202 protein-coding genes, 1 tRNA gene and 1 pseudogene (1 of these 204 running past the window's edge) are annotated in these 229,818 nt (G+C 56.2%); 93 read left to right on the forward strand and 111 right to left on the reverse strand.

The annotated features are described in order from the left end of the window. On the reverse strand, nucleotides 1-929 hold the 5' portion of the coding sequence (locus F3J28_RS18640) for an aminotransferase-like domain-containing protein (RefSeq protein ID WP_166878626.1). Its footprint begins 490 nt before the window's first position; 929 of the gene's 1,419 nt are visible here — the first part of the coding sequence; it begins with the start codon at nucleotides 927-929; the stop codon falls past the left edge of the window. Between the two features lie 176 nt (nucleotides 930-1,105). Here F3J28_RS18640 and F3J28_RS18645 point away from each other — a divergent pair, with 176 nt between their 5' ends. From F3J28_RS18645 to F3J28_RS18655, 3 genes are all read left to right on the forward strand, one after another. Continuing rightward, entirely contained in the window at nucleotides 1,106-1,279 is a 174-nt protein-coding gene (locus F3J28_RS18645) for a DUF1127 domain-containing protein (RefSeq protein ID WP_166878629.1), read from the forward strand. 89 nt (nucleotides 1,280-1,368) lie between these two features. Further along, the gene (locus tag F3J28_RS18650; protein ID WP_166878632.1) at nucleotides 1,369-1,698 is read left to right on the forward strand and encodes a DHCW motif cupin fold protein; all 330 of its coding nucleotides are present in this window, start codon (nucleotides 1,369-1,371) and stop codon (nucleotides 1,696-1,698) included. Nucleotides 1,699-1,702: 4 nt separating this feature from the next. After that, nucleotides 1,703-2,230 carry a GNAT family N-acetyltransferase gene (locus F3J28_RS18655; RefSeq protein ID WP_166878635.1) on the forward strand — a complete coding sequence of 176 codons (528 nt, stop codon included), beginning with the start codon at nucleotides 1,703-1,705 and terminating at the stop codon, nucleotides 2,228-2,230. A gap of 43 nt (nucleotides 2,231-2,273) precedes the next feature. Here the strand turns inward: F3J28_RS18655 and F3J28_RS18660 are convergent, their stop codons facing one another. The 7 genes from F3J28_RS18660 to F3J28_RS18690 form a co-directional block, all read right to left on the reverse strand. Next, complete coding sequence (locus F3J28_RS18660; protein WP_008458685.1) at nucleotides 2,274-2,519, reverse strand: YdgH/BhsA/McbA family protein; 246 nt, start codon at nucleotides 2,517-2,519, stop codon at nucleotides 2,274-2,276. A 176-nt stretch (nucleotides 2,520-2,695) separates the two neighbouring features. After that, the gene (locus F3J28_RS18665; protein WP_205247245.1) at nucleotides 2,696-5,959 is read right to left on the reverse strand and encodes an autotransporter family protein; all 3,264 of its coding nucleotides are present in this window, start codon (nucleotides 5,957-5,959) and stop codon (nucleotides 2,696-2,698) included. Nucleotides 5,960-6,155: 196 nt separating this feature from the next. Continuing rightward, nucleotides 6,156-6,518, reverse strand: coding sequence for a YibL family ribosome-associated protein (locus tag F3J28_RS18670; RefSeq protein ID WP_166878639.1), 363 nt, complete (start codon nucleotides 6,516-6,518; stop codon nucleotides 6,156-6,158). A 71-nt stretch (nucleotides 6,519-6,589) separates the two neighbouring features. Further along, a complete protein-coding gene (gene mtlR, locus F3J28_RS18675; protein WP_008458691.1) occupies nucleotides 6,590-7,129 on the reverse strand; it encodes a mannitol operon repressor MtlR in 540 nt (179 codons plus the stop codon). A gap of 45 nt (nucleotides 7,130-7,174) precedes the next feature. Continuing rightward, nucleotides 7,175-8,323: a mannitol-1-phosphate 5-dehydrogenase gene (mtlD, locus tag F3J28_RS18680; protein WP_166878641.1), complete on the reverse strand. Its 1,149-nt coding sequence runs from the start codon at nucleotides 8,321-8,323 to the stop codon at nucleotides 7,175-7,177. 143 nt (nucleotides 8,324-8,466) lie between these two features. Further along, the gene (locus tag F3J28_RS18685) at nucleotides 8,467-10,386 is read right to left on the reverse strand and encodes a PTS mannitol transporter subunit IICBA (RefSeq protein WP_008458694.1); all 1,920 of its coding nucleotides are present in this window, start codon (nucleotides 10,384-10,386) and stop codon (nucleotides 8,467-8,469) included. 466 nt (nucleotides 10,387-10,852) lie between these two features. After that, on the reverse strand, nucleotides 10,853-11,452 hold the full coding sequence (locus F3J28_RS18690) for an NAD(P)H oxidoreductase (protein ID WP_166878643.1): 600 nt from the start codon (nucleotides 11,450-11,452) through the stop codon (nucleotides 10,853-10,855). Between the two features lie 100 nt (nucleotides 11,453-11,552). Here F3J28_RS18690 and F3J28_RS18695 point away from each other — a divergent pair, with 100 nt between their 5' ends. The 5 genes from F3J28_RS18695 to exaC all read left to right on the forward strand — a co-directional run bounded on the left by F3J28_RS18695 (nucleotide 11,553) and on the right by exaC (nucleotide 18,083). Continuing rightward, nucleotides 11,553-12,443, forward strand: coding sequence for a LysR family transcriptional regulator (locus tag F3J28_RS18695; protein ID WP_166878646.1), 891 nt, complete (start codon nucleotides 11,553-11,555; stop codon nucleotides 12,441-12,443). Nucleotides 12,444-12,508: 65 nt separating this feature from the next. Next, nucleotides 12,509-13,117 (forward strand): glutathione S-transferase, encoded by a 609-nt coding sequence (locus F3J28_RS18700; RefSeq protein ID WP_166878649.1) that lies wholly within the window; start codon nucleotides 12,509-12,511, stop codon nucleotides 13,115-13,117. Between the two features lie 69 nt (nucleotides 13,118-13,186). Next, nucleotides 13,187-14,575: an L-seryl-tRNA(Sec) selenium transferase gene (gene selA, locus F3J28_RS18705; RefSeq protein ID WP_166878651.1), complete on the forward strand. Its 1,389-nt coding sequence runs from the start codon at nucleotides 13,187-13,189 to the stop codon at nucleotides 14,573-14,575. After that, entirely contained in the window at nucleotides 14,572-16,407 is a 1,836-nt protein-coding gene (selB, locus tag F3J28_RS18710) for a selenocysteine-specific translation elongation factor (RefSeq protein WP_166878654.1), read from the forward strand. The genes selA and selB overlap by 4 nt, the downstream gene beginning before the upstream one ends. 137 nt (nucleotides 16,408-16,544) lie before the next feature. Continuing rightward, nucleotides 16,545-18,083 (forward strand): acetaldehyde dehydrogenase ExaC, encoded by a 1,539-nt coding sequence (exaC, locus tag F3J28_RS18715; protein ID WP_166878657.1) that lies wholly within the window; start codon nucleotides 16,545-16,547, stop codon nucleotides 18,081-18,083. 306 nt (nucleotides 18,084-18,389) lie between these two features. On the opposite strand, the gene fdhD is transcribed toward exaC, so the two are convergent. Next, the gene (gene fdhD / locus F3J28_RS18720) at nucleotides 18,390-19,214 is read right to left on the reverse strand and encodes a formate dehydrogenase accessory sulfurtransferase FdhD (protein ID WP_166878660.1); all 825 of its coding nucleotides are present in this window, start codon (nucleotides 19,212-19,214) and stop codon (nucleotides 18,390-18,392) included. Nucleotides 19,215-19,393: 179 nt separating this feature from the next. Here fdhD and fdnG point away from each other — a divergent pair, with 179 nt between their 5' ends. The 4 genes from fdnG to fdhE are packed head-to-tail and all read left to right on the forward strand — an operon-like array spanning nucleotide 19,394 to nucleotide 24,917. Continuing rightward, nucleotides 19,394-22,444 carry a formate dehydrogenase-N subunit alpha gene (gene fdnG / locus F3J28_RS18725; protein WP_166878663.1) on the forward strand — a complete coding sequence of 1,017 codons (3,051 nt, stop codon included), beginning with the start codon at nucleotides 19,394-19,396 and terminating at the stop codon, nucleotides 22,442-22,444. Nucleotides 22,445-22,456: 12 nt separating this feature from the next. Beyond that, on the forward strand, nucleotides 22,457-23,359 hold the full coding sequence (gene fdxH, locus F3J28_RS18730; RefSeq protein ID WP_166878666.1) for a formate dehydrogenase subunit beta: 903 nt from the start codon (nucleotides 22,457-22,459) through the stop codon (nucleotides 23,357-23,359). Next, nucleotides 23,356-23,991, forward strand: a complete 636-nt coding sequence (fdoI, locus tag F3J28_RS18735; RefSeq protein ID WP_166878669.1) for a formate dehydrogenase cytochrome b556 subunit — start codon at nucleotides 23,356-23,358, stop codon at nucleotides 23,989-23,991. The genes fdxH and fdoI overlap by 4 nt, the downstream gene beginning before the upstream one ends. Then, nucleotides 23,988-24,917, forward strand: a complete 930-nt coding sequence (fdhE, locus tag F3J28_RS18740; RefSeq protein WP_008458723.1) for a formate dehydrogenase accessory protein FdhE — start codon at nucleotides 23,988-23,990, stop codon at nucleotides 24,915-24,917. Before fdoI ends, fdhE begins: the two co-directional genes overlap by 4 nt. 51 nt (nucleotides 24,918-24,968) lie before the next feature. On the opposite strand, the gene F3J28_RS18745 is transcribed toward fdhE, so the two are convergent. Beyond that, complete coding sequence (locus tag F3J28_RS18745) at nucleotides 24,969-25,190, reverse strand: YgdI/YgdR family lipoprotein (RefSeq protein WP_008458725.1); 222 nt, start codon at nucleotides 25,188-25,190, stop codon at nucleotides 24,969-24,971. A 253-nt stretch (nucleotides 25,191-25,443) separates the two neighbouring features. Between F3J28_RS18745 and F3J28_RS18750 the strand changes: the two genes are divergently transcribed. The 5 genes from F3J28_RS18750 (at nucleotide 25,444) to F3J28_RS18770 (ending at nucleotide 27,564) form a co-directional block, all read left to right on the forward strand. Then, the gene (locus F3J28_RS18750) at nucleotides 25,444-25,779 is read left to right on the forward strand and encodes a nuclear transport factor 2 family protein (protein ID WP_166878672.1); all 336 of its coding nucleotides are present in this window, start codon (nucleotides 25,444-25,446) and stop codon (nucleotides 25,777-25,779) included. 218 nt (nucleotides 25,780-25,997) lie between these two features. Then, nucleotides 25,998-26,092 (forward strand) — tRNA-Sec (locus tag F3J28_RS18755). Nucleotides 26,093-26,291: 199 nt separating this feature from the next. Next, nucleotides 26,292-26,699, forward strand: coding sequence for a hypothetical protein (locus F3J28_RS18760; RefSeq protein ID WP_166878675.1), 408 nt, complete (start codon nucleotides 26,292-26,294; stop codon nucleotides 26,697-26,699). A 298-nt stretch (nucleotides 26,700-26,997) separates the two neighbouring features. Continuing rightward, nucleotides 26,998-27,258, forward strand: coding sequence for a type II toxin-antitoxin system Phd/YefM family antitoxin (locus tag F3J28_RS18765; protein ID WP_166878678.1), 261 nt, complete (start codon nucleotides 26,998-27,000; stop codon nucleotides 27,256-27,258). A gap of 3 nt (nucleotides 27,259-27,261) precedes the next feature. Next, nucleotides 27,262-27,564: a type II toxin-antitoxin system RelE/ParE family toxin gene (locus tag F3J28_RS18770; protein WP_166878681.1), complete on the forward strand. Its 303-nt coding sequence runs from the start codon at nucleotides 27,262-27,264 to the stop codon at nucleotides 27,562-27,564. A 58-nt stretch (nucleotides 27,565-27,622) separates the two neighbouring features. Here F3J28_RS18770 and idnR read toward each other — a convergent pair whose 3' ends face one another. From idnR to F3J28_RS18805, 7 genes are all read right to left on the reverse strand, one after another. Then, nucleotides 27,623-28,621 (reverse strand): DNA-binding transcriptional regulator IdnR, encoded by a 999-nt coding sequence (gene idnR / locus F3J28_RS18775; RefSeq protein WP_166878684.1) that lies wholly within the window; start codon nucleotides 28,619-28,621, stop codon nucleotides 27,623-27,625. Nucleotides 28,622-28,684: 63 nt separating this feature from the next. Next, nucleotides 28,685-30,004 (reverse strand): gluconate:H+ symporter, encoded by a 1,320-nt coding sequence (locus tag F3J28_RS18780; RefSeq protein WP_166878687.1) that lies wholly within the window; start codon nucleotides 30,002-30,004, stop codon nucleotides 28,685-28,687. Nucleotides 30,005-30,198: 194 nt separating this feature from the next. After that, on the reverse strand, nucleotides 30,199-30,963 hold the full coding sequence (idnO, locus tag F3J28_RS18785) for a gluconate 5-dehydrogenase (RefSeq protein ID WP_166878690.1): 765 nt from the start codon (nucleotides 30,961-30,963) through the stop codon (nucleotides 30,199-30,201). Nucleotides 30,964-30,987: 24 nt separating this feature from the next. Next, nucleotides 30,988-32,019 carry an L-idonate 5-dehydrogenase gene (gene idnD, locus F3J28_RS18790; RefSeq protein ID WP_166878693.1) on the reverse strand — a complete coding sequence of 344 codons (1,032 nt, stop codon included), beginning with the start codon at nucleotides 32,017-32,019 and terminating at the stop codon, nucleotides 30,988-30,990. 419 nt (nucleotides 32,020-32,438) lie between these two features. Continuing rightward, complete coding sequence (locus F3J28_RS18795) at nucleotides 32,439-33,119, reverse strand: HAD-IA family hydrolase (RefSeq protein ID WP_205247246.1); 681 nt, start codon at nucleotides 33,117-33,119, stop codon at nucleotides 32,439-32,441. 187 nt (nucleotides 33,120-33,306) lie between these two features. After that, a complete protein-coding gene (locus F3J28_RS18800; protein WP_008458743.1) occupies nucleotides 33,307-33,918 on the reverse strand; it encodes a hypothetical protein in 612 nt (203 codons plus the stop codon). An 85-nt stretch (nucleotides 33,919-34,003) separates the two neighbouring features. Continuing rightward, nucleotides 34,004-34,897, reverse strand: a complete 894-nt coding sequence (locus tag F3J28_RS18805; protein ID WP_166878696.1) for a LysR family transcriptional regulator — start codon at nucleotides 34,895-34,897, stop codon at nucleotides 34,004-34,006. 114 nt (nucleotides 34,898-35,011) lie between these two features. On the opposite strand from F3J28_RS18805, the gene F3J28_RS18810 reads away from it, so the two are divergent. From F3J28_RS18810 to F3J28_RS18820, 3 genes are all read left to right on the forward strand, one after another. Then, nucleotides 35,012-36,550, forward strand: a complete 1,539-nt coding sequence (locus tag F3J28_RS18810; protein WP_166878699.1) for an MFS transporter — start codon at nucleotides 35,012-35,014, stop codon at nucleotides 36,548-36,550. After that, complete coding sequence (locus tag F3J28_RS18815) at nucleotides 36,540-37,322, forward strand: metallophosphoesterase family protein (RefSeq protein ID WP_166878702.1); 783 nt, start codon at nucleotides 36,540-36,542, stop codon at nucleotides 37,320-37,322. The genes F3J28_RS18810 and F3J28_RS18815 overlap by 11 nt, the downstream gene beginning before the upstream one ends. A 112-nt stretch (nucleotides 37,323-37,434) precedes the next feature. After that, nucleotides 37,435-37,713 (forward strand): hypothetical protein, encoded by a 279-nt coding sequence (locus F3J28_RS18820; RefSeq protein ID WP_154187416.1) that lies wholly within the window; start codon nucleotides 37,435-37,437, stop codon nucleotides 37,711-37,713. On the opposite strand, the gene F3J28_RS18825 is transcribed toward F3J28_RS18820, so the two are convergent. Further along, entirely contained in the window at nucleotides 37,710-38,489 is a 780-nt protein-coding gene (locus tag F3J28_RS18825; protein ID WP_166878705.1) for an SDR family oxidoreductase, read from the reverse strand. The genes F3J28_RS18820 and F3J28_RS18825 overlap by 4 nt on opposite strands. 109 nt (nucleotides 38,490-38,598) lie before the next feature. On the opposite strand from F3J28_RS18825, the gene F3J28_RS18830 reads away from it, so the two are divergent. Further along, nucleotides 38,599-39,519, forward strand: a complete 921-nt coding sequence (locus tag F3J28_RS18830) for a LysR family transcriptional regulator (protein WP_166878708.1) — start codon at nucleotides 38,599-38,601, stop codon at nucleotides 39,517-39,519. On the opposite strand, the gene fhuE is transcribed toward F3J28_RS18830, so the two are convergent. Beyond that, nucleotides 39,516-41,681, reverse strand: coding sequence for a ferric-rhodotorulic acid/ferric-coprogen receptor FhuE (fhuE, locus tag F3J28_RS18835; RefSeq protein ID WP_166878710.1), 2,166 nt, complete (start codon nucleotides 41,679-41,681; stop codon nucleotides 39,516-39,518). The two genes, F3J28_RS18830 and fhuE, sit on opposite strands and share 4 nt — an antisense overlap. A 362-nt stretch (nucleotides 41,682-42,043) precedes the next feature. Here fhuE and emrD point away from each other — a divergent pair, with 362 nt between their 5' ends. Beyond that, nucleotides 42,044-43,228, forward strand: coding sequence for a multidrug efflux MFS transporter EmrD (gene emrD, locus F3J28_RS18840; RefSeq protein ID WP_166878713.1), 1,185 nt, complete (start codon nucleotides 42,044-42,046; stop codon nucleotides 43,226-43,228). Here emrD and dsdC read toward each other — a convergent pair whose 3' ends face one another. Then, nucleotides 43,229-44,164: a DNA-binding transcriptional regulator DsdC gene (gene dsdC / locus F3J28_RS18845; RefSeq protein WP_166878716.1), complete on the reverse strand. Its 936-nt coding sequence runs from the start codon at nucleotides 44,162-44,164 to the stop codon at nucleotides 43,229-43,231. Nucleotides 44,165-44,388: 224 nt separating this feature from the next. On the opposite strand from dsdC, the gene dsdX reads away from it, so the two are divergent. From dsdX to F3J28_RS18870, 5 genes are all read left to right on the forward strand, one after another. Next, nucleotides 44,389-45,726 carry a D-serine transporter DsdX gene (gene dsdX / locus F3J28_RS18850; protein WP_166878719.1) on the forward strand — a complete coding sequence of 446 codons (1,338 nt, stop codon included), beginning with the start codon at nucleotides 44,389-44,391 and terminating at the stop codon, nucleotides 45,724-45,726. A 17-nt stretch (nucleotides 45,727-45,743) separates the two neighbouring features. Continuing rightward, complete coding sequence (dsdA, locus tag F3J28_RS18855; protein ID WP_166878721.1) at nucleotides 45,744-47,072, forward strand: D-serine ammonia-lyase; 1,329 nt, start codon at nucleotides 45,744-45,746, stop codon at nucleotides 47,070-47,072. A 290-nt stretch (nucleotides 47,073-47,362) separates the two neighbouring features. Continuing rightward, a complete protein-coding gene (locus tag F3J28_RS18860; protein WP_166878724.1) occupies nucleotides 47,363-48,757 on the forward strand; it encodes an MFS transporter in 1,395 nt (464 codons plus the stop codon). Between the two features lie 91 nt (nucleotides 48,758-48,848). After that, nucleotides 48,849-49,880 (forward strand): LacI family DNA-binding transcriptional regulator, encoded by a 1,032-nt coding sequence (locus F3J28_RS18865; protein ID WP_166878726.1) that lies wholly within the window; start codon nucleotides 48,849-48,851, stop codon nucleotides 49,878-49,880. A gap of 1 nt (nucleotide 49,881) precedes the next feature. Beyond that, a complete protein-coding gene (locus F3J28_RS18870; protein ID WP_166878729.1) occupies nucleotides 49,882-50,865 on the forward strand; it encodes a nucleoside hydrolase in 984 nt (327 codons plus the stop codon). Between the two features lie 189 nt (nucleotides 50,866-51,054). Here F3J28_RS18870 and F3J28_RS18875 read toward each other — a convergent pair whose 3' ends face one another. The 8 genes from F3J28_RS18875 to F3J28_RS18910 all read right to left on the reverse strand — a co-directional run bounded on the left by F3J28_RS18875 (nucleotide 51,055) and on the right by F3J28_RS18910 (nucleotide 59,146). Beyond that, on the reverse strand, nucleotides 51,055-51,777 hold the full coding sequence (locus F3J28_RS18875; RefSeq protein ID WP_008460680.1) for an amino acid ABC transporter ATP-binding protein: 723 nt from the start codon (nucleotides 51,775-51,777) through the stop codon (nucleotides 51,055-51,057). Further along, nucleotides 51,764-52,528, reverse strand: a complete 765-nt coding sequence (locus tag F3J28_RS18880) for an amino acid ABC transporter permease (protein WP_008460679.1) — start codon at nucleotides 52,526-52,528, stop codon at nucleotides 51,764-51,766. The genes F3J28_RS18875 and F3J28_RS18880 overlap by 14 nt, the downstream gene beginning before the upstream one ends. 39 nt (nucleotides 52,529-52,567) lie before the next feature. Then, a complete protein-coding gene (locus F3J28_RS18885) occupies nucleotides 52,568-53,332 on the reverse strand; it encodes a basic amino acid ABC transporter substrate-binding protein (RefSeq protein ID WP_085938922.1) in 765 nt (254 codons plus the stop codon). 113 nt (nucleotides 53,333-53,445) lie between these two features. Next, complete coding sequence (locus tag F3J28_RS18890) at nucleotides 53,446-54,456, reverse strand: cellulase family glycosylhydrolase (RefSeq protein ID WP_286178344.1); 1,011 nt, start codon at nucleotides 54,454-54,456, stop codon at nucleotides 53,446-53,448. A gap of 79 nt (nucleotides 54,457-54,535) precedes the next feature. Continuing rightward, nucleotides 54,536-55,249: an RES family NAD+ phosphorylase gene (locus F3J28_RS18895; protein ID WP_166878731.1), complete on the reverse strand. Its 714-nt coding sequence runs from the start codon at nucleotides 55,247-55,249 to the stop codon at nucleotides 54,536-54,538. Beyond that, a complete protein-coding gene (locus F3J28_RS18900) occupies nucleotides 55,233-56,042 on the reverse strand; it encodes a hypothetical protein (RefSeq protein ID WP_166878734.1) in 810 nt (269 codons plus the stop codon). Before F3J28_RS18900 ends, F3J28_RS18895 begins: the two co-directional genes overlap by 17 nt. 162 nt (nucleotides 56,043-56,204) lie before the next feature. Further along, nucleotides 56,205-57,527: a 6-phospho-alpha-glucosidase gene (locus F3J28_RS18905; protein ID WP_166878736.1), complete on the reverse strand. Its 1,323-nt coding sequence runs from the start codon at nucleotides 57,525-57,527 to the stop codon at nucleotides 56,205-56,207. After that, a complete protein-coding gene (locus F3J28_RS18910) occupies nucleotides 57,524-59,146 on the reverse strand; it encodes an alpha-glucoside-specific PTS transporter subunit IIBC (RefSeq protein ID WP_008460671.1) in 1,623 nt (540 codons plus the stop codon). Before F3J28_RS18910 ends, F3J28_RS18905 begins: the two co-directional genes overlap by 4 nt. A gap of 224 nt (nucleotides 59,147-59,370) precedes the next feature. On the opposite strand from F3J28_RS18910, the gene F3J28_RS18915 reads away from it, so the two are divergent. Beyond that, nucleotides 59,371-60,114 carry a GntR family transcriptional regulator gene (locus F3J28_RS18915; RefSeq protein ID WP_166878739.1) on the forward strand — a complete coding sequence of 248 codons (744 nt, stop codon included), beginning with the start codon at nucleotides 59,371-59,373 and terminating at the stop codon, nucleotides 60,112-60,114. Here the strand turns inward: F3J28_RS18915 and F3J28_RS18920 are convergent. The 3 genes from F3J28_RS18920 to ibpA form a co-directional block, all read right to left on the reverse strand. Further along, on the reverse strand, nucleotides 60,109-61,767 hold the full coding sequence (locus F3J28_RS18920) for a putative transporter (protein WP_166878742.1): 1,659 nt from the start codon (nucleotides 61,765-61,767) through the stop codon (nucleotides 60,109-60,111). The genes F3J28_RS18915 and F3J28_RS18920 overlap by 6 nt on opposite strands. Before the next feature lie 128 nt (nucleotides 61,768-61,895). Continuing rightward, entirely contained in the window at nucleotides 61,896-62,324 is a 429-nt protein-coding gene (gene ibpB, locus F3J28_RS18925; protein WP_008460665.1) for a small heat shock chaperone IbpB, read from the reverse strand. A 113-nt stretch (nucleotides 62,325-62,437) separates the two neighbouring features. Continuing rightward, nucleotides 62,438-62,851 (reverse strand): small heat shock chaperone IbpA, encoded by a 414-nt coding sequence (gene ibpA, locus F3J28_RS18930; protein WP_166878744.1) that lies wholly within the window; start codon nucleotides 62,849-62,851, stop codon nucleotides 62,438-62,440. A 314-nt stretch (nucleotides 62,852-63,165) separates the two neighbouring features. On the opposite strand from ibpA, the gene F3J28_RS18935 reads away from it, so the two are divergent. Next, complete coding sequence (locus F3J28_RS18935; RefSeq protein ID WP_166878747.1) at nucleotides 63,166-63,498, forward strand: YceK/YidQ family lipoprotein; 333 nt, start codon at nucleotides 63,166-63,168, stop codon at nucleotides 63,496-63,498. 5 nt (nucleotides 63,499-63,503) lie between these two features. On the opposite strand, the gene F3J28_RS18940 is transcribed toward F3J28_RS18935, so the two are convergent. Together F3J28_RS18940 and F3J28_RS18945 are read right to left on the reverse strand one after the other, a co-directional pair. Beyond that, nucleotides 63,504-64,769, reverse strand: a complete 1,266-nt coding sequence (locus F3J28_RS18940; RefSeq protein WP_166878998.1) for a YidR family protein — start codon at nucleotides 64,767-64,769, stop codon at nucleotides 63,504-63,506. 45 nt (nucleotides 64,770-64,814) lie between these two features. Further along, nucleotides 64,815-65,690 (reverse strand): LysR family transcriptional regulator, encoded by an 876-nt coding sequence (locus F3J28_RS18945; RefSeq protein ID WP_166878748.1) that lies wholly within the window; start codon nucleotides 65,688-65,690, stop codon nucleotides 64,815-64,817. Between the two features lie 130 nt (nucleotides 65,691-65,820). Between F3J28_RS18945 and F3J28_RS18950 the strand changes: the two genes are divergently transcribed. Then, a complete protein-coding gene (locus tag F3J28_RS18950; RefSeq protein WP_166878751.1) occupies nucleotides 65,821-66,942 on the forward strand; it encodes an agmatine deiminase family protein in 1,122 nt (373 codons plus the stop codon). A 32-nt stretch (nucleotides 66,943-66,974) separates the two neighbouring features. Here the strand turns inward: F3J28_RS18950 and F3J28_RS18955 are convergent. From F3J28_RS18955 to dnaA, 11 genes and pseudogenes are all read right to left on the reverse strand, one after another. Continuing rightward, nucleotides 66,975-68,311: pseudogene (locus F3J28_RS18955) on the reverse strand (MFS transporter). Between the two features lie 65 nt (nucleotides 68,312-68,376). Beyond that, nucleotides 68,377-69,525 (reverse strand): galactonate dehydratase, encoded by a 1,149-nt coding sequence (gene dgoD, locus F3J28_RS18960; RefSeq protein ID WP_166878756.1) that lies wholly within the window; start codon nucleotides 69,523-69,525, stop codon nucleotides 68,377-68,379. Beyond that, nucleotides 69,522-70,139 (reverse strand): 2-dehydro-3-deoxy-6-phosphogalactonate aldolase, encoded by a 618-nt coding sequence (locus tag F3J28_RS18965; RefSeq protein ID WP_166878757.1) that lies wholly within the window; start codon nucleotides 70,137-70,139, stop codon nucleotides 69,522-69,524. Before F3J28_RS18965 ends, dgoD begins: the two co-directional genes overlap by 4 nt. Continuing rightward, complete coding sequence (locus F3J28_RS18970; protein ID WP_166878760.1) at nucleotides 70,123-71,007, reverse strand: 2-dehydro-3-deoxygalactonokinase; 885 nt, start codon at nucleotides 71,005-71,007, stop codon at nucleotides 70,123-70,125. Before F3J28_RS18970 ends, F3J28_RS18965 begins: the two co-directional genes overlap by 17 nt. Beyond that, complete coding sequence (gene dgoR, locus F3J28_RS18975; RefSeq protein ID WP_045784359.1) at nucleotides 71,004-71,693, reverse strand: D-galactonate utilization transcriptional regulator DgoR; 690 nt, start codon at nucleotides 71,691-71,693, stop codon at nucleotides 71,004-71,006. The genes F3J28_RS18970 and dgoR overlap by 4 nt, the downstream gene beginning before the upstream one ends. A 227-nt stretch (nucleotides 71,694-71,920) precedes the next feature. After that, nucleotides 71,921-72,733 (reverse strand): sugar-phosphatase, encoded by an 813-nt coding sequence (gene yidA, locus F3J28_RS18980; protein WP_008460655.1) that lies wholly within the window; start codon nucleotides 72,731-72,733, stop codon nucleotides 71,921-71,923. A 148-nt stretch (nucleotides 72,734-72,881) separates the two neighbouring features. After that, entirely contained in the window at nucleotides 72,882-73,280 is a 399-nt protein-coding gene (locus F3J28_RS18985; protein WP_166878764.1) for a YidB family protein, read from the reverse strand. 101 nt (nucleotides 73,281-73,381) lie between these two features. Then, nucleotides 73,382-75,796 (reverse strand): DNA topoisomerase (ATP-hydrolyzing) subunit B, encoded by a 2,415-nt coding sequence (gyrB, locus tag F3J28_RS18990; protein WP_008460653.1) that lies wholly within the window; start codon nucleotides 75,794-75,796, stop codon nucleotides 73,382-73,384. 28 nt (nucleotides 75,797-75,824) lie between these two features. Next, nucleotides 75,825-76,898, reverse strand: a complete 1,074-nt coding sequence (gene recF / locus F3J28_RS18995) for a DNA replication/repair protein RecF (RefSeq protein ID WP_039298758.1) — start codon at nucleotides 76,896-76,898, stop codon at nucleotides 75,825-75,827. After that, the gene (gene dnaN / locus F3J28_RS19000; RefSeq protein ID WP_008460651.1) at nucleotides 76,899-77,999 is read right to left on the reverse strand and encodes a DNA polymerase III subunit beta; all 1,101 of its coding nucleotides are present in this window, start codon (nucleotides 77,997-77,999) and stop codon (nucleotides 76,899-76,901) included. 4 nt (nucleotides 78,000-78,003) lie between these two features. Continuing rightward, entirely contained in the window at nucleotides 78,004-79,386 is a 1,383-nt protein-coding gene (gene dnaA, locus F3J28_RS19005; RefSeq protein WP_008460649.1) for a chromosomal replication initiator protein DnaA, read from the reverse strand. 592 nt (nucleotides 79,387-79,978) lie between these two features. Here dnaA and rpmH point away from each other — a divergent pair. The 7 genes from rpmH to F3J28_RS19040 all read left to right on the forward strand — a co-directional run bounded on the left by rpmH (nucleotide 79,979) and on the right by F3J28_RS19040 (nucleotide 85,468). Continuing rightward, on the forward strand, nucleotides 79,979-80,119 hold the full coding sequence (gene rpmH / locus F3J28_RS19010; protein WP_003849659.1) for a 50S ribosomal protein L34: 141 nt from the start codon (nucleotides 79,979-79,981) through the stop codon (nucleotides 80,117-80,119). A gap of 17 nt (nucleotides 80,120-80,136) precedes the next feature. Continuing rightward, nucleotides 80,137-80,496 carry a ribonuclease P protein component gene (gene rnpA, locus F3J28_RS19015; RefSeq protein WP_166878767.1) on the forward strand — a complete coding sequence of 120 codons (360 nt, stop codon included), beginning with the start codon at nucleotides 80,137-80,139 and terminating at the stop codon, nucleotides 80,494-80,496. Next, the gene (yidD, locus tag F3J28_RS19020) at nucleotides 80,460-80,717 is read left to right on the forward strand and encodes a membrane protein insertion efficiency factor YidD (protein WP_071530513.1); all 258 of its coding nucleotides are present in this window, start codon (nucleotides 80,460-80,462) and stop codon (nucleotides 80,715-80,717) included. Before rnpA ends, yidD begins: the two co-directional genes overlap by 37 nt. A 2-nt stretch (nucleotides 80,718-80,719) precedes the next feature. Next, a complete protein-coding gene (yidC, locus tag F3J28_RS19025) occupies nucleotides 80,720-82,363 on the forward strand; it encodes a membrane protein insertase YidC (protein WP_166878770.1) in 1,644 nt (547 codons plus the stop codon). A 77-nt stretch (nucleotides 82,364-82,440) separates the two neighbouring features. After that, nucleotides 82,441-83,805 (forward strand): tRNA uridine-5-carboxymethylaminomethyl(34) synthesis GTPase MnmE, encoded by a 1,365-nt coding sequence (mnmE, locus tag F3J28_RS19030; RefSeq protein WP_166878772.1) that lies wholly within the window; start codon nucleotides 82,441-82,443, stop codon nucleotides 83,803-83,805. Nucleotides 83,806-84,125: 320 nt separating this feature from the next. Beyond that, entirely contained in the window at nucleotides 84,126-84,884 is a 759-nt protein-coding gene (locus F3J28_RS19035) for a 4'-phosphopantetheinyl transferase family protein (RefSeq protein ID WP_166878775.1), read from the forward strand. Between the two features lie 17 nt (nucleotides 84,885-84,901). Continuing rightward, entirely contained in the window at nucleotides 84,902-85,468 is a 567-nt protein-coding gene (locus F3J28_RS19040) for an NADPH-dependent FMN reductase (protein WP_008460636.1), read from the forward strand. 59 nt (nucleotides 85,469-85,527) lie between these two features. On the opposite strand, the gene F3J28_RS19045 is transcribed toward F3J28_RS19040, so the two are convergent. After that, complete coding sequence (locus F3J28_RS19045; RefSeq protein WP_039288928.1) at nucleotides 85,528-86,859, reverse strand: NCS2 family permease; 1,332 nt, start codon at nucleotides 86,857-86,859, stop codon at nucleotides 85,528-85,530. 168 nt (nucleotides 86,860-87,027) lie between these two features. Here F3J28_RS19045 and yieH point away from each other — a divergent pair, with 168 nt between their 5' ends. Further along, a complete protein-coding gene (gene yieH, locus F3J28_RS19050; RefSeq protein ID WP_166878777.1) occupies nucleotides 87,028-87,693 on the forward strand; it encodes a 6-phosphogluconate phosphatase in 666 nt (221 codons plus the stop codon). A gap of 159 nt (nucleotides 87,694-87,852) precedes the next feature. On the opposite strand, the gene F3J28_RS19055 is transcribed toward yieH, so the two are convergent. Next, nucleotides 87,853-88,611 carry an SDR family NAD(P)-dependent oxidoreductase gene (locus tag F3J28_RS19055; RefSeq protein ID WP_166878780.1) on the reverse strand — a complete coding sequence of 253 codons (759 nt, stop codon included), beginning with the start codon at nucleotides 88,609-88,611 and terminating at the stop codon, nucleotides 87,853-87,855. Nucleotides 88,612-88,730: 119 nt separating this feature from the next. Between F3J28_RS19055 and F3J28_RS19060 the strand changes: the two genes are divergently transcribed. The 4 genes from F3J28_RS19060 to F3J28_RS19075 all read left to right on the forward strand — a co-directional run bounded on the left by F3J28_RS19060 (nucleotide 88,731) and on the right by F3J28_RS19075 (nucleotide 93,013). Beyond that, nucleotides 88,731-89,630 carry a LysR family transcriptional regulator gene (locus F3J28_RS19060; RefSeq protein WP_166878783.1) on the forward strand — a complete coding sequence of 300 codons (900 nt, stop codon included), beginning with the start codon at nucleotides 88,731-88,733 and terminating at the stop codon, nucleotides 89,628-89,630. A gap of 55 nt (nucleotides 89,631-89,685) precedes the next feature. Beyond that, nucleotides 89,686-90,744 carry an inner membrane protein YhjD gene (gene yhjD, locus F3J28_RS19065; protein WP_166878786.1) on the forward strand — a complete coding sequence of 353 codons (1,059 nt, stop codon included), beginning with the start codon at nucleotides 89,686-89,688 and terminating at the stop codon, nucleotides 90,742-90,744. Between the two features lie 90 nt (nucleotides 90,745-90,834). Further along, nucleotides 90,835-91,491 (forward strand): DapH/DapD/GlmU-related protein, encoded by a 657-nt coding sequence (locus tag F3J28_RS19070; protein WP_008460624.1) that lies wholly within the window; start codon nucleotides 90,835-90,837, stop codon nucleotides 91,489-91,491. 196 nt (nucleotides 91,492-91,687) lie between these two features. Next, complete coding sequence (locus F3J28_RS19075; RefSeq protein WP_039288941.1) at nucleotides 91,688-93,013, forward strand: MFS transporter; 1,326 nt, start codon at nucleotides 91,688-91,690, stop codon at nucleotides 93,011-93,013. Between the two features lie 142 nt (nucleotides 93,014-93,155). Here F3J28_RS19075 and F3J28_RS19080 read toward each other — a convergent pair whose 3' ends face one another. Further along, on the reverse strand, nucleotides 93,156-95,222 hold the full coding sequence (locus tag F3J28_RS19080; protein WP_166878789.1) for an AsmA family protein: 2,067 nt from the start codon (nucleotides 95,220-95,222) through the stop codon (nucleotides 93,156-93,158). A gap of 65 nt (nucleotides 95,223-95,287) precedes the next feature. Further along, entirely contained in the window at nucleotides 95,288-96,061 is a 774-nt protein-coding gene (gene pdeH / locus F3J28_RS19085; RefSeq protein ID WP_166878792.1) for a cyclic-guanylate-specific phosphodiesterase, read from the reverse strand. Between the two features lie 242 nt (nucleotides 96,062-96,303). Between pdeH and kdgK the strand changes: the two genes are divergently transcribed. After that, entirely contained in the window at nucleotides 96,304-97,236 is a 933-nt protein-coding gene (gene kdgK / locus F3J28_RS19090) for a 2-dehydro-3-deoxygluconokinase (RefSeq protein ID WP_166878795.1), read from the forward strand. A 116-nt stretch (nucleotides 97,237-97,352) separates the two neighbouring features. On the opposite strand, the gene F3J28_RS19095 is transcribed toward kdgK, so the two are convergent. From F3J28_RS19095 to bcsR, 9 genes are all read right to left on the reverse strand, one after another. Further along, nucleotides 97,353-98,837 carry a M16 family metallopeptidase gene (locus F3J28_RS19095; RefSeq protein ID WP_166878798.1) on the reverse strand — a complete coding sequence of 495 codons (1,485 nt, stop codon included), beginning with the start codon at nucleotides 98,835-98,837 and terminating at the stop codon, nucleotides 97,353-97,355. Nucleotides 98,838-99,054: 217 nt separating this feature from the next. Beyond that, nucleotides 99,055-100,341, reverse strand: coding sequence for a dicarboxylate/amino acid:cation symporter (locus tag F3J28_RS19100; protein WP_008460613.1), 1,287 nt, complete (start codon nucleotides 100,339-100,341; stop codon nucleotides 99,055-99,057). A 181-nt stretch (nucleotides 100,342-100,522) separates the two neighbouring features. Continuing rightward, nucleotides 100,523-102,508: a biofilm formation regulator HmsP gene (gene hmsP / locus F3J28_RS19105; protein ID WP_205247248.1), complete on the reverse strand. Its 1,986-nt coding sequence runs from the start codon at nucleotides 102,506-102,508 to the stop codon at nucleotides 100,523-100,525. A 202-nt stretch (nucleotides 102,509-102,710) separates the two neighbouring features. Next, nucleotides 102,711-106,208 carry a cellulose synthase complex outer membrane protein BcsC gene (gene bcsC, locus F3J28_RS19110; protein ID WP_166878804.1) on the reverse strand — a complete coding sequence of 1,166 codons (3,498 nt, stop codon included), beginning with the start codon at nucleotides 106,206-106,208 and terminating at the stop codon, nucleotides 102,711-102,713. Then, entirely contained in the window at nucleotides 106,190-107,296 is a 1,107-nt protein-coding gene (gene bcsZ / locus F3J28_RS19115; RefSeq protein WP_166878806.1) for a cellulose synthase complex periplasmic endoglucanase BcsZ, read from the reverse strand. The genes bcsC and bcsZ overlap by 19 nt, the downstream gene beginning before the upstream one ends. A 5-nt stretch (nucleotides 107,297-107,301) precedes the next feature. Then, nucleotides 107,302-109,695 (reverse strand): cellulose biosynthesis cyclic di-GMP-binding regulatory protein BcsB, encoded by a 2,394-nt coding sequence (gene bcsB, locus F3J28_RS19120; protein ID WP_166878808.1) that lies wholly within the window; start codon nucleotides 109,693-109,695, stop codon nucleotides 107,302-107,304. A 139-nt stretch (nucleotides 109,696-109,834) separates the two neighbouring features. Further along, entirely contained in the window at nucleotides 109,835-112,444 is a 2,610-nt protein-coding gene (gene bcsA / locus F3J28_RS19125; protein WP_166878811.1) for a UDP-forming cellulose synthase catalytic subunit, read from the reverse strand. Beyond that, the gene (bcsQ, locus tag F3J28_RS19130) at nucleotides 112,441-113,175 is read right to left on the reverse strand and encodes a cellulose biosynthesis protein BcsQ (RefSeq protein ID WP_166878813.1); all 735 of its coding nucleotides are present in this window, start codon (nucleotides 113,173-113,175) and stop codon (nucleotides 112,441-112,443) included. The genes bcsA and bcsQ overlap by 4 nt, the downstream gene beginning before the upstream one ends. Nucleotides 113,176-113,187: 12 nt before the next feature. Next, nucleotides 113,188-113,373, reverse strand: a complete 186-nt coding sequence (gene bcsR, locus F3J28_RS19135) for a cellulose biosynthesis protein BcsR (RefSeq protein ID WP_038483072.1) — start codon at nucleotides 113,371-113,373, stop codon at nucleotides 113,188-113,190. 173 nt (nucleotides 113,374-113,546) lie between these two features. Between bcsR and bcsE the strand changes: the two genes are divergently transcribed. From bcsE to bcsG, 3 genes are read left to right on the forward strand one after another with little or no spacing between them, the layout of a single operon-like run. Further along, a complete protein-coding gene (bcsE, locus tag F3J28_RS19140) occupies nucleotides 113,547-115,109 on the forward strand; it encodes a cellulose biosynthesis protein BcsE (RefSeq protein ID WP_166878816.1) in 1,563 nt (520 codons plus the stop codon). Further along, nucleotides 115,106-115,300, forward strand: a complete 195-nt coding sequence (gene bcsF, locus F3J28_RS19145) for a cellulose biosynthesis protein BcsF (RefSeq protein WP_166878819.1) — start codon at nucleotides 115,106-115,108, stop codon at nucleotides 115,298-115,300. Before bcsE ends, bcsF begins: the two co-directional genes overlap by 4 nt. Further along, the gene (gene bcsG / locus F3J28_RS19150; protein WP_166878821.1) at nucleotides 115,293-116,975 is read left to right on the forward strand and encodes a cellulose biosynthesis protein BcsG; all 1,683 of its coding nucleotides are present in this window, start codon (nucleotides 115,293-115,295) and stop codon (nucleotides 116,973-116,975) included. Before bcsF ends, bcsG begins: the two co-directional genes overlap by 8 nt. A gap of 171 nt (nucleotides 116,976-117,146) precedes the next feature. On the opposite strand, the gene F3J28_RS19155 is transcribed toward bcsG, so the two are convergent. Then, the gene (locus F3J28_RS19155; protein ID WP_166878824.1) at nucleotides 117,147-117,809 is read right to left on the reverse strand and encodes an OmpA family lipoprotein; all 663 of its coding nucleotides are present in this window, start codon (nucleotides 117,807-117,809) and stop codon (nucleotides 117,147-117,149) included. A gap of 154 nt (nucleotides 117,810-117,963) precedes the next feature. Here F3J28_RS19155 and F3J28_RS19160 point away from each other — a divergent pair, with 154 nt between their 5' ends. Then, nucleotides 117,964-120,294, forward strand: a complete 2,331-nt coding sequence (locus F3J28_RS19160; RefSeq protein WP_286178350.1) for a molybdopterin guanine dinucleotide-containing S/N-oxide reductase — start codon at nucleotides 117,964-117,966, stop codon at nucleotides 120,292-120,294. Here F3J28_RS19160 and F3J28_RS19165 read toward each other — a convergent pair. Beyond that, nucleotides 120,242-120,703, reverse strand: a complete 462-nt coding sequence (locus F3J28_RS19165; RefSeq protein ID WP_166878829.1) for an N-acetyltransferase — start codon at nucleotides 120,701-120,703, stop codon at nucleotides 120,242-120,244. The two genes, F3J28_RS19160 and F3J28_RS19165, sit on opposite strands and share 53 nt — an antisense overlap. Next, the gene (tag, locus tag F3J28_RS19170) at nucleotides 120,700-121,263 is read right to left on the reverse strand and encodes a DNA-3-methyladenine glycosylase I (protein WP_166878832.1); all 564 of its coding nucleotides are present in this window, start codon (nucleotides 121,261-121,263) and stop codon (nucleotides 120,700-120,702) included. Before tag ends, F3J28_RS19165 begins: the two co-directional genes overlap by 4 nt. A 359-nt stretch (nucleotides 121,264-121,622) precedes the next feature. On the opposite strand from tag, the gene F3J28_RS19175 reads away from it, so the two are divergent. The 15 genes from F3J28_RS19175 to ghrB all read left to right on the forward strand — a co-directional run bounded on the left by F3J28_RS19175 (nucleotide 121,623) and on the right by ghrB (nucleotide 140,610). Further along, nucleotides 121,623-122,831: an L-lactate MFS transporter gene (locus tag F3J28_RS19175; RefSeq protein WP_166878835.1), complete on the forward strand. Its 1,209-nt coding sequence runs from the start codon at nucleotides 121,623-121,625 to the stop codon at nucleotides 122,829-122,831. A gap of 272 nt (nucleotides 122,832-123,103) precedes the next feature. Beyond that, entirely contained in the window at nucleotides 123,104-124,780 is a 1,677-nt protein-coding gene (locus F3J28_RS19180) for an LTA synthase family protein (RefSeq protein WP_166878837.1), read from the forward strand. A gap of 192 nt (nucleotides 124,781-124,972) precedes the next feature. Then, complete coding sequence (gene eptB, locus F3J28_RS19185; protein ID WP_166878840.1) at nucleotides 124,973-126,655, forward strand: kdo(2)-lipid A phosphoethanolamine 7''-transferase; 1,683 nt, start codon at nucleotides 124,973-124,975, stop codon at nucleotides 126,653-126,655. Nucleotides 126,656-127,273: 618 nt separating this feature from the next. Further along, nucleotides 127,274-128,881: a dipeptide ABC transporter periplasmic-binding protein DppA gene (gene dppA, locus F3J28_RS19190; protein ID WP_008457607.1), complete on the forward strand. Its 1,608-nt coding sequence runs from the start codon at nucleotides 127,274-127,276 to the stop codon at nucleotides 128,879-128,881. 174 nt (nucleotides 128,882-129,055) lie between these two features. Then, a complete protein-coding gene (gene dppB / locus F3J28_RS19195; RefSeq protein ID WP_008457609.1) occupies nucleotides 129,056-130,075 on the forward strand; it encodes a dipeptide ABC transporter permease DppB in 1,020 nt (339 codons plus the stop codon). Between the two features lie 9 nt (nucleotides 130,076-130,084). Continuing rightward, complete coding sequence (gene dppC / locus F3J28_RS19200; protein ID WP_166878842.1) at nucleotides 130,085-130,987, forward strand: dipeptide ABC transporter permease DppC; 903 nt, start codon at nucleotides 130,085-130,087, stop codon at nucleotides 130,985-130,987. A gap of 10 nt (nucleotides 130,988-130,997) precedes the next feature. Continuing rightward, nucleotides 130,998-131,981 (forward strand): dipeptide ABC transporter ATP-binding protein, encoded by a 984-nt coding sequence (dppD, locus tag F3J28_RS19205; protein WP_008457613.1) that lies wholly within the window; start codon nucleotides 130,998-131,000, stop codon nucleotides 131,979-131,981. Further along, entirely contained in the window at nucleotides 131,978-132,985 is a 1,008-nt protein-coding gene (dppF, locus tag F3J28_RS19210) for a dipeptide ABC transporter ATP-binding subunit DppF (RefSeq protein ID WP_166878845.1), read from the forward strand. The genes dppD and dppF overlap by 4 nt, the downstream gene beginning before the upstream one ends. Nucleotides 132,986-133,187: 202 nt before the next feature. Further along, nucleotides 133,188-134,375: an MFS transporter gene (locus F3J28_RS19215; protein WP_166878848.1), complete on the forward strand. Its 1,188-nt coding sequence runs from the start codon at nucleotides 133,188-133,190 to the stop codon at nucleotides 134,373-134,375. Between the two features lie 58 nt (nucleotides 134,376-134,433). Next, entirely contained in the window at nucleotides 134,434-135,327 is an 894-nt protein-coding gene (locus F3J28_RS19220; protein WP_166878851.1) for a LysR family transcriptional regulator, read from the forward strand. A gap of 79 nt (nucleotides 135,328-135,406) precedes the next feature. Continuing rightward, nucleotides 135,407-136,426, forward strand: coding sequence for a LacI family DNA-binding transcriptional regulator (locus F3J28_RS19225; RefSeq protein WP_166878854.1), 1,020 nt, complete (start codon nucleotides 135,407-135,409; stop codon nucleotides 136,424-136,426). 113 nt (nucleotides 136,427-136,539) lie between these two features. Continuing rightward, complete coding sequence (locus F3J28_RS19230; protein ID WP_166878855.1) at nucleotides 136,540-137,289, forward strand: sugar phosphate isomerase/epimerase family protein; 750 nt, start codon at nucleotides 136,540-136,542, stop codon at nucleotides 137,287-137,289. Between the two features lie 2 nt (nucleotides 137,290-137,291). Further along, nucleotides 137,292-138,227 (forward strand): sugar kinase, encoded by a 936-nt coding sequence (locus tag F3J28_RS19235; protein WP_166878858.1) that lies wholly within the window; start codon nucleotides 137,292-137,294, stop codon nucleotides 138,225-138,227. A gap of 68 nt (nucleotides 138,228-138,295) precedes the next feature. Then, nucleotides 138,296-139,579, forward strand: coding sequence for an MFS transporter (locus F3J28_RS19240; protein WP_008457627.1), 1,284 nt, complete (start codon nucleotides 138,296-138,298; stop codon nucleotides 139,577-139,579). A 56-nt stretch (nucleotides 139,580-139,635) separates the two neighbouring features. Then, nucleotides 139,636-140,610: a glyoxylate/hydroxypyruvate reductase GhrB gene (gene ghrB / locus F3J28_RS19245; RefSeq protein ID WP_166878860.1), complete on the forward strand. Its 975-nt coding sequence runs from the start codon at nucleotides 139,636-139,638 to the stop codon at nucleotides 140,608-140,610. A 583-nt stretch (nucleotides 140,611-141,193) separates the two neighbouring features. Here the strand turns inward: ghrB and F3J28_RS19250 are convergent. The 3 genes from F3J28_RS19250 to F3J28_RS19260 all read right to left on the reverse strand — a co-directional run bounded on the left by F3J28_RS19250 (nucleotide 141,194) and on the right by F3J28_RS19260 (nucleotide 143,853). Further along, on the reverse strand, nucleotides 141,194-141,886 hold the full coding sequence (locus tag F3J28_RS19250; protein WP_008457632.1) for a hypothetical protein: 693 nt from the start codon (nucleotides 141,884-141,886) through the stop codon (nucleotides 141,194-141,196). Nucleotides 141,887-142,064: 178 nt separating this feature from the next. Then, on the reverse strand, nucleotides 142,065-142,775 hold the full coding sequence (locus F3J28_RS19255) for a DUF3053 domain-containing protein (protein WP_039296391.1): 711 nt from the start codon (nucleotides 142,773-142,775) through the stop codon (nucleotides 142,065-142,067). A 271-nt stretch (nucleotides 142,776-143,046) separates the two neighbouring features. Then, nucleotides 143,047-143,853 (reverse strand): MipA/OmpV family protein, encoded by an 807-nt coding sequence (locus tag F3J28_RS19260; protein ID WP_166878863.1) that lies wholly within the window; start codon nucleotides 143,851-143,853, stop codon nucleotides 143,047-143,049. Nucleotides 143,854-144,399: 546 nt separating this feature from the next. Between F3J28_RS19260 and F3J28_RS19265 the strand changes: the two genes are divergently transcribed. Continuing rightward, on the forward strand, nucleotides 144,400-144,687 hold the full coding sequence (locus F3J28_RS19265) for an HTH-type transcriptional regulator (protein ID WP_008457638.1): 288 nt from the start codon (nucleotides 144,400-144,402) through the stop codon (nucleotides 144,685-144,687). Between the two features lie 111 nt (nucleotides 144,688-144,798). Here the strand turns inward: F3J28_RS19265 and F3J28_RS19270 are convergent, their stop codons facing one another. After that, on the reverse strand, nucleotides 144,799-145,191 hold the full coding sequence (locus F3J28_RS19270; protein WP_166878867.1) for a nuclear transport factor 2 family protein: 393 nt from the start codon (nucleotides 145,189-145,191) through the stop codon (nucleotides 144,799-144,801). Between the two features lie 92 nt (nucleotides 145,192-145,283). On the opposite strand from F3J28_RS19270, the gene F3J28_RS19275 reads away from it, so the two are divergent. Continuing rightward, the gene (locus tag F3J28_RS19275) at nucleotides 145,284-146,030 is read left to right on the forward strand and encodes an AraC family transcriptional regulator (RefSeq protein ID WP_166878870.1); all 747 of its coding nucleotides are present in this window, start codon (nucleotides 145,284-145,286) and stop codon (nucleotides 146,028-146,030) included. A 94-nt stretch (nucleotides 146,031-146,124) separates the two neighbouring features. Here the strand turns inward: F3J28_RS19275 and tcp are convergent, their stop codons facing one another. From tcp to F3J28_RS19295, 4 genes are all read right to left on the reverse strand, one after another. Beyond that, the gene (gene tcp / locus F3J28_RS19280; RefSeq protein WP_008457644.1) at nucleotides 146,125-147,786 is read right to left on the reverse strand and encodes a methyl-accepting chemotaxis citrate transducer; all 1,662 of its coding nucleotides are present in this window, start codon (nucleotides 147,784-147,786) and stop codon (nucleotides 146,125-146,127) included. 172 nt (nucleotides 147,787-147,958) lie between these two features. Next, entirely contained in the window at nucleotides 147,959-150,028 is a 2,070-nt protein-coding gene (glyS, locus tag F3J28_RS19285; RefSeq protein ID WP_166867655.1) for a glycine--tRNA ligase subunit beta, read from the reverse strand. 9 nt (nucleotides 150,029-150,037) lie between these two features. Continuing rightward, nucleotides 150,038-150,949, reverse strand: a complete 912-nt coding sequence (glyQ, locus tag F3J28_RS19290; protein ID WP_039298895.1) for a glycine--tRNA ligase subunit alpha — start codon at nucleotides 150,947-150,949, stop codon at nucleotides 150,038-150,040. A 108-nt stretch (nucleotides 150,950-151,057) separates the two neighbouring features. Then, nucleotides 151,058-151,345: a YsaB family lipoprotein gene (locus F3J28_RS19295; RefSeq protein ID WP_157141404.1), complete on the reverse strand. Its 288-nt coding sequence runs from the start codon at nucleotides 151,343-151,345 to the stop codon at nucleotides 151,058-151,060. A gap of 199 nt (nucleotides 151,346-151,544) precedes the next feature. Here F3J28_RS19295 and F3J28_RS19300 point away from each other — a divergent pair, with 199 nt between their 5' ends. Beyond that, the gene (locus tag F3J28_RS19300; protein WP_166878873.1) at nucleotides 151,545-152,540 is read left to right on the forward strand and encodes an acyltransferase; all 996 of its coding nucleotides are present in this window, start codon (nucleotides 151,545-151,547) and stop codon (nucleotides 152,538-152,540) included. Here F3J28_RS19300 and F3J28_RS19305 read toward each other — a convergent pair. Both F3J28_RS19305 and F3J28_RS19310 read right to left on the reverse strand, forming a co-directional pair. Next, a complete protein-coding gene (locus F3J28_RS19305; protein ID WP_166878875.1) occupies nucleotides 152,537-153,460 on the reverse strand; it encodes a GlxA family transcriptional regulator in 924 nt (307 codons plus the stop codon). The two genes, F3J28_RS19300 and F3J28_RS19305, sit on opposite strands and share 4 nt — an antisense overlap. Further along, nucleotides 153,457-153,999: an isochorismatase family protein gene (locus F3J28_RS19310; RefSeq protein WP_166878878.1), complete on the reverse strand. Its 543-nt coding sequence runs from the start codon at nucleotides 153,997-153,999 to the stop codon at nucleotides 153,457-153,459. The genes F3J28_RS19305 and F3J28_RS19310 overlap by 4 nt, the downstream gene beginning before the upstream one ends. Nucleotides 154,000-154,267: 268 nt before the next feature. Here F3J28_RS19310 and F3J28_RS19315 point away from each other — a divergent pair, with 268 nt between their 5' ends. Together F3J28_RS19315 and F3J28_RS19320 are read left to right on the forward strand one after the other, a co-directional pair. Then, entirely contained in the window at nucleotides 154,268-154,855 is a 588-nt protein-coding gene (locus F3J28_RS19315; protein WP_166878881.1) for a TetR/AcrR family transcriptional regulator, read from the forward strand. Between the two features lie 23 nt (nucleotides 154,856-154,878). Next, complete coding sequence (locus F3J28_RS19320) at nucleotides 154,879-156,006, forward strand: MDR/zinc-dependent alcohol dehydrogenase-like family protein (protein WP_166878884.1); 1,128 nt, start codon at nucleotides 154,879-154,881, stop codon at nucleotides 156,004-156,006. Between the two features lie 10 nt (nucleotides 156,007-156,016). On the opposite strand, the gene xylB is transcribed toward F3J28_RS19320, so the two are convergent. Together xylB and xylA are read right to left on the reverse strand one after the other, a co-directional pair. Continuing rightward, the gene (gene xylB, locus F3J28_RS19325) at nucleotides 156,017-157,471 is read right to left on the reverse strand and encodes a xylulokinase (RefSeq protein WP_166878887.1); all 1,455 of its coding nucleotides are present in this window, start codon (nucleotides 157,469-157,471) and stop codon (nucleotides 156,017-156,019) included. A gap of 45 nt (nucleotides 157,472-157,516) precedes the next feature. Beyond that, a complete protein-coding gene (gene xylA, locus F3J28_RS19330; RefSeq protein ID WP_166878889.1) occupies nucleotides 157,517-158,839 on the reverse strand; it encodes a xylose isomerase in 1,323 nt (440 codons plus the stop codon). 370 nt (nucleotides 158,840-159,209) lie between these two features. On the opposite strand from xylA, the gene xylF reads away from it, so the two are divergent. From xylF to xylR, 4 genes are all read left to right on the forward strand, one after another. Then, nucleotides 159,210-160,202 (forward strand): D-xylose ABC transporter substrate-binding protein, encoded by a 993-nt coding sequence (gene xylF, locus F3J28_RS19335; protein WP_166878892.1) that lies wholly within the window; start codon nucleotides 159,210-159,212, stop codon nucleotides 160,200-160,202. Nucleotides 160,203-160,252: 50 nt separating this feature from the next. After that, nucleotides 160,253-161,794: a xylose ABC transporter ATP-binding protein gene (locus F3J28_RS19340; RefSeq protein ID WP_166878894.1), complete on the forward strand. Its 1,542-nt coding sequence runs from the start codon at nucleotides 160,253-160,255 to the stop codon at nucleotides 161,792-161,794. After that, on the forward strand, nucleotides 161,772-162,953 hold the full coding sequence (gene xylH / locus F3J28_RS19345) for a xylose ABC transporter permease XylH (protein WP_166878897.1): 1,182 nt from the start codon (nucleotides 161,772-161,774) through the stop codon (nucleotides 162,951-162,953). Before F3J28_RS19340 ends, xylH begins: the two co-directional genes overlap by 23 nt. 110 nt (nucleotides 162,954-163,063) lie before the next feature. After that, nucleotides 163,064-164,242 carry a D-xylose utilization transcriptional activator XylR gene (gene xylR, locus F3J28_RS19350; RefSeq protein ID WP_166878899.1) on the forward strand — a complete coding sequence of 393 codons (1,179 nt, stop codon included), beginning with the start codon at nucleotides 163,064-163,066 and terminating at the stop codon, nucleotides 164,240-164,242. Between the two features lie 183 nt (nucleotides 164,243-164,425). Here xylR and F3J28_RS19355 read toward each other — a convergent pair whose 3' ends face one another. After that, entirely contained in the window at nucleotides 164,426-165,262 is an 837-nt protein-coding gene (locus tag F3J28_RS19355) for a protein bax (protein ID WP_008457665.1), read from the reverse strand. A gap of 347 nt (nucleotides 165,263-165,609) precedes the next feature. On the opposite strand from F3J28_RS19355, the gene F3J28_RS19360 reads away from it, so the two are divergent. The 3 genes from F3J28_RS19360 (at nucleotide 165,610) to avtA (ending at nucleotide 169,942) form a co-directional block, all read left to right on the forward strand. Next, nucleotides 165,610-166,365: a hypothetical protein gene (locus tag F3J28_RS19360; protein ID WP_166878902.1), complete on the forward strand. Its 756-nt coding sequence runs from the start codon at nucleotides 165,610-165,612 to the stop codon at nucleotides 166,363-166,365. A gap of 118 nt (nucleotides 166,366-166,483) precedes the next feature. Further along, nucleotides 166,484-168,514 (forward strand): alpha-amylase, encoded by a 2,031-nt coding sequence (locus F3J28_RS19365; RefSeq protein WP_166878905.1) that lies wholly within the window; start codon nucleotides 166,484-166,486, stop codon nucleotides 168,512-168,514. Nucleotides 168,515-168,688: 174 nt separating this feature from the next. After that, a complete protein-coding gene (avtA, locus tag F3J28_RS19370) occupies nucleotides 168,689-169,942 on the forward strand; it encodes a valine--pyruvate transaminase (RefSeq protein WP_166878906.1) in 1,254 nt (417 codons plus the stop codon). A 39-nt stretch (nucleotides 169,943-169,981) separates the two neighbouring features. On the opposite strand, the gene F3J28_RS19375 is transcribed toward avtA, so the two are convergent. The 13 genes from F3J28_RS19375 to hycA form a co-directional block, all read right to left on the reverse strand. Next, nucleotides 169,982-171,004, reverse strand: coding sequence for a HoxN/HupN/NixA family nickel/cobalt transporter (locus tag F3J28_RS19375; RefSeq protein ID WP_008457672.1), 1,023 nt, complete (start codon nucleotides 171,002-171,004; stop codon nucleotides 169,982-169,984). Then, a complete protein-coding gene (gene hypF, locus F3J28_RS19380; protein WP_166878908.1) occupies nucleotides 170,982-173,240 on the reverse strand; it encodes a carbamoyltransferase HypF in 2,259 nt (752 codons plus the stop codon). Before hypF ends, F3J28_RS19375 begins: the two co-directional genes overlap by 23 nt. 80 nt (nucleotides 173,241-173,320) lie before the next feature. Beyond that, on the reverse strand, nucleotides 173,321-175,471 hold the full coding sequence (fdhF, locus tag F3J28_RS19385; protein WP_166878910.1) for a formate dehydrogenase subunit alpha: 2,151 nt from the start codon (nucleotides 175,469-175,471) through the stop codon (nucleotides 173,321-173,323). Nucleotides 175,472-175,508: 37 nt separating this feature from the next. Continuing rightward, nucleotides 175,509-176,054, reverse strand: a complete 546-nt coding sequence (hydN, locus tag F3J28_RS19390; protein WP_008457677.1) for an electron transport protein HydN — start codon at nucleotides 176,052-176,054, stop codon at nucleotides 175,509-175,511. A gap of 324 nt (nucleotides 176,055-176,378) precedes the next feature. Further along, nucleotides 176,379-176,861, reverse strand: a complete 483-nt coding sequence (gene hycI / locus F3J28_RS19395) for a hydrogenase maturation peptidase HycI (protein WP_166878912.1) — start codon at nucleotides 176,859-176,861, stop codon at nucleotides 176,379-176,381. Further along, complete coding sequence (locus tag F3J28_RS19400) at nucleotides 176,854-177,264, reverse strand: formate hydrogenlyase maturation HycH family protein (RefSeq protein WP_166878915.1); 411 nt, start codon at nucleotides 177,262-177,264, stop codon at nucleotides 176,854-176,856. The genes hycI and F3J28_RS19400 overlap by 8 nt, the downstream gene beginning before the upstream one ends. After that, a complete protein-coding gene (locus tag F3J28_RS19405) occupies nucleotides 177,264-178,028 on the reverse strand; it encodes an NADH-quinone oxidoreductase subunit B family protein (RefSeq protein ID WP_008457680.1) in 765 nt (254 codons plus the stop codon). Before F3J28_RS19405 ends, F3J28_RS19400 begins: the two co-directional genes overlap by 1 nt. Then, on the reverse strand, nucleotides 178,028-178,570 hold the full coding sequence (locus F3J28_RS19410) for a formate hydrogenlyase complex iron-sulfur subunit (protein ID WP_166878919.1): 543 nt from the start codon (nucleotides 178,568-178,570) through the stop codon (nucleotides 178,028-178,030). Before F3J28_RS19410 ends, F3J28_RS19405 begins: the two co-directional genes overlap by 1 nt. 192 nt (nucleotides 178,571-178,762) lie before the next feature. Then, nucleotides 178,763-180,472 (reverse strand): hydrogenase large subunit, encoded by a 1,710-nt coding sequence (locus F3J28_RS19415; protein ID WP_166878921.1) that lies wholly within the window; start codon nucleotides 180,470-180,472, stop codon nucleotides 178,763-178,765. Nucleotides 180,473-180,489: 17 nt separating this feature from the next. Then, nucleotides 180,490-181,416, reverse strand: coding sequence for a respiratory chain complex I subunit 1 family protein (locus F3J28_RS19420; RefSeq protein ID WP_166878925.1), 927 nt, complete (start codon nucleotides 181,414-181,416; stop codon nucleotides 180,490-180,492). Between the two features lie 9 nt (nucleotides 181,417-181,425). Further along, nucleotides 181,426-183,234 (reverse strand): formate hydrogenlyase subunit 3, encoded by a 1,809-nt coding sequence (hycC, locus tag F3J28_RS19425; protein ID WP_166878929.1) that lies wholly within the window; start codon nucleotides 183,232-183,234, stop codon nucleotides 181,426-181,428. Continuing rightward, entirely contained in the window at nucleotides 183,231-183,836 is a 606-nt protein-coding gene (locus F3J28_RS19430; protein ID WP_166878932.1) for a 4Fe-4S dicluster domain-containing protein, read from the reverse strand. The genes hycC and F3J28_RS19430 overlap by 4 nt, the downstream gene beginning before the upstream one ends. A gap of 88 nt (nucleotides 183,837-183,924) precedes the next feature. Further along, nucleotides 183,925-184,380, reverse strand: a complete 456-nt coding sequence (gene hycA, locus F3J28_RS19435; protein ID WP_008457686.1) for a formate hydrogenlyase regulator HycA — start codon at nucleotides 184,378-184,380, stop codon at nucleotides 183,925-183,927. A gap of 476 nt (nucleotides 184,381-184,856) precedes the next feature. On the opposite strand from hycA, the gene hypA reads away from it, so the two are divergent. The 10 genes from hypA (at nucleotide 184,857) to yiiM (ending at nucleotide 193,866) form a co-directional block, all read left to right on the forward strand. Further along, nucleotides 184,857-185,219: a hydrogenase maturation nickel metallochaperone HypA gene (gene hypA, locus F3J28_RS19440; RefSeq protein ID WP_166878935.1), complete on the forward strand. Its 363-nt coding sequence runs from the start codon at nucleotides 184,857-184,859 to the stop codon at nucleotides 185,217-185,219. Then, nucleotides 185,212-186,075, forward strand: a complete 864-nt coding sequence (gene hypB, locus F3J28_RS19445; protein ID WP_166878938.1) for a hydrogenase nickel incorporation protein HypB — start codon at nucleotides 185,212-185,214, stop codon at nucleotides 186,073-186,075. The genes hypA and hypB overlap by 8 nt, the downstream gene beginning before the upstream one ends. Further along, nucleotides 186,066-186,326, forward strand: a complete 261-nt coding sequence (locus F3J28_RS19450) for a HypC/HybG/HupF family hydrogenase formation chaperone (protein ID WP_166878942.1) — start codon at nucleotides 186,066-186,068, stop codon at nucleotides 186,324-186,326. Before hypB ends, F3J28_RS19450 begins: the two co-directional genes overlap by 10 nt. Then, on the forward strand, nucleotides 186,326-187,447 hold the full coding sequence (hypD, locus tag F3J28_RS19455) for a hydrogenase formation protein HypD (protein WP_166878944.1): 1,122 nt from the start codon (nucleotides 186,326-186,328) through the stop codon (nucleotides 187,445-187,447). Before F3J28_RS19450 ends, hypD begins: the two co-directional genes overlap by 1 nt. Then, on the forward strand, nucleotides 187,444-188,454 hold the full coding sequence (gene hypE, locus F3J28_RS19460) for a hydrogenase expression/formation protein HypE (protein WP_166878947.1): 1,011 nt from the start codon (nucleotides 187,444-187,446) through the stop codon (nucleotides 188,452-188,454). Before hypD ends, hypE begins: the two co-directional genes overlap by 4 nt. A 109-nt stretch (nucleotides 188,455-188,563) precedes the next feature. Then, nucleotides 188,564-190,648, forward strand: coding sequence for a formate hydrogenlyase transcriptional activator FlhA (flhA, locus tag F3J28_RS19465; RefSeq protein ID WP_166878950.1), 2,085 nt, complete (start codon nucleotides 188,564-188,566; stop codon nucleotides 190,646-190,648). 46 nt (nucleotides 190,649-190,694) lie between these two features. Next, nucleotides 190,695-191,042 (forward strand): HNH nuclease YajD, encoded by a 348-nt coding sequence (gene yajD, locus F3J28_RS19470; protein WP_008457693.1) that lies wholly within the window; start codon nucleotides 190,695-190,697, stop codon nucleotides 191,040-191,042. A 148-nt stretch (nucleotides 191,043-191,190) separates the two neighbouring features. Continuing rightward, nucleotides 191,191-192,159, forward strand: a complete 969-nt coding sequence (locus tag F3J28_RS19475) for a chemotaxis protein (RefSeq protein ID WP_039298985.1) — start codon at nucleotides 191,191-191,193, stop codon at nucleotides 192,157-192,159. Nucleotides 192,160-192,494: 335 nt separating this feature from the next. Further along, the gene (gene sodA, locus F3J28_RS19480; protein WP_008457716.1) at nucleotides 192,495-193,115 is read left to right on the forward strand and encodes a superoxide dismutase [Mn]; all 621 of its coding nucleotides are present in this window, start codon (nucleotides 192,495-192,497) and stop codon (nucleotides 193,113-193,115) included. 73 nt (nucleotides 193,116-193,188) lie between these two features. Next, nucleotides 193,189-193,866: a 6-hydroxyaminopurine reductase gene (gene yiiM, locus F3J28_RS19485; RefSeq protein WP_008457718.1), complete on the forward strand. Its 678-nt coding sequence runs from the start codon at nucleotides 193,189-193,191 to the stop codon at nucleotides 193,864-193,866. Nucleotides 193,867-193,954: 88 nt separating this feature from the next. On the opposite strand, the gene phoU is transcribed toward yiiM, so the two are convergent. The 5 genes from phoU to pstS form a co-directional block, all read right to left on the reverse strand. Beyond that, a complete protein-coding gene (gene phoU, locus F3J28_RS19490; protein WP_008457720.1) occupies nucleotides 193,955-194,680 on the reverse strand; it encodes a phosphate signaling complex protein PhoU in 726 nt (241 codons plus the stop codon). Nucleotides 194,681-194,693: 13 nt separating this feature from the next. Further along, the gene (pstB, locus tag F3J28_RS19495) at nucleotides 194,694-195,467 is read right to left on the reverse strand and encodes a phosphate ABC transporter ATP-binding protein PstB (RefSeq protein ID WP_008457722.1); all 774 of its coding nucleotides are present in this window, start codon (nucleotides 195,465-195,467) and stop codon (nucleotides 194,694-194,696) included. Nucleotides 195,468-195,514: 47 nt separating this feature from the next. Further along, a complete protein-coding gene (pstA, locus tag F3J28_RS19500) occupies nucleotides 195,515-196,405 on the reverse strand; it encodes a phosphate ABC transporter permease PstA (RefSeq protein ID WP_008457724.1) in 891 nt (296 codons plus the stop codon). Next, on the reverse strand, nucleotides 196,402-197,364 hold the full coding sequence (gene pstC, locus F3J28_RS19505; protein WP_008457726.1) for a phosphate ABC transporter permease PstC: 963 nt from the start codon (nucleotides 197,362-197,364) through the stop codon (nucleotides 196,402-196,404). The genes pstA and pstC overlap by 4 nt, the downstream gene beginning before the upstream one ends. Before the next feature lie 64 nt (nucleotides 197,365-197,428). Further along, nucleotides 197,429-198,469, reverse strand: coding sequence for a phosphate ABC transporter substrate-binding protein PstS (gene pstS / locus F3J28_RS19510; RefSeq protein ID WP_008457728.1), 1,041 nt, complete (start codon nucleotides 198,467-198,469; stop codon nucleotides 197,429-197,431). Between the two features lie 192 nt (nucleotides 198,470-198,661). On the opposite strand from pstS, the gene F3J28_RS19515 reads away from it, so the two are divergent. After that, the gene (locus tag F3J28_RS19515; RefSeq protein WP_166878953.1) at nucleotides 198,662-199,045 is read left to right on the forward strand and encodes a hypothetical protein; all 384 of its coding nucleotides are present in this window, start codon (nucleotides 198,662-198,664) and stop codon (nucleotides 199,043-199,045) included. A gap of 63 nt (nucleotides 199,046-199,108) precedes the next feature. On the opposite strand, the gene F3J28_RS19520 is transcribed toward F3J28_RS19515, so the two are convergent. The 16 genes from F3J28_RS19520 to asnC form a co-directional block, all read right to left on the reverse strand. Beyond that, complete coding sequence (locus F3J28_RS19520; protein ID WP_008457733.1) at nucleotides 199,109-199,516, reverse strand: cupin domain-containing protein; 408 nt, start codon at nucleotides 199,514-199,516, stop codon at nucleotides 199,109-199,111. A 169-nt stretch (nucleotides 199,517-199,685) separates the two neighbouring features. Then, on the reverse strand, nucleotides 199,686-201,515 hold the full coding sequence (gene glmS, locus F3J28_RS19525) for a glutamine--fructose-6-phosphate transaminase (isomerizing) (protein ID WP_166878955.1): 1,830 nt from the start codon (nucleotides 201,513-201,515) through the stop codon (nucleotides 199,686-199,688). A gap of 468 nt (nucleotides 201,516-201,983) precedes the next feature. Beyond that, on the reverse strand, nucleotides 201,984-203,354 hold the full coding sequence (glmU, locus tag F3J28_RS19530; RefSeq protein WP_166878958.1) for a bifunctional UDP-N-acetylglucosamine diphosphorylase/glucosamine-1-phosphate N-acetyltransferase GlmU: 1,371 nt from the start codon (nucleotides 203,352-203,354) through the stop codon (nucleotides 201,984-201,986). Between the two features lie 296 nt (nucleotides 203,355-203,650). After that, nucleotides 203,651-204,070 carry a F0F1 ATP synthase subunit epsilon gene (locus F3J28_RS19535; RefSeq protein ID WP_008457739.1) on the reverse strand — a complete coding sequence of 140 codons (420 nt, stop codon included), beginning with the start codon at nucleotides 204,068-204,070 and terminating at the stop codon, nucleotides 203,651-203,653. A 19-nt stretch (nucleotides 204,071-204,089) separates the two neighbouring features. Further along, nucleotides 204,090-205,472 carry a F0F1 ATP synthase subunit beta gene (atpD, locus tag F3J28_RS19540; protein WP_008457741.1) on the reverse strand — a complete coding sequence of 461 codons (1,383 nt, stop codon included), beginning with the start codon at nucleotides 205,470-205,472 and terminating at the stop codon, nucleotides 204,090-204,092. 158 nt (nucleotides 205,473-205,630) lie between these two features. Next, nucleotides 205,631-206,494, reverse strand: a complete 864-nt coding sequence (gene atpG, locus F3J28_RS19545; RefSeq protein WP_008457744.1) for a F0F1 ATP synthase subunit gamma — start codon at nucleotides 206,492-206,494, stop codon at nucleotides 205,631-205,633. A gap of 50 nt (nucleotides 206,495-206,544) precedes the next feature. After that, nucleotides 206,545-208,086, reverse strand: coding sequence for a F0F1 ATP synthase subunit alpha (atpA, locus tag F3J28_RS19550; RefSeq protein ID WP_008457747.1), 1,542 nt, complete (start codon nucleotides 208,084-208,086; stop codon nucleotides 206,545-206,547). Nucleotides 208,087-208,098: 12 nt separating this feature from the next. Next, entirely contained in the window at nucleotides 208,099-208,632 is a 534-nt protein-coding gene (atpH, locus tag F3J28_RS19555; RefSeq protein ID WP_039299001.1) for a F0F1 ATP synthase subunit delta, read from the reverse strand. A 14-nt stretch (nucleotides 208,633-208,646) separates the two neighbouring features. Further along, nucleotides 208,647-209,117 (reverse strand): F0F1 ATP synthase subunit B, encoded by a 471-nt coding sequence (atpF, locus tag F3J28_RS19560; protein WP_008457751.1) that lies wholly within the window; start codon nucleotides 209,115-209,117, stop codon nucleotides 208,647-208,649. Nucleotides 209,118-209,178: 61 nt separating this feature from the next. Next, nucleotides 209,179-209,418 (reverse strand): F0F1 ATP synthase subunit C, encoded by a 240-nt coding sequence (gene atpE, locus F3J28_RS19565; RefSeq protein WP_000429386.1) that lies wholly within the window; start codon nucleotides 209,416-209,418, stop codon nucleotides 209,179-209,181. 47 nt (nucleotides 209,419-209,465) lie between these two features. Further along, the gene (atpB, locus tag F3J28_RS19570) at nucleotides 209,466-210,284 is read right to left on the reverse strand and encodes a F0F1 ATP synthase subunit A (RefSeq protein ID WP_039299003.1); all 819 of its coding nucleotides are present in this window, start codon (nucleotides 210,282-210,284) and stop codon (nucleotides 209,466-209,468) included. An 8-nt stretch (nucleotides 210,285-210,292) separates the two neighbouring features. After that, a complete protein-coding gene (gene atpI, locus F3J28_RS19575; RefSeq protein WP_008457755.1) occupies nucleotides 210,293-210,673 on the reverse strand; it encodes a F0F1 ATP synthase subunit I in 381 nt (126 codons plus the stop codon). Nucleotides 210,674-211,292: 619 nt separating this feature from the next. After that, complete coding sequence (rsmG, locus tag F3J28_RS19580; protein ID WP_166878962.1) at nucleotides 211,293-211,916, reverse strand: 16S rRNA (guanine(527)-N(7))-methyltransferase RsmG; 624 nt, start codon at nucleotides 211,914-211,916, stop codon at nucleotides 211,293-211,295. Nucleotides 211,917-211,972: 56 nt separating this feature from the next. Next, the gene (mnmG, locus tag F3J28_RS19585; protein WP_166878965.1) at nucleotides 211,973-213,862 is read right to left on the reverse strand and encodes a tRNA uridine-5-carboxymethylaminomethyl(34) synthesis enzyme MnmG; all 1,890 of its coding nucleotides are present in this window, start codon (nucleotides 213,860-213,862) and stop codon (nucleotides 211,973-211,975) included. A 370-nt stretch (nucleotides 213,863-214,232) separates the two neighbouring features. Continuing rightward, the gene (gene mioC, locus F3J28_RS19590; RefSeq protein ID WP_008457762.1) at nucleotides 214,233-214,682 is read right to left on the reverse strand and encodes an FMN-binding protein MioC; all 450 of its coding nucleotides are present in this window, start codon (nucleotides 214,680-214,682) and stop codon (nucleotides 214,233-214,235) included. An 89-nt stretch (nucleotides 214,683-214,771) separates the two neighbouring features. Continuing rightward, nucleotides 214,772-215,230: a transcriptional regulator AsnC gene (gene asnC / locus F3J28_RS19595; RefSeq protein WP_008457765.1), complete on the reverse strand. Its 459-nt coding sequence runs from the start codon at nucleotides 215,228-215,230 to the stop codon at nucleotides 214,772-214,774. Between the two features lie 155 nt (nucleotides 215,231-215,385). On the opposite strand from asnC, the gene asnA reads away from it, so the two are divergent. After that, complete coding sequence (gene asnA / locus F3J28_RS19600) at nucleotides 215,386-216,378, forward strand: aspartate--ammonia ligase (protein WP_166878967.1); 993 nt, start codon at nucleotides 215,386-215,388, stop codon at nucleotides 216,376-216,378. 3 nt (nucleotides 216,379-216,381) lie between these two features. Here the strand turns inward: asnA and viaA are convergent, their stop codons facing one another. Both viaA and ravA read right to left on the reverse strand, forming a co-directional pair. After that, complete coding sequence (viaA, locus tag F3J28_RS19605) at nucleotides 216,382-217,833, reverse strand: ATPase RavA stimulator ViaA (RefSeq protein WP_166878970.1); 1,452 nt, start codon at nucleotides 217,831-217,833, stop codon at nucleotides 216,382-216,384. After that, nucleotides 217,830-219,323, reverse strand: coding sequence for an ATPase RavA (gene ravA, locus F3J28_RS19610; RefSeq protein ID WP_166878974.1), 1,494 nt, complete (start codon nucleotides 219,321-219,323; stop codon nucleotides 217,830-217,832). The genes viaA and ravA overlap by 4 nt, the downstream gene beginning before the upstream one ends. Before the next feature lie 224 nt (nucleotides 219,324-219,547). Between ravA and kup the strand changes: the two genes are divergently transcribed. The 7 genes from kup to rbsR all read left to right on the forward strand — a co-directional run bounded on the left by kup (nucleotide 219,548) and on the right by rbsR (nucleotide 227,446). Beyond that, on the forward strand, nucleotides 219,548-221,416 hold the full coding sequence (gene kup / locus F3J28_RS19615; RefSeq protein ID WP_008457772.1) for a low affinity potassium transporter Kup: 1,869 nt from the start codon (nucleotides 219,548-219,550) through the stop codon (nucleotides 221,414-221,416). A gap of 214 nt (nucleotides 221,417-221,630) precedes the next feature. Next, nucleotides 221,631-222,050, forward strand: a complete 420-nt coding sequence (gene rbsD, locus F3J28_RS19620) for a D-ribose pyranase (protein WP_166878976.1) — start codon at nucleotides 221,631-221,633, stop codon at nucleotides 222,048-222,050. Between the two features lie 10 nt (nucleotides 222,051-222,060). Next, the gene (gene rbsA, locus F3J28_RS19625) at nucleotides 222,061-223,575 is read left to right on the forward strand and encodes a ribose ABC transporter ATP-binding protein RbsA (RefSeq protein ID WP_166878979.1); all 1,515 of its coding nucleotides are present in this window, start codon (nucleotides 222,061-222,063) and stop codon (nucleotides 223,573-223,575) included. Beyond that, nucleotides 223,572-224,537 (forward strand): ribose ABC transporter permease, encoded by a 966-nt coding sequence (gene rbsC / locus F3J28_RS19630; RefSeq protein ID WP_008457775.1) that lies wholly within the window; start codon nucleotides 223,572-223,574, stop codon nucleotides 224,535-224,537. Before rbsA ends, rbsC begins: the two co-directional genes overlap by 4 nt. 27 nt (nucleotides 224,538-224,564) lie before the next feature. Continuing rightward, entirely contained in the window at nucleotides 224,565-225,452 is an 888-nt protein-coding gene (rbsB, locus tag F3J28_RS19635; RefSeq protein ID WP_039299035.1) for a ribose ABC transporter substrate-binding protein RbsB, read from the forward strand. Nucleotides 225,453-225,520: 68 nt separating this feature from the next. After that, the gene (rbsK, locus tag F3J28_RS19640; RefSeq protein ID WP_166878981.1) at nucleotides 225,521-226,450 is read left to right on the forward strand and encodes a ribokinase; all 930 of its coding nucleotides are present in this window, start codon (nucleotides 225,521-225,523) and stop codon (nucleotides 226,448-226,450) included. 3 nt (nucleotides 226,451-226,453) lie between these two features. After that, complete coding sequence (gene rbsR / locus F3J28_RS19645) at nucleotides 226,454-227,446, forward strand: ribose operon transcriptional repressor RbsR (protein WP_008457778.1); 993 nt, start codon at nucleotides 226,454-226,456, stop codon at nucleotides 227,444-227,446. On the opposite strand, the gene mdtD is transcribed toward rbsR, so the two are convergent. Both mdtD and F3J28_RS19655 read right to left on the reverse strand, forming a co-directional pair. Next, nucleotides 227,443-228,837 (reverse strand): multidrug transporter subunit MdtD, encoded by a 1,395-nt coding sequence (gene mdtD, locus F3J28_RS19650; protein ID WP_205247249.1) that lies wholly within the window; start codon nucleotides 228,835-228,837, stop codon nucleotides 227,443-227,445. The genes rbsR and mdtD overlap by 4 nt on opposite strands. Before the next feature lie 30 nt (nucleotides 228,838-228,867). Further along, on the reverse strand, nucleotides 228,868-229,566 hold the full coding sequence (locus F3J28_RS19655; protein ID WP_008457780.1) for a FadR/GntR family transcriptional regulator: 699 nt from the start codon (nucleotides 229,564-229,566) through the stop codon (nucleotides 228,868-228,870). Nucleotides 229,567-229,818 lie beyond the last annotated feature (252 nt).

A 229,818-nucleotide genomic window follows, 5' to 3' on the forward strand; every position in this document is an offset into this window, starting at 1 on the left:
GAGCCGCAGAGTAAAACACAATCACCGACGTCCAGAGATTTAATTGTCATCGGGCGTGGGTACTCGAAGGTAAGCTCGCCGTAAACGTCATCTTCGATAATGGCAATGTCGTAGCGTTTCGCCAGGCTGAGTACGGCCTTTTTACGCGCGTCTGGCATAATAAACCCCTGAGGGTTATTGCAGTTCGGCACCAGAAAAATCGCTTTAATCGGCCACTGTTCCAGCACCAGCTCCAGCGCCTCCAGGCTCATCCCGGTCACTGAGTCGGTTGGGATCTCCACCACTTTCAGGCCATAGCCGCGCAGCATCTGCATGGTGCCGTGGAATGACGGTGACTCAACCGCCACAATATCCCCCGGTTCACAGACCGCTCGAATGGCGATCGACAGCGCTTCGTGGCAACCGTTGGTCACCACAATATCGTCAGCGTTCACCACACAGTTACTGTCCAGCAACAGACGAGCAATTTGTTCACGCAGCACTTTGGTGCCCTGAATTTCGTCATAACCCAGTACTTCAGCGGCCTGGTGCTGGCTCAATCTGCCCATCTCCCGCAATAGCGGCTTGACGGTCGATTGCGTGAAATCAGGTGCTCCACTGAAAAATCCCGGCGCTTCGCCGCTGTAGCGGAGATTAATCATCTCCAGCACTTCACTCCATTGCTTAACTTCCACGGGCCAACGCGCGGGACGCGAAAGGCGTGGAAGCGGCGGCACGGCTTTGCGCGGCGAAACAAAGTAGCCGGAACGTGGCTGAGGGGAAATCAGCTGCTGGTCCTCCAGGACGTGATACGCCTGTTGCACGGTGCTGATACTGACACCGTGTTCGCTGCTCAGGCTCCGCACCGAGGGCAGACGCTCCCCGCTTTGGTATAGCCCCTGCTCAATACGCTCAGCCAGCAGCGTGGCAAGATGTTGGTAACGCGTCATGCTGTATCCTCACCGGAAACCATACAGAAGGAAAAACCGATACAGAATGGCGCAATAAATACCATTCAGCTCCTGTTTTAGTCCTTCTGTATGTTAAAGAAAAGTAATTTTTGAATCTGTCTGCTTTTTCCCGCTGGCCCCATGATAACCCCAGGCAAACCGCGAGGAGTCACAGCATGGGCTTTGAAGAGAACCACCATCGCAGACCGTTTTATGGACTGGTGATGCTTTACCAGTATTTTCGCCGCAGCCGCCAGCGCCGCCAGGCTTTGCGGGCGCTGCGCGAGCTGAGTCCGGAACAACTCAGGGATATGGGGCTGACGAGGGATGATTTATCGCGCTGGGATTAACGCTTAAGCGGTGCCACACGCTGGCACCGCTTTTTATTTGCTGCTATCAAAAGGAGGATAAGACAACAACAACGATACTCAGGAGCCGTATGAACATCACCGACCTGCCTTTTACTACCACCGACTGGGCAACTCTCCCCCCTACCGAACATCCCGGCATTACCGGCAAAGCGTTCTGGCGCACTCAGCGGTTTGGGCCGATCCGCGTGCGTATGGTGGAATACACCGCCGGCTATCTGGCCGATCACTGGTGCCAAAAAGGGCACGTTTTGCTGTGCCTGCAGGGCGAACTGCAAACTGAGCTGGAAGATGGCCGCCAGTTTACGTTAACCCCGGGTATGAGTTACCAGGTGGCCGACGGCGCCGAGCCTCACCGTTCCTCAACGGCATCAGGTGCCGTCCTGTTTATTGTGGATTAACGCCATGCCGACGCTTTTAACGCCACGCCTGGCGCTCAGCCAAATCACCGAAGCCGACTGGCCACTTTTCCGCTACCTGCAGCAGCAGCCGGACGTCATGCGCTACGTGGCCGATAACCGACCGGAGACAGAGATCCGCCAGGCTTTTGACGCCCGTCTTCCCGACTGGCAGCAGGGCAGCCGCCACTGGCTCTGTATGGTGATGCGCCACCGCAAAACCGGCGTGCCAATTGGCGTCACCGGCTTCATTCTGCGTGAGGACGATATCGCGGAAGTCGGATTTTTACTCGACCCGTCGTTTCACGGCCAGGGCTACGGGTATGAATCGCTGTACGAGGTGTGCGCCTTTGCATTTGCGGAGGTAGGCATCCGCAAGCTTGTGGCCACGGTCACCGCCGGAAATTTTCCGTCGAAGAAAGTGCTGGAGAAAGTCGGGTTTCAGCCGGAAGGAACGCTGCGGGAGAACTACTGGCTGAACGAACGCTGGCAGGATGACTGGATTTTTGGCCTGCTGGCCCGGGAGTTCAGATAAAACACGGGCCGCACAAGGCGGCCCATACTGCGTGATTCAAGACTTAGTTGTAGATTTCAGCCACGCCGTACATTTTGTTATCACCGCCGGCGGAAACAATGCGGATAGACTTCGCGCCTGCCTGCTCGGCTTTCTGCTGCAGCTGGTGTTGCAGGCTGTCGAGGTTAGACGCGCCGCTGACCGATACGGTGCCCATTTTCTGGCTGACAGCTGGCTGAGTTTCCGCAGCGAAGCCGGAGAAGGAAGCAGCGAGAGTCATAACTACGGCAAAATATTTGATGCTTTTCATGATGGTTACCTTTGCATTTTGTTTAGTTGGAAGGCTGACTGCCTTCGATGAGATAAGAATAGCGCCGCCGTGCTTTGTTTGTTAGCGGAACAATTCGCTTATCTCTTTCAAAAAAACTGAAAACAAAGTAACTCTATTAAAAGCGGCGCCGGCAAAGCCCGGGCACCGCCGGGTAGTCACCAATTCCAGCGCACGCCGACATTGCCGGTCACTACGCGCTGACGCTCGCCGCCAAAGTTAGTCAGGTAGCCCGTCGTGGCATAAAGGCTGCCGTTCTGGCTAACCTGTGCCACCAGTCCCGCGCCAATCTGCCCGGCCGTTTGCCCGACATTGCTGGCGATCGTTGTGCTGCTATCGAAAGCTGTTTCATCATCCTGGCCGAATGACCGCAGTACGTTAGCGCGCAGATAAGGCTTCCAGCTCACGCCGCTCGCCTCAAACGCCCACTGCAGCCGGGCCCCAACCCGCCCCTGCCAGGTATTACCCTTGTTCCAGCGAACATCGGAGACGCCGTCATTCAGCGAATCCAGGGAGGTCCTTTGCCAGACCAGCTGTGCCTGAGGTTCAAGCGTCACCCCTTCGCCGAGGGAAACGGGCAGCCCCGTCTCAACAGAGCCGGTCACCGCCTTGCCGCTGGAAGAAGCATTCACCTCGTTGACCGAGTTAGTCGTCAGCCGCAGCGCACTACCCATCAATACTGCGTCCGTATACCAGCCGGAGGCTGCAACCCGTGTCCAGTAGCCGCCGTAGGTGTAGTTATTCAGCTGTAGTTTACCAACGCGCATGCCCTGTTTTGCCAGCGCAAAGCCGTCGACATCCCCGGTCGCTCTGGAGAATCCGAACAGGATACCGAAGTGATGCGTCGCCCCGCTATCTTCAGTGGCGGTATACAAATCCTGCCCCAGCTGGAGCCCCCACAATGTGCCGTTGAAGGACGGGTTCACCTCTCCACTTTGATGAATATCCGCGTGGCTGCCCCAGCTTCTGGCCCAGAAAGCTGACGCTTTGTTATTACCGCTCAGCAAACTCTGCTCGCCCTGACGATCGTGGAAGGTGTCGATCTGCTGCAGGTTAAGCTGGCGGGCAACGGCTGGCGCTTCGGCATACAGCGCAACCTCTGGCCGGTAAACGTTCAGCGTCTCGTCACCGTGAGAGGCATCCACGATGGACTCAGGCGTTTCTTCCGCCGGAGTGACCGACGTTATCGAGTCCGGCACAACCGTGTTGCGCAGATACCAGCTCCCGCCGCTGCCGTCAGAGACGCCGCCTTTGGCGAGATAATAGGAATATGCTCCGGCGCTGACGGTGCCCCCCGAGAGACTGAAGGCATTCACCGTGCTGGTCGCGCCGTTAGTGGCCTGAACGACCTGAATACCATCGGACAGAGTTTGCGCCCCGGCGCCGCCGATATTGGTGACTTTCAGCGTGCTGTTGCCCGAAGCGCTGCCGCCGCTAAGGATAAGCTTGTCAGACGCGGCTCCATCGCCTGCCAGCACCGTATTCAGCGCAATCACGCCATTCTGGCCGCTGTAGTTGCCCGCGACGGTCAGGCTGTTCCCCACCCCGCTGCCACCGAGCTGCACAAGCCCCGCGTTGGTCAGATTGCCGTTGATCTGGAAATTGCCCTGTGGGCCAGCGGAGAGAAGCGGTAGCGCATTGGCCACTGCCAGCGTGCCGCTGTTCGTCACGTCTCCGTTTACCGTGCCGTAGCCACCCAGCGTGGCGCCTGCGGCGACCTTTGCTCCGCCTGCCGCTGCCGCAGAAGCTTGAGGACTGTCACCCACGACCAGCGTACCCGCATTAATTGCCGTGCCGCCCGCATAGCTATTAAGGCCGTTGAGCACCAGCGTCCCGCTGCCCAGTTTGGTTAACGCCCCGGCCCCCGTAATGCCCTGCCCGACAACGGAGGTGAACCCCTGAGTATCGAACGTCCCATTACTGACGGTGACTGATACCGCCCGGGATGACGCAAGATCGAACGAACTGCCGAGCTGAAGCGTGCCCCCGTTAAAGATAAGCCCACCAGCAGCCGCACCGAGCGCACTGTCTGCGGCGGCCTGCAGCGTGCCGCCGCTCAGCGTCGTTCCACCGCTGTAGCTGTTAGTGCCCGTCACCTGCAGCAGGCCGCTGCCGCTTTTCTCAACGGCTCCGCTGCCGGTCATCGCCCCGGAATAGCTGCCGTCGCTGTTTTGCAGGAAACGCACCAGCCCGTCGTTAGTGACCGACAGCGGCAGGTTGGCTGAGTTCGCCTGCAGCGTCGCGCCGTTGCTGACCGAGGCCGTCACTGAAGCGAGGCTGGTGCCGAGCGTGCCGGTAAGATCCAGCGTACCGCTCTGCACCAGGGCAGTGGTAAACGCGCCGGAACCCGCCCAGGTCCAGTCGCTGCCGGTCATGGTCAGCGTCTGGAAGTTGGTGAAGGCATTGGAGGCCGTTCCCGATCCTTCCAGCGTCACGCTGTTGTTTCCCCGTCCGCCGTCCGCCAGGCCAACAATTTGTGAGCCGGTCTGGAGGATCAGCGAAATGCTGCCGTTGCCGCTCAGGATTGCCGTGCCGCTTCCCCCCTGAATCAACCCGGCGTTGGTGATGGTGATGTTGCCGTTAGTTGAGCGAATACCGATCCCGTTATTGCTGACGATCTGCCCGCCGGCCAGGTTATTGATCGTGGTGTTAAAGCTGCTGCCGAGCGTATTGGCCACCACTCCGTCCACGCTGCCGCTGGAGGACGCGGTTCCCGTGGTCTGAATCAGGCCGCTGTTATTTAGCGTGGCGTTGTTGCCCTGCAAAAACACCGTGGGTGCGTCCCGCCCGGACGTGGTCAGCGTCCCGCTGTTGTTCACCGTGCCGCTGCCGCCCAGCAGCGAAATAGCCCTGGCGTTATTCCCCGACGTCGAGACCGTCCCGGTATTCGTGATGGTATTCCCCGCCGCCCCTGGATTGCTTTGCCCCCAGGCCGCGGTCATGCCGTATGAATTGCTGCCGCTGGTGGTGATGGTGCCGTTGTTGATCAGCGTGTTGTTATTGCCGTTGGCCGCCATACCGTCGTTATAGGCCCCGGTAGTGGTCAGCGTGCCCGTCACGCCGTTGGTCAGCGTGTTACCGTTGTTCACGCCAAGCAGCAGCGCCCCACGGTTCGCCACGCCAGTACCGTTCCCAGACAGAGTGAGCGCCCCACCGTTAGTAATCGTGCTGCCGCTGTCCACCGAAAACGGCGTCGCCTGAGCGGGCAGCGAATAGCTTCCAGCGGTGGTTGAGTCGAGGTTAATCGTGACGTTATTGCTGCCGGTGGTGGCTACCACTGGCGGAATACCCGAGCCGCTACAGGTCACGGTGTCTCCGCTATTCGGCGCTGGCGACGAACAGGCGGCAATGGCGGAAAAGGGGAGCGCACCGGTTAAACCGGCCAGACAGACAGGAACCAGAGTCAAAGCCTTATTTTTCATGTTTACTCTCGCAGCAAGAAAGATAAACAACAGGTGGGCGTTCCCTGCGGCCTCGCGGTGAGACGGGCAAATTGTCCAGTGGTGGGTCTGGGGCAGAAGAAATCTACACCCGGCACTTAACTATAGAGCCAGGTGTGGATTTAAGAGGCTGATGAGGCGGATTTTATCGGCTTATTTCACCGAAAAGAGAGCGCGGTCAGAATTCCGTGTGGGAAAAACCGGTCATTTCGGTCAGTTCCATCTCGCGACCCAGGGCGGTCATCGGGTGGACAATAACAAGGCCACGCACGCTTTTCTTGAGCTTGCCCATATCTGCCTGCTCTTTTTTGGTAATCGCACGCTTGTACGGCAGCGCTACCAGCTTCTGCGCTTCTTTGCTCAGCTTCTGGTTACGCACCGCCTGCAGGCGAGCGATTTCGATTTCCAGCTTCTGCCGCTCTTTTTCCAGCTCGGCATATTTTTCCGCTTCGTTGATCAGGTGCAGGCCTGGCATTTCGTGGCGGATAGCGTCCAGACGGTCGCTAAGGCGTTTAATTTCTGCTTTTTCGATTTCTTTCATTTTGACTTACCGTGAATAAAGATGGCTTGCTGGCAAGGATACACGATCCTGAGGGACAGGGCGAAAGGCGGCTATTTTTGGAAGGCTTTTTTTAAGCTGATCCTTGAGATCAGCTCTGTCAGAGAAAGTACCATCGTGGACCGGACTATTTGCATGTAGCGCTGACGCTGCATCGCCAGCAGTTCAGGATCGCTGCCGTCCACGAAGGTCGGCGTCGGCGGCAGCGCCGTCACGCAGTGCAGTTCGCCAAACGGGCCAAGCATTTCATCATCGGTGAAGCTGTATTCGTTGCCGTCGTGGTTCAGCTCTTCCCGGAGCGCCATGAGCAGCTCGCAGTCTTCGTACTCGGCGCGATTTAGCACGCCCAGCCCGTAGATAAGCTTCAGGCGTACCGAAAGGTCGCCCAGCGGGCCGTCGCCGTCCAGCAGTGGCTCAACCGCATATTTCACCGCGTAGTCGTCCTTGCGGAACACCTGCAGCACCAGGATATTCACCGCTTCGGTTAACAGCTCGACGGCAGCAATCAGCAGGCTTCGTACGGTTTTGCCGGCATTCAGTCGCTCAAGCACGCGGTTTTCAAAGGCCTGGGTTTCTTCCATTTTTGCCTGCATCACTAAACATGTTTCAGGCGCGGTATCCACCGCGCCTGCATAGGGTTACGCTATGGCGTTATACGCCTTCACCGCCTCAGTCACGGCTTCGCTGTTTACATCCAGACCGGACACTTCCGCCAGCGCCGCCTGTGGGCCTTTATCTGCCAGTAGCTGCTTCAGCTCCTGCGCCTGCGGGTCCTGCTCGCTGTGGTAGTGCATTGCCGCCGCAATCCCTTTAATCAGGTTAGCGTGAGGCAAACCGTACTCAATCGTCCCCAGCAGCGGCTTAACCAGGCGGTCACCCGCGCTGAGTTTACGCAGTGGCTGGCGGCCAACGCGTTCCACGTCATCCTTCAGATACGGATTTTCGAAACGACCGAGGATTTTCTTGATGTACGCGGCATGTTTGTCGGCTTCAAAGCCGTAGCGCTTAATCAGCACCGCACCGCTCTCTTCCATCGCCCCTTTCACTACGGCGCGCACTTTCTCATCAAGAATGGCATCGCGGATAGTCTGGTGCCCGGCCAGCTGACCGAGGTACGCGGTTATAGCATGCCCGGTATTCAGCGTGAAGAGCTTGCGCTCGACAAACGCCATAAGATTATCAGTAAGTTCCATGCCAGGAATGTTCGGCAGGTCACCTTTAAACTGGGTTTTATCGACAATCCACTCGCTAAAGGTCTCCACGGTCACTTCCAGCGGATCGTTAGTGGCGGATTCAGACGGCGGAACGATGCGGTCAACCGCAGAATCAACAAAACCAACGTGCTGGTCTACCCACGCCCACGCTTCAGCAGACAGCGCTTTCTTGACGTGCTCTTTCAGCTGGCTGGTGCCACGCACCATGTTTTCACAGGCGATGATGTTCAGCGGCGTTTCGTTGCCGTTCGCGCGGCGCAGCTCCAGGCCTTTGGCAAGCGTTGGCGCGATGCGCTCCAGCACAACCGGGCCGACGGCGGTGGTGATCAGATCAACCTGAGCGATAAGGGCCACAACGTCGTCGCCGATGCTGCTGACGGCATTCACGTTGGAGACGGTATCAATCTGCTGCTGCTCGCCGACTACGTGAACCTGGTAGCTGTGACGCGCGTTCAGGGCATCCAGAACCACCTGGTTTACGTCGGCAAAAGTCAGCTGCAGACCGGCGTCCGCCAGCAGTTTACCGATAAAGCCACGACCGATATTACCTGCACCAAAATGTAATGCTTTCATTGCGTTAACCTTCCTGATTATTTCACCCGTGAGGGCTGGGGTAAGGATACTGTATGCGAATCCCCTCACCCTAGCCCTCTCCCCAAAGGGGAGAGGGGGTAATGCTTTGCACCTGCTGCCCCTCCGGGGCGAGGGGCAGGGTCTTATTTCTTACCGGCCAGCAAATCCAGTACTTCCTGGACGCTGGTGGTGTGCGCCAGGCGCTCAATCACCGACTCATCATCCAGCGCGTTGGTCAGGCTGGTGATGACCTGGATGTGTTCGTTATTGCGGGCTGCAATACCGATCACCAGGCGGGCCACGTCTTCCGGCTCTTCACCGAAGTGAACGCCTTCCGGGTACTGGCAGAACACCACGCCGGTTTTCAGCACGCGGTCTTTTGCTTCCACGGTGCCGTGAGGAACCGCGATACCTTCACCTAGGTAGGTCGGGGTCAGTTTCTCGCGCTCAAACATCGCGTCCACGTATTCCGGCTGCACGTAGCCGCCGTTCACCAGCTGTTCACCAGCGAAGCGAATCGCTTCTTCTTTGTTGCTGGCTTTCAGGCCGAGGAACACGTTACCCGCGCCCAGCTTGAACACCGCGTCTTCGCTGGAAACAAAGCTGTCTTCCAGGCTGTGCATGACTTTTTCTTCTTTCTGACTCAGATTCTGGGAAGCCACCAGACGCTCAACGAGGTTGGCGTACAGGCTGCTGTCGAGGAAGTTGGTCAGGGAGATATGCTGCGCCTGCGGCACCTGGCGCATCGCACGCTCGGTCAGGTCGCGGTGGGTAATCACCAGGTCAACGTCGTCCGGCAGGCTGTTGATCGCGCAGTTGGTCACGGAGATATTTTTCAGGCCAGCGTCGTTCACTTTCTTACGCAACACGCCTGCGCCCATGGCGCTGGAGCCCATCCCTGCGTCGCAGGCAACGATGATTTTACGCACGTGGCTCAGGTCGTTAGACAGGCCAGCACCTACCGCCAGCGGCGCTGCGCCACCTTTGGATTCGGCTTTCATTTCCTGCATACGGCGAGCCGCAGCTTCGATGTCGTCTTCTTCTTTCACTTTGCTGGTTTTCAGCAGGATGGCGGAGACCACGAAGGAGACAACCATTGCCGCACAGATAGCCGCGATGTTAGCGAAGTACGCGCCTTTCGGCGTCATTGCCAGTACCGCCAGGATAGAACCAGGGGAAGCCGGAGACACCAGGCCGCCGTTCAGCACGGTCAGGGTGAACACGCCGGTCATACCGCCGAGGATAACGGCCAGGATCAGACGTGGGTTCATCAGCACGTACGGGAAGTAAATTTCGTGGATACCGCCCAGGAAGTGGATGATTGCCGCGCCGCCCGCAGACTGCTTAGCGTTACCGCGCCCGAAGAACATATACGCCAGCAGAACACCCATACCCGGACCCGGGTTCGCTTCAATCAGGAAGAAGATGGATTTGCCCAGCTCGTGGGACTGCTGAATACCCAGCGGCGAGAAGATACCGTGGTTGATGGCGTTGTTCAGGAACAGGATTTTAGCTGGTTCTACAAAGATAGACGCCAGCGGCAGCATGTCGTGCACAACCATGAAGTTAACGCCTGCCGCCAGAACTTTGGACAGGACTTCAACCGCCGGGCCGATGCCGAGGAATGCCAGAATCGCCAGGATCATCCCGATGATACCGGCAGAGAAGTTGTTCACCAGCATTTCAAAGCCGGATTTGATTTTACCGTCGACCCATTTGTCGAAGTGCTTGATTGCCCAGCCGCCCAGAGGACCCGCAATCATTGCGCCGAGGAACATTGGCATATCTGCCCCGACGATAACGCCCATGGTAGTAATCGCACCCACCACGCCGCCGCGGTCACCGCCAATCAGGCGACCACCGGTAAAGCCGATCAGCAGCGGCAGCAGGTAAGTAATCATCGGGCCTACCAGCTTCGCCAGCGTTTCGTTTGGCAACCATCCGGTAGGAATAAATAAGGCCGTGATAATACCCCAGGCGATAAACGCCCCGATATTTGGCATAACCATATTGCTGAGGAAACGACCAAAGCTTTGCACTTTGATCTTGATATCGGATGACATACACATACCCCTTGTTGGTGTTCCGCGCTGAAAAGCAGCCCGAGGTTTATTGTTAACGTAGCGGCAGGGTCGCCGGCCTTATGCAGTAAAGTGACGCGAATCTGGCACTGAATCGTTAATCTGTCCAGCAACCGCCCAATTATGTGATTTAGATCACTAATACTCAGGGATCCACCTTCCACATTGAGTGATGGCGATCACATAATTGCAGTGTAAAAAAAGTACACCGTAGAATTTTTAACCCTGACTGACCTTTTAATGTGACTAAAATCACATTTTGCTATGACGTCTTTGTTATTCATTTGTGATCTGCTTCACAAAGTATTTTGGGGCAGATTAATCCTAATGTGATCCAGTTAAAATCTGGGCGTTGACAACAAACGGCGGGCAAGAAAGGGATGAAAGTAAATTACAGCGAAGCGGCTGGCAGAAAGCGCGACGTTGAATGCCGCGCTGGAATGAAAAGTTAGTTATCTAAGTCCGCGACAATGCCGCGCGCCTGAGCAAACAGCTGCTGGTAATGGGCGTCGCTGTCGCCAATCCCCTCTTCCACGCCAATGGTGTTATAGAGGAACTCAATTTTTGCATCTTCCACGCCCAGATACCCCATTGAGCCGTGAATATAATCGGCCATGTTTTTTTCCCAGCCATATTTCACAAACCCGGCCTGTGAGCCGCCGACCAGCGCCACCCAGCGGATTTTCTTATTGCCCAGCGTGCTGCCTGGCCCGTAGCCCAGGCCGAAGTTCCACACGCGATCCAGATAGCCTTTGAGCATGGCCGGGAAGCTGTACCACCACACCGGGAACACCACGACCACGGTGTCTTTGTCTGCCAGTTCGCCAAACAAGCGATGAACTTCCGGGGAATACTGTTTCTGCGGGTTGTTCCAGTCCGGCTCATCTTCCATGCCCAGCGCCGGGTTAAAGCCGCTGCGGTACAGATCGAGGGAGGAGACGTTAATGCCGCGTTCGGCCGCCTCGCCCTGAATTTCCTGCACCACCTGCGCGGTTAGCGACTCGCTGCGCGGGTGCGCCCAAACAATATACATATTCTCTGATTTCATGGAGTTATCTCAGCCAGTGGGGATGTGCGTTCACTTTACGACCGCTGGATAATTCTGTAAAACGTAGTATTTGAGATGGGTTAATGAAGGATTTTCACTAATGGCGTTGAATTTTACCGACTTCGCGACCTTTATCGCCGTGGCGCGGCACAAAAGCTTTCGCGCCGCCGGGGACGAGCTGGGGCTGTCTCCTTCGGCGATCAGCCACGGCATCAAACAGCTCGAGCAGCGCCTGAAAATTCGGCTGTTCAACCGCACCACCCGCAGCGTCTCGCTGACTGAGGCTGGCAACAACCTCTACGAGCGCCTGCGCCCGGCCTGCGACGAGATTCATACTATTCTCGATGAGGTGAACTCGTTTCGGGACACGCCGATGGGCACCCTCAAAATCAACAGTTCGCGGCTGGCATCGCGCCTTGTGCTGATGCCGCTGGTCGCCGGGTTTACCGCCCGCTATCCCGACATCAAAGTCGAAGTGACCACCGACGACAGGCTGGTGGACATCGTGAAGCAGGAGTACGACGCCGGGATACGGCTGAGCACCACGGTGGAAAAAGACATGATTGCCGTTCCCATCGGCCCAAAAGCGAGGATTTGCGTCGTCGCCACGCCGGAATACCTGGCGCAAAACCCTGCGCCAATGCACCCTCGCGAGCTGGTTAATCACTGCAGCGTCATCTTTCGTTTTCACAGCGGCCGCCCCTATTGCTGGGAGTTTTACGGGCCGGAGGGCAAGCTGGAAGTGACGCCGTGCGGCAACATCATCGTGGACGATCTCGACTCTGAGCTGGGAGCGGTGCTGTGTGGCGCAGGCATCGGCTATCTCTATCAGCAGCAGGTAGAAGAACACCTGGCAAGCGGCAGGTTGGTTTCAATGCTCGAAGACTGGCTGCCTGCGCTGCCGCCGTTCCAGTTCTATTACCCAAATCGGCAATACATGCCCAGCGCGCTGCGTGCCTTTGTCGATTATATAAAAGCGCCGCAAGCGTAGACTTTTTCACCAATGTTGGGTATCTGTTTCATACTTACCTCAAGTTGGCAAAAACGGATAATGTCATGAAACTGATCGGTAATTACACCAGCCCCTACGTGCGAAAGATCTCGGTCATCCTGCTTGAAAAAGGCCTCAGTTTTGAATTTATTAACGTCAACCCGTGGGTTGGCGACAGCCCGGCTCCGCAGTACAACCCGCTAGGCAAAGTCCCTACGCTTATCACTGATGAAGGCGAGCGCTGGTTTGATTCGCCGATAATCGCCCAATACCTTGAGCTGCTAAACATTGCGCCAGAGCTCATTCCGCACGACCCAAAAGCGGCGCTGAAAGTGCGCCAGCTTGAGGCGCTTTCCGACGGCATTCTGGACGCGGCGTTAACGTCGGTGCGTGAGAAACTGCGCCCGGCGGAACAGCAGTCTGAAGAAGTCCTGATTCGCCAGCGAGAGAAGATTGGCCGCGCCCTCGACCTGCTGGAAGAATACGCCGCCGACGGCACCCTGGCCGCCGAGCCGCTCGATCTGGCCAGTATTTCCGCGGCCTGCGCAGTGGGCTATCTTAATTTCCGCCGCGTTTCACCGGGCTGGTGCGTGAATCGCCCTCACCTGGTCAAGCTGGTAGAACAGCTGTTCCAGCGCGAGAGTTTTGCCCGTACCGAACCGCCCGCGGCATGATCTGCGGCCAGGACAGGGGACGCTGTCCCCTGTAATATCGCCCACAAATTTCTTAATTCAGTCCTTGCCATGACGACAGCTCAAACACTTTTTAGCCATCTTCCGGCGACCGACCGCCTGCTGCGCGATGCCGCCTTTAACGCCCTGCTTGCCGAGTTCGGCCATACCCGCGTGGTTGCCACGCTGAGAACGCTGCAAAACGAAGCGCGCGAGCACATCCGCTCGGCAAGCAAGCTGCCGGACTGGAGCGAGGACTGGGCGAAGAAAACGCGGAGCGTGCTCGAGGCCAGCCAGCGCAGCGCTCTCCAGCCCGTGTTCAACCTGACTGGCACCGTGCTGCACACCAATCTTGGCCGGGCATTACAGGCTGAAGAAGCTATTGCGGCAGTGACGGAATCCATGCGCTCCGCCGTCACGCTGGAATATTCCCTGGACGATGCCGGGCGCGGCCACCGGGATCGCGCCATAGCCGACCTGCTTTGTGAGGTGACCGGGGCGGAAGACGCCTGCATCGTCAATAACAATGCAGCGGCGGTTCTGTTGATGCTGGCGGCCTGCGCAGACGGCGGTGAAGTGGTGGTTTCGCGCGGCGAACTGGTGGAGATTGGCGGCGCGTTTCGCATCCCCGACGTCATGCGTCAGGCGGGCTGCGGGCTGGTTGAAGTCGGCACCACCAACCGTACACACCTTAAAGATTACCGCGCGGCAGCGGGGGAAAACACCTCACTGCTGATGAAGGTCCACACCAGCAATTACCACATTGAAGGCTTCACCAAAGCCGTTAGCGAGGCCGAGCTGGTTACGCTGGGCAACGAACTCGGCCTGCCGGTCGTCACCGATCTGGGCAGCGGCTCGCTGGTGGATTTAAGCCAGTGGGGCCTGCCGCCGGAGCCGATGCCGCAGCAGCTAATTGCCGACGGCGTGAGCCTGGTCAGCTTCTCCGGCGATAAACTGCTCGGCGGCCCGCAGGCCGGGATCATCGTCGGCAAAAAGGCGCTGATCGAGCGCATTCAGAGCCACCCGCTGAAGCGTGCGCTGCGGGCCGACAAAATGACGCTGGCGGCACTGGAAGCCACACTGCGGCTGTACCAGCACCCGGAAACGCTGGTTGAACGCCTGCCAACCCTGCGCCTGCTGACCCGCAGCGCCGAAGATATCCACCAGCAGGCCAGCCGCCTGCTGCCCGCATTTGAAGAGCGCTTTGGCGAGCAGTTCGACGTGCGCGTTGAAGCGTGCATGTCGCAAATCGGCAGCGGCTCTTTACCCGTTGATCGTCTGCCCGGTGCCGCTCTGACCTTCACGCCAAAAGACGGACGTGGCACAACGCTCGCCTCGCTGACGCAAACTCTGCGCGAGCTGGAAAGGCCGGTGATTGGCCGCCTGGCCGAGGGCCGCCTGTGGCTGGATTTACGCTGCCTCGAAAACGAAGCGCTGCTGCTGGAGGGACTCACCCAGTGATTATCGCCACCGCCGGGCACGTCGACCACGGCAAAACCACCCTGCTTCAGGCGCTGACCGGCGTGAACGCAGACCGCCTGCCGGAAGAGAAAAAACGCGGCATGACCATCGACCTCGGCTACGCCTACTGGCCGCAGCCGGATGGCCGGGTTATCGGCTTTATCGACGTGCCCGGGCATGAAAAGTTTCTGGCCAACATGCTGGCTGGCGTCGGCGGCATCGATCATGCCCTGCTGGTTATCGCCTGTGATGATGGCGTGATGGCGCAAACCCGCGAACATCTGGCGATTTTACAGCTGACCGGCAACCCGCAGATCACAGTCGCGCTGACTAAAGCCGACCGCGTGAGCGACAGCCGCATTGCGGAAGTCCGCGATGAAGTTACTGCATTACTGGGTGATACCCAGGCCGCAATCTTTGTGACCGCCGCCACCAGCGGGGAAGGCGTCGAGGCGCTACAGCAGCATCTCAAAGGGCTGGGCGAACGTCCTCATGCCACGGCACATCGCTTCCGCCTCGCCATCGACCGCGCCTTTACGGTCAAGGGCGCAGGGCTGGTTGTGACCGGCACGGCGCTGAGCGGCGAAGTCAATATCGGCGATTCACTCTGGCTGACGGGCGCTGAAAAACCGATGCGCGTTCGCGGCCTCCACGCTCAAAACCAGCCGGTAACCCGCGCGATAGCCGGGCAGCGCATTGCGCTGAACATCAGCGGTGACGCGGAAAAAACCGACATCAGCCGGGGCGACTGGCTGCTGAGCGACAAACCGCTGCAGCCGGTTGAGCGCGTCATCGTCGAGCTGCAAACGCTGCAGCCGCTCCAGCAATGGCAGCCGCTGCATATTCACCATTCTGCCCGCCACGTGACCGGGCGAGTTTCGCTGCTCGAAGGTAATTTGGCCGAGCTGGTGCTGGATGTCTCGCTGTGGCTGGCGGATAACGACCGCCTGGTGCTGCGCGATATCAGCGCGCGCATCACGCTCGCCGGAGCTCGTGCCGTGCTGCTTCATGCGCCACGCCGTGGTAAACGCCAGCCTGCCTTCCTGAGCTGGCTGGGTGAGCTGGCAGAAACCACCGATGACCAGCAGGCGCTGGGATCTCACCTGGCGCGAGGCGCCGTTTTGCTCAACGAATTTAGCTGGGCGCGTCAGTTAACAACGCAAGGGCTTCAAGCCTTACTTGCGAAGCCGGGATACTTGCAGGCGGGCAACGCGCTGTTAAGCCCAGACGTGGCCGCTCTCTGGCAGCAAAAACTGCTCGACGCGCTGGCTCGCTACCACCAGCAACACGACGATCAGCCGGGGCCGGGGCGAGAACGCCTGCGCCGTATGGCGTTGCCCGCAGAGGATGAAGGTCTGGTACTGTCGCTCATCGAAAAAATGCGCGGTGAAGGCCTGCTAATGAGCCGCCAGGGCTGGCTGCATCTGCCGGGGCATGAGCCAGGGTTTTCCGCAGCACAGCAGGCCTTGTGGGATAAAGTCGATGCCCTGTTTGGCGACGAGCCGTGGTGGGTTCGTGACCTGGCCAAAGAAACCGGTGAAGAAGAACAGGCCATGCGCCAGTTGCTAAGATCCGCCGCTCAACAAGGGCTGGTCACCGCGATTCTGAAAGATCGTTATTACCGCAACGATCGCCTGCAGGCGTTTGCCGATCTGATCCGCGAGCTTGATCAAACCCACGGCGCGACCAATGCCGCCGACTTCCGCGACAGGTTGGCTGTGGGCCGCAAACTGGCGATTCAGATTCTGGAGTATTTCGACAAAATTGGCTTCACCCGGCGGCGCGGCAACGACCATCTGCTGCGCGACAGGGCCCTGTTTTTAGCTGCGTAATTCCCCTTTGAGCGAGAAGAGGTTTTGCCTCTTCTCCGTAAGGAATCCGTGAAGCATGTCGTAAAGCCGGCGTGAAATGGCGAAGAAACAGGCAGCCCGAACTACCCTTGTGAGTGAACCATCACAAGGAGACGGCCATGACAAACAATCCTCCCGATACCCGTATTATTCCCGGCGAGTATGGTTTCCCGCTCAAACTTAAACCCCGTTACGACAACTACATCGGCGGCCAGTGGGTTGCCCCGGTTGGCGGCCAGTACTATGCAAACCTCACCCCGGTAACCGGCCAGCCGCTTTGCGAAATCGCCAGCTCCGGCAAGGCCGACATCGACCTGGCGCTGGATGCCGCCCACGCGGCTAAAAAGGGCTGGGGACAGATGTCCGTGCAGGAGCGCGCGTCTATCCTGCTAAAAATTGCCGACCGCATGGAGCAAAACATTGAGCTGCTGGCGACGGCGGAAACCTGGGACAACGGCAAACCGATTCGCGAAACCAGCGCCGCCGACGTGCCGCTGGCTATCGACCACTTTCGCTACTTCGCCTCCTGCATTCGTGCCCAGGAAGGCGGCATCAGCGAGGTGGATAAAGACACCGTGGCCTATCACTTCCACGAACCGCTGGGCGTGGTGGCACAGATTATCCCGTGGAACTTCCCACTGCTGATGGCGAGCTGGAAAATGGCCCCGGCGCTGGCGGCGGGCAACTGCATCGTACTGAAGCCTGCGCGACTGACCCCGCTCTCCGTGCTGCTGCTGATGGAGCTGGTTGGCGACCTGCTGCCGCCGGGCGTGGTTAACGTGGTGAACGGCGCGGGCGGCGAAATTGGTGAATACCTGGCGACATCCAAACGCATCGCTAAAGTGGCGTTTACCGGCTCCACCGAAGTCGGCCAGCAGATCATGCAGTACGCCACCCAGAACATTATCCCGGTCACGCTGGAGCTGGGCGGCAAATCCCCGAACATCTTCTTCGCCGACGTAATGGAAGAGGAAGACGCCTTCTTCGACAAGGCGCTGGAAGGCTTTGCGCTGTTCGCCTTCAACCAGGGCGAGGTCTGCACCTGCCCGAGCCGCGCGCTGGTGCAGGAGTCCATCTACGAACGTTTCATTGAACGCGCGATCCGCCGCGTAGAAGCCATTCGCTCCGGCAACCCGCTGGACAGCCGCACCCAGATGGGCGCGCAGGTGTCTCAGGGGCAGATGGAAACCATCCTCAACTACATCGACATCGGCAAGAAAGAAGGCGCGGATGTACTTACTGGCGGGCGCAGAAAAGCGCTGACGGGCGACCTGCAGGCGGGCTACTACCTTGAGCCGACCATCTTGTTCGGTAAAAACAACATGCGTGTGTTCCAGGAGGAAATTTTCGGGCCGGTGCTCGCCGTCACCACGTTTAAAACCGTGGAGGAGGCGCTGGAGCTGGCGAACGACACCGAATACGGCCTGGGCGCGGGCGTGTGGAGCCGCAACGGCAGCCTGGCGTATAAAATGGGGCGCGGCATTCAGGCCGGGCGCGTGTGGACCAACTGTTACCACGCCTACCCGGCGCACGCGGCGTTCGGGGGCTACAAACAGTCCGGGATTGGGCGCGAGACCCACAAGATGATGCTGGAGCATTATCAGCAGACAAAGTGCCTGCTGGTGAGCTATTCCGATAAGCCGCTGGGCCTGTTCTGAGGATTGACCCTCACCCTCTCCCTCTCCCTGGAAGGGAGAGGGGACGAGTTAGCGTTGCCTGTTAGATATTTTCTCCTGGCTCGCCTGGGGAGAGGATTGCTTCACCTTCCACTTCTTTCCTTCCTCGCTCCTATGGAGAGAGGATTGCTCCACCTTCCACTTCTTTCCTTCCTCGCTCCTATGGAGAGAGGATTGCTCCACCTTCCACTTCTTTCCTCCCTCGCTCCTATGGAGAGAGGATTGCTCCACCTTTCACTTCTTTCCTCCCTCTCCCCTTTGGGGAGAGGGCCGGGGTGAGGGGAAAATCTAGCGCAGCCGCTCAGGATGCGTATAAACCGTCGCCCGCCCAGGCCGGTTAAAGCCCACCAGCGTGAGATTTGTCCGCTGCGCAACTTCAACCGCTAATGAGGTCGCCGCAGACACTGCGAACAGGATTTCAATGCCGCACATCGCGGCCTTCTGCACCATTTCATAGCTCGCACGGCTCGACACCAGCGCAGCGCCGTTGTGCCACGGGTTACGGCTGCGAACGCCGAGCATTTTATCCAGCGCCACATGGCGGCCAATATCTTCGCGTCCGTCGAGGATCTGCCCGTCAGGATCGAGCCATAGCGCCGCATGGGTGCAGCCGGTCAGCTCGCCGACGGGCTGGTAGTCACGCATTTTATTCAGCGCCGCATCCAGGTTTTCCAGAGCAAACGTCTGGGTAAATGGCAGCGGGGTAACCGGGCGGCCAATGTCGTTTAACTGCTCGACGCCGCAAACGCCGCAGCCGGTTCGCCCGGCCAGCGCCCGCCGGCGCTCTTTCAGCCCCATAAAGCGGCGGCTGGACAGCTCAATTTGCACTTCAATACCGTTACAGGACGGAGACACATCCATCCCATAAATCTCCGCGGGGCTTTCAATAATGCCTTCGGACAGCGAAAACCCGAGGGCAAACGCTTCGAGGTCTTTAGGCGATGCCATCATCACAACGTGTGAAATGCCGTTGTAAACCAGCGCCACGGGCACTTCCTCCGCCAGCCAGTCGGTTTCTGCCACGGTGAGATTGCCCCGGTGCCAAAGATCAATCGTGCGCGCGCCGGTGATCTGCGCCACGGTTTCTTTTTCAGAGTAGCGAAATTTGTTCACTTAGTTTTAACCATTCGAGAACACCCTCAGGACCATTGTGGTATTCTACTTAATATCCCTTCCGGATGAAGGGAAGTAAGCCATCAAAATCTATACTGGTTCTAATTGTGAACCTTTGCGGGTTACCCCGCAAAATAAATCCTAAGCAATGTGAAATGTCGAAATGTAAGGAGCGATCCATGCAGGTCAGCAGAAGGCAGTTCTTTAAGATCTGCGCTGGCGGTATGGCAGGCACCACGGCAGCAGCACTGGGTTTTGCCCCCGGCGCTGCGCTCGCGGAAACCCGGCAGTACAAGCTGCTGCGCACCCGTGAAACCCGTAACACCTGCACATACTGCTCCGTGGGCTGTGGGCTATTGATGTATAGCCTCGGCGACGGCGCAAAAAACGCAAAAGCCTCAATTTTCCATATCGAAGGTGACCCGGACCACCCGGTAAACCGCGGCGCGCTGTGCCCGAAAGGGGCCGGTCTGGTGGACTTCATCCACTCCGAAAGCCGCCTGAAAACGCCTTCTTACCGCGCGCCAGGCTCCGATAAGTGGCAGCCAATCAGCTGGGACGATGCCTTTAACCGCATCGCGAAGCTGATGAAAGAAGACCGCGACGCCAACTTCATCGAAAAGAACGACCAGGGCACCACGGTCAACCGCTGGCTCTCCACGGGGATGCTTTGCGCCTCCGCGTCCAGCAACGAAACCGGCTATTTAACCCAGAAATTTACCCGCGCCCTCGGAATGCTTGCCGTGGATAACCAGGCGCGTGTCTGACACGGACCAACGGTAGCAAGTCTTGCTCCAACATTTGGTCGCGGTGCGATGACCAACCACTGGGTTGATATCAAAAACGCCAACCTCGTCGTGGTAATGGGTGGGAACGCGGCAGAAGCGCATCCGGTGGGATTCCGCTGGGCGATGGAAGCTAAAATTCACAACGGCGCGAAGCTGATTGTGATCGATCCCCGCTTTACGCGAACCGCTTCGGTGGCGGATTTCTACACGCCTATCCGTTCCGGGACCGACATTGCATTCCTGTCGGGCGTCCTGCTGTACCTGATAAACAACAACAAATTCAACCGCGAGTACGTCGAGTCTTACACCAACGCCAACCTGATTGTACGTGAGGACTTCGGCTTCGACGACGGCCTGTTCACCGGCTACGACGCGGCAAACCGTAAGTACGACAAAACCACCTGGAATTACGAGCTGGATGAAGAAGGCTTCGCCAAACGCGACCTGACGCTTCAGCACCCGCGCTGCGTGTGGAACCTGCTGAAAGAGCATATTTCCCGCTACACGCCGGACGTGGTCACCAGCATCTGCGGTACGCCGAAGGAAGACTTCCTGAAGGTGTGCGAGTACATCGCCGAAACCAGCGTGGCGGACAAAACCGCGTCGTTCCTGTACGCCCTGGGCTGGACACAGCACTCCATCGGCGCGCAGAACATCCGCACCATGGCGATGATCCAGCTGCTGCTCGGCAACATGGGGATGGCGGGCGGCGGCGTTAACGCCCTGCGTGGCCACTCTAACATTCAGGGTCTGACCGACCTCGGCCTGCTTTCCACCAGCCTGCCGGGTTACATGAACCTGCCGAGCGAAAAACAGGTGGATATCGACAGCTATCTGGCGGCCAACACGCCGAAACCGCTGCTGAAAGGCCAGGTGAACTACTGGGGCAACTACCCGAAATTCTTCGTCTCGATGATGAAAGCCTTCTTTGGCGACAAAGCGACGAAAGAAAACGGCTGGGGCTACGACTGGTTGCCGAAGTGGGACAAAGGCTACGACGTGCTGCAGTACTTCGAGATGATGAGCCAGGGCAAGGTCAACGGCTATCTGTGCCAGGGCTTTAACCCGGTGGCCTCGTTCCCTAACAAGAACAAGGTCGTGGCCTCGCTTTCGAAGCTGAAGTTCCTGGTCACCATTGACCCGCTGAACACCGAAACCTCCAACTTCTGGCAGAACCACGGCGAGATGAACGACGTTGATCCGTCGCAAATCCAGACCGAGGTGTTCCGCCTGCCATCCACCTGCTTCGCGGAAGAGAACGGCTCCATCGTCAACTCCGGGCGCTGGCTGCAGTGGCACTGGAAGGGGGCGGATGCGCCAGGGGAAGCGCTGAACGACGGCGAAATCCTCTCCGGCATCTTCACCCGCCTGCGCAGTATGTACGAGCGCGACGGCGGCAAAGTGCCTGAGCAGGTGCTGAACATGACCTGGCAGTACCTGACCCCGGATAACCCGGCGCCGGAAGAAGTGGCCATGGAAAGCAACGGCAAGGCGCTGGCAGACCTGATTGACCCGGCCACCGGCGCGGTGCTGGTGAAAAAAGGGCAGCAGCTCAGCTCCTTTGCTCAGCTGCGCGACGACGGGACAACGTCCAGCGGCTGCTGGATCTTCGCCGGGAGCTGGACGCCGGACGGCAACCAGATGGCACGCCGCGACAACGCCGACCCGTCAGGCCTGGGCAATACGCTCGGCTGGGCATGGGCGTGGCCGCTTAACCGCCGCATTCTGTATAACCGTGCCTCCGCCGATCCGTCGGGTAAACCGTGGGATGAAAAACGCCGCCTGATCTCCTGGGATGGCGCGAAATGGGGCGGCATCGACGTGCCGGACTACAGCACCGCTGCGCCGGACAGCGGCGTCGGGCCGTTTATCATGCAGCCGGAAGGACTGGGTCGCCTGTTTGCCCTCGACAAGATGGCAGAAGGGCCGTTCCCGGAACACTACGAGCCGTTTGAAACGCCGCTGGGCACCAACCCGCTGCACCCGAACGTGGTCTCCAACCCGGCGGCACGCGTGTTTAAAGATGACCTGGAAGCGATGGGCACGCACGACAAGTTCCCGTATGTCGGCACCACCTATCGTCTGACGGAGCACTTCCACTACTGGACCAAGCACGCGCTGCTGAACGCCATCGCGCAGCCGGAGCAGTTTGTCGAGATTGGCGAAAAGCTTGCCAACAAGCTCGGCATCGCCCACGGCGACACGGTGAAGGTCTCCTCCAACCGCGGCTATATCAAGGCCAAGGCGGTGGTGACCAAGCGTATCCGCACGCTGGACGTTCACGGCCAGAAAGTGGACACCATCGGGATCCCGATTCACTGGGGTTACGAGGGCGTGGCGAAGAAAGGCTTTATCGCCAACACCCTGACGCCGTTTGTCGGGGATGCCAACACGCAAACGCCGGAGTTCAAGGCGTTCCTGGTCAACGTGGAAAAGGTGTAACGGAGACGAATTATGGCTTATCAATCTCAGGACATTATCCGTCGTTCCGCCACTAATGGCTTCACGCCCGCGCCTCAGGCGCGGGATCACCAGCAAGAGGTCGCCAAGCTTATCGACGTCACCACCTGCATCGGCTGTAAGGCCTGCCAGGTGGCGTGCTCGGAGTGGAACGACATCCGTGATGAAGTGGGGCACAACGTCGGGGTGTACGACAACCCGGCGGACCTGACCGCCAAATCCTGGACGGTGATGCGCTTCTCGGAAGTGGAGCAGAACGACAAACTGGAATGGCTGATCCGCAAAGACGGCTGTATGCACTGCGCGGATCCGGGCTGCCTGAAGGCGTGCCCGTCGGAAGGGGCTATTATTCAGTATGCCAACGGCATCGTCGACTTCCAGTCCGAACAGTGCATCGGCTGTGGCTACTGCATCGCCGGCTGCCCGTTCGACGTGCCGCGCCTGAACCCGGAGGACAACCGCGTCTACAAATGCACCCTGTGCGTAGACCGCGTCACCGTGGGCCAGGAGCCTGCATGCGTGAAAACCTGTCCGACCGGGGCGATTCATTTCGGCTCGAAAGAGGATATGAAGACCCTCGCCGGCGAGCGCGTGGCGGAACTGAAAACCCGTGGTTATGACAACGCAGGTTTGTACGATCCGGCAGGCGTTGGCGGGACGCACGTGATGTACGTGCTGCACCATGCGGACAAGCCGACGCTGTATCACGGCCTGCCGGAGAACCCGTCCATCAGCCCAACCGTGAAGTTCTGGAAAGGCGTCTGGAAACCGCTGGCCGCCATCGGCTTTGCGGCAACCTTCGCCGCCAGCGTCTTCCACTACGTTGGGGTCGGCCCGAACCGTGCCGATGAAGAGGACGATAATCTGCGCCATGACGACGACGAGGTGCGTAAATGAAAAAGCAACCGACCATTCAGCGCTATAGCGCGCCGGAGCGCATCAACCACTGGCTCACCGCCTTCTGCTTCGTGCTGGCGGCGGTGAGCGGACTGGGCTTTTTCTTCCCGTCCTTCAACTGGCTGATGGGCATTCTCGGCACGCCGCAGCTGGCGCGCATCCTCCACCCGTTCGTTGGGGTGGTGATGTTCGCCTCCTTCATCATCATGTTCTTCCGTTACTGGCACCACAACCTAATCAATCGGGATGATATCTTTTGGGCGAAGAATATTCGTAAGATCGTCGTCAACGAGGAAGTGGGAGACACCGGGCGCTATAACTTCGGCCAGAAATGCGTGTTCTGGGCGGCGATTATTTTCCTGGTGCTGTTGCTGGCGAGCGGCGTGATTATCTGGCGTCCTTACTTTGCGCCAGCCTTCCCAATTCCGGTTATTCGATTTGCGTTAATGCTGCATTCATTTGCCGCGGTAGCGTTAATTGTGGTTATCATGGTGCATATTTACGCCGCCCTTTGGGTAAAAGGCACCATCACCGCGATGGTGGAGGGCTGGGTTACCACGACGTGGGCGAAGAAACATCACCCGAAATGGTATCGCGAAGTCCGCCGGAAACAGGAAAAGTCATCTGAATGAGTATTCGCATAATCCCGCAAGATCAGCTGGAGAAGAGCGAGAAACGCACGGCGGAAGTGATTCCGCCGTTATTATTCCCCAGGCTCAAAAATCTCTACAACCGCCGTGCTGAACGCCTGCGCGAGCTGGCTGCCAGCAACCCGCTGGGCGACTATCTGCGCTTTGCCGCGCTGATTGCCCACGCGCAGGAAGTGGTGCTGTACGACCACCCGCTGGAGATGGATTTAACCGCCCTGATTGCCGAAGCAGCTAAAACCGGCAAGCCGCCGCTGGATATTCACGTCCTGCCGCGCGACCCGCACTGGCAGCGCCTGCTGCAGTCGCTGATTGCCGAGCTGAAGCCTGAGATGGACGGCCCGGCGTTAGCGGTGATTGAAAATCTTGAAAAGGCTTCTTCCCAGGAGCTGGAAGAGATGGCCACCGCGCTGTTCAACGCCGACTTCGCGCTCGTCAGCAGCGACAAGGCACCGTTTATCTGGGCTGCGCTGTCGCTCTACTGGGCGCAAATGGCGACGCTTATCCCCGGCAAAGCCAAAGCCGAATATGGCGAACAGCGCCAGTTCTGCCCGGTTTGCGGCTCGATTCCGGTCTCCAGCATGGTGCACATCGGCACCACGAACGGCCTGCGTTATCTGCACTGCAACCTGTGCGAAACTGAATGGCACGTGGTGCGCGTGAAGTGCAGCAACTGCGAGCAGACCCGCGACTTAAACTACTGGTCGCTGGACAGCGAACAGGCGGCGATCAAAGCCGAAAGCTGCGGCGACTGCGGCACCTACCTGAAAATTCTCTATCAGGAAAAGGACCCGAAAGTGGAAGCCGTCGCCGACGACCTGGCCTCGCTGGTGCTTGACGCCCGCATGGAGCAGGAAGGCTTCGCCCGCAGCAGCATCAATCCGTTCTTATTCCCTGGCGAAGGGGAATAAAACTGCCCTACCGGCCAGCTTGCGCTGGCCGGTAGTTTTCTTTTCTAACGATCAGCCGCGCTTAATCAGCTGGGTAATTTGATCGTTTTGGATCTGATGCTCCACGCCCTGCGCGTCATAGTAGCGCGTCAGTCCGGTTTGCTTATCCACCTCTGGTTTACCTTTGGTGACGATCATTTCCCCATTTTTGGTCGCCATTACGTAGCTGCTGGAGCAGGCCACAACCGAGAACGCCACCGCACCCACCAACATCATCCCGAACAGTTTTTTCATGTTTGCTAACCCTTTGTTGTTTTTAGACGCTGGATTGTAGCTGGCGGAAATGCAACCTGTTGTTAACGAGTATTGCTAAGGGAGTCAGGGGAGCAGTTTGAGCTGGCAGTAAACGAGGTGTTCAATCACAGGTAATGCCACCGCACAATCTGCCCTCTCCTTTCATTAGACATTTTCCACTCGGCAAGAGACTCTGTCCCGGCACACGACAACACTTTGACAGTCCGCCATTTTCTCTTATCAGGATGCCTTTATGTCAGTCACAGACCCCGTTATCCGTCAGTTCGAGGCGTACAATGCTCACGACCTCGAGGCCTTTGCCGCCTGCTTTAGCGAAGACTTCACCGCTTACCGCCCGCCAGCCGTGGCGCCTGCTCTGCAAGGGCGAGACGCTCTCTATGCCTTCTATAAAGAGCACCGCTTCAATAACCCAGCCCTGCGAGCAGAACTCATTTCCCGCACTGCGCTGGGCAACAAGGTGTTCGATCACGAGAAGATCCACGGTCTGAGTGATGAACCGATTGAAAGCATGGCGGTTTTCGAAGTAGAAGACGGCCTGATAAAAACGGCGTGGTTCTTTTTTAGCTGAAGCGGCGTTGCTCGCTCCCGTATTTGCCGGGTGTGTTTCTGATGTGAGTTGCGCAGAATGAAACCCGGCAAATCCTGCCGGGACGGCCAGCTTATGAGCCGTTAGATTGATTTGATGAATAATTTCACTTTAGGCGCAGGATATATTCTTACTGACCCATTGGGCAGCAGCATGAAACCCGGTATACTGCGCCCGCCTCCATGTAGCAATGAAGGCGCGGAAGGTCGTCGTCTCCGGTGAGGCGGCTGGACTTCAACTCCAGTTGGTGCCGCCAGCGGCGCCGGGCAGGTTCGACTCCTGTGACTTTCCGCCAAAGTTTATTTGACTGCATATATTATTACCAACACTCACTTCACGAAAAATAAAAATATCATTGCAACAATGAATCAAATCCTTACTCAATAAAAAAGATATTGAGCATATATCTTTCATCAAAAAGAATGCCTGAAGTTCAAAATAATATTTATTGAACCTTCTCGTTTTACAAACAAAACTCCAACGATCTTTTTCAGGTGCTGGATATTTGCGAGCGATACACTGACGCCCTGATTGAAAATAACGATATCGCCGAGCGTATGGCGCTGTGTGGCCGCCTGTATGCCGGGCTGGAAGTGTTGCGAGTCGTGCTGGATAAACCGCTGCCGGAACATCTGATTGAATATCTCACCGCTGAAAATAGCGATACTGAGGATGATGACTGCCCACTTACCGCAGAGTCAGACCTGCTGCGGGAATATTGCAGCGCCCTCACGCTTGTGCTGTTGAATCAGCAGGAGTCCGCAGAGCAACAGAAAACAATTACCGGCCTGCTATTCGAGCTGATTAACCTCTTAGTCGACAGCCTGCGGGCGCCCCGCTTTGTGAGAACGCCTTCGGGGTTGGCGATGATTGGTGGTAGTTCTGAGATTTCACTTCACTAAACCCATGTTTAAGCGGGTACGCGCCAGCGTACTTGCTTGTTATTTGCGAGCCATTACGCAACAGATAAACAGCTTTGAGATTTTACAATCGACACCAGGCATATTTAACAGTCTCACAGAATACTGATGACTACGGCGAAAATAGTTATCAATAGCAGCTCAGTTGCCCAGTTTTTTCGAATCACTATTTTTAACAAACAAAGCAATTGTTGAGACTAGATGGCGAATAAAAAATGGTTAATTTTTGAGTGATCACTATAATGAACGAATCGAACGATTCATACGATATGGTGAAGAAATGCATACGCTCACGGCTAACGAAGCAAAAACCCAATTTGGTGATATGTTACTGAAAGTTCAGAGAGAACCCGTCCAGATAAACCGAAATGGCAAACCTGTGGCAGTTGTCGTCTCCGTTAAGGATTATCAACAGCTGGAAGCAATGAAGCTCCAGCTTCTGCAAGCCAAAATCCAGCGAGGACGCAGTGAAAGTGACGCAGGTCTGACCGTAGACGGGGATACATTTTTCAACGATCTCATGGAGCAATACAAGGAATAGTGGGTGGCATACAGGCTAACGGAAGAGGCGCAACGCGACATCATTGAAATTCGTGATTACACCATCACTCATTGGGGAACCTCGCAATCCAAATGTTACCTTCAGGGGCTGCGCAAGCTATTCACCCGACTGGCTGAATCTCCCGGAATAGGGCAATGTCGAACGGCAGAACTCGGCTTAGATATCAGTAGCTTTCCCTATTCCAGCCATATGGTCTATTACCTCAACAAAGCACAAGGCATAGAAATAGTTGCAGTGATTCATCAAAGCCGTGCCCCCGAGCGGCATCTGGCTAAAAAAATGTGATAACCCGCTCTTATCTTCAGCACGTTGCGCTTTCCCCCTCAACATCCGCGAACACCATTCACAGCGTCTGCCCGTGGTAAATCTGGTAGCCCAAATCAATGGTGTTGTGGTTCAGGTCTTCATTGCCGATCTTATCCAGCAGCATTCTGGCTGCCACCCGGCCAATGTCGAAGCGGGGGGTGATCACACTTGCCAGGCTGGGGATCATCTGTCGGCCCATTTCCAGCCCGTGAAAACCGGCGATCGAGATTTGTTCAGGCACGGGCAGGCCGCGCTCCCGGCATAGCAGCAGTGCCCCCATGGCAATATCGTCGTTAGTGCAGAAGACTCCGTCCAGGTCAGGGTAAGCGGCCAGAGCGTCGCGCATCAGCTGCATACCCAGATGGATGGATGAAATGGCTTTCGGGTTGATGCGCTGGGGCTCCAGGCCGCGCAGCGTCATCGCTTCGCAGTAACCCCGGAAGCGCTGCTCGTCGCGCACGTCATCTTTTGAACCGAGGTAGACGATCCTGCGCCGCTGCCGCTTGTCCAGCATGGTGCCAACCATATCTAACGCGGCCTGGCGGTTATCAAACCCCACTTCCATGTCCAGCCGGTCGCCCTGTATATCCATCAGTTCCACAACCGGGATGGCAGCGGACCGCAAAAACTTCACGGTGCGGAAGGTGTGGTACTTCTCACAGAGAATAATGCCGTCAATGTTGTAGGAGAGCAGGTTAATCACCGACTCCTCTTCCGACTCGCGGTTGTAGTTATAGTTGGCGATCAGCGTCTGGTAATTCTGCCCGGACGTGACGGACTCAATGCCGGCGAGAATGTCGGCGAAGAGCTGGTTTTGAAAAGAAGGGATCAGCACTCCCAGCGTATAGCTGCGGGCATTCAGCAGCATACCGGGGGCACGATTGGGCACGTAATCAATCTCTTCCATGATTCGGGCGATGCGCAGCCCGGTTTCCTTTGCAACCTTTTTAGGCGAACGGATGTAGCGGCTGACGGTCATCTTCGTTACGCCAGCCAGCGTGGCGATATCCTGCAAAGAAATGCGGTGGTTTCTCATCGGCCCTCTCTATACCGGGGCGCAGCGCGCACCCGGTGGCCTGTCGGCGAGTCATACAACGATTTAATGCAAAACGGCATTTATCGTCAATACGCCCAGCAGCCCCATGACTGAGATCAGCGTTTCCATCACGGTCCAGGTGCGCAGCGTTTCCCCCACGCTGAGGTTAAAGTAGCCCTTAAACAGCCAGAATCCCGGGTCATTAACGTGAGAGGCGATCACGCTCCCCGCCCCGGTCGCCAGCACCATCAGGGCCGGGTCGGCGTGGGTCACGCTGATGATAGGCAGCACCACGCCTGCGGTAGTGATCGCCGCCACGGTCGCCGAACCCAGCGCAATACGCAGCAGTGCCGCCACCGTCCAGCACATCAGCAGCGGCGAGAGCGGCGCGCCGTTCATCAGGTGCGCGATATACTGCCCTACGCCGCTGTCGACCAGCACCTGCTTAAAGGCGCCGCCACCGGCGATGATAAACACGATCATCGCGATAGCGCCGATGGAATCTCCGGCGATGTTCATCACCTGCTCCATGCTGCGTCCCTTACGCCAGCCGAGGGTAAAGGTGGCGATAGCCAGGGCAATAAACAGCGCGACCGCCGGGTTACCAATAAAGTCGAGGAAAGATCTGAGCCCACTTTTTTCAGGCAGCACCACGTTACAAAGCGCGGCAATGGCCATCAGCAGCACGGGCGTGATGGACACCAGCAGGCTGTTCCAGAACGAAGGCATTTCCGCCTCGCTGAACACCCGCGAGCTGAACAGACCTTCCGGCGGCTGCTTTTCAAACCGGGTTAACAAACGGGAGAACAGCGGTCCGGCAACAATAATCGTCGGCAGGCTGATAATCAGCCCGTATAGTAGGGTGGTACCGAGATTGGCGTTATACATGGTGGCAATCGCGGTCGGCCCCGGGTGCGGCGGCAGGAAGCAGTGCGTGACCGACAGCGCGGCCACCATCGGTACCCCCACATACAGCAGCGGCAGGCCGGACGAGGCGACAACGGTGAACACCAGCGGCAAAAGCAGCACAAAGCCGACCTCAAAGAACATCGCCATACCAACCACCAGCCCGGCAATCATCAGCGCCCACTGTACGCGCTTCGCGCCGAAGGCCTCGATCAGGGTGGTGGCGATGCGCTGCGCCGCCCCGGTGTCAGAGATCAGCTTCCCGAGCATCGCCCCAAAGCCAAGGATCATCGCCAGCCCGCCCAGGGTGCCGCCAATCCCGTTTTGAATAGAATGCAGAACGGCCTGGGGATCCATCCCTTCCGCAAACCCAACCACCGCAGCCACCAGAACCAGCGCGATAAAGCCGTTCACTTTAAAACCGATCATCAGGACCAGCAGCAGGGCGACGCCTGCGGCAATAATAAGTAATGGCATATGCTTATCTCTTATCAGTGCAAAAAAAACAGCGCGCAGCGCTGCAGGTTAGTGGTCAGGTCGGGCAGTCAGCGCGTTTAAAAAAGCTGAAAACCAATCCCTTGATTTTCAGCTTTCTGCGGCGAGAGAAGGCCCCTACTCTCCACCTTTTATTCGGTCTACCCGCCTTCACTTTTCGGCAGGCACTCGCGCCGCTAAACGGCAGCCAGCATGCCGCCATCAACAAACAACAGGTGCCCGTTAACGAAATCTGAAGCTTTTGAAGAGAGAAACACCGCGGCGCCAATCAGCTCCTGCGGGTCACCCCAGCGAGCGGCGGGCGTCCGTTTGCACAGCCAGCCGCTGAACGCTTCGTCATTCACCAGCGCCTGAGTCATTTCCGTTTTGAAGTAGCCGGGAGCGATGCCATTGACCTGAATGTTGTGGCGGGCCAGCTCAACGCACATGCCCCGGGTCAGCATCTTCACCGCGCCTTTCGAGGCGGCGTAAGGCGTGATCGTGTCGCGCCCCAGCTCACTCTGCATGGAGCAGATATTGATCACCTTCCCGGCCTGGCGCGCCACCATCCGGCGGGTAACCGCCTGCGAAACCAGGAAAACGCCGGTCTGGTTCACCGCAATCACATCATTCCAGTCCTGCTCGGGGAACTCGGTAAAGGGATGGCGGCGCTGAATTCCGGCGTTGTTCACCAGCACATCAATCGGGCCCACTTCCTGCTCAATGCGCTCCACAGCCGCATCGACATCTTGTTTCTGCGTCACGTCGAACGGGGCGCCCACGGCGCAGATCCCTTCGTCCCGCAGCTTTTGCACCGCAGCCTCGACCTTAGCCGCCGTGCTGGCGTTGACGACAATCTGCGCCCCGTACTGACCCAGCCCGGTCGCCATCAGGTAGCCGAGCCCCTGCGCAGAGCCGGTAATCAGGATGTTCTTGCCTTTCAGTGAAAAAAGATCGTTCATTGCCTTAATCCTTATTAACAGGCCTCAGAAAACCAGCTGGACTTTCGCGGCCTGGGTTTTATCCCCGGCAAAGATCAGCGCCTGCTCCAGGTCGGTAAAGGCATACTCTGCGCTCAGCAACGGCAGCGGGTTAATCACCTTGTTAGCCAGCCAGGAAACGGCCGTATTGAACTCCGTGGTGAAGCGGAAAGAGCCTTTCAGCGAAATCTCTTTGGCGATGAGCATCATCATGGGGAATTCCGGCACTGCGCCGCCCATTCCCACCTGCACCATGGTGCCTTTGGCGCGGGTCACTTCCAGGCAGGTGGTTACTGACGAAGGGTGGCCGGAGGCTTCAAAGCTGATATCGAAGTAGCCTTTTTCCTCTTTCCAGCCGTCCAGGCTGTCGTGCAGCGGGTTCACCAGCGTGTCGGCGCCCATCTGCGCGGCCAGCGAAAGCGAGCGCGGGCTGACATCGGCGCAGACAATTTCTGCCGCCCCCAGCGTTTTTACCGCGCTGGCGATCAGGCAGCCAATCGGCCCTACGCCGGAGATAAACACGCGCTTGCCCTGCAGATCGCCCGCCTCGTGCGCGGCGTGAATGGCCACTGCCAGCGGCTCGGCAAACACCATCACTTTTTCATCCGCTTCAGCGGGATAGGGAACGCACTGCGCGCTGTCGACGGTTTTAAAGCGGGTAAAGCCGCCGTCAACGTGTGGGAAGTACATTGCGCTGCCGAAGAAGCGCATGGTTGTGCATTGATTTTCTTCCTGGCTAAGGCAATATTTACAATGGCCACAAGGTTTGGATGGATTAATAGCGACCGTCTGCCCTTCATGTAATTCAGGAGAATCGGTATGCACTACCGTGCCAATAACTTCATGGCCTAAAATCATTGGGGCTTTTACGGCAAAGTTGCCGACCTTCCCTTCCTGATAATAATGCAAATCGGACCCGCAAATGCCTCCCCGGGAAATCTTCAGCAACGTTCCTTTATTATTCCACTCAATTTCCTGATGGCTAACGGAAACGGTTTGCTTGCCTGAGATCACACAGGATTCAGTGTTAATTTTCATCAATACCTCAATAGTCAGCGGGTAAAACTCAGCGCTATTTAAAGGCTTTTACCTGCTCATAATTGTGATGAAAGTCACACTTAAAGGCTGTTACAGAAGGATGTTACGCATAACGTGACGCACCTTTTAGTTCTTAACGGTTGGCGCGAGGGATGGGGTGATGTAATGCGGAAAATAAAAAAATAGCTTCTGAGAATTCTGGTAAATAAATAAAAAACATCAAAAACCTTTAAAAGAAAAATACATGAACGTTCTGCAAATCAAATATAACCCATCATGAAAATCATGAATTATTTATTTACAAAGTAGAATAATATTTTTAATTAGCCATGAGAATGAAAGAGATAACCCGGCACTCATCGGCCGGGAATCTGTCAATACCTTGATTAGGCTCTGCCAAAAAAAGAGAGCCTGAATAATTAGCTTAACTGCAAGAAAATACCCGAGCCGTCGGCCTCAACTCGCAGGGCATCGTAATTTTCTGCGCCGGTATAACGAGAGAGTTCTCCGGCGTGGTGAGCGTTGGTGCCGGAAATGACAAAGATCTTTGCGCCTGCCGCCTCACCGGCTTGTACACCCGCCAGGGCATCCTCAAACACCAGGCAGTCGGCCACGTTTACGCCCAATTTTTCCGCCGCCAGCAGGTAGCCCTCCGGGGCGGGTTTACCGCGGCTGACGTCTTCCGCCGCAATAATGACTTTGGGTTCAGGCAAACCGGCGGCCTGAATGCGGCGCAGCGCCAGCGCTTTTGGGGCGGAAGTAACAATGGCCCAGCGATCCATCGGCAGCGCCTGCAAAAACTCTCGCGCGCCGCCGATAGCTTCCACGCCATCCACATCGGCGATTTCAGCTTCGGTAATCCGCTGTGCTTCGGCTTCGGCATCCACGCCCGGTAGATTCTGGCGGGCAATCGTCTCCACCGCGCGCACGCCGTGAATGGTGGGCAGGAAAGCGACCGGATCGATGCCGTGACGCACGGCCCACTCACCCCAGATGCGTTCCGCCACGCGGATGGAGGTCAGAATGGTGCCGTCCATATCAAAGAAGAAGGCCGCAAAGCGCTGGCCGTTAAAAAGTATATCGCCCGTCTGTGCTGTCAATGAAGTGCTCTCCACAGGAGTCTGATGGTCTGCGGAGCATCATACATGGGCGTTATTTATTGTTCACCAGGGCAACCACCTTCTCCCTAAAAGGGAGAAGGGAAATACCAATCAACGATTCAACCTGTAAAGCTTACTGACAGGTTCTCTGTATAGATGTCGCCACTGTTCTGATAATCACCACAAATTACATCGGCGGCGTCAGTCCGTTAACCCCGGCGGAAATCCCGCGCGCGACGGCCTGGCCTTTGTCATCTTTGGTGGCAAACAGCACCACTTTCACGCCCGGCTTCAGCACGGATTTGTCGGCGGGGCTAATCAGCACCACCGGCACGTCGTCCGGCACCTGCACGGTTTTCTGCTGGCCGTGGAATTTCACCGTCATCGTGCGTCCGTGGCTGTTCACGAGGGTGCCGACGGTGCCGTTAGTCATGGTGTTCACCTGGCCGTTGGCGGACTCAAACGGATTAAACCCTTCCCCGGAACCGCGCAGGCTCGGGGCAAAAACGTGCACTTCCAGCGCCTTCAGCGTGCCGTCCGCCTGCGGCACGGCGGCGGTGCCGATGAAGCTGTCGGGCTTGATGTCGCTCATCTTCGCTTCGCTCACGCCGTTGATTCGGGTTTTGTCCGTCAGGCCAACGGAGAGCTTTTCCCCCTGCCGGGTGGTGATTTGCAACGACGAATCATTGACCGCGTCAATGGTGCCGCGCACCGGGGTAATGACATTGTCCGCTGCCGCTGCGCCCACGCTCAGCAGCAGTAGGCTTAGGGCCGGGATAAACAAACGAGGCTTGATCATGCTTTCTCCAGGATTCAGGTCAGGGTAAGGACTGCTCTGGATCAAGATTAACCGCCAAATGAATCCCGGGGGTGAAAGAGTGTGTTCAAACGTTTCCTGACCCACCCGAAACGTGCTCTTTTGCGAAGCGAATAAGGCGTTTAATCAGCGGTGTGCGCTCCCGCTTGCGGTACAGCATCCAGATAGCCGAAGGGATTTCTGCTCCGGCAATCGGGCGATAGACCACGTCCGGCACGCCGATAGTTTTCGCCATGATCTCGGGGATTACTGCGATGCCGTTGCCCAGTGCGATATGCGCCAGCACTTCGGTCAGCGTGCTGGAGCGGATGGCATCGTTGAGCACAAACCCGCCGCGGCGGGCGACTTCATGTGAGCCAGAAGTCTGCTCCGGCAGAATAAAGCTTTCCCCGGCCAGAGCGGCAGGGTCGATAGCTTCCGTGCCGGAAGCCAGACGATGACAAGCGGGGAGCGCCAGGCAAAAACAGTCGCTTTGCACCAACAGGTGCCCGATTTCCGACGGCAGCGCGACCGGGGCGCGCACAAACCCAACGTCGATTTTGCCCTCCACCAGCGCCGCCGCCATGCTGTCCATCAGCACTTCTCGCGCGCCAAGCGAGATGTCCGGATATCTCCCCCGAAACGCCCCCATCACCGAGCTAAGCGTCCCCGACCACAGTGAAGACGCCACGTAGCCGACGCGAATGTAGCCCTGCTCGCCGCGTGCGGCGCTAAGCACCCGCTCACGCGTCAATTCAGCCTGCCGCAGCGTGGCTTCGGCTTCTTCGCGAAAAATTTCTCCGGCTTGGGTCAGCTGTACGTGCCTTTTGGTACGTAAAAACAGCGGGGTGCCAAACTCCCGCTCAAGCTGACTGATTTGCACCGACAGCGTCGGCGTGGAGATGTTCAGCGTTTCCGCCGCCGCGCCAAAATGGAGCGTTCGGGCAACTTCGAGGAAATAACGCAGATGGCGAAGCTCCATGCTTGCTCCTGATTATTAGGTATTAACTAATAATAATGCCGAACGTAGAAATTGAATACCGCGCCCAGGATGGCGAAGCTTAAGGCGTGTTCTTCCCGCGTTTTCGGAGCTTTTATGTCTACTGTGCTGGCCGCGCCCGTGGCCAAAAACGACACCACCGTGCTGCTGGTTGCCTCCATGGGCTGCGCGATGACGGTCATCGACACGAATATCGTTGGCGTCGTGCTGCCGACCATCGCCCGCGGGCTGGACGCCACGTTTGCCGATATGGAGTGGGTGATCGGCGCCTACGTGCTGTGCTTCTCTTCCCTTTTGCTGCCCGCCGGTTCACTGGCGGACCGTTTCGGCAGGCGGCGGATTTTTTTATTCGGTATCGCCCTGTTTGCCCTGGCATCTTTCGCCTGCGGGGCGGCCACCACCATCCTGATGCTGAATATTGCCCGCGCACTGCAGGGAGTAGGCTCGGCCTTTTTACTGGCTCCGGCGCTGGCGATCATCGGCCACACCTTCCGCGAACCGCAGGCCAGAGGCCGCGCCTGGGCCATCTGGGGCGGCATGATGGGCATCACCATGGTGCTCGCGCCCTTGGCCGGCGGCATCATCAGCGCGTATTTCGGCTGGCGCTGGGCGTTCTACATCAACATCCCCATTTGCCTGCTGCTGGCAATGGCGGTGCTGCGCACCATTGAAGAGTCCCGTAATCCAGCCGCCGGTAAGCCGGACGTACACGGCATTTCGCTGTTTATCGCCGCTATGTTTTCGCTCACCTGGGCGCTGATCCTCGCCCCAGAGCACGGCTGGGGCAGCCCCGAAGTGATGGGGCGCTTTATCGCCTCAGCCTGGTTCTTTCTGTTCTTTGCGCTGGTCGAACGTTACAAAGCCCAGCCGATGCTCGATCTCCGCCTGTTCCGTTCACTGCCGTTTATTGGTGCGGTGCTGGCGATGTTCACCTACGCGGCGACGGCACAGGTGATGACCTCCCTGCTGCCGCTGATGCTGCAAAACGTCGAGGGGAAAACCGCGCTGGCGTCCGGGATCGGCATGCTACCGTTCGCTCTCGCCATGTTGTTCTTCCCGATGGTGGCTCGCTGGATGGCACATCGTATGGCTGCCCGCTGGATCTTAGCCGCCGGATTAGCGCTGGTTGGCGTCGGCAACCTGATTATCGCCGGCGGCGTGCTGGCGCAGTGGCCCTGGCTGGTTATCGCCGGTATGGCCGTGCTGGGCAGCGGTGGCGGCATCCTCAACGGCGAAACGCAGAAGGCGATTATGGGCACCGTGCCTCACGAACGGGCGGGGATGGCTTCGGGGATCAGCACCACGGCGCGGTTCTCCGGCATTTTGCAAGGTTTTGCGCTGCTGGGGGCGATTCTGGCCGGGCATACGCGCCATACGCTGACCTCCGTAATGCAGGCAAACAACCTGCCGGTACGGGACGATTTTTTGACTCAGGTCGTGGCCGGAGATGTGCAGCGCGCCCTTGCGCTATGGCCGGAGCAACAGGCTCAGACGCTAAGCACGCTGATCCGCCACAGCTACGCCAGCGGCTTCTCGCTGATGCTGGTTTGCGCCGCGCTGTTCGCTTTCTTTGTTGCGCTAATTGTCGTTCTCACCGTGCGGGACCGCACCGGGAGTCAGCCCAATGAACGCTAAAGATGTTGATTTCCGTTTTGCACTTTTCAGCGATGTTCATGCCAACTTACCGGCACTTGAGGCCGTTTTGCAGGACATTGACCGTCACCACATCAAGCAAATCTGGTGCCTGGGCGATCTGGTTGATTTCGCGCCATGGCCCAACGAAGTGATAACGCTGCTTCGCCACCGCGCGATTCCGGTAGTCATGGGCAACCACGACCGCCGCGTGGCAATGGACGAGCCGGTCACACCGCTGGCTAAGCACTCCGCGACAGAGCAACAGGCTCGTGAACAGGCCATTGCCTTGAGCAAACGCACGCTGACTGAGGAGAATCGCCGCTGGCTCAGAGCCCTGCCACGGTCGAGAGCGTTTCACGCCGGGCCGCTCAGAATTCTGCTGGTCCACGCCAGCCCGGATTCGCTGTCCGAGTACGTGCATCGCCAGTTCTCCTGCAGCCAACTGATGAAGTGGCAAACCGCACATCAGTTCGACGTGATGGTTTCCGGGCATACGCACTACGCGGATGTTCGCGAGCTGGTCCGCAGCGATGGCCGCAGGTTTACCGTCGCCAACACCGGCGCGATCGGGCGAATAAAACCCGGCGAACCGCAGGCCACCTGGCTGATGGGACATTACCATCACGGGAAGCTAAAACTGGCTATCCAAACGGTAAATTATGACGTCGCCGCCGTGGCCCAGGCGATTAAAGACAGCCCCGTACCTGACTTTTACGCAGACGAGCTTTATCAGCACGGTATGGCCTGTTCGCGAGCGCTGTCGGCATTCTGAGCGGCTCACTATTTCGTGATAAGCTGTGCAATATTGGCGACAGATAACGCACATCACCAGGTGGATGCGCGATACTGCCTCACTTTCATTGCTTGCCGCTTCAGGAAGAAAAATGGCCTCTAAATATGCACTCGTTCTGCTGGCTCCGCTGCTGCTGGCCGCCTGTTCGTCATCGGACAATTCAGGGATGGATCGCCAGGACAGGCAGCGGCTGGACGACAGCTTTATGCGCTCGCCGTGGCCCGATCCCTACTACAACAGCCGCTATCTGACGCCGGAACAGCGCCAGGACATTCGCGACCGCATCCGCGCCGACCAGCTCGAAGCCAGAGGGCGCAGGGATAACAGTACCGACAGCGGCGACGGTTTCGGCCAGCCGGTACATTTCTAAACGGTTGGCACCGTTCCGCCGTCAATGATGTACTCCGTGCCGGTAATCGCGGCGGCACGGTCTGAGGCCAGGAAGGCTATCAGATTAGCCACTTCTTCTGGCTTAGCCGGGCGACCCAGCGGGATCCCGCCCAGCGAATCCATAATGATTTGCTTCCCACCCTCGTAATCCGTGCCTGCCTGCAGGGCCAGCCGCTCCGCAAGGCGAACAGAAGCCTCAGTTTCAATCCAGCCCGGCGCCACGCGCAGCACCCGCACGCCCTGCGGGGAAACCTCTTTCGACAGACTTTTGCTGTAAGCGGAAAGCGCTGCCTTGGCCGCCGCATAGGCCGTTGTCGCCTCCGGCAGCGGTAAAATCCGCTGAATGGAAGAGACGTGGATAATCACGCCTGATCCCTGCGCCGTCATGCCAGGCAACAGCGCCCTGTCCAGCCGCACCGCCGGGAAAAGATTAAGCGCCAGCTCGCGCTGCCACTGTTCTTCGTCCAGCACCGCGTAGCCTCCAGCCGGAGAGGATGAGCCGCCGAGCATATGCACAATGATATCCACGCCACCGAGACGCGCCAGCACGGCTTTTACCAGTTGCTCGCAGCCCTCAGGCGTGGCGAGATCCGCCGCCACAAAGTCAACATCGTGCACGTTTTCAGGCGCATGGCGAGCCACGGTCATCACCTGCGCGCCCAGCTCGCGGAACAACTCTACGGTCGCCGCGCCTGCACCTTTGGTGCCGGACGTCACCAGCGCTCTTTTTCCCTTCAGTGTCAAAAAGTCAGTCATTTTACGTTCTCCAGAAAGTCGATTTACCTGTCGGATCACTACTCTAAGAACGCGGTATAATTTAAACAATTGGGACAAACCGGGATGAAATGATGAAGGAATCGGGACAATGTCGCGCATAGCGCTCGGCGATATCGAAGCCGTGCAGGCCATCGCCCGCCGGGGATCTTTCCGCGCGGCGGCTATCGACCTGGGTATTTCAACCACGGCGCTCAGCCATACGTTGGCAAAATTTGAGGCCGAGATTGGCGTGCGCCTGTTTAACCGCACCACCCGTAGCGTGTCGCTGACGGAGGCCGGGAGGCTGTTTATTGAGAGAGTTAGCCCGTCTCTTCAGGGGCTGAACGACGCTCTTGAAAGCGTGCGGGCGCACCGCGATACGCCGTCCGGCCTGCTGCGCATCAACGCGCCGCCTTTTGCCGCTCGCCAGGTGCTTTCGTCGCTGGTGTTTGAGTTTTTACGCCGCTATCCGGAGATGCAGGTCGATATTGTGACCGAAGGAAAGCTGGTTGATATCGTTGCGGAAGGGTTCGATCTTGGCGTGCGAGTGGCCGGGCTGGTGCCTGCCGATATGATTGCGCTTTCTCTCGGCCAGCCGCAGCGCTTCGCCGTAGTCGCATCTCCGGTTTACCTGGCGGAGCACGGCGCGCCGTTAACGCCGGGCGACTTGCTGAATCACGCCTGTATTCGCGTCCGGCTGCCGGACGGTTCTCTCTACCGCTGGCATCTGGAAAAGCAGGGTGAAGTCGCGCAAGTCGATGTGCGCGGCCCGCTGACGCTGGACGAAGCCTCTCTAGCGCGGGAGGCGGTGCTGGAAGGTGTCGGAATTGGTTTTTTCATGGAACAAAACGTCGCCGATGAAATTCGCGCCGGCAAACTGGTGCGCCTGCTGGAAGCCTGGACCCCGCCCTTCCCGGGACTTTGCCTTTACTATTCCGGCAGGCGGTATCCTTCTGCCGGGCTGGCCGCTTTCCTGGCACTGGCGCGGGAAAACAGTCAGGGAGGTCACCGACCTCCCTGTCACGCTTAGAAGCTGTAGTTTGCCGTCAGCGAGAAGCTGCGCGGGGCACCATAAACCACATAGTCGGAAAGCCAGGATTCATATTCTTTGTCGAACAGGTTATTGATGTTGCCCTGCACGGCGAAGTTTTTCGTTACCTGGTAACGGGTGAAGAGATCCACCAGCGCGTAGCTGCCCTGTTTGATGCGGGTGTTGCCGTTCGGGCCGTAGGCATCCTGCCAGGTTTTACTCTGCCAGTTCACGCCGCCGCCCACGGTCACTTCCGGCAGCATCGGCAGCTGATAGCGAGTGAACAGCTTCATCGTGGTGCGCGGCTGGTCCGGGTTCACAGCGTCGCCGTTATTGTCGTCCGCTACATAGCGGGAAGCCCCGAAGGTGAGCTGCCAGTTATCCGTCAGCGCGCCGTTCAGCTCAAACTCCACGCCACGGCTCACAGTGCCATCCACGGATTTATACGCCGTTTCGCCAGGGTTGCCGTTAACCGGCGTGCCGAGCGACTGGGCAACTTTGTCCTGTTCGATGCGGAACACCGCCAGCGAGGTCGTCAGGCGCGTATTAAACCAGTCTGCTTTCACGCCTGCTTCGTAGCTCTTCCCGGTGGTTGGGTCGAGGTAATCGCCGTTGACGTCGCGCTTGTCGGTCGGCTGGAAGATGGAGGTGTAGCTGGTGTAGGCCGACCAGGTGTCATTGATGTCGTAAACCAGCCCCGCGTACGGCGTCACGTCGTGTTTTTTGCTGCTCAGGCTGGTTTGCGGCGCAGTGGATGGATTGTAGTCCGCGTCCCATTCGGTATAGCGGGCGCCCACAATCAGGTGCAGCGGGTCAGCCAGCGAGAAACGCGCTGCGGTGTAGACGGCCTGCTGGCGCACCACATCTTTGCTGTAGAGCGAGAAGGCTGACCAGCTTGGGTCTGCGACGCTGCTGTAGAAGCTGTCCATCGCGATGCCGCCGTAAGGCAAGCCGGTGTTCGGCATGGCGTTGTCGTAGTGGTTACGCTGGCGGCTGTAGCTGCCGCCGAACATCAGCTCGTGCTGGCGGCCAAACAGGTCAAAGCCGCCGCGCACAAACGCATCCACCGAATCCTGTTTACGCTCGCCCCGGTTCCAGCCGCCGTAGGCGCTGGTGCCCGCGCCGGTGACTTTATCCGGGAAGCCGGTCACATACATCAGCTTAGAGTCGAAGTTGGTTTCGGCGTGCAGCGTGTTGATACGCGCTTCCCAGCCGTTATCAAAGCGCTGGACCAGGTTGGCGAACACTTTGGTGGCGTCTTTGTTGGAGTAAGCCCAGTCCGGCGCGGTGGTGGCGCTGCGGCTGAAGTGCGTCCGGCTGCCGTCGGCATACCAGGTGGGCAGGCCGCCCCAGGTCGGGCTGTCGTCATTGCTTTCCTGGTAGTCGTAGCCGACGGAAAGCGTGGTGGAATCGGTCAAATCGGCATCCACCACGCCGTAGATAAATTTCTTGCGGTAATGGCTTTTGTCCAGCCAGGTGTCGTTGTCCTGGTAGCCGGTAACCACGCGGCCCCGCACGTTGCCGGACTCGCTCAGCGGCGCGGAGAGATCGGCCACATAGCGCTGCTTGTCCCAGCTACCGTAGCTGGCGGACACGTTGCCTTTAAATTCGCGGCTGTCGGCGTGCTTGCGCACCATGTTGATGTACGCCGATGGATTGCCGCTGCCGCTCATCAGCCCCGCCGCGCCGCGCACTACTTCAATATTTTCAAACACGGCGGTATCCGATCCGGTATCACCGAAGTCCCAGACGTCGCTAACCTGCGTGGGCATGTCGTCGTAGGCATAGTTGCTGATAAAGAATCCGCGCGCAAAGTAGGTGGCACGGCTGCTGTCCACCAGCCTGGTGCTGATGCCGGTGGTGTTATCCAGCACCTCACCGATGGTTTGCAGGTTCTGATCCTGAATACGCTGCTGGCTGATGACGCTGACGGATTGCGGGATATCGCGCGGAACCAGCAGCAGCTTGGTGCCGGTGGTGGTGGTTTTGACGCTGTAATCCTGTTCCTGTCCCGCCAGCGGATTGTCCGCCTGAGTATTCACCGTGATGGTGTCTTCTGCCTGCGCAGAAGGCAGCAGCGCCAGCGCTATAGCCGCCGCCAGGAGTGATGGGCCGCCTGCCCGTAACGTGAACCGATCCCTGGAGAAGTTAACAAATGCCATGTTAAACCCTCATTTTTGCAGTGCTGCGGCGTTTTCCGTGGCCGGCACCTTTTTTTGATTTTTATAAAGACGCGCACGATTAAATGCGGATGAGAAATATACGCATTTGTATTTAACCTGTAAACAAATGTAATTCTCTGAGGGTTAACGAAGATTGCACCGTTGCGGGGCAAAAAAGGGTATCGAGTGGCAATAAAAATTGCCGCTTTCGCTTTACAAACTAACACGTAATTCTGCTGTTAAAACAGCCTCATCATCTGGCTTATTGCATAGGTTGTGATAGATTCCTCTCGCTTTCAAAACATACACAGCAAAATACGCTGCGAAGCCTCTCTCTTTTTTCAGGTAAACGATCGGACGCCATGAGAAAGTTAGCCAATATCCACCTGCTGATGATGTTGATTCTGCTGGTTGCTGTCGGGCAGATGACACAGACGATTTATATTCCTTCTATTCCCGATATGGCTCATGAAATGGGCGTGCGCAGCGGCGCGATTCAGCGCGTGATGGCGGCCTATTTGTTTACCTACGGTGTGTCTCAGCTGTTTTATGGCCCGCTTTCCGATCGCATTGGCCGCCGCCCGGTGATCCTCGCCGGCATGGTGATTTTCATGCTGGCAACGCTCGGCGCGCTGTTTACCACTAATTTGCATATTCTGGTGCTGGCCAGCGCCCTGCAGGGCATGGGCACCGGGGTCGCGGGCGTGATGGCGAGAACCATGCCGCGCGATCTCTACGAAGGCGGTGATTTACGCCAGGCCAACAGCCTGCTGAACATGGGCATTCTGGTGAGTCCGCTGCTGGCACCGGTTATTGGCGGGATGCTGGACAGCGTCTGGGGCTGGCGGGCCTGTTACGGTTTCCTGCTGCTGCTGTGTGCCATTGTCGCGTTTTCTATGTGGCGCTGGCTGCCCGAAACCCGCCCGGCAGACGCCACGCCGCCTCGCCTGATGCGCAGCTACAAAATGCTGCTCGGCAATATCTCCTTCAACTGCTATCTGCTGATGCTGGTCGGTGGCCTGGCGGGCGTGGCGGTGTTTGAAGCCTGCTCCGGCGTGCTGATGGGCGGCGTACTTGGCCTGAACGGGGTGGTGGTCAGCATTCTGTTTATTCTGCCCATTCCGGCGGCGTTTTTTGGCTCCTGGTACGCGGGCCGCCAGAACGTGCGTTTCTCCAGCCTGATGTGGCAGGCGGTATTGAGCTGCCTGTTCGCCGGTATTCTGATGTGGATCCCAGGCTGGTTCGGCATCATGAATATCTGGACACTGCTGGTACCTGCGGCGCTGTTCTTCTTCGGCGCAGGCATGCTGTTCCCGCTGGCGACCAGCGGCGCGATGGAGCCGTTCCCGTTCCTCGCCGGTACCGCAGGGGCGCTGGTTGGCGGCCTGCAAAACATCGGCTCCGGCGTGATGGCCTGGTTCTCCGCGCTGATGCCGCAAACCGGGCAATACAGCATCGGAATGCTGATGACCGCGATGGGCGTGCTGATCCTGTGCTGCTGGCTGCCGCTGGCGCAGCGGTTCCAGCATCATGGCGAGACAGTTTAGTTATTTAGCCTCTTCGGCAAGGTTTTTCAGCCAGCTAACAAAAGCGTCAATCTTCGGCCATTGTCGGCCAGTAAGGGTCGAAATGTAGTAATGCTGATGGCATTTTAACGTTTTCTCCCCAAACGGGGCGATGAGCTCGCCCCGCTCCAGCCGCTTTTGCACCAGCCTTTTTCTCCCCATCGCTACACCAACGTGGTTCATCGCGGCAATCACCGCCAGGTCAGAGCGATCGAAGCCTATGCCCGTCGAGGCCGGGAGTTCAATGCCAAACTGCTGCGCCCAGCTGTACCACTCGTCGGTGCCGGAATCATTGCTCCACGCCTGCCGGTCATGCAGCAAAGTACAGTGGCGCAGTTGAGAAGGCCGGGAATGGAGTTCAAAGCGGCGGGCATATTCCGGGCTGCAAACCGGCAGAATCGCCTCATCCATCAGAAAATGGTGGCTCAGCTGCGAGGAAGGCGCATCGTCAAAATAGAGCGCCAGATCGATACCCGCACGCTGTAAATTGAGGTTGTCGTTCCCGGTCAGAATAGTTAACGAGATAGCAGGGTAGCGCTGGGTAAAATCCCCCAGCGCGGGCACCAGCCAGCACTGGGCGATCGACGGCCTGGAGTACACGGTCAGCACCCCCGAGAGTTCCTGGTTTTTGATATCCAGAATCTCCTGGTTCAACGTGTCCAGAGACGATTTCAGCGCCCAGAACACCCGCTTGCCTTCGTGCGTCAGTTCCACTTTACGATGCGAGCGAACAAAAAGCTGGATCCCCAGCTCCTCTTCCAGCTGGTTTATCCGGTGGCTAACCGCGCTGGGGCTGAGTGACAGTTCATCCGCCGCCAGTGCAAAAGATTGATGGCGCGCCGCCACCTCAAAAGTGTACAGCTTCGACAGCTGCCAGCCGTTTAATAACCGATTTCGCCCCTCGCGTGACGTTTCCATCGTGACCTCTCTCTCAATTCCAGCGGCCAAGTTTAAAAAATCCGCGGCTAACCAGCAGCATTTAGTTGAAGAAAAGCGAACCTGAAACGCATTTCATCGCCTGATTTCGACTCAAATCACCCTCTTGATTCAATTTACCTCATGTGAAAGGCCAGTTTTATCGTTTGTCAGCCCGGATGGATTTTTATCCAATAGCCCGCAAATGATGCACAGGAGAAGGGCTAATGGGATCGCAAATCTGGGTGGTGGGTACGCTGCTTGCCAGCATAGTGTTAATCGTGTTGACCATCATAAAACTGAAGCTTCATCCTTTCCTCGCGCTACTGCTGGCGAGCTTTTTCGTCGGCGTGATGATGGGCATGGGCCCGCTGGAGATGGTCAACGCAGTGGAAAGCGGCATCGGCGGCACGCTCGGCTTTTTAGCCGCGGTCATCGGGCTGGGGACCATTCTGGGAAAAATGATGGAAGTCTCCGGCGCCGCCGAACGCATTGGCCTGGCGCTGCAGCGCTGCCGCTGGCTTTCCGCCGACGTGATTATGGTACTGGTCGGCCTGATTTGCGGCATTACGCTGTTCGTTGAGGTTGGCGTGGTGCTGCTCATCCCGCTGGCCTTTTCCATCGCCAAAAAGACCCACACTTCGCTGCTAAAACTGGCGATCCCGCTGTGTACCGCGCTGATGGCCGTTCACTGCGTGGTGCCCCCACATCCGGCGGCGCTGTTTGTGACCAATAAACTCGGCGCCGATGTAGGCACCGTGATTGTGTATGGCTTAGCGGTTGGTCTGCTGGCATCTCTGGTGGGTGGCCCGCTCTTTCTGAAATGCCTGGGCAAGCGTCTGCCGTTTAAATCCGTTCCCGCTGAATTCTCAGATTTGCAAACACGCGATGCGGCTTCTCTGCCGTCCTTGAGCACCACGCTGTTTACCGTGCTGCTACCCATTGGCCTGATGCTGGCGAAGACGCTCGCTGAGCTGAACATGACCCCGGGCAGCAAGGCTTATACCGCGCTGGAGTTTATCGGCAACCCGATTACCGCCATGTTTATCGCCGTTTTCGTGGCCTATTATCTGCTGGGCCTGCGTCAGAACATGGGTATCGCTACGCTGCTGAGCCACACCGAAACTGGCTTTGGCTCCATCGCGAATATCCTGATGATCATCGGGGCAGGCGGCGCGTTTAACGCCATTCTCAAGGCCAGCGGCATGGCAGACAGCCTGGCGCTGAGCCTTTCCAGCCTGCATATGCATCCGATTCTGCTGGCCTGGCTGGTTGCCCTTATCCTTCACGCCGCCGTGGGCTCCGCTACCGTGGCGATGATGGGAGCCACCGCTATCGTTGCTCCTCTGCTGCCGCTCTATCCCAACGTCAGCCCCGAAATTGTGACGCTCGCCATCGGCTCCGGCGCTATCGGCTGCACTATTGTAACGGATTCGCTGTTCTGGCTGGTGAAGCAGTACTGCGGCGCGACGCTCCATGAAACCTTTAAGTACTACACCACGGCGACATTCATCGCTTCTTTAGTTGCACTGGCCGGCACATTCCTGCTTTCCTTTATCATCTGAGCGCCAGGAGGCTCGTTATGAAATCGACAGAATTACACGCGTTAACCGAAAAATTTCCGCTGCTCAGCGAGCTTACCGCCCTGAACGAAACGACCTGGTTTAATCCGGGAGCAACCTCCCTTGCCGAAGGCTTACCGCATGTTGGCCTGACTGAGCAGGACGTGAAAGAGGCGCACGCCAGGCTGGCTCGTTTTGCGCCTTATCTGGCCAAAGCATTCCCGGAAACCGCCGCAACCGGTGGGATTATCGAGTCAGAGCTGGCCGCCATTCCGGCGATGCAAAAGCGCCTGGAAAAAGAAAATGGGCAGCGGCTCTTCGGTAAACTGTGGCTGAAAAAAGACAGCCATCTGCCTATTTCTGGCTCGATTAAGGCTCGCGGGGGCATTTATGAAGTCCTGACTCACGCGGAAAAACTGGCTACAGAGGCAGGGCTACTGAGTCCTGAAGATGACTACAGCCAGCTGCTTTCTCCTGAATTACGCGAGTTTTTCAGCCGCTATAGCATCGCCGTTGGCTCTACCGGCAACCTGGGTCTGTCGATTGGGATCATCAGCGCCCGAATTGGCTTCCGCGTCACGGTGCATATGTCCGCCGACGCCCGCGAATGGAAAAAAGCTAAACTGCGCAGCCACGGCGTGGAGGTGGTTGAATACGCCGAAGATTACGGGGTTGCCGTTGAGCAAGGGAGAAAAGCCGCCGAGGCGGACGCCAACTGCTTCTTTATCGATGATGAAAATTCCCGCACGCTGTTCCTTGGCTACGCCGTCGCCGGGCAACGGCTAAAAGATCAATTCTCGCAACAAGCTATTACCGTCGATGAGCAGCACCCTTTGTTTGTCTATCTGCCCTGCGGCGTCGGCGGCGGCCCCGGTGGCGTGGCGTTTGGGCTGAAACTGGCCTTCGGCGACCACGTTCATTGTATTTTTGCCGAGCCAACCCACTCCCCCTGCATGCTGTTGGGGGTTTACACCGGCCTGCATGATGCGCTTTCCGTGCAGGATATCGGCATCGATAACCTGACTGCCGCCGATGGCCTGGCCGTGGGGCGGGCTTCCGGCTTTGTCGGCAGAGCAATGCAAAGGCTGCTCGACGGCTTCTATACCGTGGACGATCAAACGCTGTACAACATGCTCGGCTGGCTGGCAGAAGAGGAAAATATTCGCCTGGAACCCTCGGCCCTGGCAGGAATGGCCGGCCCACAGCGAATTTGTGCCACCGCTTCTTACCTCAAGATGCAGGGTTTTAGCGCCCAACAGCTTGATAACGCGACGCATCTGGTCTGGGCCACTGGCGGCGGTATGGTTCCAGAGGCTGAGATGGCGCAGTATTTAGCGAAGGCTCGCTGATTAGCCCCTCACCCCAGCCCTCTCCCCAAAGGGGAGAGGGAGAAAATACGGTATGTTTCATTCCTGATTAGCACCTCACTTTCGCCCGCACGCTGTTCTGTCCCCTCTCCCTTCCAGGGAGAGGGTTAGGGTGAGGGTCACCTTCCCCGTCATATTTTTGTCATTTAGTTACCTTACTCTCACTTCCGGTTTAATTATTTGATCAATCTACGCGCGTAGATACACTGCGAGAAATGATTAAAAATGGCATCTTCGCCAACAGATAACGTTCGATCTCTGTGAGAACTCTAATGACGAAAAGCACTTTCTCCCCTCCTCCGGCCTCGGCGCAACACGCGGCAGAAGAGCGTCTGGCCACGCCGGAAGGTAAACGTGATTTTATTCGCGCCACCTTCTCCTGCTGGCTCGGCACCACGATGGAATACGCGGACTTCGCGCTTTATGGCCTGGCGGCCGGGATCATCTTTGGCGATGTGTTCTTCCCGGATGCCACGCCCGTCATGGCGCTGCTCTCCAGCTTTGCCGCTTACTCCGTAGGCTTTGTTGCCCGGCCAATAGGCGCCCTGCTGTTTGGCTGGCTGGGCGACCGCTACGGCAGAAAAATGGTGATGGTCATTACCATTGCGCTGATGGGCTGCTCCACTACGCTTATTGGCCTGATCCCAAGCTACGCGCAAATTGGCGTCTGGGCGCCAACCTGCCTTGTGATTCTGCGTTTTGCCCAGGGGCTTGGCGCGGGTGCGGAGCTGTCCGGCGGTACCGTCATGCTGGGTGAATATGCGCCAGTGAAACGCCGTGGCCTGGTGTCATCCATTATCGGGCTGGGCTCCAACAGCGGCACGCTGCTGGCTTCTCTGACCTGGCTACTGGTGCTGCAGATGGATAAAGAGACGCTGCTTGCCTGGGGCTGGCGTATTCCGTTCCTGTGCAGCATGTTGATTGCCGCTGTTGCCCTGATTATTCGCCAGCATCTGCGTGAAACCCCGGTGTTTGAGCGCCAAAAAGCGCTGCTGGAAGCAGAGCGTAAACAGGTGCGGGAAAAGGGGCTGGCCGAGCAGCAGAAAGATCCACGCAGCTTCTGGCAGCGGACCCGCGCCTTCTGGACCATGGTCGGGCTACGCATTGGTGAAAACGGCCCTTCTTATCTCGCCCAGGGTTTTATCATTGGCTACGTCGCCAAAGTGCTGGCGGTAGATAAGTCCGTCCCCACGCTGGCGGTGCTGATCGCCTCGGTGCTGGGCTTCGCTATTATTCCTTTTGCCGGCTGGCTCTCCGACCGCTTTGGCCGCCGGATCGTTTACCGCTGGTTCTGCCTGCTGCTGATTATCTACGCTTTCCCGGCCTTTATGCTGCTGGACTCTCGCGAGCCGATGATCGTTATTCCAACCATCGTTGTCGGCATGGGGCTGGCTTCGCTGGGCATTTTCGGTGTGCAGGCCGCCTGGGGCGTGGAGCTTTTCGGCGTGACAAACCGCTATACCAAGATGGCGTTTGCCAAAGAGCTGGGGTCGATGCTTTCCGGCGGAACTGCACCGCTGATTGCCGCCGCGCTGCTCTCCTGGACCGGGCACTGGTGGCCTATCGCGCTCTACTTTGCAGTGATGGCGGGCATCGGGCTGGTGACCACCTTCTTCGCGCCGGAAACCCGGGGGCGCGACCTTAATCTGCCGGAAGACGCTATTTGATTTGTCACAGAGTTGACGGCGATTTTTACGGAGCAAAGCTTTATGCTGTGGCTCCGTTTATCGCCCGCCAGCCAAATAAAGCAGGTATTCAGTGACTAAGCCTCAAGTACACCGCGTTACCCGCGCTGAAGTCGCCAAAGAAGCAGGGACTTCCGTCGCGGTCGTCAGCTACGTGATTAACAACGGCCCGCGTCCGGTCGCGCAGGCAACGCGTGAGCGCGTGCTCGCCGCCATCAAGAAAACCGGCTACCGCCCTAACGGCATTGCCAGGGCCTTGGCCAGCGGCACCACGCGCACCTATGGCTTAGTCGTGCCCAATATCGCCAACCCTTTTATCTCGTCCATGGCGCACGCGCTCCAGCAGGAGGCTTTTGCCGATGGCCGGGTGCTCTTGCTGGGGGATTCCGGCGATGACCGCGCCCGCGAGCTGGAGCTTATCAATAACCTGCTGCATCGCCAGGTGGACGGGCTGATTTATACCAGCGTCGACAGGCACCCTTACATCGATCTTATCCAGGCCAGCGGTACGCCTTGCGTGATGCTGGACAGGGTTGAGCCGGAGCTGAACGTTTGCTCGATTCAGGTTAACGAGCAGCACGCCGCACGGCGCGCAACCCGCCATCTGATTGATCACGGCTATCGCGATATCGCCATCATTTGCGGGCCACAGGAGATGCTAAACACTCAGGATCGCATCAGCGGCTGGCGGCTGGCGCTGGAAGAAGCGGGCCTTGCCGTGCGCCCTGACTGGATTTTTTCAACGGATTACACTCGCCAGGGCGGCTACGATGCCACAAAGCAAATGCTGGCTGGCGAATTGCCTCGCGCGCTGTTTGCCACCAATGAACAACAGGCCTTTGGCTGCCTGAGAGCGCTGTCTGAACACGGTCTTTCCGCGCCGAAAGACCTCGCCCTGGTGTGCTTCAACGGCACCCTGGAATCGGCCTTCAACGTTCCCTCTTTGACAACGGTTCGCCAGCCCGTCACGAAAATGGCAAAAAAGGCCATCGAAATGCTGAAAAAGTGGGACGGGCAGCCGCATAAACACGAATTTGATTTTGAGCTGGAGATTGGCGAGTCCTGCGGCTGTCACTCCCTCACCACAGCAGGAAGTTATAAGTAACATGAAGCGTTTAATTATCGATTGCGATCCGGGTAACGGCGTTGCCGGGGCTAACGTAGACGACGGTCTGGCCCTTGCCCTGGCGCTGGCGGCGCCGGAGATTTCTCTGGAGCTTATTACCACCGTGTCCGGCAATACGCCAAGCGAAGTGGGCTACGCCGTCGCCTCTGATTTAGTCGCTCGCCTGGGTATGGCCGTTGAGGTCGCCCGCGGCGCTTCACGTGCGCTGATTGAGCCTTCCGCCCCGTGGCGCGAGCACCTGGATCACAAAGTCGATAAAGTGGGTCTGCGCCATCTATGGAAGGACGTTACTGCCCCAAAAATGCTGGCCGAAGTGGCCCCGCTGGCGGTGCATAAGATGGGTGAGCTTATCTGCGCGACTCCCGGTGAAATCACGCTGATTGCCATCGGCCCGCTGACCAACGTGGCGCTGGCTTTGCAGCTTTATCCGCAGATGGCGAGCGCGGTAAAAGAGATTGTGATTATGGGCGGCGTGTTTAACGTTGACGGCTACCTGAAGGACACTAATTTTGGCGTTGACCCGGAGGCCGCACACGCCGTGCTGACCAGCGGCGCAAACATCGTTCTGGTACCGATGGACGTCACCACCCAAACCATGATGACTCACCAGGATTTAGATGCGCTGGCCACCTGCGATAACCGCCTGAGCCGTTTTCTCGTGGACACCATTGGCCCGTGGATGGATTTTTCCATGCAGACCCGCCACTTACCGGGCTGCTGGATCCACGATGTACTAACCGTCGCCTGGCTGCTTGAGCCCGCGCTGGTGAGCTGGGCGGAGGATTATGTGGATGTGTCGCTGAGCGGGCTGAGCCGCGGCAGAACCTTGCGGTATGGCCCGGAACATTTGCGGCTGGCGGTGAACGTTGACGCGCCGCAGGGTAAACCGGTGAAGCTGCTGCAAACCGTGGATAACCAGAAGCTGCTGGCGCTTATCGACCGGCATATCCGCCAGTTTGCATAGAAAAGAGAAAGGGCGCATAAGCGGCCTTTTTACTGCTAAAAAACTCTGGTGATAGAAGAAACACCAGACGACTCGTTAAAAAAACAGGAAAATCAATTTTTTGATTTTCGGCTGATAACCACAAAGAGGGAAAAACCACGCTTTTTCCCTCTTTGTCAGCAACGTTAAAGGGCGCATAAGCGCCCTTTTTTACAGAACCTTGCTGAGGAAGGCCTGAGTTCGCGGGTTTTGCGGCGCGCTAAAGATCTGCGCCGGCACGCCCTGTTCCTGAATCACGCCCTGGTCAATGAAGATCACCCGGTCCGCCACTTCGCGGGCAAAGCCCATTTCGTGGGTCACGATAATCATCGTCATCCCTTCCTGCGCCAGCTGTTTCATCACCGCCAGCACTTCACCAACAAGCTCAGGATCCAGCGCTGAAGTTGGCTCGTCGAACAGAATTATCGACGGCTCCATCGCCAGCGCACGGGCAATCGCCACGCGCTGCTGCTGGCCACCGGAGAGGCTCGAAGGCCAGGCGTCGATTTTGTCCAGCAGGCCGACCTTTTGCAGCAGCTTTTCGGCGCGGTTTACCGCTTCCGCTTTGGACAGCCCTTTCAGCGACATGGGCGCCATGATCAGGTTTTCCAGCACCGTCATGTGTGGGAACAGGTTAAAACGCTGGAACACCATGCCCACGCCTTCGCGCAGCGTGTTGAGATTAGTTTTAGGGTCGTGTACCGCAAAACCGTTGACTACGACTTCGCCGCCGTCCGGTTTTTCCAGCGCGTTCAGGCAGCGCAGAAACGTACTTTTGCCGGAGCCGGAAGGGCCAATCACGCAAACCACTTCCTGAGGCGCGATATCGCAGGAGATACCGCGCAGCACGTGAGTTTTGCCAAACTGTTTCTGTAAATCCTTAACGTGAATCACTTTTGCCAAACCTCTTTTCCATATGTTGCACCAGCAGCGAAAGCAGGAACGTCAGCACCCAGTACACCACGGAGATCGTCAGGTACGGTTCCCAGTAAGTCGCATAAGCACCGGAAACGGTACGCGCCGCGTAGGCCAAGTCGGCGAGACCGATGGCGGATGCCAGCGACGAGTCTTTCACAATGGCAATCGCGTTGTTGCCCAGCGGCGGCAGGATGCGGCGGAACGCCTGCGGCAGGATAACCTTACGCATCGTTTTGCCCCAGCCCATACCCAGCGCACGTGACGCTTCCATCTGCCCTTTGTCGATGGACTGAATACCGGCGCGGAAAATCTCGGACACATAGGCCCCGGCGTTAAGGGTGATCGCCACCACGCAGGAGAGAAACGCGCCGTATTCGGAGCGAAGGTCGCGGGCGAAGTCCACGGACATCATCCCACTGGTGATCATGATCCCGTCGCGCGGGTTAATAAACAGCGGCACCAGCGCAAAGTGAACCACCATGATCTGCACGAACAGAGGCGTGCCGCGAAACGCGCTGACATAAACGCGCACTGGCCACTGCACGGCATAACGCAGCACGTGCTTCCACGGGCCGTCATCGGCGTGAGCCATGCGCCCAAGCCCCAGCAGCAGCCCCCAGGTCGTGCCTAAAATCACGCAGATAATGGTGCACTTGATGGTCATCAGTGCGCCCTGCATAAACAACGGCGCGTATTCTGAGATTATCTCCCAGCGAAATCCGGTCATACCTGTCCTTTTTGGGGCCGGAGCGGCCCCGATTGATAATTACTCTGCCGGGAGGGTTGGAACGTTGTTGTCGAACCAGGTGGCGTAAATTTTAGCGTAGGTGCCGTCGGCGATGATTTTCTTCAGGCCGGCGTCGATTTTGCCTTTCAGCTCGGTATTACCTTTGGCAACCGCGATGCCGAAGTACTGACGCTCAAACTTGCTGTCCGGCACCAGCTTCAGCGGTTTTTCCGGGTGGGATTTGATGTAGTACTTCACCACGCCCACGTCGCCCACGGCGGCGTCGATACCGTCTTCAGTCAGTTCCTGCAGCATCAGCGGCGTGTTGTCAAAGCGCTTGATGTCGGTGCTGTTTTTACCCAGAACGTCGGACACCACAATGTCGCCGGTGCTGGAGTTAACCACGCCCACTTTTTTGCCTTTCAGCGAGGTAACAGAATCTACTTTAGAGTCGGTCGGCACCACGATGGATTGCTCTGCCGGGAAGTACGGCGTGGAGAAATCAACCATCGCTTTACGCTTGTCGGTGATGGTGATACCGGAAATGATGATGTCGCGATCGCCGGAGTTCAGCGTGGCGAAGATACCTTCCCACGGCGTGTTAACCAGCTTGATATCAAACCCTTCGGCTTTAGCGATGGCTTTGATGATGTCGATATCGAAACCTTCCAGCTGTTTCTGGCTGTTTTCGTATTCAAACGGGCGGTAGGTGCCGCCGGAACCCACAACGTAGGTCTGCGCCAGCGCCTGAGCAGAACTGAACAATGCCGCGAGCAAACACCCGCCAGCCACTACTGATTTCATCGCTTTAGTAAACATAGAAGCCCCTGGATATATGATGTTTTTATGCAGTTAATTTGCATAAAAATACATAATTACCCGAAATGCAGCAACAGATAATTCACGCTGAGTGATAATTACTGACACTGAGGCTTCAGAATAGCGTCCAGCAATGGCGCCATATCAGGCCGCCAGGCGCCCTCTTCCCCATCGTAGAATTTTTCATCGCCGTTGACTGCATACGGAATCTGCGCTTTTTGTAATTCACAGGCAACAAACGTCGCCATCGCAACCTGCTGATCGATCGGTAATTTACTGCCAGGAGACCAGTTCCCGACCCAGGAAAGATGGCCGGTTTTCTGCTGCCAGTGCACGGCAGTTTCGATGCGGGCGTGGATAGCCGCTTTTTCCGCATCCGTCCCCGTCGTCCACTGGTTTTTTCCGTTCCATGTTTTGCCGTTCCAGTTTTTTGGGCCGCCCGGCATCAGGTGCCAGTCAGCCATGACCAGTCCGTGGCGGGATTCAGGAATTTTAAGCGTGGCCAGCGCTTCCGGGGAGGCGTGGCTACGTGGCGCAACAAAGATATGGCGCTGAGGGCTGATTTTATGAATCGCCTTCACGGTCTTGTCGTAAATCTGGTTGAGTAACTGAGGGTTGGCACTGAGTTTCTCCTCCGGCTGCCCGATAATATCGAACACCAGCGAGTCGTCATTTTTGGCAAAAAAGCGCGCCACGGTCGTCCACCACTCCACGATATCTTCCGCATTTTCAGCGGTCGGCTTCGCTTTCAGCTCCGCAGCCCGGTAGCTGATCACCGGCACGATATGGTACTGCTCGCAGGCATCAACGATGCGCCGTAAATGCACCAGTTTCTGATGGGTTATCGGCCCGGCAACGCGAATGCGGACATGGCCAAAGCCTCGCTGCTGAAAGTCACGCACCGTCAGAGGGTCAAATTCGCGGATGCCTCGCTCTGTTAACGCCCAGTCAACGTTCATTCCCACCCCAAGCTGGCTGGTCCAGGTGGGCGGCAAAACATCCTGCTGCTGCGCAAACGAACTGGCACAGAAAGAGAGGGCAACCAGAATAAGAGTTGGCTTTAACATCGGCGGCACGTTACTTAGCGAAGGAAAACTAATATTTAGCATGCTTTTCCCGTTTGCGGGGAGTGAGGATTGCAATAAAAAATTAATCGTGATGCCGAGTGTGAAGGATAGCCAAAGCGAACTACTCGTCGCTGAGCACAATGCCGAGCCTGTCCGCCATCTTCACAATCTCTTCAACCACTTCTGGCGTTGAAAATATCCCACAAGCTTCACGCTGCAACGCTAAATCCTCAGGACGAGTTCTGCCGCCATAAAAAAGGAAAGCACTGCTGTCATCATGCTGTCGGGATTTCCAGACCATGCCGTCAATGGTGGGATTTTGATCGTGAATCGCGCGCGCCCAGCGCTGCGTTTGCGGGTAAACCAGGCGATCGCTTAACAGAAAAAACTGCTTTGATAACCCCATCCGGTAGAGGTCTGCTGTTTTAAGCGTCACCAGCGTCAGCTCTCGCCTGAGCACCAGTTGACTCATTCCCCAGTGCCGCCACGGCCTGATGGATAAAAACCCCCGCCGCTCGCCGCCAATCAGGTCGTGAAAAAGCGTTTCGGCCAGCGCCCCTGCGATGCTGTCTGCCGCATACAGGCTCGGCACCAGCCGCCCCTGTATATCTTTAAAAGGGCTGAACCTGGCACCGTAATCGTTGCCGGTTAGTTCACGCCCTGGATTAAAACTGTTTCCAGGCCAGGTAAGGGCATGACAGCGATAAAGGACCTTTCCCGCCGGTAAAGTTTCTTTAAAAATCGGGATCGCGTCTCCCGGCTCAGGAAGTTCAGGAGCAAGCAACACAGGCTCGCCAAAAAGTACTCTCGTTTTGGCCTCATCCTTCGGCGCCATCCTGTAGCCTCCTGACCTCGTATTCAGCGGCCTGTAGCACGTTCGCCGGATAAGCAGATACCATTTCGGCAGGCGTTTTTCCCGCCAGCAGGCCGTTAGAGGTCGCAAACCATTCTGCCAGCCCCCAGGCCGTTTTGTTCTGAGCGAAGGTCTCCAGAATGACTTTCATCACTGGCAGAGGACGGTAGTTTTCATCCAGACCATAGCGCGGATAGACGTTCCCGACGCCGCGTTTAATGACAGAGAAAATTTTTCCAGCCGCCTTCCAGCGCGTTGGCTGAGCCGAGACATTTTTTGTCGAGTAGCCGCCCAGCATGGCGATTTCATGGGTGGTCAGCCAGCCTTCGTCCGTTAACCTGTCTCGCGCCTGTGCCAGGCGGGCCTGGTTAATCACCTCGCACTGCTGGGCCGGAGGAAGAAAACTGCTTTGTGCCGCGTAACGCTTTGATGAATCTGCAGTGTAGCTGGCTGCAGGTTCATGGGCGACAAGCACGCCCTCACCGATAAGCTTCTCGCCATAGAGTTCCACCAGCTTTTCATAACCGTCATTAAGCTCCAGCACCTGCTGCTGCGTTTGTAGCTCTTCGGTTGCCTCTAGCAGATGAGTGAGTTGGGTATGCAGCGCTTCCAGCCCGGAAACGCCACCGCGAAGCGCAAGCTGCAGGGTCAGCCCGGCTTCGCGCTTGCTGTTTGGCTCGCGAACGCCTCTTGCAAGCGTGAGTTTCACGCTCTCGCTGTCAAACAGCACCCGGTCTTTTTTCTTCTCAATACGTCCGGTTTGCCTTGAAACCATTGCGTCCTCCAAAGTAACCCAACTAACCAATCTAACCTTAATAACCCTAACAACTTTATCGCCGGGTACAAAAAATGTCCAGACTGGAGAAGGCAATCTGGGAAGCATCGCCATAAAAAAAGCGCGACGTCTCCGCCGCGCTTGATAATAGCCCAAGAAAATTTATTTCAATTCAGGCCAGTAGTCTTTGTTCGCTTCAATCAAATCATCAAGAATCGCTTTGGCAACGGAGGCGCTCGGCACGGTTTTCGACAGGGTGATCGCCTGCCACAGTTTCTGATAAGAGCGGTGCTCCCAGGCATCCACGACCAGTTTTTCAACGGCAACCTGCTGGCTCATCAATCCTTTCTGGAACTGAGGGATGTTCCCCACGACCAGCGGCTCCGGCCCGTCTTTGCCCACCAGACAAGGGATTTCCACCATGGCTTCCGGGTCGAAGTTATTGATTGCCCCGTTATTCGGCACAATCAGCAGCATCCGCTCCTGGGTGTTAAAGGCAATGGCCGTTGCCAGATCGACGATGTAAGAGGCATGCTCGTCAATTTCCAGCTCACCTGCAGAGGATTTCCCGGCGCTAATAATGGCGTTGCAGGAACCAAACACGTGCTTCTCGCGGTGATCCATTACCTCATTCGCCCTGGTGCGCTCCGGGTTGGAGTGCTGCACCACGTAATCCGGATACAAATAGTATTTCAGGTAGGTATTCGGCAGCGTGTCCGGATCAAGCGCCCAGACATCTTTTGCTTTGGCAAAAGTGTCGTTCCAGCTTGCTTCGGTACCATGCTCATCTTTTGGCGGCACATAGCCATATTTAGCCACATGTTCGCGAATTTTCGGCATCAAATCATTGCCGTCTTTATCTTCTACGTGGGTCCACCAGCCAAAGTGGTTCAGGCCGTAGTAACGCACCTTCATCTCTTTGCGATCCTTCAGGCCCACAATCTGCGCCATGCGGCTCTCGATGCCGATAGGCATATCGCAGATATTCAGGATTCTTGAGTCTGGACGCAGGCGGCGGGTCGCTTCCGCCACAATGGCTGCCGGGTTGGAGTAGTTCAACATCCAGGCGTTCGGCGAATATTTTTCCATATAATCCACCAGCTCCAGCACGCCGCCGATGGAGCGCATGCCGTAGGCTATTCCGCCCGGGCCGCAGGTTTCCTGGCCGAGTACGCCGTGGCGAAGCGGGATTTTCTCGTCTTTTTCACGCATCGGATATTTGCCCACGCGAATGTGCGCCATCACAAAATCCACGTCACTGAACGCTTCCTGCGGGTCGGTGGTATAGCTGAAGTCGATATCCGGGGCCTGCTCTTTCAGGATGATTTTGCAGGCTTCGGCGATAGTTTCCTGGCGTGCGCCGTCGTTATCGTAGAACTTCAGCGCCCGCAGCGGGAAACGGGTCTGGTTAGCCAACAGCATCAGCACGATGCCTGGAGTAAAAGTACTGCCGCCACCTGCTACAACTACCGAGAATTTTTTCATGATACTGCCTCCGTCATGGATGGGTGTTCGTCTGAAGTTTGCTCTTTGATAAGGGTTTCAATCTGGTCGCGAATTTGCGGGACATGCAGCCCGACAATCACCTGAATGCCATTGCCGCTGCGCACCACGCCGTGGGCGCCAAGGGCTTTGAACACTTCGTCGGCTTCGGTCAGAGCCATGTCACCGAGCGTGATACGCAGACGAGTCGCGCAGTTGTTCAGGCTGGCGATATTCGCCGCGCCGCCGAGCGCCTGCAGGAAGCCATGCGCCTGCCCGTGCTTTGCATCCTGACTGACTGCCGCACTGGTTTGCTGCCGTGCCGCCTGGTAGTCGGCCTTGCTGTAGAGTTTGATCTCGCTGTCTTCCCGGCCCGGCGTTTTCAGGTTGAAACGCAGAATCAGGGCGCGGAAAACCACGAAGTAGACGCCGGTAAAGGCGATACCGATACCTATCTGGGTAAAGACCATCGAGGCGTGGTTATGGAACATGGGGATCCAGTTTTGCGGCAGGAACTGGTCCAGCAGGCCGCCGCCCATGTTGCCCACCACGCCCGCCATGTACATCACCGTTGCCATTGAGGCGGCCAGGAAGGCGTGAACAGCGAACAGCAGCGGAGAGATAAACAGGAAGGTAAATTCCAGCGGTTCAGTGATGCCGACCAGCATGGCTGTCAGCGTCGCGGGTATCAGCAGCCCGGCAACCTTCACGCGGTTTTGCGGCGAGGCGGTGTAGTAGAGCGCCAGCGCGATACCCACCGAGCCAAACACCTTCGAGTTGCCGTGCAGGGCGAAGCCGCCTTCCGGGAACAGAGATTTCAGCGATGCAGTGCTCTGGCTGAACTCCTGCAAATGCTGCGCCCAGTAAACCTGAATGCCGCCTTCAACCGCCGCCGGGCCGAAGATGAACGGGCCATAGACGAAGTGGTGCAGCCCGGTAGGGATCAGAATGCGTTCAAGGAAGGTGTATACCCAGACCCCCAGCGCCCCGGCACTGCGTAAAAATGCCTGCAGCGATTCGATGCCGAGCTGCACTTTTGGCCAGCCGAGCAGCGTCAGCCAGGCGCAGGGGATCATCACCAGGAAGGCCACAATCACCACAAAAGAGCTGCCCTGGAAAATACCCAGGAATACCGGCAGCGGCTTATCGAAATAACGGTTGTGAATCGCGGTGACGATGCCGGAGATAACAATCGCCCCGATGATGCTGGTGTCGAGCGTTTTAATCCCGGCCATCATCGTCAGGCCGCTGCCTGCCGTAGGGTCGAGGCTAAAGTCGACGCCGAAGTAGTGCCCCCACGTCATCCCCATCGCATTGATGAAGTAGTTCCAGGTTAAGAAGCTCACCAGCACCGCCAGGCAAGCTCGCCCCTGGGCCTGTTTTGCCAGGCCGATGGGCAGACCCACAGCAAAAATCAGCGGCATATTCCGGAACACCGTCCAGCCGCCTTCCTCGATGATATGAACAATTTGTGCAAACAGAGTGTCTGGTGCGGTGAGCGCTTCGCCAACAAACAGCGGGTTGCGCAGCATGATGGCAAGCCCGACCACGATCCCGGCAAAGGGGAACAGCAGAACCGGGGTAAACATTGCACCACCAAAGCGTTGTATTTGACTGAGCATTTTTAAATCCTCATGTAACAACTTCGTAGAGTAAGAGGCGGCCTTATTTTTTTAGTTGGCCTGAGGCTGAGGATATGAGCGCGCGCGGTGGCTCGCCGCGTCAGGCGCAGCGATTCGTGATCGTATTCATGGTTTTTATTTGGCCAAAGTTGTCTACTTTTAGAGTTAAAACTAGACAATTAACCGACATATAACGGCGTGATAACGCCTGGAGATGTCCAGCTATGATCTACAAATCAATTGCCGACAGGCTACGGATGCGGCTTAATTCTGCCGACTACACCATAGGCAGCCCTCTGCCTGGGGAAAAGAAGCTGGCTGAAGAATTTGGCGTGTCGCGCATGACGATTCGTAAAGCGGTGGATTTGCTTGTGGGCTGGGGTCTGGTTAATCGCCGCCAGGGCAGCGGCACCTGGGTGACAAAAAAAGACGTTCACCACGAAACCACTAACCTGACGGGTTTTGTGGAAGTGATGCGCAGCCAGGGCAAAGAGGTGCTGAGCGAAGTGCTGGAGTTTAGTGTGATGCCCGCGCCCCCGGCGATAGCCAGCCTGCTGCGCATTAAGATCGACGAAAAAATCTATTACTCCCGCCGCGTGCGAGCCGTGGGCGGCAAGCCGCTGATGGTGGAAGACAGCTATATGCCGGTCAAACTTTTTCGCAACCTGTCCCTGGCCCACCTTGAGGGGTCAAAATTCAGCTATATCGAAGATGAATGCCAGATAGTCATCAGCGGCAACTATGAAACGCTGACGCCGGTACTCGCCGACGCCAAAACGGCAAGACTGCTGAACATCGCGGAGGCGACACCGATTTTGCGCATCACCTCGCTCTCCTACAGCGACAAAGGCGAATTTCTTAACTATTCGGTGATGTTCAGAAATGCCAGCGAATATCAGGTGGATTACCACTTACGCCGGGATCATTCGAGAGTGCCGCCCGGCCAGTCGGGCGGCGGAGAGCTATAGTCCCCAGAACAGCAGCGCCAGCAGTTGGGGAGTAATAATGCGCAGGAACATCACCAGCGGGTAAACCGTAGCGTAAGAAAGCGCGGCGGCTCCACTGGTCGCATGCAGCCCGTTGGCAAAGGCCAGCGCAGGCGGGTCTGTCATCGAGCCCGCCAGCATGCCGCACAGCGTCAGGTAGTTCATCTTCACCAGCAGGCGAGCAAGCAGGCCGACGGTAATCAGCGGCACCGCGGTGATCAGAATGCCGTAGCCAATCCAGCTTACGCCGTCGCCCACCAGCAGCGTGTCGATAAAATCCCCGCCGGACTTGAGCCCGACTACCGCCAGAAACAGGACGATACCCAGCTCACGCAGCGCCAGGTTCGCGCTCGGCGGCATAAACCAGTAAAGCTTGCCGATGCTGCCGATGCGCCCGAGGATCAGCGCCATAATCAGCGGCCCGCCTGCCAGGCCAAGGCGCAGCGCCGCCGGGAAACCGGGGATAAACAGCGGAATGGAGCCCAGCAGCACGCCAAGCCCAATGCCGATAAACACCGGCAGCATTTGCACCTGCTGCAGCTTATGCTGCGCGTTACCAACTTCTGCGGCCACCGCGTCTATCGATTGAGAGCGTCCGACCAGGTTGAGGATGTCGCCGAACTGCAGGCTGGCGTTGCTGCTGGCCACCAGCTCGACCCCGGCGCGGTTAAGGCGAGATATCACCACGTCATATTTCTGCTTCAGATGCAGATCGCGGATCTTCTTGCCCAGAACCTTTTCGTTGGTCACCACGACGCGCTCAACCCGCAGATCCGTGCCTCGCGTGGAAAGCGAAGTATCCACTTCGTTGCCGATCACCAGCAGCGCTTTGTGCAGATCTTTTTCTGCCCCAACGAGGTGCAGCAGGTCGCCAGTCTGAACGAGGGTGCCTGGAGAAGGCACCATCAGCAGTTCGCCGCGCTTGAGGCGGGAGCAAATTATCTCGTCGCTGTTAAGAATAGGGATGTCCTGAATCGCCAGACCGTTCAGGTTTGGGTTGGCGACGCAGATATTCATGGTGTGCAGCTGGGCGTGATTTTGGCCGCTGTTGGCTTCAAACTGCTGAGCTTCTTTGTCAACGCTGACGCGAAAGGCCATGCGTAACAGCCACATGGTCAGCAGGATGCCGCAAATCCCAAACGGATAGGCCATCGCGTAGCTCATCCCCATTTGGTCAACCAATTGCCCCGGCGTGCCGAGATCGGTCAGGATCTGCTGCCCGGCACCCAGCGCCGGCGTATTCGTGACGGCACCGGAGAAGATCCCCAATACCACTGGCAGCGGCACATCAAACAGCTTGTAGACCACGGCAGTGACCAACGCACCGAGCACAACGATAAGAATAGCGAACAAATTCAGACGCAGGCCGGAAACGCGCAGGGATGAGAAGAAACCGGGGCCGACCTGGATGCCTATCGTGTAAACAAACAGGATCAGCCCAAATTCCTGGATAAAGTGCAGCATGTCGCCGTTCAGGCCAATCCCGGCCTGATTGACAAAGTGGCCGACAATAATGCCGCCAAACAGCACACCTCCGATCCCGAAGCCCACCCCGCGGATCTTGATATTACCGATCCACAATCCCACGACGGCAACCAGCGCCAGCATGCTGACGGTTAACGCTATTCCACTCATATATAATCCCTGTGAATAACATTATTGTTACTAAGGATTCTGGCAGAGCTACGGGGAGGATAATGGGGTGCGGAGCACAAAAAAGGCCCCATTTTCAGGGGCCTTAATACTTCATATGGGAAAATTATTTAGCTATTCAGCGCCGGGCGTTCGCTAATGGCGATCCGCTGCGGAGCAACCGCTTCCGGGATGTCCCGCACCAGGTCAATGTGCAGCAAGCCGTTGGTGAACGTTGCCCCTGAAACCTGCATATGCTCGGCCAGGGTAAAGCTCAGGCTGAACGGCTGAGTCACCAGCCCCTGATGCAGCCAGTTGGTCTCTTTTTCCGGTTTAACCGGGGTGCCCTTCACGCTCAGGCGGGTGCCTTCCAGCTCGATATCAAGATCTTCCTGGCGGAAACCGGCCAAAGCCAGCGTGATGCGGTAATGGTTATCGTCGCTTTTTTCGATGTTGTACGGCGGGAAGCCCTGGCTTTCACCGCTGGACTGCAGCGCGTTGGCCAGTTTATCGAAGCCGATCCATTGACGCAGAAGTGGGGATAAATCGTAGTTACGCATAGTGTTTTCTCCTTCTTTGAAGCAAGAAATAACCTGCCCGCATGCGAACGGGCATTGGCTCCCTGACGGCAAGCCAGCTTGATGACGGGCCGCGCGCGGCGCGACCCCATGAATTAGTTGATTTCGATGCGGCGAGGCTTCATCGATTCTGGAATTTCACGTTCCAGGCTGATGTACAGCAGGCCGTTGATCAGGTTCGCGCCACGAACGTGGATGTTTTCCGCCAGCTGGAATTTGCGCTCGAAGTTGCGTTCGGCAATGCCCTGGTAGAGGTAAGTCCGCTCTTGCTGCTCGCCCGCGTGCGCCCCTTTGACGATAAGCAAGTTATCCTGGGCAGTGATCTCAAGTTCGCTTTCTGCGAAACCGGCGACGGCGATAGCAATGCGATAGTGGTTTTCGTCCACTAATTCAACGTTGTACGGAGGGTAGCCGCCGTTACTTTGGCTCTGGTTGCTTTCCAGCAGATTAAACAGACGGTCAAAACCAATGGCGGAACGGTACAGCGGAGAAAGATCGAAGTTACGCATAATAAAAAGCTCCTGAAATCAGCGAGTAAGATGTAAAAGCCTTCCCTTTGGACAGGCCATGAACCTGAGTACCCAATCGGCGTACTCTCTCTGGTTACCCTACTAAAGTGTGGCTTGCTTAAAATTTTTCAAGGCGCCTGAACGCAAATTTTTTGCGTGAATGGCTTTCCTTACTTAGACTGGCAAACAGCATAAAAGGTTAAAAATATGCGATAGCCGCCGCAGAGCGGAACGATGGACATTTTTAAATCACGGGCGGGTGTTATAACTCCGCTGGGGCTGGTACTCCGCCAACCATTGAAGATGACAGCAAAATGATAATGAGAAACTGGTTTCCAACTCTGGTGATTAGCAGCGGGCTGTTATTACTGACCGGCTGCTCAAGTATGATGTCACACAGCGGCGGCAAAGAAGGCGTGTACCCTGGTACCCGAGCCAGTGCGGCAACGCTTGGCGACGACGACACCAGTTGGGCAATCAAGCCGCTGGTTGCGCTGGATCTGCCGTTTACCGCCGTGCTCGACACGGTGCTGCTGCCGTGGGATATGTTCCGCAAGGACAATTCGGTGAGATCGCGTGTGGAAGCCAGCGAGCAACAGAATCTGGCCACTAACTCCGTTATCCCACCGGCAGAACTGCCTCACTGAATCATTTACAGGCCGGTTTCCGCGCTCCATAACTGGCGGAAACCCTCGACGTCCTGCATCCAGGCAACCTGCTTGCCGTTCGGGGAGAAGACGATGGCATCGCCAGAAGGTGCTTCGCCCTCTGCCGAACTTAATGCCGTAATGACCCCGCTTTGCGCGTCACACAGCACCACACGCCCCTGCTGCACAAACCCAAGAGCTTTACCTGAAGGATGCCAGTTAAAGGCCGACTGAATGTCGTGCTCACCGTGGGTAACCTGCCGTGGCTCGCCGCCGTTCGGGGAAATCACCCAAAGCTGCACCACGCCGCTGTCGTCGCGCATCAGGAAGGCAAGCTGGCTGCCGTCCGGGCTGCTGCGGATCCAGTGCCGGGGCTGATTCACCAGACCCGGATAACGGCGCTGATGGGTAAAGGTCAGCCGACGTTGCATCACGCTTTTTGGCGGCGCTGGCAGCGTCGTGGCGGTGCCACACAGCGGTTCACTTCCGGCCTGCTGGTAAGCCTGCGGCTCATTGGGAAGGTCCACGATAAACAGCTCGGGCCCCTTCTCACCGTTTGCCAACCGGGTATCACCGATAAACGCCAGCGCCCAGCGTTGAACGCTGCCGTCTGGCTTCCGGTAGCCATGTTCCCCGACCCAGCCTTCTTCGTAGGCACGGTTAATCTCATCGCTGCCGGGCTGTGGCTCTGCCGTCGTGCGGCTCACCAGCACGCAATAATGGCTCCCGCCGTATTCTCGTGGATGCTGTTTAGCCGGCGTCACGGGGCCAAACGGCAGCGCGACGCCGACGTTACGCAGGTCGAGGCGCGCATCAAGCTCGTGCATAACGTGGTCGTTATAGGTGAAGCTCAAGCGGCTGCCGTCCGGGCTCCAGACGTGAACATGGCTGCCGCCGCGCAGCGCGCCTGGGGTATAGGGCGAGGTAATGTCCATTGCATCAAGATTGCTGGCCTCACCCTGCGCCACAACCACGCCACGGCGGTGGTGGAAGTCATAGTGCCAGTCGACGTCCGGGTTTTCCGGGCCATGGATGAAAACGTAGCGCTCCGGCTGCCGTGGGTTCACGGTCACCACGCCAACGTGGGCGCCTTCAGGGGCGCGATAAACCACCTCGACGTCACCGTTCTGGATATTAACTCGCTCGATGGTTGTGCCGGTAAAAGAGGCTCCCGAAGGCCGAACGTCGAAGGCCAGCCACTGGCTGTCCGGCGTCCAGGTATTGATGTTGGTAAGCTGATGATGACGCGGTGCGAAGGTGAGTTGTTTGATCACGGTTTTGCCCTGAAGCGCTGAGTACGCCTCAGGGTAAAAGAATTAGCCAGGCCTTTCCACTTTGCCAGGCAACCTGCCCCGGAGCCACGCGCAAAACTGGCGGGCTAACGGGTCATTTTCGCTTTCACGATGGATAAGCCACGCCCAGTCAGCACCGCGCACGGTTTGCTCCACCAGCGGGCTAAGTTGCTCACTTTCCCTTTTTCTTTCTGCCAGCAGCTGGCTGACAAGCGCAATACCCAGCCCGTCTGCTGCGGCGTCAAGCAACAATCCAGGATCGGAGAAATTCACCCCCTGGCTTTGCTGGCCGACGTCCACCCCGCCAGCCACGCTCCAGTGCTCCCAGCTCATCTCGCGTTCGCCGTGCAGCGTTAGTCGCTGCTCTACCGGCAAATCCTGCACGGTGGGATGGCTGGCCGGATAAAGTCTATCCTTGTACAACACCTCGAAAAGACATTCCGCCTGCTGGCTGAGGTCATCCCGGATAGCCACATCGACGGTTTCGCTGGCCATATCCGGCGGGTCGAAGCTGGTGAACAGCCAAAGATCGGTCTGCGGATACTGGCGATTAAAGTCCGCCAGATTAGGCAACAGCCAGTGCCTGGCGAAAGCGGGCGTGGTGTTCACGATAAGCTGATTCGGCTTGCGGTACTGATCGAGCCGACGAATACCCACCGCCAGCTGTTGCAGCATGACCTGCGCGGTGCTGTAGAGATCCTGCCCGGCGTCCGTCAGACTGACGCTGCGCCCGCTGCGAAAGAACAGCGGCTGCTCCAGGTAATCCTCCAGGCTGCGGATTTGCTGGCTGATGGCCGACTGGGTCAGGTGCAGTTCAGACGCAGCCTGGTGAAAGCTTCCCAGACGCGCGGCGGCTTCAAACCCACGCAGGGCATTTAACGGTGGCCAGTGTTTTAACATGTCGATAAGCCAGGCTAATCAGATGTCCGCTAAATATATCGTTGGAAGCCGAATTCAGCCAGTGATGAAATATCCACCTGTAATACTGAGCAGAATTTCTTACGTTAAAACAGCTATACGGGAGTCCGGTATGTCAACGCGTCGTGAATTTATTAAATGTGCCTCGGTGCTGGCCGGGATGGGTATGGCGGGTTCTTTCGGACTGCCTGTTTCTGCCTTCGCGGCCGCTAGCCCGGGCTGGCGTATGCCTGACGAAGGAGAACCGCAGCAGCGTGCATTTATCGCGTTTGGCGCTCAACGCGCCATCTGGAAAGATTTTACCCCTGACGTACAGGATGCCCTGGGGCGCATCGCGCACGCCATCGCCGGTTACCAGCCGCTGACGGTATTTTGCCGGGAGCACGAACGCACGCTGGCGGAGGAAAAATGCGGCAGCCACAACGTCACTTACGTGGTGACCGAGCTGGACGACATCTGGATGCGGGACACCGGCGCGTGCTTTGTCACTTCTTCGGCAGACAAACTCGCCGCCGTGGGCTTTAACTTCAACGGCTGGGGCAATAAGCAGCGGCACAGCAAAGACACGAAGCTGGCGGCATTTATGGCCGAAAAATACGGTGCAGCGCCGTTCATCCCCAGCGCGCTGACGGGCGAAGGTGGCGGGATTGAAGTGGACGGGCACGGCACCGGCATCATGACCGAAAGCAGTTGGGTAAACGCCAACCGCAATCCGGACTGGAGCCGCGACCGGGTAGAGCAGGAGCTGAAAACACAGCTTGGCCTGAAAAAGATCATCTGGCTGCCGGGCATCAAAGGCAAAGATATTACCGATGCCCATGTCGATTTTTACGCCCGCTTTGTTGAGCCCGGCGTAGTGATCGCCAACCTCGATCCCGACCCGGATTCCTGGGACCACAAAGTGACGCAGACGCACCTGGACATCCTCAGGCAGGCCACTGACGCCGAGGGCCGCAGGCTACAAGTTCACACCGTCACACCACCGCAGGTCCCACGCGCAAGCCGCTTCAGCGAAGGAAACCCGGATTTTGCCGCCGGGTACATCAATTACTTCGTGATTAACGGCGCGATTATCGCCCCGGAGTTTGGCGATGAAGAGACGGATGAGGCGGCGCTTAGTTTGCTGTCGACGCTTTACCCTGAGCGTGAGGTTGTGCAGCTTAACATCGACGCAATTGCCGCCGGAGGCGGAGGGATTCACTGTGTAACAAATCAGTTACCCGCAGTGAAATAACAAAAGGGAGCGCACCTGGCGCTCCCTCTTATTTAACCTACCCTTTCCACTTTCCCCACCAGCAGGATGTAGGAAAGTGCGCCCAGCAAAGCAACCGCCGCGATATACACCAGCGCCGGAGCAAAACCGTAGCTTTGGGCGAGATAGCCAATCACCAGCGGCACGGTGATCCCGCCCAGCCCACCGACGAAGTTAAACACCCCACCCGTCAGGCCAATCAGACGCATCGGCGCCAGGGACGACACCAGTGACCAGGTGATAGACGCAAAGCCGTTACCGAAGAAGGCGATTGCCATCAGCGTCATAATCCACACCGGATCTTCCGTGTAGTTAGCCCCCATGATGCAGGTTGAGAGCAACAAGCCGCAAATGATGGGTGTTTTACGCGCAATCCCCAGCGAATACCCTTTCCGCACCAGGCGGTCGGCAACCCATCCGGACAGCAGTACGCCAAAGAAGGCTGCCAGGAACGGCACTGTCGTCATAAAACCCGCTTTCAGGGCGGTAATTCCCTTTTCCTGTGTCAGATAGTTCGGGAACCACGTCAGGAAGAACCAGAGCGTGGAAGCTACCGCGAACTGGCCCAAATACACCCCCACCAGCTTACGGTGGAACACTAATTTCCAGTCGGCGGCGCTCAGCGGCTTACGCGCTTTCTTTTCTACAGGAGCATCGCCGTCCACAAGGCCACCGCCTTCGCGGATATAGTCCAGCTCGGCGGCGTTAATCCCTTTACTCTTACGCGGCGGCTGATAAACCTTAAACCAGATAATCGACCAGATGATGCCGATGCCACCGGTCACGATAAACACCCAGTGCCAGCTTAAAAGCTCCTGAATCCAGATCAACAGCGGCGTTAAAAACGCCAGGCCAACAAACTGCCCGGAGGTGTAAAAGCCTACTGCAGACGCACGCTCGTGCTCCGGGAACCAGCTTGTCACCATGCGGTTATTGGTCGGGAACGCCGGAGCCTCAAAAATGCCGGTAATCGCACGCAAACCAATCAGCGACATCAGCCCGGTGGCGAATCCCTGAAAAAGCGTCGCGGCGGACCAGCCGAAAATCGCAATGAAGTAGGTCAGACGAGAGCCTACGCGGTCGAGAAACCAGCCGCCCGGGATCTGGCACAGGGTATAAAGCCAGGCAAAGGCCGAGAAGATATAGCCCATTTCCGTTTTGGTGATGCCAAACTCTTCCTGAATATGGGCCGACGCGACCGCGAGGTTGGCACGGTCAACGTAGCAAATCACCACCGTAATAAAGATCATCACCAGCGTTAAATAACGGCGGCGCGTAGGTTTCGCCGCAGTTGCAGAAATATCCATGATATTTCGTCTCCAAAAAATGGCATAGTGAAGCTGATCACCATGCCCTGTTATACAGAGGGTGTTTATAATGTTTTATTTTTTACTGCTGACTTCTGGCGTTATTTCTTTACCATTCAGCCACGGAACCGTCGGCGTGACGCCATAAAGGGTTTCGCCAGTCGGTAACGTTTTTACTGCGGGCAATCACCTGTTCTTCGTCAATTTCAACCCCAAGACCCGGTTTCATCAGCGGCAGGAAATAACCCCCATCCATTTTAAAGTCATCTTTATTTTTCACGAAATCGAGTAGCTCGGCACCTTTGTTATAGTGAATGCCCATACTTTGCTCCTGGAATACCGCGTTACGAGAAACAAAGTCGATGTGCAAACAGGCTGCCAGTGCAATCGGCCCCAGCGGGCAATGCGGTGCCAGAGAAACATCATAAGCCTCTGCCATACCGGCAATTTTGTAGCATTCCGTGATACCGCCCGCGTGAGAGAGATCCGGCTGTAGAATGGCGATCCCGCCAGCTTCCAGCACGCGCTTAAATTCAAAGCGAGAGAACATACGTTCCCCAGCCGCAATAGGAATATGCGTTTGTGCCGCCAGACGTGGGTAATATTCTGCCTGTTCCGCCAGAACGGGCTCTTCAATAAACAGAGGGCGATATGGCTCCAGCTCTTTAATTAATACTTTCGCCATCGGGGCGCTAACCCGCCCATGAAAATCGAGGCCAAATTCAATTTCATTGCCGAAGGCTTCACGAATTTGAGCCACGGTATTGACGGCGGCGTCAACGGCGCGGGAATTATCAATAATGCCCATTTCCTCGCAGCCATTTAACTTAAAAGTATCAAAGCCAATTTTGCGTAAAGACTTAATCCCGTCGATCACTTCCGCCGGACGGTCGCCGCCTACCCAGCTGTAGGCTTTAATTTTATCGCGCACCAGGCCGCCCATTAGCTGCCATACCGGCGCATTGAGCACCTTACCTTTAATATCCCAGAGAGCCTGATCGATCCCGGCAATAGCGCTCATCAGAATCGGGCCACCGCGATAGAACCCGCCGCGATACATCACCTGCCACAGGTCGTTAATGCGGGCCGGATCCTGGCCAATCAGGTATTCGCTTAGTTCATGCACCGCCGCCTCAACGCTGCGGGCGCGCCCCTCGATAACCGGTTCCCCCCAGCCCACTACGCCCTCATCAGTCTCAATTTTCAGGAACATCCAGCGGGGCGGTAAACGGTACGTCGTCAGTTTGGTAATTTTCATTGCACGGCCTCTTGATACGCTTTAACAAATGCTTTTGCCCTTTCTCTGGTGCGGCTAACCGGCTGCCCAGCGCGGTATAAATCACTGCCTAACCCAGCTCCGGCGCAGCCAGCCTGCAACCAGATGTGCAGGTTTTCCGGCGTGACACCCCCGACGGCAAACACCGGCACCTCCGGCGGAAGCACGGCTTTCAGCGCCTTGATGTAGTCCGGCCCGAAGGCAGAAGAAGGGAAAATTTTCAGCGTCTGCGCGCCCGCATCCAGCGCGGAAAAGGCTTCAGAGGCCGTCGCACAGCCCGCACAAACCGTCATACCGCTTGCCACGGCGCGGCGGATCACGTCGGGTTGTGTGTTCGGCGTAACCATCAACTTGCTGCCCATTGCCGCCAGCTCGTCTACCTGCTCCGTTTTCAGCACCGTGCCCGCCCCGATCAGCGCTTTATCGCCGAATTCAGTGACCATAGAGGCGATGCTTTGCTGCCACTGCGGTGAGTTGAGGGGAATTTCCACCGCATCAAACCCGGCGTCCAACAGCGCGATTACGTGCGCCTGAACCTCCTGCGGGGTGATGCCGCGTAAAATCGCGATCAGCGGAAGCTTAGTTTGCCACTGCATTTGCAATACTCCTTATTCCTGCCTGGAAAGCATTGTCGCCATCCACCACCTGGCTGCTAAAACCGAGCAGGGATAAGGCTGCCTGATAGCGAGCGCTAAGCGCGGGATTGGCCACAATGGTGACAGGCTGCCCGACCGGACAGGCGAAACGGCGCGTCATCGTCGCCACTTCGCTGCCAATCAACAGCCCGGAAAGGAAATCGCTTACCTGCTCTCGGGGTAGCTGCCCCAGCACGTGCGCGGCGCGTACCTCAAAGAGCTGAGGCAGCAGGTCGCCATCATTGATCCCGTGCTCAAGCCCGGCGTTAAACGCCTCAGGGCTGACCTGTTGTTCTGGCAGGCCGGTGCCAATCAGGGAGTGCTGAAGCAGCAGATGATGCAGTTCACCGGTTAATACGGTGCGGAAATCGAGTACCGATTCTTCATCCGTTTGCACCCATTTGCAGTGGGTGCCGGGCATAATATAAAGCGGAGCAGGCTGCAACGAGCGGGCACCCAGCAGCTGGGTTTCTTCGCCACGCATCACGTTTTGGTTATCTTCACGCTGCACGCATAGGCCAGGGATAATCCACACCTGCTCTGCCACAGCGGTCATTTTCTCGCCGAAAGTAGCAAAGCGAGCGGGGCAAGGCAGGTATGGAGCAATTTTCCAGCCCGCATTACTACCAACCATACCGGCCATCAGCACCGGCGTAGGCGTATCTCGCCAGCCTGAAACAATCTCGCTAAACACCGCCTCCGGGGACTTGCCGCCCAGGCGCGTCACGCCTGAAGTACTTTTGCGGCTGTCGATGCATTCCCCGTTCTGGTAGAGCCAGGCGCGAAGGTTGGTCGACCCCCAGTCAATGGCGATGTAGCGAGATGTCATGTAATGTCCTTTAGTCGTTTAGTGGAGCTGGCGATCATGGTGAGTGCCGCCTGCTCCGCTGCTGCGCTGTCTTGATGACGGATCGCGTCATACAGCGCTTTATGTTCCTGAAGGGTTCTCGGCATGTTGGCCTCATCGCCCATCCAGGTTCGCTCAAAAACGGCCCTCTGCAGGGAGCTGATAGCAATACTCAACTGCTGCAAAACCGGGTTATGTACGGACTCCAGCACCGCTTCGTGGTAGCGGATATCCGCCTCGTTAAACGCGTCACGATTCTGGTTATTCGCCACCATGTCGTTCAAAGCACCTTCTATCCGGGCCAGATCATTCGATGTCGCGCGCTCCGCCGCCCAGCGAGCAATGGCGGGTTCAACCAGATTTCGCACTTCACTCATCGCGGCGATGAGGCGCGGGTCGTAGTCGTTCGCCAGCACCCACTGCAGCACCTCGGTATCGAGATAGTTCCACTGGTTACGGGGCTGAACGAACGCGCCACGATAACGCTTCATTTCAATCAACCGCTTTGCCATCAACGAGCGAAACACTTCCCGAATGATGTTGCGCGAAGTTTCAAACTCTTCGCACAGATCGGCTTCGGCCGGTAATGCCGCTCCCGGCGCGTATTTACCACTAACGATTTGCTGGCCCAGCGTGACGATGATGCGGTCGGTTTTATTGAGGGTCATGACGGGTTCCTTGTTTACAAAGTCTTACCCGCTACTTTACCGCTCCCGCCGAATTTCACCGCATTTTTGAAGTACAAATGTGAAACCAGCCGCCGTTTCATGGCGCTCAATGTAGTACAATATATTCATGTTGTACTACAATATGGATCACATAATAGACAACCGATAAACGAAAAGATAAAAAAAAGCCCCGGCAGAGCCAGGGCAGCAAGCGCGAGAAGCGGTCGTTAATTCAGCACAAACTTCTCGATAGCGTAGGCCACGCCGTCTTCCAGGTTGGATTTGGTGACGAAGTTGCTGACGGCTTTCACTTTGTCGGTCGCGTTGTCCATCGCCACGCCCATTCCGGCGTATTCCAGCATTGCGATGTCGTTTTCCTGGTCGCCAATGGTCATCACTTCTTCCGGCTTAATGCCCAGCTTCTCCGCCAGTGACTTCACGCCGGTGCCTTTGTTGACGCGCTTGTCGAGGATTTCCAGGAAGTAAGGCGAGCTTTTCAGCAGCGTATAGCGCTCAAAGACGTCGGCCGGGATTCGGGTGATGGCCTCATCGAGAATAGCCGGTTCATCAATCATCATGACTTTCAGGAACTCGCCGTTTTTATCCATGTTTTCCGCTTCGCAGAACACCAAAGGAATACTGGCGATAAAGGACTCATGCACCGTGTAGTAGCTGATATCGCGGTTCGCGGTGTACAGGGTATGACGATCCAGCGCATGGAAGTGTGAGCCCACTTCGCGGGACAGGTTTTCCAGGAAACGATAATCGTCATAGTTCAGCGCCGTCTGGGCGACGGTGCTGCCGTCGCTTGCCTTCTGCACCAGCGCGCCGTTGTAAGTGATGCAGTAGTCGCCGGGCTTATCCATCTGCAGCTCACGCAGGTAGCTTTCAACGCCAGCAAACGGACGACCGGTACAGATCACGACGTTCACGCCGCGCTCCCGCGCCGCCGCAACGGCCTGTTTTACCGCCGGAGAGATAGTGTGGTCTGGCAGCAGCAGCGTGCCATCCATATCAATTGCAATCAGTTTTATGGTCATGAGATCTTCAGAGGTAATGGATTTACCTCATGCTAACGCGATTCCGCTCAAAAAACAGCAGCAAACTCCGGGGAAAAGGGGGATGAGAGGCGGCAGGCAAACTCCTCTTTTAAAAGCCCCGGACATACAGCCGGGGCCAACAAAAAGGTCAGCTGAACAACTTACCTTTCAACAGGTTAACGCCCGCGCTTAGCAGGTCGTTATGGGCTTCCGGCGTCACTTCACCGTTTGGCGACAGTGCGTCGATCACCTTCGGCAAATATTCCGCCAGTAAAGCGGAAGCCGAGCCGGTATCCACGCCCAGTTTTTCCCCCAGCGCCGCAACGGACGGTGAACCCAGCGCCTGGGTAATCTGATCGCCGCTCAGCGGCTGATTTGTACTGTTGCTGCTGAGCCACGAGGAGACGATTTCGCCTAAGCCGCCCTGACGCAGCTTGTCCAGCAGTGCCTGAATCCCGCCCTGCTGTTCTACCCAGCTTAGAATGGCCTGATATTTACCGGCGTCGCCGTTCAGCAGCGAGCCCGCAACCTGATCAAAAAGTCCCATGGGATTTGCCTCTGTGATGTAGAAATTCGACACCGGAAAGTATAGCGCCCATAAAAAAAGCCGTGCTAAAAGCACGGCTCCTGGATTAGAACGGATTTACCTTAGATATCGATGTTCGCCGCTTTCAGGGCGTTCTCTTCGATAAACGCACGACGTGGTTCAACCGCATCGCCCATCAGGGTGGTGAACAGCTGGTCCGCAGCAATCGCGTCTTTAACGGTCACGCGCAGCATGCGACGGCTGTCAGGATCCATGGTGGTTTCCCACAGCTGATCCGGGTTCATCTCGCCCAGGCCTTTATAGCGCTGGATTGCCAGACCACGGCGGGACTCTTTCTGCAGCCACTCCAGCGCCTGCTCGAAGCTGGTTACCGGCTGACGGCGTTCGCCGCGTTCGATAAACGCATCTTCTTCAATCAGGCCACGCAGCTTCTCACCGAGAGCGCAAAGACGGCCATATTCGCCCCCTTCCACAAACTCTTTTTCCAGCACGTAGTCAGTGTCCACGCCGTGAGTACGCACGCGTACAATCGGCTCAAACACGTTCAGCTCGCTGTTATGGTGAATATCGTATTTCCAGGTGCTGCCGTGCTGCTCTTTTTCGTTCAGCGTCACGGTCAGCGCAGAAATCCACTGCGTCACTTTCGCTTCGTCGGCCAGGTCGGCCACCTGCAGCGTTGGGTGATAAACCAGGTTGTTCAGCAGGTTGCGTGGATAACGGCGCTCCATGCGGCCAATCATTTTCTGCGCGGTGTTGTATTCCGCCACCAGCTTCTCGAGTGGTTCACCGGCCAGCGCAGGTGCACTTGCGTTGGTGTGCAGAGTCGCACCGTCAAGGGCGATAGCGATTTGGTACTGGTCCATCGCTTCATCGTCTTTGATGTACTGTTCTTGCTTGCCTTTCTTCACTTTGTACAGCGGCGGCTGTGCAATATAGACGTGGCCGCGCTCAACAATTTCAGGCATCTGACGGTAGAAGAAGGTCAGCAGCAGCGTACGAATGTGGGAACCATCGACGTCCGCATCGGTCATGATGATGATGCTGTGGTAGCGCAGCTTGTCCGGGTTGTATTCGTCACGGCCAATGCCGCAGCCCAGCGCGGTGATAAGCGTCGCCACTTCCTGAGAAGAGAGCATCTTGTCGAAGCGCGCCTTCTCAACGTTAAGGATTTTACCTTTCAGAGGCAGGATCGCCTGGTTCTTACGGTTACGCCCCTGTTTTGCAGAGCCGCCCGCAGAGTCCCCTTCCACAAGGTACAGTTCAGACAGCGCCGGGTCGCGCTCCTGGCAGTCCGCCAGCTTACCAGGCAGGCCAGCCAGGTCGAGCGCGCCTTTACGGCGGGTCATTTCACGTGCGCGACGTGCAGCTTCACGAGCGCGCGCCGCATCAATAATTTTGCCGACAACGATTTTCGCGTCAGACGGGTTTTCCAGCAGGTATTCGGCCAGCAGTTCGTTCATCTGCTGCTCAACTGCGGATTTCACTTCCGAAGAAACCAGCTTGTCTTTGGTCTGGGAAGAGAATTTTGGATCCGGCACTTTCACGGAAACTACGGCAATCAGGCCTTCACGCGCATCGTCACCGGTGGCGCTGACTTTGGCTTTTTTGCTGTAGCCTTCTTTGTCCATGTAGGCGTTCAGGGTACGGGTCATCGCCGCGCGGAAGCCCGCAAGGTGAGTCCCACCGTCGCGCTGAGGAATGTTGTTGGTAAAGCAGTAGATGTTTTCCTGGAAACCGTCGTTCCACTGCAGCGCCACTTCCACGCCGATACCGTCTTTTTCAGTGCTGAAATAGAACACGTTCGGGTGAATCGGGGTTTTGTTCTTGTTGAGATACTCAACAAACGCCTTGATACCGCCTTCGTAGTGGAAGTGATCCTGCTTGCCGTCGCGCTTGTCGATCAGGCGGATAGACACGCCAGAGTTCAGGAACGACAGCTCGCGCAGGCGCTTAGCCAGGATTTCGTATTCGAATTCGGTTACGTTGGTGAAGGTTTCATGGCTCGGCCAGAAACGCACCTGAGTCCCGGTCACATCGGCGTCACCGGTTACTGCCAGCGGAGCCTGAGGCTCACCGTGGATGTAGGTTTGCTGATGCACTTTACCTTCGCGGCGAATGACCAGCTCAAGCTTCTGGGACAGGGCGTTAACCACCGAGACGCCTACGCCGTGCAGGCCGCCGGACACCTTATAGGAGTTGTCATCAAACTTACCGCCAGCGTGCAGTACGGTCATGATAACCTGCGCGGCAGAAACACCCTCTTCCGGGTGAATACCGGTAGGAATACCACGGCCATCATCGGTTACCGAGACGGAGTTATCCGCGTGGATAGTGACCACGATGTCTTTACAGTGGCCCGCGAGCGCTTCGTCGATAGCGTTATCCACGACCTCAAATACCATGTGGTGCAGACCGGTGCCGTCATCCGTATCGCCGATATACATGCCCGGGCGCTTACGTACCGCATCCAGCCCCTTAAGGACTTTGATACTGGAGGAGTCATAAGAATTCGACATCAACGTTTCTCGCTCATTTAATCTTGGGTTAATCCGCTATTTTACCCTGATCCACGGCGAACATCTTTGAATTTTTGTCCGCCATATCCATCACATGTTCGGCGCTGATCGCGCTAACAAAAACTTGTGACTCCGTGGCCTTTAACCGGCTGGCCAACAGGCCGCGCCTGGCGTCATCCAGTTCAGAGGCAAAATCATCTATCAGATACAGGCAACGCCGCCCGTTCTGCCGGGTGAGAAACTCACCCTGCGCCAGTCGTAAGGCGCACATCAGTAATTTAAGCTGTCCGCGCGAGAGCGTGTCTTCCACCGGCGCCCCGTCGGCACGAATACGAAAATCCGCTTTATGTGGGCCGTGCGCGGTATAGGTCAGCATCCTGTCGCGTTCGAAATTGCGCTCCAGCACTTCGCTATAGTCGCTCTCTTTCTCCCAGCCGCGCTGGAAAGAGAAGCTCAGGGCAAATTCCGGTAAAAACTGTGCGCAGGTATCGGCCATATCTTCCGCAATGGCGGCGCTGTAGTCGGCGCGCCAGCGGCTGATTTGCTCGGCCAGCGGAATCAGCTCCTGATCCCACGGGCGCAGCTGCGCGTAGCGTGTCACCTGGCGCAACGCGGCGTTACGTTGCTTCAGCAGGCGTTTGAGGTTACTCCAGGCCACAAAAAAGCCAGGTTCATTGTGAAAGCAGCCCCAATCAAGGAAAGCTCTACGGTATTTGGGGCCGCCGCCCAGCAAAGTAAACCCCTCGGGGGTAATCAGCTGCATCGGCATCATCATCGCCAGTTCGGCGATTTTGTGGCCGTCGCTGCCGTCAATACGTACTTTGCTGTCGCCGGTGCGGTCTTTGGTCAGGCCGATTGAGGTTTCCCTTTCACCGTCCTGAAGCCGCCCGTGCAAAACAAAAGCGTCCTGCTCATGGCGGATCACGCGTTCAATTTTCAGGCTGCGAAAAGCACGACCGTGCCCGAGGGTATAAATCGCCTCAAGCACGCTGGTTTTGCCGCTGCCGTTAGCACCGACCAGAAAATTAAAGCCAGGAGAAAGAGCGAGATCCGCGTTTTCGATGTTGCGAAAGTCTTTAATCAGCAAACGCGTAAGTGACATCTACAGTCTCATTGGCATAACAACATAGGCCGCCGCCTGGCTGGCCGCGTCTTCAATCTGCACGCTGGAAACGGAGTCGGTCAGCAAAATGCGGACGTTCTCACACTTCAGGGCGTTCAGCACGTCCAGCACATAGCTGACGTTGAAGCCGATTTCCATCTCGGTACCGTCGTAGGAAACGTCCAGAATCTCTTCTGCTTCTTCCTGCTCGGGGTTGTTTGCCGTGATTTTCAGCTGGTTCTCGCTGACGAACAGGCGCACGCCGCGGAATTTCTCGTTCGACAGAATCGCCGCACGGGCAAACGCCTGCTTCAACAGGTCGCAGCCTGCATCGAGGTGTTTATCCGGGTTCTTCGGCAGCACGCGACGGTAGTCCGGGAAGCGGCCATCCACCAGCTTGGAGGTAAAGATGAAGTCGCCGACGTGAGCGCGAATGTTATTGCTGCCGATTTGTACGTGCAGCGGGGTCTCACCGCCGTCGAGCATACGCATCAGCTCAATCACACCTTTACGGGGCACGATAACCGAATGATTAGGCAAAGGTTGGCCAACCGGCATCGAACAAACCGCCAGGCGGTGGCCGTCCGTTGCGACGGTACGCAGGTCTTCGCCTTCGGTTTCGAACAGCATGCCGTTCAGGTAATAACGAACGTCCTGATGCGCCATAGAGAACTGGGTGGCTTCGATCAGGCGCTTCATGGTCGCCTGCGGCAGGGTAAACTCTACCTCGCTCTGCCAGTCGTCCAGGTTCGGGAAGTCTGCCGCCGGCAGCGTGGAAAGCGAAAAGCGGCTACGCCCGGAGCGAACCAGCATGCGGTCGCCCTCCAGCTGTACCGCAATTTCAGCCCCTTCCGGCAGGCCACGGCAGATATCGAAGAATTTACGTGCCGGTACGGTCGTAGCCCCAGGTTCATGAGGCTGTACCAGCGCCACGCGCGCCACCATCTCCATTTCCAGATCGGTACCGGTTAAAGAGAGTGCACCTTCAGCCACCTGCAGCAGCAGGTTGCCCAGGATAGGCAGAGTCGGGCGGCCTCCGAGGGGGCCACTTACCTGCTGCAGCGGTTTTAATAAATGTTCACGTTCAACGGTAAATTTCATAGCGTCACGAAGATAATGTTCTGATTAAATTGGAGAAATCTTCTTTAATATCGTGGCTTTCTTCACGCAGCTGCTCAATCTTGCGGCAGGCATGTAAAACCGTGGTGTGGTCGCGTCCACCAAAAGCATCGCCAATTTCCGGCAGGCTATGGTTGGTCAGCTCTTTTGCCAGCGCCATCGCCATCTGGCGCGGACGGGCAACGGAACGGGAGCGACGCTTGGACAGCAAGTCAGCGACCTTAATTTTATAATACTCGGCCACTGTTTTCTGAATATTATCGATGGTGACCAGCTTCTCCTGAAGCGCAAGCAGATCGCGCAGCGCTTCACGCACGAAGTCGATGGTAATCGCCCGCCCGGTGAAGTTGGCATTGGCAATCACGCGGTTCAGCGCCCCTTCCAGCTCGCGGACGTTGGAGCGCAGTCGCTTGGCAATAAAGAAGGCCACTTCGCCCGGCAGACGGATATCGTTCTCGTCGGCCTTTTTCATCAGGATCGCCACACGGGTTTCAAGCTCCGGCGGCTCGATCGCCACCGTCAGCCCCCAGCCGAAACGGGATTTCAAACGATCCTCCACGCCGTTGATCTCTTTTGGATAGCGATCCGACGTCAGAATGATCTGTTGATTCCCTTCCAGCAGGGCATTAAAGGTGTGGAAAAATTCTTCCTGTGAACGTTCTTTATTGGCAAAAAACTGGATGTCATCGATAAGCAGCGCATCCACCGAACGGTAGTAGCGTTTGAACTCTTCGATGGCGTTATTCTGCAGCGCTTTAACCATGTCCTGAACAAAACGCTCAGAGTGCATGTACACCACTTTGGCATTCGGCTTGCGGGCCATGATGCCGTTACCCACCGCATGTAAAAGGTGCGTTTTACCTAAACCGGTACCGCCATAAAGGAAGAGCGGGTTATACGCGCCGCCTGGGTTATCGGCCACCTGGCGTGCTGCCGCGCGAGCCAGCTGGTTCGATTTACCTTCAACGAAGTTATCGAAGGTGTGTTTCAGGTTAACGTTAGAACGGTAGGACGGCTCAGCAGGCGCAGGCATGTTATCCCAGCTTGGGCGCATCGGCGCTGCAGCGCGTGCAACCTGGGCAGGGGCCGCCGCGGTTGCCATAGCGGCAACGGGCTGAGTCACGGGTTTGCTGCCAACTTCGAAGCGTAATAAAGGTGCATCGCTGCCGCAAAAATCGTTGAGCAAACCATTGATATTATTTAAATATTTATCTCTCACCCAGTCGAGCACGAAACGATTAGGCGCGTACAAAGCCAGCGTGTTATCGCTCAGTTCCGCCTGTAGGGGGCGTATCCACATACTGAATTCTGTGGCTGGTAACTCATCCTGCAATCGGGCAAGACACTGCTGCCAAAGCGAAAGTGACACGGCGGACTCCACTCGAACAAAGTCGATAAAAAGACGAAGACTGAAAGTTATACATTCATGATTGTTGACACGCGCTCTCAGGCTGTGGGAGGCGCGCGAACCGCTATTTGCGGTTTCCCCGGTGAAGGCTGGATCACGATCGGGACCGCGGATCATAGCCTAAAGCGCGGCAGAGATCTTCTGTTTCTCACAGATTCTTCACGAATTATCCACAGGGAAGTTTTGAGCGGGTTAAGTGTAATCGATCCTGCCACACGTGCAGCGTATAACCGTCTCATATTGGAAAATTTAATGACTAGCGCACAAATATCGCTAAAGAGATCTGATGAAGATCCTCGTGGATCCTTGCGCTTTCACGGTAAGCCCGTATAATTCTCAACCCGTCGCGTAATGCCGCTGTCATTCAGCGGAGATCCGGGCCTCTTTCGGGGTCAAAAAGGGCGCAGCAGTAAGGGAATTGAATTGACTCCGGAGTGTACAATTATTACAATCCGGCCTCTTTAATCAGCCACACTGAAGCGTAAGTCGTTCGCAGACCCTGTTGGGCATTACGCAAATCCAGTGAAATTTAATAGTTTAGGTAGAAATCGCCATGAAACGCACTTTTCAACCGTCTGTACTGAAGCGCAACCGTTCTCACGGCTTCCGTGCTCGTATGGCTACTAAAAATGGTCGTCAGGTTCTGGCACGTCGTCGTGCTAAAGGCCGTTCTCGTCTGACCGTTTCTAAGTAATAAAAGCTAACCCCTGCGTGGTTAAGCTAGCTTTTCCCAGGGAGTTACGCTTGTTAACTCCCCATCATTTCACATTCGTCTTCCAGCAGCCACAACGGGCTGGCACGCCGCAAATCACCATTCTCGGCCGCCTTAATTCGCTGGGGCATCCCCGCATCGGTCTCACCGTCGCTAAAAAAAACGTAAAACGCGCCCACGAACGCAATCGGATTAAACGTCTGACGCGTGAAAGCTTCCGTCTGCGTCAGCACGAACTGCCAGCAATGGATTTCGTGGTAGTAGCGAAGAAAGGGGTTGCCGATCTGGATAACCAGGCTTTAACGGAAGCATTGGAAAAGTTATGGCGCCGCCATTGTCGCCAGGCTCGCGGGTCCTGATAGCCCTTATCAGGGTCTATCAACGCCTGATTAGTCCGCTTCTCGGGCCGCATTGCCGTTTCACCCCAACCTGTTCTCACTACGGAATTGAGGCCTTGCGCAGGTTTGGAGTGTTAAAAGGCAGTTGGTTAACGATGAAACGCGTACTAAAATGCCACCCTTTGAACCCTGGTGGAGACGATCCCGTTCCGCCCGGACCTTTTGATACCAGAGAACACTAACGATGGATTCGCAACGCAATCTTTTTCTCATCGCTTTGTTGTTCGTGTCTTTCATGATCTGGCAAGCCTGGGAGCAGGACCACGCTCCTCAACCTCAGGTGCAGCAGACCACGCAGACCACGAACAGCCAGGGTAACGCCGCTAACCAGGGTGTGCCGGCCAGTGGCCAGGGAAAACTCATTACGGTTAAAACTGACGTTCTTGAACTGACCATCAACACCCGCGGTGGTGATGTAGAACAAGCGCTGTTGCCAACCTACCCGAAAGAGCTGAAATCCTCAGAGCCGTTCCAACTGCTGGAAACCACGCCTGAATTTATCTACCAGGCGCAGAGCGGCCTGACCGGTCGTGATGGCCCGGATAACCCGGCGAACGGCGATCGTCCACTGTATAACGTCACTGCCGATACCTTCGCGCTGGCGGATGGCCAGAACGAACTGGTTGTGCCGATGACGTTTACCGACGCGGCAGGCAACACCTTCACCAAGACCTTCACCCTGAAACGCGGTGAGTTCTCTGTCGGTGTGGACTACAACGTGAAGAACGTGGGCGAGAAACCGCTGGAGCTGGCGACCTTTGGTCAGCTGAAGCAGTCCATCAACCTGCCTTCTCATCGTGATACCGGCAGCAGCAACTTTGCGCTGCATACCTTCCGCGGTGCGGCTTACTCCACCCCGGACGCGAAATACGAAAAAGTTAAGTTCGACAACATCGCTGATGGTGAAAACCTGAACGTTAGCGCCAACAGCGGTTGGGTGGCGATGCTGCAGCAGTACTTTGCTACCGCATGGGTGCCACATACTCAGGGCGCGAACAACTTCTACACCACCAAGCTGAACAACGATATTGCGGCGATTGGCTATAAATCTGCTTCGCAGGTAGTCCAGCCAGGCCAGACCGCTCAGATGGGCAGCACCCTATGGGTAGGTCCAGAGATTCAGGACAAAATGGCAGCCGTTGCGCCACACCTTGACCTGACCGTAGATTACGGCTGGCTGTGGTTCATCTCCCAGCCACTGTTTAAGCTGCTGAAATTTATCCACAGCTTCATCGGTAACTGGGGCTTCTCAATTATCGTTATCACCTTTATCGTTCGTGGCATCATGTACCCGCTGACCAAAGCGCAGTACACCTCGATGGCCAAAATGCGTATGCTGCAGCCAAAACTGGCGGCCATGCGTGAGCGTATCGGTGACGACAAGCAGCGTATGAGTCAGGAAATGATGGCGCTGTACAAAGCTGAGAAGGTTAACCCGCTGGGCGGCTGCTTCCCGCTGATTATCCAGATGCCAATCTTCCTGGCGCTGTACTACATGCTGATGGGCTCCGTTGAACTGCGCCACGCGCCGTTTGCACTGTGGATCCACGACCTGTCTGCACAGGACCCGTACTACATCCTGCCGATTCTGATGGGCGCCACGATGTTCTTCATCCAGAAGATGTCGCCGACCACCGTAACCGACCCGATGCAGCAGAAGATCATGACCTTTATGCCGGTCATCTTCACCGTGTTCTTCCTGTGGTTCCCGTCAGGTCTGGTGCTGTACTATATCGTCAGCAACCTGGTGACCATCCTTCAGCAGCAGCTGATTTATCGCGGTCTGGAAAAGCGTGGCCTGCATAGCCGCGACAAGAAAAAGACCTGATAATATTTGGCGTTAAGCTTACGAAAGGCGGTCGATTGACCGCCTTTTTCTTTTTGATTCAAGGTCTGAGATAAACGATGAGCAATCATGACACTATCATTGCCCAGGCTACTCCGCCGGGGCGTGGCGGCGTAGGCATCCTGCGTATTTCCGGCCGACAGGCGCGCGAGGTCGCAGAGGCGGTGCTCGGTAAGCTGCCGAAGCCGCGCTACGCGGATTACCTTCCCTTTCGCGATGCCGACGGCAGCGCGCTGGATCAGGGCATTGCGCTGTGGTTTCCTGGCCCGAATTCCTTTACCGGTGAAGATGTTCTCGAACTGCAGGGGCACGGCGGCCCGGTCATCCTCGACCTGCTGCTAAAACGCATTCTGGCGCTGCCGGGTTTACGCATCGCCAACCCCGGTGAGTTTTCAGAACGCGCTTTCCTGAACGATAAGCTCGACCTGGCGCAGGCAGAGGCGATTGCCGACCTGATCGATGCCAGTTCCGAGCAGGCCGCTCGCTCAGCGCTTAATTCGCTGCAGGGGGCTTTCTCCGCGCGTATTAACCATCTGGTAGAAGCGCTGACTCACCTGCGTATATACGTGGAAGCGGCTATCGATTTCCCGGATGAAGAGATCGACTTCCTCTCCGACGGTAAAATCGAAGCCCAGCTGCATCGGGTCATTGGCGATCTTGACGCGGTACGCGCCGAAGCCCGCCAGGGCAGCCTGCTGCGTGAAGGCATGAAAGTGGTTATTGCCGGGCGTCCAAACGCCGGTAAATCCAGCCTGTTGAATGCGCTGGCCGGGCGTGAAGCGGCTATCGTCACCGATATCGCCGGCACCACGCGTGACGTCCTGCGCGAACATATCCACATCGACGGGATGCCGCTGCATATCATCGATACCGCGGGCCTGCGCGAAGCCAGCGATGAAGTTGAACGCATCGGGATTGAACGCGCCTGGAAAGAGATTGAGCAGGCGGATCGCGTGTTGTTCATGGTGGACGGCACCACCACCGACGCCGTTGACCCGGCGGCGATTTGGCCTGATTTCATCGCTCGTCTGCCGGAGCGTTTGCCGATTACCGTGGTGCGCAATAAAGCGGACGTCACCAGCGAAACGCTTGGCCTGAGCGAAGTAAATGGTCACTCACTTGTTCGTCTTTCCGCCCGAACCGGGGAAGGTGTCGACGTGCTGCGCGCGCATCTGAAAGAGAGCATGGGCTTCGAAACGAATATGGAAGGCGGCTTCCTCGCCCGCCGCCGTCACCTGCAGGCGCTTGAGCAAGCGGCTGAACACCTGCAACAGGGCAAAGCCCAGCTGCTGGGTGCCTGGGCCGGAGAATTGCTGGCAGAAGAGCTGCGCCTGGCGCAGCAGAACTTAAGTGAAATCACCGGCGAATTTAGCTCTGACGACCTGTTAGGGCGCATCTTCTCGAGCTTCTGTATCGGGAAATAACCCCTTACCGCCGCCCCGCGTCACACTTCAGAATGCGGGGCATTTTCCTCATATTTAAAATACTTCATCATTTCAAGACGATGTCTTCAGAACGACATTTTTAAGTGCTCCACTTACGCAAACCACTAAGAATTTTCCCAGGATTGAATATATAATATATTGCTCAAAAAATAGTTCATGCTATTGAAGAGCATCAATGACAGCGCAGTGAGCCAGAGACTACTCTTCGATCCCTGACAAGATTCAGGATCGGACGCGGAGCGCTGTTTCAGCCACCCGAAACAGCATGACATCGACTGACCATTATCAAGGAGCGACAAATGGCGACGCATTTTGCAAGATGGGCTCTGAACCCTCCCAACCTCACTTCACCCCGACTGAACGACGAAATTCTTAACGCCGCCAGCCTGATGCCAGAACATCGCCGCACGCGCTATCTCGCGTCGCGTACGCTGGTCGCAGAGATGATGTTTATGCTGTACGGCACCCAGCGCCTGCCGCAAATCATTACGTCTACCGCAGGTCGCCCGCACTTTGCCGACGCAGAACTGCCGGATTTCAGCATCGCCTACGCCGGTAACATGGTGGGCGTGCTGCTGGCAACCGAAGGGCGCTGCGGGCTGGACATGGAGCTTCGCCGCAGTTTCCAGGCCCCGTCCCCGGTTGTGCCACCGTCTCAGTCCAGCAGCAGCGAAATGACCTGGATCAATAACCAAAACGATCCCAACGAAGCCAGAACCCAGCTGCATACGCTGCGGCGCAGCGTCCTGAAACTAACGGACAATCCCCAGACCAGCCTCAGCACACTACAATTATTGCCAGGCTCTGGTCGTCTGCGCGTCATAAACGAGCCGCATATTGAAGCTATCAGCGATGCGGAAGATATCCTCATCTGGGGCTGTGCCGTGGCGCCAGGCGTGGAGCGCCTGAAGCTGTGGGAATTCGACGGCCAACAGGGCTGGAACGCCCTGCCGGATGCCGAAGCTCGCAGCCGAAGCGTTCAGGCGCGCATCATTCGCCTGACGGGTATATCATCAGAGGCAGCAACGCCGCATAACACATTTTCCCGAACGTCCTGACACATAAAGGAGTACCAATGTCTGATTCGTTGAAGATAGTGACTTTACTGGGGAGCCTGCGTAAGGGTTCATTTAACGCGATGGTCGCCCGTACGCTGCCGAACATCGCCCCGGCAGGCATGCAGATAGATGCCCTGCCTTCCATCGGCGATATCCCGCTGTACGATGCCGACATCCAGCAAGAAGACGGTTTCCCGCAGAGCGTGGAAGCCATTGCCGCACAAATCCGCCAGGCTGATGGCGTGGTGATTGTGACGCCGGAATACAACTATTCCGTGCCGGGTGGCCTGAAAAACGCCATCGACTGGCTTTCTCGCCTGCCTGAACAGCCGCTCGCCGGCAAGCCAGTGCTGATTCAAACCAGCTCCATGGGCGCTATCGGCGGCGCGCGCTGCCAGTATCACCTGCGCCAGATCCTCGTTTTCCTGGACGCGATGGTGATGAACAAGCCTGAGTTTATGGGCGGCGTGATTCAGAACAAAGTTGACCCGCAGAGCGGCGAAGTGGTCGATCAAAGCACGCTTGACCATCTGACCGGGCAGCTCACCGCCTTTGGCGATTATATCAAGCGCGTTAAAGCCTGATTCCAGGCCAAAAAAAACGCCAGTCACATGACTGGCGTTGTTGTTTTTAGCGTCTGGCTTTAATCAACGAACACAATTTTCAGCACAAACAGCAGCGCCACGATGATCACGCACGGGCTCAGCTCGCGCCAGCGGCCGGTGCCCAACTTCATGACACAGTAGGAAATAAAGCCCAGCGCAATACCTTCAGTAATCGAGAAGCTGAACGGCATCATCACCGCGGTAACAAACGCCGGTACCGCTTCGGTCAGGTCATCCCACTTCACGCGGGCCAGGCTGGAGGTCATCAGCACGCCAACGTAAATCAGCGCCCCGGCGGCCGCATACGCAGGCACCATGCCCGCCAGCGGTGACAGGAAGATAACCAGCAGGAACAGCAGGCCAACCACAATCGCGGTCAGGCCGGTGCGGCCCCCGACGGAAACGCCGGATGAGCTTTCGATGTAGGCAGTAACGGAAGAAGTCCCGAAGAACGAGCCGGTCACGGAAGAGATACTGTCCACGAACAGCGCCTGCTTCATGCGCGGGAACTTGCCCTTCTCGTCGGTTAACCCGGCTTTATCCGTGACGCCAATCAGGGTGCCGGAGGAGTCAAACAGGTTCACCAGCATGAAGGAGAAGATGACGCCCGCAAGGCCCAAATTCAGAGACCCGGCTAAATCCACCTGCCCGACAACGCTGCTCACACTCGGCGGCGCAGACACGATGCCGTGGTACTGCACGTCGCCCAGCAGCCAGCCCAGCAGCGTGGTTACCACGATAGAAACCAGCACTGCCGCGTGAATATTACGGGAAGCGAGAATCGCAATGATAAAGAAGCCCAACGCCCCCAGCAGCACGCTGTGGGAAGTCAGGTTCCCGATACTGACCAGCGTCTCTTTGTTGGCCACGATGATCCCGGCATTTTTCAGCCCCATCATGCCGATAAACAGGCCGATACCGCTGGTAATGCCGACGCGCAGGCCAAGCGGGATATTCGCAATCATCCAGTAGCGAACGCGGAAGATGGTCAGCAGCAGCAGGCCCACGGCGCCCCAGAAAATCGCGCCCATGCCGACTTGCCAGGACAGGCCCATCGCGCCGACTACCACGAAGGCGAAAAAGGCATTCAGGCCCATAGCCGGTGCCAGTGCCACCGGCAGGTTGGCAAAAATCCCCATCAGGATGCTGCCAAAGGCGGCTATCAGGCAGGTGGTGACGAATACCGCCTGGGTATCCATCCCGGCAGCGCCAAGGATCTGCGGGTTAACAAAAACAATGTACACCATCGTCAGGAAGGTGGTGAACCCGGCGATCACCTCGGTGCGGGCGTTAGTACCGTGTTCGCGTAATTTGAACGCGCGTTCGAGCAGCCCCGGGGTTGTTTCCGGAGTGGACTGTGGTTGGCTCATTATCGGTTTCCGAACTAAAAGAGGAAAAAATACGCCGCTATCCTATACCAAAATTGGCGGGGGATAACGCAAATCATCCACTTTTTTCGCTGAAATTACCGCAACGGGATCGATTGCGTTGCGCAAAAAGCATAGAGTAAACGTTAAACCAAAGAGAAAGGAAACGGCATGTCCCGGATAGAAGCGGTGTTTTTTGACTGCGATGGAACGCTGGTCGACAGCGAGGTCATCTGCTCCAAAGCCTACGTACATATGTTTGCGCAATATGGCATTCAACTTGCGCTCGAAGATGTCTTCAAGACTTTCAAAGGCGTCAAACTCTACGAAATTATCGACACCATCAACGCTGAGTACGGCACCAGCCTGCCTAAGCTCGAGCTGGAAGTGATCTACCGCGCCGAAGTTGCCCGCCTGTTTGACAGCGAACTTCAGGCCATCGCCGGGGCGAACACGCTGCTGGCGCAAATCAATAAGCCGATGTGCGTGGTATCCAACGGCCCGGTCAGCAAAATGCAGCACTCTCTCGGCAAGACCGGAATGCTCGGCTACTTCCCGGATGCCCTGTACAGCAGCTACGACATTCAGCGCTGGAAGCCGGACCCGGCCCTGATGTTCCACGCGGCGGAACAGATGAACATGGACGTAGAGCGCTGCATTCTGGTGGATGATTCTATGGCAGGTGCGCAGTCGGGCATTGCGGCAGGCATGGAGGTGTTTTACTTCTGTGCCGATCCGCATAACAAGCCGATCGACCATCCGAAGGTGACGACGTTTACCGATTTGGCTGAGTTACCGGGCTTGTGGAAAGCGCGCGGCTGGGAAATTACGGCGTAGAAGTTGCCCCTCACCCCGGCCCTCTGCCCCAAGGGGCGAGGGGGAAATACCCCCTTCCTTCTGGCTGCTCGATTGCACGAAAGCAGACGGCGGTCGATCTCCTCTCCCTTTTAGGGAGAGGGTTAGGGTGAGGGTCACCTACCGGGAGCGGTCAAAAAACTAAAGGAACATCCCGCCGGAAACCTCAATCCGCTGCGCGTTCATCCAGCCCGTTTCATCACTAAGAATCGCCGCAATCGCATCGCCGATATCGTCCGGCTGACCTACACGCCCTAATGCGGTTTGTGCTGCAATCGCCTTCGAAACATGTTCGTTGTCGCGCACAATACCGCCGCTGAAATCGGTGACAATAGCGCCTGGTGCAATAATATTCACCGCAATCCCACGCGATCCCAGCTCTTTGGCCTGGTACTTGGTCAGCACTTCCATCGCCCCTTTCATCGTGGCGTAGGCGGCTTTACCCGGCAGCGAGAAGCGGGTCAGGCCGGTGGAAACATTCAGAATGCGGCCGCCGTCTTTAATCAGTGGCAGCAGGCCCTGAGTCAGGAAAAAAGGCCCTTTAAGATGGATGTTCATTATTTCATCGAACTGCGCTTCGGTGGTCTCGGCAAACGATGCTTCAAGACCTATCCCGGCATTGTTCAATAAATAATCAAACGTGTCCCGCTGCCAGACCTTGCGCAACGTTTCTTTCACCTGCTCAACAAATCCAGCGAAGGTAGAAGAATCGCCGACGTTGAGCTGGATTGCCGCCGCTTTCACGCCTTTTTGCTCAATTTCGCGCACAACATCTTCGGCTTCCTGGCGCTGGCTATTATAGGTCAGCAGAATACCGATTCCGCGTGCAGCCAGCTTCAGCGCTGCGTTTTTGCCTAAACCACGGCTGCCGCCGGTCACTAAAGCGATACGTTGACTCATGATAAACCCCTTATTTGGCTGTCAGGACATTGAGATACAGCTTATTAGCTGATACAAAATCAATAAATATGGCCAAATGCGCCTCACTGTTTCATCTTCAGCAACAATGTGGTGATAAGATGGATAAAATACACGCAATGCAGCTTTTCGTGCGGGTTGCGGAGCTGGAGAGCTTTACCCGCGCCGCGGACACGCTTGGGCTGCCGAAGGGCAGCGTTTCTCGTCAGGTCCAGGCGCTGGAAACCTCACTCGGCACACGCCTGCTGCACCGCACCACTCGCCGGGTTCAGCTCACCCAGGACGGCATGGTCTATTACGAACGCTGCCGCGACCTGTTAACTAACCTCGATGAACTCGACGGCCTGTTCCAGACCGATCCCGCCAGCGTCAGCGGGCGCATCAGGGTCGATATGCCCGTTACGCTGGCGCGCGGCTTGATCATCCCGAAACTGCCGGGATTTCTGCAGCAATATCCAGGCATAGAGCTAGAGCTTAGCAGCAGCGACAGAATGGTGGATGTCGTCCGGGAAGGGTTTGACTGCGTGGTGCGCGTGGGTCACCTCAAAGACTCAGGTCTGGTAGCCAGGCCGCTGGGGAAATTCACCATGATCAACTGCGCCAGCCCCGACTACCTCAGCCGCTTTGGCTATCCCGAAAGCCTGGACGACCTGGCTTCGCATGCCCTGGTGCATTACGCCCAAAATCTCGGCACCCGCCCACAAGGCTTTGAAGTCTGGCTGGATAAAACAACGCAGTGGGTGAAAACCGGTGGCCTAATCACCGTCAACAGCACGGAAACTTACCAGGCCGCCTGTGTCGCCGGGTTGGGGATCATTCAGGTACCTCGCGTGGGCGTGAAAACCCAGCTCAAAGAGGGCACTCTGGTGGAAATTTTGCCTCAGTACCGCGCCGAGCCGATGCCGATTTCGCTGCTTTATCCGCATCGCCGCAACCTCTCCCGGCGAGTGCATTTATTTATGGAATGGCTCACTGACGTACTCAAAGCCTATGTTGATTAGCGTTATGGCTATAATTTCCTTAAGATCCTGCCACAGCAAAAGGAAAATTGACCCGATGACGACGCCGGATAACCGCGAAAAACGCCCAACCCACGAGCTCGAGTATGAGCCTGTTGTCCCTATCGAAACCCAGCAGGATGAAGCCCCAGGCGAGCCCGCAGAGAATGAACCGCTGGTGAAACTTAAAACCAGTAACGCCGCGGTGAACAGCACCATATCCGCGGTCAACAAAACGGTCAGGCAGCCGATGGTTGCCCACCTGCTCCGCGCCGCAGAACGCTTTAACGACCGGCTGGGGAATCAGTTTGGCGCCGCCATTACCTACTTCTCGTTTCTGTCACTGATCCCCATCATGATGGTGGCCTTCGCGGCAGGCGGCTACGTGCTCGCCTCGCACCCGACGCTGCTCGAAGACATTTTTGCCAAAATCCTTGAGAACGTCAGCGACCCGACGCTTGCCGCCACGCTGAAAAATACCATCAATACCGCGGTTCAGCAGCGCACCACCGTTGGCCTGGTCGGGCTGCTGATTGCGCTCTACTCCGGCATTAACTGGATGGGCAACCTGCGTGAAGCGGTGCGCGCTCAGTCGCGGGATAAGTGGGAACGCAGCCCGCAGGATCAGGAAAAATTCTGGGTAAAATACCTGCGTGACTTTATCTCATTAATTGGCTTACTGATTGCACTTATCGTGACGCTGTCGATCACTTCGATTTCCGGCTCGGCCCAGACGCTGCTGATCGGCCTGCTGCACCTGGGCGATATCGAATGGCTGAAGCCGGTCTGGCATCTGGTCGGCCTGGCGATTTCTATTTTTGCCAACTATCTGCTGTTCTTCTGGATCTTCTGGCGTCTGCCGCGCCATCGCCCACGCCGCAAGGCGCTGATTCGCGGCACGCTGATTGCGGCCATCGGCTTTGAGGTGATTAAAATCATCATGACCTATAGCCTGCCAAAGCTCGTCAGCTCGCCTTCCGGGGCCGCTTTTGGCTCGGTGCTGGGGCTGATGGCCTTCTTCTACTTCTTCGCCCGCCTGACGCTGTTCTGCGCGGCCTGGATTGCCACCGCAGAATACAAAGACGACCCGAGGATGCCGGGAAAAACGCATAAATAATCCTGTCATGATTTCCGGTCAGGATAGGTGGCCTGCCGACCTTCAGGTTAGCAGGTCCACTTGTCTAAACCTCCGACCAGAGAACATGCCATGACAACTGCCTCCGTACCCAAACTCCAGAAAACCGTTATCGACCCCAGCGTTCGCCTGCGCGAAACACACATCGGCGAACAGTGTGAAGTACTCGCCAACAGCGTACTGGAATACAGCACCCTCGGCGACTTCTCCTACCTCGGGGAACACTGCTGCGTGGCCGACAGCGAGATCGGTAAATTCACCGCCATTGCCAACCACGTTCGACTTGGCGCCCCCAATCACCCGATGGATCGCCCGTCACAGCACCGCTTTACCTACTGCCCCGAGTACTACGCCACTGATGTTGGCCGGGATACCTCATTCTTTGCGCATCGCCGCGAGGACCGGGTGATAATTGGTAACGACGTGTGGATTGGCCACGGTGTTATCGTCCTGCCCGGCGTGACAGTAGGTGACGGCGCTGTACTGGCCGCGGGCGCGGTGGTCAGCAAAGATGTGCCGCCGTACACCATCGTTGGCGGCGTGCCAGCGAAACCTATTCGCAGCCGTTTCCCGCAGGAGGTGGCTGAAAGCCTGGGGCGCATCGCCTGGTGGGACTGGCCGCTGGAGAAATTAATGGCGCACCTGCCGGAATTTCAGTCCGGTGAGATAGCCAGTTTTTGCGCTCGCTGGGACAAGCCGACCAACTCAGCAGATAAATCTAACTGGTAACTTTTATTTAACCTAAAACCAGTTTTATTCTCTATTTTGAAAATTTTGTGAAGCATTTCATAGAAGGTTACGAGCAGGCTTAAAAATTATCCACTTAATGCGCGTTTTTTGAGCCATTTCGCCCGGTGCGGCGCGTTGAAATGCTTCTTTTGCTATGCGTAAATGGACTTTCGTTCGCCATAAATAAGAAAAATCTATGCAAGCATCCGTTGCCACAACTCTCGATACCGGGGCTGACGCTACGCCCGTAAACTCACGCGGAAAAGTCGTTGTTGCTTCGCTGGTCGGCACGGCCATCGAATTCTTCGACTTCTATATCTATGCCACCGCGGCGGTGATTGTCTTCCCGCACATCTTCTTCCCGCAGGGTGACCCGACGGCTGCCACGCTACAGTCTCTCGCCACTTTTGCCATCGCCTTTGTGGCTCGTCCGATTGGTTCAGCGCTATTCGGCCACTTCGGTGACCGCGTCGGTCGCAAAGTCACGCTGGTCGCTTCCCTGCTCACGATGGGGATCTCGACCGTCGTCATCGGCCTGCTGCCGGGCTATGCCAGCATCGGTATCTTCGCCCCGCTTCTGCTGGCGCTGGCCCGTTTTGGCCAGGGTCTTGGCCTGGGCGGTGAATGGGGTGGCGCGGCATTGCTGGCCACGGAGAACGCCCCGCCGCGCAAACGCGCGCTGTACGGCTCATTCCCGCAGTTGGGCGCGCCGATAGGCTTCTTCTTCGCCAACGGCACCTTCCTGCTGCTTTCATGGCTGTTGACCGACGAACAGTTCATGTCCTGGGGCTGGCGCGTGCCGTTCATTCTCTCTGCGGTTCTGGTCATTATCGGGCTTTATGTCCGCGTTTCGCTGCATGAAACGCCAGTATTCGCGAAGATTGCCAAAGCCGGGAAGCAGGTTAAAGTCCCGCTGGGCACGCTGCTGACCAAACATTTGAAGGCGACGATCCTCGGCACCTTCATCATGCTGGCGACTTATACGCTGTTCTATATCATGACGGTCTATTCCATGACCTTCAGCACCGCGCCCGTTCCGGCGGGACTGGGCTTCTCGCGCAATGAGGTGCTGTGGATGCTGATGATGGCGGTGATTGGCTTTGGCGTGATGGTGCCGATTGCGGGCTATCTGGCGGATGCTTTTGGCCGCCGCAAGAGCATGATTGTGATCACCAGCCTGATGATTCTGTTTGCGCTGTTCGTCTTCCCGCCGCTGCTGGGTTCCGGGAACCAGGCGCTGGTGATGGCCTACCTGCTGATTGGCCTGAGCCTGATGGGGCTGACCTTTGGCCCGATGGGTGCGCTGCTGCCGGAGATGTTCCCGACGGAAGTCCGCTATACCGGCGCGTCATTCTCTTACAACGTCGCGTCCATTCTTGGCGCGTCCGTCGCACCGTATATCGCCACCTGGCTGCAGGCTAATTATGGCCTGTTCTATGTCGGGGTTTATCTGGCGGCGATGTCTGCGCTGACGCTGATTGCGCTGTTGCTGAGTAAAGAGACCCGCCACCAGTCGCTGTAATTTCTACCCTCACCCTAACCCTCTCCCTAAAAGGGAGAGGGGACAAAATGAGAAATCTGGCTAAAAGGGAGAGGAAATGTCAGTTTTGCTTTCTCTTTTCCCCCTCGTCCCTCCGGGGAAAGGGCCGAGGTGAGGGGCAGCCTTACTTCTTCATCTGCCCCAAAATCGTCCGGCACTGATTATCACTTCCTTCAGAAGGCGAGATCAGCGCGGCCAGCGCCGCCGCCGGAGTGACCAGCGTGGCAAGCGCCGCAGCCACTGCGCCACGAATAATCAATGGCCCCGGCTTCACGCCCGCATCCGGGCTCTTGAACGTGCCGCGCACATAGAGCGGAGAACGCAGAGTGATAATACGAATCCCTTTGCTCTCCGGATCGATGGTCAGATCCAGACGTTCGCTGGCAAAATTTGTGCTGCCGGTGACGTTAATAAGCGCGTTTTCAGTATCAAAGGCAAAAATTCTCGGCGTCGCAATTCCGTTGCGTAAATCCAGGTTCGCAGCGGCGCAGTTGATCCGCACCTCATCATCGCCAAAAATCTTGCCGACAATGTAGTTGCCCACGTTAAGGCCAACGATTTCCATCAGGTTACGACTGATAAGCCCGTCGTTCATCAACAGCTTCAGGCTGCCGTTACTGGTGCCCATCAGCGCCGCGACTGAGTTACCGCGTCCGCTCAGATTGGCGTCGCCGTTCAGTTCGCCCAGCGTTTTCTGCATCGACTCAACCTTCGGCATAAGCTGCTTCAGCTGCAGACGACGCGCCTGAATATCCGCTTTCCCCTGCATCGGCTTTTTATCGCCCTCAAGGTGGATGTTGGCATTGATGGAGCCGCCCGCCATGCCGAATTTCAGCGGCTGCAGGCGCAGGTCAGCGTTATTCAGGATCACGTGGGTGGTGAGGTCGCTCAGCGGCAGTGTGCCGCTGTGTTCAATGCGCTGCCCTTTAAAGCGCACATCGGCGTCCATCACGTTCCATTTGTCCGTTTCAAAGCGATCGTAAGGCAGCACTTTATCGGCTGGCTGCACCGTCCTGTCGCCACGCTGCTGTCTGGCTTTTTTCGTCTTTTCGGCATCCTTTCCGGAATCAACGCCAATCAGCGGCCCTAAATCGGCCAGCCGCAGCTGTTTAGAGACTAAATCGCCCTCAAGTTTAGGCCGCGGTTTACCCTGGCTGTAGGTCAGGGAACCGTGGATATCGCTGTCGCCAATGCGCCCGTTAAAATCCTGATAGCGGAAGACCGAGCCTTTATCCGTGTCGATTTTTGCCAGCAGATGACCGTCCGTTTCAAACGGAGGCGTATCCGGCAGCAGCACGCCGGTCAGCGCGTAAAGATTCCCGAGGGAATCGCCGGAGAACTTGAGCCTGAGATCGACGCCTCCCATTTTCATCGGGTCGTTAACTGTGCCAACGAAGGCCACTCGCGATGTCCCCGAACGCACGTCTGCCTGCACCGGGAATGCGCTATCGCCTTCGCTACGCAGCGCCAGCATACCGCCAATTTTACCGCTGCCCTCCACCGGCTGGCCGTTGTAGCGGCCATTCACTTTCAGGCCGAAAACGTAATCTGCCGCTTTCACCGCATCTTTGCCCTGTGGCTTTTGGCCGGACACTTCGCTAAACGGCAGCGGTTTACCCAAAGGATCAACCAGGATCGTTAGCGCCGCCCTGGTCACTTTATCGTCCACGGCGATCCGCCCTTTATCGAACAGGATATTGTCGAGTCGGAAGGACCAGCCGGAGGGTTTTTGATTGGGATCGCTGCCGCCTGCACTGGAAAGGTTAAAGGTCCAGTTATTGTTTTTGTCCGACAGCCGGATAATACGGACATCCGGCTCAACCAGGCGAAGCCAGGGGATATAAACCGTTTTGGTTAACAGCGAAAGCGGGGCGAGCGTTGCCTCGACGCTGGGCAGATGAACCATGGTGACTTCGGGGATGTCAGGTGGGTTACCAAGCAGGATATCTTCGGCATGAACGTGTGGCCACGGCACCCAGCTGCGCCAGCCGGGCTCGTCTTTATTTCGTGCCCAAACCACCCCTAAATCGCCGCGAATGGCAAAGGGGCGGTTCAGCTCTGTCGAGACTTTTTGGTTGATGGTTGGTTTCAGCCGGTTCCAGTCAAACGTGGCGATCGCCACGATCGCTACGACAACCAACAACAAGAAAATCCCGGCGACTGTGCTGCTAATTTTACCCGTTTTTGTCATCCTTCTTACCTCTCCTGATGCTGGTCTACCTGACTAAAAGATAGTTCAGCGTGACCGAAACGACATCAGGGGAGGCGAATCAGAACGTTTTCCAGGTTTTCGAAGGGGACAGGGCGCGACAGAAAATAACCTTGTGCCGCATAAGCAGGTGAAGATTGAACATCTCGCCATTCTTCAACCGTTTCAATGCCTTCTACAATCACACCCTTGCAGTAGCGGTTCATTAATTGCAGCAGCATGGTAAATAAATTCCGCCCTTCATCGCTTTTTCGTAGCATGATGAAAAGCTCGCGCGCCACTTTGATATAGTCGTAGCGGACTTCGCTCAGCGCGGAGAAGTTAGCCAGGCCGGTACCAAAATCATCAAGCCAGAGCGGGCCAAACTCGTGCATGCCGGCCAGCGTTGCCGCCTGCGGCAGGTTAATGTGCTCCACAAGTTCAAAACGTACCCACGGCAGTTTGGCGATCAGATCAAGAATCGGCTGATGCTGCTTCATGGCAATTAAAGTGGGGCCATCGACGTTCACCGAGGCCAGTATGCCGTGACCGATGAAGATCTGCGCCCAGTCTTCCAGCAGACGCAGTTGCTCTTCCACCACCGCAAGACGCTGGCGGCTGGGGATCGCAGAGAAATAGCGGTCAGGCGGGATACGTACGTCAGCCTCAGCAGGATGCGTGACCACCGTCAGCAGTTCAACTGCCATCAATTTTCCGTCTGTTTTGTAAATCGGCTGAAAGGTGTAGCGGCGCTGGCATTGCAGCCAGAATCGTCGCTCCTGCAAACTTTCAACGCTCGCCTCAAGCGTATGCAGCCGGTGAGTGATCTGCTTCAACTTCATCTGTACATCCTGTTTGCCCTGATAACGCTACATGGCTCGTCGAAAGGTTATCGGCGTCGTAATAGAGAACTTTATGCTCGCTTTCGCAGCAAAATGCGCCGAAGCGATTTTTGTCACAATCACAATAACCTGGCGTACATCAAATATTTTCAAAACGCCGTTTTAAAATGTTTGACTCACTTTTCGCCACGGCGGAGAATGCGAAAAACAGCGTTTTTGTTCATTTAACCGCCAGGTCTCTTATGCTCACTCAGAAAATTGCCGTGATCGGCGAATGCATGATCGAACTGTCTCAAAGTGGGGCCCAGCTGCATCGCGGCTTCGGAGGCGATACCTTAAATACCTCGGTTTACCTCGCCCGCCAGGTCAGCGAAGGCGCGCTGGAAGTGCATTATGTCACCGCACTCGGCGAGGACAGTTTTAGCCAGCAAATGCTGGACACCTGGCAACGGGAACACCTGCACACGGCATTGATTCAGCGCCTGGAGCACCGCCTTCCGGGCCTGTATTACATCGAGACCGATAGCCACGGTGAGCGAACGTTCTACTACTGGCGTAACGAAGCAGCGGCGCGGTTCTGGCTGGAAAGCGAGCGTTCAGACGAAATATGTGCGGAACTGGCCCGGTTTGATTATCTCTACCTGAGCGGCATTAGCCTGGCCATCCTCAATAACGCCAGCCGGGAGAAGCTTTTCGCGATGCTGAAGCAGGCCAGAGCGAACGGCTGCAAAGTCATTTTCGACAATAACTATCGGCCACGCTTATGGACCAGCCCGGAAGAGACACAGCGTGTTTACCGGCAAATGCTGGCCTGCACGGATATTGCGTTTCTGACGCTGGACGACGAAGACGCGCTATGGGGCGTAGTCCCGGCAGAGGAAGTGATTCGCCGGACGCATGCTGCTGGCGTAGAAGAAGTGGTTATCAAACGAGGCGCTGAGTCTTGCCTGGTCTCGGTCAGCGGCGAGGATCTACTCGACGTCCCGGCGCTTCGTCTGGCAAAAGAAAAAATCGTGGACACCACCGCGGCAGGAGATTCCTTTAGCGCGGGTTATCTGGCGGTGCGTTTAATCGGGGGTACAGCAGAAGAAGCCGCGAAACGCGGCCATTTGACCGCGGGCACGGTGATTCAATATCGCGGGGCGATTATCCCGCTGGATGCAATGCCCAAATAAGATGACCCTCACCCTAACCCTCTCCCTGGAAGGGAGAGGGGACGAGAAGAAAATGTCTGCGCAAGTTCCTCCTCTCCCTTGTGGGGAGAGGGCCGGTGTGAGGGGCAATCCCACCGCTAAGAAGCCGGTGGAATATCCGAAACTTCCGGCTTAGGATCGTCGGTCACCGGCGGCGGCGCAGCCGGCACCATCACCTTATCCCACGTCTCTTTCAGCTCCTTCATGTTGTACTCAGGCTCGCCTTTAGGCTGCAGCAGCACCATCGACATCTCCTGAGACAGCTGCTGACGCAGATCCTGATTGAGCATCGACACGGTCAGGCTGTCGAGGAAGTCCTGCCGGAGCTTCTGATACTGCTCAGGTGCAATATCAACTACCTGATTCTGCAGCGAACGCAAACGCTGGCTGATCAGCACGTCGGTGTCGGTACGCGCGTAGGTAGCAAACAGCTTCGTCAGCTCATTCTTTTTCTGCGCTATCAACGCGTCGAATTCTTCCTGAGACAACCCCTTATCGCGCACTCTCAACAGTTCACGCCCGACACTGGTAAGGCTGGTGTTCAGCTTATCGTTCGGGGATTCAATGTTGATCCCGCACTGAGCGCGCAGATAAAGCACGCGGCAATCAAAGCTCAGATTGAGGTCTTTAACGCCATTTTTGCTCAGGCTTTGCTGCACATTCCAGAACAGCGCTTCACGGGCCAGGTCGGCACGCCAGTAGCGCAGCAGCGCCGCAGACTCACGAATCGGCTGCCAGCTGTTGTCCCACATCAGGGACAACCTGTCCTGACGCACGCTGTCGGTCATCAGGCTCACCGGCTCAGGGTTAAGCGGGGAAAGCGTTGGCACAGGCGCAGGCGTGTCGCGCTTGCCTTTTAGCTCACCGAAGGTTTTGTTGATTTGCTCCGCCACGCTGCGGCTATCCACGTTACCCACCACGATGAGGGTCATGGCATCCGGGGTGTACCACTTGTCGTAAAACGCTTTCAGCTGCGCGGCATCAACCGGGCGCTTGAGATTATCAGCCGGATCGTGGCCAAGCAGCGTGGAGCCTTTCAGGCGGTAGCGCCACCAGCTGTCTTTGGTGTTCATCGGCCAGGTCGCGACCATATCCGGCACATGCAGTGCCGCGGTGACGGTTGCCGGTGTCACGGCCAGCGACCCAATATTGGTCGACATAAACGTCAGCGCTTCTTTCAGCAAATCATTGCGGTTATTAGGCAAGCTTAAGTTAAACAGCGTGAAGTCATAGGAGACAATAGCCGGAGGAAGTGGACGCTCCGGGTCGCTGCTTTGGTGCCATAACGAACGCGCCTGGCTCGTCGGCAGACCGCCGGTCTGCGTCAACAGCATGCGCGGTAAAAAGTGGCTGTAACCGCTTTGTTGGGCGGTCTCTGTGAGTGAACCGCTATTCACCATCAGGCGAATTTCAACGCGATCACTTGGGCGCTGGGGGGTGGCCAAAACCTGCCACTGGAAGCCGTTAGAAAGCGTTCCCTGTTGCCAGGCCGGGTCCGGCTGGAGCGCTTCTGCCTGCACGTTGCTGGCCGTTGCGGCTAATAGCAACCCGCCAGCTAAAAGTCGAATCTTGGTGCCCTGCATGTGAACCCCTAAAAACAATCCTGGTTAAAAGTAGCACATCGGCGCGGCATTCGACGTCCGCAGACCGACATAGGTGACGTTTCACCAATCCGTTTGACCGCATTTCTGCGAAAACGTCACGTAAGAAAGTGAAAAATAGAGAATGTTGAATGTTTAGGAAGGTAATTATGCAGAGTCGCCCGCAGCGAGGGCAAGTCGCTGCGGGCAATTGGTCGGATTAGTGGGAGACTTCGGTCACTTTTTTGTCAGATTTTGGATTATCCAGCTGCTGATGAAGTTGCTTTTCATCCAGCTGTTTTACCCATTTCGCGACAACGACGGTCGCCACGCCGTTACCGACCAGGTTGGTCAGCGCGCGCGCTTCGGACATGAAACGGTCGATACCCAGAATCAGCGCCAGACCGGCAACCGGCAGATGGCCTACCGCAGAAATGGTTGCCGCCAGCACGATAAAGCCGCTTCCCGTCACGCCTGCAGCCCCTTTAGAAGAGAGCAGCAGCACAACCAACAGCGTGATCTGATGGAAGATATCCATGTGGCTGTTGGTCGCCTGAGCGATAAACACCGCCGCCATTGTCAGGTAAATCGAGGTGCCGTCCAGGTTGAAGGAGTAGCCGGTTGGAATGACCAGGCCCACAACGGATTTACGGCAGCCCAGCTTCTCCATCTTATCGAGCATACGCGGCAGAACGGACTCGGAAGACGATGTCCCCAGTACAATCAGCAGCTCTTCTTTGATATAGCGAATGAACTTGAAGATGCTAAAACCCGTTGCGCGGGCGATGGAGCCCAGGACCAGAATCACAAACAGCAGGCAGGTGATGTAGAAACAGACGATCAACTGGCCCAGCTGCACCAGAGAACCTACGCCGTACTTACCGATGGTGAACGCCATGGCCCCAAACGCCCCGATAGGCGCCAGGCGCATGATCATATTGATGATGCCGAAGATAACCTGAGAGAAGCTTTCGATGACGTTAAAGATCATCTGCCCCTTGTGGCCCAGGCGATGCAGGGCAAAGCCAAACAGAACGGCAAACAGCAGCACCTGCAGGATATTCCCGCTGGCAAACGCACCAATCACGCTACCTGGGATCACGTCCAGCAAGAAGGCAATAACGCCCTGCTGCTGAGCTTGTTCAGCGTAAACCGCAACCGCTTTGGCATCCAGCGTCGCCGGGTCCACGTTCATGCCGGCGCCTGGCTGCAGCACGTTAACCACAACCAGCCCGATAATCAGCGCAATCGTGCTGACAATTTCAAAATAAAGTAACGCTACCGCGCCTGTACGGCCTACGGCTTTCATGCTTTCCATGCCAGCGATCCCGGTCACCACGGTGCAGAAGATGACGGGCGCGATAATCATTTTAATCAGTTTAACGAACGCGTCGCCAAACGGTTTCATTTGGGCACCCAATTCCGGGTAAAAGTGACCCAGCAAAATGCCGATGGCAATTGCGGTCAGCACCTGAAAATACAGACTTTTGAAGAGTGAGGTTTTCATTAGAGTATCCTTGGACGGAGAGTAACCGCAGCCCCGGCTCAGGAACCGGTATGACTGCGGCACTCAACATATCACCCTAAAAAAAACGCAGAAGTGGCCTGGATCGATTTTGTTAATGGAACTGTTAAAAACTTGAACTGAACCGATCCAGCTCTTAACATTTGTAACTATTGTTTTTCATTTACGCAGTAAGAAATTCACGTTCAAACTGCTCGAGGGTGCGCGCTTTGGCATACAGGAACCCCTGGGCGTAGATAACTCCCTGCTGCACCAGCCACTCGCGCTGCGCTTCTTGTTCCACGCCTTCCGCCACCACTTTCAGATCCAGGGCTTTGGCCATCGCGATAATCACGCCCACCATCGCGTTATCTTCCGGCAGCCCTTCGATGAAGCTTTTGTCTATCTTCAGCACGTCAATCGGCAGCGCTTTCATGTGGTGCAGATGGTGCAGGCTGGCGTAACCCATACCAAAATCATCCAGCGCAATACGCACCCCGGCCTGGCGGAGCGGCCGCAGGATATTGACCGCCGCCTGTGGATCATCAATGCGGCGGCTCTCGGTAACTTCAAGAATCAGCGTGCCGGGCTGGATTCGGTAACGTCTGAGCAGCTCCAGGAGCGAAGGCACCATGGCTTCATGCAGCAGCTGGAGCGCGGAGAGGTTGACGCACAGCGGCAGCGTAACGCCCCGGCTTTGCCAGGCAGACAGCGTGCGACAGGACTCCTCGAGGATCCAGCTACCGACGGTAATCATCAGCCCGCAGGCTTCAATACGCTCAATCAGCCCTTCCGGCAGGCTCCAGCTACCGTCAGCCTGGCGCTGGCGCAGCAGGACTTCGGCACTGACCACGCTCCCGTCACGCATATCCACCTGCGGCTGTAGCCAGATAGCAAAATGATGCTTCTCAAGCGCATTCAAAATATCGTGCTCTTCGGTCAGGCGCTGCTGGGCTATCTCCATCTGATCGGGGTCGAAGAACTGAATTTGGTTTTTCCCGAAGCGGCGAGCCGCAAGCGTTGCCGAAGCCGCCCGGCGATAAAGCTGTTCTGCATCGAGGCCCCCTCTGAACATCGCAATGCCAATGCTGGCGGTCGGTTTCAGTTGCAATGCCTGAACGGGCAAACGGGCGTTGAGCGTTTCCATGATTTTCTGTGCCAGCGTCATGGCATTCCACGGGTCGCTGACGCCATAGAGCAGCAGCCCAAAATCATTCTGACTGAGCTGGGCCAGCACCGCGTTGGTCGGCAACACGGGTTTAATTTTCTCGACCAGCGTCAACAGCAGCATCTCGCGCTGCTCTTCGTTCAGCACGCCGGCCGCATCCTGGAGCGTTTCGCTCCCGATTAACATCAACGCACCGCGTTTCTCGTTCGCCACCATCTGCTCAATCAGCGCCATCAGCAGCGCCTTATTTGGCAGCTCCGTGACCGGATGATGGGTACTCAACGCGTTCATTTGCTTCTGAAGACGTTGGGCAACCTGCTGATTGCGGTTATAGCTGCGTACCAGCATGCCAATCTCATCGTCATGGTGCAGCGGCGGCAGCGTGAGCTGGTGCTCACCCGCTTGCTGAGGATTCAGGTTATCCAGCTCGCGGCTAATCTTGCGGATCGGATGCACCACCAGCCGGTTAATGCACCAGCTGATCGCCACGGTCAAAATCAGCGCCAGCAGCAAATAGGTGGTCAGCAGAGTGGAAATCGTGCTGATGATAATGCGGTACATGCGCCAGGAATCAGCCTGTAGCACCAGGTAAGCCAGCGGCTGTGGGTTTGCCGGGCGTTCGAGGGAATAAAGCGGCAGGGAAATCTGCACCGGCAGCTCAAACACGCGGGTAATGAGCATCGGGATTTGGTGCTCCGGCATAAAGCTAATGCGAAGCGCCTGGAACTGATTGGGCAGCACGACGTCGGCTCGGCTGATGATGCCCGAAGGTTGGATCTGCTGAAGAATAGCCTCGGCCTGCGGAATATCCGCCCGCAAAATGGCCTCAGACAGCGGAAGACGCACGGAGTGGGCGATTTTCTCCATTTGCGTGGCGGTGTCGTAGCGGTTTTGCTGCACAAAATGGAACAGCTGAATGACGATAAAAATGAAAATAAACGCCAGGGCCACGGCTGACACCATCGCCATCTGTTTTATCGTTAGGGAACGACTGACTCGCAAGCTGACTCTCCGCTTTTGCTTAACCTGCGCCACGCCCGGCATCAGGATATTCTTATGCCCGCAGAGTATACTGCATTGCCGCTCTTTTTAATCCTGACCTCAGGAGAATCGGGTAATTCTGCATTTATGGGCAACTTTGCGCCGAATTCTGAGTAAAAAAACACAAACGGCGGGCTAACCCGCCGCTCTGCGTCACCGCTAATCAGAAGTCCGCGTAAGGCACCAGCGGCTGCGGCGGCATATCCATATCGCCCTGCCAGCCCGCCATGGAGTAGCGCACGAAAATCAACGCGTGGCTTGGGGTGTAGTCCTTGGCCTGCTGAATATCAATCCCGGCACCGATTGACCAGTGCGAGTTGATCCGCCGTTCAACCAGCGCTCTGGCCGTATAACCGAAACCATTGCTGCTGCTGCCCGAGAAGGTGTCATTGCGGTCCGGGTAAGCATAGGGATCTTCCGGGTAGGGGTTCGTGTTATTTGGCACGAGGTTACGCAGCGGATAGCGCTGGCCCGCATTGCTGTGGGAGTAAGACCAGGAGCCGGAAGCACCCAGTTCCCAGGACCAGTTTTCGGTGCGTTTACGCCAGATGACCGGCACGGCAAACGACACGTATTTTTGCGGGCTGTAATAGCCGCCCTGGCCGAGGAAGTAGTCGCTGAGGTCTTTTTCGTAGTGCCAGACCATATTGGTCAGGCCCACGGTTAGCCGCTGATTATTCTCGTTAATCAGCTTGTAGTAGTAGCCCGTCATCCAGCGCACGCGCCAGTTATCGGCCACGTTTTTACCGGTCAGCGTGTCCGCGCTCAGGCTGGACCAGACGCCGTTAGCTTCGCCCTTGTCGTAGCTCAGGCTGATACCGCCGCCGTTAGCGCGAACGCCACCCCACACTTTATTGGTATTCGGATCCCGCTGCCCGCCGAAGGAGAGCAGCGAGCTGGAGATAGGCCGACGATGCGCATTGACGGTATAGCCAATTGGCCCGAGGTCGTTGCTGTAGCTTACGCCACCCACGACATCCACGACGTCAAAGCCCATCGGCGTGGTGCCAATGTCCGTTTGCCAGGTATTGTTTTTCCAGCCAACGGCCACGCTTGCGCCGTTGCCACTCTGATTTGTGTTGCCGAAACAGTTGTGCTGCGCACAGGTGCCCCAGCGCTCGTTGTAACCCCCGCCGTTATCTTTGAACGAGCCAGCACTCATATTCACCAGATCGGTACGGAACCACATCCGCCCGTCGCTAAGCGGAGCGTCCACCTGCAGCATCGTGGTATGCGCTTTCAGATCGGAGTAACCCGGCGTGCCGCTTGAGCCCCAGTATTCGTGGTCAAGCGTCACGTTTACATCCTGCTGGCGGTAAAGATCGGCGGCATCGCTGCGCACGCCCCGCTTCAGCCAGTCGTCTTTCTCATCGTTGCGGGTCAGGCGAGTGAAGGTGTCGTTATCCTGCGGGCGCTGCTGGGTAACCCCCGAGGAGACCATAGCGTCTTTGTAAGTCTCCAGCGCCTGCTGCGGCTGGCCGCTGGCGGCCTGGAAACGCGCGGCATCACGCATCACCAGCGCGCTTTCCATCGACGGCGGCTGGCTTTTCGCCGCAACCAGAATTGGCGCGTAGGTTTGCGCGGCTTTTTCGTTGTCGCCCAGGGCAGCCCAGGCGTTCGCCACGCGGCGTTGCGTATTGATGGACGGTGTTTCACCCACAGGTGCTTTCTGCAGCTTCGCTAGCAGATCGCGGGCCTGAGGTTTATCCCCCTCGGCAATCAGCACCTCGGTTAACCCTAACAGCGCATCTTCGTTGCCGGGTGAACGCTGCAGGACTTTCTGATACTGCGCTTTCGCCGTGGGGCGATCGCCACGTTCGGCGGCCCAGTCGGCCAGCGTTAAGTCGACGCGATCGGACGGCGTCTGCTGCTGAAGCAGCGCAATGGCGTCTTTTTCTTTGCCGCTGTCCCGCAGCCGGTTAGCCGTTTGCATCACTTCGTTAAACTGCAGCCGGTCAGCAAGCTCATGAATATTGTTGGTCCACTGCGCTTTGGGCAGCGTATTGAGGTGGCTTAGCGCCGCCGCATCGTGATTATTGCCTGAGAGATAAAGGCCGTAAGCGAAGACCTGCTCCGGGTCGCCGGGCTTACGCTGGGCCAGGCCGCGCATCAGGCTGTCTGCCTCGCTGTGTTTTCCGGCGGCATAGAGATCGTTCGACAGGCGGTAGGTTATCCACACGCTGTCCGGGTCGAGTTTGAGCCGCTGGCGCTGGATCTCTGCCGCTTTTGCCCACTGCCCCTGGCTTTCCAGCGCGGTGGCCTGCTGCTCCAGCCGCTCGCCGGCCAGGCTACGTTCAATATCATCAATACTTTTGCGTTGGCTGGCCGAAAGGCTCTGAATATACGCCGTTGCACGCGCCGGCGACTGGCGGCGATAGACGTTCGCCAGGCCACGAATCGCATTGCTATTCCCGCGATCCATGCGCAGCGCCTGCTGATAATAACGCTCCGCGCTGGCATCATCTTTTTTGGCAACGGCCACATCGCCAAAGCCCAGCACCGCGTAGCTGTCGGTGTTATCCACCCTCTGCGCCTGCTGGTACTTCTGCAGCGCGGCGTCCGGGTTATTGGCTTTGAGCTGAGCATCACCTTGTTCAATCAACAGCCAGTAGCGGTTGGTTTTTAACAAGCTGTCCCACTTGCCCCGGTTGTCGCTTTGCGGGTCCATCTGAATGGCTTTCTCAAACTGCTGTACCGCGAGGGCGCGTTTTCCCTGCTGAGAATAAGCCTGCCCCAGGGCGCCAACCACTTCGCTATCGTTTTGCTTCGAGCTTAACGCCTCTTTCAGCTGCGGAATGGCCTGGTTCCCGCGACCACCGCCCACGTCTTCCAGCCCTTTTGCCCGGGCGAGGAAAGCCGGGTCAGACAACTGTTTTTGCTGCTGCGCGAGCCTGTCACGCGCAGTGGCCACCGTATCGCCTTCGGTGAAGACATTAAGAAAACGCTGCAGGGCCGCGACGCTTTGTGGCCCTGTCGGTAAGTTGCTGATTTGGCCATACCATAAAGCCGCCGCGTCTTCCCGGCTGCCGTTGGATTTCGCCATTTGCTCAAGCACCTGATAAGCCTCGGCGCTGCGGCCGTTGGCAAACATCAGCCGCGCCAGATTGCCACGCAGTTCGCCGTTCCCCGGCGCAGCGGCATCCAGCGCTTTCAGTTTATCGATCGCCTGGTTGGTGGTTGCCGGGCGCTTCGCCATCAGCATCCAGTATTCAATCGCTAAATCCCCTTCGGGCGGATTGCCGTCAAACAGCTTTTCATAGGCGGCAATAGCCTGTTCGGTATGCCCGCTCGTCGCTAATAAACGGGCCTGCTGCAGCTGCTGGCGGCCATCCGCGCCGGTCAGCATCATCGTGACCTGCGACTGTTTATATTCGGCGGAGCCGGGGGCCAGTTTTGCCAGACGCTCAAGCTGTGCTTTCGCCCCGGCGTTATCCCCCTGGCGCAGCAGGTAGCGCATTCGGGCCGCAATCACGTCCGGATCGTCCGGTGCCATCAGCTCCAGCCTGGACAGCGACTGCCGCACAATATCTTCGCGTTTGCTGGCCTCACCCATCTTCACTTGCTCCAGCAACTGCTGGTGGGGCGTCAACGCGGCCTGAGCCATCGGCATCAGCGCCATGCCCAATGAGAGAGTGACGAAACTTAATGAGAACTTGCGCATACCTGACCCCAGCTAGGGATTAATTCACCCCGAGAATTGAAGCGAAAACGATTTTGATCCCATCCCTGACCAAAGAGCGTTAAAACATAGCTGTAATAGGCATCAGCCTGGGGGAAATTATCTTTCACCCGCTGACGCTGCACGTCCCGTGCTTCGCTATCCTGTAAAAAAGGCAGCATGGCGGCGGAGAATCCCACCGGGCCATTGCCCTGAACGCTGCCGGTTTGCACATCGACTTTTTCCGGCGGCAAACCTTGTTTGATGGTGATATCTGCCATGGGCTGGAAGGCCTTCAGCAGCGCGGCTTTATGCGGCGCGTCGTCGGCCATCATGCCAATCCACATGTAGACGCGGATTGAGTCATAGCTGCCGCTGCGGGCGTCGTCGGTCTGGAACTGCCAGCCTTTGCCTTCACGCCAGTCGGCCCAGTTGGGTGAAAATCCTTTGGGTGCGGTTTCAAGCAGTAATCTTTGGTTTGCCACCTGCATGGCCGACCAGGGGCCGCGGTAACGCACCATTCGCTGCAGTACCTGCGGCGGGAGGTAGCTTGGATTCAGCCGCCAGTCAGGAGAATGATTAAACCCCACTCGCCCCGGCAACAGTGAAAATCCCAGCCCCGGGATTTTAATCACTTCCTCTTTCGCCACGCGCTTCAGCAGCTTTTCACCGAGGCGGCTATAGGCAGGCTCATGCCACAGACGCCCCGCTTCAAGCAGGCTCCAGACAATCCACATATCGGCATCGGAGGCGGAGTTGCTGTCTAAAACCGTCCACGCATCTTTGTCGTTTTTGCCCCACAGCCAGGCGGGAAGATTGTCTTTCAGCGCCCCCTGAGCGAGGTTGTTTTCCGTCCAGAGCAGCAGCTTGTCGAACATCGCCCGATCGTTGGCCACCAGCGCAAAGAAAAGCGCGTAGCTCTGCCCTTCAGAAGTGGTGATTTTGCGCTCATCGCTGGGATCGATCACCCGGCCCTGGTCGCTGACATAGCTGGCTTTAAACTGCTCCCAGGCAGGCCAGCTACAGGCGGCCTGCCCGGAAACGGTTGTCAGCATCAGCCCGACCATCAGCAGTACGGCGCTGATTTTCATCGTAATTACTCGTCTTCTGGATCGATACGGCGGCGGCTAAGGATGCGCAGGATACACCACAGCACCCAGGCCAACAGCACGACGCTTATCGCGGCGAAGATAGCCAGCAGCACCGGATGGTTCGACAGCGCGTACCAGATGCGCTCGAACCACGGCAGGTGGCCCACATAGTAAATATCGCCGACGCGCAGGCTATCCACGCCGGATTCACGAATCACCGCTACCGACCCGGAAATCGCCGCCCGTTTGCCGCTGTCGTTGAGCGCATTGTTCAGCAGCTCGTAACCTCGCGGGCTGTCGGCCAGTAAAGCAAGGACGCTGCGCTGGTCGTTATACGGCGACTGGAAGCCGACGATCGCGGCCATGGCGCCTTTGGAGGTGACCTCCGTTTGCGTATCCGCCGCGCGATCTTTTGGATCGGAAACGCCGTTCAGCAGCGGAGTCTGGCGAACCGGAGTTTTCACCCAGCTTTGCGTGGCTTCAACCAGCAGATCGATACGTTTGTCATCTTTCATCGTTGGCGGAATAGTGCCGATGATCATGATATCCGCATCTTTGCCCTGAATGGTGCTGCCATCATCCGTCAGGCCCACGTTTACGGCAGGGAAGCCGGTTTGTGAACCAATGGTGCCAAGCGCGTCCAGCAGCGCAGTCACCTGAGCCGGGTTAGGTTCTTTGCTGATCACCACGATAGTTTGCGAGAGATCGGCCATGCGGCTGAACGGGAAGCCCGCATTCGCAAAGGTGCGCAGATCCGGCATGGCAATAAAGTGGTGGTAGTTAGAGAAGTCGATGGTTGACTCATCTTCCACCACGACGTGGTTTTGGACCGGCTGGAACGTAATACAGTTCTCTATCGAGCCGCCAGGCATCGGGTTCATATACGAGAAGTCAAAGCGCAGCTGGTTGGCGGCGCCCAGACGCAGCGCGGGAATCGACACATCCGTTTTGCCGTCCAGCAGGCCCTGCAGCACCGGCAGGCGCAGCAGCAGCTTATTGTTCTCTTCGCTCGGCGTCAGGTTGAACGACTGCAGGAACTGGTTGTTCAGGCTAATGTCCATGCGCGAGCTGTCTTTCATCGCCGGTGCGGTGTAGCGATACTTCAGGTTGAGATCGATGCCGTTACTGCGCAGCAGATAGAGATCGGGCGGCAGATTCATCGTCACGCTAATGGCGCTCGGCTCCTGGCCACTGGACTGCAGCTGCTCCTGGTAAGTTTTCATCTCGCCCAGCGTTACCGGCCGGTCAGTTCTCACCCAGTTTGGTGCATCGTAAGGTTCGCGTGGCTGCAAGGGCTTCACGTCATCCACGGTGACGCTGCTGCCGCGGAACAGGATATTCCCCTGGGCAATGCCTTTTGCCGCCTGCACGAGGTCTTTATCATCACGGCCCATCACCACCAGCAGTTTGACGTACGGATTATCCGGGTGGGTCATCATCTCAACGGTTGGCGCCTGCACGGCAGGATGGTCGCGCAGGAAGTCCGGGCGCTTATCGTTGGTCGCAAAAACGATCCCGTTGCTGGCCGGCAACTGATTGAAGAGCACCGGGAAGCTCTGCCCACGCCATGCGGTACGGGAACCAAACCACGAGGCGACAATCCCGGCGGCACGCTGCTGTTCAATATCCGGGCTGGCAGCAAAAACGACAGGCAGCGTCAGCGGGCGATCGTCTCGCGAGTCGAAGAAAGGCACCGGGAAATGCGACAGATCGTTTTGAACCGGCAGGCGCTGGTAGGTCAGCGCCAGCGAGCTGCTGCGACCGACATCCATCCACAGCGTGGTGCTGGCCGGATTCTCGCAGATGTCGCGGTAGTGGCCGACAAACTCCAGCCTCACGCGGTTAAAGTCGGTGATATACAGCGGGTCAACCGGCACCTGTGCAAAGGTCTTTTTGCCCAGTTGCTCTTTGGTCACCGGCAGGACGCCCATCAGCTCGTCGTTAAGATAGACTTTAAGCTGCGACTGCACCGGCAGCAGCGAAGGTGAAGGGGTATATTCCAGGTTCAGCAGCGCTTTCGAGACGATTTCATCCCGACGCATCCCAAACTCTACCCCGCCATTCGGGTTCACGCCGGTCAACACCATGCTGCCCGGCGGCGGCGCAATTTGCGCAAAATTCAGTTTCACATCGCGGGAAGGCACATTTTCGGCGACGATGGGCGCATTTGCGCCAGGTACGCCCGGTAAGACTTGCCCAACCGTCGGGGCGCTGCCAGCGGGAGTCGCGGGAACGATCGCCTCGGTTGAACCCGGCGCAGGCGTAACCACCGCCTGATTTGCCGTCGCCACGGCGGGAACCGTCGGAGCCGGCGTCGAATCAGCCGAATTTGCCACTGTAACAGGCAGGGCGCTGATGCCTACCGCCGCTGCATAAAACCAGGATATTTTTCTTTTCATCGCGTTATCATCAAATTAATCAAGCTGTTGACAAACCTCAGGCGAAAGAAGAAACACCAGAGAACATCAATTCGTGATTTCAGTTGCCGGCTACAAAGAGGGAAAAACCACGCTTTTTCCCTTTTGGTGAGCAATTTCGTTAAGCCAGGGCAGACAAAGTCCGCCGTTTTGCTGGTTCGACCGTCGGGCTGTGCGGAATAAACGACACAATCCAGTCCACCAGCGTGGTGATCGCGTGGAAAACAAACTTCAATGACGGTGGAGCGAACTCCGCAAGGTGCCGGTAACCCCGGAATCCAAGCTTGAGAATATCCACCAGACTTTCCAGCGGCTTATCCTCAGGGAAACTGTCCTGCCACAGCGCCCAGGTATCGGCGCGGGCAAAAGTACACTGAATAAAATCGATATGCTGTTTGGTGGTCATCTGCGCCAGCTGCAGGCCGACTTCATCGCCAAAGACACGCATCACCTGAGCCGGGAAGAAGAACTCCTGTGCCCCACGCTTCAACAGCAGGTTCACTTTCTGCCCTTCCAGCACCTGAGTCGGACCATGAATCTTGATCCCTACCCCGCCGTCTGAGTAGTCATGCACGGTGCACGGGAAGAGGTGACCATCTTCACGCGCCAGCGCGGCCGGCATGGCGATTTCAACGCGGTGCGCTCGCCGGACCTGCTTACTCTCCACGGAAACGGCCACCGCGCCGCCCAGTATTATCAAGTTGTAGAACACCCACAGCAGACTCACCACCACCGTTAGCGCTTCGTTTTCCGGGCCGTAGAAGAAGCGCCATGCCCCAAAGGCAACCCCCAGCAGGTTAATCAGGACTAAAATCAGGTACGGACGCGTGATGACCCAATCCACATATTCGTTTTCAACCAGCCCGCCCTTGGCGGTCACGTTGAACTTCCCTTTGTGCGGATTAAACAAGGCCACCAGCGTAGGCTGAGCGATGTACCAGGCCAGTACCGTTTCGTAAATCTCACTCCAGAAAGAGTGGCGATATTTGCCCTGAATTTTGGAGTTGGTCAGGCTGGCGTGGATCATGTGCGGCAAAACAAACAGCGCAATCATGATGGCCGGGGCGTAAATGATATAGGCGTGTAACAACAGGAATGCCAGAGGCGCCGTCAGGAAGATAAGCCGCGGGATCCCCGACAGGAAATGGAACATGGCGTTGGCATAACAGAGCCGCTGGGCAAACTTCAGCCCCTTGCCGAAGAACGGGTTATCGAGACGGAATATCTGCGTCATCCCTCGCGCCCAGCGAATACGCTGCCCAATGTGCGCGGAAAGGCTTTCCGTTGCCAGTCCTGCAGCCTGCGGAATACGCAGATACGCCGAAGTGTAACCCCGGCGGTGCAAACGCAGCGATGTGTGGGCATCTTCGGTCACGGTTTCAACGGCAATACCGCCAATTTCATCCAGCGGCCCGCGTCGAATCACAGCACAAGAGCCGCAGAAGAATGTGGCATCCCACATATCATTCCCGTCCTGCACCAGCCCGTAGAACAGCGTCCCTTCGTTAGGCGTTTTACGGAAACGCCCCAGGTTGCGCTCGAACGGGTCAGGCGAGAAGAAATGGTGCGGAGTCTGCATCATCGCCAGCGATTGTTCTTTGAAGAACCAGCCCATGGTTAGCTGCAGGAAGGAGCGTGTGGGCACGTGGTCGCAGTCGAAGATAGCGACAAAATCGCCCTTCGCGTGCTTCAGCGCGTTGTTGATGTTCCCCGCCTTTGCGTGCTCGTGCGTCGGACGGGCGATATAGTTAACCCCGACCATATCGGCAAACTGCTTAAACTCGTCGCGCCCGCCGTCATCCAGAATCCAGATATTCAGCTTGTCCTTCGGCCAGTCAATGCCCAGTGAGGCATAAATCGTCCCCTTCACGACGTGCAACTCTTCGTTGTAGGTCGGCACAAAAATATCCACCACCGGCCAGGTGCTTATGTCTTTTGGCATCGGCACCGGCTGGCGGTTAAGCGGCCACACCACCTGGAAATACCCCATCACCAGCACCAGCCAGGCGTAGGTCTCGGCAAACAGCAGCCCCAGACCGAAGACAAGGCTGAGCGGATCGTTCCAGTTCAGGGTCGAAGTGTAGCGCCACCAGATGTAGCGGCAGGAAACGGTGAGCGACAGCACAATCAGCATCAAGGCAGAGAAACGCCCCGGTAAACGCCGAACGATCAGGGCCACGCCCCATAACAGCATCAGGAAAATAAACTGTGACAGCGGGTTAAACGGCTGAGTAATACAAAGCAGAGCAAGAATGGCCGAAAACACAACTATCACGCCCAGAATGATCCGCCGGGTTGTGTGGTTGATATGGCTTAATTCTTTCTTTTCATCGAGATGCTGCGTCCGGTTGCTAATGTTTTCCGGCAGCTTATCAAGCCAGCCGTGCCAGCTATCACGCCAGGCCTGCATCCGGCCAAAAGAGCGTATCCGCGGACGCCCGGCTTGCTTACTGGCGCGGAGCAACAGCCACAGGCTTTGGATACCGTAACGCACCACGTCCAGCGGGCGCGGCCTGTCTGGATTGATATGCGGGTAGAACCGATCATGCCCGGCGCGTATGCGCTGCCAGCGGGGGCCTTCAAGCGGCAGAAAAACCCAGGCAAGAATCAAGACGATGCAGCCCAGCATCGCACTGAACATCGGGGCACCGTTGCGGCGAAAAGTACGATAACGCTCACCCAACCGCTGGCTGGCAGCGGGGAGTAACAGCCAGGAGGCCAGATGACTCATGCCTTCTTCCCTGCAAGGTTCAACAGGCACCAGTTGGCGAGCGTCATGATTTCCTCGGCAATCAATGAATCCGGACGGTATTCGCCCAGAGGCTGTTTTACCGCCGCACTTTCGGCCATCGCCTCATCCCGGTGAAGAATAATGGGGATCATCGTGCGCTGACTTTGCAGCCAAATTTGGTAGATATCATCCTGCAGCTGACTGGCCACCTGCAGATAGTTCACCAGAATATGCGCCCCTTGAGGCAAAGCCTGCTGGTGCAAACGAATATGGCAGTTGGTGTCCGGTTTAACCACCGTCACCACGCTGTCGGTTTGCGCCAAAATCTGGCGGGTCAGGGCGTTAAAGCCGTGGGGCAAGTCCAGTAATATCCACTGGTATCGCTGGCTCGCTTTCAGGTCAGCAAGAAAATGGCTGAAGTTACCAAGGGCTTTTTCCACCGTGTCGAACGTTTCATGCTCAGCCGGGCTGAGCTGGCCAAACGGCAGCACGTCGAGATGGCTGGTATAGCGCCATGCGCATTTGCGCCAGTCTTCGTTATCCAGCATGGCCCGCGCCCAGCCCTTTGGCTCTGCGAAATCAATATTATAAAACAGACGCAGCAGGTTATCTGGCGAGATATCCACCACCAGCACCGATTCCCCAAGTTGCTGCAACGACCAACCAAGCGCCGCGGTAATAGACGTCGTCCCTACGCCACCACGCAGCCCTTGCAACCCAATGACAGCCATCAGGCCTACTCCCTATTGTTGCGTTAATTCAGCCAGCAGCGGCCAACGTTTAATTGCCGCCGCCAGTTGTTCCTGCTGCGATATATCGGTGTAATCTATTTCGGGCAATGAAAATGCTTTACTCAGCGCCAGAAAATCATTTTGGAAGGCATAAACAAGCTTGTTTTCCTGAGCATTGCCAGTTTCTTCATCTTGCATTTTAGTTGTCATCTCTTGGTCAGATTTCGTCAGCAGTGATAACGGCAAATGCCTGGAAAACGAAAAATGTTTTACAATGCTAAAACTGATGCTGTTTATTTTCAATGGTAGGTTTCTTTCTCAGCTTACGCTAGTAAACTGACATACATACTAATTTATCTCCAGGGGACGCCATGGAACCCATATTTTCGCTTGGCATCCGTTCATTATGGAACGAATTGAATCATATGCCCGCAGGGGGCGTGTGGTGGCTGAACGCAGAAAGTCAGGATGATGCAATAAGTATTGTTAATCAGACAGTTGCCTCCCAACAATCGACGGCAAAGGTTGCCGTCATTTCGATGTCAGCAAAGTCTGGGCAAGCCATAAAGCTCGATCCGACTAAAGGGCCAGAAAAAGTACGCCTTTTTACCATGCCCTCATCCATCAATGGGCTAAACGCGCTGCGCCGCGATCTCATGTGCAGTATTAATCCTGAACACTACTTTTTTATACTCTTAAGCTCGGATAACGTCTGGGAAAATATTTCCCCAGAGGACTTACGTCATTGGCTCGCCGTAATGGGAAAATGGACTAAACGCAATAAGTGCAGTCTGCTTTTTGTTAATGTTGGAAATAACAATGACAAACAATTCTCATTATTAGTCAGCGAGCATCGCAGTCTTTCCGGGCTTGCCAGCCTGCGGGCGCAAAGCGATATCCATCGCTATGACATCGCCTTTTGGTGTAATGAAAAAGGCGTTACTGCCGATCAGCAGCTCAACGTCCACTGGCAAAACGGGGCATGGCAGGTTGTAGAGGATGCCGAAAGTGCGCCACAGCCGCGCAGCGATGAAAAAAGCGTCCTCAGCCACATTGCTGTTCTGGAAGGTGCTCCTGCCCTGTCGGAAAACTGGCAGCTCTTCGAAAACAATGAGCAACTGTTTGACGCCGCGCGAACTGCACAGGCCGCCACAATTATTTTCTCGCTCACCCAGAATAGCCAAATCAACAGTATCGCCCGCCAGATTCACGCCCTCCGCCGCCAGCGCGGCAGCGCGCTGAAACTGATCGTGCGGGAAAACCAGGCCAGCCTGCGAGCCACCGATGAACGACTTCTGCTGGGCTGCGGGGCCACGCTAATCATTCCGTGGAATGCGCCGCTTTCACGCTGCCTGACAATGATCGAAAGCGTGCAGGGTGTGAAATTCACTCGCCATGTCCCGGAAGACATTACCGTGCTGATCGACCAGATGCAGCCGCTAAAACTGCGCGGTTATCAGAAATGGGACGTTTTCTGCAACGGTATCGGGGCGCTGATGAACAACGCCCTGCTGCCAGAGGATGGCAAAGGCGTGATGGTCGCACTGCGCCCGGTACCGGGCCTGCGCGTTGAGCAGGTGCTGACGTTATGCCGTCCAAACCGCATGGGCGATATCGTGACCATCGGAGAAAACCGGCTGATGCTGTTCCTCTCCTTCTGCCGTATTAACGATCTCGATACCGCGTTGAACCATATTTTCCCGCTGCCGGTGAACGACCTTTTCACCAACCGCATGGTGTGGTTTGAAGACAGCCAAATCGCCGCCGAAATACTCCAAATGCAGGCCATGCGCCCGGAAAAATGGGTAAAACCGCTGGCCGCCACGCTCGACCTGAACAGCGTTCGCCATGCCAGCCATGAAGGGCATAGCTGGCGCAGACAGCCCACGCCTGTCACGCTGCTGGATGACACCCCGAGGGAACAGACACAATGATGAACATCACCGACATCATTCAGCTCGTCGTGCTATGCGCGATAGTTTTTTTTCCGCTGGGCTATACCGCTCACCGCTGGCTTCCTCGCTTTATCGCCACGGTGCGGCTGATGTTTTTAAAACCACGCTATGTTAAACCGGCCGGGACGCTACGCCGACCTTCCGCCAGGGCAGACCATCAACATGACTAATCACTCTCAAACGGCAAAATCGCCGGCTCATTTTCTGCAGTACTGGCGTGGTCTGGGCGGCTGGAACTACTACTTCCTGTTGAAGTTCGGTTTGCTATGGACCGGTTACCTGAATTTTCACCCGCTGGCGAACCTGGTCTTTCTTGCCTTTTTGTTATTCCCGCTGCCGCCGCTGAAGCTGCACAAACTGCGTAACTGGATAGCCCTTCCCGTAGGGATCGGCCTTTTCTGGCACGATACCTGGCTGCCCGGCTTCGACAGCATGATGAGCCAGGGGAGCCAGGTCATTGGCTTCAGTGCGGACTATCTTCTCGACCTGGTAACCCGCTTTATTAACTGGCAAATGATCGGCGCGGCGTTTGTCCTGCTGGTTGCCTGGCTTTTTGTTTCCCAGTGGCTTCGCGTCACGGTGTTTGTCGTGGCTATCCTGGTCTGGCTCAACGTGTTGACGGTGGCCGGCCCGGCTATCTCTTTACTGCCCTCCGCATCACAAACAACGGCCTCCGTTAACGCCAGCGGTACCGCCGGGTCAACGGCCGCCGCCAATACTGCAGCACCTTCTTCCGGTGATATTCCGGCACAAACGGCCCCGCCGACAAGCGACAATATTACCGCCTGGCTGAACAACTTCTACGCCAGCGAAGCCAAACGGCAGACCAAATTCCCGGACGCACTGCCCGCTGACGCACAGCCTTTTGAGCTGCTGATCATCAATATTTGTTCCCTCTCATGGTCCGACATCGAGGCGGTAGGCCTCAGCTCACACCCGCTGTGGAAACACTTCGATATTCTGTTCAAGAACTTCAACTCGGCGACCTCCTACAGCGGCCCGGCGGCTATCCGCCTGCTCCGCGCGAGCTGCGGGCAGTCGTCTCACAAAGGGCTTTATGAACCCGCTGGCAATCAATGCTATCTGTTTGACGACCTGGCCCGTCTCGGCTTCAAGCAGCAATTGATGATGGACCACAACGGCGTATTCGGTAACTTCCTGAAAGAAGTGCGGGAAAACGGCGGGATTCAGGTCCCACTGATGGATCAAAGCGGGCTGCCGAGCAATCTGCTGGCATTTGATAATTCGCCAATCTACGACGACACCGCCGTACTGCAGCGCTGGCTGCAGGGTGAGCAAAATGACGGCGCGAACCCGCGCACGGCCACCTTCTACAACCTGGTGCCGCTGCACGACGGTAACCATTACCCAGGCAACAGCAAAACAGCCGACTATAAAGCGCGAGCGCAGAAGCTGTTCGATGAGCTGGATTCTTTCCTGACCGAGCTTGAGAAGTCGAACCGCAAAGTAATGGTGGTGGTTGTGCCGGAGCACGGCGCGGCGTTGAAAGGCGATAAAATGCAGGTTTCCGGGCTGCGTGACATCCCGAGTCCTGACATCACCCACGTGCCGGCAGGCGTGAAATTCATCGGCATGAAAGCACCGCACAGCGGCGATGCCATTGAAATCAACCAGCCAAGCAGCTATCTGGCGATTTCAGAACTGGTTTCCCGCTCGGTGGACGGTAAAAACTTTGTTGCCGACCAGGTGGACTGGAGCGCGCTCACCAGCAATCTGCCACAAACTGCCCCGGTTTCGGAAAACTCAACGGCAGTGGTACTGAAGTATCAGGATAAGCCTTATGTCCGCCTGAGCGGGGGTGACTGGGTACCGTATCCGCAATAATGTTTGTGTTTAGAAGATCAAAAACCGGTGCCTGGTGCGCCGGTTTTTTTATGGCGAAAATCGAAAATACTGTGCAACAACTGCAATAAGTCTAAATCTTCAGCGAGATGGATTCCTGAAAGAAAAAGACGTCATATCGAGATGCTGCCAGGCCCACTGCCGGACATTACGTTAGCCCAAAGGACTCAGGGTAATTTCTACGCGGCGATTTTGAGCTTTACCATCCGCGGTGCTGTTGCTGGCGATCGGGTTCGCCGGGCCTGCACCGGTGGTGCGAATACGGCTGGCCTCAACGCCCTGGGTAATCAACGCGCTTCCTACGCCGTCTGCACGCTGCTGTGACAGGCGCATATTCAGCTCGTTACTGCCGGTGCTGTCGGTGTAACCGACCACGTTAACCGCCGTTTTGGGGTACTCTTTCAGCACCATCGCCACGCCGGTCAGTGTATTGGCACCCGCCGGTTTCAGGGTGGCGCTGCTGCTGTCGAAGGTGACATTGTTCGGCATATTCAGCACGATGTTATCGCCGCTGCGGGTCACGCTCACGCCGGTTCCGCGCATTTTGTCGCGCAGCTTAGCTTCCTGCACATCCATGTAGTAACCGACGCCGCCTCCGAGGGCTGCACCAGCCGCGGCGCCAATCAGCGCGCCCTTGCCGCGATCTTTCTTCGATGACGAAAGTGCCCCCACGCCCGCCCCAACCAGCGAGCCAATCCCGGCACCTATGCCAGATTTTCCGGCCTGGCTTTCGCCGGTGTACGGATTGGTGGTGCAGCCGGAAACCGCGAAGGTGCCACACACGACGGCGGCGATAATCATGACGCGTTTTTTCATCTTATTTCCTTCTATCCTTATTCATCCTTTGCCGGATATGCGCCCGGCGATTGATTATGACGGCAAATCGTGTAGAAAATTCCGGTAAGAATTCTGAATAATGAACATAAATACGCGGGCGTACAGCCCAGCACCTGCCATCGCGGAGCCCAAATTGGCCTATACATCGCCTGCACGTAAACAGATCCTCACCGCCGCACATTGGGGCCCCATGCTGGTCGAAACCGACGGGCAACGGGTTTACCACTCTCGCGGCGCGCTTGAAACCGGTCATCAAAACTCGCTACAAAGTGCCGTGCCCGACCAGGTTCACAGCAAAGCTCGCGTGGCGTTTCCTATGGCCCGGAAAGGGTTTCTGGCCTCCCCGGATAAGCCGCAGGGAGTTCGCGGTAAAGATGACTATGTCCGCATCAGTTGGGATGATGCCCTGACGTTGATTCACCAGCAGCACAAGCGCATTCGCGAGAGCCACGGTCCGGCGGCCATTTTCTCTGGTTCCTACGGCTGGCGATCCAACGGCGTGCTGCACAAAGCCTCCACGCTGCTTCAGCGCTACATGAGCCTCGCGGGCGGCTATACCGGGCATTCCGGCGACTACTCCACCGGTGCTGCGCAGGTGATCATGCCCTACGTGGTGGGCTCTAACGAGGTTTACCAGCAACAGACCAGCTGGCCGCTGCTGCTTGAGAACAGCGAAGTCGTGGTGCTGTGGAGCGCGAACCCGCTCAACACGCTGAAGATTGCCTGGAATGCCAGCGACGAACAGGGCGTGAAGTTCTTCGAACAGCTAAAAAACAGCGGCAAAACGATCGTCGCCATCGACCCGATGCGCTCTGAAACGGTGGATTTCTTCGGGGAACGAGCCGAATGGATCGCCCCCCATATGGGGACCGACGTAGCGCTGATGCTCGGCATTGCCCACACGCTGGTCATTCGCGGCAGGCACGACACTACCTTCCTTGCCCGCTGCACTTATGGCTATGACAAATTTGAAGCTTACCTGCTCGGCAACACGGACGGGACGCCTAAAAGCACGGCCTGGGCGGCTGAGATCTGCGGCATCCCCGCGACAACCATCGAAAAACTGGCCGATCTTTTCAGCCGCAAGCGCACCATGCTGATGGCGGGCTGGGGTATGCAGCGCCAGCAATATGGCGAACAGAAACACTGGATGCTGGTCACGCTGGCCGCCATGCTGGGCCAGATTGGCACCCCGGGAGGCGGCTTTGGCCTTTCCTACCACTTCGCCAACGGCGGCAACCCAACCCGCAGCGCGGCGGTTCTCGGTTCCCTGCAGGGATCGCTTAAGGGCGGCACCGATGCCGTGGAGAAAATCCCCGTGGCGCGCATCGTCGAAGCGCTGGAAAACCCCGGCAGGGATTACCAGCACAACGGGCAACGGCACACCTTCCCGGACATTCGTATGCTGTGGTGGGCCGGCGGCAGTAACTTCACCCATCATCAGGACACCAACCGCCTTGCCGCAGCCTGGCAAAAGCCTGAGCTGATCGTTATCTCCGAATGCTTCTGGACCGCAGCGGCAAAACACGCCGATATCGTTCTGCCGGTGACCACTTCGTTCGAGCGGAACGACATGACGATGACCGGTGATTACAGCAATCAGCATCTGGTCCCCATGAAACAGGTCGTCGCCCCGCAGGGAGAAGCGAGAAATGACTTTGATATTTTTGCCGAGCTAAGCGAACGATGGGAATCCGGCGGTGAAGCACGGTTCAGCGAAGGGAAAAGTGAGCTTGAATGGCTGGCGTCATTCTATGATATCGCCCGTCAGCGTGGCGCTACGCAGCAGATCGAGCTCCCGGATTTCAGTGAATTCTGGGCAGCTAACCAACTGATAGAAATGCCAGAAAATGCGAAAAATGCCGAATTTATTCGCTTTGCCGCTTTTCGGGACGATCCTGAGGCAAACCCACTCAAAACGCCGAGCGGTAAAATTGAGATCTACTCTGAGCGCATCGCCAGCTTTGGCTATGCCGACTGCCCGCCGCACCCAAGCTGGCTGGCGCCAGACGAATGGCAGGGCAATGCCTCCTCCGGCCAGCTACAGCTACTTTCATCCCATCCGGCTCACCGCCTGCACAGCCAGCTGAACTATGCCGGACTGCGCGACCGGTACGCCATCGCCGGGCGAGAGCCTATCACGCTGCACCCGATTGACGCTAAAGCGCGCGGCATCGCTCACGGAGATTTAGTGCGGGTATGGAACGCTCGCGGGCAGGTGCTGGTTGGCGCTCAGGTAACCGATGGCATCAGGCCCGGCGTGGTGTGTATCCACCAGGGCGCATGGCCCGATCTGGATGAAGATCGGCTGTGTAAAAACGGCGCGGTTAACGTCCTCACCATGGATATTCCGTCTTCGCGGCTGGCCAACGGCTGCGCGGCAAATAACTCCCTTGTCTGGGCGGAGAAATTTACTGGTCCTGCCCCTGTCGTGACGGCGTTTGATCCGCCTGCCAGTTCATAATCCACGTCGGGTGCTGCGTTTCTTCCTGCCAGGCGCTCTCTTCAATATGAAAGCCGTGGCGGTGGTAGAAATGCACCGCCCGGCGATTTTTTTGATACACCTCGAGACTTAAGGCCGGGTATTCCGCCTTCACCTTCGCCAGCAATTCGCCGCCGATCCCCTGCCCGGCAAAAGAAGGCGCCACGAACAGCGCGCCGATAAACTGCCGATCCATCACGCTGATAAACCCCACCATCTGCTGCTGGTGCAGATAAACCCACGTTTTTGACTGAGGAATATAGACATTGCGTACCAGGTTGAGGCTTTCGTACCAGTAACTTTCCGGGATAAACGGATGGCCGTCGATAGTACTTTCCAGCCAGAGCGCCATGAGTGCATCCATTTCCCCAATGTTAAACAGCTGGATCATTGGCGAAAATCAGGGTGGCAGAAGCAGCCCGTCACATGGTCATTGACCAGGCCGCAGGCTTGCATAAACGAATAGCAGATTGTCGACCCCACAAACTTAAACCCACGTTTTTTTAGCGCTTTAGACAGCGCATCTGATGTCGGTGTAAAGGCCGGGACCTCGCTGAGTGAAGCGGCATGCGACACCTGAGGTGTATGGTCGACAAATCCCCAGACAAAATCCGGGAAACTCTCGCCGTTAGCTTCCATCGCGAGGAAAGCTTTGGCGTTGGTGATGATCGCCTCGATTTTCCCTCGGTGGCGAATAATGCCGGCATCCTGCATCAGCACATCCACCTCTTCCGGCTGAATCAACGCCACGGCATAGGGGTCAAAATGCCTGAAACGCTGTCGGTAATTTTCGCGTTTTTTCAACACGGTGATCCACGACAGCCCGGCCTGCTGGCCTTCCAGGCAAATCATCTCAAAGAGCTTCTGCCCGTCGGTAACCGGCACGCCCCACTCTGTGTCGTGATACTCCAGATACAGCGGATCCTGAGTGACCCAGCCACAACGTTCCATTTAGCTCTCCCTGTAACCTGCCGAGCGCGGGTAAATTTTACTTTCTGACAATAGTGAATCCGGGATATTTCGCAACCCTGAATGAGATCAAAGAAAGGGCACTTAACACAGGTAATTTTGCAAAATGTTAACTATATCTCATTTATGATTTAACATTTGATATACAGCAAATACGCGCATCACAACGATAGCGAGCACTAACCAACAAAACATAAAGTGCAACGGGAAGGCCGTTCATACCGTTTCAGAGGCACTTCATTCCGTTCTTCATGCATTTCATGCCGTTTTTTCCTGGAATAAACGGCGCTTCGCTATCGTAGGCGGCAGATAACTTCCCTTAGATTCGCAGGACATCTGTCATGAACACTGCCACCTACAACCGTACTCGCTGGTTAACCCTCATCGGAACCATCATTACTCAGTTCGCGCTGGGTTCCGTTTATACCTGGAGCCTGTTCAACAGCGCGCTGTCCCAGAAACTGGACGCGCCAATCAGCCAGGTCGCCTTCTCCTTCGGCCTGCTGAGCCTTGGCCTCGCCATCTCTTCTTCCGTGGCGGGCAAACTGCAGGACCGCTTTGGCGTGCGTAAAGTCACCATGGCGGCGGGTGTGCTGCTCGGAGCCGGATTGTTCTTCACCGCACATGCCAACAACCTGATGATGCTCTGGCTCACGGCGGGCGTGCTGGTTGGCCTGGCGGACGGCGCTGGCTACCTGCTGACGCTGTCGAACTGCGTGAAGTGGTTCCCGGAACGTAAAGGCCTGATTTCTGCCTTCTCCATCGGCGCCTATGGCCTCGGCAGCCTCGGTTTTAAATACATTGATACCCACCTGCTGGCGGCCTACGGCCTGGAAAACACCTTTATGATTTGGGGTGGCCTGGCGATGGTGATGGTGCTGTTCGGCGCCACCATGATGAAAGATGCTCCGCTGCAGGAAACTAAATCCGCAAACGGCGCGGCAAAAACCGATTTCACTCTCGCTGAATCTATGCGCCAGCCGCAATACTGGATGCTGGCTCTGATGTTCCTCACCGCCTGCATGAGCGGCCTGTACGTTATCGGCGTTGCAAAAGATATCGCTCAGGGCATGGTTCACCTGGATGCAATGTCCGCCGCCAACGCGGTCACCGTTATCTCCATTGCTAACCTTAGCGGCCGCCTGGTGCTCGGTATCCTGTCCGATAAAATTGCCCGTATCCGCGTGATAACTATTGGTCAGGTGATTTCTCTGGTCGGTATGGCGGCCCTGCTGTTTGCCCCACTCAACGAAGCCACCTTCTTTGCGGCCATCGCCTGCGTTGCCTTTAACTTTGGCGGCACCATCACCGTTTACCCTTCGCTGGTCAGCGAATTCTTTGGCCTGAACAATCTGACCAAAAACTACGGCGTGATTTACCTGGGCTTCGGCATCGGCAGTATCTGCGGCTCTATCATCGCCTCGCTGTTCGGCGGCTTCTACGTAACCTTCTGCGTTATCTTCGCGCTGTTGATTCTGTCGCTGGCAATTTCCACCACGATTCGCCAGCCGGTACGCGCCGTACTCAATCACAAGCATGCCCACGCCTGATAGCCTCGTCACACCCATATTAAGGCCGCCGAATAGGGCGGCCTTAACGCAGTTCATCCCCGCCTCGTTTGCCCTCTTCAAACAAAAACACAACCACAGCAATGAAATAACCGTCTTTGGGGAGACTTTTTCACCACAAGCTGTATTATCCCGGCCAGGATAAATCCCCTTCTAACCGCCTTATCCTCTTTTCACGCGTCAGGCCAGCAGAGGGATGTCTCTCCTAAGACAACATTTGCTATCCAGAACAGTCCCACAGAGAAACGAGCATCATGGTACAAAAAACCAGCCGAAAATCGCTCTGGACATATCTTTATGTCACATTGCTTCTTATTGCAGCCCTGATCATCATTGCGGGTAACTCTCCGCGCGATATCTACCCTCTTGTTATCGCGGCAAGTGCCTTCATTTTTACCTGCGGGCTGTTTTATTTACTCTCCGCCAGAGTCATTTTTGCCGTCGGGACCAGCAGCCTGCTGGTGATCCTGCTGCAATTTTGTAACCAGCTTAAGGTCCACTATTACAAAGACCAGCTGCTGTTTAGCGATTTTTACCTGATGGCCGATCCGGCCAATGCGGGCACGCTGCTGCATTATCCTTCCGCCGGCATCGCCGTTGCGGCAATGATAGCGCTGCTTATCCTGACGATTATTATCAGCTGGCGCGCCGTACCTCGCCGGAAAGGGATGCTAGCCCCGCTGATTGCCCTCGGCGTGATGCTGGGCTCGGCGTCGACGCTTAGCCACAGCGTACTGAAGAATCAGCACGACTGGGCCACCAAACTGCCTGGCGGAACCGGCGTGCTGTCAAACCTGGCGCTGTCAGGCATCCAGGCCAGCTATGACGCGCCAACGTTCCCTCAGGCAACGTCTCAGGAATTTATTTCCCGCGCGGCGGCGCTGAATAACAAGACAACCGCCTCAGCCAGCGTGAAGCCTGATATCGTTCTGCTGCTGCAGGAATCAACGGTGGATCCGCGCCTGTATAAAGTGCCTGATCCTCAATTACTGCCGCACTTCTCTATGTTTGAGCAGGACAGTAAGGTGAAAGCCCACACGCTGATGCGCGTGCAAACCTTCGGGGGCGGCACCTGGCTGTCAGAGTTCGCAGCCTTAACCGGAATGCGCAGCGATGATTTCGGGGCGTTGAAAAATTCGGTGTTTTATTCCGCGGTCGATCACGTCAACGACAGCCTGTTTAAGCAGATGAAAGACAACGGTTATTACACCGTGGTTCTGACGCCATTCAACAAATCGGCCTATAACGCCGGTCACGCCTACACCATGATGGGCGTGGATAAAATTATCCAGCCGCAGGAGTTGGGCTACCCGGGGGATTTGGCAGATAACCTGTGGCACATTCCCACCGCAGATGTCCTGAGCTATGTTAAAAAGCTCCTTGCCAGTCACACCGATAAACCCGTGTTTGTTTATGCCTTAACGATGTATGAACACGGCCCTTATGACGCAGGGCATACCGATGATTACCAGCTCACGTCGGCGATGAAGAATAAGGATGCCGCCGGGAAATTCAGCCATTACGTTGAAAAGATTAAAAACTCAGAAACCGCGCTGGCTGACTTCTTCCAGTTTGTTGACCAACGCCCGCGTCCGACCATGTTTATGTACTTTGGCGACCACCAGCCAGCCATAGACTGGGCCAATGGCTACACCACGGAACAGGATGATCCGGTCCATCTTTCACAATTCAGCCTGCGGGATAATTTTAATGCCCCGCCGGTGGCTGACCTGGGCGCCATCACCGACATCGCTTTCCTTGGGGGCATATTGCTCGAACAGGCCCAGCTAAAAGTGTCGCCGTTCTATCAGGCCAATATTGACATGCGCCATTTGTGCCAGGGCAGGCTGAATGATTGCCCGGACACAACGCTGTTTAATAGCTACAGGCATTATGTCTACGATGAACTGCATGCGGCCTCGAAGCCCTGATTCTCTTTGCTAAGCAGACGGCAAAAAGACCCCGGCCTAAAACTGGGGTCTTTTTATGTTAAAAACCGGCCATTTCCTTCGAATTTTGCCCTCTCGCCAGGAATCCTCTTCGTTTCACAAGCTTTTCAGAACTAGCTGGCGACTCCACGGTCTGAATAGCGCTTATATTTTCATATCGCCTGGATGCCCTGCATGAATTACATAAAAACATTATCCCAGCAAAAACTGTGTCTCTTGCTGGGGGTATACATTGGCTGGTTTTTGAATATCTCTGTTTTCTACCAACGTTTTGATAGCCGTGCCCAGCTCTTCATCGCCTGGAAGGGCCTGGCCGCCGCCGCAGAGTTTTTCGCCTGCCTGCTGGTGACGTTTTTCCTGTTACGCCTGCTGTCGCTCTTTGGCCGCAATCTCTGGCGGGTACTGGCCTCCTTCGTGGTGCTATGTTCCGTGGCCGCCAGCTACTACATGACCTTCTTCAACGTGGTGATTGGCTACGGCATTATTGCCTCGGTAATGACCACCGATATCGATCTTTCTAAAGAAGTTGTCGGCTACCACTTTGCCATCTGGATGACGCTGGTCAGCGCTATCCCGCTGTTCCTTATCTGGATCAACAGCGCCCAGGACACGCTGCTTCAGCAGTTGAAAACCCCCGGCCAGCGCATCAAAAACATCGCTATCCTGCTTTGTGCGGGCCTGCTGGTCTGGGCCCCGTTGCGTATGCTGGGTGAAATGCAGTCCGACGATGAGCATGGGTCAACGACGGATATGGCAAGCTACGGCGGCGTGGTGGCAAGCTCCTATGTACCGGTCAACTGGGTCTCTTCCCTGGGGCTTTTTGCCTGGGCGAATGCCGACGAATCCACCGGCAACGGTTCGCTGATGAACCCGACGAAAAAGTTCACCTACGTCACGCCGCCCGGGCTGGACGACGCTTATGTGGTGTTTATTATTGGCGAAACCACGCGCTGGGATCATATGGGAATATTGGGCTATGGCCGTGACACCACGCCAAACCTCGCCAAAGAGAAAAACCTGGTCGCTTTCCGCGGGGAGTCCTGCGATACCGCCACCAAACTCTCGCTGCGCTGCATGTTCGTCCGCGAAGGTGGGGCGGAAGATAACCCTCAGCGTACGCTGAAAGAGCAAAACATCTTCGCGGTCTTAAAACAGCTGGGGTTTAGCGCCGACCTTTATGCCATGCAGAGCGAAATTTGGTTCTACAAAAACGCCATGCCGGACACCCTTGCCTTCCGCGAACAAATCGCCGCCGAGCCCCGCAATCGCGGTAAAACCGTGGACGACATGTTGCTGGTGGATGAGATGAAGCAATCCCTCGAGCAGAATCCTGACGGCAAACATCTGATCATTCTGCATACCAAAGGTTCCCACTTCTCCTATGCCCAGCGCTACCCGCGCAGCTTTGCGAAATGGACGCCAGAATGCATTGATATTGGCAAAGGCTGTTCAAAGGAGATGCTGATTAACGCCTTTGATAATTCGGTCCTGTATGTCGATACGATGATAGACAGCGTGCTCGACCAGCTTCGCGATAAGAAAGCGATAGTCTTCTACGCCGCCGACCACGGCGAATCCATCAGCGACTCCATGCACCTGCACGGCACGCCACGTAAAATGGCACCGCCGGAACAATTCCGCGTCCCGCTGCTGGTTTGGGCCTCGGATAAATACCTGGCCAATCCAACGGCTGCCGACGCCTTTAAACATCTGCAAGACCAGGCAGCAATGAAGGTACCGCATCGCCACGTTGAGTTGTTCGACACCATTCTCGGTTGCCTGGGCTACACCTCGCCTAACGGCGGGATTAATCAGAATAACAACTGGTGCCACGTGCCGGATAAAGCCGTGAATTAATATCCACGCCGCATCCAACAATTAAATAAAACACTCCGTGCTACGGAGTGTTTTTATATTTTGAACCTCGCCGTTTATTAGCCTCAGTTTCTGCCAGTTTTGCCTCTGCCAGGCCCGATTAATTCATCGTATTTGGTTATGGAAAAGCGTGGTTTTTTGCGCCGCCGCTTATGATGGCAGACAGCATTTTCCGCTGTGAGCGATGCAGATCACAAAATAAATCGTGCAACAATTCATCGTTTAACACAAAATTTTACCTATTCCGGACAATCGGTTCGCGCTATAGGTTGCAAATTAAGCAGTGCAATATTCTGGTAACAAGCCTGTAGCATAAATTTCTCTGCTGGAAATGTCCCCGGAAGGTTTTTTTAATCTTTGCCCGCCGAATCCCACCTTGCTTGTAAATCCCCGTGACCTGTATTGACGTTTCCTTAATCTGTTGACAGATTGTAGGACGAGAGGGGCTATTTACGGACCGTCTGTGCTACCTCCATGCATGACTCGCGAAAGGAACTGCTAGCCTCACCACCGCCTCCGGGCACACCGTACCGACCACCCACAAATAACAATGGTCAGACGGTTACAAAACACAACACGACACATAATTGGAGCAGAATAATGAGTATTTCCTTGAAGAAGTCAGGGATGCTGAAATTTGGTCTGAGCCTGGTTGCCATGACCGTTGCAGCAAGCGTACAAGCCAAAACCCTGGTTTACTGTTCAGAAGGTTCCCCAGAGGGCTTTAACCCACAGCTGTTCACTTCCGGCACGACTTACGATGCCAGCTCCGTACCGATTTATAACCGTCTGGTGGAATTTAAAACCGGCACCACCGAAATCATCCCAGGCCTGGCTGAAAAATGGGACGTTAGCCCGGACGGTAAAACCTACACCTTCCACCTGCGTAAAGGCGTGAAGTGGCAGGACAATAAAGACTTCAAACCGACTCGCGATTTCAACGCCGACGACGTTGTATTCTCCTTTGACCGTCAGAAAAACAAAGACAACCCGTATCACAAAGTCTCTGGCGGCAGCTACGAATACTTCGAAGGTATGGGCCTGCCTGACCTGATCACCGAGATCAAGAAAGTCGACGATAACACCGTGCAGTTCGTGCTGGCGCGTCCAGAAGCACCGTTCCTCGCGGACATGGCCATGGACTTCGCCTCTATTCTTTCTAAAGAATATGCGGACAACATGATGAAAGCCGGCACTCCGGAAAAAACAGACCTGAACCCAATCGGTACCGGTCCATTCCAGCTGCTGCAGTACCAGAAAGACTCCCGTATTCTGTATAAAGCCTTCCCGGGCTACTGGGGTACCAAGCCGCAGATCGATCGCCTGGTCTTCTCCATCACACCAGACGCTTCCGTGCGTTACGCCAAACTGCAGAAAAACGAATGTCAGGTGATGCCGTTCCCGAACCCGGCCGACATCGCCCGCATGAAAGAAGACAAGAACATCAATCTGATGGAACAGGCTGGCCTGAACGTGGGCTATCTCTCCTTCAACACCGAGAAGAAGCCGTTTGACGACGTGAAAGTACGTCAGGCGCTGACCTACGCGGTGAACAAAGAAGCGATCATCAAAGCCGTTTATCAGGGCGCGGGCACCGCGGCTAAAAACCTGATCCCACCAACCATGTGGGGCTACAACAATGACGTGAAGGACTACACCTACGATCCTGAAAAAGCGAAAGCGCTGCTGAAAGAAGCGGGTCAGGACAAAGGCTTCACCGTTGACCTGTGGGCGATGCCAGTTCAGCGTCCATACAACCCGAACGCTCGCCGCATGGCTGAGATGATTCAGGCTGACTGGGCGAAAGTTGGCGTGACCGCCAAAATCGTGACCTACGAGTGGGGCGAGTACCTGAAGCGTGCTAAAGCCGGTGAACACCAGGCCGTCATGATGGGCTGGACCGGCGACAATGGGGATCCGGATAACTTCTTCGCCACCCTGTTCAGCTGTGCCGCAGCGAAAGACGGTTCCAACTACTCTCGCTGGTGCTACAAGCCGTTTGAAGATCTGATTCAGCCGGCTCGCGCCACCGACGACCACAACAAGCGTGTTGAACTGTACAAACAGGCTCAGGTTGTGATGCACGATCAGGCACCAGCGCTGATCATCGCTCACTCCACCGTGTTCGAGCCAGTACGTAAAGAAGTTAAAGGCTACGTGGTTGATCCACTGGGCAAACACCACTTCGAAAACGTGTCCGTCGAATAATAAAAGTAACGTGCTTTATTCCCTCTCCCCCATGGGGAGAGGGTTAGGGTGAGGGGTATTGGCGTTGTCCATCCTCACCCCGACCCTCTCCCTCAAAGGGAGAGGGGGAAACATTTGTGAGCAATACAGACGGAACAGTTACCAGGCTTTCCGTCACTACAGAGAATCCGGGATATGCTGCAGTTCATCCTCCGACGACTGGGGTTAGTCATCCCCACGTTTATAGGTATTACCCTACTCACCTTCGCTTTCGTGCATATGATCCCCGGAGACCCGGTGATGATTATGGCCGGAGAGCGCGGTATTTCTCCTGAGCGTCATGCCCAACTGCTGGCCGAGATGGGTCTCGACAAGCCAATGTGGCAGCAGTACCTCCATTACATCTGGGGCGTAATGCACGGCGATCTGGGCATTTCATTAAAGAGCCGCCTCCCGGTTTGGGACGAGTTCGTGCCGCGCTTTAAAGCGACGCTGGAACTCGGCATCTGCGCGATGATTTTCGCCGTTGCCGTCGGCATTCCGGTGGGCGTTCTGGCCGCCGTGAAGCGTGGTTCAATCTTTGACCACACCGCCGTTGGCCTCGCGCTGACCGGCTATTCCATGCCAATTTTCTGGTGGGGCATGATGCTCATCATGCTGGTATCGGTGCACTGGAACCTGACGCCGGTGTCCGGGCGCATCAGCGACACCGTGTTCCTGGATGACTCCCTGCCGCTCACCGGGTTTGCGCTGATAGATACCGCTATCTGGGGCCAGCCGGGTGATTTTATTGACGCCGTCGCCCACATGATTTTGCCTGCCATTGTGCTGGGCACTATTCCGCTGGCGGTTATCGTGCGTATGACCCGCTCTTCCATGCTGGAAGTGCTGGGCGAAGACTACATCCGTACCGCTCGCGCCAAGGGTCTGACCCGCATGCGCGTGATCGTGGTTCATGCCCTGCGCAACGCGATGCTGCCGGTCGTCACGGTTATCGGCCTGCAGGTCGGTACTCTGCTGGCGGGCGCCATCCTGACGGAAACTATCTTCTCCTGGCCGGGTCTTGGCCGCTGGCTCATTGACGCTCTGCAGCGTCGTGACTACCCGGTAGTCCAGGGCGGCGTGCTGCTGGTGGCGACGATGATTATCCTCGTCAACCTGCTGGTAGACCTGCTGTACGGCGTGGTGAACCCGCGTATACGCCATAAGAAATAAGGGGCCATCATGACGCAACTGACAGAAAACAAAGTGGTGGCAGCACCCAAGCCGATGACGCCTTTCCAGGAGTTCTGGCACTACTTCAAACGCAATAAAGGGGCGGTGATCGGCCTGGTGTACGTCGCCATAATGATCTTCATCGCCGCCTTCGCTAACTTCCTCGCGCCCCATGCGCCAGCGGAGCAGTTCCGCGACGCGCTGTTACACCCACCGGTATGGCAGGAAGGCGGGAGCTGGAGCTACATCCTCGGCACCGACGACGTCGGTCGCGATGTGCTTTCCCGCCTGATGTACGGCGCTCGCCTGTCGCTGCTGGTCGGCTGCCTGGTGGTTGTCCTGTCGCTGGTGATGGGGATTGTGCTGGGCCTGGTCGCCGGTTACTTCGGCGGCGTGGTCGACAACATCATCATGCGCGTGGTCGATATCATGCTGGCACTGCCAAGCCTGCTGCTGGCACTGGTGCTGGTGGCTATCTTCGGCCCGTCCATCGGTAACGCCGCGCTGGCGCTAACCTTCGTCGCGCTGCCGCACTATGTGCGTTTAACGCGTGCTGCGGTGCTGGTGGAAGTTAACCGCGACTACGTGACCGCCTCCCGAGTGGCGGGGGCTGGCCCGGTTCGCCAGATGTTTGTGAATATCTTCCCGAATACCCTTGCGCCGCTGATCGTTCAGGCGTCGCTCGGCTTCTCGAACGCCATTCTCGATATGGCCGCCCTTGGCTTCCTCGGCATGGGTGCGCAGCCGCCGACACCGGAGTGGGGCACCATGCTCGCCGACGTGTTGCAGTTCGCACAGAGTGCCTGGTGGGTTGTGACCTTCCCAGGGGTTGCGATTCTGCTAACGGTGCTGGCATTTAACCTGATGGGTGACGGTCTGCGTGACGCGCTCGATCCCAAACTGAAGCAGTAAGAGGTTCGAGATGGCGTTATTAAATGTAGATAAATTATCGGTGCATTTCGGCGACGAAGACGCACCGTTCCGTGCCGTGGACCGCATCAGCTATAGCGTGGATCAGGGGCAGGTTGTCGGTATCGTGGGCGAGTCCGGCTCCGGTAAATCCGTCAGCTCGCTGGCGATTATGGGGCTTATTGACTTCCCTGGCCGGGTGATGCCGGAAAAACTGGAATTCAACGGCCGGGATCTGAAGCGCATTTCTGAGAAAGAGCGCCGCAACCTGGTGGGCGCCGAAGTGGCGATGATCTTCCAGGACCCGATGACCAGCCTGAACCCGTGCTACACCGTCGGTTTCCAGATTATGGAAGCCATTAAGGTGCACCAGGGTGGTAACAAGAAAACCCGCCGCCAGCGCGCAATCGACCTGCTGACCCAGGTGGGTATTCCTGACCCGGCTTCACGTCTCGACGTTTACCCGCACCAGCTTTCCGGCGGGATGAGCCAGCGCGTGATGATCGCCATGGCGATCGCCTGTCGTCCTAAGCTGCTGATCGCCGATGAGCCAACCACCGCGCTCGACGTAACTATTCAGGCGCAGATCATCGAACTGCTGCTGGAGCTGCAGCAAAAAGAGAACATGGCGCTGATCCTGATCACTCATGATCTCGCGCTGGTTGCCGAAGCCGCCCATAAAATCATCGTGATGTACGCAGGCCAGGTTGTGGAAGCGGGTTCGTCCCACGATATCTTCCGCGCGCCGCGCCACCCGTACACCCAGGCTCTGCTCCGTGCGCTGCCGGAATTTGCTCAGGATAAAGCCCGTCTGGCCTCGCTGCCGGGCGTAGTACCGGGCAAATACGATCGCCCGAACGGCTGCCTGCTGAACCCACGCTGCCCGTATGCGACCGACAAATGCCGCAGCGAAGAGCCAGCGTTAACCCTGCTGGCAGACGGGCGTCAGTCCAAATGCCACTACCCACTCGATGATGCCGGGAGGCCAACCCTATGAGTACCCCACAGGCCACCACGCAACCGCTGTTGCAGGCCATCGACCTGAAAAAACATTACCCGGTGAAGAAGGGCTTTTTCGCTCCTGAACGCCTGGTAAAAGCGCTGGACGGCGTGAGTTTTACCCTCGAACGCGGCAAAACGCTGGCGGTCGTCGGTGAATCCGGCTGCGGGAAATCCACCCTCGGCCGCCTGCTGACCATGATCGAAGTGCCGACCGGCGGGGAGCTTTACTACCAGGGCCAGGATCTGCTGATCCCGGACGCCTCGGCGGAAAAGCTGCGCCGGCAGAAAATCCAGATCGTCTTCCAGAACCCATATGGCTCGCTGAACCCGCGTAAAAAAGTGGGGCAGATCCTGGAAGAACCGCTGCAAATCAACACCAGCCTGAGCAAAGCCGAGCGCCGCGAAAAAGCGCTGGAGATGATGGCGAAAGTGGGTCTGAAAACCGAGCACTACGACCGCTATCCGCACATGTTCTCCGGCGGCCAGCGCCAGCGTATCGCTATCGCTCGCGGCCTGATGCTAGACCCGGACGTGGTGATTGCCGATGAGCCGGTCTCCGCACTCGACGTGTCGGTGCGTGCTCAGGTACTGAACCTGATGATGGATCTGCAGCAGGATCTGGGGCTGTCCTACGTGTTCATCTCCCACGACCTGTCGGTAGTGGAACACATCGCCGATGAAGTGATGGTGATGTACCTGGGCCGCTGCGTGGAGAAAGGCAGCAAAGAGCAGATCTTCTCTAACCCGCGCCACCCGTACACCCAGGCGCTGCTGTCCGCCACGCCGCGCCTGAACCCGGACGAACGTCGCGAACGCATCAAGCTGACCGGCGAGCTGCCAAGCCCGCTGAACCCGCCGCCGGGCTGCGCCTTTAACGCCCGCTGCAGCCGTCGCTTCGGGCCATGCACCCAGCTTCAGCCGCAGTTGAAAGACTACGGCAATAGCCAGCTGGTGGCGTGTTTCGCGGTTGATCAGGATATTAATGGGGAACTGCGTTAATCGTTTTCACCCTCTCCTTAAAAGGAGAGGGTTTTTTCACAACACATTGATTAATTTATTTTTTCCAAGAAAACCAGGCAGACTCCCGTATTATTCCCCCACAGAAACAGTGAAATCATAAATCCTGCATTTATCCACCGCCGCTGACTGAGTAAATTGTGATCCCTGTCACTCATGCATGTCTCTGCGGAAGCGCAATACTATGTCGAATAATAAAGATAAACCTGCAACATCCCCGTGGATCGCGGTCTTTTCCCTGACCGTGGCCTGCTTTGTCATGGTTACCACCGAGTTTCTCCCCATCGGTTTGCTGACCAACATCGCACCTTCCCTGAATATTTCCACCGGCACCGCCGGGCTGATGGTGACCATGCCAGGCATTGTTGCCGCCGTCGCGGCCCCGGTCCTGAGTCTGGCTTCCGGCAGCCTCGACCGTCGTCTGCTGATGCTTGGCCTGTCGCTGCTGTTGGTTGTCTCAAATCTGGTGTCCGCCCTGGCCGTTAACTTCCCGATGATGCTGCTGGGCCGCGTACTGCTGGGGATCTCCGTCGGCGGGTTCTGGTCCTTCTCGATAAACTATGGCCGTCACCTTGTGCCGGAAGCGAGCCAGGGGCGCGCCGTGGCACTGATCATTAGCGGCGTGTCCGTCGGCGCGGTGTGCGGCGTCCCCGCCGGAGCATTAATCGGCGACCTGTTCGGCTGGCGTACGGCATTCTTTGCCAGCGCCTGTTTAGCCGCCATCACGCTGCTGGCCCAGTTTCGCCTGCTGACTTCCGTTCCAGCTGGCCGGGCGCTCACCGTTCAGGATTTGCTGTCTCCGCTGCGCCTGCCTATGGCCCGCATTGGGCTTATCGCCATTGTGCTGCTGTTTGTGGGCCATTTCTCGGCTTACACCTATCTGCGTCCGCTGCTGCAGCAGGTCTTTGTGCTCAGCCCGTCGGCGATCACTTTCCAGCTGCTGGCCTACGGCGCAGTTGGCCTGCTGGGTACCTTTATCGGGGAACGCCTGGCGGAGCGCAGCCTGCGCGGGACCTTCATTCTGGCGACGGCGATGCTGGCCATTATCCTGCTCGTTTCCCCACTGCTTAGCGGCCTTGCGGGCGCCACGGTAATGGTGCTGGTGTGGGGCCTGGCCTTTGGGGCCGTGCCGGTCTGCGCGACAAACTGGATGTTTGAAGCGGTGCCGGACGCGCCGGAAGCAGGTCAGGCGCTGATGGTCACCGTGATTCAGGTTGCCCTGGCATCAGGTGCGCTGATCGGCGGTGAAGTTGTGGACTGGCACGGCGTAAGCAGCGCCATGCTGTTTGGCGGGGCGCTGATGCTCTCAGCCACGCTGGTTTTCGGCCTCTCCTTGCACAGCCGGATGATTAGCGCTAAACAATGTGGATGATTGTTTACGTGGATAAACAAAACCCTGCCGCAGGCAGGGTTTTTCGTTGAGGACGGCTATGGATCATCATTTACTGGCTATTCGGGTGTTTAATCGCGTGGTGGAAACCGGCGGGTTTACCCGTGCCGCCGACTCTCTGAGTATGCCGAAAGCGACCGTCACTAAACTGATTCAAAATCTTGAAAACCACCTGCAGACCAAGCTGTTTCAGCGCACAACCCGCAGCGTATCGGTCACCAAAGAGGGCGAATGCTACTACCGCCGCACCGTAAAATGGCTGGCCGACCTGGAGCAGATGGAAGGCAGCATGACCGAATCACAAACCGAGCCTCAGGGCGTGCTGCGCGTGGACGTCGGCGGATCTTTCTCTCGCCAGATACTGATTCCCGCGCTGCCGGAATTTCTTGAACGCTACCCGGGTATCTCCATAGATCTTGGCGTCAGCGACCGACTGGTCGATTTAATCAACGACAATGCGGACTGCGTGATACGCAGCGGCCCACTGGTTGATTCCTCGCTGATTGCCCGCCGCCTGTTTACTATGGACTGGGTTACCTGCGCCACGCCGGACTACTTTCAGCGCTACGGCACGCCTTCCCGGCCCGAAGAACTTGAACAGGGATACCCGCTGGCGCATTACCGCCACGCGCGCAATGACCGCATCTCTCCGCTGCGCTTTGTCGATCGGGGAAAAACCATCGAGATGCAGCACCGCTATCAGATAAGCGTCAACGAAAGTAACGCCCATCTCGCCATCGCGCTTTCCGGGGCGGCCTTAACCCAGGTCGTTCGCTTTGCCGCCCAGCCGTATCTCGACAGCGGGAGGCTGGTCAGCGTGCTTGAGGCTTACCCACCGCCGCCGGAACAGATGTACCTGGTTTATCCTTCCAACCGCCACCTTAGCGCCAGGCTGCGGGTATTTATTGAATGGGCCGTGGCGCGGTTTGCCTGACAGGTGTAAAGACGCCACCTCACTTTTCCCCGCATAAAAATATGTTACTCTCCGCAGGGTTAACCCTCTGGAGACGGCTATGAACGGCAAGGCAGCGCGCCCTACGATAAGCGATGTCGCGAAAGCGGCGAAGACCGGGAAGACCAGCGTTTCCCGCTACCTTAACGGTGAGCAGAACGCGCTGTCTGATGACCTTCGTGGGCGCATTGAGCGCGCCATTGCCGAACTCGACTACCGCCCAAGCCAGATGGCGCGAGGCCTGAAAAGAGGCCGCACCCGCCTTATCGGGCTGATCATTGCCGACATCACCAATCCTTATTCCGTCGACGTGCTGAGCGGTATAGAAGCCGCCTGCCGCGAGAAAGGCTTTACGCCGCTGGTGTGTAACACCAACAACGAAGTCGATCAGGAACTGCACTACCTCGACCTGCTGCGCAGCTACCAGGTTGAGGGGATTGTGGTCAATGCGGTTGGAATGCGTGAAGAGGGGCTCAACCGCCTGCAACAGTCCGCCCTGCCGATGGTGCTTATCGACCGCAAAATCCCGGACTTTGCCTGTGACATGGTCGGGCTGGATAACATTCAGGCCGCGACAACCGCCACCGAACACCTCATCGAGCAGGGCTTCGAAGCTCTCCTTTTTCTGAGCGAACCGCTTGGCATGGTGAATACCCGTCATGAACGTTTGCGAGCATTTCGCAGCACATTAGACCGCCATTCCGGCATAATGGCCGAAAATGCAGAAACACCGCTGCATGAAGCCGAACTGATCGACAACACGCTTCGCGAGTTCCACTCCCGCCACCGGGGGATGCGCAAAGCGGTGATCTCCGCCAACGGCGCGCTAACGCTGCAGGTTGCCCGCGCAATGCGCCGCCTCGGCCTGAGCTGGGGCAGCGATATCGGCCTGCTGGGGTTTGACGAGCTGGAGTGGGCGGAGCTTGCCGGGGTCGGTATTACCACCCTGAAGCAACCCACCTGGCAGATAGGCTACGCCGCGCTGGAGCAAGTTGTGAGGCGCATTGAGGGCGCCGCTGAAACCGTACGTGAACAGCTATTCTCCGGCGAGCTTATCGTGCGCGGCTCCACCTCCCGCTAAATATTTTGTTCGTGATGGCGTTCAAAAATTGGCAAGCAGGGTCTTTTCTTTGGAACCGGTTCCATCTAGCGTAAATAACATTAGCCGTTCGTTGTTATCGCCTGGAGACCACCATGCCGCGAAAAATTATTGTCGTCACCACCGCCTACGGCCACGACCGCCTTGCCGCCCTCGGTGGCCAGCAGGCGGTGCTGCCGATCATTGCTGAAGCGGGGGCCGACGGCGTAGAAATCCGCCGCGAACTGTTCACCGCCACACAGCTGGATTTTCTGTCGACCGTGGCCGGAGAAATTACCCAGCACGGGCTTGAGGCTTGCTATTCCGCGCCGGAGCCGCTGTTCACGGGCGACGGCAAGCTAAACTCGCTGATCCCTTCACTTCTGCAGGAAGCCCACCAGCTAAATGCCCACTGGCTGAAGCTCTCTCTCGGGCAGTTCAACACCGCCCGGGCATTCGACACGCTAAAACAGTGGCTCAGCGAAAGCCCCGTGGCACTGGTGGTGGAAAACGACCAAACCGACAGCGGCAAACTTGCGCCAATGCAGCGCTTCCAGGCCGCCTGTGGCGTTCACAGCCTGCCGGTGACGCTCACCTTCGATATGGCCAACTGGCTGTGGGTAGACGACTCTCCACAGCAGGCCGCCCGCACGCTGGCACCTTCCGTGAGCTATATCCACGTCAAAACAGCGGTCGCCCAGCATAACCGCTACCGCGCTGTGGCGCTGGATGACGCCAGTTCAGACTGGAAAGGGCTGCTGAATATGCTGCCGCCAGATGCCCCACGCGGCATTGAGTTTCCGCTGGAAGGGCGAGACCTGGTCGCGGTTACCCGGCATTACGTCAATCTTTTACGCGAGGAATAACCATGCATCAGCTGGATGTCATCACGATAGGTGAAGCGATGGCGATGTTTGTCGCCAGCGAAACCGGCGACCTTGCCGCCGCCGAACATTTTGTGAAACGCGCGGCTGGCGCGGAGTTAAATGTCGCCACGGGGCTGGCTCGCCTGGGCCTGAAGGTGGGCTGGGTAAGCCGCGTAGGCAACGACTCTTTTGGCCGCTACGTGCTGCAACAGCTGGCGAAAGAAAACATCGACAGCCGCGGAGTGACGGTCGATGAGCAGTACCGCACCGGTTTTCAGCTCAAATCCAAAGTCGAAGATGGAACCGATCCCATTGTGGAGTATTTCCGTAAAGACTCCGCCGCAAGCCACTTATCTGTGGCCGATTTCAACGAGGAGTACTTCCTCTCGGCTCGCCATCTGCACCTGAGCGGCGTGGCGGCGGCACTCTCTGACACGTCTCTTGCGCTGCTGAACCACGCGGCCAACACGATGAAACAGCAGGGCAAAACGCTTTCCTTCGATCCGAATCTGCGCCCGGTGCTGTGGCGCAGCGAAGCCGCAATGGTGAAACAGCTTAATCAGCTGGCATTCCAGGCCGACTGGGTGCTGCCCGGCGTAAAAGAAGGCATTGTGCTGACAGGTCAAAACACACCTGAAGGGATCGCCGATTTTTATCTGCATCAGGGCGTGAAGGTCGTGGTGCTAAAAACCGGCGCAGACGGCGCCTGGTATAAAACCGCAGACGGCGAAAAAGGCGCCGTGGCGGCGGTAAAAGTGGAAAACGTAGTGGACACCGTGGGGGCCGGAGACGGCTTTGCGGTCGGGGTGATCAGCGCCCTGCTGGAAGGGAAATCTTTGCATCAGGCAGTCAGCCGGGGCAACAAAATCGGCTCACTGGCGATACAGGTCATCGGTGACAGCGAAGGGCTACCGACCCGAAGCGCACTGGGCGAATAACGCCAAATCCATCGCTCTGTCCCCTACAAACAAAGCGATACGGTTAACCTCAAGATAGAGGCACTCTCATGAAAAACCAGACAATCGCGCCAAAGCGCTGGTGGTATATCATGCCTATCGTGTTTATCACGTATAGCCTGGCTTACCTCGACCGCGCCAATTTCAGCTTCGCTTCCGCCGCAGGCATCAACGACGATCTCGGCATAACCAAAGGCATTTCATCGCTGCTGGGGGCGCTGTTTTTCCTCGGCTACTTCTTCTTCCAGATCCCCGGGGCGATGTACGCCGAGCGCCGCAGCGTGCGTAAGCTTATCTTCGTCTGCCTGATTCTGTGGGGCGGCTGCGCCTCGCTGACCGGCGTGGTGAGCAACATTCCAATGCTGGCCGCCATCCGCTTTGTCCTCGGCGTGGTGGAAGCGGCGGTGATGCCAGCGATGCTGATTTACATCAGCAACTGGTTTACCAAATCCGAACGCTCCCGCGCCAATACCTTCCTGATCCTCGGCAACCCGGTCACCGTGCTGTGGATGTCGGTCGTTTCCGGCTACCTGATTCAGGCTTTCGGCTGGCGTGAGATGTTTATCATCGAAGGGATCCCGGCGGTTATCTGGGCGTTTGCCTGGTGGATGCTGGTAAAAGATAAACCTGCCCAGGTGGGCTGGCTGTCCGACAGTGAAAAATCGGCCCTGCAGGCGCAGTTACAGAAAGAGCAGGAAGGCATCAAAGCCGTGCGTAACTACAGTGAAGCCTTCCGGTCACGTAACGTGGTTATTCTGTGTATGCAGTATTTTGCCTGGAGCATCGGGGTATACGGTTTCGTGCTGTGGCTGCCGTCGATTATTCGCAGCGCGGGCGCGTCAGGCATGGGAATGGTGGAGGTCGGCTGGCTTTCTTCCGTGCCTTATCTGGCCGCGACCATCGCGATGATCGCCGTCTCATGGGCGTCGGACAAAATGCAAAATCGGAAGCTGTTCGTCTGGCCACTGCTGCTGATTGGTGCCCTGGCGTTCCTCGGCTCGTGGCTGGTCGGTGCCAACCATTTCTGGGTGTCCTATACGCTGCTGGTGATTGCCGGGGCCGCGATGTACGCCCCTTATGGCCCCTTCTTCGCCATTATCCCGGAGATGCTGCCGAAGAACGTTGCCGGCGGCGCGATGGCCTTAATCAACAGCATGGGCGCGCTGGGCTCCTTCGTCGGCTCCTGGTTTGTGGGCTACCTGAACGGTGCCACCGGCAGCCCGGCAGCGTCCTATGTCTTTATGGGGCTGGCGCTGCTCGCCTCGGTATGGCTTACTCTGATTGTGAAGCCTGCTAATCATCAACAAATCCCGTCCGGCGCACATCACGCCTGACTCCGCACCGGGCGCTCTGTCGCCCGGTTCGCGTTTAACCGAAAACGGAGAATCTCATGAAGCCGTCCGTCATCCTCTACAAGGCGCTGCCTGACAACCTGCTGTCCCGCCTTGAAAGCCACTTTACCGTCACTCAACTGGACGACATCAGCCCGGAAACCGTGCAAGCGAACGCAGCGCTGTTCGCCAATGCAGAAGGGATTTTAGGATCTGGGGGCAAAGTCGACGCTGGGTTTCTCGCTAATACACCAAAGCTGCGGGCGGCTTCTACCGTTTCAGTCGGCTACGATAACTTCAATGTGGACGCCCTGAACGAACGCGGCGTTGTGCTGATGCACACCCCAACGGTGCTGACCGAAACCGTCGCCGACACCGCCATGGCGCTGATCCTCTCCAGCGCACGCCGCGTGGTGGAAGTGGCCGAGCGCGTGAAGGTGGGCGAATGGCAAAGCAGTATTGGCGCTGACTGGTTTGGTATCGACGTGCATCATAAAACGCTCGGCATTCTGGGAATGGGGCGCATCGGTCTGGCGCTGGCGCAGCGGGCGCATTTCGGCTTCAGCATGCCGATTCTGTACAACGCCCGCCGCCAGCATAAAGAAGCGGAAGAGCGCTTTAACGCCCGCTACTGTGACCTCGATACTCTGCTGGCCGAGTCTGACTTCGTTTGTATTCTGCTGCCGCTGAGCGACGAAACCCGCCACCTGATTGGCGCAGAACAAATCGCGAAAATGAAGTCTTCCGCCATTTTAATCAACGTCGGCCGCGGCCCGGTGGTGGACGAGAAAGCGCTGATTCAGGCGCTGGAAGAGGGAAAAATTCACGCCGCCGGGCTGGATGTGTTCGAACAGGAGCCGCTGCCGCTGGATTCCCCGCTGCTCGGCATGCCGAACGTAGTCGCCCTGCCGCACATCGGTTCCGCCACCCATGAAACCCGCTACGGCATGGCGGAATGCGCGGTGGAAAACCTGATTACCGCGCTAACCGGCAAGGTGGAAGTGAACTGCGTCAATCCGCAGGTGCTGAAATAGTTTTTTCGGCGGGCCAGAAAAAAGCTAGCCCGTCGAATAAATGACGTTATGCCGGTATAAGACGGACTCAGCCTAAGTCTTATACCGCATAATCATTTCCTGTATTTATATTTACGCGCATATAAATATAATTATTTTATCAATAAGCCACGATAGATTGCCCTGCACATCACCATCTTAAGTATCTGGCAACGATATAAATCATAAACATGGCGAAAGCACCAACAGGCCAGATGGGGCCATCAGGGAAAAAATAGACCCAGAGAATAGCGAACAAGGCCGTTGATGCTGTTGGAATACAGGGAAAAAATAAAGATCTAAAAAGTCGTTTAAAAAATCGTTTAATCACATTCATCATAGTTATCGAATAGCAAGGTAAAATACAATATAATTTACCATTTCAAGTAACGAACAGTTATATAAACCATAAGTATAAAGAAAACACCAACAGGCCAGATGGGGCCATCAGGAAAAAAATAGACAAGAACCACGGCAAACAAGAATGTTGCCGCTGTTGGGATGTACGGAGAGAATAAAGATTTTAAAAATCGCTTAAGAAGTCTTTTTATAATATTCATCATAGTTATCGAACCATGCTAGTGATAATGTCGATAATTTCGTCATCTGATGTCCAAACTACATCTCGTGCACGAGAATATTGAAACAATGGCTCAATCAGAAAGTACATCATCTCCAGATCTTGCGCGTATAGCGCTGAATAGTAACCTGGATAAGCGGCACGAAGCCGATGGGCGCTTTCTGCTGCTCTCTGGACGACACCATACATAGTCGCACCCATCGCCACTCTATTTGCTGTATGCCCAGCAAATATACTCACACCTTGTCTTGCGCCCATTCCAAAAGCAACTGTGCTCGCAACCATTAATGCGAGTCCGTGGCTGGTAAGTGTGTTGGACGCAATACGGGCATTTACAGCCATCAGTTTTTTCTGGATGTATTGTAATTGCTCAGATGTCCTAAATTTAATAAGATTAACAAAATAAATTTCCAACATATCACCAATGACGCCACCATTCTTTAACAGATAAATAACACCCTTAGTAAATCTGATATCTTCAGTTTTTTGCTGCTGGCACACATCCTGGTACTCTTCAGTAAAGCAGGATGTGTAATACAAAGCCCGCGTTGCACCCGCACCAATGGTTTCAATCTGATGTGAGACTGCTTTCCGAACCCCAATGACTGCACGATCAAGCTTTTGAGCAAGAATTTTATTTGACTGCAGATAACTAATAACGTCATTTCTGTAAAACATACATAGCCGCTCCGTGCTAATTATTAAGTCCGTTTTAAAAGGGTATATTTTAAAATCCGGCAAGTAAATAAAAAGCGTTTATTAAATAACCCAGCCGGCCATACTTTTATCGAGAATATCAGCCATAAAAAAAGCGGAGTCGCCGTGAAGCGCTCCGCTTTTTCTTAGAGCATAAAACTTACTGCGTAGCAGTCTGCGCTGCGGCCCAGGCCTGAGTAAATGCCTGGTGCTGAGCGGACAGCGGGCCAATCAGAGAGTTGTACTGACTTGCCTGCTGGGAAGTCGGGAACTGAATCCCGCCGTTAGCAAAGCCAACCTGCGTTCCCTGCTGGGCGATAAAATCACCCACCTGCACCAGCTGCTGGGTCAGGGTCTGCGCGGCTGGGATCAGCGGCGCCATGGCGTTCGCCGGGCCGGTGACGACTTTCTGGTAAACCTGATAGTAAACGGTTTTCAGATCGTCAGGCTGCTTCAGCGCTGCAAGCGCACCGTCGGCCTGCATCTTGGCATTCTGAACCTGCTGACCCAAAACGTTCAGCGAACCGTTAGCCTGGCGCAGCGCGTCGCGCTGGGTCATGTAATCCTGCGGAGCGCGGATGCTGTTCACGCTATCCACAACCGGCTTCATGCCTTCGTCCATGGCCTGGCTAACCTGCTGGGAAAAACCGTACAGAATGGCGTAGTCAGAGACCAGCGGGCCAAACTGTTTTTTCTGATCGGACGTCAGCGTCGGCAGGCGGTCGCCGCTACGCATAGCCGTGTTTTGCAGAAAATCGATGAACGCCTTACGCTGATCGCCTTCTTTATCGAAGCAACCACTCAGGCTCACCACCATTAATAACGCCGCCAGCGGCGCAAACCAGCGAGACCAGGACTTACCTGTCGCCATCATTTCTACTCCTGTCACCAATGCACTACCTGGCAAATTGCCACCCAATAACGATGCTAAGAATAGTCCAACCGCCCTTCGCAAGATACCCTTTCGCAACAATCTCTTTCCGCTCTGAGCAAGCTTTGCCTCTCTGCCTGAACTTTGGCAAGGCACTGGCTGAGGAATAACAAAGACCTTCTACTTAGCCAGGTTTAGTCATGCAGAGTAAATAATAAAGCGGCCGCTAATCTGGCCGCTTATGCAAACACATCCTCGTCCAGGACCACTATCAGAAACTGTAGCTGGCGCTGACAAAACTCAGCGTGGCCACTTTCTTTGCAACAATTGGGCTGTCGGCGGCATCACCCACTAAGGCGGTGACTCCCGCCCCCGCCTGTAGCGCAATATTTTGGGTCCATTCATAATTTAGCGCTGCGGTCAGCGTGACATCCTTAAAACCGCTGCCTGGTCGCCAGGTAGAAAAGGCCGTGCGCTGCGCCTGCTCGGGAGTCACGCCAAAATAGCCGCGTTGATAGCCGCTGTTTGCCCACGTTGTGGAGAGATTTGTTTGCAGAGAGAACCGATCGTTAAGAGGCGTTACGGTGCCAACCCCCAGTTCAGCCAGTAAAGTGCGGCCTAAATCCTCTCCGCCATAATGCCTTTTCTTCGTCGCCTGTAGCACCTTTACATAGCTGCGGAAGGGATCCAACAGATAGCTTAGCTCCACGCCCGCCTGCAAAGCGCCCCCCAGGTCGCCCATGCCCTTAAGCGTTCTGTCTTTGCCATCGAGCGTATTAATAACTTCATCCCGGCCTGAGTCATAATCAAGCAAGAGCGCCACGCCAAAAGGCTCATCCAGCGGCAGCGCCCAACTAAGGCCATTATTCCCAAGACTCACGCTGCCCCAGCTTCCGTGACTGTAGCCGATGCTCAAATCGTAAAGCGCCGTTGGCCGGTATTTATCCGCCCCCTGATAAGCCGGCGCAAACGCGACGCCGCCGCCAACGGTTAAATAAGCTTTTCCATCTTCAGCCTGGGCTAATACAGGAAATAAAAGGGATAAAGAAAATGCCGAGATTGCCAGAGATTTTTTCAAAATTAAGTTCCTTTATTTAAAACCACGATTAGGTATTAAGGAATTGAAATCATTGGATTAATGGTAAATGTTAAAAACACATCTTTTTATATTCAGATACCGCAAAATACAACGTATAGCACTGACAGTGAAACGCAGGATAAATAAACGACAGCAAAACAAAATACACAATTAATTCATTAGACATCTAATTAATAACGGCCAATCTAATTTTATTTGGTTTTGTACCGCATCAGCGGATGAGTTATTTTTTAATGTGAGTACATTAGACAGTCCAGCAAAATTTTATCTTTGCCCGCTGCGGCCAACACCTCTGCCCTGGGCATGATGTCATAAACCGCATAACTATTTACATATTTATACTAAAAGCCCGCATCTATGGCTTTTCAAGCGCTTACTTCGACTGCGTATTCAGCTGAAACGCATAAGCATTTTTTGCAGCACGTTTAGCCACTAGCGTGATCCCACGCACGCTTTAAATCCAGCTACAGTTAATAGGCTTCTTTGCGTTCACGTTCTCGCTGTGTGATTTATGAGGAGTTCTCAATGGAATATAAAGATCCAATGATTGAGCTGCTTAGCAGTCTTGAGCAGATTGTTTTTAAAGATAATCAGGCCGTTAGCCTGAGTCAGAAACCCAGCGCCTTCTCGGAGTTTGAGCAGCTACGTAAAAGTACCGGACTAAAAATCGATGATTTTGCTCAGGTGATGGGGGTTAGCGTAACGATGGTGCAGGAATGGGAGTCCAGACGACTCAAGCCTTCCATCACCGAACTGAAATTAATGCGTCTGATTCAGGCCAACCCAGGCCTAAGTAAACAGTTAATCAGTTAGAAAACCGCTGTACCGCAAGAAAACAACCCCGCCATGACGCGGGGTTTGTCATTAAGAAGCCACCGTCTTAGCTCCTGTCTCTGGCAACATCGTGGTGGGTACTAAAGAAAATCAGCGCCTGCTGCCAAAATCACTGTCCTCGCTCACCCCGTGAATCATCCGGGTTACCTCTTCGCAACGATGAATTTTTCCAGCCAGTAAGGTAAATCGGGCAAACACTTCGAATTCACTCCATTCAGCCTCATTTTTCTCGACCTTTACATAGTGCTGCGTAAATACGGTGTCGCCTTCCCCAACGGCTGCCTTAACTATCAGATGCATCTTTTGGGTCTGCACCTTTAGCGCGCGCATATGATTAATGAAGTCATCATAGCTCAGTGATTTGCCATCGACGATTTGCCGGTAATCCGCAGCAAAGTACTGTGCAATTTTTTGTTCATCATGCTCGGGGCTACAAATAATTTCCTGTAATGCGTCAATGACGCTCTGGCTTTGCGATTTCATAGAAAACTCCTTTTGTTGGAGCCCCCAGTCTACAAAGCATTAATAACTGGATAATATCCGTATCAAGACAACTTTTACGGTTAATCAGCCATATGATAAAAACACAAAAAATTGATTATTTGCGTCAACACTCAACGCCCTGGCACAAACATACCTCGGGACAGCTTTATTGGCTTGAGCAGGGCGTGATGGTGATTGAAACGCTACAGGCGCAGTGGCACGTTACCGCCGGCACGCTGGGTTGGTTTCCCACCGGAATAGAGCACCGGGCCTGGTTTCCGGGCAACGTCAAAGGAAGCAGCCTTTATCTCTCTGCAGCCTCCTGCTCCTTATTCCCACCTGAACCGGGGATTTATGGGGCTGACCATTTTGTGTTTGCGCTGCTGGCGCGTTTAGAACTTAATGCTAACCAGCCCCTGTCATCTGATTATTTATGTAGCCTTCTCACGCTCCTGAGCCATGAAATAAAGCAGCTCCCACAATGGCCTCTCGGGCTCACTTTGCCTTCGGATCGCCGGGCGCGTAACGTTGCAGAGGAATTATTGAGACATCCCGCCACCAGGCTCGATCAGGCGCAGCTTGCTCAGCAATGGGGACTAAGCGTCAGAAATCTCAGCCGTTTGTTCAATCAGCAAACCGGGTTAAGTTTCAGCCAGTGGCGGCAACAGGCGAAAATAGTGTCCTCACTCCAGTGGATAACTTCGGGTTTACCCATCAGTGAAGTCGCCGAGCGAAGCGGCTACAGCAATATCAGCGCTTACATAGAGGCGTTTCGGTTGAGATTTGGCAAGACGCCCGGGCAATTTAAAGCGTCATCCTGCCAGCCGTCAGCAGGATGAATCATGCCTGTTCGCGTAGGGTGGAATCGGAAGTCCTGTATCTTCGGCCCCCCCCCCCCCCGAGTCTCTTCGCTCAGCACTGGCAATGAAAAAATCAGAACGTTTCCCAGTTTGCATCAGAGGCTGAGGCCGTTTGCGGTTTCAACGTCGCTGGCTGCGGGCGAAGTTTTTCCTGCACCGCCTCCACACGGCGTCCGCCGGATTGCTGGAGCTGGAAAACCGCAACCGCCAGGCGTAGCTCGCTCGCCTGGTCTTCCAAAGCCGCAGCGGCAGAAGCGGACTCTTCCACCAGCGAGGCGTTCTGCTGGGTCACGCTGTCCATCTCAGATACCGCCTGCGCCACCTGTTCAATGCCTTTACTTTGCTCTTCAGAGGCCGACGCAATTTCGCCCATGATGTCAGTCACGCGGGTGACCGCCGAAACGATCTCCTTCATGGTGGCCCCGGCTTCACGCACCTGGCTGGAGCCGGTATCAATGCGCGACACCGAGTTTTCAATCAGCACTTTAATCTCTTTCGCCGCCTGTGCGCTGCGGCTGGCCAGCGTTCTGACTTCTCCCGCAACCACGGCAAATCCACGCCCTTGCTCACCCGCACGCGCAGCTTCTACCGCGGCGTTCAGCGCCAGAATGTTGGTCTGGAAAGCAATGCTGTCGATAACGCTGGTGATATCCACGATTTTGCCAGAGCTTTCGGCGATTTCGTTCATGGTGCTGACCACGCTATCCACCACGCGCCCGCCTTTTTGCGCGGTTTCGGAGGCGTTTTTCGCCAGACCGGTGGCCTGACGAGCGTTATCGGTGTTCTGCTTCACGGTCGCGGTCAGTTGCTCCATGCTGGCCGCAGTCTCCTCCAGCGCCGCCGCCTGCTGCTCGGTGCGGGAGGAAAGATCGCTGCTGCCGGCAGAGATTTCGCTGGCACCGGTGTAAATAGAATCCGCATTGTCGCGCACCACGCTCACGGTCTTTGCCAGCGATTGCTGCATGGATTTAAGCCCGGCAGACAGGCGGCTCATTTCGCTGCGCCCTTCGGCGTCGATCGTACGAGTTAAATCCCCCTCAGAGATCGCCTGGATATGCCCCATTACGTTTTTCAGCGGGCGCAGCAGCACGCGCTGCAACCCCAGCCAGATAACCACCAGCGCCGCGATGACAATCAGTAAAATGGTGCCCAGCGTCCAGAGCATACCGGTATAGCTGCTTTGGTTCTCCGCGCTGGCGGCCTTCAACAGCCGGGTGTTCTGAGTCAGCCACTGGCCGTAAACGGCTTTGAAATCGTCCTGAGCCTGCTGGGCGTCGAGGTTGCCATAAGCCTGGTAGTTATCGGCCTTCAGGAACTGAATAGACTGGGCCATGACGTCGTGCATTTGCTTGAAGCTGGCCGCCGCTTTGTCGTCGAGGGCTTTATCCTGACCCGGCACATCGTCGGAATCCATGTAGCTGGAAAACTGCTTTTGCGCATCCGCCAGCAGCACACCGGCATTCGTTAGTAGCTTGTTCATCGCCTCCAGCGAGGCAGGATCGCGCTGATTTTTCAGCACGCGAATCGCCACGCGGTTGATGGTGACGCGAGTTTCAACCAGCGTCTGGAAACTGCCGCCCAGCTGCTGCTGCTGGTAGTTCAGCAGGCCGGTATTCTGGAAGTTAAGGCGATCGCTGCTGACGGAGGAGTAGTACAGAGCCCCGGTCACCAGCAAGAGCACGCTGAAGATCCCCAGCGTAGTGACAATTCCGGTGATAACTTTGATATTTTTCATAGCGCCCAACGTTCCTGAGGTAATGGCCGATATGAGATATATCGGTTCGGCACAGATTTCCCTTACCGCCTCTGACGCGACTATTTGTTAATCCATTGATATTTGAAAGTAAAAAAATTAATAAAAAAACCCGCCGAAGCGGGTTTTGGGATTTCGTCACAACACAAGGCAATTACTGCAGCAGAGAGATGTCCGCCACCTGCAGGAACAGCTCGCGCAGCCTGGTCAGCAGCGTCAGTCGGTTAATACGCAGATCTTTATCTTCTGCGTTTACCATCACTTTGTCGAAGAACTCATCCACCGGCTCGCGCAGGTTCGCCAGCTCTTCCAGGGCTTCCTGGTAACGGCCTTCGGCGAAGTACGGCTGTAGCTTATCGCGCAGCACGACAACGTTGGTCGCCAGGCGAATTTCTTCGGCTTCTTTCAGCACGGTGGCCTGTACGGTGTCGTTCAGCACTTCGTCAGACTTGGCAAGAATGTTGGAAACACGCTTGTTAGCCGCCGCCAGAGACGCCGCCGCTTCCAGAGTACGGAAGTGGGAAACCGCCTTCATGCGAGCATCGAAATCAGCCGGTTTGGTAGGACGACGCGCCAGTACCGCCTGGATGGTGTCAACCGCGTGGCCTTCTTCCTGATACCAGGTACGGAAGCGACCCAGCATAAAGTCGATAACCTCATCCACCACGTTGGTGTTGGTCAGCTTGCTGCCGTAGAGGCGAACTGCTTCTTCGGTCAGGGTCTGCAGATCCAGCGGCAGGTTTTTCTCGACGATAATACGCAGCACGCCCAGCGCGGCACGGCGCAGTGCGAACGGATCTTTGTCGCCTTTCGGATGCTGGCCGATGCCGAAGATGCCCGCAAGGGTGTCCATCTTGTCGGCAATCGCTACCGCACAGGCTACAAGGTTAGACGGCAGAGCATCGCCCGCAAAGCGTGGCTGGTACTGCTCGTTCAGCGCAACCGCCACGTCTTCCGCTTCGCCGTCGTGGCGCGCGTAGTGCATGCCCATCACGCCCTGGGTGTCGGTAAACTCGAACACCATGTTGGTCATCAGGTCGCACTTGGACAGCAGCCCTGCACGGGTCGCGTGGTTCACGTCGGCACCAATCTGGCCCGCAATCCAGCCGGAAAGGGCTTCGATACGGTTGGTTTTGTCGCGCAGGGTGCCCAGCTCTTTCTGGAACAGCACGGTTTCCAGACGCGGCAGATTGTCTTCCAGACGCTTTTTGCGGTCGGTATTGAAGAAGAACTCGGCATCTGCCAGGCGCGGGCGAACCACCTTCTCGTTACCGGAGATGATCTGCACCGGGTCTTTGGACTCGATGTTCGCCACGAAGATGAAGTTCGGCAGCAGTTTGCCGTCGGCCGCGTAGACCGGGAAGTACTTCTGGTCACCCTTCATGGTGTAAACCAGCGCTTCAGCAGGCACGGCCAGGAATTTCTCTTCGAACTTCGCGGTCAGCACCACCGGCCATTCCACCAGCGAGGTGACTTCTTCCAGCAGGCTTTCGCTCAGGTCAGCCTGACCGCCGATTTTACGGGCGGCTTCTTCGGCATCACGTTTGATGACGGCTTTACGCGCTTCGTAATCGGCAATGACCTTCCCGCGCTCCAGCAGGATCTGCGGGTACTGGTCGGCATTGTCGATGGTGAACTCCGGCTCGCCCATAAAGCGATGGCCGCGAATGACGCGGGCGGACTGAATGCCCAGAATAGTGGCAGGGATCAGTTCGTCACCCAGCAGCAGCGTCACGGTATGAATCGGACGCACGAACTGGATATCGGACGCGCCCCAGCGCATCAGCTTAGGAATCGGCAGCTTCGCCAGAGAAGTGGCGATCATGTTTGGCAGCAGAGCCTGCACGCTTTCGCCCTTCACGTGGGCGCGGTACATCAGCCACTCGCCTTTGTCGGTAGCCAGACGCTCGGCCTGGTCAACGGTGATCCCACAGCCACGAGCCCAGCCTTCGGCGGCTTTGCTTGGTTTACCTTCAGCGTCGAACGCCGCAGACACCGCAGGGCCGCGTTTTTCGACTTCGCGATCCGGCTGTGAAGCCGCCAGATTAGCAATTTTCAGCGCCAGGCGACGCGGGGCAGCAAACCATTTTACTTCGCCGTGGGCGATGTTGGCCGCATCCAGCTCGGCGGTAACGTTGGCAGCGAAGGATTCAGCCAGGCTGCGTAGGGCTTTTGGTGGCAGCTCTTCAGTGCCGATCTCCACCAGAAAAGTTTTTTCAGACATGGCGGCCTCTTAGTTTTTCTTATTGCACATCGGGAAGCCAAGCGCTTCACGAGAAGCGTAGTAGGCTTCGGCCACGGCTTTGGTCAGGGTGCGAATGCGCAGAATGTAGCGCTGGCGCTCGGTCACGGAAATGGCCTTGCGCGCATCCAGCAGGTTAAAGCTGTGAGCGGCTTTCAGAATACGTTCGTAGGCCGGGAGCGGCAGCGGAGTTTCCAGCGCCAGCAGCTGCTGCGCTTCTTTCTCGTACTGCTCGAAGCAGGTGAACAGGAAGTCCACGTCGGCGTATTCGAAGTTATAGGTGGACTGCTCCACTTCGTTCTGGTGGAACACGTCGCCGTAGGTGGTTTTCCCCAGCGGGCCGTCGCTCCACACGAGGTCGTAAACGCTGTCTACGCCCTGAATGTACATGGCCAGGCGCTCTAAACCGTAGGTGATTTCGCCGGTTACCGGCTTGCACTCCAGGCCGCCAACCTGCTGGAAGTAGGTGAACTGCGTTACTTCCATGCCGTTGAGCCAGACTTCCCAGCCCAGGCCCCACGCGCCAAGCGTTGGGTTTTCCCAGTTATCTTCCACGAAACGAATGTCATGGATCTCCGGATCCATACCCAGCTCTTTCAGCGACCCGAGGTACAGCTCCTGAATGTTGTCCGGAGAAGGCTTAATCACTACCTGGAACTGGTAGTAGTGCTGTAAACGGTTCGGGTTTTCGCCGTAGCGGCCATCGGTAGGACGGCGGGACGGCTGCACATAAGCGGTGGCCATTGGCTCCGGCCCTAAGGCACGCAGGCAGGTCATCGGGTGAGAGGTGCCTGCGCCCACTTCCATGTCCAAAGGTTGAACAATGGTGCAGCCCTGGCGAGCCCAGTAGTCCTGTAAAGTCAGGATCAGGCCTTGAAAGGTCTTGGTATCAAACTTTTGCATGTTGAATTCGCACGCGTTCGGTGGATTTAAGAGAAGCGGCCAGTATATACGCAAACGCGGTCGAGTTGTATCAACACGGCAACGGAACGGCCGTGAGGGAGAAAGGCGTCAGGTTGTTGCGCGTTGGTTGAGGTTTTCGCGGCTGGAAAGGTGTGAAAATTGACCGCTTTCGTCAAACGAACAGGTAAAACCCTCTTTGCGGGCGGTGCTGCCCATCATTTCGTAGCTGGCCTGATACTGTTTAAAATCTGACAGATTAATACGCTGCGGCTGGGTGTTGTAGCGATAAGCGGCCTGATTTTTACAGGCAAGCTCCATTGCTTCGGTGTGAACCACCGGGCGCAACTTCTGCGCGGCCTGGCCTTCCTGCGGCGTAGAACTGCAGGCGCTGAGCATTAACGCCAGAAAAGCGGTTAAGAGGAGCCTATTTTTTCTTTCTGCCATCATCATTCGCTACCAGTACGTTAAACTCGGTTTCTTATATCAACTCCTCGTGCAGCAGGCATTTTGCGAAGCCGCCACGGGGATAGCAAGATGCGCCGGGCAAACTCAGACATTTCCGGACACGGGTAAGCAAGCGGGTTCAGAGGGACGAATGCAGCAAAAAATAAACTGGATAGATAACCTTCGGGGCATCGCCTGCCTGATGGTGGTCATGATCCACACCACAACCTGGTACATCACGAATCCACACACCGTCACCGCGTTTAGCTGGGACTTTTCAAACGTTCTGAACTCGGCTTCTCGCGTCAGCGTCCCGCTGTTTTTCATGATTTCCGGCTACCTGTTTTTTGGTGAACGCAGCGCGCAGCAGCGCCACTTTCTACGGATAGCCAGCTGCCTGCTGTTTTATAGCGCCATTTCGCTGCTGTATATCTGGCTGTTTACCCCCATCAGCACCGGCCTTGCGCTACGCTACATCCTGGTCAAGCCGGTGTTCTACCACCTGTGGTTTTTCTTCGCGATTATGGTGATTTACCTGCTTTCACCGCTGATACAGGTGAAGAAAGTCAGTGCCGTGACAATTCTGGGGCTGATGGTGCTGCTCGGCGTGGTCGCCAACCCCAACACCGTGCCGCAGACGTTAGGCAATATGCGCTGGCTGCCCGTTAACCTCTACATCAACGGCGACACCTTCTATTACGTGCTTTATGGGCTGCTTGGCCGGGCGATTGGGATGCTCGAAACCCAAAGAAAAGGCGTCAGCGGCCTGGCAGGCGGCCTGTTTGTGATTTGCGTCATCTCCATTGCGCTGGGCACTCATCGGCAGTTGGAAATCAACAAAAACTTCGCCGAAACCTTTTACGTCTACTGCGGCCCGCTAGTGTTTATCGCCGCCATCAGCCTGCTGGTCGTCGCCAAAAACTGCCTGAACCAGCGCCCGCTGCCCGGCCTGACGTTTATCTCACGCTACTCGCTGGGTATTTATGGGTTTCATGCGCTGATTATCCATTACCTGCGTACCCATAATATCGAGCTGACCCACTGGCCAGTGCTGGATATTCTGTGGATCTTCGGCGCGACGCTGGCGGGCAGCCTGCTGCTGGCCGTTGGGCTGGGAAAACTCGACCGCAAAAAGCTGGTGAGCTAAGCGTCGCGGCTCCGGCCTCTGGCCCGATGAAGCTGGCGCGGAGAGGAAAACCCGGCGGCGCTGGCGGCCTGTTCCATACGCTGCCCCTGCTGCAGCCGCTGTTCCGCCACCGCCAGCCGGAGCTGTTCCAGGTAGTCGCGCACGGAAATGCCCAGGTGATGCTGAAAAAGGCGGGATAAATGTCGGGGGCTGACGTGAACCCGGTTAGCAATTTCCGGGATCGGCCAGGCAGCCTCAGGTGCAGCCGAAAGCAGATCCTGCGCGCGATGCACCGCCGGGTGAATATGGTTCCGGTAGCGAAGCCAGGGCGAAAGCTGCGGGTCGTCTCCCGAACGGCGAAACCAGACCACCATCTCTCTGGCAACATCGAGTGCCATCCGTGGGCCGCAGTAGCGGTTAATCAAATGCAAAGCGAGATCGATCCCCGATGTAATCCCTGCGCTGGTCCATATACCGCGATCTTCCACAAAAATGCGGTTATCTTTAACCAGCGCGCCTGGCGCAGCGGCTTTCAGTCTTTCAAGCACGTCATGGTGCGTTGTGCACTGAATGCCGTGCATCAAACCCGCACGGGCTGCCAGCAGCGCCCCGGAACAAACGCACATCAGATTAAGCTGCTGGCTGTGGATTTGCGGCTGCAGCCGGGTTAACCAACGCCGGACTTCTTCCGCCTGCGGCGTGGAAAAAAAGCGGTTTGAATCGCATACACCGGGCAGCACCAGCAGACTCCCGGCGGGAAGGGTCTCAGGTAACGGCTGAATACCACTGAACGTCAGGCCGATAGAGGTTTCGACCTCTGGGTCCGGGCCAATGTAGTGCAGATCAAACGCGTGCCTCGCCAGCACCAGCGTTTCCGCCGGGCCGCTCAGATCGAGGGACAAAACCCCCGGCAGCACCACAAACCAGACCCCTACACTCATTCCAGCGACTCCAGGCACTCGGCTACGGTTTGAATTTCGGCGAACCGCCCTGCCAGCACGGTTTCTGTGCGGTGGCGCAGGGTGGCGGCGTCCAGCGTAACGCCTTTCCAGGTCATCGGGAAGGTCAGCATCGCCTCGCTAACAAAAGAAACCCGGTAGCCCAGGTCGGAGGCCACCCGCGCAGTGGTTTCGCAGCATTGTTCGGTGCGGATCCCACAGATAATCAGGTGGTTGATGTCTCGGGCACGGAGCCAATGATCCAGCCCGGTACCGGTAAACGCGTTGTGGACGTGTTTCTGGAAACTGACCGCAGGCTGATGGCGTAAAAATGGCATCGGCGTAACAAACCCGGAGGCCAGCGAAAAGACATCGTCTTCATCCACATGGAAGATATCCACCACCGGCACGCCTTTCTGCTGGCAGCCTGCAATGAGTGCCAGCATCGCCTGTTGGAACGCCGGGACATCATCTTCCCGCCAATAATCCCGGTGAAAGAAAGACTGCTGGGTATCAATATTGATCAGCGCTGTACGTGACATTTTCGGACTCCTTGTTAGTGAGGTTAAAACCATTCTGACAAGGGAAGTAGCGGATGATAAGACCAAAAACGGACAGGATGGGGTTGGTTTGAGACGATGTTTTTCTCGCGGCAAGTCCGGGATTAAAAAAACACCTGCGACGGTTTCATCCCTTTACCAAAAGGGACTCTTTTCTTTTTGTGGGGTGGACGCAGAAATCACTCGCTTAATTATGAAACGTATCGTATCGTAATTAATATTGCCAGTCGATTAAAAGGAATGAAGCCCAATGCACAACGAGGTCACCGCCAGTCCCGGGCGCAAACGTAGCGAAGCTTCACGCCAGGCCATCCTTGAGGCGACCTGGGAACAACTCAATACCCTTGGCTTTCAGGGCATGTCTATTGAGGGTGTTGCCGCTCAGGCTGGCGTCGGAAAAGCGACAATTTACCGCTGGTGGGCCAGCAAAGGGGTTTTAGCCGTGGACGCTTTTTTGACAGCCATCAACCCCACGCTCGCATTTCCTGAAACGACCTTCGCCCGTCGTGATATCGAGCAGCAATTGGATAATCTCGTTCAGGTTTACCGCGGCCGCGCTGGTGCGCTTTTTGGTGAAATGATTGGTGCCAGTCAGGCTGACGCAGAGATGCGTACCGCATTTTACACTGGCTACCTGAAGCCCAGGCGTGAAGCTGCCAAGACCGCTTTCCGGCGAGGTATTGAACTGGGCCAGTTTCGTTCAGGGCTGGATCCAGAAGCACTGGTTGACTCGCTTTATGGCCCCATTATTTACCGAATGCTGACCGGCATCTTCCCGCTGGATGCTGCTTTTGTTGAACATACCCGCCGCGTCGTTTTTGACGGCATAACGCCTTAATTCAGCAATGCAGGACACTCCCCATGACTGACAACTTCGAAGGCCTGGTACTCCGTTCAAGCCTGATGCCGGACGGTACGCTAACGCTGCAGGCAACATCAGAGAAAGTACCGACCCCGGCCAATGACGAAATTGTGATTCGGGTTGAAGCCGCGCCTGTCAACCCTGCCGACCGCCTGATGATGTTCCCGGGACTGAAACCAGACGCGCTGGAGGCAATAACAGTCAACGGCTTTCCTGGCGTTCGGGGGACTCTCTCACCGGGAGCGATAAAAGGAATGTCTGCACGTATTGGCCAGGCGCTTGCCGTCGGCAATGAAGGCGCAGGCACAGTCGTTGCAGCGGGTCGCGACGTGCAGCAGTACCTGGGGCGGGTGGTAGCTTTGCGTGATGGTATGTATGCCCAATATCGGCTGGCAAAAGCCGCAGAGTGCCTTTTGCTGCCGGCAGGCATCACCGCCGTGGAAGGTGCGGCCGCGTCGATCAACCCGATGACGGCGCTGGGGATAGTGGAAACCATGAGGCGGGAAGGGCACACCGCGCTGGTACATACCGCCGCAGCGTCAAGCCTCGGGCAAATGCTCCTTCGGCTGTGCCAACAGGAAGGCATTGAACTGGTTAATATTGTTCGCCGCCAGGAGCAGGTCGATATTCTGTCCGGCATGGGGGCCCGCAATATCATCGACAGTTCACGCCCGGACTTTGAGTTATGCCTGACGCAGGCCCTGGCGGAAACAGGGGCGACACTCGCTTTTGACGCCATTGGCGGAGGCACTATGGCCAGCACACTACTGGCCTGTATGGAACAGGCCCAGCGGCGCTCACTTCCGTTCAGCCGATACGGTTCACCCGTGCATAAACAAGTTTATATCTATGGCGTGCTGGATCCTTCACCTCGTCTTCTGCAGGGTGATTATGGCGCAGCCTGGGGCGTTGGCGGCTGGCTGATGACCCACTTCCTCACTAAAGCCGGGGCGAGCGTCACGCACCGGCTCCGTGAAAAGGTTGCCGCTGAACTGACAACCACCTTTGCCAGTACTTATGCGGCACACATATCCCTGAACGAAGCACTGGATCCGATCATCATAACGGCCTATTCCTCCGGCTCCACCGGCACTAAATATTTGCTGGAGCCCCACGCTCTAAGGTAAATGACGACGCTCAGGACATCAGCGGCAGCAGCTGCTGATAAATCTGGTTAAAGACCTGGCGCCGCCCGGCATAGCGCTGGTGGCGAGCCAAATCAGGCTGATGCCTTTGTTCCAGCGGCGGCTGAGGTAACAGAGTCTGTAAAGGCTGGCCCGGTGAGAGCGCGATTTGCGCCAGGCGCGCCGCCCCAAGCGCGGGCCCAACGTCGCCGCCGGTGCGGTAATCCAGCACCTGGCCGCTGATATCCGCCAGCATTTGCCGCCAGTACGGGCTACGTGCGCCGCCGCCAATCAGCGTGACGCTGTCCGGCGTAATGCCGCATTCGTGCACAACGTCCATGCCGTCCGCCAGCGCGTAGCCCACGCCTTCCAGCACCGCGCGGGCAAGCTCGGCGGGGCCGTGCTGATGGGTCAGACCAAAAAAGGTACCTTTAGCTTGCGGGTTATTATGCGGAGTACGCTCCCCGGAAAGATAAGGCAGGAACCAAACCACGCCGGCGTCCTGATTTGCCTGTTCCGCCGCCGCCAGTAGAGCCGGTACGCTGCCGAGGCCAGTGAGTTTAGCCGCCCAGTCAAGGCAGGAGGCCGCACTGAGCATCACCGACATCAAATGCCAGCGGTTGGGTAACGCATGGCAAAAACTGTGTACTGCACTTTCCGGCCTGCTACGGAAACCGTCGCTGACGGCAAAGTAAACCCCGGATGTGCCGAGCGATAGCATTGCCTGTCCGGCATCAACCATGCCGACGCCAATAGCCCCTGCGGCATTGTCGCCCCCGCCAGCCACAACGGGCACAGCAGGCATTTTCCAGGCCTCTGCAACTTCTCGCGTTAGTACACCGGTTATTTCACTGCCCTCAAACAATTCAGGCATGTGCCGCCGGGAAAGACGGCAGGCGTCGAGCATCGTGTCACTCCAGTCGCGCTTAGCGACATCCAGCCACATAGTGCCTGCCGCATCGGACATGTCGCTGGCGAATTCTCCGGTCATTCTCAGACGCAGATAATCCTTCGGCAGCAGCACGTTATTAATTTGCGCAAAGATCTCAGGCTCATGACGCTCGACCCACAAAAGCTTAGGCGCGGTAAAGCCGGGCATCATCAGGTTGCCGGTTATCGCTCTTGCCTCTTCTACGTTGCTCTCCAGCAACGCACATTCCTCGCCGCTGCGGCCATCGTTCCAAAGGATAGCCGGGCGGAGTACGCGCTGTTTGCTGTCCAGCAACGTTGCCCCATGCATCTGACCCGCAAGCCCGATCGCCTTTACACCGCTGAGTGCATGTTTCACGCCTAGCGCCCGCATTGCACGGTCTGTTGCCTGCCACCAGTGTTCGGGATCTTGCTCGGACCACAGGGAATGAGGCCGGGAGACGGTCAGCGGCTCGCTGCATGTAGCCATCACCTCACCTGCTTCACTGAGCAGGATCGCCTTCACGCCTGAGGTGCCAAGATCGATGCCGATATACATGGTAGCTCCTTAATATCGCGCCGCTTTTCAGCGGCGCAGGCAAGTTTAGTTATCGAACAAATAGTGGTTAATCAGGTTTTCCAGCCGCTCCTGATGCCCACTTTGATGCTGCGGGGCCAGCTTGTGCTGCTCAGCGTACTGCGCCAGCTGCGTGAGCGATATCTGCCCTTTAAGAATTTGCTGGCCCAGCTCACTATTCCACCCGGCGTAGCGTTTGGCGACACGTTTATCAAGCTCACCGTCTTCAACCATGCGGGCAGCCACTTTCAGCGCCAGCGCCATCGTATCCATGGCGCCGATATGACCATAGAACAGGTCATATTTGTCAGTGCTCTGGCGGCGCACTTTGGCGTCGAAGTTCAGGCCACCGGTCGTGAACCCGCCAGCTTTCAGGATCTCGTACATCACCAGCGCATTTTCCTCGACGCTGTTCGGGAACTGATCGGTATCCCAGCCCAGCTGCGGATCGCCCCGGTTAGCATCCACCGAGCCAAAAATACCCAGTGCAATCGCGCTGGCGATTTCGTGGTGGAATGAGTGACCGGCGAGCGTCGCGTGGTTAGCCTCAATGTTTACCTTTATCTCTTTTTCGAGACCAAACTGCTTCAGGAAGCCGTAGACCGTCGCCACGTCGTAATCGTACTGATGCTTGGTCGGTTCCTGCGGCTTCGGTTCGATAAGCAACGTGCCGCGGAAGCCAATTTTATGCTTGTGCTCAACGACCATTTGCATGAAGCGCCCGATTTGCTCACGCTCCTGCCGTAGGTCGGTATTCAGCAGGGTTTCATATCCTTCACGCCCGCCCCATAGCACATAGTTTTCCCCGCCCAGTTGATGCGTGGCGTTCATTGCCGTCACGACTTGCGTCGCCGCCCTGGTAAACACTTCGGGGTCGGGATTCGTTGCTGCCCCAGCGCCATAGCGAGGGTGGGTAAAGCAGTTAGCCGTACCCCACAGCAGCTTCACGCCGCTGTCCTGCTGTTTTTGCGCAAGAACTTCCGTCATCTGTGCAAAATTGTTCAGGTATTCCTTAAGCGACGAGCCTTCCGGCGACACATCAACATCATGAAAACAGTAATACGGCACGCCCAGTTTCTGGAAAAACTCAAACGCCACGTCGGCTTTGCGCTTCGCAAGCGCCATCGCGTCTCCGGCCTGCTGCCACGGACGTTCGAAAGCGCCTACGCCGAACATATCCGCGCCCGTCCAGCAGAATGTGTGCCAGTAGCAGGCCGCAAAACGCAGATGTTCTTCCATGCGTTTTCCAAGAATTAATGCATCCGGATTGTAGTGACGAAACGCCAGTGGGTTGGTGGTTTTAGGGCCTTCAAAACGCACGCGATCGAGTTGGTCGAAATAAGCTTGCATAGTTAACTCCGTCATCAGAAAACTGCGGCTGGATAGCTGGTCAGCTCATCCTGAATTTTCCCTGGCGGTTGCTCAATTACGTTATTTCACTCTGGGATTGAGAGAATACTCAAATGTGCGTCACCTCGCAAAAAACGAATAAAATAATAAATAAACATCACGTAACTGCTTCCATAAATTAGTGCAACAGACTAGCCATTCAATATAAAATCAGATCGCCATCATAATTTTACGATTAAACAAAAAAACATAATGCAAAGATAAAAATCAGTAATTGATGCTTTCTCCATGAACGATAACAATTCAAACCGTCTGCTGATATGAATCACTCTTTATTCCGATAAGCCACTTTCCCCTACAGGTAAATAACATGAAGATAAAGAACCTCTTAGTCACGCTATGCGCCTCACTTATCCTGACCAGCGTAAGCGGCATCGCAAAAGAAGTGAAAATCGGTATGGCGATTGACGACCTTCGCCTGGAGCGCTGGCAAAAAGATCGCGATATTTTTGTGAAAAAATCGGAATCATTGGGGGCGAAAGTTTTTGTCCAGTCCGCCAATGGCAACGAAGAAACCCAGATGTCGCAAATTGAAAATATGATTAACCGCGGTGTTGATGTATTAGTGATTATCCCCTACAACGGCCAGGTATTAAGTAACGTGGTTGCAGAAGCTAAACGCGAAGGCATTAAAGTGCTCGCCTACGACCGCATGATTAATAATGCTGAAATTGACTTTTATATTTCTTTCGACAATGAAAAAGTCGGTGAATTACAAGCAAAAAGCATTGTGAGTAAAGTGCCGCAGGGGAATTACTTCTTAATGGGCGGTTCCCCGGTGGATAATAATGCGAAATTATTCCGCGCCGGGCAGATGAAAGTATTAAAGCCTTATATCGACGGTGGAAAAATTAAAGTCGTCGGCGATCAGTGGGTTGACGGCTGGCTGCCGGAAAACGCGCTGAAAATAATGGAAAATGCCCTGACGGCGAACAATAACAAGATTGATGCCGTTGTCGCCTCCAACGATGCCACTGCGGGCGGCGCAATTCAGGCGCTTAGCGCGCAGGGGCTGGCAGGGAAAGTGGCTATTTCAGGTCAGGATGCCGATCTCGCGGGCATTAAGCGCATTATTGCCGGCACCCAAACAATGACCGTCTATAAACCGATTACCAAACTGGCAGATACCGCCGCCGAAATTGCCGTCGAGCTGGGGGCAGGTAAACAACCAGCCGCAGATGCCACATTAAATAATGGCCTGAAAGATGTTCCCTCCCGCCTCCTGACGCCTATTGAGGTGGAAAAAACCAATATCGACAGCACCGTCATTGCCGACGGTTTCCACAAAAAGAGCGATCTGTAGCCACTGGGCCTGCACATACGCGGGCCTTCTCTTTCACCAGGAGGAGCCTTATGCCTCATTTGTTGGAAATGAAAAACATCACCAAATCCTTTGGGCCAGTAAAAGCCGTGGATAACGTGAGTCTGGCCCTGGAAGCTGGAGAAGTGATGTCGCTGTGCGGTGAAAATGGCTCGGGCAAATCCACGCTGATGAAAGTGCTGTGTGGTATTTACCCTCACGGCAGCTATGAAGGTGAGATCTGGTTTGCCGGTGAGCCGCTGCAGGCGAGTCATATTCGCGACACTGAGCGCAAAGGCATCGCCATCATTCATCAGGAACTGGCGCTGGTGAAGCATCTTACGGTGCTGGAAAACATCTTCCTCGGCGTAGAAATTACGCGCCACGGCCTGCTCGACTTCGATGCCATGACGTTACGCTGCCAGAAGCTGCTTGCCCAGGTGAACCTTACGCTCTCCCCGGAAACACGCGTGGGGGATTTGGGGCTCGGGCAGCAGCAATTGGTTGAGATCGCGAAGGCGCTGAACAAGCAGGTCCGGTTGCTGATTCTGGACGAACCCACCGCTTCGCTCACCGAGCAGGAAACCGCCGTACTGCTCGGGATAATTCGCGATCTGCAGGCGCACGGCATCGCCTGTATTTATATCTCCCACAAGCTCAATGAAGTAAAAGCCATTTCCGACACCATCTGCGTGATTCGCGACGGGCAGCCCATCGGCACCCGTGAAGCCAGGCAGATGAGCGAGGACGATATCATCACCATGATGGTTGGCCGGGAACTGACCGCGCTGTACCCCAGCGAACCTCACCAAACCGGCGATGAGATCCTGCGCGTCGAACACCTGACCGCATGGCACCCGGTCAACCGGCACATCAAGCGGGTCAACGATGCCTCTTTTTCTCTGCGAAAAGGGGAAATCCTGGGGATTGCCGGTTTGGTCGGGGCCGGAAGAACCGAGGCGGTGCAGTGTCTGTTTGGCGTTTGGCAGGGGCGCTGGGAAGGAAAGATCTACATCGACGGGCAGCAGGTTCGTATCAATAACTGTCAGCAGGCTATCGCTCACGGCATCGCCATGGTGCCGGAAGATCGTAAGAAGGACGGCATCGTGCCGGTCATGGCCGTGGGGCAAAACATCACGCTTGCCGCATTGAGTCAGTTTACTGGCGCACTGAGCAGCCTGGATGAAGCGCAAGAGCAGCACTGCATGCTGCAGTCGCTGGCACGCCTGAAAGTCAAAACGTCATCGCCCAGCCTGGCGATTGGCCGCCTGAGCGGTGGGAACCAGCAAAAAGCAATTCTTGCCCGCTGCCTGCTGCTCAACCCGCGCATCCTGATACTCGATGAACCCACTCGAGGCATCGACATTGGCGCGAAATACGAGATCTACAAACTTATCAATCAACTGGTGCAGCAGGGGATCGCCGTCATTGTCATCTCCTCTGAACTCCCCGAAGTGCTCGGCCTGAGCGATCGCGTACTGGTGATGCACGAAGGCCGCATTAAAGCCGATTTGATTAACCATAATCTGACCCAGGAAAAGGTCATGGAAGCCGCCCTGAGGAGTGACCCCCATGTCGAAAAGCAATTTGTCTGAAATGAAACTGACAGCACCAGGCCGCGCCTCCGTTGGGGCATTAAAATCGCTGAATTTGCAGGTTTTTGTCATGATTGCCGCCATCCTGGTCATCATGCTGTTCTTTACGTGGCAAACGGACGGCGCTTACCTGAGCGCCCGCAACGTCTCCAACCTCCTTCGGCAAACGGCCATTACCGGCATCCTCGCGGTGGGCATGGTGTTCGTCATTATTTCGGCTGAAATCGACCTCTCGGTTGGCTCAATGATGGGTCTTCTGGGCGGCGTAGCGGCCATTTTTGACGTCTGGCTCGGCTGGCCTCTGCCACTCACGATTGTTGTCACGCTGGCCCTGGGCCTGGTTCTCGGGGCATGGAACGGATGGTGGATTGCCTATCGCAAAGTGCCGTCGTTTATCGTCACGCTCGCGGGCATGCTGGCGTTTCGGGGAATTTTAATCGGCATCACCAATGGCACCACCGTGTCGCCTACCAGCGGAGCCATGTCGCAAATCGGGCAAAGCTACCTGTCAGACGGCATTGGCTTTACCGTTGGCGTTATCGGTTTGATGGGCTTTATTGCCTGGCAATGGCGGCTACGCATTCGCCGTCAGGCTCTGGGCCTTGCCGCGCCCGCGTCGGGTGGCGTTGTTGGCCGCCAGGCAATCACCGCCGTGATCATACTCGGCGCCATCTGGCTGTTGAACGACTATCGCGGCGTTCCCACGCCGGTACTGCTCCTTGCGCTGCTGCTGCTCGCCGGGATGTTTATGGCTACCCGAACTGCGTTTGGCCGCCGCATCTACGCCATCGGCGGCAATATTGATGCTGCGCGCCTTTCGGGAATCAACGTCGAGCGTACCAAGCTAGCGGTGTTTGCTATAAACGGCCTGATGGTAGCGATTGCCGGACTGATTCTTAGCTCGCGCCTCGGAGCAGGCTCACCTTCTGCCGGGAACATCGCCGAACTGGATGCCATTGCCGCCTGTGTTATTGGTGGAACCAGCCTGGCGGGTGGTATCGGCAGCGTTGCCGGGGCGGTGATGGGGGCATTTATTATGGCTTCGCTCGACAACGGCATGAGCATGATGGACGTCCCGACCTTCTGGCAGTACATCGTCAAAGGTGCCATTTTGCTGCTCGCGGTGTGGATGGATTCTGCGACCAAACGCCGGGCGTAATATGCCTGCCGGGCAAAACGTGCAAACGATCACACTGCCGGGGTGGCGTTCCCCGGCTCGCTCGCGGCTGTGATATGCAGACATCTGGTTAGCTACGGGAAACTATCGGCATGTTTGAGAAACGTCATCGCATTACGCTGCTGTTCAACGCCAATAAAGTCTATGACCGTCAGGTAGTCGAAGGCGTGGGGGAATATTTGCAGGCCTCTCAGTCAGAATGGGACATTTTTATCGAAGAGGACTTTCGCGCCCGGATCGATAATATCAAAGAGTGGCTGGGCGACGGCGTGATTGCCGATTTTGACGATCGGGAGATTGAACACTTGCTGGAAGGCGCCGAAGTCCCGATTGTCGGCGTCGGTGGCTCCTACCACACGCCGGAGCACTATCCCGCAGTGCATTACATCGCGACTGACAACCACGCGCTGGTGGAAAGCGCTTTCCTGCACCTGAAAGAGAAAGGCGTGCAGCGTTTTGCGTTTTATGGGTTGCCCGGCTCGAGCGGCAAACGTTGGGCGGCCGAACGCGAGCACGCTTTTCGTCAATTGGTTGCGAAGGAAAAGTACCGGGGCGTGGTTTATCAGGGCATAGAAACGGCACCAGAAAACTGGCAGCACGCCCAAAACCGCCTGGCGGACTGGGTACAAACGCTGCCGCCGCAAACCGGCATTATTGCGGTCACGGACGCCCGAGCCCGACACCTGCTGCAGGTCTGCGAGCACCTGCATATCCCCGTCCCGGAAAAGCTTTGCGTTATCGGCATCGATAACGAGGAACTGACCCGTTATTTATCGCGGGTCGCGCTTTCGTCAGTAGCGCAGGGTACGCGTCAGATGGGCTACCAGGCCGCCAAACTGCTACACCGCCTGCTGGACAGCGAAATTCTGCCGCTCCAGCGTGTGCTAGTGCCGCCGGTGAGGGTTGTGGAACGCCGCTCCACGGATTATCGCTCGCTGCATGACCCGGCGGTAATCCAGGCAATGCACTACATCCGCAATCACGCCTGCAAAGGGATCAAGGTCGAACAAGTACTGGATGCGGTCGGGATCTCACGTTCGAACCTGGAGAAACGTTTCAAAGAAGAGGTCGGCGAGACGATTCACGCGGTGATCCACGCCGAAAAACTGGAAAAAGCGCGCAGCCTACTGATTTCAACTTCTTTATCTATCAATGAAATATCACAGATGTGCGGCTACCCATCTTTGCAATATTTCTATTCGGTATTTAAAAAAGAGTATGACGCCACGCCTAAAGAGCACCGCGATCGCTTTAGCGAAATTTTAGTTTAAAACCATACTCTAGATAATTCGAGTTGCAGGAAGGCGGCAAGGCCGGGAATCCTCAGGAGCATAGCTAACTATGTGACTGAGGTGAGCGGGTGCAGCAAACGCGCCTGCGGCTTGAAGTATGACGAGTATAAATAACAATGCCCTCCGAAGAGGGCATTGTTTATTTCATTCAGGCAATGAAAATTAATTCGGCAGCATTAAACGCTGGTTGCTCTGATACATCGCGAACAGGAAGTTATTATAGCTTGAGCCTTTCGCCGAATACCCTTTCAGCTTGTGAATCATATTATTAGCCGTCACTTCCTGATCCGCTTTGCGCAGCTTGGCACGCTCTTTACGGAACGAAGAATAGGCCGGGTGGGTATTCAGGTTAGCGACGTAAGCATTCACGCCTTCATTCACAGAGCCGTAATGCAGGTAACCTTTCACTTTACCGGGCTCGCTGTTGCAATGGCGCTTGGTGCACTTCATGCCAAACAGATTGTTGTTGCTGCGGGCAAGTTTAGATGTGCCCCAGCCGCTTTCCGCCGCGGCCATTGTCGCCACCATATTGGTAGGAATGATATCGACTTTTTCCAGCAGACTGTTCCACGGCACACGGTTGGTATTGCCGCGCCACGCCACCTTGTAACGCTGGGTAATTTCTTTCAGACGTGCACGCTCAGTCGGCGACCAGCGCTTTTCGTACTGCTTTGAAATCAACCAGTTACGGTCGGCAGTTATCGCTGCATTTTGGCGGGTAATATATGGCATGACCGTCCGGAGAAACGCTTTTTTCCTTGGTGTCCCGGAAGGGTATTTTCGCAAATCAGGAAGCGAACCATTTTCACTATTGCGAGAATACTCTTTTTTACTACTTGCCAGTTTACTGCTTACCGCTTTCTTGCTGCTTACTTTCGTTATATGGGCCTTGCTGTGCGATTTAGGCTCATGTTTACTGGCGAGCGCGTGACTTGAAAAGCCCACGGTCAGCAGCATGAGTATCGCGGCCCCGAATCGTCGAAATGGGGGTGATATCATTAGCTCTCCTGGTCGGATCGATCGTTTCCAGTGCCTTATTTTTTAAAAGGTTTTAGAAAAATAGAGGCGAATTATATCAAAATTAACCGCTCAGAGCACCTTTAGAAATAGTACTATTCCGAAACAATGTCACCTGGGAACTTCTTATGGTGATAAAAAGTATTGTAAAATTCGGGGCTTAATCACACTTCGCGGCACAGTAAAAAAATGCACTGCGGAGGATGATTCCCGCATTTAGAGAGTGAGATTATTGGTTATATTTTTAAGGTGGCGGCGGCAATAGCCTGACGGCGGAACGACCGGGGTTAAGGCGCTCAAATAACATTTGATACAGGAAAACTGGCAACATGAGCCTGGTGCAGAACCTGATAAAAAAAGCCTTTGCAACGGCGAACGCTAACGAAGCCGCAAGCTTCCTTGCCAGCGCGTGCAACCGTATGAAAGCGCATAATAAAGAGCAAATTCAGGCCGAGGTTAGCGCAGCATTAGTCAACGTTAATCTTGTTCGCATCAGTGAAAAACCGCCGCAAACCAAAACGGTTTACCAGGACTCGCCGGAAACCCTCCGTCGCCTGAGAGAAGCAGAGTCACTCTCCACCAGCCTGCTTGCCCAGCTGCGAGAAGCCCAGTTGCGCTCCGCTCAGGGCGACACCGTAGAAACAACCGCCCGCCTGCAACGATATGAAAAACAGGTCACGGAGCTCCAGAAAGCGCTGAATATCAGTCAGGAAATGCACCTGAAAGAATCTGCCCTGGTGCGCAGCGTGATGCAGCGGGAAATCGACGAGCTGAAAAGCCTTCTGAACCGCCAGAAAGAGTCCGGCTCCGGGCTGCTGGAAACACATCAGCGGGAAAAGGCCGAGCTTCATCAGCGCCTGGAAGCCGCCGACGAACTGATTAAAACCCAGCAGGAAGCGCGCTACAAAGCGGAAGCGGAAGTGGCGATCCTGCAGGAAAAACTCGAGAATCTGCGCGCCGATAACCATTACAGCTTTGAGCAGTGTGAAACCCTGAACGCCAGACTCACCAAAACAATCGATGAGCTGCTCGCCACCCGCAACACGCTGAGCGCCCACTTCGGCCACTGGTTAACGAACAAATAAAAACGTTAACGCCGTCACTCACCCCGGCGGCTACACCCTGCAAAACACACGGGCAGGATGAGCGCATGTTTCCAGGGGCATGGCAAACTGCGCAATAAATCCTCACTGGATGATGCGTATGACACGACTCTCTCTCTGCCTGTTGTTCACGCCCTGCCTTGCATTCGCGGGCTGGAACGCGCCTGGGCTTTCTGCTTTTCAGGCCACACATCCGGGCTTGTTTACCAGCGCAACACACCTCGATAAAAGCACCCTTCCCCTCAGGCTGACGCAGGATAATCAATGCTGGCAGCCCTCAGAGGCCATCAAACTTAATCAGGTTCTGTCCCTGACGCTTTGCGCCGGGGATGCCCCGACGTGGCGAGTTTTCCGCGCCGGAGAGTACCAGGCGCAAATAGATACTCGCAGCGGGACGCCAACGCTGATGCTGAGCCTTCAGCCGGAGGCCAGCAGTCAGCCCCTGCAAGCGATGGCGCAGTGCCCGAAATGGGATGGAAAGCCGCTCAACGTCGATGTCAGCAGCACTTTTGCTGAAGGGTCGGTTGTGCGGGATTTCTACAGCGGGAATACGGCCCAGGTTGAGCAAGGCCACATCACGCTGATGCCCGCAGCCGGAAGCGGCGCTTTATTGCTGCTGGAATCTGCCACTGTGGCGGAACCTGCCCCGTTTAGCTGGCAGAATGCGACGGTCTATTTCGTTCTCACCGACCGTTTTGAAAACGGCAACCCGACGAACGACCACAGCTATGGCCGCCATAAAGACGGCATGCAGGAAATAGGCACCTTCCACGGCGGCGACCTTGCCGGGCTGACCAGCAAACTGGATTACCTGCAGCAGCTTGGCGTTAACGCGCTCTGGATAAGCTCCCCGCTGGAGCAAATTCACGGCTGGGTGGGCGGCGGCACCAAAGGTGATTTCCCGCATTACGCCTACCACGGCTATTACACCCAGGACTGGACGAAACTTGATGCCAACATGGGCAACGAAGCCGATCTCCGCCGACTGGTGGATGAAGCCCATCAGCGCGGGATCCGCATTCTGTTTGACGTCGTGATGAATCACACCGGATACGCGACGCTCGCCGACATGCAGGCATACCAGTTTGGCGCCCTCTATCTCAAAGGTGATGAACTTAAAAAAACCCTCGGCGAGCGCTGGACTGACTGGAAGCCAGCGCCGGGCCAAAGCTGGCACAGCTTTAACGATTACATCAACTTCAGCGACAAGGCCGCGTGGGATAAGTGGTGGGGCAAAGCCTGGATCAGAACGGATATTGGCGATTACGACAATCCCGGCTTTGACGACTTAACCATGTCGCTCGCCTTCCTGCCCGATTTAAAAACCGAAGTGACCGCTCCAGCAGAATTACCGGCGTTTTACAGCCACAAGTCGGATACCGCCGCAAAGGCGATACCGGGCTACACGGTTCGCGATTACCTGACTCACTGGCTAAGTCAGTGGGTGCGTGACTACGGCATTGATGGCTTCAGGGTCGATACGGCAAAACACGTCGAAAAAGCGGCCTGGCAGCAATTAAAAACGCAGTCCAGCGCGGCATTGGCTGAATGGAAGCGGGCCAACCCGGACAAAAAAATCGACGATGCGCCGTTCTGGATGACGGGCGAAGCCTGGGGACACGGCGTGATGAAAAGCGACTACTACGCCAGCGGCTTCGACGCGATGATCAACTTCGACTATCAGGAACAGGCGGCCAAAGCCGTAGATTGCCTGGCAACGATTGGCCCGACCTGGCAGCAAATGTCTGACAAACTTCAGCAATTCAACGTGCTGAGCTACCTCTCCTCCCACGACACCCGCCTGTTCCGGGAAGGTGGACAAAAAGCGGCGGAGCTGTTGCTGCTCACGCCAGGCGCGGTGCAAATCTTCTACGGGGATGAAACCCAGAGGCCGTTTGGCCCGACGGGCTCTGACCCGCTACAGGGCACCCGCTCAGACATGAACTGGCAGGATGCCACCGGCCCGCAGGCCACAACGCTTGCCCACTGGCAGAAGCTGAGCCAGTTCCGCGCCCGCCACCAGGCCATCGGCGCAGGAAAACAAACCACGTTGAGCGTAAAACAGGGCTATGCCTTTAGCCGGGTCAGTGGCGATGACAAGGTGATGGTGGTGTGGGCGGGCAATCCGTAGGCGTTAAAGCCCCTCAGCAAGGGAGAAAATAAGCCCAGGCTTCAACATATCCTGCTGCACAGCACAAATCACACAGCATATTCGCCAACAGTGGCTATGCTTACCGGGTTTGCACGGCGTTATTTGTAGCGCTATGGTTAGCCTCTTTTCAAAAGTATTCAGCAGACCCACGTTATGACGTTTTCACTTTTCGGCGATAAATTCACCCGCCATGCAGGCATCACACGCCTGATGGAGGATCTCAACGACGGCCTGCGCACGCCAGGCGCCATCATGCTTGGCGGTGGCAACCCTGCGCAGATCCCGGCGATGAACGACTACTTCCAGCAGCTGCTTTCCGAGATGCTGGCCAGCGGTAAACTGACCGACACGCTATGCAACTACGACGGTCCGCAGGGGAAAAGTGAACTGCTAAAATTGCTTGCCGGTATGCTGCGCGATGAACTGGGTTGGGACATCGAACCACAGAATATTGCACTAACAAACGGCAGTCAGAGCGCGTTTTTCTACTTGTTTAACCTTTTCGCCGGACGTCATGCGGATGGTCGCACCAAAAAGGTGCTCTTCCCGCTGGCGCCGGAGTACATTGGCTACGCGGATGCCGGACTGGAAGAAGAGCTGTTTGTCTCCACCCGTCCGAACATCGAACTGTTGCCGGAAGGCCAGTTTAAGTACCACGTTGACTTCGAACACCTGCATATCGGCGAAGATACCGGCATGATCTGCGTATCTCGTCCGACGAACCCGACCGGCAACGTAATCACCGACGAAGAACTGATGAAGCTGGACGCGCTGGCGAACCAGCACGGCATTCCGCTGGTGATCGATAACGCCTACGGCGTGCCTTTCCCCGGCATCATCTTTAGCGAAGCCCGCCCGCTGTGGAACCCGAACATCATCCTGTGCATGAGTCTGTCCAAGCTCGGCCTACCGGGCAGCCGCTGTGGGATCATTATCGCTAACGAGAAAATCATCTCCGCCATCAGCAACATGAACGGCATTATCAGCCTGGCGCCGGGCGGCATTGGCCCAGCCATGGCCTGCGAAATGATTAAGCGGAACGATCTGCTGCGCCTGTCTGAAACTGTTATCAAGCCGTTTTACTACCAGCGCGTGCAGGAGACTATCGCCGTGCTCCGACGCTATCTGTCGCCGGAACGCTGCCTGATCCACAAGCCGGAAGGCGCTATCTTCCTGTGGCTGTGGTTTAAAGACCTGCCGATCACCACCGAGCTGCTGTACCAGCGCCTGAAAAAGCGCGGCGTGCTGATGGTGCCGGGCGATTACTTCTTCCCGGGGCTGGACAAGCCGTGGCCGCACACACACCAGTGCATGCGCATGAACTATGTCCCGGAGCCGGAAAAGATCGAGGCAGGGGTGAAAATCCTGGCTGAAGAGATTGAGCGAGCCTGGGCGGAAGCCGAATAACAAGTAACAATGTAAAACGGGGCTTAATGCCCCGTTTTCTTATCTCACCACTAAAGCGTCATAGCCTTTCCAGCGGTAGTTCAGCATCGAAATCCCCCAGCAGGCGATAAACAGCCCGACCACAACAAATCCGGCGTTGCCGAGGTTGTCGTTGAGCGCGCCAACCCACTGCCAGATCCCGTCCTCTAACTGGAATTTATCAGCCAGCAGGCCCAGCGCTTCAAGCCCACCGATAAACAACGCCACCACCACAGAAGTGCCGGTAATCGTCATGTTGTAGTAGAGCTTGCGCTGCGGTTTGTTAAACGCCCAGCCGTAGGCACCCACCATAATCACGTTGTCGAGGGTATCCACCAGCGCCATGCCGCTGGCAAACAGCGCCGGGAACACCAGAATCGACCAGATGGACATGCCGCTGGAGGCGCTGGCGGCAGAAATGCCCAACACACCAATTTCGGTGGCGGTGTCAAAGCCGAGGCCGAACAGGAAGCCGACCAGGTACATGTGCCAGCTTTTGCCGATCAGGCGAAAAACAGAGTTAAACAGCCAGCTCATCATGCCGCCGCCGGTCATTTCCGTCGCATCTGCAGCCAGCGGTTCACCGCGTTTAAGCTGGCGGAAGTTGCGCCACACGCCACGCAGGATTACCAAGTTAACCAGCGCCATCGCCAGCAGGAAGCAGGCCGACACGGCGGTGCCGATCACGCCGCCAACGTCATGGAACCAGTCCATTTTTTGCTGGAAAGCCGCAGCAGTAGCTGCAATGGCGACAGAAGCCAGAATCACAATGCTGGAGTGACCCAACGAGAACCAGGCTCCCACGCCAAACGGGCGTTTGCCCTGCTGCATCATTTTGCGGGTGACGTTATCAATCGCGGCGATATGGTCGGCGTCTACCGCGTGGCGCAGGCCGTAGCACCAGGCCAACAGGCTGGCCGCCATCAGCGCCGAGCTGTGGTTAAACGCCGCCAGCGCCCAGGCCCAGGCGGCAAAGTTAGCCGCCACTAAAACCGCCAGCAGCAGGCCGGCGCGCGGGTTGTCACGAAGAACACGCATTAACATCTTTTTTATCCTTGTGGTGATTCAAATAGCGGGCAGCGGCAACCACTGCCTGCCCCAGGGAAAGCGCCCCGTCACCGGCTGGAAGCCGCGTCGGGAAGAGAGGGGTGAAATCGGAGAGATAGAACGCCAGGCGCTCGCGCAGCAGCCGGTTGTGCAGCACGCCACCGCAGCAGGCCACGGTGGTCACGCCGGTGAGCAAGGCATGATGGCGAACCAGCGCCGACAGGCCTTTCGCCAGGGCATCGTGAAACGCCCAGGCCCGCGCTCCGGCCTCGCCCTGCCAGCCAAACCATTGCCGCCAGAAGGCCGCCAGATCGAGATGACCGTTCACCAACGGCAGCGTGACAGGGTGCGAACAGGGGCCAGCGTCCAGCGCCAGGGCTTCAAGGCGACAGGCGGCTTCGCCTTCATAGCTTTGTTGGTAAGGCGCACAGTTGAGCGCGGTGGCAACGGCATCAAACAGCCGCCCGCAGGATGAGGCTAGCGGGGCATTAACTCCGCGAGCCACCGCTTTTGCCAGAGGTCGCCACGCCTGCGCCCGCACAGCTTCTGTTTCGGGATAACGCTGCCAGCCGGGCACAAACGCCTCGCACTGGGCGAGAAGGTTACGCCACGGCTGCACGGCGGCCAGATCTCCCCCCGGCAACGCCACGGCCGGCAATCCGCCGAGAGAGACACAGCGCCGGTAATTCACCAGCAGGCATTCGCCGCCCCAAAGCTGGCCAGCTTCGCCATAGCCAATGCCGTCCAGCGCAAGGGCAATGACGTTGCCGCCGTTCAGCGGCCAGCCGTGTTCGGCCAGGCAGGCCGCCGTGTGGGCGTGGTGATGCAGTACTTCAGTAACAGGAAGCGCCATGTCATGCCCAACCTGCGTGCTGCGGTAGCAAGGATGTGCGTCGAGCGCGACATGCTCTGCCTTAAAGCCGTAGATCTCGCTCATCAGCGCCAGCGAGCTTTGCCATTGGGCCTCCACGCCCTCCTGAGCCAAATCGCCAAAATGCTGACTCAGCACCGCCTGCCCGTCGCGAACCAGGCAGAAGGTATTTTTGAGATCGCCCCCCAACGCCAGAATCGGCGGCAGGTCTTTAAAGCCAGCGGGCAAAGGAAGCGCATCCGGCACAAAACCTCGCGCACGGCGCAGCATTTCGCCGCTGGCTCGCATCACCGAGTCGTCCATGCGCTGAAGAATGTCCCGGTTATGCAGCAGAAAACCGTCGGCAATACCGTCCAAATCCTGAAGCGCCTGAGCATTGTCGGTGGCCGGTGGCCTGCCGTTGAGGTTCCCGGAGGTCATCACCAGCGGGCCACCAAAGTCCTGAACCAGCAGGTGCTGGAGCGGGTTAGCGGGCAGCATTACGCCGGTTTCGTTTCGCCCCGGCGCCACGGCAGCGCTCAGCTCAGGCAAAACATCACTCGCCACCAGCACCACCGGTGCTGCAGGCGTGGCAAGCAGCGCCCTGGCCTCATCAGGCAACCCTTCGGGCGTAGCAATCATCACCGCCAGCGGTTTGGCGGGCCGCTGCTTACGCGCCCGGAGGCGTTCAACGGCGGCGTTGTTACGGGCATCCACGGCAAGGTGAAAACCGCCCAAACCTTTAACCGCCACGATTTTTCCCTCACGCAGCGCGGCAACGGCCAGGGCGACCGCCTGCTCGCCGTCCAGTCGCTGCGCGCCCTGCTGCCAGTAGATCTGCGGCCCGCAGTCCGGGCAGGCTACCGGCTGAGCGTGAAAACGCCTGTCCATCGGGTTGCGATATTCTTCCTCGCAGGCGGCACAGAGCGGAAACGCCGCCATCACCGTGGACGGGCGGTCATAAGGCATCGCCCGGATGATGGTGAAACGTGGCCCACAGTGGGTGCAGTTGATAAACGGGTAGCGGTAGCGGCGGTCGGTCGAATCGTTAAGCTCGCGCAGGCATTCCGGGCAGGTGGCGGCATCCGGCACGATTTGGGTGTCCATCGCGCCATGGCCGCTGTGACGAATGCTAAAGTCCTGGGGCAAAACGTCCCAGAAAATTGGCTGCTGCGCCACGCTGTCGATGCGCGCCAGCGGCGGGCAATGTTGGTACAGCTCGCTCAAGAACGCTTCCGGGCTGACGGTCAGACGAACCACAACGCCTTCGCCATCGTTGCAGACATCGCCCATCAGCTTCAGCCGCTGTGCAATTTGCCAGACAAAGGGGCGGAAGCCAACGCCCTGGACTTTGCCGCGAATGCGGAGTTCGGTGCCCCTCACCCTGGCCCTCTCCCCAGAGGTGAGAGGGGACAAATCGGGTTCAGACTCCACGATTCCTCCATCCGGGGTGAGGGTAAAAATCACGCTTCCACCGCCTCGCGCAGACGCGCCTTCATGCTGTTATAGGTCGTTTGCGCATAGCTCTCCGCCCACGCCTGATCCTCAATTGCGCTAACGTTCACCGCGCAATATTTGGTTTCCGGCGTTTTGGAGATCGGGTCGAGATTGTCCTGCGTCAGCTCGTTACAGGCGCCAATCCACCATTGATAGGTCATATAGACGGAGCCTTTGTTAATGCGCTCGTTCACGTCCGCGCGGCTGATAACCTTGCCGCGACGCGAACTTACCCAGACCAGTTGCCGATCTTTGATACCTAGCGCGTCCGCATCCAGCGGGTTGATTTGCACAAAGCCGGGCTCATCCGCGAGGGTTTGCAGCGCCGCGCAGTTGCCGGTCATCGAGCGGCAGGAGTAGTGCCCGACTTCGCGGACGGTGCAAAGCACCAGCGGGTAAGTATCGTCAGGCACTTCGGCGGGCGCACGCCAGGCGGCGGCAAACAGTTGCCCTTTGCCGCTTGGCGTGTCGAATTTGCTGTCTTTGTAGAGATATGGCGTACCGGGGTGGTCCAGCGTCGGGCAAGGCCACTGCACGTGTCCCATATCGCCCATTTTTTCGTAGGTGACGCCGTAAAACAGCGGGCACAGCTCACGCAGCTCATCCCAGATTTGCTGGTTATTTTCATAGTGCATTGGGTAGCCCATCGCCGTCGAAAGCAGGCTGATGATTTCCCAGTCGCGCTTCACGTTGTATTTCGCCTCGATGGCTTTCTCGAAGCGCTGGAAGCCCCGGTCGGCACAGGTAAAGACGCCGCCGTGCTCGCCCCAGGACGTGGCGGGCAGCAGCACATCAGCGACTTCGGCGGTTTTGGTCATAAAGATGTCCTGCACCACCACAAAGTCGAGCGCCTCAAATCCTTTGCGCACCAAGCCCAGGTCCGCTTCGGTCTGGAGCGGATCTTCACCCATGATGTAGTAGGCTTTGACTTTGCCCTCTATCGCCAGGTGCGGCACTTCGGTAATGCGCACGCCAACTTTGTCATCCATCACCGCCGGGTCAATCCCCCAGGCTTTAGCAAACTTCGCGCGCACTTCAGGATCAACCACATCCTGGTAGCCGGGGAACTGGTTAGGCAACACGCCCATATCGCAGGCTCCCTGTACGTTGTTCTGCCCGCGTACTGGGCCAACGCCAACGTTTTCACGCCCCAGGTTGCCGGTGAGCAGCGCCAGGCTGGACAGCCCTTTGACCACGTCCACCGCCTGGCCGAACTGGGTTACGCCCATGCCCCACATGATGGTGGCGGATGGCGCTGCGGCGAAGGTGCGCATCGCCTGGCGAACCAGCTGAGCCGGTACGCCGGTTAAATGCTCGACGTCCTCCGGCGCGTAGCCCTTCACGGTTTCGCGGTAAGCCTCCAGCCCTTCGGCATATTTGGCGACGTACTCTTTGTCGTACAGCTGCTCTTCCAGCAGGACATAGCCAAAGGCGTTCACCAGCGCCATGTTGCAGCCGTTTTTGATTTGCAGATGCTGATCGGCAATGCGGGCGGTTTCGATGCGGCGCGGGTCGCAGACAATGATTTTCGCGCCGTTGCTTTTGGCTTTAATCACCCGACGAGCCACGATAGGGTGAGAATCGGCGCAGTTGTAGCCCACTACCAGCAGGCATTTGGAGTTTTCGATATCACCGATGGAGTTGCTCATCGCCCCGTTCCCAAGCGTTGCCTGCAGCCCGGCCACGCTTGGGCCGTGGCAAACGCGGGCGCAGCAGTCGACGTTGTTGGTGTTCAGCACCGCGCGGGCGAATTTCTGCATCACAAAGTTGGTTTCGTTCCCCGTTCCGCGCGAAGAACCGGTGGTCATAATGGCGCGAGGGCCGAACTGCTCTTTGATCGCCTTCAGGCGCGCAGCGGTATAGCTAATCGCTTCTTCCCAGCTTACCGGCTGCAGTTTGCCGCCCTTCTCGTAGCGGATCATCGGCTGCGTCAGGCGTGGCGTCAGCAGTTTGGTATCGTTAAGAAAATCCCAGCCGTAGTAGCCTTTCAGGCAGAGTTCGTTTTGGTTAGTCACGCCCCCGGCCGCTTCGGCGCGAATAATTTTGTTGTTCTCAACGACCAGTTTCAGTTTGCAGCCGGCCCCGCAGTAAGGGCAGACGCTGGTAATTTTTTTCATCAGTAACAGACCTGTTAAAAGTTGAAATGCAAAGGGATTAGAACGTCAGCGCCGCAGGGGCATCTAACGCGGCACGGCGACGTTTTTCCGCGCTCATTTGTTCCAGCCGGTTACGGTCCACGCACAGGATGGCGTTGGTCGGGCAGGCTTCCAGGCAGGCCGGGCCAGCCTCGCGGTGGTAGCAAAGGTCACATTTGTTGGCCTCAGCTTTTTCCGCCATCACGTTCAGCCCGGCACCGCTGTTGCGGATCACTGGCCGCACGACGACCTCCATCGCGCCATAAGGGCAGGCAACGACGCAGGTTTTGCAGCCGATGCAGCGTTCCTGCATGACGTGGACAAAGCCTTGGTCCCGGCTGATGGCGCCGTTAGGGCAGACGTTGGCACAGGGCGCGTCCTCGCACTGGCGGCACATGGTGGCGGTAGACACATTCACGCCTTTGATAACGTGAATACGCGGTAAGAAGGTTTGGGGGGTCAGCGCCGAACAGTCCTGGTTCTCCTGGTGAGAGACCACGCACGCCACCTCACAAGTGCGGCAGCCGATGCATTTGCTCGAATCGGCAATGATGAAGCGGTTCATCATGAACTCCTGCAATAAGTGTGTTATTGCGTGGGGTTATTCATAAAGCGTGCCAGGTTTGCAGGCCGCGCGGTTAGAGGGTTTGACGAGAGGTAAGGGGGATGTTCGACACTTTTGACGATGTCATTTTGGTAACAGTAGTCATTAATGACCCTCACCCCGGCCCTCTCCCTGGAAGGGAGAGGGGGAAAAGAGTCGCGCCCTTCTTCCATGTAAATAAGGGAAAAGAATCGTGCCCTTTCTCCCATGTAAGCAGGGGAAAAGAAGTACTGCCGTTCTGATCCCCTCTCCCCCATGGGGAGAGGGTTAGGGTGAGGGGAAAAACTAGAAAGGCGTTTCGCTCTCTGAAATAGTGAGGGGCTCATACCCGCCAAAACCCGTCCACGTCGCCAGCCGCTGATAAACTTGCTCCACCGCCGCTTTCACCGCCTCCGTCATCGGATAGTAGAAGCCGACGATATCCGGCTGAATGCCGAGGAACACCACTTCCCCCACGTCCTCTTTCAGCTGATCGACCAGATAATTAAGCGGCATATTGTGGGTGGTCATCATAAACATCTCGGCGATGTCGTCCGGGTCAATGACGCGGATCTCGCCAGGGTTGAGCATCATGTCGGTGGCATCCACAATCAGCAGCAATTCCGGATGCAGTTCGCGGATGGCAACCACGTCGTTTTCAGGCGCACTGCCGCCGTCGATCACCACCCAGTCACCCTGCGGAGAAGCCTGACACTTCTCGGCCAGCAGCGGGCCAGCCCCGTCGTCGCCCATCATGCTGTTGCCTACGCAAAGCAGTACCTTAGTCATAGCGTCTCCTTACCATCAGGTAGATGGCGGGTTCTTGTTGAATGGCCTGCAGCATGTCGAGCAGCGCCTGGCTCCAGGCCTGCTGTTCCGGGGTCTGCGTCGGCTTAGCGGCATCCAGCGCCCGGGCCAGCATCACCACGTGATTCTGGTCGATAACAATCTCGCCGTAGCGCGGCACGCCGTTCATTTTGCGCCGGGCTTCGCCGTCAGCTTCAAGCGTGGCAATCCACGCTTGATAGGCTTCCAGCGGGCAAACCAGGCTCTCTTTCAGGCAGTCGATTACCCCCAAATGGTGGCCAATCGCCAGGCTGTAGTAGACCACCTGCTGAGCGTCAGCCGGGGTGTTGTCGTTCTCATCGACAAACTTGCGGCTGAGCTGACAGAACACCACCGACTCGCTCATTACACGCGCTCCTGATGAACCAGTTGCTCAAGGTTAGTGACGATTTCCGTCAGGCGTGGGTCGTTTTCCGCGCTCAGCCACTGCTGAACGGCATCGCCCCCGGTTGTCAGGTTAGTCATGTAGCTGTCGGCAATCTGGCGGCCATAGCGGTAACCGGCCAGGCGACGAGCGGCGCGGTCAATGCGCACCCGCAGCGGCTGAACCATATCCGGGTGGAGGATTTTTGCCGGCTCAACGTCCAGCTCGCTTGCCGGGCGCGCATGGATTTTTTGTTCCAGCAGGCCAAGCGCCATCGCAAACCCGTACAGCGTGGCGGCGGGCGTTGGCGGGCAGCCGGGAATATAAACATCGACCGGCACGATTTTGTCGGTCCCGCCCCAGACGCAGTAAAGGTCGTGGAAGATCCCGCCGCTGTTGCCGCAGGCGCCGTAGGAGATACAGATTTTAGGGTCAGGCGCCGACTCCCAGGCACGCAGCGCCGGGGAACGCATCGCGCGGGTTACCGCCCCGGTAAACAGCAGAATATCGGCATGGCGCGGGGAAGGAACCACTTTGATCCCAAAGCGTTCTGCATCGAAAAGTGGCGAAAGTGTAGCAAAAATCTCGATTTCGCAGCCGTTACAGCCGCCACAGTCCACGCGGTAAACGTAGGCGGATCGTTTAATGTTTTTCAGCAGCGACGCCTTCATGCTGGCGATAGATTCGTCCACCGTCATCGGCACCGGAATGCCGTTGTGGTCGCGCGGCCCCAGTAGGTTACTCATTAGCTGGCCTCTCTCATCTGACGGCTAAAGTCGATCCGGTCGGACGACACCAGGCTTTGCTGGCGCTTGCAGTCCGGGCAGGTTTCAAATGCCCCACGGCGGCTTTCCGCGCGGGAATCGCCGTTGTGCTCAAGCAGCGCAATGGCGTAGTCGATCTCTTTTTGCACGGCAAACGGGCGACCACATTCGCGACAGTTACACAGCGGGAAGCAGGCCTGCTGCAGGAAGTCGGCTTTGTTCCACACCGCCAGCTCGTACTGCTGTGAGAGTTTGATCGCAGCCGTCGGGCAAACCTCTTCGCAGCGCCCGCAGAAGATGCAGCGCCCGAGGTTAAAGCTCCACTGCAGTTGCCCGGCGGCAAGATCGGTCTCAACGCTCAGGGCGTTGGACGGGCAGGCGTTCACGCAGGCCGCACAGCCGATGCATTGCTGCGAATTGTGCTCGGGCTTGCCGCGAAAATTCGGGTCGACGGCAATGGGCTGGAGCGGGTAAGACTCGGTTGCCACGCCGCCCTTGATGGCTTTTTTGATGAAGTTAAACATGCGTTTTCCTTGTTTGCCTGGCCTGAAAACAACCCCTCACCCTAACCCTCTCCCCTGAGGGGCGAGGGGACAGTTCGAGTGCGATTCCACCTACGCCCATAAGAGGCAAGAGACAGAACGAAGCCGGTTTTCCCCCTCTCCCTTCCAGGGAGAGGGCCGGGGTGAGGGTCAGTCACCGACAAGGCATCAAAATCATTTCAGCGGCGAATTCGTGCGCTCAATGCTATAGCGCTCCAGCTCTTTGTAAGGCACCACCTGGCTTTTCTTCTTGCGCACGTCCACCACCGTCATGCGGTCGGTGCAGGAGTAGCAAGGATCAAGGCTGCCGATAATCAGTGGGGCGTCGGACACCGTGTTGCCGCGCAGCATGTAGCGCAGGGTTGGCCAGTTGGCGTACGTCGCCGCACGGCAGCGCCAGCGGTACAGCTTCTGGTTGTCGCCGGTCATGCTCCAGTGAATGTCGTCCCCGCGCGGCGCCTCTGAGAAGCCCAGGGCAAAGCGGTTTGGAATGTAGGTAAAGCCTTCCACGGCGAGCGGGCCGCCCGGCAGGTTATCCAGACCGAAATCAATCATGTTCAGCGCGGTAAAGACTTCGTTGATCCGCACTTTCAGGCGGGAAAGCACGTCGCAGCCGTCGAGGCTGTGTACTTCCATCGGCAGCAGGCCGTAACCGACAAACGGGTGATCGGCGCGGGTATCACGGGCGTGACCGCTGGCACGCACCATTGGGCCGACATTGCTGAAATCACGGGCGATTTGTGGGTCAAGGCGACCAATGCCGACGGTGCGCTGCTCAATGTTCGGCGTGCTCAGCAGGATATCCACCAGATCTTGCACTTCCCGGCGCATCTGCTGGGCGAGCTGGCGGGTCTGGATCATGTCGTCTTTCAGCAGGTCGCGGCGGATGCCGCCGATCAGGTTCAGGCCGTAGGTTTTCCGCGCCCCGGTCAGGATCTCCGCCATCTTCATCGACATTTCACGCACGCGGAAGAACTGCATAAAACCGGAGTCGAAGCCGACAAAGTGGCAGGCCAGGCCGAGGTTCAGCAGGTGGCTGTGCAAACGCTCAACCTCCAGCAGAATGGCGCGAATCATCTGCGCGCGCTCCGGCACCACAATCCCCATCGCGTTTTCCACCGAGGTGGTATAGGCGGTGCTGTGGGCGAAGCCGCAGATGCCGCACACGCGATCGGACAGGAAGGTAACTTCGTTATAGCCCATGCGGGTTTCCGCCAGCTTTTCCATGCCGCGATGGACGTAGAACAGGCGGTAGTCGGCGTCGATAATGTTTTCGCCATCAACGAACAGGCGGAAGTGGCCGGGTTCATCAGAAGTGACGTGCAGCGGGCCAATCGGCACCACGTTGTTCTTTTTCGTGCCCAGTTCGTTAATGAACTCGTAGGTCTCTTTGTCGGTGGTCGGCGCCGGGCGCTGGCGGTAATCCATGCTGTCTTTACGCAGCGGATAGAGATCGTCCGGCCAGTCGTCCGGCAGCACCAGACGGCGCTCATCGGGCAGGCCAACCGGCTGCAGGCCGTACATATCGCGGACTTCGCGCTCGCCCCAAACGGCGGCAGGAACGCGAGGCGTGACGGACGGGAACTCTGGTTTGTCGGCATCCACTTCCACACGCACGGTGATCCAGCACTTCACGCCGCTTTCCATCGACAGCACGTAATACACCGCATAGCTGCCGCACAGCTGGCGTTCATCGTTGCCAAACAGCACCGAAAGCCAGCCGCCCTGCTGGTAGTAAAGCCACTCCACCACCTCCGGCAACATGGTGAGCTTCACGGTGACGGTGATTTGGTCTTTGGTCTGCCAGGCTTCGTCGATCACCGCATTCGGGAATTGCTGATGCAGCGCGGCGAGATAGTGTTGACCAATTTTTTCTTCAGACATCGATAGGTTCTCTTAAATCACGCCGCCAGCAAGGAGACGAAGGCTAAAAAGGCAAAACCAAAACCGGCCCAGGTAACCGCTGAGGTTTCCAGCATCCGCAGGCGCGCCATGCTGTTTTCGAACAGCGCGATAATCAGCACGCCCGCCACCAGCTTCACAACGGCCAGCACCAGGGCAAGGACAAGCCCGCCCCAGCTAAAGGCGCTCATTTGCCCCCAGGGCAGGAACACGCCGACAAACATTTGCAGCACAACCAGTTGCTTCAGCGAAATGCCCCACTTCAGCACCGCAAAGCCCGCGCCGCTGTATTCGGACAACGGCCCTTCCTGCAGCTCCTGCTCGGCTTCGGCGAGGTCAAACGGCAGCTTGCCCATTTCAATAAAGGTGGCGAAGGCGCAGGCCGCGAAGGCCAGAACCAGCGTCAGGCTTTGCGCCGTCGGCCAGGCGTGAATAGCCCCGGCGATATTGCTGATGTGCGTGCTGCCGGCAACCTTCGCGGCAACCCACAAACCAAGCAGCAGAATCGGCTCGACCAGCACACCAAGCATGGCTTCACGGCTGGCACCAATCCCGGTGAACGGGCTGCCGGTGTCCAGCCCGGCGATGGCGAAGAAGAAGCGGGCGATGGCGAACAGGTAAATTAAGGTTATCAGGTCGCCTAATGACGGCAGCGGCGAGGCAATTGTCACCACCGGCAGCGCGGTGGCGATGGTGAGCATCACGCCCACCATCACGAACGGCATCAGGCGGAAAACCCAGCCAGAGGCGGCGGGGGCCACGCTCTGCCGGCCCAGCAGCTTGAACAGATCCCGGTATTCCTGCAGCACGCCGGGGCCACGGCGATTATGCAGGCGGGCGCGCGTCACGCGGGTAATCCCTGCCAGCAGAGGCGCGGCAAAAAACAGCGCCAGCGCCTGGATAAGAGCGAATAAAAACGTAGTCATATCAGTTCCTCAGGCAACCATCGCCACCAGTAAGACCGCCAGCTCAACCATCGCCAGGCGGCGGAACGTGCCGGACAGACGCTCGCACTGCCAGCCAGGGATCCACTTCACCGGATTCAGGGTTTGGCGCAGCTTAAGCAAAGGCGCAAACGCCGCTTTTACCGGCTGGGCAAAGCCCGTCGCGGTGATCACCATCGCCTGTTCGTGGTCGTAGCCGCAGACCCACGCCGAGCCGCGAGAGCGGTTTGGCAAGCGGTCGCCGCGGAAAACGATCATCAAAATAAACGGCAGCAGCGGAGAGGCAATCAGCAGCAGCGTTATCATCGGCTGAGACACGGCGGTATGCGCCGGTTGAAGCGGCAGCGGCACGGCGTGCTGAAGCAGAGGCAGCAGCCACGGGGCAGCAACCCCGGCAACTACGCAGCATGCGGCAAGCAGGGCGACTGAGACGTTCATTAGCCACGGCGCAGAGGTCGCGTTTTCCGCTTCTTTAGTACGCGGCGCACCCAGGAAGGTGACGCCATAGACTTTCGCCATGCACATAACCGCCAGTGCGCCAGTGATTGCCAGCCCCACGGCCAGCAGCGGCCCGATAAAACGGCCCACAAACAGCGGCAGGCTGCCGAGGCGGAAGAACGACTGATAGATAACCCACTCCCCGGCAAAGCCGTTCAGCGGCGGCAGCGCGGCCATCGCCATCAGCCCAACCAGCATCGCCAGCGAAATAACCGGCATGCGTTTGCCGATCCCGCCCAGCTTCTCGATGTCGCGATGTCCGGTGCGGAACCAGACGGCACCTGCGCCGAGGAACAGCGTGGTTTTGAACAGGCTATGGTTGAACAAATGATAAAGGCCGCCGGTCATGCCCAGCGCCACCAGCACCGGCTCATGCAGTGCGATACCGATCAGGCCGCAGCCCAGGCCCAGCAAAATAATGCCGATGTTTTCAAGGGAGTGATAAGCCAGCAGGCGGTTGATGTTGTGCTCCATCAGTGCGTAAAGCCCGCCGATAAACGCGGTGATCATGCCGATCACCACGACCAGCACGCCCCACCACAGCGGCAGCGTATTACCGATCAGCGAGAAGCTCATAATGCCGTAGAGGCCAATCTTCAACACCACGGCGGAGAACAGCGCGGCGGCAGGCGCGGAGGCATTCGCATGCGCCTGCGGCACCCAGCCGTGCAGCGGAATAATCCCGGCAAGCAGCCCAAAGCCGAGTAGCGCGAGGATCAGTACCGGGGCCGGCAGCGGCGCGCCGTCAAGGAGATGACGCAGATCGCCATAGCCCAGCGTGCCGTAGCGCTGCCACAGCAGCCAGCAGGCCATCGCCAGCAGCACGGTACCCAGACGACCAAGGGCAAACCACAGCTGCCCGGACTGCTGGCAGCCGGTGAGGAAATAACCCGCCAGGGAGATGATTTCCGCCATCGCTACCAGGGTGACAAAGTTGTCGGCTACCAGCGCCGCAACGCTTGCCGCCAGGATCAAGTTAATCAGCAGGCCGTCGGCTTTTATCGCCGGATGGAGATGCCAGGCGCAGTTATAGACGGAAATAAACAGGCCGCTTAACGCCACCGTTACCAGCCAGACGCCGTTGAAAGCGTTGAGCTGCAGGTGCCAGTGCCAGATTTGCGCATCGCCGCTGAAGCCCAACAGCGCCTGAACGCCCGCGATCAGCAAAAGCACGGCGCTGATTGCGCCGCCAACGCCGCCGATAAAGCCGCTAACGGGCTTTGAAAATGCCAGAATGCCGGCTAACACAGCGCTGGTGACAAATCCCAAAAGCGCCCAGTGAATCAGTAAAAAAGCATTCATTTTCTCGCCTCTGGCTGGGTAAACAGGGTCAGGTCGCCAAGCGTCGCGCCAAGCGTCAGTTCACGTTTGCGCTTGCTGGCCTGGGCGATGTCGTTGTTGTCGATCAGCCGCAGCGCCTTGGTCGGGCAGGTGCGAACGCAGGCCGGGCCGCTTTCGTCGAAGCTGCACAGGTCGCATTTGACCGCGATAGCGCGAACGCCGGGAACCCAGTCCAGCAGCGGGCTAACGCGAGCCGGGGCCGGAGGCGCAGGTGGCGCTTTCGGGCTGTTCACGTTGGCGGGAATATGCAGCGGGCGGCTGCCGGAAAATTCAATGGCGCCGAACGGGCAGGCGATACCGCAAAGTTTGCAGCTTACGCACAGGCTTTCATTCAGCTGCACGGCGCCGTCCACGCGGGTTATCGCGTTGACCGGGCAAACCCCGGCGCAGGGGGCGTCTTCACAGTGGTGGCACATCTGCGGCGCAGATTCATTCAGGTTGCGCATGACTTTCAGGCGCGGCATGGACTGCAGGCCGTGCAGGCGGTGCGTCTCGGCGCAGGCCGCTTCACAGGTATGGCAACCCATACACAATTTTGAGTCAGCGATTACAAAACGGTTCACCAGTTCTTCCTCAGGTGACAATCGTCATTTTTGACGAAAACATGCCGAAAAGCTGCCGGTTCGACAGTTCTCGACACCCCAGATATCTTCATGCCACGGCGGACTTTTGCAGCAGCGCCATGGATAACGGGGTGTTTTGCTGCACGGCCAGATAAAGGCTGTCGTACACCGGGCGGATCAGCTCGAGGTAGTGTTCCAGCACTTTCTCGCGATCGCGGTTGCTGACGGCGTTATCAATCAGTCCGTCATCGTCGATAGTCGCCTTGGCAATCAGCACGTTATCGCTGCCGTCGCGCAGTTCGATGCTGTACTCGATGGTGTGGCTGTTAAAGCCTTCGGCGAGATTGATTTGAATGACGAAGTGGTCAAATAAGAAGAAGCGCAGGCTTTCGTCCGGGTTGCAGCCCACGGCGTGATGCAGCTTCGCTTTGGATAAGGTGATCCCCTGAATCAGGGTGTTGCCGTACAGATGCCACTGCGAAAGCAGCCGCTGGTGCTTGTCGGCGATGTACTCGGCTTTTTCGCTCAGTTCCCAAATGTTCATGTTTTGTTCGCTCTGTTAGTGCTTGTCCCTCCGTAAGGCACGTTTCGTGCCATGTTTTTAATTTATTGTTTTTAAATGCATTTAACAGATAAAAGTATCTTTAGCGAGCAGAATGACATGTCATTTCGTCATCTTTGACTTTGGCTGACGGCACTTTTTTACCCTCACCCTGACCCTCTCCCTGGAAGGGAGAGGGGATAAAAAGCAGGCCAGGCTACTCCCGGAAGGGAGAGGGGATAAAAGCAGGCCAGGTTACTCCCGGAAGGGAGAGGGGATAAAAGCAGGCCAGGTTACTCCCGGAAGGGAGAGGGGATAAAAGCAGGCCAGGCTACTCCCGGAAGGAAGGGGGGATAAACGTTCCCTTTTCTTAAAAGAATTCTCCCTCGCCCCTTCGGGGAGAGGGCCGGGGTGAGGGGGCAAAGAAAAAGCCTGGCACCGTCCTTGCATTACCTGCCCCAGTTAACCCCGGAGGCCCCATGCACGAAATCACCCTTTGCCAGCGCGCAGTCGAACTTATCGAAAACCACGCCCGCCAGAACAATGCCCGTCGCGTGACCGGCGTCTGGCTGGAGGTCGGCGCCTTCTCGTGCGTGGAAACCAGCGCCCTGGAGTTTTGCTTTGATCTGGTCTGCCGCGGCACCCTGGCGGAAGGCAGCGAGCTGCATATCCACCAGCAGGAAGCCGAATGCTGGTGCCATGACTGCCAGCAGTTCGTCACTCTGCTGACCCAGCGCGTGAAGTGCTGCCCCAACTGTAACGGCAACAACCTGCGCATCGTGGCGGATGACGGCATGCAGATTAAGCGTCTGGAAATCGATCAGGAGATAGCTCATGTGTAGCACTTGCGGTTGCGGTGAAGGCAACCTGTACATTGAAGGGGACGAACGTAATCCCCACTCTGGCTTTCGCAGTGCCCCGTTTGCCCCGGCGGCACGCCCGCTGCAACAGATAACCGGCGTCAAGTTTGCCCCTACGGCTGACGAACAGGGCGACCTGCATTACGGTCACGGCGCGGCAGGCACCCACGCGCCGGGGATGACTCAGCGTAAGATGCTGGAGATCGAGCTGGACGTGCTCGACAAAAATAACCAGCTCGCCGCCCATAACCGCGACCGCTTTGCCAGCCACAATCAGCTGGTGCTGAACCTGGTCTCAAGCCCCGGTTCCGGTAAAACCACCCTGCTCACCGAAACGCTGAAGCGCCTGAATGCCAAAGTGCCGTGCGCGGTTATCGAAGGCGATCAGCAAACGGTGAACGACGCCGCGCGCATCCGCGAAACCGGCACGCCAGCCATTCAGGTGAATACCGGGAAAGGCTGCCACCTTGATGCCCAGATGATCCGCGATGCCATGCTGCGCCTGCCGCTTGAGCGTGACGGCGTGCTGTTTATCGAAAACGTCGGCAACCTGGTTTGCCCGGCGAGCTTTGATTTAGGTGAGCGCCATAAGGTCGCGGTGCTGTCGGTGACGGAAGGCGAGGATAAACCGCTGAAATACCCGCATATGTTCGCCGCGGCGTCACTGATGCTGCTGAACAAAATCGACCTGCTGCCGTACCTGCAGTTCGACATCAGCAAGTGCCTGGCTTTTGCCCGAGAGGTCAACCCGGACATCAAAATTATTCTGGTTTCCGCGACCAGCGGCGAAGGGATGGACGAGTGGCTTAGCTGGCTGGAGGCGGAGCGATGTGCATAGGCATCCCGGGGCAAATTGTTGAGCGCCAGGCCGACGGCAGCGCGAAAGTGGACGTCTGCGGCGTGCAGCGCGACGTGAATTTAACGCTGGTGGGCGACGCCGCCGTGGGGCAATGGGTTTTGGTTCACGTCGGTTTCGCCATGAGCATTATTGATGAAGCCGAGGCGCGGGACACGCTGGATGCCCTGCAAAACATGTTTGAGGTCGAGCCGGACGTCGGCGCGCTGCTTTACGGCGAGGAGCGTCGCTGATGCGCTACGTCGATGAATACCGCGATCCAGATCGCGTGATGCAGCTGATTGAAACGCTGAAATCCCACGCCACGCTGCTGAACTACACGGCAAGCCACCCGCTGCGCATCATGGAAGTTTGCGGCGGCCATACCCACGCTATTTTTAAATTCGGCCTCGATCGGCTGCTGCCGGAAAATATCGAGTTTATTCACGGCCCCGGCTGCCCGGTTTGCGTGCTGCCGATGGGGAGAATCGACACCTGTATTGAGATAGCCAGCCACCAGGAAGTGATTTTCTGTACCTTTGGGGATGCGATGCGCGTGCCGGGTAAAAACGGCTCGCTGATGCAGGCGAAGGCGCGAGGCGCGGACGTCAGGGTGATTTACTCGCCCATGGACGCGCTGACGCTGGCTCGTCAGAACCCGGAGCGCAAAGTGGTGTTCTTTGGCCTCGGCTTTGAAACCACCATGCCCGCCACGGCAATCACGCTTCAACAGGCAAAGTCGCAGGGCATCGATAATTTCTATTTCTTCTGCCAGCACATCACGCTGATCCCGACGCTGCGCAGCCTGCTTTCCCAGCCCGACAACGGCATCGGCGCTTTCCTGGCGCCGGGGCATGTCAGCATGGTGATTGGCACCGAAGCCTATGACTTTATTGCCTCTGAGCACCAGCGCCCGCTGGTGGTGGCCGGCTTTGAGCCGCTCGATCTGCTGCAGGGCGTGCTGATGCTGGTCGAGCAAAAAATCAGGCAGCGCAGCCAGGTAGAAAACCAGTACCGCCGGGTCGTGCCGGAAGAAGGCAATTTGCTTGCACAGAAGGCGATAAGCGACGTGTTTACGGTGCGCGGCGAAGCGGAATGGCGCGGCCTGGGCGTAATCGGCGATTCCGGCGTGCAGCTCACCGAAGCCTACTGTCAGTTTGATGCCGAAGACCATTTCCAGCCCAAACCTCAGCGGGTTTACGACGACCCGAAAGCCCGCTGCGGCGACGTGCTTACCGGGCGCTGCAAGCCGCAGCAATGCCCGCTGTTTGGTCGCGACTGTAATCCTCAAAACGCCTTCGGCGCGCTGATGGTCTCCTCCGAAGGAGCCTGCGCGGCGTGGTATCAGTACCGTTCTCAGGAGTGTGAAGTATGAAAACCGTTGAGCTGGCCCACGGCAGCGGCGGCCAGGCGATGCAGCAGTTGATCGCCGACCTGTTTATGCGGGCTTTTGATAATCCGTGGCTGGCCGAGCAGGAAGATCAGGCGAGGATTTCGTTGACAGAGTTAACCGCCAGCGGTGACCGGCTGGCATTTTCTACAGACAGCTACGTTATCGATCCGCTGTTTTTCCCCGGCGGGGATATCGGCAAGCTGGCCGTGTGCGGCACGGCCAACGACGTCGCGGTGAGCGGCGCTACGCCACGCTGGCTGTCGTGCGGTTTTATCCTTGAAGAAGGCCTGCCGTTTGAAACGCTGGAGCGCGTGGTCACCAGCATGGCGAATGCAGCACGCTCGGCGAATATCGCCATCGTGACCGGCGACACCAAAGTCGTACCGCGCGGCGCGGCGGACAAGCTGTTTATCAATACCGCCGGGATAGGCGCTATTCCTGCGGGCGTTAACTGGGGCGCGGCTCAGATCAAAGCAGGGGATCTGCTGATTGTGAGCGGCACGCTCGGCGACCACGGCGCAACCATCCTCAACCTGCGCGAGAAGCTGGGGCTGGACGGCGATCTGCAAAGCGATTGCGCGGTGCTGGCGCCGATGATCGCCCCGCTGCTGCAGATTCCCGGCGTAAAAGCGCTGCGGGACGCCACGCGCGGCGGGGTAAACGCCGTTCTGCACGAGTTTGCCGACACCAGCGGCTGCGGAATGGAAATCAGCGAAAATAAGCTGCCGCTGAACCCGGCGGTGCGCGGCGTCTGTGAACTGCTGGGGCTGGATGCGTTAAATTTTGCTAATGAAGGCAAGCTGGTTATCGCCGCGTCTCCCGAGTCTACCCCGGCCGTTATTCAGGCGTTACAGCAGCACTCCTGCGGCAAACAGGCGGCTGTCGTGGGTGAGGTTGTGGAGCGAAAAGGCGTGCGCGTCACGGGGCTTTATGGCGTAAAACGCACGCTCGATCTGCCGCATTTTGAACCCTTACCGCGCATTTGTTGACCTGCACCAGTATGCATTCACGCAACGCTGACTAAACTTAAACAATATTTATATTAATTATATTTTTTAGTCCTGTGCCAGCCGCAGGGCATTTCAATGGAAAGCAAAAATGTCATACACGCCGATGAGCGATCTCGGGCAGCAGGGGTTGTTTGATATCACCCGCATGCTGCTCCAGCAGCCCGATCTCAACGAACTCGCCAGCAGCCTGACGCAGCTGGTGAAACAGGGCGCGCTGGCCGATCGCGTTAACATTCTGCTTTACCATCCCCAGCATCAGCGGGTGAGTTTTTATGGCAAGGATAAACACGGCAAGGAACTGCACTACGAAGATGAAATGGCTCTGGCCAGCGGCCCGGTGCGCCGCATATTGTCGCGCCCGGAGGCGCTGATTTGCAGCCAGCAAGAGTTCGATGAAACCTGGCCGCAAATGGCAAGCCTGGATCTGTATGCTCCTTTTGGCCGCTACTGCCTTTTACCGCTGGCCTCCGAAGGCAAAATTTTCGGCGGCTGCGAATTTATCCGCAACCGGGCGGATGGCTGGACGGAAAAAGAGCTGAACCGGCTTTATACCCTGGCGCAAATTGTCGGCCTGGTGACCGAGCAAATCCAGACCCGGCTCAATTCGAGCCACGATCACCAGTTATTGTGCCGGGAGCGCGACGATTTTCGCATTCTGGTGGCCGTCACCAATGCGGTATTGTCGAAGCTGGACCTGGACGAACTGATCAGCGAGATTGCCCGGGAAATTCACTATCACTTCGCCATTGATTCCATCAGCATCGTGCTGAAAAGCAGCCGCAAGTCGCGGCTCACGCTCTACTCTACTCACTTTGTGGATGAAGCTTCGCCGATTCACGATCAAAGCGATGTGCTTGAGGAAGGCACGCTGTCAGAACGCGTCTTTAAAAGTGGCGAAATGCTGCTGCTCAACCTTTGCCCTGGCGACAAACTGGCGCCGTATGAGCGGATGCTGCTGGAGATGTGGGACAACAAACCGCAGACGCTTTGCCTGCTGCCGCTGAAGTTCGGCCCCAATATGCTGGGCGTCCTGAAGCTCGCCAAATGCAGCGAGCAGGGCTTTACGCCAGCCAACCTCAAGCTGCTGCGCCAGATTGCCGAACGTATTGCCATCGCGGTGGATAATGCCCTCGCCTACCAGGAAATCAACCGCCTGAAAGAGAATCTGGTGGATGAAAACCTCTACCTCACCGAGCAGATTAATAACGTCGACAGCGATTTTGGCGAAATTATCGGGCGCGGCGAGGCGATGTCTATCGTGCTTAAGCAGGTGGAGATGGTGGCCAGCAGCGACAGCACCGTGCTGATCCTCGGCGAGACCGGCACCGGTAAAGAGCTGATTGCCCGGGCGATCCATAACCTGAGCGAGCGCAACAGCCGCCGGATGGTGAAGATCAACTGCGCCGCGATGCCCGCCGGGCTGCTGGAGAGCGACCTGTTCGGCCACGAGCGCGGGGCGTTTACCGGGGCGAACAATCAGCGCATTGGCCGCTTTGAGCTGGCCGATAAAAGCTCGCTGTTCCTCGACGAAGTGGGTGATATGCCGCTTGAGCTGCAGCCCAAGCTGCTGCGCGTGCTGCAGGAACAGGAGTTCGAGCGCCTCGGCAGCAATAAGGTTCAGGAAGTGGATGTGCGTCTGATCGCCGCCACTAACCGCAACCTGAAAGAGATGGTTGCCGACCGGGAGTTCCGCAGCGATCTTTATTACCGGCTGAACGTGTTTCCTATCACGCTGCCGCCGCTGCGCGAACGCCCGGAGGATATCCCGCTGCTGGTGAAATCCTTCACCTTCAAAATCGCCCGCCGCCTGAACCGCAACATCGACAGTATTCCGGCGGAAACGCTGCGCGCCCTGAGCCGCATGGAGTGGCCAGGCAACGTGCGGGAGCTGGAAAACGTGATTGAGCGGGCGGTGCTGTTAACCCGGGGCAGCGTGCTGCACCTTTCCCTGCCCGAAATGGATCACCGCCCTCCTCTGGAACGCCATCTTTCTCCGGGTGTGGAAGAAGAGAGGCGTGAAGATGAGGACGAGTGCGAGCGCATTCTGCGCGTGTTGAAAGAAGCTAACGGCGTGGTGGCCGGGCCTCGCGGCGCTGCCCAGCGATTAGGGCTGAAGCGCACCACGTTACTTTCCCGGATGAAGCGCCTGGGGATTGATAAAGACGCGCTTTAGCCGGAAACTGGGCATAACCCTACATTTTTTGTCTGGAAACTGAATCATGGCAATTATCCCCAAAAACTATACGCGGCTGGAAAGCGGCTACCGCGAAAAGGCGCTGAAGCTTTTCCCTTGGGTGTGCGGGCGCTGCTCACGCGAGTTTGTCTATTCCAATCTGCGTGAACTGACCGTTCACCATATGGATCACGATCACACCAACAACCCGGAAGATGGCAGCAATTGGGAGCTTTTATGCCTGTATTGCCACGATCATGAACATTCTAAATACACCGAGGCCGACCAGTACGGCTCCACGGTGATTGCCGGAGAGGACGCGCAAAAGGATGTAGGCGAAGCAACCTATAATCCGTTTGCCGACCTCAAAGCGATGCTGAACAAGAAAAAGTAAGCGCCCTCCACTTAGAGGGATATCACGTCCCTCTAAGCGAAATCATTTCGCCTTTTCCCTTCATTTTTTCCAGACGCTGCCGATAACTTAGACAAGCATTCACTCCGTACGGTTGGGTTCTGAGGCCGGGTTATCACTTGAGGTTAAAATGGATAGTTTTCAGAAAGATATTGATGAAAGGGCCAACCTGGCGTTATCCAACAAATTCGAGCTGCTGCTGTTCCGCTTAGGCACCAGCCAGCACGACAGCAAGTCCGAGCTGTACGGCATCAACGTTTTTAAGCTGCGTGAAATTGTGCCGATGCCAAAGATTAACCGTGCCGCAGGCATGGAATCACCGCTGCTGGGCATGGCTAATATTCGCGACCAGATTATCCCGGTTATCGATCTACCTGCGGTCACCGGCTGCACGCCGACCACCGGCCTGAATTTATTACTGATCACCGAATATGCCCGCAGCACCCAGGCGTTTGCCGTGGAGTCCGTGGAGAACATTATTCGCCTCGACTGGAGCCAGGTGCACGCCGCCGAGGCCGGGGTCAGCAGCCGCAATATCACCAGCATCGCCAATATTGACGACCCGCTAACCGGCAAAGACCTGGCGCTGGTGCTGGACGTGGAGCAGATCCTCTATGACATTATCCCATCCGGGAGAGATGTGAATATTGCCGCGATCGAAGAGAAAACTTATACCCTGAAGCCTGGCGCGGTGGCTATCGTTGCCGAAGATTCCAAAGTTGCGCGTTCGATGCTGGAGCAGGGCCTGAAGGGGATGGGCATTCCGGCCATCATGCACGCGACCGGCCTGGAAGCCTGGGAAAAAATCAAACTTATTGCTGCCGATGCCAAAGCGTCCGGCACGCCTATTACCGACAAAATCGGCCTGGTGCTGACCGATATCGAGATGCCGGAGATGGACGGTTTTACCCTGACCCGCAACATTAAGACCGAACCTTCGCTGAAGCACATTCCGGTGGTGATCCACTCCTCCCTTTCCGGCAGCGCCAACGAAGATCACGTTCGTAAAGTCGGCGCCAACGGCTATGTCGCCAAGTTTGACGTCGCCGAGCTGTCTTCCGTCATCCACAAAGCGCTGGAAGACGCCGCCACTCGCTAAGAGATAAGAAAAGGCCCGGAAACCGGGCCTTGTTTTTTTATTCGAGCCAGAACACTTCTTTGAGCGAGTCCCCACGATAGCCATCACCGCCAGTTACCCCCTCTTCGTATCTTCGCGTCACTATCGGGTAACAATTCGCCGTTACTCTGGGAAAATGGCTTTTTACCCGCTGCGTTATAGCCGTAAGCCGTGGTTTCATGAAGAAAAGTTATAACCACACGCTAAGTACGGCATTGATAAACATTTTCAATATCATTTAATTAACTATAATGAACCGACTGATTACGCGGCGTTAACAGCATTACAGCCGCTCTACGTTAATGGAGACGATGAATATGAGCTATACACTGCCATCCCTGCCTTACGCTTACGACGCGCTGGAACCGCATTTCGACAAAGAAACCATGGAAATCCACCACAGCAAACACCACCAGGCTTATGTCAACAACGCGAACGCCGCGCTGGAATCCCTGCCTGAGTTTGCCAGCCTGTCTGCTGAAGAACTGATCGCTAAACTGGATCAGCTGCCTGCGGATAAAAAAACCGTACTGCGTAACAACGCCGGTGGCCACGCTAACCACAGCTTCTTCTGGAAAGGCCTGAAAAAAGGCACCGAGCTGAAAGGTGACCTGAAAGCCGCTATCGAGCGCGATTTCGGCAGCGTTGACGCGTTCAAAGCTGAGTTCGAAAAAGCAGCCGCTACCCGTTTCGGCTCCGGCTGGGCGTGGCTGGTACTGAAAGGCGACAAACTGGCTGTAGTCTCTACTGCAAACCAGGACAGCCCGCTGATGGGCGAAGCTATCTCCGGCGCTTCCGGCTTCCCGATTGTGGGCCTGGACGTTTGGGAACACGCTTACTACCTGAAATTCCAGAACCGTCGCCCGGACTACGCGAAAGAGTTCTGGAACGTGGTTAACTGGGACGAAGCAGCAGCACGTTTCGCCGCTAAAAAATAAGGTTGCAATCCGACCTTAGAGAAGCGAGCCTGATGGCTCGCTTTTTTTATGTCTATTTCGCAGGGAGTCGCTTATGCATCGCTATCCGCTTCAGGTTTACGTTGGCCAGATCCGTGCTTACGAAGGGAGTCGGCCCAGCGCCATCGCCAAAGTGCAGGTGGACGGCGAACTTCGCCTGACCGAGCTTGGGCTGGAGGGCGACGAGCAGGCGGAGAAGGTGATTCACGGCGGGCCAGACAGGGCGCTGTGCCACTATCCGCGCGAGCATTATCAGCACTGGGCACAACTCTTCCCGGATAAAATCGATTTGTTTAACGCCCCGGCCTTCGGCGAAAACCTGTCCACGGAAGGGATGACGGAAAAGAACGTCTGTATGGGGGATATTTACCGCTGGGGTGAAGCGCTGATTCAGGTGACTCAGCCTCGTTCGCCCTGCTTTAAGCTGAACTACCATTTTGGCGTAGAGGATATGGCAACGCGGATGCAGGAAGCGGGCTACTGCGGCTGGCTTTATCGCGTGATTCTGGCGGGGAATGTTTCCGCCGATGCACCGCTGGAACTGGCCTCTCGCGTTAGCGACGTGACGGTGGCAGAAGCTATCGCCATTGCCTGGCATATGCCGTTTGATGATTCACAATATCATCGGCTTTTGTCAGCGGCTGGGTTGTCGGTAAGCTGGAGCAGAACGATGCAGAAGCGCAGAATTTCAGGGAAGATCGAGGATAATTCGCGGCGTTTGTTCGGGAAATAACGGCCCCTCACCCCAGCCCTCTCCCCAAAGGGGAGAGGGGGGAAAGAAGCGTCGACCCCTCTCCTAAAAGGAGAGGGAACGGAAATGCTTACTCTTTCGGATCTTTACCCGCCAGCAGCTTGTCCAGCTCATCCCCGCCCACGTGACGGAAATCCTGCCCCTTCACGAAGTAGAAGATGTATTCACAGATGTTCTGGCAGCGGTCACCGATACGCTCGATAGAACGGGCGCAGAACAGCGCGGTCAGCACGCTTGGGATCGTACGGGAGTCTTCCATCATGTAGGTCATCAGCTGACGCACGATGCCTTCATATTCCTGATCAACTTTCTTGTCTTCACGGTAGATACGCACCGCTTCATCCAGATCCATACGCGCGAAAGCGTCCAGCACGTCGTGCAGCATCTGCACGGTGTGGCGCCCCAGCGATTCCAGGCTGACCAGCAGCGGCTGGTGCTGCTGGGAGAACTTCTCCAGCGCGGTGCGGCAAATTTTGTCCGCTACGTCGCCAATACGTTCCAGCTCGGCGATGGTTTTGATGATCGCCATCACCAGGCGCAGGTCGCTGGCGGTAGGCTGGCGTTTGGCAATGATGCGCACGCAGGCTTCATCGATCGCCACTTCCATCATGTTGACCTTCTGGTCACCGGCGATAACGCGCTTCGCCAGCTCGCTGTCCTGGTTGTGCATCGCGGTGATCGCGTCGGAGAGCTGTTGTTCCACCAGCCCGCCCATCGTCATCACCTGAGTACGGATGTACTCCAGCTCGGCGTTGAACTGGCCAGAAATGTGTTTGTTTAAGTTGAGGTTATCCATCGCGCTCTCCAAATCAACCGTAGCGGCCAGTAATGTAATCTTCGGTTTGTTTCTTCGCTGGCGTAGTAAACAGCGTATCGGTTTCGCTGAATTCGATCAGCTCGCCGAGGTACATAAACGCCGTGTGGTCAGAACAACGCGCCGCCTGCTGCATGTTGTGGGTCACGATCACTACGGTATAGTCTTCTTTTAGCTCGGTGATCAGCTCTTCGATACGCCCGGTGGAGATCGGGTCAAGCGCGGAACACGGCTCATCCAGCAGCAGAACTTCCGGGCGAATCGCGATGCCGCGAGCGATGCACAGACGCTGCTGCTGACCACCGGAGAGGCTGTAGCCGCTCTGGTGCAGTTTATCTTTAGTTTCGTTCCACAGCGCGGCTTTGGTCAATGCCCACTGCACGCGTTCATCCATGTCGCTGCGGGACAGCTTTTCAAACAGACGCACGCCAAAAGCGATGTTGTCGTAAATAGACATCGGGAACGGCGTCGGCTTCTGGAAGACCATGCCAACTTTGGCACGCAGCAGGGCGATGTCCTGGCTCTGGGTGAGAATATTTTCCCCATCCAGCAGGATTTCACCTTCTGCACGCTGCTCAGGGTAGAGCGAGTACATTTTGTTAAAGGTACGCAGCAGGGTGGATTTACCACAGCCTGACGGCCCAATGAAGGCGGTAACCTGGTTCTTCGCGATATCCAGATTGATGTTCTTCAGGGCGTGGAACTTACCGTAATAGAAGTTCAGATCGCGAACCTGGATTTTGCCTGGGGCTAAATCAACCTTACTCATCTGTGTCTTAATCTCCGTCCGGCGCCGCGAGGGCCGCGCCGTAAAATTTAACCGTGTTTACTCTTCGAGAAAATCACGCGCGCCAGAATGTTCAGCAGCAGCACGCAGAGGGTAATAATCAGCACCCCTGCCCAGGCCAGCTGTTGCCACTCGGCAAACGGGCTCATCGCAAATTTGAAAATGGTCACCGGCAGGTTGGCGATAGGCTGCATCATGTCCGTGCTCCAGAACTGGTTGGAGAGGGAGGTGAAGAGCAGCGGAGCGGTTTCGCCAGCGATACGGGCAATGGCCAGCAGCACGCCGGTGATAATCCCGGAGACGGACGCCTTAAGCGTAATCGCGGAGATCATCTTCCATTTTGGTGTGCCCAGTGCGTAAGCTGCTTCGCGCAGGCTGTCCGGCACCAGTTTCAGCATGTTTTCAGTGGTACGAATGACGATAGGCACCTGCAGCAGCGCCAGCGCAATCACGCCCGCCCAGCCGGAGAAGTGTTCCATTTTCGCCACCACAATGGTGTACACGAACAGACCGACCACAATCGATGGGGCCGACAGAAGAATGTCGTTAATAAAACGAATCACTTCGGCCAGGGCGGATTTACGGCCATATTCGGCCAGATAAATCCCGGCCATGATGCCCAGCGGCGTACCGATAACGGTCGCCCACAGGATCAGCAGGCCGCTGCCCGCCAGGGCGTTAGCCAGGCCACCGCCCGCGGTATTAGGCGGAGGCGTCATTTCGGTAAACAGCGCCAGCGACATGCCGTCGATGCCGCGGGTTACCGTGGAAAACAGGATCCAGACCAGCCAAAACAGACCGAACACCATGGTCGCCATAGAGAGCGTCAGGGCGATACGGTTCTTCATGCGGCGACGCGCCTGCATTTTGCGGCGCGACTCAGCCAGTGCCGCGCTGCTTTGCATTTCCATCGTGGTCATGAGCGAGCCCCTTCGTTTTTCGCCAGGCGCATAATCATGAACTTAGAGATAGCCAGTACGATAAAGGTAATCACAAACAGAATTAAGCCAAGCTCCATCAGCGCGGCGGTATGCAGGCCGGATTCTGCTTCGGCAAATTCGTTCGCCAGCGCGGAGGTAATGCTGTTACCCGGCATATAAAGCGAAGCGCTGTCGAGCTGGTAGGTGTTACCGATGATAAAGGTCACCGCCATGGTTTCACCCAGCGCACGGCCAAGGCCAAGCATCACGCCGCCGATAACGCCGTTTTTGGTGAACGGCAAAACAATGCGCCAGATAACTTCCCAGGTGGTACAGCCGATGCCGTAGGCCGATTCTTTCATCATCACTGGCGTTTGTTCGAAGACATCGCGCATCACGGAGGCAATGTAAGGGATGATCATAATGGCGAGGATCACGCCGGCGGCAAGAATGCCGATCCCAAACGCAGGGCCAGAGAACAGCGCGCCAACGATAGGCACGGCAGAGAGCACGTTGCCTACGGGTTCCTGGAAGTAAGTCGCGAACAGGGGAGCAAAGATAAACAGGCCCCACATGCCGTACACGATACTTGGAATAGCCGCCAGCAGTTCAATGGCGATACCCAGCGGGCGCTTCAGCCAGCCGGGCGCAAGTTCTGTCAGGAACAGCGCGATACCAAAGCTCACCGGGACCGCAATCAGCAGTGCGATAAACGAGGTTACGAGGGTTCCGTAAATCGGCACCAGTGCGCCGAAGACTTCATTAGGGGCATCCCACTCTTTGGACCAGAGGAAAGAGAAGCCAAACTTCTCAATGCTCGGCAGCGAGGAGATAAACAGCGAGATGATAATCCCACCCAGCAGAAATAGCACAATCAGCGCAGCCAGTCTTACCAGCGCACTGAAAATTACATCGCCTTGTTTGCCAGGGGCTTTAAACGTCGGCTTAGTCACAGCCATAGCGTACTCTTCGTAGTTGCTGAATAAACCGGGGTAACATACCTGTTACCCCAGATTTTTGCACTTAGTACAGCGCCTTACCGGAACTGTCTTTTACATTGGTCTTCCATGCAGCGCGAACTTGCTCAACCACAGAGGCTGGCAGCGTTGCGTAATCCAGGGCGTTAGCTTCTTTCGCGCCAGATTTGTATGCCCAGTCAAAGAACTTCAGCACTTCTGCACCCTGCTCAGGGTTTTTCTGCTCTTTGTGGACCAGGATGAAGGTGGTGGAGGTGATTGGCCACGCTTCGTCACCTTTCTGGTTGGTCAGATCCTGTGCGAAGGATTTGCTCCAGTCAGCGCCTTTAGCCGCGTTAGCAAAGTTTGCTTCGGTCGGGCTTACTGGCTTACCGTCAGCGGACAGCAGCTTGGTGTAAGTCAGGTTGTTCTGCTTAGCGTAAGCGTATTCAACGTAGCCAATGGAGCCTGGCAGACGCTGTACGAAGGCTGCGATGCCGTCGTTGCCTTTACCGCCCAGACCAGTTGGCCAGTTAACGGTAGAGCCTGCGCCAATTTTGGATTTCCACTCTTCGTTCACTTTAGACAGGTAGCTGGTGAACACGAAGGAAGTACCGGAGCCGTCAGCACGACGAACAACCGCGATGTTCTGATCCGGCAGTTTGTGGCCTGGGTTCAGCTTAGCAATCGCCGGGTCGTTCCATTTTTTGATGGTGCCCAGGTAGATGTCACCCAGGGTTTTGCCGTCCAGAACCAGCTCGCCAGACTTGAAGCCAGGCAGGTTAACCGCCAGCACTACGCCACCGATTACGGTAGGGAACTGGAACAGGCCTTCTTGCTGTAATTTGTCATCCGCCAGAGGGGCGTCAGAAGCGCCGAAGTCAACGGTGTTAGCAATGATTTGCTTCACGCCGCCGGAGGAACCGATACCCTGGTAGTTCACCTTGTTACCAGTTTCTTTCTGGTAGGTATCTGCCCACTTGGCATACACCGGCGCAGGGAAGGTTGCACCAGCGCCAGTCAGGCTTGCAGCTGCAAACGCAGTAGAAGCGCTCAGAGATAAGGTCGCGGCGACAACAGTTGCGACAGTGGTACGCATAACGTTCATAATGTCTCCTGCCAGATGTTCGTAAATTGTTGTTTAATTGAATACAGGGTAGAAAATAGGACAGTTTGGTGACAGTTAAATGTACGAATTATGACAGTTTTATGACAATCCGCTCAGTGTCATAAAAAAACACACAACCCCATGTTTTTTAAAGCATCATTAAATTCAGTTTATTTAAAAAGGTGTTTAAAAATGAAAGCCTATCTGTCTGTATTATGTACGATATCACTCATTATGACAGCCTCTACCGTTTACGCTGATGCCGTTGAAGCACGTAATACGGATAGTTTCAGCTCAACGCTCGCCACCTTTTCAGGAAGTAATACCCTCGTCCCTACATCGATTAAGGAAAGTACAATTGTCGAGATGAAGAATCGCCTGGAAAAGTTGCAGTCAAATTACGACGGTAGCGTCAGGAAAATAGATGAGCAGGAAAGCAGGCTGGATGAGATGAAAAACAAACTGTCTCAAATGGAAAGTAAAGCCAATGAGCAGCAATCCAAAATGGACAGCCTGAAGCGGGATAACGAGCAGCTTTCCCGCAAGATTGATGAACTCGCCCAGAAAATTAAATAACAAAAAAGCCCTCAACTGCGTAAAGGGCTTATCTATAACTCTGCGACAATTTATCCGGCGACGCTAGAGGACGTCTCTGTCCAGCTCGGGCATCATCACCACGCTCTCCTGCTCGTTAGGATCGGTCCGCGAAATAATCACCACCGCAGGCTCATCGGTATTGTTGTAAGGCAGGTGCGGGGTATCCATCGGGATATAAAGAAAACTGCCGGCGGGAAGCTCAAGAAAATGCTCCAGCGCATCGCCATAAAGCACCGACGAAGTTCCGCTCAGGGCATAAATTGCGGTTTCATGGTGTTCGTGCTTGTGGGCTTTAGCCTGCGAACGAGGAGGAATGGTCGCCAGCTGCATATGGATATGCTGCGAATCGACGGCCTCCTTTGAAACACCTACCTGATAAGAAAGCCCCTGCTTGCCTATAAATACTGGCTGCGGCTTGACCAGCCGACAGTGAGGTTTGTTTGCCGACATTTGTTGTTTCCCAATCAGAAATAAAAACACCCTGCAAACTCGCCGTTCGCAGGGTGGATGCGAAAGCTAACCCGGTATCTCGCCCGAGGTTAGCTTCGTTTATAGCATTATTGATCTGGTGAGAAACGGCTTTTCCATCCGCTAATCGCGACTGATTAGTGACAAAAAATTACTCAACCGTTACCGATTTCGCCAGGTTACGCGGCTGGTCGACGTCGGTGCCTTTGATCAGCGCCACGTGGTAGGACAGCAGCTGCAGCGGGACAGTGTAGAAGATAGGCGCAATCACCTCTTCCACATGCGGCATCTCGATGATGTGCATGTTGTCGCTGCTGGTAAAGCCAGCGTCACGGTCGGCGAACACATACAGCTGGCCGCCGCGGGCGCGAACTTCTTCGATGTTGGATTTCAGTTTCTCCAACAGCTCGTTGTTTGGAGCCACAACGATAACCGGCATATCGGCATCGATCAGCGCCAGCGGGCCGTGCTTCAGCTCGCCTGCCGCATAGGCTTCAGCGTGAATATAGGAGATCTCTTTCAGCTTCAGCGCACCTTCCATGGCGATCGGGTACTGATCGCCACGGCCAAGGAACAGCGCATGATGTTTGTCAGAGAAATCTTCCGCCAGCTGCTCAATGCGTTTGTCCTGGGACAGCATCTGCTCGATACGGCTTGGCAGCGCCTGCAGGCCATGTACGATATCTTGCTCAACCTGTGCGTCAGCGCCTTTCAGGCGACTCAGCTTAGCCACCAGCATCAACAGTACGGTCAGTTGAGTAGTAAACGCTTTGGTTGAGGCTACGCCGATTTCCGTTCCGGCATTGGTCATCAGCGCCAGGTCTGATTCACGCACCAGAGAAGAGCCTGCCACGTTACAAATCGCCAGCGAACCGAGATAGCCCAGCTCTTTGGAAAGGCGCAGCGCCGCGAGGGTGTCCGCCGTTTCGCCAGACTGGGAAAGGGTGATCATCAGGCTGTTGCGGCGCACCGCAGATTTGCGGTAGCGGAATTCAGAGGCGATTTCGACATCGCAAGGCACGCCGGCCAGCGCTTCAAACCAGTAGCGGGAAACCATGCCTGAGTTATAGGACGTACCGCAGGCTACGATTTGAATATGCTCAACTTGAGAGAGCATTTCATTGGCTTTTGGCCCCAGCTCCGTCAAATCCACTTCACCGTGGCTGATGCGCCCGGCCAGGGTGTTTTTGATGGCGTTCGGCTGCTCGTAGATCTCTTTCTGCATGTAATGGCGATAAATGCCTTTGTCGCCAGCGTCATACTGCAGATTGGATTCGATGTCCGGGCGCTTAACCTGCTCGCCTTTGGTATCAAAAACGGTCACCGCGCGACGGGTCACTTCGGCGATATCGCCCTCTTCAAGGAAGATGAAGCGGCGGGTTACCGGCAACAGCGCCAGCTGATCGGAGGCGATAAAGTTTTCACCCATGCCCAGGCCGATAACCATCGGGCTACCGGAACGCGCGGCCAGCAGCACATCCGGGTTACGGGTATCCATGATTACGGTGCCATAGGCGCCGCGAAGCTGAGGAATAGTGCGAAGGACAGCGTCGCGCAGCGTGCCACCCTGCTCCAGTTCCCAATGCACCAGATGAGCAATAACTTCGGTATCCGTCTGGGAGACAAACGTGTAGCCACGAGACTGAAGCAATTCACGCAGCGGTTCGTGGTTTTCGATAATGCCGTTGTGTACGACCACAATATGGTCGGATACATGTGGGTGAGCATTAGTTTCTGAAGGTTCGCCGTGCGTTGCCCAACGGGTATGGGCAATCCCGGTGCCGCCATGCAGAGCGGTTTCTTCCGCAGCTTCCGCCAGTTTCTGTACTTTGCCCAAACGACGCAGACGGGTCATGTGACCTTTATTGTCCACAACCGCCAGGCCCGCAGAGTCGTACCCGCGGTATTCCAGACGACGGAGTCCTTCAAGAAGGATTTCAGCGATATCACGTTGCGCCACTGCGCCAACAATTCCACACATAATTTTTAAGTCCTGATAATGGCGTTAGCCATGTGTTGTCGCTGACCTGTTTATTCCGGTATTTCCGGAGCCCCGAGCCTTGTAGAGAGTGGGGTTATTTTTATGGTTACTGCTTTTGGGTGGGGCGTTTTCAAGAACGACCCTCACCCCAGCCCTCTCCCTGGAAGGGAGAGGGCGGAAATCTGTGTTTTATTCAGCTCCCAGCCCCCTTTGGGGAGAGGGAGAAAATCCGTGTTTTGTTCAGCTCCCAAGCCCCTTTGGGGAGAGGGAGGAAATCTGTGTTTTATTCGGCTCCCAGTCCCCTTTGGGGAGAGGGAGAAAATCCGCGTTTTATTCAGTTCCCAGGCCCCTTTAGGGAGAGGGAGAAAATCTGTGTTTTGTTCAGCTCCCAAGCCCTTAGAGAGGAAGGGAAAGCCATCTCAGTCCAGTTCCCTCTCCCTTTGGGGAGAGGGTTAGGGTGAGGGGAAATTACTTTTTCTTAACCGGACGCTGCCAGCCCTGAATGTGTTTCTGTTTTACGCGGCTGATCACCAGTTCATTTTCAGCAATATCGCGCGTCACTGTCGTCCCGGCGCCAATTGTGACACCGCTGGCCACGGTGACCGGGGCCACCAGTTGAGTATCTGAGCCAACAAACACGTCATCACCAATGATCGTTTTATGTTTGTTCGCGCCGTCGTAATTGCAGGTAATTGTGCCTGCACCGATGTTCACATTGTCGCCAATTTCGGCATCACCGAGGTAGCTCAAATGGCCCGCTTTAGAACCTTTCCCCAGACGAGCTTTCTTCATTTCAACGAAGTTGCCCACGTGAGCGCCTTCCGCCAGTTCCGCGCCAGGGCGCAGGCGGGCAAATGGCCCGATGGTGCAGGCGGCTTCAAGCGTCGCATCTTCAATAACCGTATACGGACTGATTTCGCAGTCATCACCGATGACGGCATTTTTAATCACGCAGCCGGTCCCAATCTTCACGCGGTTACCCAGCGTAACGCGACCTTCCACAATGACATTAGTATCTATTTCAACATCGCGCCCGTGCGTAAATTCACCGCGTAGATCGAACCGAGCCGGATCGCGGAGCATAACGCCCGCCAGCAGCAGCTTATCGGCCTGCTCCGTCTGGTAAACGCGTTCCAGGCGAGAAAGCTGCAGGCGGTTATTCACGCCTTCGACTTCACTCAGTCGATCCGGATGAACGGCGGCAATTTCACGGCCTTCACCATGAGCCAGGGCAATAATGTCCGTGATGTAAAACTCGCCCTGGGCGTTGTTGTTATCCAGCTTGCCGAGCCAGCGCTTCAGATCTGCGCCGTTAGCCACCAGAATCCCGGTGTTGATTTCCTTGATTTTGCGCTGTTCTTCGCTGGCGTCTTTATGCTCAACGATGCCAACGACCTTGCCATTTTCCCGCGCAATACGGCCATAGCCGGTCGGATCATCAAGCTTAACGGTCAGCAAACCAATGCCGCCCTGCGGTTTAGCTTCACGCAGGCGCTGTAAAGTTTCGACGGAGATCAGCGGCACATCGCCGTACAGCATCAGAATGTCTTCGTCATCGGCAAAGAACGGCGCCGCCATCTGCATCGCGTGGCCGGTTCCCATCTGCTCCGCCTGCAGTACCCAGTTAAGCGAGCCGTCGTTCAGGGTTTGCTTTAGCAGATCCCCGCCGTGGCCATACACCAGGTTCACCCGCTGAGCACCTAATTTATTAGCGGCGTCAATGACATGCTGAACCATTGGCTTCCCAGCCAGCGTGTGCAGCACCTTTGGAAGATCTGAGTACATGCGGGTTCCTTTGCCGGCGGCAAGGATAACCACGCTCATTGCGCTGTTTGACATACGTGTCCTGAATCTGTTTAGTGTGTGAAGTAAAGCGATTTAGCCTTGAAAATTCTACATATTTTGCACCAAAAAATACGCTGCTGCTAATTTCACCGCCTTGAGATTATCTGCGTCTTTTATAGCAGTAATCGCGGCAGAATCCATGAGAATTAAGGCCGAAACAGGGGCTAACCCCCCCGAGAAAACCGCTATCTAGCTGGTTTTATGGTTATTTTGAGCATGGAATAAAGCTGAGGAATAAAAAAATGCCAGTCAGGTTTCCCGGACTGGCATTTGTCTTTTCAAGCAGGTAGTTACATCGCTTTTTTGGTTAACTCGATAACGCGCAGTTTGGCGATCGCTTTAGCCAGTTCAGCAGAAGCCTGAGCGTAATCCACGTCACCGTGGGAGCTGTGCATGTGCTCTTCAGCTTTGCGTTTCGCTTCCAGGGCACGCGCTTCGTCGAGATCCTGACCGCGAATCGCGGTGTCAGCCAGGACGGTTACGTTACCCGGCTGAACTTCCAGAACACCGCCGGACAGGTAGATAAACTCTTCATGTCCGTGCTGTTTAACGATGCGAATCATACCAGGCTTAATGGCGGTGAGCAGCGGGGCGTGGCCAGGGTAGATACCCAGCTCACCTTCGCTACCCGTTACCTGGATCTTCTCGACCAGACCGGAGAACATTTGCTGCTCCGCGCTGACGACGTCCAGGTGGTAAGTCATAGCCATGTCACCCTCCGATTAGGCGTTAAAGTTTTTTCGCTTTCTCAACGGCTTCGTCGATGGAGCCAACCATGTAGAACGCCTGCTCTGGCAGATGGTCGTATTCGCCGTCCATGATGCCTTTAAAGCCACGGATGGTATCTTTCAGCGAAACGTATTTGCCTGGAGAACCGGTAAAGACTTCTGCTACGAAGAATGGCTGAGACAGGAAGCGCTGGATCTTACGCGCACGTGCTACAACCAGTTTGTCTTCTTCGGACAGTTCGTCCATACCCAGAATCGCGATGATGTCTTTCAGTTCCTGGTAACGCTGCAGGATAGACTGAACGCCACGCGCGGTATCGTAGTGCTCCTGACCAACAACCAGTGGATCCAGCTGACGGCTGGTGGAGTCCAGCGGGTCAACTGCCGGGTAAATACCCAGAGATGCGATCTGACGGCTCAGCGTAACGGTTGAGTCCAGGTGCGCAAAGGTGGTCGCCGGAGACGGGTCAGTCAAGTCATCCGCAGGAACGTAAACGGCCTGTACGGAGGTGATAGAACCGGTCTTGGTGGAGGTAATACGCTCCTGAAGAACACCCATCTCTTCTGCCAGAGTTGGCTGATAACCTACCGCAGAAGGCATACGACCCAGCAGTGCAGATACTTCTGTACCGGCCAGGGTATAACGGTAGATGTTATCAACGAACAGCAGAACGTCGCGGCCTTCGTCACGGAATTTTTCCGCGATGGTCAGACCGGTCAGCGCTACGCGCAGACGGTTACCTGGTGGCTCGTTCATCTGACCGTAAACCAGTGCTACTTTATCCAGAACGTTGGAGTCGGTCATTTCGTGGTAGAAGTCGTTACCCTCACGAGTACGTTCACCCACGCCCGCAAACACGGAATAACCGGAGTGCTCGATCGCGATGTTACGGATCAGCTCCATCATGTTTACGGTTTTACCTACGCCCGCACCACCGAACAGACCAACTTTACCGCCCTTAGCGAACGGACAAATCAGGTCGATAACTTTGATGCCGGTTTCCAGCAGTTCCTGAGAGCTGGACAGCTCTTCGTAGGAAGGTGCTGCACGGTGAATAGCCCAACGGTCTTCTTCGCCGATGTCACCTTTCATGTCGATTGGCTGACCCAGTACGTTCATGATACGGCCCAGGGTCGCTTTACCTACCGGGACTTCGATCGGGTGCTCGAGGTCATTGACTTGCAGACCGCGACGCAGACCGTCGGAGGAACCCATTGCGATGGTACGCACGATACCGCCGCCGAGCTGCTGCTGAACTTCCAGCACCAGCTTCTCATTGTTGTTCTGTACCTCAAGCGCGTCATAAACGCGCGGTACGCCGTCCTGAGGGAACTCGACGTCCACCACGGCGCCGATTACCTGGACAATCTTTCCAGTAGCCATCTTGAATCCTCTACGTAATTCGTTTACCCGTCATATTTCAATTTGCAGATGCGTTGACTGCCTTCCCTCACCTCAGTCACTTACTGAAGTAAGCTCTTGAGGATTTGCTCAGTTGGCGTCTTTCTGCAAACCGAACTATTTAGGGTAATAAACCTGGTTTAAACCGCGGACGCACCACCGACGATTTCGGTAAGTTCCTGAGTAATGCTGGCCTGACGAGCTTTGTTGTATACCAACCGCAGCTCTTTAATCAGGCTGCCGCCGTTATCGGTTGCGGCTTTCATCGCCACCATACGTGCGGCCTGCTCGCTGGCCAGGTTTTCTACGACGCCCTGATAAACCTGAGACTCAACATAACGACGCAGCAGGGTGTCCAGCAGCGCTTTCGGGTCCGGTTCGTACAGGTAGTCCCAGGATTTACGCTTCAGATCCTCATCTTCTGATGCCGGTAACGGCAGCAGCTGAGTGATGGTCGGAACCTGAGACATGGTGTTAACAAATTTGTTGCTGACAACGTACAGCTTGTCCAGACGACCTTCGTCGTAGGCTTGCAGCATCACTTTCACCGGGCCGATCAGTTCAGACAGGGAAGGGGTATCTCCCATGCCGGTAACCTGAGCAACCACGTTGCCGCCAACGGAGTTGAAGAAAGAAACGCCTTTAGAGCCGATCATCGCGAGTTCGCTCTGAACGCCCTTATCGGACCACTCTTTCATATCCGCCAGCACTTTTTTGAACAAGTTAATGTTCAAACCGCCGCACAAACCACGATCGGTCGACACCACCAGGTAGCCCACGCGCTTAACGTCGCGTTCTTCCAGGTATGGGTGCTTATATTCCAGATTACCGTTCGCAAGGTGACCAATCACTTTGCGCATGGTATCTGCATAAGGACGGCTGGCCGCCATGCGATCCTGCGATTTACGCATTTTGGAAGCGGCGACCATCTCCATCGCTTTGGTGATCTTCTGCGTGTTCTGGACGCTTGCGATCTTACTACGTATCTCTTTTGCGCCGGCCATGAGCTTCTCCTCAATGCCTTGCGGCTTGCCCTAGAGCAAGCCGCCAGACGTTACCAGGACTGGGTTGCTTTAAAGGAGTCGAGGATGCCTTTCAGCTTGCCTTCGATCTCGTCGTTATAGCCACCGGTCTGGTTAATTTCTTGCATCAGCGGAGCGTGATCACGGTCAGCGTAAGCCAGCAGAGCGGCTTCGAAGCTACCGATTTTCGCCAGTTCCACGTCTTCGAGGTAACCGCGTTCAGCCGCGAACAGCACCAGGCCCTGTTGTGCAACAGACATTGGGGCATACTGTTTCTGTTTCAGCAGCTCGGTCACTTTCTGACCGTGGCTCAGCTGTTTACGGGTGGCTTCATCCAGATCGGATGCGAACTGAGAGAACGCAGCCAGTTCGCGATACTGTGCCAGCGCGGTACGAATACCACCGGACAGTTTCTTGATGATCTTGGTCTGAGCAGCACCACCAACACGAGATACCGAAATACCTGGGTTAACTGCCGGACGAATACCGGAGTTAAACAGGTTGGTTTCCAGGAAGATCTGACCATCGGTAATCGAAATTACGTTGGTTGGAACGAACGCAGAAACGTCACCCGCCTGGGTTTCGATGATCGGCAGAGCGGTCAGGGAGCCGGTTTTACCTTTAACTTCACCTTTGGTGAAAGCTTCCACGTATTCCGCGTTAACGCGGGATGCGCGCTCCAGCAGACGGGAGTGGAGGTAGAACACGTCGCCCGGGAACGCTTCACGACCAGGTGGACGACGAAGCAGCAGGGAAACCTGACGATATGCAACAGCCTGTTTAGACAGGTCATCGTATACGATCAGCGCATCTTCACCGCGGTCACGGAAGTATTCGCCCATTGCGCAACCAGCATATGGTGCCAGGTATTGCAGTGCAGCGGATTCAGAAGCAGTTGCCACAACAACGATGGTGTTGGACAGTGCGCCGTGCTCTTCCAGTTTACGAACCACGTTAGAAATGGTGGACGCTTTCTGGCCGATAGCCACGTACACACATTTAATACCGGAGTCACGCTGGTTGATGATGGCATCGATTGCCATCGCGGTTTTACCGGTCTGACGGTCACCGATGATCAGCTCACGCTGGCCACGGCCGATTGGAATCATCGCATCGACGGATTTATAACCGGTCTGCACCGGCTGGTCGACGGACTGACGTTCGATTACGCCTGGCGCGATAACTTCGATTGGCGAGAAGCCATCGTTATCAACCGGACCTTTACCGTCGATTGGTGCACCCAGGGTGTTCACCACGCGGCCCAACAGGCCACGGCCAACCGGAACTTCCAGAATACGGCCAGTACACTTAACCTTCATGCCTTCGGCGAGGTCAGCGTATGGACCCATAACTACAGCACCTACGGAGTCGCGCTCCAGGTTCAGTGCGATAGCGTAACGGTTACCCGGCAGGGAAATCATCTCACCCTGCATACAATCGGCCAGGCCGTGAACGCGGATAATACCGTCACTTACAGAAACAATTGTACCTTCGTTATGAGCTTCGCTCACAACATTGAACTGAGCAATGCGCTGCTTGATCAGTTCGCTGATTTCGGTGGAATTCAGTTGCATGCTCCAGTCCCCTTAAGACTGCAAGACGTCTGCAAGGCGTTCAAGACGGCCGCGTACGCTACCGTCAATGACCATATCACCCGACTGGATGATAACGCCCGCCATAACAGACTTATCGATTTTGCAATTCAGCTTAACTTTGCGTGACAGACGTTTTTCCATTGCGGACGTAATGTTTGCAAGCTGTTCATGGCTAAGTTCGGCCGCGGAGGTTACCTGAACCTCTGCAATCGCTTCACTCAGCGCGCGTAAATGCGCGAACTGCTCAAGAACATCCGGGAGCGCTTTTAAACGACCGTTATCAGCCATCACCTTAATCAGGTTCTGGCCGTTGGCGTCCAGCTGCTCGCCGCAAATGGCGATGAACGAATCTGCGAGCGTTTCTGGTGCCAGGGCACCGGAAAGAAGCTCTTCCATTTGTTCGTTTTTCGTTACCTCGGCAGCAAACGCCAGCATATTCTGCCAGCGGTCTACGCTCTGGTGTTCGACGGCAAAGTCAAAAGCTGCTTTGGCGTAGGGGCGAGCTACAGTAACAAATTCAGACATCAGCCCCTCCCTCCTTACAGTTCAGCGACCAGTTTATCGACGATGTCGCTGTTAGCAGCTTCATCTACGGAACGTTCGATTATCTTCTCGGCACCGGCAATTGCCAGCAGAGCGACCTGCTTACGCAGCTCTTCACGAGCGCGTTTACGCTCAGCGTCGATTTCTGCCTGAGCCTGCCCAACGATTTTATTACGTTCCTGCTCTGCCTCAGTTTTCGCTTCATCAAGGATCTGGGCACGGCGTTTGTTCGCCTGCTCAATGATCACCTGAGCTTCCGCTTTGGCTTTTTTCAGCTGGTCGGTCGCGTTGGCCTGTGCAAGGTCAAGGTCCTTTTGAGCACGTTCTGCAGAAGCAAGACCGTCAGCAATTTCTTTCTGACGCTTCTCGATGGCTGCCATTAATGGCGGCCATACGTACTTCATGCAGAACAGAACAAACAGGACAAACGCGATGGCCTGGCCGAGGATTGTTGCGTTAATGTTCACAGCACAATGCCTCTTTGTTAGTTAACGTTCTGATATTACTAGATGACTCAAACATCGCTCACTAGGCGACGGCGAACATCACGTACAGACCCAGACCAACAGCGATCATTGGGATTGCATCCACCAGACCCATAACGATAAAGAACTGAGTACGCAGCAGTGGAATCAGATCTGGTTGGCGTGCAGCGCCTTCCAGGAATTTGCCCCCGAGGATGCCGATACCGATCGCAGCACCGATTGCCGCCAGACCCATCATCACAGCGGCAGCCATGTACAGCAGATCCATATTCAGGTTTTCCATGACAGTCTCCAAGTTTGTTTCAGTTAAACGCAGTAGTGGTAAGTAAATTAATGTTCTTCAGACGCCATCGACAGATAGACGATCGTCAGAACCATGAAGATGAAGGCTTGCAGCGTAATAATCAGGATGTGGAAAATGGCCCACGGCACATTCAGAATCCACTGTGACCACCACGGCAACAGACCTGCAATCAGAATGAAAATCAGCTCACCGGCATACATGTTGCCGAACAGTCGCAGACCCAGTGATACAGGTTTGGACAGCAGGCTTACCCCTTCAAGGATTAAGTTGACAGGAATAAATGCCCAGTGATTGAACGGCTGCAGCGTCAGCTCTTTCGTGAAGCCGCCAATGCCTTTCATTTTGATGCTGTAGAACAGAATGAGGATAAACACGCCTAGCGCCATAGACAGGGTGATATTCACGTCCGCAGACGGCACCACGCGCAGGGCTGGCAGGCCAAAGATATGCTCACCAATGTATGGCAGCAGATCGATAGGCAACAGATCCATCAAGTTCATCAGGAAGACCCAGACGAAAATCGTCAGGGCGAGTGGAGCGATAACCTTGCTTTTGCCATGGTACATGTCTTTCACGCTGCCATGTACAAAGCCGATGATCAGCTCTACAAAAGTCTGGAATTTACCCGGGACGCCGCTGGTTGCGGTTTTCGCCACTTTACGGAACAACACCAGGAACACCAGACCCAGAAATACTGAGAAGAACATGGAGTCGATGTTGAGCGTCCAGAAGGTAGCCGGGGGGTTATGCGGATCCACCAGCGAGAAAGTACGCAGGTCCAACTGAAGGTTATTCAGGTGGTGACCTATATACTCCTGCGGTGTAGAGATTTCTCCTGCAGACATGATGCCTCTTACCCTTTGTTGTTAATTACAGCTGGTGCGAGTATCTGCACAACCAGCACCGAAACCCACGTCACTATTAGCGGCAATACCACCGCCTTAAAGTACGCCAGCGCCACCACTAAAATGATGAAGGTCGCAATCACCTTTAGCACTTCGCCGAAAGCGAATGTCCAGGCCACGCGGCCTTTTGCGGGTGTATGCGCCTGATGACGCCAGGCAAAAATCATAAACAGCGCGTTTGGCAACCAAACCGCCAGGCCTCCACCGAGAGCGGAAGCGCCCCAAGAAGGCGCTTTAAGGCAAAACAGCAGTCCAATTGCTACCACAGCCAGAAGTTGGATGAACAGAAGCTTGCGGGCTACGTTCTTACTCAAGAGCGACACAGACATGGCGTTTCCTAACTCCTGCTACCTATGAGGTATGTCGCGTGTCGTATAAAACTGTCTTTGCGACGCTGAGTCAAGCCTCAAAAAGCGAGCAAATTATACGGTGCGGCCCAGTGATTTCAAACAATAAGTAGCGAAAAGGTGAACAAATGTTTAATTAATTTTCCGCACAGCCATTTTCTGACTTTTGATAAATCGCATCGGCTTCCTCAAAAAGTGCAAATAAGCCGAAATCCCTGACAGCAAAGCGTGCACACGATCACAAATTAAACATCTTATCGCTATGCCTTATTTTGCCGCCAAAGAAAGAACCAATTATATATGATTGATAATTAACCTGATTAATGTGCACTCTGTTTAAAACAAGCTGAAACATCATAAAAACCTTTCATTGACATTCCAGTTAAACTTTTAACATCCGGCAAAGGCCGTTTTTCGGCATAATTTTAGCCGAATGATATTTTCGAATAAAATTATTACCCTGGTAACTAATCACTTTTAAGTTAAAAGCAGGATAAATCCGAGTTAAAGATTGGTTAAATGTAACCAACCATTACATCGTTCGCCCCGTCGCTTTTTAACCTCAGTGAAACATCTCTATCGCGTCGTTTTTTGATAAATATTAAGTTTTGTTTGCCTTAATCAGCACCAAATGCCTCTCCCCTTCCAGGCTCGGCACGTTGAGTTTGACGATATTTTCAACGGTGAATCCGGCAGGCAGTTGGGTAATTTCTTCGTCCGGACGCACCCCTTTCAGCGCATAGAACTTCCCGTGCACAGCAGGCAGATGGTGACACCAGTTCACCATGTCGCTTAGCGAGGCAAAAGCCCGGCTGATAACGCCGTCAAACGGAGGTTCCGCCGGGAAATCCTCCACGCGGCTTTGTACCGGAGTAATGTTTTCCAGCTTCAGCTCGTGCTGTACTTGCCGCAGGAATCGCACACGCTTGCCGAGGCTGTCCAGCAGAGTGAAATGCGAATCAGGGCGCACGATTGCCAGCGGGATCCCAGGAAGACCAGGGCCCGTGCCAACGTCGATAAACCGGCTGCCCTGCAAATGCGGTTCGACCACAATGCTATCCAGAATATGCCGCACCAGCATTTCATCAGGATTACGCACCGAAGTCAGGTTGTATGCCTTGTTCCATTTGTCGAGCAGCGAAACATAGCCCACCAGTTGCTGCTGCTGATTTTCAGGGAGAGTTATGCCCGCTTCTTTCAGCAGGCGAGATAATTTAGTCAGCACGTCATAAACCCATCAAAAAAAGAGGCCAGGATTGCCTGGCCTGTTGTCGTCTGTTTTTAAGCGCTGCGTCGCAGCAGCCCTTGTTTTTTAAGCCAGACAAGCAAAATAGAGATTGCCGCAGGGGTAATACCCGAGATGCGCGAGGCCTGGCCAATGGAAACCGGTTTGTGATCGTTAAGTTTGGCGATCACTTCGTTAGACAGCCCGCTCACCTGACTATAGTCGAGCGTGGCTGGCAACACAGTATTCTCATTGCGCTGCTGTTTTTCAATCTCATCCTGCTGGCGCGCGATATAGCCTTCGTATTTAACCTGGATCTCGACCTGCTCTGCAGCCTGAGGATCTTGAAGTCCTGGCGCAAAGGTCGACAGCTGCGTCATCGCAGCGTAGGTCATTTCTGGGCGACGCAGCAGATCTTCGCCGTTAGCTTCTTTGGAAAGTGGGGCACTGAGCTGCGCGTTCACCTCTGCTACCTGCTCAGAGTTCGGGTGCAGCCAGATATCTTTCAGGCGCTGGCGCTCACGTTCGATCATTTCCAGCTTATCGTTGAAACGAGCCCAGCGAACATCATCCACCAGACCCAGCTCACGACCGGCTTCGGTGAGACGCAGATCGGCGTTGTCTTCACGCAGCATCAAGCGATATTCGGCCCGAGAAGTAAACATACGGTAAGGTTCTTTGGTCCCCAGAGTGCACAGGTCATCAACCAGCACGCCAAGGTAAGCCTGATCGCGACGCGGTGCCCAACCCTCTTTCTCGGCAGAGAAGCGTGCGGCATTGAGGCCGGCAAGCAAACCCTGAGCAGCGGCTTCTTCGTAACCGGTGGTGCCGTTGATCTGACCAGCAAAGAACAGCCCCTGGATAAACTTGCTTTCCAGCGTTGGTTTCAGATCGCGCGGATCGAAAAAGTCATACTCAATCGCGTAGCCTGGGCGAACGATCTTCGCATTCTCCATTCCCTTCATCGAACGGACGATTTGCATCTGAACGTCAAACGGCAGGCTGGTGGAGATCCCGTTCGGGTAAATTTCGTTGCTGGTCAGCCCTTCAGGCTCCAGGAAGATTTGGTGCGCGTTGCGATCGGCAAAACGCATCACTTTGTCTTCGATAGACGGGCAGTAGCGAGGGCCAATGCCTTCGATAATCCCTGCATACATTGGACTGCGGTCGAGGTTATTACGAATGACCTCGTGAGTTTGCTCATTGGTATGCGTGATGTAGCAAGGTACCTGCTCCGGGTGCTGGTTCACGTTCCCCATGAAGGAGAAGACCGGCATCGGGTTATCTCCGTGCTGCGGAGCAAGTACGCTGAAATCAATGGTGCGGGCGTCAATGCGCGGAGGTGTCCCGGTTTTCAGGCGGCTGACGCGCAAAGGCAGTTCACGTAAGCGACGTGAGAGCGGGATCGACGGAGGATCGCCTGCACGGCCACCGCTGTAGTTATCCAGACCAATGTGGATCTTGCCATCCAGGAAGGTGCCTACCGTCAGCACAACGGCTTTCGCGCGGAATTTAAGCCCCATCTGGGTGACTGCGCCGACGACACGATCGTTCTCAACGATAAGATCTTCAACCGCCTGCTGGAAAATCATCAGGTTTGGCTGGTTCTCCAGCGCGGTGCGCACGGCCTGCCGGTAAAGCACGCGGTCTGCCTGAGCACGAGTGGCGCGGACTGCCGGGCCTTTGCTGGCGTTTAGTATTCTAAACTGAATACCTGCATGATCGATCGCGGTAGCCATCAGGCCACCGAGAGCATCCACTTCCTTAACCAAATGTCCCTTGCCAATACCGCCAATAGCCGGGTTACAGGACATCTGTCCCAGCGTGTCGATATTGTGTGTCAGAAGCAGGGTCTGCTGACCCATACGAGCTGCGGCCATGGCCGCCTCTGTGCCTGCATGACCCCCGCCGATGATAATGACGTCAAAAGGATCTGGATAAAACATGGTAACTGCCTCGGTTTCGCGAATGAGGGTTTGTGACTTCCCGGGCTGGGGATTCTACTCAACTTTAGTCTTTCGAGAAAGCATCGGGATCTTCGGTTATTAAAAGAAGATCTTTTTTATTTAAAGATCTCTTTATTGTGATCTCTTATTAGGATCGACCACCTCTGTGGATAAGCCATTTATCCATTTTAGGATCAACAACCTGGAAAGGATCGTTTGCTGTGTACTACCGGTGATCCCAGACCGTATAAGCTGGGATCAGAATTGAGGTTTATGCACAACTCAAAAAGTGAACAGCGGTTGTTATTGGGATAACTACGGGTTAATCCAAGCTTTTAACCAGAGTTATCCACATCTGATCGCGCAATCTTTACACTTCAGGGAGTAAATTAATCCAGGACCCAACCCAAATTTCGGCTGGATCCTCAGGAATGTCGTGATCGAGGATGTTAATTTTGAGCAATGATCCTATGCGGGTTGCACCACATTCGGTCAAAAGCAGATCGATCTTCTCTATAGCACCGCAAAACGTGTCGTATTCACGGCTGCCGATCCCGATCGCGCCATAGCTTACGTCGCTCAGATCCGGGCGCTGTTCATTTATAGCGTCATAGAAAGGCTGCAGGTTATCAGGCAGATCGCCAGCACCATGTGTGGAAGAGACCACCAGCCAGATACCGCTGGCTTTAAGATCTTCTAAAAGAGGGCCATGCAGCATTTCAGTGCCGTGCCCCGCTTCTTCAAGCTTCTCTGCCAGATGTTCTGCTACATATTCGGCACTACCCAGAGTACTGCCGCTAATCAGAGTGATATCAGCCATTGTGTCCCGCCTTTTCAAATCGTCGCGTATTGTACGCTGTGAAAGAGCGGGGATCTACCTGTGGATAATATGGGTATTAAAATTAACGATCAGGGCCGGATAGTGCGCATGATCGGGTTCTGCAGCGAGATCAGCGTTTCAGTGGACTGAATTTCATCGATTGTTTGGATCTTGTTGATAAGTACCTGCTGGAGGGCATCAATGGATCGGCACATCACCTTAATAAAGATGCTGTAGTGGCCGGTGGTGTAGTAAGCCTCAGTCACCTCATCCAGGTTTTCCAGCTTGGTCAGAGCGGAGGGATAATCTTTGGCGCTTTTCAGAATGATGCCAATAAAGCAGCAGACATCGTAGCCGAGCTGCTTCGGGCTGATGTCGATACGCGCCCCGGTAATGATCCCCGCCTGCTTCATCTTTTCGACGCGGACGTGAATGGTGCCCGGGCTGACGCCAAACTGTTTGGCCAGTTCTGCATATGCGGTGCGGGCATTGGCCATTAATGCTTCGAGTATGCCGCGATCGAGATTGTCGATCTGATAATTATCCATCACTTTTTCCTATGATAAATGCCGATTTTCCATTTTTTATAGCCTTAAATTCGTTGATTAAAAAGAGGCTGGCCTTTTTTATTGTTGATTATTGAATACGGTGACGTTTCTGTTGCTTAATCGATGACAGAAACACCACAACAAAGAGAAAAGCCATGAAAACCGCCTGGATTGCTAAACAACGTCAGATCAGTTTTGTGAAAACCCATTTTTCCCGTCAGCTGGAAGAGAAGCTGGGCCTGATAGAAGTACAGGCACCGATCCTCAGCCGCGTAGGGGATGGCACACAGGACAACCTTTCTGGCAGCGAGAAAGCAGTGCAGGTGAAGGTGAAAACCTTGCCGCAGGCGCAGTTTGAAGTGGTGCATTCGCTGGCCAAATGGAAAAGAAAAACGCTCGGCCAGCACGACTTCAGCGCGGGCGAAGGGCTTTACACGCACATGAAGGCCCTTCGCCCCGATGAAGACCGTTTATCCCCGATTCACTCGGTCTATGTCGATCAGTGGGACTGGGAACGCGTGATGGGTGACGGCGAACGCCACACCGGCACGCTAAAACAAACCGTAGAGAGCATCTGGGCGGCAATTAAGGCTACCGAGGCTGAAGTGAGTGAACGGTTTGGCCTTGCCGCCTTGCTGCCGGAGAAAATCCATTTTGTTCACAGCGAAACGTTATTACAGCGCTTCCCTGGTCTGGACGCAAAAGGCCGCGAGCGGGCTATCGCTAAAGAACTTGGTGCGGTCTTCTTAATCGGTATCGGGGGCAAGCTGTCGGACGGGAAACGTCACGACGTCCGCGCCCCGGATTATGATGACTGGTCAACCGGCGGGGAAGCAGGTTTACCGGGGCTGAACGGCGATATCCTGGTCTGGAACCCGGTGCTGGAAGATGCGCTGGAGCTTTCTTCTATGGGGATCCGCGTGGATGCGGGCACCCTGAAGCGCCAGCTGGCGATCACCGGAGATGAAGACAGGCTCCAGCTCGAATGGCACCAGTCGCTGGTGAAAGGTGAAATGCCGCAAACCATCGGCGGCGGCATTGGCCAGTCTCGTCTGACGATGCTGCTGCTTCAGCTGCCGCATATTGGCCAGGTTCAGTGCGGCGTCTGGTCGCCAGAAGTGCAGGCTAAGGTTAGCGACCTGCTGTGAGTCTTAGCGCCGCCAGCGACGCACCAGGCGGCTTCTCATCCCGGTGTCAAAGCGCCAGATATGGTCAAAGATGCGCATGATGCCGGGTTTTCCATGCCCCGACATGGCGACCGCGTGAAAGCGGTTCTGATACTGCCGCTGCAGCGCCTTCACGCTGCTGACGACATCGTCCGGTAGCCGCTGGGCGATAAAATCTGAGATCACCACCGCATCGGCATCGTGCCAGTCTCCGGTTTGCATTTTTTCCAGGATCGAGCGGAAACAGCTGGCAAGATCCGTCCCGCCGCTGAAGTGCTGGCTTAAAAAACGGATCGCCTGATCGATGCCGTCCCGCCCGCTGACCTCATAGCGCACCACTTCGCTGGAAAACAGCATAATAAAGCAGCGCCGGTTGTCGGCGAGGGCAATGCGCATCAGCGCCAGGCAAAAAGCCTTTGCGCATTGCTCGTTGAACCCGCCCATGGAGCCGGAAGTATCCACGCAGACAATAAATGGCCCGCGAGGTTGTTCGTCAAAATCCTGATGGGCGACCGGGCGTTCGATGATTTTTTCACGCCATGCGTCACCGTGCAGACGGTAAGTGAGCAGTTGCTTCTCCACCAGGCGGCGGTAGAACTCAAATTCCAGTTCTGTAATCCCCAGGGTTGCCAGTTCGGGCGGTAGCAGGCGCAGGATATCGTCGCTGCGCTGTAGGCCGTCAACCTGTTCGGGCACGGTGGCAGGTTCCCGAACCAGCATACGCCAGGGCTCCGTGGGGGAATCTTTCCGCGGGACGGATTTTGCCTCGCGGGAGCGGCCCAGCTGTTCGGCAAGCTGCATCAGCTCGGGCTGGCCGGTGAGAAAATCGCCGTATTGCACAATCAGCTGATAGTCCCCGCGCTTGAGCGTGCCGCCGCTCATATCCCACAGTTTACCGGCCGCTTTGTCGTTTTCGGCAAGAGCTGGATCCAGTTGCCCGCTTAGCGCCAGCCGCTCCTGAATCTCCGCCAGCAGCTTGTCGCGCTCGTCTTCTAACAGCTGTTGGTTAAGCGATGTGGCCTGTACAACCAGGCTCAAGCGCCAGCGCTGCAGAAACAGCGTATGCTGCGCCGGGGTGAAGTGCGGGTTATCGGCCACCAGCGTTTTGGCCTGTTCATAGAACGGTGAGCCTAGCTTATGCAGCAGTTGAATAATTTCCGGCAGCCGCATGATGAGCTGCCCGGTGGTGAGTAACTGACTCTGCTGGTAGCAAAGGACTTCCTGCGCCAGCTCATCCGGGACGTGTCCGTCCTTCAGGCGGCCTTTGAGCTGGTCTCGCCAGCGAGGTAAGTCTTCACTAACTGCTTTTTTCAAACGCGGGAATTTTTCGAAAAACACCGCCAGCTGCGGGGCAGCCAGCAGGGTAATAATGATCTCTTCTATCAGTTCGCCTTCACCAATAGCCAGGATCATATCCAGCGTTTCAACGCTTATCATTGCCGGGCCTGTTTCAGCTGTGCCGCAACGTCCTGCAGGCTGGCTTCAATTTTTCCCAGCCAGTCGCTTTCAATAAACAGGCATTTTTGCTGATCGTTAAAGCGCTCGTGCTGCTGGTGTAACGCGGCGTCGAGATCGTCAAACTGCTTTTTGATCTCATCCGGTACGCCCTGTTGCTGGTGGCCCGGCAGCGCCAGCCGTGTGGCCTGAAGGCTAACATCGCGAATGGTCAGGTGCTGGCTGTTGTCCACTTCAAGGTTAAGCAACTGCGCAAAACCAATGCCGTTCAACTTGCCGCGGATCTCGCCTCCTTTATTAAGCCACTGCGCCAGCGCCTCACGCGCCAGGGTGATATGAATCACTTCGATATCGTGCAGTTTCAGCGGCTTTTGCAGTAAAAGCGTCAGCGTTTCGCCTGTTATCTCATCCGGGAGCTGGTACTGCGGCTTGCGGCTGAACATACCGGTCTGCTTGAGCACGGTGAAAGCGTCCCGATCGCTGCTTTGCTGCTGAAGCTGGAGGCGGCGCTGGACGATGCCGCTGAGTTTGCTCAGAATGGCCTGCTGCTGCCACGCGTGGCCGGTCATCAAAACTTCAATCTGCTGCTGCATCAAATTCATGGTTGCCGTGTCGTGCCACAGACAGTCTTTGAGCAGGATAAGATCGATAGGCGCCACGGCATCGCGGCCGTTAAAGAAGGCGCTGGCCTGCAGCAGACGAATGGCTTTTTTCCAGCGGCGATCGGATACATAAGGTGCCCCCGGCGTGGCCTCAAGCAGCTGCCTCAGGGTAAAGATCAGTTCAAAAACGTCGTCCGGCAGCGCGACGCCGCCAATTTGCTGCTGCCAGGTGAAATATTCTTCATCGGTAACCTGCAGATTTTCGGTGACCGGATTAAAGTTTTCGTCGTGCTGGCTGATGAGCATTGAGCGGAAATTCGCTTTGTCCTGCACTTTGTCGAGCCACAGGCGGATCAGCATGCGGTCATACAGCGCTTCCAGGCTGCTGTCCGCTTCGGGCAATTCGTTGGAGGCGGCCACCAGCAGGCGCATGGGGATTTTGTCTTCGCTGGCGCCGTTGCGGAAGCGGCGTTCGTTAATGGCGGTCAGCAGGGTGTTTAAAATTGCCGGGCCAGCTTTCCAGATCTCATCCAGAAACACTATTTCGGCTTCCGGCAGGTAGCCGGCGGTCAGGCGCTCATAGCGGCCTTCATCTTTCAGCGCCTGAATAGAAAGCGGGCCAAAAACTTCTTCTGGCGTTGAGAAGCGAGTCATTAGATATTCAAAGGCGCGCGCTTCGCGAAAGGCGAATTTCAGGCGGCGGGCGATCAGGCTTTTTGCAATGCCTGGCGGACCAAGTAAAAAGACGCTTTCGCCGCTCAGCGCCGCCAGCAAACAGAGACGAACGGCGTGCTGACGTTCAAAAAGTCCCTTTTCCAGCGCCTGGCTGAGACGAGAAATTCTTTCAGCCAGCAAATGTGATTGAGCCATAATTAGCTTTGCATCCTTACGCGGTTAACCCTGTGGAGAAACGCGAGTATAGCGTTTATTTTTAGCCAGTTAATGTGCTGATTATGCCGCATGCAACGTTTGAGCTGAGATAAGTCAAATGCATTTAGGAGTACGATTTACACAATTATCGTGCATACTGTGCGCCGTTTTGTGGGCCAAGGGACTAAGCACACGTTTTCGGGATTCCAACAAAAGATTAGTCTATGAGCGCTGATAATAAACAATCGTTGCCGGCCGTTACGCTGGCTGCTATCGGGGTTGTGTACGGTGATATAGGTACCAGCCCGCTTTATACCCTTCGTGAATGTCTGTCCGGGCAGTTTGGGTTTGGCGTTGAACGCGACGCCGTGTTTGGCTTTTTGTCGTTAATTTTTTGGCTGTTGGTACTGGTCGTCTCCATCAAATATCTCACCTTCGTGATGCGGGCGGATAACGCCGGGGAAGGCGGGATCTTAACGCTAATGTCGCTTGCCGGGCGTAATACGACGGCGCGAATGACCTCTGTACTGGTGATCATGGGGTTGATTGGCGGCAGCTTCTTCTACGGTGAGGTGGTTATCACACCGGCGATATCGGTGATGTCGGCCATAGAGGGTCTTGAGATAGCCGCGCCGCAGCTCGATCAGTACATTGTTCCCCTTTCTATTATTGTTCTGACGCTGCTGTTTATGATTCAGAAGCACGGCACCGGGATGGTGGGCAAGCTGTTTGCTCCGGTGATGCTGCTGTGGTTCCTGACGCTCGCTGTTCTGGGCGCGCGCAGTATCATCGGCAACCCGGAAGTTCTGCAGGCGCTTAACCCGGCCTGGGCAGTGAATTTCTTCGTGCAGTACAAAGCCGTGTCGTTCGTTGCTCTCGGCGCTGTTGTGCTGGCTATAACCGGGGTTGAAGCGCTATATGCCGATATGGGGCACTTTGGTAAGCTCCCGATTCGCATCGCATGGTTTATCGCAGTTCTGCCTTCATTAGTTCTGAACTATTTTGGTCAGGGCGCGCTGCTGTTAAAGAACCCGGAAGCGATTAAAAACCCGTTCTTCCTGCTGGCTCCTGACTGGGCGCTGATCCCGCTCCTGGTTCTGGCAACGCTGGCAACGGTTATCGCCTCTCAGGCCGTGATTTCCGGCGTATTCTCGCTGACGCGTCAGGCGGTTCGCCTGGGTTACCTCTCGCCAATGCGTATCATCCATACCTCGGAAATGGAATCCGGGCAGATTTACATTCCAGCGATTAACTGGATTCTGTATATCGCCGTGGTGATCGTCATCGTTAGCTTCGAACATTCAAGTAACCTGGCGGCGGCATACGGGATCGCAGTAACCGGCACGATGGTGCTGACCTCGATTCTCTGCTGTACAGTTGCGCGCAAAAACTGGCACTGGAATAAAATTGCCGTGCTCCTGATGTGCGTGGGCTTCCTGTTTATCGACGTGCCGCTGTTCTCTGCTAACCTCGAGAAAATCGTCTCTGGCGGCTGGCTGCCGCTCACGCTGGGGCTTGTCATGTTTACCATCATGACGACGTGGAAGAGCGAGCGTTTCCGCCTGCTGCGCCGTATGCACGAGCACGGTAACTCGCTGGAAGCGATGATTGCGTCCCTTGAGAAGTCTCCGCCGGTTCGCGTGCCGGGCACCGCGGTTTATATGTCCCGCGCGTTGAACGTGATCCCGTTTGCTATGCTGCATAACCTCAAGCACAACAAAGTGCTGCATGAGCGAGTCGTATTGCTTACGCTGCGCACCGAAGACGCCCCATACGTTCACAACGTTAAGCGTGTTTCTATTGAGCAGCTGTCGCCCACCTTCTGGCGCGTAGTGGCCAGCTACGGCTGGCGTGAAACGCCGAACGTGGAAGAGATTTTCCACCGCTGCGGTCTGGAAGGCCTGAGCTGCCGGATGATGGAAACCTCGTTCTTCATGTCGCATGAGTCGCTGATTATCGGTAAGCGTCCTTGGTACCTTCGCCTGCGCGGCAAGCTGTTCCTCGCCCTGCAGCGAAATGCGTTACGCGCGCCTGACCAGTTTGAGATCCCGCCGAACAGGGTTATCGAGCTGGGTACCCAGGTCGAGATTTAAGTCAGCCAGTCTTTACTGGCCTGATGCCCTCACCCCGACCCTCTTCCACAGGGAGAGGGCGCAAAGACTAAAAAACGGTACTCAGGTACCGTTTTGCATTTATTAGCGAAACGTTTCGATGTTGATCACACTTCTTTAACCTGGTGGTTGTTTAACCGCCACCTCTTTTCCTACACTCATTATCAGCGAAACGTTTCGCTAGTGGAGCAGGAAAATGAAGAAAGGTACCGTTCTTAACGCTGATATTTCGGCCGTTATCTCCCGTCTGGGGCACACCGATTCACTGGTTATTGCCGATGCCGGGCTGCCAATTCCGCGCCATACCCAGCGCATTGATTTGGCATTAACTCACGGCGTTCCAGGCTTTATGCAGGTCGTGGATGTGGTAACGCAGGAAATGCAGGTTGAGGCGGCAATCATTGCTTCTGAAATCAAACAACATAATCCCGCACTTCACGAAACGTTGCTCAGCCATATTGAGCAACTGCAAAAACACCAGGGAAACACCATAACTATTCGTTACATCAGCCATGAGCAGTTCAAGCAGCACACCGCGGATGCACATGCGGTTATTCGCAGCGGGGAGTGTTCCCCGTATGCGAATATCATTCTCTGTGCCGGCGTAACCTTCTGAGGAGGCCAGCATGGAACCCTTACTGCAACTTAAAGGGATCGATAAATCGTTCCCAGGGGTGAAAGCCCTGTCTGGCGCGGCGTTGAACGTTTACCCGGGCCGCGCCATGGCGCTGGTGGGTGAGAACGGCGCCGGCAAATCCACGATGATGAAAGTCCTGACCGGGATCTACACCAAAGATGCCGGTTCGCTGCTGTGGCAGGGAAAAGAAACCGCCTTTAGCGGGCCAAAAGCGTCTCAGGAAGCCGGTATCGGGATTATCCACCAGGAACTCAACCTGATCCCGCAGCTCAGCATTGCGGAGAACATCTTCCTTGGCCGCGAGTTTGTCGGGCATTTTGGCAACATTGACTGGAAGAAGATGTACCGTGAAGCCGACAAGCTGCTGGCGAAGCTGAATTTACGCTACACCAGCGAGCGTCTGGTGGGCGAGCTGTCGATTGGCGATCAGCAAATGGTTGAGATTGCCAAGGTGCTGAGCTTTGAGTCCAAAGTCATCATCATGGATGAACCGACCGATGCGCTGACCGACACGGAAACCGAGTCGCTGTTCCGCGTTATCCGTGAGCTGAAGGCTCAGGGTTGCGGCATCGTGTATATCTCCCACCGCATGAAAGAGATTTTTGAGGTGTGCGACGACGTGACAGTGCTGCGTGACGGGCAGTTTATTGCCGAGCGCGAAGTCTCCACGCTTACCGAAGATACCCTGATCGAAATGATGGTTGGCCGCAAGCTGGAAGACCAGTATCCGCATCTGGACAAACAGCCCGGCGATATTCGCCTGCGGGTCGATAACGTATCTGGCCCCGGCGTGAAGGCGGTTTCTTTCACGCTGTGTAAAGGCGAAATCCTCGGCGTTGCCGGGCTGATGGGTGCCGGGCGTACCGAATTGATGAAAGTGCTTTATGGCGCGCTGCCGAGAAGCGGTGGCTATGTGGCGCTGGATGGCCGTGAAGTAGTGACTCGTTCTCCGCAGGATGGGTTGGCTAATGGCATCGTTTATATCTCTGAAGACCGCAAGCGTGATGGGCTGGTTCTGGGGATGTCGGTGAAGGAGAACATGTCGTTGACCGCGCTGCGTTATTTCAGTCGTGGGGCTGGCAGCCTGAAGCACAAAGATGAGCAGCAGGCGGTGCAGGACTTTATTCGCCTGTTCAACGTCAAAACGCCTTCCATGGAACAGCCAATTGGCCTGCTGTCAGGCGGTAATCAACAGAAAGTTGCCATCGCGCGCGGCCTGATGACCCGCCCGAAAGTGCTGATCCTCGACGAGCCAACTCGTGGCGTCGACGTTGGGGCGAAAAAAGAAATTTATCAGTTAATTAACCAGTTTAAAGCCGAAGGGTTGAGCATCATCCTTGTGTCGTCCGAGATGCCGGAAGTGCTGGGCATGAGCGACCGCATTATGGTTATTCACGAAGGGCGACTGAGCGGGGAGTTCTCCCGTGAAGAAGCCACCCAAGAGGCGCTGATGGCCGCGGCCGTTGGTAAGCTTAATCGAGTGAATCAGGAGTTAGATAAATGAGTACCCAGACCGTGTCCACCCGTCGCTGGTTCACCAAAGCGTGGCTGATGGAGCAAAAATCGCTGATCGCTCTGCTGGTGCTGATTGCGATTGTCTCGGCCCTGAGCCCGAACTTCTTTACCGTGAATAACCTGTTCAACATCCTGCAGCAAACGTCGGTGAACGCCATTATGGCGGTGGGGATGACGCTGGTCATTCTGACCTCCGGGATCGACCTGTCCGTCGGTTCTCTTCTGGCGTTGACCGGGGCGGTGGCGGCCTCGATTGTGGGCTTTGAGGTCAATGCGCTGGTGGCCGTTGCCGCTGCGCTGGCTCTTGGGGCTGCCATTGGTGCCGTAACGGGTGTGATTGTAGCGAAAGGGCGGGTTCAGGCCTTTATTGCCACCCTGGTGATGATGCTGTTGCTGCGCGGGGTGACGCTGGTTTACACCAACGGCAGCCCGATGAATACCGGCTTCTCGGACAATGCTGATCTGTTTGGTTGGTTCGGTATTGGCCGCCCGCTGGGGATCCCAACGCCGGTCTGGATCATGGCGATTGTCTTCCTGGCCGCGTGGTACATGCTGCACCATACTCGCCTGGGGCGTTACATCTATGCGCTCGGCGGCAACGAAGCGGCAACGCGCCTGTCAGGCATTAGCGTCAACAAAGTGAAAATCATCGTCTACTCTCTGTGTGGTCTGCTGGCGTCGCTGGCTGGGATCATCGAAGTAGCACGTCTTTCCTCTGCGCAGCCAACGGCGGGTGCGGGATATGAACTGGATGCTATCGCGGCGGTTGTGCTGGGCGGTACCAGCCTGGCGGGCGGCAAAGGCCGGATTGTCGGCACGCTGATCGGGGCATTGATCCTCGGCTTCCTGAACAACGGTCTGAATTTATTAGGTGTTTCTTCTTATTACCAGATGATCGTCAAAGCGGTGGTAATTTTGCTGGCGGTGCTGGTGGACAATAAAAAGCAGTAAAACCATAACCCTACAGGACATCTGACTATGAACATGAAAAAACTGGCTACCCTGGTTTCCGCTGTCGCCCTGAGCGCCACCGTAAGCGCAAACGCCATGGCAAAAGACACCATCGCGCTGGTAGTGTCTACCCTGAATAACCCGTTCTTCGTGTCGCTGAAAGATGGCGCGCAGAAAGAAGCTGACAAACTGGGCTACAACCTGGTGGTGCTGGATTCACAAAACAACCCGGCAAAAGAGCTGGCCAACGTGCAGGACTTAACGGTTCGCGGCACCAAATTAATGCTGATTAACCCAACGGATTCCGACGCGGTGGGCAATGCCGTTAAGATGGCAAACCAGGCTAAAATCCCGGTGATCACCCTCGACCGTATGGCCAACCAGGGTACCGTGGTGAGCCACATTGCTTCTGATAACGTTGCTGGCGGCAAAATGGCCGGTGATTTCATCGCTAAGAAACTGGGCGACGGCGCGAAAGTTATTGAACTTCAGGGTATTGCTGGTGCTTCCGCAGCCCGTGAACGTGGTGAAGGTTTCAAACAGGCTGTTGCGGCACATAAATTTGACGTGCTGGCCAGCCAGCCAGCTGACTTTGATCGTACTAAAGGTCTGAACGTTATGCAGAACCTGCTGACTGCACACCCTAACGTTCAGGCTGTGTTTGCTCAGAACGACGAAATGGCATTGGGTGCCCTGCGTGCGCTGCAAACCGCGGGTAAATCTGATGTGCTGGTCGTCGGTTTCGATGGTACGGCTGACGGCGTGAAAGCGGTTGAAGGCGGCAAACTGGGCGCGACAGTGGCTCAGATGGCTGACCAGATCGGCGTTATCGGTGTGGAAACCGCTGATAAAGTGCTGAAAGGTGAGAAAGTGGATGCGAAAATCCCGGTTGATTTGAAACTGATCACCAAATAAGAATTAAAGAAAAGCAGGGCAACGCGCCGCTCAGGCATGAGCGGCGCACTCAAACTGGATATTAAGATATGAAAAGCACAGGCAAACTCGTCGTTCTTGGCAGCATCAATGCTGACCATATCCTCAACCTCGAACATTTCCCAACGCCGGGTGAAACCGTCACCGGGCAGGGGTATCAGGTGGCGTTCGGCGGTAAAGGTGCGAACCAGGCCGTTGCGGCAGGGCGCAGTGGAGCAGACATTGCGTTTATTGCCTGTGTGGGCGATGACGATACCGGTGGCCGCGTTTGTAAGCAGCTTGCCAGCGATAATATTGATACTTCGTCAATCAGCACCATTAAAGATGAAGCGACCGGCGTGGCACTGATTTTTGTCAACGGCGCAGGTGAAAACGTGATCGGCATTCACGCTGGCGCGAACGCCGCTTTGACTCCCGGGCTGGTGGAAGCACAGCAGCAGAAAATTACTGATGCTTCGGCGCTATTAATGCAGCTGGAATCCCCGCTTGAGAGCGTTCTGGCTGCGGCGAAAATTGCCCATCAGCACCAGACCAAAGTGATTCTAAACCCGGCCCCGGCCTGTGAACTCCCTGATGAGCTTCTGTCTCTGTTAGATATGATCACTCCGAACGAAACGGAAGCAGAAAAGTTGACTGGCGTGCGGGTTGAGAATGATGCAGATGCTGCCAAAGCTGCTGAAGCGCTGCACGGTAAGGGAATCGAAACGGTGATTATCACGCTCGGCAGCCGCGGTGTATGGCTAAGTGAAAAAGGTCACGGCAAACGAGTGCCGGGCTTTAAGGTAAAAGCTGTCGATACTATCGCCGCTGGTGACACTTTTAACGGTGCGCTGGTGACGGCATTGCTGGAAGATAAGCCGATGGAAGATGCCGTGCGATTTGCTCACGCTGCCGCTGCAATTGCCGTGACGCGAAAAGGTGCTCAGCCGTCCGTGCCGTGGCGCAAGGAAATAGATGAGTTCCTGCAGCAGCAGAGGTAAGTCATGGCTACCATGAAAGACGTCGCCCGCCTGGCGGGCGTTTCTACTTCTACCGTTTCCCACGTCATTAATAACGATCGCTTTGTTAGCGATGCCATTCGTCAGAAGGTTGAGGCCGCGGTAAAAACGCTGAACTATGCGCCTTCTGCGTTGGCTCGCAGCCTCAAGCTGAATCAAACGCATACCATCGGTATGCTGATCACCGCGAGTAGCAACCCCTTCTATTCCGAGCTGGTTCGAGGCGTGGAGCGCAGCTGCTTTGAGCGCGGCTACAGCCTGGTGCTGTGTAACACCGAAGGCGATGAGCACCGCATGAACCGAAATCTGGAAACGCTGCTGCAAAAGCGCGTCGATGGATTACTGTTGTTGTGCACCGAAACGCATCAGCCTTCGCCTGAAATCATCAACCGCTACCCGACTATCCCGACAGTAATGATGGACTGGGCTCCGTTTGAGGGGCAGAGCGATGTAATTCAGGATAACTCGCTGCTCGGCGGAGAAATGGCGACACAGCACCTGATCGACAATGGCTATACCCGTATTGCCTGCATCGCCGGGCCGCAGGATAAAACGCCTGCCAGACTGCGCCTTGAAGGCTACCGCAAAGCTATGGCTCAGGCCGGGCTGGCTATTCATCCGGGCTATGAAATTATTGGCGACTTCGAGTTTCAGGGCGGGTTTAGCGCCATGAGCGAACTGCTTACCCTGGCGGACAGGCCGGACGCTGTATTCATGGGGAATGACGCTATGGCCGTTGGGGCCTACCATGCTTTATATCAGGCTGGTCTTAGCATTCCGCAGGATATGGCGGTGATTGGCTACGATGATATTGAGCTTGCACGCTACATGACGCCGCCGCTGACGACGATTCACCAGCCCAAAGATGAGCTCGGCGAATTGGCCGTGGATGTGCTGATCCACCGAATGGGGCAACCCGATCTGGCGCAGCAACGGTTACTGCTGACGCCAGAGCTGGTGGAAAGAAGCTCAGTTTAAGGCTTGTGGCGCTCTTTTATTAAGTTGCGCCCGTCTTTGGGGCGCAGCAGCAGAAATACCACCGAAGAGACCAGCGTTATCGCGCCCATCGTCAGCAGCGTGTAATGGAACTGTTCGATGGTATTGACGCTGTCTATTCCTTCCCATGCACGTAGCACCGCGGCACTAACGGCAACCCCAAGGCTAATTGAAAGCTGCTGAGTCACGGCCAGCACGCTGTTGCCGCTGCTGGCGTTTTCATCCGTCAGGTCCGCAAGGGTGATGGTATTCATGGCCGTAAACTGCGTCGACATTGCCATCCCTAATATAAAGAGGGGCAGGATCAGCAGCCAGACTTCCATGCCCGGTGACTGCAGCGAGAACTGGGCAATCAGCAGGCCGATGACCAAAGTGATCCCGACCAGCGTTTTACGGTAACCCATCCACCTCAGTACTTGAGTCACCGTCGATTTAGCCAGCAGCGAACCTACAGCGGTCGGCGCCATCATGCAACCCGCCAGCAGCGCCGAATAACCAAAACCCACCTGCAGCATAAGTGGCATTAAAAAAGGCACGCAGCCGGTACCGAGGCGTGAGGCTATATTGCCGACGATGCCCACGGAAAAAGTCCGCGTCTTAAAGAGAGGCAGGGGAATAAGCGGTGTTGGAACGCGGCGGGCATGCCAGACATACGCCAGCAGCAATAAAATACCGCCCAGAATCACTAACATGCCTATATAGCTGGCGACAATTCGTTCGCCAAACAGCTCAACGCCGCTGGAGATCAGCACCAGCCCCGCGCCAAACAACAGAAAGCCGCTCATATCAAACCCGCGCTTCGGCGTGGTGAAGTTGGGCATGTACTTGCGGGCATACAGCAGGCCCAGAATGCCAATCGGAATATTGATTAAAAATATCCAGTGCCAGCTTGCCCAGGTGACCAGAACGCCGCCGAGTAGTGGGCCGATAATGGGGCCGACGAGGCCGGGCATAGTGACAAAGTTGAGTACAGGCAACAGCTCGCTGCGTGGGTAAGCCCGAAGTAATGCCAGACGCGCAACCGGCATCATCATTGCGCCGCCAATTCCCTGAATCACGCGAAAGATGACCAGCTCGGTTAAAGACCCTGACATGGCGCAGGCAAAGGAGCCGAGAGTGAACAGGCTAACGGCCAGCATAAATACGCGGCGTGTGCCGAAGCGGTCTGCTAACCAGCCGCTTACCGGGATAAGCATGGCGACGGTTAAGGTGTAGCTAATAATGGCTGCCTGCATGGCCAGCGGGGAGCGATTCAGGCTATGGGCTATTGCCGGTAGCGCGGTGTTAAGGATGGTGGCATCCAAAGCCTGCATAAAGAAAGCCATTGCGGCTATCCAAGGCAGGCCGGCCATGCTGCGTGCTGTTTTCGTCATTATTATCCTGAAGTTTATGTGCGCTTTAGACTACCGATGAGTGACGGGTTCCTTTAACAGCGCCAGGCAGGCGTTAAAAGCGGCCTGACCCTCTCCCTTAGCAATGGCATCCACAATCGCCTGATGCAAATCGAGCTTAATGACTTCGTTATCGGTAATCGCGGTGAAGTAATTGTAATAAATCGATCTGAATAAGTTCGCGAAAGATGTCATGAAAGGGTTACCACTCATTTCATAGATGAGTTCGTGGTAGGCCATATCCACTTCAATCCACCGCTGACGGTCAAAGGCCGTCTGCAGTTCTGTCATTTGTGCCATCAGTTGAGTAAGCCTGGTTCGCTGCTGCTCATTACTATTAATAGCGGCTAATGCGCAGGCCTGTGGCTCCAGGCTATTACGCATAATCAAAAACTCTTCTACTACATGGCTGAAGTTATCTTTGGTCATCCACCAGGCTATCAGTTCTTTATCAAGGAAGTTCCAGTGACTGCGGGGCATGACGCGAGTGCCAATCCTTGGGCGAGGCAACAGCATGCCTTTAGCTGCTAGCGTCTTGACGGCTTCACGAACGGCTGTCCGGCTGACGCCAAAGAGATCACCCAGTTCCATCTCGCCCGGAAGAATGCTGCCTGCCGCATATTCGCCCTTGAGAATTCGCTGGGCTATTTTCTCTGCCAGCACATAAGAAAGGTTTTTTTGGGCGGCGAGTTGTTGAGTGGATAAAGACATGACGCAATTCCTTTAGCTGTATTTCTTACCCTAGTATGCCACCGGCGGTGATTTTGCGGTGATTTATGCAGCAAATATCCCGGGTTTGCTGGCTTTCTGCGCGCCATTGGTGAAAAAGAATGCGGTCAGAAAGTTTTTTCAAATTAGGGGTTGTCAGACTCTGAGAACTCCCTATAATGCGCCTCCACTGACACGGCGAAGCGGCTTCGAAAGCGGCTTCACAACCCGGTAGTCAGTCAGACGAAAGCGAAA

The sequence above is a fragment of the Enterobacter sp. Ap-1006 genome, assembly GCF_011752835.1.
Lineage (GTDB): Bacteria > Pseudomonadota > Gammaproteobacteria > Enterobacterales > Enterobacteriaceae > Cedecea.

Bases quoted from the DNA above. Each gene is read 5' to 3' on its own strand.
- F3J28_RS19655 (WP_008457780.1), bottom strand. From the start codon at position 229,566: ATGTCTTTATCCACTCAACAACTCGCCGCCCAAAAAAACCTTTCTTAT.
- F3J28_RS19405 (WP_008457680.1), bottom strand. From the start codon at position 178,028: ATGAGTAACCTACTGGGGCCGCGCGACCACAACGGCATTCCGGTGCCG.
- F3J28_RS18900 (WP_166878734.1), bottom strand. From the start codon at position 56,042: ATGGTTTCAAGGCAAACCGGACGTATTGAGAAGAAAAAAGACCGGGTG.
- idnD (WP_166878693.1), bottom strand. From the start codon at position 32,019: ATGAAAATTAACACTGAATCCTGTGTGATCTCAGGCAAGCAAACCGTT.
- F3J28_RS18685 (WP_008458694.1), bottom strand. From the start codon at position 10,386: ATGTCATCCGATATCAAGATCAAAGTGCAAAGCTTTGGTCGTTTCCTC.
- F3J28_RS18780 (WP_166878687.1), bottom strand. From the start codon at position 30,004: ATGCCATTACTTATTATTGCCGCAGGCGTCGCCCTGCTGCTGGTCCTG.
- F3J28_RS18935 (WP_166878747.1), top strand. From the start codon at position 63,166: ATGATAATGAGAAACTGGTTTCCAACTCTGGTGATTAGCAGCGGGCTG.
- F3J28_RS19055 (WP_166878780.1), bottom strand. From the start codon at position 88,611: ATGAGTCAACGTATCGCTTTAGTGACCGGCGGCAGCCGTGGTTTAGGC.
- flhA (WP_166878950.1), top strand. From the start codon at position 188,564: ATGTCATACACGCCGATGAGCGATCTCGGGCAGCAGGGGTTGTTTGAT.
- F3J28_RS18645 (WP_166878629.1), top strand. From the start codon at position 1,106: ATGGGCTTTGAAGAGAACCACCATCGCAGACCGTTTTATGGACTGGTG.
- F3J28_RS19320 (WP_166878884.1), top strand. From the start codon at position 154,879: ATGACTGACAACTTCGAAGGCCTGGTACTCCGTTCAAGCCTGATGCCG.
- F3J28_RS18860 (WP_166878724.1), top strand. From the start codon at position 47,363: ATGACGAAAAGCACTTTCTCCCCTCCTCCGGCCTCGGCGCAACACGCG.
- F3J28_RS19040 (WP_008460636.1), top strand. From the start codon at position 84,902: ATGTCTGATTCGTTGAAGATAGTGACTTTACTGGGGAGCCTGCGTAAG.
- yieH (WP_166878777.1), top strand. From the start codon at position 87,028: ATGTCCCGGATAGAAGCGGTGTTTTTTGACTGCGATGGAACGCTGGTC.
- F3J28_RS19225 (WP_166878854.1), top strand. From the start codon at position 135,407: ATGAACGGCAAGGCAGCGCGCCCTACGATAAGCGATGTCGCGAAAGCG.
- bcsG (WP_166878821.1), top strand. From the start codon at position 115,293: ATGACTAATCACTCTCAAACGGCAAAATCGCCGGCTCATTTTCTGCAG.
- F3J28_RS19475 (WP_039298985.1), top strand. From the start codon at position 191,191: ATGGATAGTTTTCAGAAAGATATTGATGAAAGGGCCAACCTGGCGTTA.
- F3J28_RS19310 (WP_166878878.1), bottom strand. From the start codon at position 153,999: ATGTCACGTACAGCGCTGATCAATATTGATACCCAGCAGTCTTTCTTT.
- mdtD (WP_205247249.1), bottom strand. From the start codon at position 228,837: ATGACGAAAACAGCACGCAGCATGGCCGGCCTGCCTTGGATAGCCGCA.
- F3J28_RS19175 (WP_166878835.1), top strand. From the start codon at position 121,623: ATGAACACTGCCACCTACAACCGTACTCGCTGGTTAACCCTCATCGGA.
- F3J28_RS18660 (WP_008458685.1), bottom strand. From the start codon at position 2,519: ATGAAAAGCATCAAATATTTTGCCGTAGTTATGACTCTCGCTGCTTCC.
- ravA (WP_166878974.1), bottom strand. From the start codon at position 219,323: ATGGCTCAATCACATTTGCTGGCTGAAAGAATTTCTCGTCTCAGCCAG.
- sodA (WP_008457716.1), top strand. From the start codon at position 192,495: ATGAGCTATACACTGCCATCCCTGCCTTACGCTTACGACGCGCTGGAA.
- dppD (WP_008457613.1), top strand. From the start codon at position 130,998: ATGGCGTTATTAAATGTAGATAAATTATCGGTGCATTTCGGCGACGAA.
- idnR (WP_166878684.1), bottom strand. From the start codon at position 28,621: ATGAGAAACCACCGCATTTCTTTGCAGGATATCGCCACGCTGGCTGGC.
- F3J28_RS18765 (WP_166878678.1), top strand. From the start codon at position 26,998: ATGCATACGCTCACGGCTAACGAAGCAAAAACCCAATTTGGTGATATG.
- F3J28_RS18950 (WP_166878751.1), top strand. From the start codon at position 65,821: ATGTCAACGCGTCGTGAATTTATTAAATGTGCCTCGGTGCTGGCCGGG.
- mnmE (WP_166878772.1), top strand. From the start codon at position 82,441: ATGAGCAATCATGACACTATCATTGCCCAGGCTACTCCGCCGGGGCGT.
- F3J28_RS18815 (WP_166878702.1), top strand. From the start codon at position 36,540: ATGAACGCTAAAGATGTTGATTTCCGTTTTGCACTTTTCAGCGATGTT.
- dppC (WP_166878842.1), top strand. From the start codon at position 130,085: ATGACGCAACTGACAGAAAACAAAGTGGTGGCAGCACCCAAGCCGATG.
- exaC (WP_166878657.1), top strand. From the start codon at position 16,545: ATGACAAACAATCCTCCCGATACCCGTATTATTCCCGGCGAGTATGGT.
- F3J28_RS19410 (WP_166878919.1), bottom strand. From the start codon at position 178,570: ATGTTTAACTTCATCAAAAAAGCCATCAAGGGCGGCGTGGCAACCGAG.
- glyS (WP_166867655.1), bottom strand. From the start codon at position 150,028: ATGTCTGAAAAAACTTTTCTGGTGGAGATCGGCACTGAAGAGCTGCCA.
- tag (WP_166878832.1), bottom strand. From the start codon at position 121,263: ATGGAACGTTGTGGCTGGGTCACTCAGGATCCGCTGTATCTGGAGTAT.
- F3J28_RS19265 (WP_008457638.1), top strand. From the start codon at position 144,400: ATGGAATATAAAGATCCAATGATTGAGCTGCTTAGCAGTCTTGAGCAG.
- F3J28_RS19165 (WP_166878829.1), bottom strand. From the start codon at position 120,703: ATGATCCAGCTGTTTAACATTGGGGAAATGGATGCACTCATGGCGCTC.
- F3J28_RS18895 (WP_166878731.1), bottom strand. From the start codon at position 55,249: ATGGCGCCGAAGGATGAGGCCAAAACGAGAGTACTTTTTGGCGAGCCT.
- tcp (WP_008457644.1), bottom strand. From the start codon at position 147,786: ATGAAAAATATCAAAGTTATCACCGGAATTGTCACTACGCTGGGGATC.
- ibpB (WP_008460665.1), bottom strand. From the start codon at position 62,324: ATGCGTAACTACGATTTATCCCCACTTCTGCGTCAATGGATCGGCTTC.
- dsdC (WP_166878716.1), bottom strand. From the start codon at position 44,164: ATGGAAACGTCACGCGAGGGGCGAAATCGGTTATTAAACGGCTGGCAG.
- F3J28_RS19270 (WP_166878867.1), bottom strand. From the start codon at position 145,191: ATGAAATCGCAAAGCCAGAGCGTCATTGACGCATTACAGGAAATTATT.
- pstB (WP_008457722.1), bottom strand. From the start codon at position 195,467: ATGAGTAAGGTTGATTTAGCCCCAGGCAAAATCCAGGTTCGCGATCTG.
- yidD (WP_071530513.1), top strand. From the start codon at position 80,460: ATGGCGCCGCCATTGTCGCCAGGCTCGCGGGTCCTGATAGCCCTTATC.
- F3J28_RS19515 (WP_166878953.1), top strand. From the start codon at position 198,662: ATGAAAGCCTATCTGTCTGTATTATGTACGATATCACTCATTATGACA.
- F3J28_RS19035 (WP_166878775.1), top strand. From the start codon at position 84,126: ATGGCGACGCATTTTGCAAGATGGGCTCTGAACCCTCCCAACCTCACT.
- F3J28_RS18870 (WP_166878729.1), top strand. From the start codon at position 49,882: ATGAAGCGTTTAATTATCGATTGCGATCCGGGTAACGGCGTTGCCGGG.
- F3J28_RS19315 (WP_166878881.1), top strand. From the start codon at position 154,268: ATGCACAACGAGGTCACCGCCAGTCCCGGGCGCAAACGTAGCGAAGCT.
- rbsD (WP_166878976.1), top strand. From the start codon at position 221,631: ATGAAGAAAGGTACCGTTCTTAACGCTGATATTTCGGCCGTTATCTCC.
- F3J28_RS19250 (WP_008457632.1), bottom strand. From the start codon at position 141,886: ATGTTTTACAGAAATGACGTTATTAGTTATCTGCAGTCAAATAAAATT.
- atpG (WP_008457744.1), bottom strand. From the start codon at position 206,494: ATGGCCGGCGCAAAAGAGATACGTAGTAAGATCGCAAGCGTCCAGAAC.
- glmS (WP_166878955.1), bottom strand. From the start codon at position 201,515: ATGTGTGGAATTGTTGGCGCAGTGGCGCAACGTGATATCGCTGAAATC.
- hycI (WP_166878912.1), bottom strand. From the start codon at position 176,861: ATGACTAAGGTACTGCTTTGCGTAGGCAACAGCATGATGGGCGACGAC.
- F3J28_RS18655 (WP_166878635.1), top strand. From the start codon at position 1,703: ATGCCGACGCTTTTAACGCCACGCCTGGCGCTCAGCCAAATCACCGAA.
- hycA (WP_008457686.1), bottom strand. From the start codon at position 184,380: ATGAACATTTGGGAACTGAGCGAAAAAGCCGAGTACATCGCCGACAAG.
- F3J28_RS19230 (WP_166878855.1), top strand. From the start codon at position 136,540: ATGCCGCGAAAAATTATTGTCGTCACCACCGCCTACGGCCACGACCGC.
- F3J28_RS19070 (WP_008460624.1), top strand. From the start codon at position 90,835: ATGACAACTGCCTCCGTACCCAAACTCCAGAAAACCGTTATCGACCCC.
- F3J28_RS18970 (WP_166878760.1), bottom strand. From the start codon at position 71,007: ATGACATCTCGCTACATCGCCATTGACTGGGGGTCGACCAACCTTCGC.
- F3J28_RS19240 (WP_008457627.1), top strand. From the start codon at position 138,296: ATGAAAAACCAGACAATCGCGCCAAAGCGCTGGTGGTATATCATGCCT.
- dppF (WP_166878845.1), top strand. From the start codon at position 131,978: ATGAGTACCCCACAGGCCACCACGCAACCGCTGTTGCAGGCCATCGAC.
- F3J28_RS19375 (WP_008457672.1), bottom strand. From the start codon at position 171,004: ATGTTAATGCGTGTTCTTCGTGACAACCCGCGCGCCGGCCTGCTGCTG.
- F3J28_RS19275 (WP_166878870.1), top strand. From the start codon at position 145,284: ATGATAAAAACACAAAAAATTGATTATTTGCGTCAACACTCAACGCCC.
- bcsE (WP_166878816.1), top strand. From the start codon at position 113,547: ATGGAACCCATATTTTCGCTTGGCATCCGTTCATTATGGAACGAATTG.
- xylH (WP_166878897.1), top strand. From the start codon at position 161,772: ATGTCGAAAAGCAATTTGTCTGAAATGAAACTGACAGCACCAGGCCGC.
- atpA (WP_008457747.1), bottom strand. From the start codon at position 208,086: ATGCAACTGAATTCCACCGAAATCAGCGAACTGATCAAGCAGCGCATT.
- F3J28_RS19300 (WP_166878873.1), top strand. From the start codon at position 151,545: ATGCAGCAAAAAATAAACTGGATAGATAACCTTCGGGGCATCGCCTGC.
- idnO (WP_166878690.1), bottom strand. From the start codon at position 30,963: ATGAACGATCTTTTTTCACTGAAAGGCAAGAACATCCTGATTACCGGC.
- dppB (WP_008457609.1), top strand. From the start codon at position 129,056: ATGCTGCAGTTCATCCTCCGACGACTGGGGTTAGTCATCCCCACGTTT.
- F3J28_RS19340 (WP_166878894.1), top strand. From the start codon at position 160,253: ATGCCTCATTTGTTGGAAATGAAAAACATCACCAAATCCTTTGGGCCA.
- F3J28_RS18885 (WP_085938922.1), bottom strand. From the start codon at position 53,332: ATGAAATCAGTAGTGGCTGGCGGGTGTTTGCTCGCGGCATTGTTCAGT.
- F3J28_RS18905 (WP_166878736.1), bottom strand. From the start codon at position 57,527: ATGAAAAAATTCTCGGTAGTTGTAGCAGGTGGCGGCAGTACTTTTACT.
- F3J28_RS19295 (WP_157141404.1), bottom strand. From the start codon at position 151,345: ATGCTCAGCGCCTGCAGTTCTACGCCGCAGGAAGGCCAGGCCGCGCAG.
- F3J28_RS19215 (WP_166878848.1), top strand. From the start codon at position 133,188: ATGTCGAATAATAAAGATAAACCTGCAACATCCCCGTGGATCGCGGTC.
- F3J28_RS19235 (WP_166878858.1), top strand. From the start codon at position 137,292: ATGCATCAGCTGGATGTCATCACGATAGGTGAAGCGATGGCGATGTTT.
- phoU (WP_008457720.1), bottom strand. From the start codon at position 194,680: ATGGATAACCTCAACTTAAACAAACACATTTCTGGCCAGTTCAACGCC.
- bcsR (WP_038483072.1), bottom strand. From the start codon at position 113,373: ATGCAAGATGAAGAAACTGGCAATGCTCAGGAAAACAAGCTTGTTTAT.
- pdeH (WP_166878792.1), bottom strand. From the start codon at position 96,061: ATGAAGTTGAAGCAGATCACTCACCGGCTGCATACGCTTGAGGCGAGC.
- dgoR (WP_045784359.1), bottom strand. From the start codon at position 71,693: ATGACCCTCAATAAAACCGACCGCATCATCGTCACGCTGGGCCAGCAA.
- F3J28_RS19420 (WP_166878925.1), bottom strand. From the start codon at position 181,416: ATGACTACGTTTTTATTCGCTCTTATCCAGGCGCTGGCGCTGTTTTTT.
- atpH (WP_039299001.1), bottom strand. From the start codon at position 208,632: ATGTCTGAATTTGTTACTGTAGCTCGCCCCTACGCCAAAGCAGCTTTT.
- F3J28_RS19450 (WP_166878942.1), top strand. From the start codon at position 186,066: ATGTGCATAGGCATCCCGGGGCAAATTGTTGAGCGCCAGGCCGACGGC.
- F3J28_RS19415 (WP_166878921.1), bottom strand. From the start codon at position 180,472: ATGTCTGAAGAAAAAATTGGTCAACACTATCTCGCCGCGCTGCATCAG.
- F3J28_RS19305 (WP_166878875.1), bottom strand. From the start codon at position 153,460: ATGAGTGTAGGGGTCTGGTTTGTGGTGCTGCCGGGGGTTTTGTCCCTC.
- rpmH (WP_003849659.1), top strand. From the start codon at position 79,979: ATGAAACGCACTTTTCAACCGTCTGTACTGAAGCGCAACCGTTCTCAC.
- rbsB (WP_039299035.1), top strand. From the start codon at position 224,565: ATGAACATGAAAAAACTGGCTACCCTGGTTTCCGCTGTCGCCCTGAGC.
- dgoD (WP_166878756.1), bottom strand. From the start codon at position 69,525: ATGAAAATTACCAAACTGACGACGTACCGTTTACCGCCCCGCTGGATG.
- ghrB (WP_166878860.1), top strand. From the start codon at position 139,636: ATGAAGCCGTCCGTCATCCTCTACAAGGCGCTGCCTGACAACCTGCTG.
- avtA (WP_166878906.1), top strand. From the start codon at position 168,689: ATGACGTTTTCACTTTTCGGCGATAAATTCACCCGCCATGCAGGCATC.
- dnaN (WP_008460651.1), bottom strand. From the start codon at position 77,999: ATGAAATTTACCGTTGAACGTGAACATTTATTAAAACCGCTGCAGCAG.
- fdhE (WP_008458723.1), top strand. From the start codon at position 23,988: ATGAGTATTCGCATAATCCCGCAAGATCAGCTGGAGAAGAGCGAGAAA.
- atpD (WP_008457741.1), bottom strand. From the start codon at position 205,472: ATGGCTACTGGAAAGATTGTCCAGGTAATCGGCGCCGTGGTGGACGTC.
- F3J28_RS19400 (WP_166878915.1), bottom strand. From the start codon at position 177,264: ATGAGCGAGTCGGTGGTGTTCTGTCAGCTCAGCCGCAAGTTTGTCGAT.
- eptB (WP_166878840.1), top strand. From the start codon at position 124,973: ATGAATTACATAAAAACATTATCCCAGCAAAAACTGTGTCTCTTGCTG.
- F3J28_RS18745 (WP_008458725.1), bottom strand. From the start codon at position 25,190: ATGAAAAAACTGTTCGGGATGATGTTGGTGGGTGCGGTGGCGTTCTCG.
- glyQ (WP_039298895.1), bottom strand. From the start codon at position 150,949: ATGCAAAAGTTTGATACCAAGACCTTTCAAGGCCTGATCCTGACTTTA.
- F3J28_RS18830 (WP_166878708.1), top strand. From the start codon at position 38,599: ATGTCGCGCATAGCGCTCGGCGATATCGAAGCCGTGCAGGCCATCGCC.
- rbsC (WP_008457775.1), top strand. From the start codon at position 223,572: ATGAGTACCCAGACCGTGTCCACCCGTCGCTGGTTCACCAAAGCGTGG.
- fdxH (WP_166878666.1), top strand. From the start codon at position 22,457: ATGGCTTATCAATCTCAGGACATTATCCGTCGTTCCGCCACTAATGGC.
- F3J28_RS19095 (WP_166878798.1), bottom strand. From the start codon at position 98,837: ATGCAGGGCACCAAGATTCGACTTTTAGCTGGCGGGTTGCTATTAGCC.
- yidA (WP_008460655.1), bottom strand. From the start codon at position 72,733: ATGACCATAAAACTGATTGCAATTGATATGGATGGCACGCTGCTGCTG.
- F3J28_RS19535 (WP_008457739.1), bottom strand. From the start codon at position 204,070: ATGGCTATGACTTACCACCTGGACGTCGTCAGCGCGGAGCAGCAAATG.
- asnC (WP_008457765.1), bottom strand. From the start codon at position 215,230: ATGGATAATTATCAGATCGACAATCTCGATCGCGGCATACTCGAAGCA.
- F3J28_RS19100 (WP_008460613.1), bottom strand. From the start codon at position 100,341: ATGAAAACCTCACTCTTCAAAAGTCTGTATTTTCAGGTGCTGACCGCA.
- atpI (WP_008457755.1), bottom strand. From the start codon at position 210,673: ATGTCTGTGTCGCTCTTGAGTAAGAACGTAGCCCGCAAGCTTCTGTTC.
- F3J28_RS18695 (WP_166878646.1), top strand. From the start codon at position 11,553: ATGGCGTTGAATTTTACCGACTTCGCGACCTTTATCGCCGTGGCGCGG.
- F3J28_RS18750 (WP_166878672.1), top strand. From the start codon at position 25,444: ATGTCAGTCACAGACCCCGTTATCCGTCAGTTCGAGGCGTACAATGCT.
- F3J28_RS18800 (WP_008458743.1), bottom strand. From the start codon at position 33,918: ATGATCAAGCCTCGTTTGTTTATCCCGGCCCTAAGCCTACTGCTGCTG.
- F3J28_RS18985 (WP_166878764.1), bottom strand. From the start codon at position 73,280: ATGGGACTTTTTGATCAGGTTGCGGGCTCGCTGCTGAACGGCGACGCC.
- pstC (WP_008457726.1), bottom strand. From the start codon at position 197,364: ATGGCTGTGACTAAGCCGACGTTTAAAGCCCCTGGCAAACAAGGCGAT.
- fhuE (WP_166878710.1), bottom strand. From the start codon at position 41,681: ATGGCATTTGTTAACTTCTCCAGGGATCGGTTCACGTTACGGGCAGGC.
- F3J28_RS18920 (WP_166878742.1), bottom strand. From the start codon at position 61,767: ATGAGTGGAATAGCGTTAACCGTCAGCATGCTGGCGCTGGTTGCCGTC.
- yhjD (WP_166878786.1), top strand. From the start codon at position 89,686: ATGACGACGCCGGATAACCGCGAAAAACGCCCAACCCACGAGCTCGAG.
- F3J28_RS18880 (WP_008460679.1), bottom strand. From the start codon at position 52,528: ATGACCGGATTTCGCTGGGAGATAATCTCAGAATACGCGCCGTTGTTT.
- F3J28_RS19255 (WP_039296391.1), bottom strand. From the start codon at position 142,775: ATGGCGACAGGTAAGTCCTGGTCTCGCTGGTTTGCGCCGCTGGCGGCG.
- hypD (WP_166878944.1), top strand. From the start codon at position 186,326: ATGCGCTACGTCGATGAATACCGCGATCCAGATCGCGTGATGCAGCTG.
- F3J28_RS18910 (WP_008460671.1), bottom strand. From the start codon at position 59,146: ATGCTCAGTCAAATACAACGCTTTGGTGGTGCAATGTTTACCCCGGTT.
- rbsK (WP_166878981.1), top strand. From the start codon at position 225,521: ATGAAAAGCACAGGCAAACTCGTCGTTCTTGGCAGCATCAATGCTGAC.
- hycC (WP_166878929.1), bottom strand. From the start codon at position 183,234: ATGAATGCTTTTTTACTGATTCACTGGGCGCTTTTGGGATTTGTCACC.
- viaA (WP_166878970.1), bottom strand. From the start codon at position 217,833: ATGATAAGCGTTGAAACGCTGGATATGATCCTGGCTATTGGTGAAGGC.
- F3J28_RS18915 (WP_166878739.1), top strand. From the start codon at position 59,371: ATGATCTACAAATCAATTGCCGACAGGCTACGGATGCGGCTTAATTCT.
- dsdX (WP_166878719.1), top strand. From the start codon at position 44,389: ATGGGATCGCAAATCTGGGTGGTGGGTACGCTGCTTGCCAGCATAGTG.
- rbsA (WP_166878979.1), top strand. From the start codon at position 222,061: ATGGAACCCTTACTGCAACTTAAAGGGATCGATAAATCGTTCCCAGGG.
- F3J28_RS19365 (WP_166878905.1), top strand. From the start codon at position 166,484: ATGACACGACTCTCTCTCTGCCTGTTGTTCACGCCCTGCCTTGCATTC.
- hypE (WP_166878947.1), top strand. From the start codon at position 187,444: ATGAAAACCGTTGAGCTGGCCCACGGCAGCGGCGGCCAGGCGATGCAG.
- F3J28_RS18805 (WP_166878696.1), bottom strand. From the start codon at position 34,897: ATGGAGCTTCGCCATCTGCGTTATTTCCTCGAAGTTGCCCGAACGCTC.
- F3J28_RS18820 (WP_154187416.1), top strand. From the start codon at position 37,435: ATGGCCTCTAAATATGCACTCGTTCTGCTGGCTCCGCTGCTGCTGGCC.
- selA (WP_166878651.1), top strand. From the start codon at position 13,187: ATGACGACAGCTCAAACACTTTTTAGCCATCTTCCGGCGACCGACCGC.
- F3J28_RS19520 (WP_008457733.1), bottom strand. From the start codon at position 199,516: ATGTCGGCAAACAAACCTCACTGTCGGCTGGTCAAGCCGCAGCCAGTA.
- bcsA (WP_166878811.1), bottom strand. From the start codon at position 112,444: ATGAGTCATCTGGCCTCCTGGCTGTTACTCCCCGCTGCCAGCCAGCGG.
- recF (WP_039298758.1), bottom strand. From the start codon at position 76,898: ATGTCACTTACGCGTTTGCTGATTAAAGACTTTCGCAACATCGAAAAC.
- hydN (WP_008457677.1), bottom strand. From the start codon at position 176,054: ATGAACCGCTTCATCATTGCCGATTCGAGCAAATGCATCGGCTGCCGC.
- F3J28_RS18965 (WP_166878757.1), bottom strand. From the start codon at position 70,139: ATGCAGTGGCAAACTAAGCTTCCGCTGATCGCGATTTTACGCGGCATC.
- bcsB (WP_166878808.1), bottom strand. From the start codon at position 109,695: ATGAAAAGAAAAATATCCTGGTTTTATGCAGCGGCGGTAGGCATCAGC.
- kup (WP_008457772.1), top strand. From the start codon at position 219,548: ATGAGCGCTGATAATAAACAATCGTTGCCGGCCGTTACGCTGGCTGCT.
- F3J28_RS19075 (WP_039288941.1), top strand. From the start codon at position 91,688: ATGCAAGCATCCGTTGCCACAACTCTCGATACCGGGGCTGACGCTACG.
- gyrB (WP_008460653.1), bottom strand. From the start codon at position 75,796: ATGTCGAATTCTTATGACTCCTCCAGTATCAAAGTCCTTAAGGGGCTG.
- pstS (WP_008457728.1), bottom strand. From the start codon at position 198,469: ATGAACGTTATGCGTACCACTGTCGCAACTGTTGTCGCCGCGACCTTA.
- xylF (WP_166878892.1), top strand. From the start codon at position 159,210: ATGAAGATAAAGAACCTCTTAGTCACGCTATGCGCCTCACTTATCCTG.
- mtlD (WP_166878641.1), bottom strand. From the start codon at position 8,323: ATGAAAGCATTACATTTTGGTGCAGGTAATATCGGTCGTGGCTTTATC.
- yidC (WP_166878770.1), top strand. From the start codon at position 80,720: ATGGATTCGCAACGCAATCTTTTTCTCATCGCTTTGTTGTTCGTGTCT.
- F3J28_RS18825 (WP_166878705.1), bottom strand. From the start codon at position 38,489: ATGACTGACTTTTTGACACTGAAGGGAAAAAGAGCGCTGGTGACGTCC.
- mtlR (WP_008458691.1), bottom strand. From the start codon at position 7,129: ATGCAGGCAAAAATGGAAGAAACCCAGGCCTTTGAAAACCGCGTGCTT.
- ibpA (WP_166878744.1), bottom strand. From the start codon at position 62,851: ATGCGTAACTTCGATCTTTCTCCGCTGTACCGTTCCGCCATTGGTTTT.
- F3J28_RS19060 (WP_166878783.1), top strand. From the start codon at position 88,731: ATGGATAAAATACACGCAATGCAGCTTTTCGTGCGGGTTGCGGAGCTG.
- pstA (WP_008457724.1), bottom strand. From the start codon at position 196,405: ATGACCACGATGGAAATGCAAAGCAGCGCGGCACTGGCTGAGTCGCGC.
- F3J28_RS18810 (WP_166878699.1), top strand. From the start codon at position 35,012: ATGTCTACTGTGCTGGCCGCGCCCGTGGCCAAAAACGACACCACCGTG.
- bcsQ (WP_166878813.1), bottom strand. From the start codon at position 113,175: ATGGCTGTCATTGGGTTGCAAGGGCTGCGTGGTGGCGTAGGGACGACG.
- asnA (WP_166878967.1), top strand. From the start codon at position 215,386: ATGAAAACCGCCTGGATTGCTAAACAACGTCAGATCAGTTTTGTGAAA.
- atpB (WP_039299003.1), bottom strand. From the start codon at position 210,284: ATGTCTGCAGGAGAAATCTCTACACCGCAGGAGTATATAGGTCACCAC.
- mioC (WP_008457762.1), bottom strand. From the start codon at position 214,682: ATGGCTGATATCACTCTGATTAGCGGCAGTACTCTGGGTAGTGCCGAA.
- F3J28_RS19360 (WP_166878902.1), top strand. From the start codon at position 165,610: ATGAGCCTGGTGCAGAACCTGATAAAAAAAGCCTTTGCAACGGCGAAC.
- hypA (WP_166878935.1), top strand. From the start codon at position 184,857: ATGCACGAAATCACCCTTTGCCAGCGCGCAGTCGAACTTATCGAAAAC.
- dsdA (WP_166878721.1), top strand. From the start codon at position 45,744: ATGAAATCGACAGAATTACACGCGTTAACCGAAAAATTTCCGCTGCTC.
- yiiM (WP_008457718.1), top strand. From the start codon at position 193,189: ATGCATCGCTATCCGCTTCAGGTTTACGTTGGCCAGATCCGTGCTTAC.
- kdgK (WP_166878795.1), top strand. From the start codon at position 96,304: ATGCTCACTCAGAAAATTGCCGTGATCGGCGAATGCATGATCGAACTG.
- F3J28_RS18945 (WP_166878748.1), bottom strand. From the start codon at position 65,690: ATGTTAAAACACTGGCCACCGTTAAATGCCCTGCGTGGGTTTGAAGCC.
- F3J28_RS19180 (WP_166878837.1), top strand. From the start codon at position 123,104: ATGGTACAAAAAACCAGCCGAAAATCGCTCTGGACATATCTTTATGTC.
- F3J28_RS19045 (WP_039288928.1), bottom strand. From the start codon at position 86,859: ATGAGCCAACCACAGTCCACTCCGGAAACAACCCCGGGGCTGCTCGAA.
- yajD (WP_008457693.1), top strand. From the start codon at position 190,695: ATGGCAATTATCCCCAAAAACTATACGCGGCTGGAAAGCGGCTACCGC.
- hypB (WP_166878938.1), top strand. From the start codon at position 185,212: ATGTGTAGCACTTGCGGTTGCGGTGAAGGCAACCTGTACATTGAAGGG.
- xylB (WP_166878887.1), bottom strand. From the start codon at position 157,471: ATGTATATCGGCATCGATCTTGGCACCTCAGGCGTGAAGGCGATCCTG.
- F3J28_RS19355 (WP_008457665.1), bottom strand. From the start codon at position 165,262: ATGATATCACCCCCATTTCGACGATTCGGGGCCGCGATACTCATGCTG.
- mnmG (WP_166878965.1), bottom strand. From the start codon at position 213,862: ATGTTTTATCCAGATCCTTTTGACGTCATTATCATCGGCGGGGGTCAT.
- dppA (WP_008457607.1), top strand. From the start codon at position 127,274: ATGAGTATTTCCTTGAAGAAGTCAGGGATGCTGAAATTTGGTCTGAGC.
- bcsF (WP_166878819.1), top strand. From the start codon at position 115,106: ATGATGAACATCACCGACATCATTCAGCTCGTCGTGCTATGCGCGATA.
- F3J28_RS18890 (WP_286178344.1), bottom strand. From the start codon at position 54,456: ATGCTAAATATTAGTTTTCCTTCGCTAAGTAACGTGCCGCCGATGTTA.
- F3J28_RS18665 (WP_205247245.1), bottom strand. From the start codon at position 5,959: ATGAAAAATAAGGCTTTGACTCTGGTTCCTGTCTGTCTGGCCGGTTTA.
- fdhF (WP_166878910.1), bottom strand. From the start codon at position 175,471: ATGAAAAAAATTACCAGCGTCTGCCCTTACTGCGGGGCCGGCTGCAAA.
- F3J28_RS18700 (WP_166878649.1), top strand. From the start codon at position 12,509: ATGAAACTGATCGGTAATTACACCAGCCCCTACGTGCGAAAGATCTCG.
- bcsZ (WP_166878806.1), bottom strand. From the start codon at position 107,296: ATGAAAATCAGCGCCGTACTGCTGATGGTCGGGCTGATGCTGACAACC.
- F3J28_RS18670 (WP_166878639.1), bottom strand. From the start codon at position 6,518: ATGAAAGAAATCGAAAAAGCAGAAATTAAACGCCTTAGCGACCGTCTG.
- xylA (WP_166878889.1), bottom strand. From the start codon at position 158,839: ATGCAAGCTTATTTCGACCAACTCGATCGCGTGCGTTTTGAAGGCCCT.
- fdoI (WP_166878669.1), top strand. From the start codon at position 23,356: ATGAAAAAGCAACCGACCATTCAGCGCTATAGCGCGCCGGAGCGCATC.
- F3J28_RS19220 (WP_166878851.1), top strand. From the start codon at position 134,434: ATGGATCATCATTTACTGGCTATTCGGGTGTTTAATCGCGTGGTGGAA.
- glmU (WP_166878958.1), bottom strand. From the start codon at position 203,354: ATGTCAAACAGCGCAATGAGCGTGGTTATCCTTGCCGCCGGCAAAGGA.
- F3J28_RS19080 (WP_166878789.1), bottom strand. From the start codon at position 95,222: ATGACAAAAACGGGTAAAATTAGCAGCACAGTCGCCGGGATTTTCTTG.
- atpE (WP_000429386.1), bottom strand. From the start codon at position 209,418: ATGGAAAACCTGAATATGGATCTGCTGTACATGGCTGCCGCTGTGATG.
- rbsR (WP_008457778.1), top strand. From the start codon at position 226,454: ATGGCTACCATGAAAGACGTCGCCCGCCTGGCGGGCGTTTCTACTTCT.
- F3J28_RS18690 (WP_166878643.1), bottom strand. From the start codon at position 11,452: ATGAAATCAGAGAATATGTATATTGTTTGGGCGCACCCGCGCAGCGAG.
- F3J28_RS19155 (WP_166878824.1), bottom strand. From the start codon at position 117,809: ATGAAAAAACGCGTCATGATTATCGCCGCCGTCGTGTGTGGCACCTTC.
- xylR (WP_166878899.1), top strand. From the start codon at position 163,064: ATGTTTGAGAAACGTCATCGCATTACGCTGCTGTTCAACGCCAATAAA.
- bcsC (WP_166878804.1), bottom strand. From the start codon at position 106,208: ATGCGCAAGTTCTCATTAAGTTTCGTCACTCTCTCATTGGGCATGGCG.
- F3J28_RS18650 (WP_166878632.1), top strand. From the start codon at position 1,369: ATGAACATCACCGACCTGCCTTTTACTACCACCGACTGGGCAACTCTC.
- emrD (WP_166878713.1), top strand. From the start codon at position 42,044: ATGAGAAAGTTAGCCAATATCCACCTGCTGATGATGTTGATTCTGCTG.